A 224,525-nucleotide genomic window follows, 5' to 3' on the forward strand; every position below is an offset into this window, starting at 1 on the left:
AAAGGTCGTGGTGTTCAAGAAGCGCCGCCGCCACAACTATCGTCGCAAGAACGGCCACCGCCAGCAGATGACCCTGCTGCGCATCGTGTCCGTCGCCTGAGCCAAAGATCGGAAGGACTGAGCAATGGCACATAAGAAAGCAGGCGGTTCGTCGCGCAACGGTCGCGACTCTGCGGGCCGCCGCCTTGGCGTTAAGAAGTTCGGCGGTCAGGAAGTGATCGGCGGCAACATCATCATCCGTCAGCGCGGCACCCGCGTGTACCCGGGCGTGAACGTCGGCATGGGCAAGGATCACACCCTGTTCGCACTCGCCGAAGGTCGCGTGCGTTTCCACGACGGTAAACTCGGCCGTAAGTACGTCTCGGTAGACGCTATGGCAGAAGCCGCCGAATAATCGGATGGTCGATCAAAGGGCCATCCTGACGGGATGGCCCCGCCGATCTTCTTGAGATCGGCTGAACGAGGGAGAGGGGCCTGCCCGTCTCCCTCTTTTCGTGTCTCCCTCTCGCACGGCGCAACTGTCTTACAGAGCGACTAAGTCGTACATTTTCTTACGAATTTGCACGGATATTTCAGGCTCTCCGGACGTTGTGCGTAATCGCAATGTCACGCGCAAACCTTAGGAAAGGCGCGGGGCGGATGAGTGGAGATACTCTATGTTCGTTCGCAGCGAACGGCTGTTTCTGCGGCCCGGCTGGCCCGAGGACCAGGACGAGTTCCTGGCCTTGATCGACGACGAAAGCGTCGTGCGCAATCTGACGCGCGCGCCCTGGCCCTATACCGGCGAAGACGCCCGGCGCTTTCTGGATGCCGCGCCGGACATGCTGCTGCCGCGTTTCCTGATCACCCAGCCCGGCTCGCACGGCACGCGCATTATCGGCTGCATCGGCTTGTCCCTGCTCGATGGCGAAGCGAACCTGGGCTATTGGATCGCCCGCGACCATTGGGGGCAGGGATTTGCGAGCGAAGCCGCGCGCGCCGTGCTCTCGCTGGCCCATGCCATCGGCCACAAGCGTATCGTCGGCAGCCACTTCGTCGACAACCCGGCCTCGGGCCGCGTGCTTGAAAAGGTGGGATTCCGGCCTACCGGGCGCGTGCTCGAACGCTACAGCGAAGGGCGCGCTGCAAGCTGCCTCTCGCGCGAATATGCCGTCGAGTTCGATTCGCCCAGCGATTGCGGCGACGATTGCGACAATTCCGGCCTAGGCAGCGCCCAGGCCATGGCGCCCAAGCGCGCCGCCTGACCTTTGTCGCGTCCCCGGCCCTGCCCGGCCGGGGACGACGATTCCTCCAAATCCCTGAAAAGACAGGACTGCCGGATCGCGGCTTACCGGCGCGTGATCGCCGGTCGACTTCTCGCGTCCGGCCGCAGCAAAAGCCGTGCATTGCAACTGGCTTTGTGCATAGTGTGTCCTGCGGACAAAATAGAAAAACGGAGAACCGTCACATGTTCATCCGCACGGAGAGATTGTTCCTGAGGCCCGGCTGGCCGGAAGACTTCGACGAACTGGTGAACGCCATTTCGGAGGAGACGGCCCAGCGCAACCCCGGCGTAGGCGAATTGCCGCGCTCGACGCGCGCCATGCGCGACTATCTGGCCAAGCCGCGAGATCCGCGCCTGCCTCACCTCGTCATGTATCTGCGCGCGCCCGGCGGCCCCAAGCTGGTGGGCGGCATCGGTCTCGGCCGGATCGAGAACGAAGTGGAACTGGGCTACTGGATTGCACCGGCCCATCGCGGGCGGGGCTTCGCGCGGGAAGCCGTGCGCGCCGTGCTCGCCCAGGCGCGAACGCTGGGGCATAGGCGCGTGGTCGCCAGCCATTTTGCAGACAATCCGGCCACGCTGGATGTGCTGCAGGAGGCCGGTTTCGCGGATTCCGGGCAGGAGCGGGAGCGTTTCGCCCAAGGCAGGGCCATGCCGATCCGCGCGCGGATCTATGTTGCCAACCTTGGGGAGCGGCCGTTCCTGCGGGCGCCGATGCCGACGAACGTGCTTTCGGCCTGATCGATCCGGTCAGGCCGCAGCCTCAAGCCCCGAAATTCAGACCTGCAGTTCGAGCCACTTCGGCGCGATCAGCGGATCGATGTCCTCCACGCGCAAGTGGTCCACCGCCAGCCCCAGTTCGGGATAGGCCGCGCGGCGGCGCTTCTCGTCCGAGCGGGCCAGCGGAACCACGATCAGCCGGCGATTGACCTTCTGCCGCCAGTTCATGCGTGCGGTGTTCTCCTGGCCCACGTAGCAGCCCTTGGTGAAGCTGACGCCGTGCAGTTCGACTGCGTTGCATTCCAGCCAGAGCGTCTCACCGTCGCCGAGTTCGGCGCGGCCTTCGGCTACGCCCATGGCGAGCCGGTGCGCGCGCCATGCCGCATCGGCGCCTTCGAATTCCGAGGGATCGGTGGGGTCGACCGGAGCGATCCAGCGTTCGCCCAAGCCATGGTGGCGGGGGTCCGGGGCGGCGCCGTCACCCGTATGCGGGCGCCAGTGGACGGCAAGGGTATTGTCGCGGGCGATGTCGATGGCCCGGCGCAGGCGGTACATCGACAAGCGCTTGACCAGCGCCTCGGCCGCTTCCGCCTCGCAATCGATCAGCAGGCCGTGCCCGCCCGGCCAGACCAGGAAGTCGAACAGCGCCTTGCCTTGCGGGGAGAGCAGTGCGGCCCAGGTGGGCAGCACGCCCTTCACGTCGGCGGTGACGAGCCCTTGCAGGAACTCGGCAACGTCTTCGTTCGAATCGGGGCGGGGGGAGAGCCGGATAACGGCGCGGTCGAACAGGCGGCTGGCGGTCATGGCCGATAAGTGGGGCAGGGCGGCGGACTGCGCAAGTGTCCGAATGACAGGCCGGAAAAGCTTGGGCGACGGCGTGGCCGGGAGGTGTGGTCAGGGACAGCCGGCAAGGCGTTCGCGGATTTCATCGAGAACCCAGACGGCGGCGGGGCCCGGCGGGCTGTCCTTGCGCCAGAGGGCGACAAGCGCATAGTCCATCGTCGGCCGCTCGGGCAGGTGAAGCTCGACCAGCTCGCCGCTCGCCAGGTCCGCGGCGATGCGGTGGCGCGGCATGGAGCCCCAGCCGATACCCTCCTTGAGCAGCGCATGCTTGGCGCCGAGATCGGCCAGCCGCCACGAACGCGGGCTGAATACCGAGAAATCGCGGCCCTCCGTCAGCGGGGAGCGGTCGGTCAGCACCAGCTGGAGGTGCTTGCGCGCCGCGCCGGGCGGAATCGGGCCGGGGTTCGCCAGGGGGTGACCAGGCGCGGCGACCGGCACCATTTCCACGGCGCCCACCGTCTCGCGCTGGATTTCCGGCAGGTCGAGAATATCGGGTCCGGCGATGGCCAGGGTGGCGCGCCGATCCATCACCAGCGCGGCGACGGCGCCCAGAGCCTCGACATGAAGGCGCAGCGGCACGCTGGGGAACATCACCTGAAAGTCGCGCAGCAGCTTGGCGAGGACATTGCCGGGCACCATCACGTCCACCGCCAGCGAAAGTTCGGCCTCCAGCCCCTGTCGCAGGCTGCGGACTTTGGCGAGCAGGGCATCGACGTCGTCGGCAATGGCATGGGCCTCGCTCAGCAGCGCCCGGCCCGATTCGGTGAGCCGGGGCTTTCGCGACCCCTCGCGCTCGAACAGGCGGACATCGAGCTGGGCCTCGAGCTGGGCGATGGCATAGCTCACCACCGAGATCGCCCGGCCCAGCTTGCGGGCCGCACCGCCGAAGCTGCCCTCCTCGACGACGAGCAGGAATGTGCGCAAGTGATCCAGACTGGGCGGGGCAATGTCGACCACGATGCGAAGCCTTCAGCTTAGTTGAACATCTCGATCGATTTTATCCCAATTATCCGATGACCCTGCAAGGGCTACCTGATGAGCAGGCAGACCGCATATCCGCGGCAGACTAACCCCCTTCAGGAGGGCCACATGATCGAAGTCCGTCCCTTCGCAAGCCTCGGCGCCGCCGACCACCGCTGGCTCGATGCCCGTCACCACTTCTCCTTCGCCGACTATCACGATCCTGCGCGCACCAATTGGGGCCGTCTGCGGGTCTGGAACGACGACACCATCGGTCCGCGCGCCGGATTTCCGCCGCATCCACACCGCGACATGGAGATCATCACTTATGTCCGCACCGGCGCGATCACGCACAAGGACAGCCTGGGCAACGAAGGCCGCACGGGCGCCGGCGACGTCCAGGTGATGAGTGCGGGCACCGGCATCGTCCACTCCGAGTTCAATCTAGAGGATGAAGCCACCACCCTGTTCCAGATCTGGATCCTGCCCGACGAACGCGGCGAGGCTCCGGGCTGGGGCGCGCGTCCTTTCCCCCGCGGCGATCGTGCCGGCCACTTCGTCACGCTCGCCAGCGGCATCGCCGGAGACGGGGATGCCCTGCCGATCCGCGCCGATGCCCGGGTTCTGGGCGCCACCGTCAAGGCGGGCGACAGCGTGACTTACCCGACCGAACCGGGCCGCCATCTCTATCTCGTTTCTGCAAGAGGCCGGATCCTGGTGGACGACGTCGAAGCGCAGCCGCGCGACGGCGTGGCGATCACCGGTCTCGACTCCATCACCGTGACCGCGATCGAGGACGCCGAACTCGTCCTTGTCGACGCGGCCTGAACTCTCTCCCGACACTCTCAACACCAAGGAAATCGACATGACCGGACGTATTGCCCATCCCAAGGTTGAAAAGCTGATCGTCAATCGCTGGTCGCCCCGCGCGTTCGATGGCAGCGAGATCCCGCAGGAAGACCTCGACGTGATCTTCGAAGCCGCCGGCTGGGCGCCTTCGGCCTATAACGTGCAGCCCTGGACCTTTCTCTATGCCCGCAAGGGCGACGCCAACTGGGACCTGCTGCTCTCGCAGCTGATCGAGTTCAACCAGGGCTGGGCCAAGGACGCTTCAGCGATCGTCTATGTCGTGTCCGACAGCCAGATGCGTTCGGACAAGGGCAATTCGGATAACCACAGCCACAGCTTCGATGCCGGTGCGGCCTGGGCGCTGGCTGCCCTTCAGGCGCAGGCCCTGGGCTATCACACGCATGGCATGACCGGCCTGAAGTTCGGTGAGGCCGAAAAGGCGCTTGGCATTCCCGCCGACCACCGCCTCGAAGCCGCTTTCGCCATCGGCAAGATGGGCGACAAGAGCCAGCTTCCCGAGTTCCTGCAGGAGCGCGAAGTCGCCTCCGGCCGCAAGCCGGTGGCGGAAATCGCCAAGGCCGGCACTTTCGCCTGATCCAACCGGGCGTTCCGGCGCTTTCCTCTCCCTTTTGCCGGCCCTCCCTTTGCCGGCCTCGAGGCCCGATCCGCCACTCCCTTGGGCGGATCGGGCTTTTTCGTTCAGAACTTCCGCTTCACGCCGACCATGACCCGCTGGCTCTTGCTGCCGTCCGGCATCGAGGCGGAATCGAGGTGAACGTCGATCGAGGTGCCGCCGCCGATGTCCAGTCGGGCGCGGGGCGGTCCATCGGGAATGCTGTAATCCGTCGAGAGCGGCGGCAGCCGTTCCTGTTCGGGATCGGGCGCGCAGACGACGATCTCGCCGGGCTTGCCCTCGGGGCAGCGGGGGCGGATGACGCTGAAACCCGCAGGGGGCGGCGCGCGCATCTGCCGAAGGTCGAAAGCATCTACGGTCTGCTCGGTAACAGTGGGAGCGGAAGGTGCGGCTTCAATCGCTGGCATGGGAAGCTCCGGAGGGAACACGCAGGCAAACATCCGAAGATGGCCGATTTGCGGCAGGCCAGCGGTTTCCGGGCACGCGGCGATGACCAGACCCGTTACAATTCGTCTATCCGGGCCCCAAGCACGAGTCGCCTCGCCACGATGGTGGACATGGTTCATAGGGCGCCGCGACGGAAACCAAGTTCAGGAGAAGGGCCGGGTGGTGGCTCGAACGACAGCACGGTGGCGGGACGGATGGGGCAATAGCCGGATCGGCGGCCTGGTTGCAGGCGCGATCGGCCATCTCGGCTGGGTGCGCGGGGCGCTTGGCGGCATGCTGGGCATTGCCATTGCCGGCGGCGTGACGCTCCTGCTCGAAATGAAGGGACTGGAACAGGCGGGGCTTGCGGCGCTGCCGTTCCTTCTGGCGCCGCTCGGCGCTTCGGCGGTCCTGGTGTTCTGCGTGCCTGCCAGCCCGCTGGCGCAGCCCTGGTCAGTGGTTGGCGGGAACATGGTCTCGGCCATCGTCGGGCTGACCGCGGGGCACTTGCTGGGGACGCCCTGGCTCGCGGCGTCGGTGGGTGTGGGACTGGCGATCGTGGCCATGTCGCTGACGCGCAGCCTGCATCCGCCCGGCGGCGCCTGCGCGCTGCTCTATGCGCTGGGGGCCACGGGCGACCAGTCCTGGGGCATCGGCCATCTCGTGCCGCTGGCGCTGAACCTGATATTCCTGTTCCAGTTCGGCTGGCTCTACAACAACCTGACCGGCCACCCCTGGCCGCACCGCGCGCCCAAAGTGCAGCACAAGACACCCGAGCCTTATACGCGCGCGGATATCGAAGCCTTGCTGGCGGAATGGGACGAAGTGCTCGACGTCGAAGTCGACGATCTCGACGCCTTCGTCCAGGCGCTGCTGCGCAAGGGGAAGCAGGCCTGACCTGGCAGGCCTGCGATCAGGCGGCGGCCTTGCGCTTGCGGGACAGCAGGTCCCAGCAGAACACCGCGATGGCCGTCCAGATGAACAGGAAGCAGAAAATCTGGACCGGCCGCAGCGGCTCTCCGAACACGAAGAGGCCGAGCAGGAATATGCCCGTCGGCGTCACGAACTGGATGAAGCCCAGCACCGAGAAGTCCAGCTTGCGAGCCGCGCCGGCGAAAAGCAGCAGCGGAATCCCGGTGACGATCCCGGCGCAGGCAAGCAGGAGGCTGATGTTCAGCGACTGCCCCATGGCCAGCCCCGCCGGGCCGGAAGCCTGCCAGCCCAGCAGGCCCAGCGCGGGAATCAGCAGCACCAGCGTCTCCACCGTCAGCCCCGGCAGCGATTCGACGGGGGCCAGCTTTCGCACCAGGCCGTAGCCGGCAAAGCTGAGGGCGATGCCCATGCTGATCCACAGCGTGTCCAGCGCGCCGCCCGCCAGCATGGCCACGCCGATGGCAGCGAGGCCGACCGCGGTCCATTGCAGGCGCGATAGCCGCTCGCGCAGGAAGATGGTGCCTGCCAGCACGTTGACCAGCGGGTTGATGTAGTAGCCCAGGCTCGCCGCGATGACGTGGCCTTCCATCACCGCCAGGACGTAGATCAGCCAGTTGGTGCCGATCAGCAGGCCGCTGACGGCCAGCGTGCCGAGCAGGCGCGGATTGCCGAGCGCGGCCCGAAGCTGCGCACCCTGGCGCAGCACGGCGACCATGATGAGGCAGAAGGGCAGGGTGAACAGCAGCCGCCAGGCCACGACCTCGAACGGGGAAACCGCGTGGAGCATCGCGAAATAGAGCGGGAACAGGCACCAGATCAGATAGGCGCCGAAAGCCTGCGCAAGGCCGCCGCTACGGCGAGTGGTTTGGTGCTGCATCGAAAACCCCGTGGATCGTCCGGTGCGATAAGTGCCGAAAGGTCCGTCCGCAAGCAGTTCGTCGCAAGACGTTCCTCGCCTCGTCGATATCGCCAATTCTGACAGCCGCGTTGCGGATCGTTCAGGTTCGATGCCCTAAAGCTGAATGCGTACCGCGGATCGAGCCTCGAAAGGCCCCCTCCCCGGCAATGACGAGGAGATTTTGAGATGAACGCATTTTTCAAGGCAACCGCCCTCGCTGCCGCAACGGCCAGCCTGGCGACCGCTCTTCCCGCTTCGGCTGCCGTCAGCTACGCGCCGACCCACGAATTCCAGGCCCCCGGCGAACAGGAATATGGCCACGGCCGTGAGCGCTATTCGCGCGAAGACTATCGCCGCGGCTACGGCAACCGCGACCGCTACTATCGCGGCGACCGCCACTACCGCGGCAACGACCGTCGCTACGACTGCCGCCGTTCGAGCGGCACTACCGGCCTGCTGGTCGGCGGTGCGGCGGGCGCCCTGGCCGGTCGTGCCATCGACACCCGCGGCGACCGCGCCACCGGCACCGTCCTCGGCGCCGCCGCCGGCGCCCTGCTCGGCCGCGAAGTCGACCGCGGCGGTTCGCGCTGCCGCTGATAGAACCGGGCGCGGCTTGCGCCTGACAGGAACTGGCTTCCCCGTGAGGACGGCGACTTACGGGGGAGACCTCCCGAACTCCATCTGATGGGGGCGGGTGGGAGAGGGCGCTCGTGGCTTCGGCTGCGGGCGCCCTCGACCTGTTTCGGGGCTTCGCGCGCACAGGCGCTGTATGCCGATCCTCCATTCCCTGACCGCAAACCTTTGCCTGCGGCCCTTCCCGAATTGGGACGTGCGCGGGATTCCCAGCGGAGAGGCCTTGAATTTCCGCCATTTACCGGGAAGTCTTGGCCGATGAACTGGATGTCGGGAAGACGCATGCGATCTTCCGGGGACAAGGACGCGACGAGGATGGCCATTATGACGAAGGTTCCGGCGCAGCACTCCGCCGCCCCGCACTTCATGCTCCTGGCTCTGGCCGGATCGCTGGCGCTGGCGGGCTGTAATGCCAAGACGAAGAAGCCCGATGCGGCCGGGAGCGAGGCCGCGGCGTCCGGTGCCCTGGGCGATCAGATCGTGGTCGATCCCGAAATGTCCGGAGAGAGCGGCGAAGCCGCCGCGGGCAAGGACGGCCCGGTCATGCTGAAGGCGGCCGATCGCACGCCGGCGGCTATCTCCGCTGCCCGGAAATCGGCCGCGGATGCCGCGGGCGGCAAGCTCCTGCCCGCGCCGGTTCCCCAGAAAGCGAGCGCCTCGGCGCTCGCCCAGAGCGCTGCGACTGCCGCGCAAGTCAGCGACAGCGCGCGCGCGGCCAAGACCGATTGCTCCGCCAAAGTCCAGTATTCCGCTGCCTGGGCCGCCAAGCTGCCCGCCGCTATCCCCGTCTATCCGCGCGGCGCCGTGAAGGAAGCCGCAGGCACTGACGCTGACGGCTGCGCGCTCCGTGTCGTCAATTACGGCACGGCAGTCTCGCCCGAGGATGTCGTCAGCTTCTACTATTCGATGGCGCAGCGCGGCGGCTATACCGCCGAATATCGCATCGACGGCGGCGATCATGTGATCGGCGGCCGCAAGGCAGGGCAAGCCTACGTGGCTTTCGTGCGTAAACTGGAAGGCGGCGTGACCGAGGTCGATCTGGTCACCAGCGGGAAGTGACGGCCCCGGGTCGGAACGAGAGGGGCTGACGCCCCGGGCCGTTACCGCAGTCCCACCCCGATCGCCGCGCGGGGCTGCTCCATCTCCCCGGACGCCACGGGATAGGCGCAGTAGTCCGCCGCGTAGTAGCCGGTGGGGTGGTGGTTGCCGGAAAGGCCGATGCCGCCCATCGGCGCGGCATGGCTCGGCCCGGTGGTGGTGCGGTTCCAGTTGACGATGCCGGCGCGGATATTGGCCCAGAAGCGGTTGTAGTCCTGGGGACTGCCGCCCACCAGCGAGGCGGCCAGGCCGAACCGGGTATTGTTGGCCTCGGCAATCGCCTCATCGAAATCGTCGACGCGAATCACCTGCAGGATCGGGCCGAACAGTTCGACATCGGGCCGGTCCTTCATGGCCGTGGTGTCGATGATCGCCGGGCTGAGGAACGGCAGGGCGTCGTCGGTCCGCACCAGGTGCTTGATCGCCCGTCCGCCGTTGCTCAGCAGGTAGAGGAAGCTCTCGGTCAGGCCGTCGGCCGCCGGATTGTCGATCACCGGGCCCATGAACGGCGCGGGTTCGTCGAACGGCGCGCCCACGATCACCCGGTCTGCCAGTGCCTTCACTTCCGCGATGGCCTCGTCATAGAGCGCGCTCTTCACGATCAGCCGGCGCGCCGCGGTGCAGCGCTGTCCAGCGGAGGAGAAGGCGGACTGGACGATCAGCGCTGCGGCGTCAGTCAGCTTGGGCGTGTCCCAGAGGACGATGGGGTTGTTTCCGCCCATCTCCAGCGCCACCAGCCGGTCGGGCCGGGCGGCGAGGCGGCGGTTGATCGAGATCCCGGTATTGGCCGATCCGGTGAAGAGCACGCCGTCGATCCCCTCGTGCGCCACGAAATCCTGGCCCTCCAGCGGCCCGCCCACGGCAAGCTGCATGACGGCGGCGGAAATGCCCGCGCGGTGGAAGCAGCGCGCCAGCATCTCGCCCGTGGCGGGGGCCTTTTCGCTCGGCTTGAAGATCACCGCATTGCCTGCGAGCAGGGCGGGGACAATGTGGGCGTTCGGCAAGTGCGCAGGGAAGTTGAAGGGGCCGAGCACGACCAGGACGCCGTGCGGCTTGTGGCGCACCGCCATCGTGCCCTGCAGTGCCGAATCGAACTTCCGCTGGCTGGTGCGCTCGGCATAGGCGCGGATCGAGACTTCGACCTTGGCAACCACGGTTTCGACTTCGGCGCGCGCTTCCCACAAGGGCTTGCCGACTTCGCGGGCGATGGTCGTGGCCAGGCGGTCGGCTTCCTTGCGCACTTCGTTGGCGAAGCGACGCAGCAGTTCGATGCGCGTGGCCAACGGCTGCGCGGCCCAGGTCGGCCAGGCGCGCCGGGCACGGCTCACCACATCGTCGACATCGCAAGGCTTGCCGCGCCAGATCTCCGCACCCGTGGCGGGTTCGTAGGAGATGATGTCCGTCACGTTCCTTGCCCGTTCCTGTCCGGCAGATCCCCGATCGCTGGCGACCGTTGCTGGCGGGGTGCTGTATGCGCTCGCTGTCGCGCCCATGAAGAATGATGGTCCGTTGGCTGGATAACTCGCTGTAGGACATGCTGTTGCACAGCGATCCCTACCGGGAAGCTAACGCGGCCTTTAATCCTTTGTATCAGGATGCCCCGGAGCCTTGGCTAGCAGCCTGCCCGGCGGGCGCCGGCGCCGCGCCGAGTTGCCGACCGAGTTCGCGGATTTCCGCGACCCGGGCATGGAGCGCCGACCAGTCGTCATGCCGGTCGATCCCATCCCAGATGCGCTCGACCTCGTCGATGAGCAGGCCGGGCGGGGCGGGTTGCTGCCAGAAGGGATCGGACGTTTCCGCCGCCGGGGCATAAGTGCCCAGGACTTCGCCGAAGCGATCGGCACCTGCATTTCTTCTGCCGCGATGATGGAAGAAGAATTGCTCCGGCGCTTCCCCGCTTGCCAGCATGGCCTGTTCCGCGGCCTGGATCAGCGCATTGTCGCGCTCCAGGCCCTGCGGGGTCACGCCAAGGCGCCAGGCGAAGCGCCGGCTCATCGCCTGCTGGTAGAGCGGGGCGAAGCGGTCCAGCGCGGCCACCAACGGCGTGGTTTCGGTCAACTGGCGCAAGGCAACGGCAAGCTGGCCGCAGTTCCACAGCACCGCCTCGGGCTGCCGGCCGAAGGCGTAGAGGCCCGAATGGTCGAAATAGGCGGCAGTGAAGCGCGGGTCCCACTGCGGCAGCCAGCGCCAGGGACCATAGTCGAAGCTCTCGCCCGAGATGTTCATGTTATCGGTATTGAGAACGCCGTGGACGAAGCCGGCCACCATCCAGCTCGCGGCGAGATCGGCCATGCGTTCCACCACCTGATGGAGCAGGATCACCGCAGGTTCGTCCCGGCCGGGCGCATCCTCGGGCGGGAGATTGCCGGGATACGTTGCGAGGCAATAGGCCACGAGCTGTTCCATGTGCGCGCTTTCCTCCAGCGCGAGCAGGCGCTGGAAGGTGCCGATGCGGATATGGCCGTAGCTGAGGCGGACCATGGCTGCCGAGCGCGTGGGCGAAGGCTCGTCGCCGCGCCAGAGCGCCTCGCCGGTTTCGATCACGGAGAAGGTCTTGCTGGTGTTGACGCCCAGCGCCTCCAGCATTTCCGTGGCGAGGATCTCGCGAACCGCGCCCTTCAGTGTCAGCCTGCCGTCGCCGTCGCGGCTATAGGGCGTCTGGCCGGACCCTTTCGTGCCAAGGTCGAGCACGCGGTCCTGGCCGTCCAGCATCTGCGCCTGGAGGAAGCCGCGTCCGTCGCCGATGTTGGGGTTGTAAACGCGGAACTGGTGCCCGTGATAGCGCAGGGCCAGCGGCTGGGGCAGGTTATCCGGCAGCGGCTCGAAGCGTCCGAAATGGGCGATCCAGCCGGCATCGTCGAGCCCGTCCAGCCCCACGGTGCGGGCCCAGCGGTCGTTGCGGAAGCGCAGGATATGTTTCGGAAAATCGGCAGCCGTTACCGGACTGGCGATCCAGTCGGCAATGGCCTCGATACGCGGGGCAGGACGATAGGCACTTGCTTGCGGTTCGCTTCGCATCAGGCGATAGTGGCGATCCGATGCCCGTCGATCAAGCCGGGCGGCAAGATGAGGTCGCAGCTTCGGCATGACGGTATTCGAAGATCGGTTCTGGTCGAGCCGGGATGGACTGAAGCTGCACTTTCGCGATTACCCGGGCTCCTTGCCTGATCGGGCGCGGCCGGATGGGGAAGCGCCGGAACAGGCGCTGCTTCCCCCCATCGTCTGCCTCCATGGACTGACCCGCAATGCCCGCGATTTCGACGTCCTGGCCGAGCGCCTCTCGCCGCGCTGGCGCGTCATCTGCCCCGACATGCGCGGGCGCGGAGACAGCGAATATGCGCGCGATTCGGCCAGCTACAATCCGGTCCAGTATGGCGAGGACCTGCTGGAGCTGCTGGCGCAGGAGAAGATCGACCGCTTCGTGGCCATCGGCACCTCGCTGGGCGGGCTGATGACCATGGGACTGGCGACGATGATGCCAGACCGGATCGCCGCGGCCGTCATCAACGACGTGGGGCCGTTCCTCGAACCGGAAGGGGTGGAGCGGATCAAGGACTATGTCGGGCAGGGGCGCAGCTATCCCACCTGGGTTCACGCCGCGCGCGCGATCGAATCGTCGCAGGGCGATGCCCATCCCGGCCAGCCGCTGGACTTCTGGATCGGGCGGGCCAAGCGCCTGATGACCGTATCCAACGCCGGGCGGGTGGTCTTCGACTACGACATGAAGATCGCCGAGCCTTTCCTGGGCTATGACGTGGACGACCAGCCCGATCTCTGGCCCGCCTGGGAAGCGCTGGCCGGCCGGCCGGTGCTGGTGCTGCGCGGCGCGTTGTCCGACCTGCTGTCCGCCGCCACGCTGGAGAAGATGCTGCGCCGCCTGCCGGGCGCCGAGGCGGTGACGCTGGACAATGTCGGCCATGCCCCCACTCTGGATGAGCCCGAATCCGTTGCCGCCATCGAGCGGCTGCTGGCGCAAGTCGCCTGATCGGCCGGGCCGGAACCGCCTTGCGCATTCTCCACCTTCATTCCAGCTTCGCGGCCGGCGGCAAGGAACTGCGCGCCGTGCGGCTGATGAACCTGTTCGGGCCGGGCATCGCTCATGCCGTGGTCTCGGCCCAGCCTGAGGCCTACGGCGCCGCTGCGCTGCTCGATCCGGCGGTGCCGGTGGCGTTTCCCCAGGACTTTCCCGCCCTTCAAGGCCGCCCCACCCCGCGGCGGCTCTGGCGGATCGCCCAGGCCATGGCAGACTACGACCTCGTGCTCACTTACAATTGGGGCGCGATGGACGGGGTGATGGCCCATGGCCTGTTCGGCGGCCTGCTGTCGCTGCCTCCGCTCGTCCATCATGAGGACGGCTTCAACGAGGACGAGGCCGGCGGCCTCAAGTCCGCGCGCAACCGGTTCCGGCGCTTCGCACTGCGCCGTGCCTCGGCGCTGGTGGTGCCGTCGCGGCGGCTGGAGGAGATTGCGCTCACGGCATGGCGCCAGCCGCGCGAGCGGGTGCGGCTGATCGGTAATGGCATCGATTGCGCCGCCTATCTCGACCGGCCCCGGCCCGACATGCTGCCCGGCCTGATCAAGCAGCCCGGGGAGCGCTGGGTCGGCACGCTCGCGGGCCTCAGGCCGGTGAAGAATCTGCCCCGGCTGGTCCGCGCCTTCGCCGGACTGCCCCCTTCGTGGCGCCTCGTCATCCTGGGCGAAGGGCCCGAGCGCGGCGCGATCGCGGAGGCGGCGGCGCGCAGCGGCGCGGCTGACCGGGTGCACATGCCGGGCTTCGTCGCCGATCCGTCCCACGCAGTCGGCCTTTTCGATATCTTCGCGCTCTCGTCCGACAGCGAGCAGTTTCCGATCTCGGTGGTGGAAGCGATGGCCGCGGGACTGCCGGTGGCCTCGCCCGCCGTGGGGGACGTGGCGCAGATGGTATCCGGGGAAAACCGCGCCCTGATAACGCCGCCCGGAGACGAGGCCGCGCTGGCCGCCACCCTTGCGCTGCTGGCGGGCGACGATGCCTTGCGGGCCCGCCTCGGCGCCGCAAACCGCGTCCATGCCCGCAGCCACTACGACGAAGCCACCATGCTGGCCGCCTATAGCCGCACATATGGCGAAGCGCTGGGGCAGGACCGCCTGATTTGACACGCCGACATCATTCAGCAAGGCTTCACCGCGAACGGTGCAGCGATCATCACCGTTGAAAAGCCGTGGTCATTCGCTAAACAGCCCGGCAACCATCCTGATTTTTCCGCAGAAAGCGCCCGAAACTTGGCCCTGCCTCCTTCCAACAGCACCCCGACCAACCCCAAGTCTGCCGAGCGACTCGCCGCGCAGCAGGACGTTTTCCTGCGCGAGGTCGACGATGCCCTGCGGCAGGACCAGATGGAAGGCTTCTTCACCCGCTACGGAAAGCCCGTGATCGCGGCCGTGGTCCTGGCGCTCGCGGCGTTCGGCGGCTGGCTCTACTGGAACCACCGCCAGAACGAGCAGCGCGACGCCAATGCCGAGGCTTACGTCCAGGCGATCGACAGCATGAAGTCCGGCAATCTCGATGCCGCCAAGGGCAAGCTGGAGGCCATCGCCAAGGGTTCGGGCGGCAGCCCGACCTCGGCCAAGCTGATGCTTGCGGGCATCGCTGCCGAGCAGAAGCGCCTGCCTGACGCCGTGAAGCTCTATGACGAAGTGGCCGCCGATGCCAAGGCGCCGCAGCCGCTGCGCGACCTTGCCGCCGTGCGCAGCGTGGCCGCCAATTTCGATGCCATGAAGCCCGAAGACGTGGTCGCCCGCCTCAAGCCTTATGCTGCCCCGGGCAATCCGTGGTTCGGCGTTGCCGGCGAGATGGTCGGCATGGCCTATATCAAGATGAACAAGCAGGACCAGGCAGGCCCGCTGTTCGCCGCCATCGCCAAGGACGAGCAGGTCGAATCTGGCCTGCGCAGCCGCGCACGCCAGCTTGCGGCCGTGCTCGGCGTCGACGCGATCGACGATGTGGTGGACGAACGCGGAGAGCCGCTGGGCAAAGCGCGAGACCAAGGGGCCAGCGCGCAGACCGCGCCTGCCGCCGGAGAATGAACATGGTTGAGATGACGCGCATGAAGGCCAAGCCTTCCAAAATGGGCCGCGCGGGGGTCGTATCGCTGATCGCCCTGGCGCTCGTCGCCGGTCTTTCGGGCTGCAAGTCCAACAGCAAGGGCCCGAAGACCCCCACCGTGGGCGAACGCGTGCCGATCCTGTCGCGCATCGAAAGCGGCGCCAAGGTCGATCCCTCGATGGAAGCGATCTCGGTGATCCTGCCGCCGCAGCAGGCGAACGAGGCCTGGTCGCAGGCGGGCGGCAATGCCGCCAAGTCCTACGGCCACCTGGCCCTGGCCGACAATCCCAGCCGCGTGTGGACCGCCCAGATCGCCGGTTCCACCAACCGCGCCCGCCTGGCCGCCGCGCCTGTCGTGGCCGAGGACAAGCTCTTCGTCATGGACACCGAAGGCGTCGTCCATGCGTTCGACGCGAAGACCGGCAGCTCGCTCTGGACCAAGAACTTCTCGGTTTCGGGCAAGAACGAAAGCTCGATCTTCGGCGGCGGCGTCAGCTACGACGCGGGCAACCTCTACGTCACCACCGGCCTTGGCGAAGTGGCGGCGCTCAAGGCGGCCGATGGCAGCCAGCTCTGGACGAAGAAGCCCGGCGGCCCGCTGCGCGGCTCGCCCACGATCAGCTTCAATGCCGTCTACGTGATGACGCAGGACAACCAGATCTTCGCGCTCAACGCGGCGGACGGCAATGTCCTGTGGAACGAATCGGCTTCGCTCTCGCAAGCCGGCGTCTTCGGCGTGGCCGCTCCGGCGGCCGGCCAGGGCACCGTGATCGCGGGCTATTCCTCGGGCGAACTCGTGGCCTATCGCTATGAGAACGGCCGCCAGGTCTGGTCCGACGCGCTGGCCCGCACTTCGATCTCCACCGAAGTGGGCAGCCTCACCGACGTCGACGCCGATCCGATCATCGACCAGGGCCGCGTCTACGCGCTGGGCCAGGGCGGTCGCATGGCCGCTTACGAACTGGTGACCGGCCAGCGCATCTGGGAACTCAACCTTGCCGGCATCTCCACGCCGATGGTGGTGGGCGACTGGGTCTTCACGCTGGACGACCACGCCGAAATCCTCGCCATCGCGCGCGGCACCGGCAAAGTGCGCTGGCTGACTCAGCTGGCGCGCTACGACAACGAGAAGAAGCGCAAGGGTCCGATCTTCTGGGTCGGCCCGGTCCTGGCCGGCAACAAGCTGTGGGTGGCCAATTCCCGCGGCCAGCTCGGCACCGTGGATCCGACCACGGGCAAGCTCACGCCCTTCGTCGAGCTGGGCGATCCGATCTCGCTGGCCCCAGTCGTGGCCAACCAGACGCTCTACCTTCTCGACGATTCGGGCCGTATCACGGCTTACCGTTGATCATGTCGCCGTCGCTCCGGGCCGCGCCCGGGGCGACGCGGCTGTTCGGCATTTCGCACCTCTTAACCAATTCGCGCTAGTCCGGGCGCCATGATCAGCGCCCCGAATCCCGCGAAAAGCCCGCCCGCCAGCGACGTCTCGGCCGGCGTGGGCCTGTCCGGACTGGCGGCGCTTCTCGTCTGGCTGCTGGTCTGCCGCAACTGGGCCGCGATCGCCGACGCCCTTGCGCTACCCGGTCCCCATGCGCCGATGAGCGGCCCTTACGCCTCGGTCGCCACGCTCTTCGTCACCGGCTCCGCCATGGCGCTGTGGTCGGTGCTGGTCGACAAGGTGCACCGCCGCCCCTCCACCGGCATCGACTGGAACCTGCGGCGGCCTTTGTCCGAATCGGCGGAGCTGTCGATCACCAAGCTTGCGGGGCTCTGGGCCACATGGGCGCTGATCGGGGCGTTCTACTGCATCGGCCGGTGGTACTGGGACGGGCAATATCTCTTCGCCATGGAAGTGATCGGCGCGGCGGCGCTGCCGGTCTTCCTGCTGTCGATCCCTTACGTGCTCTGGCTGGACCGCAAGCTGATCGAGCCGCGCGACCAGGCCTGGCACTTCGGTGCCCTGCTGATCGGGCGCGAGGCCTGGGACGCGGAGGCGGTGAAGAAGCACGGCCGCGCCTGGGCCATCAAGGCGTTCTTCGGGGCCTTCATGATCTCGATCCTGCCCGGCGGTTTCGCGCAAGTGGTGGAAGCGAACTTCGCAGCCATGGCCCATGATCCGGTGCCGCTGGCCTCCACCGTGATCGCGCTGCTCTTCCTGATCGACGTACAGATCGGCACCGTGGGCTATATCTTCACCTTCCGCCCGCTCGACGCCCATATCCGCAGCGGCAATCCCCTGCTGGCCGGCTGGGTGGCCGCGCTCATGTGCTATCCGCCCTTCGTCTGGGGCACGATGGGGCGGGCCGACGTGATGGGCTATGAGGTCAACACCGGCGGCTGGTCCTACTGGCTGGCAGGGCACACGGCGCTGCTCTGGCTCTGGGCGGCGCTCATGGTCACGCTCACGGCCGTCTATGCCTGGGCGACGTTCGCCTTCGGCCTGCGCTTCTCCAACCTCACTTACCGCGGTGTGCTGACGAACGGCCCTTACCGCTTCACGCGGCACCCGGCTTACCTCTCGAAGAACCTGTTCTGGTGGACATCGACGCTGCCCTTCCTCGTCACCAGTCATGCGCTGACCGACATGGTGCGTAATACCGTGCTGCTGGGCGTCGTCAGCGGCATCTACTACTGGCGCGCGCGGACCGAGGAAGCGCATCTTCTGGCCGAGGACGCCAAGTACCGGGAATACCATGCCTGGATGGCGCAGAACGCGCCGATCACCCGCTCGCTCGCGCGGATGGGCGCCTGGTTGCGGCCGCGGAACGGGGCGCTGCAGGCTGCGGAATAACAGAGGGCATTTCGCGGGGATCAGCCCAAGGCTGGCGGCCATCGGCGCCGCTGGGCATTGGGCGCCACCTTGACAGGCAGGGGAGCGATGCTCACCCTGCCTGTCATGTGTTAGCCGTCAGAAGCTCTTTACCGCGTAGACCTTCGACAGGTCGCCGCCCCATTCGCCGTTGTAGAGGTCGAGCAGGCGTTCGGCCGGAACCTTGCCGCTGGCGACGATCTGCGCGAGCGGTTCCAGGTAGCCGGTCTCGTTGTCGCCGCCCGCGTTGAGGCAATTGCGCGCCGCAAGTCCCGAGCGGGAGATGTCGATCACTTCCGCGGCGATCTTGCGCAGGGTCCCACCGCCGGGCAGCGGCGCGTCGAGGCCCAGCTTCGGCACCGCGGTGCGCAGCGCCTCGCGGCCTTCCATGTCCCAGTCCTTGACCAGGTCCCAGGCCGCATCGAGCGCGCCCTGGTCGTAGAGCAGGCCGACCCAGAGCGCCGGGAGCGCGCAGATGCGGCTCCACGGGCCGCCGTCGGCGCCGCGCATTTCGAGGAAGGACTTGAGGCGCACTTCGGGGAAGGCGGTGGAGAGATGGTCCGTCCAGTCCGACAGGCGCGGACGCTCGCCGGGAAGCACCGAAAGCTCGCCCTTGAGGAAGTCGCGGAAGGAATGGCCGGCCGCATCGATGTACTTGCCGTCGCGGAACACGAAATACATCGGCACGTCGAGCATGTAGTCGACATAGCGTTCGTAGCCGAAGCCGTCTTCGAACACGAAGGGCAGCATGCCGGTGCGTGCCGGGTCGGTGTCCGACCAGATGTGGCTGCGGTACGAGAGGAAGCCGTTGGGCTTGCCCTCGGTGAAGGGAGAATTGGCGAAGAGCGCGGTGGCCAGCGGTTGCAGCGCCAGCGAAGTGCGGAACTTCTTCACCATGTCCGCCTCGCTCGAATAGTCGAGGTTGACCTGGATGGTGCAGGTCCGCAGCATCATGTCGAGGCCCATCGTGCCCACGCGCGGCATGTGCCGCAGCATGATGTCGTAGCGGCCCTTGGGCATGATCGGCAGTTCGGCGCGGGTCTTGTCGGGCCACATGCCAAGGCCGAGGAAGGCCTTGCCGATGCGGTCGCCGATGGCCTTCACCTGGCTGAGGTGGCGCCCGGTCTCGGCGCAAGTCTGGTGCAGGTTTTCCAGCGGCGCGCCGGACAGTTCGAGTTGGCCGGCCGGCTCCAGGCTGACGGTGCCGTCGTCACCCTTCATGGCGATGACGTTGCCGCCCTCGATGATCGGCTCCCAACCGAACTCGGTCAGGGCCATCAGCAAGTCGCGGATGCCGCCGGGTTCGGCATAGGACGGCGCGTGGTGATCGCCCGTGTCGTAGACGAACTTTTCGTGCTCGGTACCGATCCGCCACGCCTCGCGCGGCTTTTCGCCCGCAGCCATCGGCGCGGCGAGTTGGTCCAGGCTTTCGATCACCGGATCTTCGCGATCCGAAACCTCACGGGTGCTCATGCGGCGGGAGGTAGTGCGGCCCGCGCCCGGACGCTAGAACTTTTTGTACCGAGCGGTTTGTTTCGTTTTTTCCGGGAGGTTTTTGTCGGATTTCAGGACAGGTCAGGCGCCGCGCCAATCCCCGGAAACCGCCATCCACAGGGCCGTCGCACCGATGCTCGCGGTCTCGCCGCGCAGGATTCGCGGACCCAGGGTAATCGCCCGCGCCATCGGATGCGCGCGGACGAGGGCGCGCTCCTCTTCGTCGAAACCGCCTTCCGGCCCGACCAGCAGTGCCGCCGGCCCGTCATGCGCGGCGAAGGCGGCCGCTGCCGGCGCTCCCCCGGTCTCGTCCGCAAAATAGAGGACTCGCCCCTCCGGCCAGTCGCGGAGCAGGGCATCCAGCTTTACCGGCTCGGCGACATCGGGAAGCGCGGTGCGCGCGCATTGTTCGGCCGCTTCGGTAACGATCGTCGCCGCGCGCTCGGCATTGAGCTTGTCGGCCACGCAGCGGCGGGTGACGAGCGGCTGGATGCGCGCGACACCCAGCTCGGTCGCCTTTTCCAGGACGAGGTCGAAATTCGGCTTCTTGAGCAGGGCCGCGCAGAGCCAAAAATCGGGCACCTCCTCGCGCGGACGCAGTTGCTCGCGCACTTCCAGTGCGACATCCCGCTTGCCCGCGGATGTCACGGCGCAGGCCCATTCGCCGGTCTCGTCGTCGCAGAGGATGACGGCGTCGCCCGGGGCGACTCGCATGACCTTGGAGAGGTAGTGTGCCTGCCCGCCTTCGATGACGAGGGTGCCGCCCAGGCCCAGCGGGCCGGTGACGAAAAGACGCGGCGCGCTGCGCGGCGGCCAGGCGGGGGTGGCGGCCATGATCTGGATGAATCTCCGGGGAAAGTTGCGGCCGCCTTTTCGCGCGAAGCCCGCCTGCATGCAACTGGCGTGCAGGCGGGACGTGTGCACCAGGAACCTTGGGGCATGACAGTTTCGCCATGATAGGCTACTCGTCCTGGCGTGAACGACTCTCTACTCGTCCCCGATACGCAGCATCGCGGGCTTGTCGCTGCCCTGCCGAGGACGCCGCGCGCCTATGCCATGCTGGCCCGTTTCGATCGCCCGATCGGCTGGTGGCTGCTGTTCTGGCCTTGCGCCTGGGGCGTGCTGCTGGCGGGCGGAGAAGCGCGCTGGGGCCTGATCCTCTGGCTGCTGCTCGGCTCGATCGCGATGCGCGGCGCTGGCTGCGTGCTCAACGACATCGTCGATGCCGATCTCGACCGCAAGGTGGCCCGCACGGCCTCCCGCCCCGTGGCCAGCGGCCAGGTCAGCCGCAAGGCAGCGGCGATCTGGCTGCTTTCGCTCTGCGCGGTGGGCGTCGTGGTGCTGCTCCAGCTGCGCTGGCAGGCGCAGCTCGTGGCGCTGGGCAGCGTGGCGCTGGTTGCCGCCTATCCTTTCATGAAGCGGATCACCTGGTGGCCGCAGGCCTGGCTGGGCCTGGTGTTCACCTGGGGCGTGCTGGTCGGCTGGGTCGAGATCCGGGGCGACCAGCTGGCGGTGATGGCCGCGCTCTATGCCGGCTCGATCTTCTGGTGCATCGGCTACGACACGATCTACGCCCTGCAGGACCGCGAGGACGACGCCGTCGTCGGGATCCGCTCCTCGGCGCTGCGCCTTGGCAGCCACGTCCGCGGCGGCGTGGCCGGTTTCTATGCGCTGGCGACGGCATTCTGGGCGCTGGGGTTCTGGACCCTGCGGCATGACTGGGTGGCGCTGGTCGCGCTCGTGCCGGTGGCGCTCCATCTCGGCTTCCAGATCGTGACGCTCGATACCGAGGATGGCGAGAACGCCCTGACGCGGTTCCGTTCGAATCGCGATCTCGGGCTGGTGATGGCGCTGGCCTGCTGGGTCGTCGGCAACGCCGGGATCATCTGATCGACCGGACGGGCCATGTGCAACCTCTACCGCATGCGCAAGGCCACGGACGAGATTGCAGGACTGTTCCGGGCCTCGGCGGAACCGGCCGCGAACCTGGGCGAGGAAGTCTATCCGGGCTATCCGGGGCTGGTCGTTGCGGAACATCGGGTCCAGGCCATGACCTGGGGCTTCCCGCTCGCCCAGACCGGCAAGCGCGGGCAGGCCATCAAGCCGAAACCGATCAACCAGGCGCGGGGCGACAAGCTCGGCACCGCGTTCTGGCGCTCCAGCTTCCAGATGCGCCGCTGCCTCGTGCCGTTCAGCGCCTGGGCCGAGCCGGAAGGCGACAAAGGCGCGATGACGCGCACTTGGTGTTCGCTGGAGCAGGAAGATCCCTTCGCCGTCGCGGGAATCTGGCGGCCGACCGTGGAATGGGGCAAGGCCTTCGCCGTGGTCATGGTCGACCGACCCGAACCCATCGTGGCCAACCACGGACGGGTGCCGCTCATTCTCGCCCGTGAAGACTGGGCGCTATGGGCCGGGGGCGACGCGGATGCAGCCCTTGGATTGTGCCGCCCCGACACGCATCGGCTGGTGATCGACCGCACCGATGCGCCCTGGAACGCGGGCCGGATCGCGGTCAGTCGTAGCTGACCAGTTCGAATTCGATCCCGTCCCAATCGAAGAAATAGAACCGCCGGCCCGGTTCGTAGTCGGCATGGTTGAACGGCTCCAGCCCGGCGGCCACCACGGCCTTTTCCGCGGCGTCCAGATCGCTCACCACCAGTCCGACATGGTTGAGCGGACTGCCCTTGGGAAAGCGATCGTGCGCCTTCCGGTCGGTATAGACGGCGATGTAGCTGAAATCCCCGCCGACATGGATCGTCTCCCCGCCGTTCAGCGCGGGCCCGCGCCAGCGTTCGTGCCAGCCCAGCAGGTTCTGGAGCAGGGCGGAGCTGCGATCGATGTCGCTGACGGTGATATTGGCGTGTTCGAGGCGGCCCTGGGCCATCTGGCATCTCCTGTGCTTCGCCGGGCAACTTGCCGGCTTGGCTTTGATGCATCCTCAAATTAACTTGAGATCAAGCGCTTTTTGCAGAAGGACGGCGTGATTTGCAGAAGGACGGGCGGGTCGAGGACCGATTCATCACCATCGGCTATCTGGCGCGGCGCACGGGCGTCGCGGTTTCGGCCATTCGTTTCTACGAGGAGCGGGGCCTGCTGACCTCGCTGCGGACGGCGGGGAACCAGCGCCGCTTCCTGCGCTCCGATATCCGGCGGGTCAGCTTCGTACTGATCGCCCAGAAGCTGGGACTGGCCCTTGCCGAGATCGAGCGCGAACTTTCGGCCCTGCCGCAAGGCCGCACGCCCACCCTGGCGGACTGGGAAACGATCAGCCTGTCGATGCGGCAGGCGATCGACGCCAGGATCGCCCTGCTGGAACTGACGCGGCGCAAGCTGGACGAATGCATCGGCTGCGGCTGTCTCAGCCTGGCGAAATGCCGCCTCTACAACCGCGAAGACGAGGCCGCCGCGCTGGGTCCGGGGCCGCGCTTCGTGCTCAAGTAGTCTCTACGGTCTTGCGGATAGAAGCGAGGATGCGGCTGCGAATGAGGCCGCTCACCGGCCGGATCAGCAACCAATAGAAGCGAAACTTTCGGCGCGAGACCGCGTCGGGGCAGAACACGCGGGTCTCGGTGGTGAGGCGGTGTGCGCCGCCCGGCAGGGATGCGACTTCGAAGCTCAGGGCGAGGCGCGGAACGCCAGGCTCCTGGAAGTCCCGAAAGCCGGAACCGTCCGTGATCGGGCGAAGTCCATAATCGGGGCGCCAGAATTGCCCGGCGAGACCGTAGACCAAGGCCCGGTCGGTCCGCTCCAGCAGCGTGAAGTTCTGCATCCCGAACGGCTTGCTGCCACGCCGCCCAAGCAGGCGAGCCGGCATTTCGCGCAAGCCGATCATGGCGCGAAAGAAAAGATCGTCCTCGGGCTTGTAGCGCCCTGCCGCGTCCAGAATCGGTGCCGCATCGGCCGCGATCCGGCAGGAATGGGTTTCCGAGAACTGATAAAGCGGCAGGTAACTGTCAATCAGGGGCATGGGCGCAGCCGGGCTATTCCGCCGCCAGCAGTTCCTCGGCGCCGACCAGATCGACGCTGACGAGGCGGGAGATGCCCTTTTCCACCATGGTCACGCCGAACAGGCGGTGCATGCGGCTCATCGTCACGGCGTTGTGCGTGACGATCAGGTAGCGCGTGTCGGTTTCCTGCGTCATCGCTTCGAGAAGATCGCAGAAACGCTCGATATTGGCATCGTCGAGCGGCGCGTCGACTTCGTCCAGCACGCAGATCGGCGCGGGATTGGTCAGGAACAGCGCGAAGATCAGGGCGACGGCGGTGAGCGCCTGCTCGCCGCCCGAAAGCAGGGTGAGCGACTGGAGGCGCTTGCCCGGTGGCTGGGCGAAGATCTCCAGCCCGGCCTCCAGCGGATCGTCCGAATCGACGAGCGCGAGATGGGCCTGCCCGCCCTGGAACAGGCGCGTGAAAAGGCGGCGGAAATGGCCGTCGACGGCCTCGAAGGCGGCACGCAGGCGTTCGCGGCCCTCGCGGTTGAGGTTGCCGATCGAGCCGCGCAGGCGGTTGACGGCTTCGGCCAGTTCGGCCTTTTCGTTGATGCTGGTGCCGAGCTGGGCTTCGGCCTCGGCGAGTTCGGTTGCGGCGACGAGGTTGACCGGCCCGATCCGTTCGCGCTCGGAGACGAGCCGCTCCATGGCGACCACTTCGTCCTGCGCCTCGCGCACGTCGCCCGGGGCGAAAGCGAAGCGTTCGGGCAGGACCGGCGGCGGGCACTGGAAGCGTTCGCCCGAAACGCGGGTCATCTCGACGCGGCGGGCATCCTCGTTCTCGGCGCGGGCGGCGGCACCGGCGCGGTTCTCGCGGGCACTGGCCAGCGCTTCCTGCGCGGCGGCCAGCGCGGCGTCGGCCTTGCGCGCGGCATCGGTGACTAAGGCAACGGCGGCTTCGGCCTTGCCCAGTTCCTCGGCAATGCGGTTGCGCACCGTCTCGCCCTGTTCGATCTGGGCCATGAGCGACGCGGGCTTGGCGGCGACGACGGCGCGCTCGGTCTCGATTTCATCCAGCCGGCCGGCCATCTGGGCAAGGCGGTTGGCGGCATCGCCGGCGCGCGATTGCCAATTGCGGATGTCGCCGCGCTGCGAGGCGGTACGCTCGCGCGCGACGGCCAGAGCCTGGTCGTGCGAGGCGAGCGTGGCGGTGGAAATCTGGAGCGTGGCGCGCGTGGCCTCGTTCTTTTCGCGCGCGACGACGAGCCCGGCCCGGCCCTTTTCCGGATCGGGCAGGACGGACCGTTTGCCTTCGGCGCCGGCGATGTCCCGTTCCGCGACCTGGCGCTGCTCGGCCAGATCGGCCTGGGCCCGGCCTATTTCGGCGCGGCGCGTTTCGTCGCGGATGCGGGCATCCTCGGCCTGGTCCACCGCGCGCAGGGCGGCACGTTCGGCATTGGCGGCATCGGCAATGGTCCGCTCGGCGGCGACCACGGCGGCGGCATGGGCGGAGAGTTCCTGCTGCACCGCGTTCTGGCTTGCTTCGGCGGCGGAGACGGCCGCGCGCAGCGGTGGAAGCTGGGCATCGAGCTGGGCGAAGCGGTTCTCGGCCTCAAGCCGAGCGGCTTCGGCGGCGCCTTCGCCGCGCGCGACGAAGCCGTCCCAGCGGCGCAGCGCGCCGGTGCGCGTGACCAGCCATTCGCCTTTGCCGAGCGGCCGGGCATCGTCTTCCTCGACCACATGGACGAGCGCCAGGCGGGCCGCGAGTTCCGGCGGACATTGGGTGACATGGGCGGCCAGGCTGTCGGCTACCGGAGCAGGGGCCTGGGAGCCGGTCCAGAACCGGCCGTCGGCCCTGGCGACTTCGCCCAGGGGGGCCTTGGCATCGCGGCCGAGCACGGCAGCGACGGCGCGCTCGTATCCCGGAGCTGCCCGCACGGCGTCGATCGCGACGGGCAGGCCATGCGCGGCCTTGGCGCCTTTGGCGCGGGCCTCTCGGTCGCGGGTGAGGGCAGTATGCTCGCGCTCGATGCCGGTAAGGTCGGCGCGGGCGGCGGCGAGGGCCGAGGCCGCGGCGTCGCGCTCGGCCTGGAGTTCGGTCTTGCGGGCCTGCTGCGCCTCCAGCCCGGCGCGGGCGGCGGCCAGAGCGGCCGTACCGGCTTCGGCCCGGGCCTTCGCTTCGGTAACCGCCGCTTCGAGATCTCCGGCAGCGGCCAGCGCTTCGACCTGGGCTGCGAGGCGGGCTTCTTCGGCGGCCAGCCGGCCCAGACGGGCGCGGGCCTGCGAGAGTTCGGCTTCGGCAATGCGCCATTCGGCCTCGACCCCGGCCTGCGCGGCAGTGGCCTGCGCCAGGTCGAGTTCGGCGGCGCGAGCAGAGCGTTCCGCGCCTTCGAGGGCATTGGCCAGGCGCGGACGCTGGGCTTCGTCCTGCTCCAGCTGCTTCGCGCCTTCGGCCAGATCGCGCTCCAGACGGGCGAGGGCCTCGGCCGCGTCGCGGGTCATGCGGTCGGCATCGCCGCGGTCCTCGTCGAGGCGCGTTTTCTGGCGGTCGAGATCCTTGAGCCGCTGTTCGGCAGCTTCGAGCTGGCTGGTGAGCGTCGCCATGCGGTGACCCTGCGCGCTGGCATCGTCACGGCGGTCGGCCAGTTCGTCGCGGGCTTCCACGAGGGCCTCGGCCGCCTTGGCCTGCGCGTCCTGCGCCTGTTTCGCCGCCTCCTGCGCGGCGCTCACGCCTGCTTCGGCGCCTTGCGCTTCCTTGCGGGCGGCATCGGCGGCCTCTGCCGCGTCGCGCCAGCGAGCGAAGACCAGCCGCGCTTCGGCCAGCCTGATCTGGTCCGACAGGGCGGTATAGCGCTCGGCCGCCTTGGCCTGGCGGCGCAGGCCGGCGACCTGCTTGTCGAGCCCGGCCATGAGGTCTTCGAGGCGCGAGAGATTGGCTTCGGTGGCGCGCAGTTTCTGCTCGGCGTCCTTGCGGCGGACGTGAAGCCCGGCAATGCCGGCCGCTTCTTCCAGCATGGCGCGGCGTTCGGCCGGCTTGGCGGCGATGACGGCGGCGATGCGGCCCTGGCTGACGAGCGCAGGGCTATGCGCGCCCGTGGCGGCATCGGCAAAGACCAGCGAGACGTCCTTGGCGCGCACGTCGCGGCCATTGATGCGGTAGGCGCTGCCGGCGCCGCGCTCGATGCGGCGGATCACTTCGAGTTCCTCGCGCACGCCGTTTCCGTCAGGCGCGGCATCGGCCTGTAGCACTACTTCGGCAAAGGCGCGGGGCGGGCGCGTGGCCGTGCCCGCGAAGATCACGTCCTCCATGCCGCCGCCGCGCATCGACTTGGCCGAGCTTTCGCCCATGACCCAGCGGATCGCTTCGAGCAGGTTGGACTTGCCGCAGCCGTTAGGGCCGACCACGCCGGTCAGCCCTGGCTCGATGCGCAATTCCGCCGGCTCTACGAAACTCTTGAAACCGCTGAGCTTGAGCCGTTTTATGCGCATCTTCGTATCGTTCGATTCAGACGGGCGGGCGCATCAGCGCGCGCCGGCCTCCTGCAGCTTGGCTTCCAGTTCCTTCCAGCCCATCGAACCGACATTGCTGCCATTGATGATGAAAGTGGGCGTGCCGTTGACGTTGAATTCGGTCGTCGCCTTCTGGGTCTGGTCGGCGAAGGCTTTGGCCTTGGCGGCATCGGCCAGGCAGACCTTGCCCTGGTCGCGTGAAATCCCGCGCGAGGCGAAGAATTCGGTCATGCCGCCGACTTCGGCGATGGCCGCCATCTGCTGGTCCTTCGGCAGGTTCTGGATTTCCTTCATGCGGGCGTCGCCGGCCGACTGAAGGTTCTGGAACATGTTGGGCTGCCAGGCCCAGAACTGCTCGCTGAGCGGCAGGACCGCCTCGGTCGCGCCGCAAGTGGCGAGCAGCGATGCCGGGATGTCGAAGGCGTTGAGCATGAAGTAGCGCAGTTCGTAGCTGACGCGGCCGCTGGCGACGTAATCCTCGCGCAGCTTGTCGTAGCTTTCATGCGCGAATTCGGCGCAGTGCGAGCACGACAGTGCGCCATATTCCACCAGCTTGATCGGGGCGTCGGGATTGCCGATGCGATAGCCGCCCTCTGCGGTCTTCACGACGTTTTCGGCCCAGGCCTTGCCGGCGGGGGCGGCGACCGTGGGCAGGGCCTGCGCCGACTTGGGCGCTTCGCCCGGCGTGCCGGCGTCCTTCTTGCCGCAGGCGGCAAGGCCGAGCGCGAGCGGCGCGGCGATCATTCCAAGGGCGATGGTGCGCAGGGCGGTCTTGCGGATCATGTCGGCGAATCCTTGTGAGAAGGCGGGGAAACTAGCCCACAGTCGGGGCGGATAACAGCGGCGGGGGGCGGAAGGACAGGCGCTTTCCCACAGGAAACCGCCCTTTTCCGGTGCTTCAGACCGAACCCTTGCGCTTCGCGGCCATCTGGTCGGTGATCTCCTTGGAGAGAGTCGGCCAGTCGTGTGCGTCGAGCAGCTTGCCGTTGAGAATGAAGCTGGGCGTGGAATTCACGCCGTTCTTGGCCACGGTGGCCTGCTGTTGCTTGATGGTATCGAACACCGCCTCGTTGGCGAAGCAGGCATCGGCCTGGGTACGGGTCATGCCCCAGGCGGCGACCCTGGAATAGAAATCGAGGTCGCTGGCGATGGCCTTCATGCGTTCGGGCAGGGCGCCCTGGTACCAGCGCTTCTGCTGCTCCTCGCCGATCTTTTCCAGCTTGGCCATCCAGGTGTCCTGGCTGGCGAGGAAGGCGTTGTGGCGCACGAAGAAGCGCTTGGGATCGCCGCAAGTCGTCAGCATCGAGATCGTCAGGTCGATCGGGTTGCGCAGCAGCGTGGTCACGGTCACGCCGATCTGGCCCTTGGGCACCATGGTGAGGCGCAGCGTGGGATCCGCCTCGCGGTTGAAGTGCGCGCAGTGCGGGCACGTGTAGCTGACGAATTCCGTGAGCTGCATCTCGGCCTTGGGGTTGCCGTACATGTGGCTGCCGTCGCCCGTGACCACGATCTGGTTCGCCCAGTTCGAGGCGGGGTTGGAGCTGGGCGCCAGTGGCTTGTGAGCGGGCTTCGTGGCGGCGACGCTCAGCAGGGCCGCTGCGGCAAGGAAGACGAGACGGGGGGCGGCAAGACGCAACGTGGACTTCATCACTGCTTTTCCTGATCTTGCATGGGATCATCCTGGGCACCGAGGCTTCGGGCCAGCGATTCTAGCACCGCGCGAAGTTCGGGATCGCCGATGTCGCGCAGCGATTCGCCCAGTTCGAGCGGTACGGGCTTGAGAGAGGGCGGAGCCGCCTTGGGCCGCGTGGCAGCCGGTGCCTTAACCTCACCTTGCCGGATTTTCACTTTGGCTACAGCCTTGTAGCCGAAGAAGCGGTTCACCCGGTCCATGATCTCGGGCACGACGTGCTGGATCATCGGGGCATGGGCGGCCAGCACCACGAGCTGGAGAATGCCGTCGCACTTTTCGCCGGGCGGGAAGCGGATCGATTCGGGGGCGCAGACGCGGGCGTGGCGCAGGCCGACGATCTCGGGCCAGCGCGTCACCACGCTGGACTGGACGAAACCGAAGCGGCGGAAAGCGGTGCGGCCCACTTCGGGCATGAGGTCGGAAATCTGGCGGGCCTGGCCGCCGCGCGCGCGCTCGAACCGCTTCGGGGCGGCGGCCTTGGACTCGCCGCCGGCCGGGGCTTTGCCCGCGGCTTTGACCACGCCTTTCGCCGCGCCTTTGGCGGACTTCGCCGCCTTTTCCGTTCCTTTGCTTGGATGCCGTTCCATTGTTGCCGCTCCAATGCCATAGGGCGCTGATGGACGCCAGCCGCGATACGATCTCCCGCAAGGTTCTCGACTGGTACGACGCTCATGCCCGCGCACTGCCGTGGCGCGCGCCGCCGGGAACGCCGGCACCCGACCCTTATCGCGTCTGGCTTTCGGAAGTCATGCTCCAGCAGACGACCGTGGCCGCGGTGAAGGACTATTTCGCGAAATTCACCGCGCGCTGGCCGACCGTGACGGACCTTGCCGCCGCAGCCGACGCGGACGTCATGGCGGCCTGGGCAGGGCTTGGCTATTATGCGCGCGCCCGCAACCTCCTGGCCTGCGCGCGCGAAGTCGCGGCGCGGGGCGGGGTCTTCCCCGAGAGCGAGGAAGGCCTGCGCGCCTTGCCGGGGCTGGGTGCCTATACGGCGGCCGCGGTGGCGGCGATCGCCTTCGGGCAGCGGGCCGTGGTGGTGGACGCCAATGTCGAGCGCGTGGTGACGCGGCTTTTCGCGCTGGAAGACCCGCTGCCGAGTGCGCGGCCCGCGATACGGGCGCTGACCGACGGGATCACCCCCGATCTGCGGGCGGGCGACTTCGCGCAGGCGCTGATGGACATGGGCGCTACCGTCTGCACCACGCGCATGCCGCGCTGCCTGCTCTGCCCGCTTGCGGTCGATTGCCGGGCAAGGATCACGGGCGAGCCGGAGCGCTTTCCGGTCAAGGCACCGAAGAAGGCCAAGCCCGCGCGGCATGGCCTCGCCTTCTGGATCGAGCGGGACGGAAATGTCTGGCTGGTGCGCCGCGCGGACAAAGGCATGCTCGGCGGCATGAGAGCGCTTCCCGACGACGGCTGGTCCGCCCGCGCGGACGGCCACGGCGCGCCGCCGCTGGCAGGGCGCTGGGAAAACGGCGGCCGGGTCGGCCACGTCTTCACGCATTTCTCGCTCGAACTGGGGCTTCGCATTCTGGAGCACGACCTTGACGGCGATCCCCCCGGCCCGGGGGAATGGTGGCCGGTCGACCGTATCGCCGAGGCGGGGCTGCCCACGCTCTTCGCCAAGGCGGCGGGCCTCGCCAGGGCGGAGATGGCATGAGCCCTGCGCGCGAACGGCTGGAAGCGGCGGTCGATCGCCGGATGTTGCTGCGCATGGCGGGTATCGCGGGTGTCGGCGCCGCGTTCATGCCTCGGCTCGCCTGGGCGGCGGCGCAGGTGGAGACGATGCCGCGCGTGCGTGCGCTGGTGGAGCGCTGGACGGGGAGCGGCGATGCGCCGGGCACGCTGCCGGGCCTCGTCGCCTCGCTGGCGCTGCCGGGCCGCGAACCGGAATTCGTCGCCCGCGGGTCGCAGGGGTTCACTGACGGCACGCCGATCTCGCCGGACAGCCTGTTCCGCATCTATTCCATGACCAAGCCGATCACCGGCATCATGGCCATGCAGCTGGTGGCGGAGGGCCGGCTCGGTCTCGACCAGCCGGTCCATGAAATCCTGCCGCGTTTCGCGCAGATGCGGGTGCAGGACCGCTATGACGGATCGCTCACGGCCCTTCATCCGGCGCCGCGCGCGATCACCATGCGGCATCTGCTCACACATACATCGGGGCTGGGCTATTCGATCATCCAGACCGGCCCGATCCGCGCGCTGATGCAGTCCAGGGGCCTCGCTGCCGGGCAGATCAGCCGAATCAAGGTGCCGGGCCTCACCGATGCGCCCCCCGCGCCCAGCCTCGCGCTGTTCGCCGACCGGCTGGCCGAAGTGCCGCTGGTCTACGATCCTGCCACCCATTGGAGCTATTCCCTCGGTCTGGACCTGATGGGCCGGGTGATCGAAGTGGTCACCGGCCGGCCCTTCGACGCCTATCTGCGCGAAACACTGTTCGAACCGGCGGGAATGACCAGCACGGCCTTCCAGGTGCCCGCTGCCCAGGCCGGCCGCCTCACCACCAATTATGCCGCGCTGGGCAGCGTGCTGGTGCCGATCGACGAGCCGGGCAACTCGGTCTTCCTGGAAAAGCCGGCCTTCCCCTTCGGCGGCGCAGGCCTTGTCAGCACGCCGCGCGACTATGACCGTTTCCTGCGCCTTCTGGCCCAGCGCGGCATGATCGACGGCAAGCGCGTCCTGGCCGAAAGCGCGGTCGTCGCCGGCACTTCGGACTTGCTGCCGCCCGGCGTGGCGCTTTCCGCCATGCTTCCGGCGGGGAGCGGCTTCGGCGCCGGCGGGCGCGTCGGCAAGGGAGCGGAGAGCGGCCTGTTCGGTTGGTCGGGCGCGGCGGGAACGGTGGGCATGGTCGACATGGTGCGCGGCCTGCGCTCGCAGCTCTTCGCGCAGTTCATGCCGCCGAACGCCTATGAGCTTATTCCCCAGTTCCAGAATGCGCTGAAGGCCGATGTCATGGCCCTGTTGGAGACGCCCCTTTGACCACCACCCTCCTGCCGAAGCTGCTGCCCATCGCCTTTTCCGGTTCGCATCTCGACCGTGCGGACCATATCCGCAACGACCCGGCCGCGCTCCTGGCCCTGCAGAGCAGCGAGGCGCGGCTGCTGCGGCTGGACGGACTGGATGCCGTGCTGGCCGACGACGGTGCCTTGACCTGGGGCACACTGGCGGATGCGGAACCGGGCAGCGAGATGATCTTCCTCGGCCTCGACGGCCCCGTGCCCTGCTTCGCGGAAGTGCCCGGCGCCACGCCGCTGCAAGGCCCCCATGCCACGCCCGTCAACTGGCACGCCATGGCCGTGCTCGATCCCGCCGAACTCGCGGCCTATGGCGGCGCGCGCTCGCTGGTGAGCTGGCATTGCCGGCACCGGCACTGCGCCGTCTGCGGCCACCCCACGGTTCTTGCCAAAGGCGGCTGGCAGCGCTCCTGCACCAATATCGACTGCGGCGCCGAGCACTTCCCGCGCGTCGACCCGGTGACCATCATGCTCGTCGAGCACGAAGGCCGCGCATTGCTCGGCCGCCAGCCGCGCTTTCCCGAAGGGCGCTATTCGACGCTTGCGGGCTTCGTGGAGCCGGGCGAATCGGTGGAGGAAGCCGTCGCGCGCGAAATCCACGAGGAAGCGGGGATCCGCGTGCGCGATGTGACTTATGTCGCCAGCCAGCCCTGGCCGTTCCCGTCCTCGCTGATGATCAGCTGCCACGCCCATGCGGACGACGATGCCATCACCATCGACGAGACCGAACTGGAAGACGTGCGGTGGTTCACCCGCGACGAGGTGGTGGAGGCGCTCGAAGCCATCGGCCGGGGCGAAAACGGCAAGGCTTTCGGGGCGCCGCCGGCCCATGCGATCGCCCATGTGCTGATGCGCTGGTGGGTCGATCGGGGGTAACGGAAGGCGCCGTCCCGGACCGGTCCGGGAAAAGGCTACCGATCGGGCAGACCCGCGCCCGCCCGCGCCACGGCGGCGACGATGGCGCCGCGCGCCTGGGGGGAGTTGCGCCAGCAGGTCGACCCCGTTGCCGCCGAAATTTCCGCGCAGACCGCATCGGGATCGCGCCCGGCGAGGTCCGCGAAGTTCCGGATGCCCAGTTCCTCCAGCCGTGCGATCACCGCGGGGCCGACGCCTTTCACCGCAAGCAGTGCTCCGCGCTCGTCGCCGGCGAAACCGGTCACACCAACCCCAGCTTGGCCAGTTCGCGCGCCAGCTTGGGCGGCATCGCGTCGCCCGCCGTCTCGCCTTCGCCCAGATCGCGGGGGGCGTCCTTTTCGGCAAGGTAGCGCCAGCCCTGGTGCGCGCGCTTGGGGTGCGTGACCACCGGGATCAGCATCGGTTCCAGGCGAATATGCCAGCGCCCGTCCTCGCGCTGTTCGAAGCCCAGGATCGGCGAGCGGCCGACCAGGGCATGTTCGTAGATCCAGTATAGCGAGCCGCCGACCATTTCCTCGTGCCGCTTGGGCAGATAGCGCGTGGTGAGGCGGGCTTCGCCCAGGGTGTCGTGGCTTTCCAGCCAGGCGCGCAGGGCCGCCGGGCTCTCGGCGGAAAACGCGATCTTGGTCATGTGCAGCGGCATGATGACTAGATAGGGGGCGCGCCCCTAGCGCACCAGACCGGATACCGTGGCAAGGCCGAGGAAGACGAGGAAGCCCATCGAATCCGTGGTCATCGTCACGAAAATGGACGAGGCGATGGCCGGGTCTGCCTTGAGCCGTTCCAGCGTCAGCGGCACGAATACGCCCGCCATGCCCGCGATCAGGATATTGGTCATCATCGCCAGGGCTATGACCAGGCCCAGCGTGACATTCCCGAAGATCAGGCTGACGACGATGCCGATGATCACCGCGATCGTGCAGCCGTTGAGCAGCGCGATGGACATTTCGCGGCGTACCGCGCGCCAGGCGTTGGAGGCGGTAAGCTGGTTGGTGGCAAGCGCGCGGACGGTCACGGCCAGGGTCTGCGTGCCGGCATTGCCGCCAAGCCCGGCGACGATCGGCATCAGCGTGGCCAGCGCCACCATTTTCGCGATCGTGCCTTCGAACAGGGCGATGACCGAGGAAGCGAGCGTGGCGGTGAGCAGGTTGGCGATCAGCCAGCGCACGCGGGCCGAATAGGCGTCGCGAATCGGCTCGTTGATGTCGCCGTCACCCGCGCCGGACAGCAGCAGGGTATCTTCGCCCGCTTCTTCCTGAATGATGTGGACGATGTCGTCGACGGTGACCTGGCCGATCAGCCGGCCTGCATCGTCGACCACGGCCGCTGAAATCAGCGCGTACTTCTGGAAGCGCAGCGCGACTTCCTCCTGGTCCATGTCGACCGGGATCAGCGTCTGGTCGCGCGCCATGACGTCGTAGAGCGGGATGTTGCGCGGCGTGCGCAGGATCCACGAGAGCGCGCAGGTGCCGATCGGGCGGTGCATCGGATCGACGATGAACACTTCCCAGAACTCGGTCGGCAGCTCGCGATGTTCGCGCAGGAAATCGATCAGGTCGCCGACGGTCATCGATTCGTGGACGGCCACGAAATCGCGGCTCATCAGGCGGCCGGCGGATTCCTCGGGGTAGGACAGCGCCGATTCGATGGCCGCGCGGTCTTCCGGCTCCATCTCGGCGAGGACGGCCTGCTGGTCTTCCTCGTCGAGGTCTTCCAGCATGGCGACGGCATCGTCGGTGTCGAGCTGCTCGGCGATCTCGGCGACGACTTCGGCGGGCAGCGCCTCCATCAGCGCCTCGCGCACCCAGTCGTTCATCTCGGCGATCACTTCCACGCCCATCAGGTCGCGGATGGCGCGGGCCAGGCCGAGGCGCTCGTTCTCGTTCATGAGTTCGAACAAGTCGGCGATGTCGGCGGGGTGGAGCGGCTCCACCAGGTCGTAGACGCGCTCGAAGTCTTCCTCGTCCAGCGCATCCTTCACGCTGCGGACGAATTCGGCCTTCAGGCGGTTGTCGTCGTCGAGGGATTCGGATTCGGGCATATCGAGACGCGCGGTGTCTTCCGCGTTTTCCATGCGCTCGTCCTGAAGGTCCGTTTCGCTCATCCGGGCCGGTCTACGCAGCTATTTCGCGATTGCAACAGGGGGGCGGCGGCATTCGGGAAGTTTCCTCGGCCGGTGGCTGCAGAGCCACGGGACGATGCACCGAATGGATCCCGAAACGGCCCCGCGGCGGCGAGAGGAGCGTGACGGGCAGGGGATGACCGGGACGGAGGCACGAACGAGCGCTCCCCTCGTGACATTGCCGCGCCAGTGCCTATATCGGGCGCCGATGCCCCACCGGCGCGGACCTGCGCCGGCAGAAGGAGACTGCAATGGCTGACGAATACCTGACGCTCACGCTCGACACCGGCAATGGTGAAGGCGGCGACGTGAAGATCAAGCTGCGTTCCGACCTGGCCCCCGGTCACGTCGAGCGTATCAAGGAACTGACCGGCGAAGGCTTCTACGACGGCATCAAGTTCCACCGCGTGATCCCCGGCTTCATGGCGCAGGGCGGTTGCCCCAACGGCACCGGCATGGGCGGTTCGGACAAGCCCGACCTCCAGGCCGAATTCAACGCCGAGCCGCATGTCCGCGGCGTCTGCTCGATGGCGCGCACCAGCTATCCGCACTCGGCCAACAGCCAGTTCTTCATCTGCTTCGACGATGCACGCTTCCTCGACAAGCAGTACACCGTCTGGGGCCAGGTGGTCGAAGGCATGGAACTCGTCGACGCGCTGCCCAAGGGCGAGCCGCCGCGCGAACCGGGCAAGATCGTCAAGGCGACCATCTCGGAAGGCTGATCCTTCCTTCGGTCTGCCGATAGAGAAAAGGGCGGCTCCGCGAGGGGCCGCCCTTTTTCGTTGCGTGCTGGGCCAGACGAAGCTGTACCCATCGCGGCGCAAGTTCCCGGCGCTTCCAGCCCCGGTCGATCAGCTCAATGTGCCTTGGCCTTCTCGTCCTTTTCGAGCTGGGCCTCGGAAACGCCGAGCAGCTTGGCGAGGCGAGCCTTCTCGTCCTTCGAAAGATCCCCATAGGCGCGCGGCTCGGGAAGGCTCGCGCTGGCGGTCTTCACCTTTTCCACGATGGCGGGCATCTGCTCCATCAGCTTGGGGACGAAGCCCTGCATCTTCGCCATGACTTCCGGCGACATCATGACGAGATAGGAATCGGCCGCGTAGGCCTTGCCGGTAGGCGTCGCGAAGAAGGCATTCAGTTCGCCCAGCTGGGTGGTTGTATACCTGCCGGCATAGGCCTGCGTCAGCCCGTCGCGAATGTCGGGCTCGACCTGGGTCATCAGCGGGATCATCTCGTTCATCATCGTGCGCGTGGAGATTTGCATGCGCTGCTTGAAGGCCGGGTCGTAGATCTGCATGATTTCTGCCATCGAGGCCTCGCCCAGTTCCTCGGTGTTGACGCCGCTGAGCCCGGCAAGCTGCTTGAGCGGCAGCTTCATCGTGGAATCCATGATGGAATCCATCATCTTGTCGAGGGTGCCGTTCATCAGGCGCGCGTAAGTCCCAAGGGGAAATACGTGATCCACCGTGACGCGCGCCGCCGCGATGCGCGCGGGGTCGGTGATGGGCGCTGCCGCCGCCGCCGCCGCAGTCGGCGCCGCCTGTGCGGGCTCGGCGGCGAAGCTCGGCGCGGCCGAAGCGATGGAAGCCGCAGCAACGGCGGTGAACACAGTGAAACGCATGACGGAGCCCCCGGACAGTCGAAAAAGTCCCGGGGATCATAACCGTGAAGTGCCGCGCAGGGGAATGAAATCGCCCGTCATGTCGCAAAAACGCCGGCCCCGTCTCTACCGGGGACGGCGCTTGCAGGGCCTTACAGTCCGGCTTGCAGCAGCCACTCGTGGAAGATGCGCACGGGGCGGGATTCCAGGGCCTTGGGCTTGCAGACGAACCAGTAGCGATAGGGGCTTTCGACATCGATGTCGAAGAGCCGCGCCAGGCGGTTGTCGTGGCTGCGGCGGAAGTGGTCGTCGTGCATGATCGCGATGCCGAGGCCCTGGGCCGCGGCTTCGAGCACGAGCTGGCCGGAATCGAAACGGTCGACCGAGGCCGGTTCCAGCTTTTCAAGGCCGATGGCGGACTTCCACGCGTCCAGGCTCTGCGGCAGGTCCTGGTGGATCAGGAAGGTCTGCTTGGACAGGATGGCTTCGTCGGGGACGGTGCCGATCTCCTGCGCCATTTCCTTGGAGGTGATGGCGTAGACCTTGTTGTGGTCAAGCTGGATACGATAATAGGCCGGGTCCGGTTCGGGCGAGAGAATGATCGCCGCGTCCAGCGTGTCGCCCACCCGGTCTTCCAGGTGTGCGCCGGTGTCGATGTCGATGTGCAGGCGCGGGTGCAGCTTGCGCAGCTCCGGCAGGCGCGGGAACAGGCGCTGGCCGCCGAACAGCGAAGGCACGCCGAGGTGCAGGCGCAGCACCTGGCCGCGGTCGATCTGCGATTCCACCGCTTCGGCCAGTTCTTCCAGCTTGGGGCCGACCACGTTGTAGAAGGCCTGGCCCTCGTCGGTCAGCTTCATCGACTGGTGCTGGCGGGTGAAGAGGCGCTTGCCGGTGAAGTCTTCCAGCGCGGCGACCCGGCGCGAGAGCGCCGAGGGGCTGAGCGCCAGTTCGTTGGCGGCCGCCTTGGCCGAACCGAGGCGGACGACGCGAACGAAGGCTTCAAGCGCGCGCAGGGGGGGTAGTCGGCGTACTGGCAATGTCTCGTCTTTTCACTCGGAGTATCGATGCCGCCTGGAAATGGCGGCAACGAGGTTCAATCGGGCTCTGCGACCGCTTCCGTGGCCGGCGGATGAAGGCGAAGCCGCGTGACGCGGCGCTCGTCGCCATCGGTAACTTCGATGCGCCAGCCGCTGTCATGCTCCAGCACGGTGCCGACGGCCGGGACCTGGCCGGCCAGTACGAAGGCGAGGCCACCCAGGGTATCCACCGCTTCCTCGACTTCGGCGAGGCGCGGGTCGATCCGTTCCGCCACATCGTCAAGCTCGACACGGGCGTCTGCGTCCCAGATACCGTTCTCTTGCGAAATTAGCAACTCTTCGGGGGCGTCGTCATGCTCGTCCTCGATGTTGCCCACGATTTCCTCGACGAGGTCCTCGATGGTGATGATGCCATCGGTGCCGCTATATTCGTCGATCACCACGGCCAGATGGGTGCGCTGGGCGCGCATGTCGGCCAGCACGTCCAGCGCGCCGCGCGCCTGGGGCACGTAGAGCGGCTGGCGCAGCAGGGTGGACCAGTCCTCCGGCGGCTGTTCGCCGCGCGCGAGGATGGGGAACACGTCCTTGATATGGATCATGCCCTTGATCGCGTCGAGCGAGTCTCCGTAGACGGGCATGCGGCTGTGGCCGTGCTCGGCGAAAGCCTCGACCACTTCGGCCCAGCTTGCAGAGGCCGGAATCGCCACGATCTCGCTGCGCGGCACGGCGATATCGTCGGCATCGTGCTCGCTGAAATGGAGAAGGTTGCGCAGCATCTGCCGCTCGATCGAGGAAAGGTCTCCGCGGGCGCGGGCCTCGTCTTCGGCATCGCCTTCATGTTCGTTGATGACGCCTTCGATCTGCGCGCGAAGCGACTGATCGCCGTCGTTCTGGAAAAGTCGCCGGAAAACACGCCAGAGCGTGCCGGTACTGTCCCCATCTCCCGAGCCGGACTCGGTGCGGCGGCCATTGTCGGCCATCGTTTTAAATTACCCCTACAGCTTAAGATCTGTCGCCATATGGGTCGGCAATGCCGATGAGGGCAAGAGCCTTTGTTTCAAGGGCCTCCATTGCCTCGGCATCGGCGTCCGAAATCTCGTGGTCGAGGCCGGCCAGGTGGAGCAGGCCGTGGACGATGAGGTGGCTGGCGTGGTGCTCCACCGGCACGCCCTTTTCCGCGGCCTCGCGGGCGCAGGTCTCGAAGGCGAGGGCAAGATCGCCCAGCATTTCCGGCGGTCCGTCCGGCGCGAGGGCGAGCAGGTCGGCGCGTTCCAGCATCGGGAAGGACAGGACGTTGGTGGGCTTGTCCTTCGCCCGCCATTCGCGGTTGAGGACGTGCACTTCCTCGTCCGTGGTGAACAGCAGGCTGGCCAGGAGGCGGGGATTGTCGAGTTCCGGTGCTACCTGCACCAGCGCTTCGAGCGCCGCTTCGGCCAGATCGGCCCAGTCCGCTTCGGCGGGCCAGGGGGCTTCGATATCGATTTCGAGATCCATGCGGGGGCTTTACGCGCAGTCGCGCGCGCGGTCGAGCGATAGCGTGAAGAGGTCGAGCGGAAGCGTGAAGTGAAGGTGCGGGGTGGCCCGCTCGGACAGGAACCGGCGGGAAATCGAGGACGGCGAACCGCCGTCCTCGATGCTCAAGCGCTTCCTGCGCCAGACCTTGTCATTCCCCGGGGGAAAGTCACTCCGCCCGGAGCTGCTCGGCCGCAGGTTGTTCCGTCTTCGGTGCCGAAGGATTGACGTAAGGGCCTTCGTAAGCCTCGACGATGCGACCGACGATCGGGTGGCGCACGACGTCCTGCACGGTGAAGCGCGTGACATCGATGCCGTCCACGCCTTCCAACCGGTTCACCGCATCGGCCAGGCCGCTCATGCGGTCGCCGCCCGGGATGTCGACCTGCCGGGGGTCGCCGCAGACGACCATGCGGCTGTTCTGGCCGAAGCGGGTGAGGAACATCTTCATCTGCTCGCGCGTGGTGTTCTGCGCTTCGTCGAGGATGACGAAGGCGTCGGCCAGCGTGCGGCCGCGCATGAAGGCGATCGGCGCGATCTCGATCTCTCCCGAGGCGAGGCGGCGCTCCACCTGTTCTGGCGGCATGCAGTCATAGAGCGCATCGTAGAGCGGACGCAGGTAGGGATCGACCTTGTCCTTCATGTCGCCGGGCAGGAAGCCCAGCTTCTCGCCCGCTTCCACGGCGGGGCGCGAAAGGATCAGGCGCTGGACCGAACCGGTCATCAGCTGCGACACCGCCTGGGCCACCGCGAGGTAGGTCTTGCCCGTGCCTGCCGGGCCGAGCGCGAAGATCACGTCGGAGCGGGCGAGCGCGCGCATATATTCGATCTGCATCGCCGAGCGCGGCACGATCGTCTTGCGGCGGGTGCGAATCATGATCGGCGGCGCGCCGGTATCGCCCGAGATGATGCCTTCCAGCGTCGGTTCGGCCGACATCGCGATCAGCGATTCCACCGCGCCGGCGTCAAGCGCCTGGCCCTGCTCCAGCCGGTGGTACATGCCTTTGAGCGTGTCGCGGGCGCGGGCAACGGCGTCTTCCGGCCCTTCGATCTGGATCTTGTTGCCGCGCGCGGCAATGTAGACCCCGAGCCGGTTCTCCACTTGCACGAGATTTGAATCGAACTGGCCGAACAGGGCCCCCAGCAAAGTCTGTTCGTCGAACTCGACTTCGACACGTGCCCGGCGGTGCGCTTCGGGCCTGAACTGCGCCGTTTCACCGGCGCGTGCTGCTTTGCGGGCCATGTGCTCCTTTCAGGTGAGGATGCCTTCGTTCCATCCCGAAGATGGCTCTGCGCATCGCGTCCCGCAAGCCGCATCTATCGAAAAATTGCTCGCTTCACCGGGGATAACATGGCGTTTCGGCGCGCTTCCCGAATTTTGTCGCAACCTTGCGACACTCCTGAAATTTCACTGCAACCTGCATTTCAAGTTCGTTCAGCTTGAGGGGTTCAAACATGAACTCACAGACCAGATCGAACGGATAATCGTTTCGGGTCAAGGAGAAGAAAACATGCGCAAGATCATTATGGCCGCCCTTGCCGCCAGCGTCATCGTTCCGACCGTCGCCGTGCCCACCATGGCTTCCGCGCAGAGTGCCCGCGAAGTGCGCGAGAGCGCCCGCGACGTTCGCCAGAGCCAGCGCGAGGTCGATCGCAACGTCCGCCGCGGCGACTACCGCGCCGCCGACCGTTCGCAGCGCCAGCTCAACCACGACCGCCGCGAGCTGCGCGAAGACTGGCGCGACTATCGCCAGGCCCACCGCGGCGAGTTCCGCCGCCCCGCCTATGCCGGTCCGCGCGGCTATCGCTATCGCCCGGTCGCCGTGGGCTACCGCTTCCAGCCGGCCTATTACGGCAGCCGCTACTGGGTGAACGACTATGGCCGCTATCGCCTGCCCGCGCCGCGCGCCGGCCACCGCTGGGTTCGCTACGGCAATGACGTGGCCATGGTGAACATGCGTTCGGGCCGCGTCGTCACCGTCCACAACAGCTTCTTCTTCTAATAAAACCGCCACCGGCGCCGGGAAGGGCGCCGGACGAGTCCCAGGCGGGTCGCGAGGGCCCTCGGTGCGAACCGGGGGCCCTTTCTCGTGCTTCCCGTGCGGCAGACCGATCTTGCCGGGGCGGCGGTCGAGCGGCTAGCCTTCGGTCATGACAAGGACGACCTCCGCCGCCAGGATCCTGGCGCTCGCCCCCCTGTTCGCGCTGGGACTTTCGCTCGCAGGCTGCAAGAAGGACGCGGCCCAGCCCGAAGCCACCGCCACGGCCAGCGCCGAAGCGAGCGAGGAGGCGACCGAGACCGCGCCCATGCGTGCCGAGGACTGGATTCGCGCGAATCACCGCGACGCGCTCACCAGCGATCTCGGCAAGCTGCAATATGCCACGGCGGAGACCGACCTTGACGGTGACGGCACGCCTGAAGTGCTGGTCTATCTAGGCGGCCCGATGTTCTGCGGCACCGGCGGGTGCAACCTCGCGGTGCTGAAGCGGCAGGATGGCGATCTGGTCCAAGTGAGCGAGACGAGCGTGGTGCAGCTTCCGGTGGGCGTGCTGGACAGCAAGTCGCACGGCTGGCGCGATCTGGCCGTCACCGTGTCGGGCGGCGGCATGGCGGAAGGCATCTCTCGCCTGCGCTTCAGCGGCAGGGGCTATCCCACCAATGCCAGCGTGGAAGTGAGCGCGGGCGCGGCGGCGATCAGCAAGCCGCTCATTGCGGAAGACGCGCTCAAACCGCTCGACTAGAGCCGCCTCATGGCTCTGAAACGCGCCGGGATCAGCGCATCAGCCATCGGCGGAAGGCGGCATTGACCGCGTCGGGCTGCTCCATCGGCGCCATGTGCCCGGCATCGGCGATGACCTCGTAGGCCGCGCCCGAATCGGACCCAACATCGGCTGAGGCCATGGCCTGCGCCATTTCCTCGGCAAGGTGGGGCGGAGTGAGGGCGTCGGCCGCGCCGACCATGACCATGGCCGGGACGGTGATCGTGCCTAGCGTCGCCAGCGAATCGGCGCGGTCGATGATCGCGGCCTGCTGGTCCATGTATGTCCCGAAACCGACGCGCAGGGCCATCTGCACGACTTCCTCGAACAGCGCCTCGGGGCAGTCCGGCGCCACGAGTTGGCGCAGCGATCCGCGCAGGACATGTTCGAAGCCGCGCGCCTGGGCGGTGCGGATAGCCGCGCGGCGCAGTTCCGCCTGGGGCTGGGTATCGGCCCGCGCATTGGTGTCCACCAGGGCGAGCCGCGTCACCCGCTCCGGGGCGCGGCGCCAGATTTCCATGGCGACGTAGCCGCCCATCGAGAATCCCGCGATCGCGAACCGCTCCGGCGCGGCATCGAGCACGCGGCTGGCCATGAGGGGAATCGAATCGTCTTTCAGCGTATCGCCGATGGAGATGTCGGCCATGTCCGAAAGCCCCGCGATCTGCGCCTGCCAGACGTGACGGTCGCAGGAAAGCCCGGGAACGAGGACCAGCGCTTGCCTTTCGCTCACGCGGCGACCGGGCTCAGCAGCCTGGCGGAAACGGCATTATAGCCGCCTTCGGTCAGTTCCACCGTGACCATGTCGCCCACGGCGACATCGCCGTCGAAATAGACCGATTGCAGCCAGGGCGACTTGCCGAGCCACTGCCCGGGCAGCTTGCCCTTGCGTTCGACCAGCACCTGGCAGGTCTTGCCGACCGAGGCCACGTTGAAGGCGGTCTGGTCGCGGCCGAGCGCGGCCTGGAGGCGGACGATACGCTCGGTCATCACTTCGGCGGGGATCTGGTCTTCCATCGTCGCGGCGGGCGTGCCGGCACGGGGCGAATACTTGAAGCTGAAGCACTGCGCATAGCCGACCGCATCGACCAGCCTGAGCGTATCCTCGAAATCGGCGTCGGTCTCGCCGGGGAAACCGACGATGAAGTCGCCCGAAAGTGCGATGTCGGGCCGGACGGCGCGCACGCGGTCGAGGACCTTGAGATAGCTTTCGGCCGTGTGGCTGCGATTCATCGCTCTCAGCACCCGGTCGCTGCCGGCCTGCACGGGCAGGTGGAGGAACGGCATCAACTTTTCGACATCGCCATGGGCGGCGATCAGCGCCTCGGTCATGTCGTTGGGGTGGCTGGTGGTGTAGCGGATGCGGGCAAGCTCGGGAATGTCCGCCAGCTCGCGAATCAGCCCGTCCAGGCCGATGCGCCGTCCGCGTGCATCCTCGCCGTACCAGGCGTTCACGTTCTGGCCGAGCAGCATGATCTCGCGCGCACCGGCGTCGATCAGGCGGCGCGCCTCGTCCATCAGGGCGGCGTGGGGGCGGGAGACCTCGGCGCCGCGCGTATAAGGCACGACGCAATACGTGCAGAACTTGTCGCAGCCTTCCTGAACGGTGAGGAATGCCGTCGGGCCGGACCGCCTGCGGCCACCCTGATTTCGGGCGGGCAGGGCGTCGAACTTGGTTTCGGCCGGCATGTCGGTATCGGTCACGCGGCGGCCGGCAGTGGCCTCGCGGATCATGTCGGGCAGGCGGTGATAGGCTTGCGGGCCGACCACCATCTTCACCGCGGGAGCGCGCCGCATGATCTCGTCGCCCTCGGCCTGGGCCACGCAGCCGGCCACCGCGATGAGGGGCGATGAGCCATCCTCTCGGCGCAGGCGGCCAATGTCGGAATAGACCTTTTCCGCCGCCTTTTCACGGATATGGCAGGTGTTGAACACGACCAGGTCGGCCTCTTCGCCTTCCGGCGCGGCCGCGATGCCCTGGTCCGTGAGCAATTCGGCCATGCGCTCGCCGTCGTAGACGTTCATCTGACAGCCGAAGCTCTTGACCCGGTAGGTCCTGGGATTCTGGGTTGATGGCATGCGCGGGCCGATACACGCGTTTCGGGCGATTTTGAAGCGGCTGCGTTCGGGGTGCTCCGCGCGAGACCGGCATCGCCGGCCGGCACTCTGGCCTCGCAGCCTGTTCCCCTTTCGCTGCACTTGGGGTATTCGCGCGCGCCATGACCATTACAAACAGCGATCACCAGACCCTTTACGCCGCCTTTGCGGGCCACCTCAACGCCGCGCTCGATGCGCTCGAAGCGGCCGGCACGCTGCCCGGCGGTCTGAAGCGAAGCGCGATCACGGTCGAGCCGCCGCGCGACACCTCGCATGGCGACCTCTCGACCAATGCCGCGATGGTCCTGTCCAAGCCCGCCGGCATGAAGCCGCGCGACCTGGCCGATGCGCTGGTGGCGGAGCTGTCGAAGCTCGACGCGGTCACTTCGGCGGAAATCGCCGGCCCCGGCTTCATCAACTTGCGCCTCTCGGACGCCACCTGGATCGCCGAGCTGCGCGCGATCGCCGCGCTCGGCGCGGACTACGGCCGTTCGGCCATGGGCGGCGGCACCACCGTCAATATCGAATATGTCTCCGCCAACCCCACCGGCCCGATGCACATGGGCCACTGCCGCGGCGCAGTGGTGGGCGATGCACTGGCGACGCTGCTCGAATATGCCGGGCACAAGGTCATCAAGGAATATTACGTCAACGACGCCGGCGCCCAGGTGCAGGTGCTCGCCCGCTCGGCCCATGTCCGCTACCGCGAGGCGCTGGGCCATGAAGTGGGCGCCATTCCCGAGGGTCTCTATCCGGGCGAATACCTCATTCCCGTGGGCCAGCAGCTCGCCGCCGAATTCGGCGACAAGTTTGCCGAGGCGCCCGAATCGGAATGGCTGACGCTGTTCCGGGAAAAGGCCGTCGCCGCGATGCTGGTGATGATCAAGCAGGACCTCGCGCTGCTGGGCATCCATCACGACCTGTTCTCCTCGGAAGCCGAGCTTCAGGCTTCGGGCAAGCCGGACGAGGCGGAAGCGTGGCTGCGCGCCAAGGGCCTCGTCTACGACGGCGTGCTCGAAGCGCCCAAGGGCAAGACGCTGGAGGACTGGGAAGCCGTGGAGCTGCCGCTGTTCCGCTCGACCCAGTTCGGCGATGACCAGGACCGCCCGATCAAGAAGTCCGACGGCACCTGGACCTACTTCGGCGCCGACCTTGCCTACCATTTCCAGAAGGCCCAGACCGCCGACGCGCTGGTCGACATCTGGGGCGCCGACCATGCGGGCACCGTCAAGCGCATCAAGGCTGCCGTCGCCGCCATGACCGGCGCCGATGGAGAGCCGACGCCGTTCGAGATCAAGCTGGTGCAGATGGTCCAGCTGCTGCGCGATGGCGAGCCGGTGAAGATGTCCAAGCGTTCGGGCAACTTCGTCACGCTGGCCGAAGTCGTCACTGAAGTGGGCAAGGACGTGGTGCGCTTCACCATGCTCACCCGCAAGCCGGAAGCGCAGATGGACTTCGACTTCGCCAAAGTGGTGGAAGCCTCGAAGGACAACCCGGTGTTCTACGTGCAATACGCCAATGCCCGCGTCCACTCGACGCTGCGCAAGGGCGAGGCCGAAGGCGGGTTCAAGCCCTCGGGCGAAAACCTCGAACTGCTGGGCCCGGAAGAACTGGAACTGGTCAAGCTGGCCGCGCAGTTCCCCCGCATCGTCGAGGCCGCTGCGGCCGCGCGCGAGCCGCACCGCATCGCCTTCTTCCTTGGCGACGTTGCCGCGGCCTTCCATGGCTACTGGAATCTCGGCAATGACCGCGTCGAAAAGCGCTTTGTTAACGCTGCCGACGGTAACCTGACCGGCGCACGGCTGTTCCTTGCTGCGCAGATCGGGCAGCTTGTCCGCAATGGCCTCGCGCTCCTGGGCGTCGAGGCGGTGGAGGAAATGTAAGTCATGGCGAACTGGGGCCAGAATCGGGACGAAGGCAATCGGGACGAAGGCGATCGGGGTGTCGACCAGGGCGGTGAAAGCCGTCGGGGGACCTTCCATGACGACCTGAACGCGGGCCGTTCCGCAGGAGCCCCGGCTTTCGAGGATGCCGCTCATTCGAATTCGGGCCAGCCTGAGGCCGAATCCGGCAAGCTGGAACTCGGCGACGACGACGTGCGCCTGCCCTGGCTGGAAGGCGAGGACGAGGAGTTCGAGGACCAGCAGGGCGGTGCCTCGGGGCAGACTTTGCTGCTCGTCGTCCTTGCCGTCATCGCCATACTGGTCATCGTCGGCGGGATTTGGTGGGCCACGCGCCAGAAGTCGGAACAGCCGCTTGTCGCCAGCGGCGGCGTGATCGAGGCCCCGAAGGAGCCTTACAAGACGCGGCCGGAAAATCCGGGCGGAGACGTCGTGGCGGGCACCGGAGACACCAGCTATGCGGTTGCCGAAGGGCAGAGCCGCCTGCCGCAGATCGGACGGGGCGAAGCGCCGGGTCCGGGCTTCGGCGGCCAGTCCGCCGTTCCGGCCGCCCCGCCTGCGCCTTCCGGCAAGCCTGCTGCCGGGCCCAGCGCGCCCGCCAGTGCCGCTAGTGCCGCCAGTGCCCCGGGCAAACCGGAACCGGTCGTCAGCGGCGTCGGCGTGCAAGTGGGCGCCTATACCTCGAAGCCGACCGCCGAGGCAGGCTGGAACGCGCTCAAGGTGCAGTATCCGGGACTTTCCGGGGTGAACCACCGCATCGTCGAGGGGCAGGCCGATATCGGCAAGGTCTATCGCCTCCAGGCCGTCCCTGGAGACCTTGCTGCGGCGCGCGCGCTCTGCAGCGGGATGCGTTCCGCCGGATTGAGCTGCCAGGTGAAGCAGTAACGGACCGGCGCGGCCAGGAGATGCCGGCCCGGGCTTTTCTCGGACTGGCATCAGGGACGAATCGGAACTTCGGCAGGCCCTTTGGGCCGCGCCGAAGTTTCGTTCTTTCCGCATGACGTGACCGCGCCGCCCGCGCCCTTGCTTTCCACATCTGCAAACCGGGGCTTCCTTGCGAAAGCCGCGAAATTCTGCGACCAAGCGCGATTATGACACCCGCCATCTTCGGCCTTTCCGGGCTGACTCTCAGTGCCGACGAGCGCGCGTTCTTTCGCGATGCCGACCCTGCCGGCTACATCCTGTTCGGCCGCAATGTGCAGGACCGCGAACAGGTGCGGGCACTCACCGAGGATCTGCGCGCCATCCACGGCCGCGACCGGCTCTACATCACCATCGACCAGGAAGGCGGCCGTGTCGCGCGGATGAAGCCGCCCGTCTGGGGCGCCTATCCGCCGGGCGAGGCGTTCGACAGGCTCTATGATCTCGCGCCCGCCAGCGCCATCGAGGCGGCGCGCGACAATGCCGAGGCTCTCGGCCTCGACCTTGCCGAAGTGGGCCTGACGGCCGACTGCCATCCCCCGCTCGACGTGCGCCACCCCGGCGCGCACGACATCGTCGGCGACCGTTCCTTCGGCGCGGACCCGATGCGCGTGGCCGCGCTGGGCCGCGCGACGCTGCAGGGGCTGGCGCGCGCCGGCATCGTCGGCTGCGTCAAGCATATCCCCGGCCACGGCCGCGCCCTGGCGGACAGTCACAAGGAACTGCCCACGGTGGAGGTTGGCGAAGAGGAACTGGAGCGTGACATCGAGCCGTTCCGAACGCTTCGCGATGCCCCTTTCGGCATGACCGCCCATGTCCGCTACACCGCCTGGGACGCGGAGAATCCGGCCACGCTCTCACCCTTCGTGATCCGCGAGATCATCCGCGAGCGCATCGGTTTCACGGGGCTGCTGATGAGCGACGACCTCGACATGCAGGCGCTCTCGGGCAGCGTGCCCGAACTTGCGGCGCAGGCGATCGCGGCGGGCTGCGACCTGGCGCTCAACTGCTGGGCGAAGATGGACGACATGACCGGCATCGCCGCGCGGTTGCCGTGCATGCCGCCCGAGACCGCGGAAAAGCTGGCGCGGGCACTGGCGTCGGTGGAGGGCATCGCCGCAACCGGCACTCATGCCGAGCTGATCGCCCGGCGCGACGCCCTGCTGGCGCTGGCGGCCTGACGATGAACGCGCCTGCCGAGCTTCCTTTCGGCCTGCCCGGCGCCGATGCAGGCTGGGACGGCGAGGACCGGGCCGAGGCCCGCAAGGAAGCGCTCTATCTGGAAATCGATGGCTGGGAAGGCCCGCTCGACCTCCTGCTGGACCTCGCGCGGCGGCAGAAGGTAGACCTTCGGCGGATTTCCATCCTGGAGCTGGTCGCGGCCTATCTCGATTATATCGAGCAGGCCGAGGCGCTGCGTCTCGAACTCGCGGCGGACTACCTGGTGATGGCGGCCTGGCTCGCCTACCTGAAGTCCGCGCTGCTGCTGCCGAAGGACGAGCAGGCCGACCCCAGCCCCGAAGAACTCGCCTTGCGCCTGCAACTGCGCCTGCAGCGCCTTGGTGCCATGCGTGAGGCCGCGGCGCGGCTGATGGGCCGAAACCGGCTGGGCCGCGACGTGTTCCTGCGCGGCGCGCCAGAGGGCCTGCGGGTCGAGCGCAAGTCGGCCTGGCAGTGCTCGTGGTACGATCTCGTGCGCGCTTATGGGGACGTGAAAGTCCGCAGCCAGCCGGTGGTCCACATGGTCCGCGAACGCATGGTCATGACGCTCGACAGCGCCATCGCCCGGGTCTCCTCGATGCTCGGCGTCTCGCTGGACTGGATGGACTTGCGCGATTTCCTGCCGCCCGCCAGCGACACCTGGGCCAATCCGCAATTGCGCCGCTCCGCCCTGGCATCCAGCTTCGTCGCCGCGCTGGAACTGGCGCGCACCGGCCGGGCCGAGATCGCGCAGGAGCAGACTTTCGGGCCGCTTCGCCTCAAGGCATGCAAATAATGACCGAACCGACCGACGACCTCGTCCGCGCCGTGGAGGCGACGCTTTTCGCTGCCGAGCAGCCGATGACGGTCGAGCAGATCTCGAACCACCTCGGACAGGCCGACGTGCGCCCGGCGCTTGCCGAGCTGGAGCGGCATTATCGCGCGCGCGGGGTGCTGCTGGTGGAGCGCGGCAAGCGCTGGCACTTCGAGACGGCGCCCGACCTTGCGCATCTGCTGCGCCGCGAGAAGGAGGACTTGCGCCGCCTCTCGCGCGCGGCCACCGAAGTCCTGGCGATCGTTGCGTATCACGAGCCGGTCAGCCGCGCCGAGATCGAGGCGATCCGCGGGGTGCAGACCGCCAAGGGCACGCTCGACGTGCTGATGGAGGCGGGCTGGGTGCGTGTAGCGGGCCGCCGCGAAGTGCCCGGGCGCCCGGTGATCTACGCCACCACGCCCGATTTCCTGGCGCATTTCGGGCTCGGCTCCCTGAAGGAATTGCCGGGACTGGAAGAACTTCGCGCGGCCGGCCTGCTCGATCCTGTGGATGACGACATGATCCAGACCGGCCTGCGCCCCGGCAAGGTTCCCGGCGAAGACGAGGAAACGGCCGAGGACCCGGCGGAAGACCTCGACGAGCGCGACCTTTTCGGAGAAGATGACGGTTAGGCTACCGGCGCCGGTCAGAATAATGACAGGCTGGCAACTTGGCGGGAAAGTGCCTAGATGGGCTCTATGCGGTCGGAATCGATCGCACGGTTTTTGGAGTTGAGGTTATGGGTAGCTTCTCGATCTGGCACTGGATGATCGTCCTGGTGATCGTGCTCGTGCTGTTCGGACGCGGCCGCGTGTCGGAAATCATGGGTGACTTCGGCAAGGGCATCAAGAGCTTCAAGCAGGGCATGAACGAGGAGGAGAACAAGTCCACTCCCGCGCCCGCCCCGCAGATCACCGCCCAGCAGGGCGATGCCCCGGTAGCCCCCTCGGTCACTCCGGCCAAGGCCGAGAACAAGACCGAGCAGTCCTAAGCGCCTGACGGACCCGCGCGCGCTATGTTCGACGTAGGTGCTTCCGAACTGTTGATGATCGTCATCGTGGCGGTCGTCGTCATCGGTCCCAAGGACATGCCGATGGCGATGCGCACGGCTGGGCGATGGATCGGCAAGATGCGCAAGATCTCCGGTCATTTCCGCTCGGGCATCGACGCCATGGTGCGCGAAGCCGAGCTGGAGGAGATGGAGCGCAAATGGCGGGAGCAGAACGAGGCCATCATGAAGGCCAATCCCGTTCTGCCGGACATGAACCAGATGCAGGCCCCCACCGGCACGTCTCCCTCGATCCCGCAGCTGGCCGAAGACGCGCCGGTCGCGGGCGGAGAGGCGGGCGCTGAAACGGTGCAGGCGACCGGCAATGCCACGGCCCAAAGTCCCGGCAAGCCGGATAACGCGGGCAAGCCCGAGGCAGCCGCTCCCGGCGGGCAGGCCGAATTCCACCTCCCCCCGCCGCCCCCCTGATAGAAGCGCGCCATGCAGCCATTCCGCATATCCGATATCGACGATTCGCAGGCCCCGCTGCTCGAACACCTTGTCGAGCTGCGCGCCCGCCTGCTTCGGGCCTTCCTGGCCTTTGCGGTGGCATTTGGCATCTGTTTCTACTTCTCGGGCGACATCTTTTCGTTTCTGGTCCGCCCGCTGACCGAGGCTTTCCCGCCCGGCCAGGGCCGGTTGATCTATACCAAGCTCTATGAAGCCTTCTTCGTGGAAGTGAAGATCGCGCTGTTCGCGGCGTTCTTCGTCAGCTTCCCGGTGATCGCCAACCAGATCTGGGCTTTCGTGGCGCCGGGCCTCTACGCCAAGGAAAAGAAGGCGTTCCTGCCGTTCCTGGTGGCGACGCCGATCCTCTTCACCATGGGCGCGGCCCTGGCCTACTACGTCGTCATGCCTACGGCGTTCCACTTCTTCCTCGGTTTCGAGGGTCAGAAGGGCGGGCTCAAGCTGGAAGCTCTGCCCGGCACCGGCGACTATCTTGCGCTGGTCATGCAGTTCATCCTGGCTTTCGGCATCAGCTTCCTGCTGCCGGTGCTGCTGATGCTGCTCAACCGTGCCGGCATCATCACCCGCGCGCAGTGCGTTGGCGCGCGTCGCTATGCCATCGTCGGCATCTTCATCATCGCTGCCGTCGCCACCCCGCCCGACGTCGTTTCGCAGCTCCTTCTCGCCGTGCCGCTTCTGGCGCTCTACGAAGGTACGCTGGTGTTCATGTGGTTCACCGAGAAGCGCGACGCGCGCGACAAGGCTGCGGAGGACGATGTTCCTGCCCCGGTCGAAGGCAGCACGCCCGCCGTCTGAGCGGGCGGGCGCTTCGGGCGCCCTGACATCTGGGATACCGCTCCGGCTTCGCGGCTGATTGGGCGTCGTTCCGCGCCAAAGTCGCGATCAGGCTGTGAGATGGCCTTGGGTTTGCCAAGGGACGAGCCGGCCCGCGCCGATCTCGCCCTCCGAACCTCCAGCTCTCAAACCTCCGGCGGCCGACTTCTCAGCGGCCGGGTGTGTCCTTGGCCGGAATCACCCGGTCCTTTGCCGCGGACCAGGCCATCTGGCCGCCGATCCAGGTCTCCATGACCTTGGTGGCGCGCAGTTGTTCCGGCGTTGCCAGCATGGGATCGGCATCCACGAAGAGGAAGTCCGCCCGGTAGCCCTTGGCGATCCGCCCGAGACGGTCTTCCGCGAACATCGCATAGGCGGCGCCCGTGGTGTAGGCATTGAGCGCGAGTTCGCGGCTCACGGCCTCCTGCGGCTGCCATCCGTTGAACGGCTGGCCGTCCGCACCCTGGCGGGAGATGGCGACCGCAAGGCCGACGAAAGGCTGGGACGGTTCGACGGGAGTGTCCGACCCGAAGGCGAGCGTCGCGCCGGTGGCCGCGATCGACTTCCAGGCATAGGCCCCGGCCAGACGCGCCGGGCCCAGCCGCGCTTCGGCCATGGTGCGGTCCGACGCTTCGTGCTGCGGCTGCATCGAGGCGATCGTGCCGAACTTTCCGAAGCGGGGGATGTCTGCCGGATCCACGATCTGCGCATGCTCGACGCGCCAGCGCCGATCGCCCTTGTAAGTGGCCGAAAGGTCCGCGATCGAGGCGAGCACGGTGGCATTCGCCTGATCGCCGATGGCGTGGACGGCGACCTGGAAATTATCCATGGCCGCGCGGCTCATCAGGTTGCCCAGCTGCGTCTCGTTCATGCGCGGCAGGCCCTTGCTCTCCGGCGCATCGGCGTAAGGCGCCTTGAGCCAGGCGCCGCGCGATCCCAGCGCGCCGTCGAGATAGAGCTTCACGCCGTTCATCTTGAGATGATCGTCATAGAGCCACGGCGTAGGGCGAGGGCCACCGATCAGCGCCATGTTGTCCACGCCGTCGGCATACGTGACGATGCGGATACGCAGGCGGCTGGCGTCGGCGGCGCGGCGCATGGCCTGCCAGTCGTCTATCGAGGTGCCCATGTCGGCAATAGCGGTGACGCCTTGCGCCAGCAGCGCGAGCTGCGCTTCGCCGAGCGCGGTGTCGCGATCTTCCGGACGGGGCCTGGGCATTTTCGATTCGATCAGCGCCATGGCGCCGTCCACGAAGACGCCGGCGGGCTGCTTGCCGCCGCTCAGGCGCAGAATCTCGCCGCCTTGCGGCACGGCGGTGGCGGCAGTGACCCCGGCGGCGGAGATGGCGGCCGAATTCGCCCAGCCGGCATGGCCGTCGACGCGGACCAGCCAGGCGGGCTTGCCGCCTGTCGCCCGGTCCAGTTCGGCGGCGGTGGGCATGCGGTCGAGCCCCCACTGCGCCTGGTTCCAGCCGCTGCCCAGGATCCAGGGCGCGTCGGGATGGGCGGCGGCCCAGGCGGTGATGCGCGCGAGGGCCTCGTCAAGCGACTTGGCCATCGTCAGGTCCAGCGTCATCTTCGCAAAGCCGGTGGCCATGACATGCCCATGCGCGTCGATCATGCCGGGCACGACGTGGCGACCCTTGCCGTCCACCTGGTAGTCGACCTTCTTCGGGCGCTTGTCCCCATGGCGATAGACTTCGGCGATCCGGCCGTCCCGGTCGATCAGGAAGCCTTCGAAGCGTTCGACGCCGCCCTTGCCGTCACCCGTCACGCCCTCGACATTGTCGACCAGCACATCGGCCAGAGCGGCGGGCGCCAGCGCGGGACCTGCCGCGATGGCGGTGGAAGCAAGCAGCAGCGCCAGGGCTGCGCCGGTTCTGGAATTCACTTGATACCCTTCTTGGGGAGGCGCTTGATGATGGCGCTGGTGTCGAGGCGGCCGCCGCCTTGAGCCTGGATGTCCGCGAAGAACTGGTCGATCAGTGCGGCCACGGGCAGCGAGACGCCAAGGCCGCGCCCTTCGTCCAGGCTGAGGCCCAGATCCTTGCGCATCCAGTCGATCGCGAAGCCGAAGTCGAACTTGTCCTCGTTCATCGTCTGCCAGCGGTTGTCCATCTGCCAGGACTGGGCAGCGCCGCCCGAGATCGCTTCGTAGACTTTGTCCATGTCGAGGTGCGAGGCCTGGGCGAAGCGCACCGCTTCCGCCAGCGCGGCAACATTGCCGGCGATGCAGATCTGGTTGGCCATCTTGGCGATCTGGCCGGAGCCGGCCTTGCCGACATGGACGATGCGGGTGGAATAGGCCTCCATCACCGGATGAGCCGCCTCTATCGCCTCATCGCGGCCGCCGCACATCAGTGTGAGCGTGCCTTTCTCGGCACCGATCTGCGATCCCGTCATCGGCGCATCGACGCAGTGGATGCGAAGGTCCCGCGCCTCGACCGAAATCTGGCGGGCGATACGGGCGGAAACGGTGGTGTGGTCGATGAAGACGCCGCCCTTCTTCAGCATGCGGAACACGCCGTTGGGGCCGAGCACGACTTCGGAAAGATCGTCGTCATTGCCGACGCAGGTGATGACCACATCGGCATCTTGCGCGGCGTGGGCCGGGTTGGCGGCGATGCGATGGGCAAGGCCGGGGTTGTCCTGCGACCATTTGTGTGCCCGCTCGGGAGAGCGGTTGAAGATGGTGAGTTCGTGACCGGCCAGGGCGATATGCCGCGCGATTGCGCCGCCCATGACACCCAGGCCGATGAAGGAAACCTTGCGTTTTTCGCTCATGGCAAGCGTTCTAGCGCTTTTTGCACGAAAGCAAACCGCAAGCGGCAGGGAAATCTGTTCGTTCCGGCGCAGTCTTCGGGCAGCGCGGCGGGGGAAGGCTTCGGCGGCAAAGGGATTTTGGACAACAATATTACAGCGTCCATCGAAAGCGAGAATTTTTCCTATCGCGCGGCTTTCCATTCGGCACGCTTTCCTTTACCCGCGGCCACCATGGAACAGCCATTGCTCAAGATCGCTGCGGAGCCCGAAGTGGCCACGCTGACTGCCGAAGACATTCGTGCGGCCGCGGAGCGCATTATGGGCAAGATCGTCCGCACGCCGACGCTCTATTCCACGACGCTCAGCGCGATCACGGGCGCCGAGATCTGGCTCAAGTTCGAAAACCTCCAGTTCACTGCCGCCTACAAGGAACGCGGCGCTCTCAATGCCCTTCTCCTCCTGGATGAGGCGCGCAAGTCGCGCGGCGTGATCGCCGCTTCGGCCGGCAACCATGCGCAGGGCCTGTCGTATCACGGCACCCGGCTCGGCGTGCCCGTCACCATCGTCATGCCGCGCACGACGCCGACCGTGAAAGTCATGCAGACGGAGAGCGTGGGCGGCAAGGTCGTGCTGGAAGGCGAAAGCTTCGACGAGGCCTATGCTCATGCCCGCAAGCTGGAAACGGAACTGGGCCTGACCTTCATCCACCCCTTCGACCATCCGCACGTCGCGGCGGGGCAGGGCACCGTGGCGCTGGAGATGCTGGAGGACGTGCCGGACCTGGACACGCTTGTCCTGCCGATCGGCGGCGGCGGGCTGGCCACCGGCATGTGCACGGCAGCGCGGGCGATCAACCCGGACATCCGCCTCGTCGGCGTGGAAGCGCAGCTCTATCCCTCGATGTACAACCTGCTGAAGGGCACCAGCCTGCCCATCGGCGGGGATACGCTGGCAGAGGGTATCGCCGTATTCTCGCCGGGGCAGTTCACGTCCTCGGTCCTGCGCGACTTGCTGGACGAGTTCCTGCTCGTCAGCGAATCGGGCATCGAAAGCGCGCTCGCGCTGCTGCTGCAGATCGAAAAGACCCTTGTCGAGGGCGCGGGCGCCACCGGCCTGGCCGCGGTCATGGCGAATCGCGAGCTGTTCGCGGGCCGCAAGGTCGGCATCGTGCTTTCGGGCGGCAATATCGACACGCGTCTGCTGGCTAACGTGCTCTTGCGCGATCTCGCCCGTTCCGGCCGCCTTGCCCGCCTGCGCATCGGCCTGCAGGACCGCGCCGGCGCGCTGTTCAAGGTCGCCAAGGTGTTCCACGAGCACAACGTGAACATCATCGAAGTCTTCCACCAGCGCATCTTCACGCACTTGCCGGCCAAGGGCCTGGTCACCGAGATCGAGTGCGAGGCGCGCGACAAGGACCAACTCGATGCCCTCGTGGCCGCGCTGCGGCGCGAAGGCTACGAAGTGAAGCAGGTCGAAACCGAATAGACCGTACTCTGCCGCCGGGGCGACTCGGCAGGAATGCAGATCGGCAGGGACGCGGACCGGCAGCGGGCGGGCGGTTTCGACCGGCCTTCCGCTCGGGCCGGATTCGGGGGCCGATTCGGGTCTGCACCGCAAGGCTTCCCGTTCCTCTATAAGGGAATAAGGCGCGGCCTTGCGTGCAGGGCTGAAAGGAGTAGGGGGCACACGCCTGAATCGCCGCAGGTCAGGCGTTAACGGCGCGCGTCAAATCTGCTAACCTTCATCCGGAAGAAAGAACCAATCCGGGACAACCGGACGAAATCGCCACCCAGTTGGTCCCGATTCCGATACGGGTCGGGCTCCTTTCGTGGTTAAAACGCTTTCAACCGGCGCAAGCCCTATGCATATTCAAGGCTAACACGGAAACTTCGCCGGCGTCGCGGTGGGCTTCCAGCAGGCTAGAGGATAAGTTTCGTCCGTGACGGCACCCGTTCGTTTTCCCCGGTTCTTCGTGACCAGCCCGGCGCCATGCCCCTATCTGCCGGGTCGCAGCGAGCGGAAGGTCTTTACCGAACTCAAGGGGCCGCACGCCGATTCCCTCAACGATGCGCTGGGCCGCATCGGGTTCCGGCGCAGCCAGACCGTGGCCTATCGCCCCTCCTGCCTGGATTGCAATGCATGCGTCTCGGTGCGTGTCGTGGCAGAGGAATTCGCGCCCTCCGGCACGCAGAAGCGTTTGGTCAAGCGCAATGCAGACCTTGTCGCCACCGTGTGCCGCCCCTGGTCCACCAGCGAGCAGTTCGATCTGCTTCAGCGCTATCTCGCCGTCCGCCATCCGGAAGGCGGGATGACGGCGATGGATGAAGTCGATTTCGCGGACATGGTGGAGCATACCCCGGTCACCAGCTACGTGATCGAATATCGCGAGCCCTCGGATGACGGCGTCACACCCGGCCGCCTGGTCGGCGCCTGCCTGACGGACCGCCAGTGCGACGGTCTTTCGATGATCTACAGCTTCTACGATCCGCATCACGAAGGACGTCAGGGGCTGGGCACTTACATCATCCTCGACCACATCCAGCGCGCGACGGAGATGGGGCTGGCCTATGTCTACCTGGGCTACTGGGTCGAAGGCGCGCCGCGGATGCAGTACAAGGTCCGCTTCCGTCCCATGGAGAAACTGGGCCGCGCGGGCTGGGAGCGTATCGCGCCGGTGGAGCACGATCGCCTGATCGCCGCCGCCGTCGCCAATCCCCGCAGCCGCGACGCCGTGAACGAAGGCGCGCGCAAGGACGGCGTGCCCTCCATCACACGGTAAGCTGCCGGTTTCGTACATCGCGCCAGCCGAATTGACGGCCGGCGCCGGGGCCGGCCGTCTTCCCGTCACGGCGTCAGATAGAGCGCCGCTTCTTCGGCGCGCCGCCGCTTCAGGCCTTCCAGCACTTTGCCGTCATTGTAGATCCATTTCCCGAACTGCACCGCCGCTTCGGCAAAGCGGCCCTCGCGGTGCAGCTTCGTCAGCGTGGCATCGGCGATGGCGCCGGTGTTGTAGTGAAAGGACGTCAGGGCATCGAACTGATGCGGCGAAGTTGCCGCATCGCCGATGGCGGCGACGACCTCCTGGACGTATCGGGTGATTTCGCGGTCGAAGCGGGCATCGCACTGGGCCTGGGTCCAGACCGTCTCCGGCCCGATGTCCGCGCCGGTGGAGCCCCAGCCGATCGTCCAGGGCCTGCCGTCCTGGCTGCCGGGATCGGGATAGGCTTCGAACAGGCCGTCGGCGCGGCGTTTGGCGCAGCCTTCCCAGTTTTGGATCAGGGTTCGACCGGCAGACCCGAGCGTGTGGCCGGCCGGCAGGGACTCGCTGTCCTGGACCAGCGCATTGTCGATGGCGCGATCGAGCGCGGCGACTTCGCCGGAGGTGAATCCGCGCCCGAGCAGAAGGCGCACTTCGTCGAAAATCGGCTTGCGATGAAACATCGGCCTCTCCTTGTTTGAGGGAAAGGCCGATCAAGTAAGGCGGATGCAGGGCTGTAGGAAAACGGTTTCTTTTTGCGAGAACCGTTTCCCTACCCGATGCCCCTGATTTCAGGCCCGTTTTTCGGCCCGCTCAAACGTCGAGGTTGGCAACGTTCAGCGCGTTTTCCTGAATGAAGTCGCGGCGCGGTTCCACCACGTCGCCCATCAGGCGGGTGAAGATTTCGTCGGTGACGTCGGCGTCCTCGACCTTCACCTGGAGCAGGGCGCGGTTTTCCGGATCCAGCGTGGTTTCCCAAAGCTGATCGGCGTTCATCTCGCCAAGGCCCTTGTAGCGCTGGATGGACAGACCCTTGCGGCCGGTGGCCAGCACGGCGTCGAGCAGCTGCGAAGGACGGCTGATCGTATCGCCGCCTGCGACCGGGCGAGTCGCGGGTGCGTCCTCCTCGCCTTCGACGGCTTCCACTTCCACCGTCTCGGTGCCCGCGCGCACCAGGCGCGCGGTGGCCGCGTAGACTTCGGCATTTTCAGCGGCGATGCGGGCGAGCTTGCGGGCTTCGGCACTGGCGATGAAGCCGGCCTCGATCTTGTGATGATCGGTGACGCCGCGCCAGAGACGCTCGATCTCCAGGTTGCCGGCTTCGGTGAGGCGCGCGGTCCAGCGCGCTTCCGGGTCGCCGCGATCGAGCCAGCCGGCGGCACGGCTCAATGCGGCGGTGCGATCGGCCGCCGAAAGATCGGGTGCGAGCGCACCGGCGATCGCCAGGGCCTCGATGATGACCGGATCGAAGCGGCGGGGAACGAAGGCCATGATGTTGCGCATGCGGATCGCATGTTCGACCAGGGCTTCGAGGTCCGAACCCATGCGCGCGCCGCCACTGCTTTCCAGCACGCGGCCGGCCAGCCCGGCTTCGACCAGATAGCGGTCGAGCGCGGCGTTGTCCTTCAGGTAGACTTCGCTGCGGCCCTTGGCGACCTTGTAGAGCGGCGGCTGGGCGATGAAGAGGTGACCGGCGCGGATGATGTCCGGCATCTGGCGGTGGAAGAACGTCAGCAGCAGGGTACGGATATGCGCGCCGTCGACGTCGGCGTCGGTCATGATGACGATCTTGTGGTAGCGCAGCTTTTCCAGGTTGAAGTCGTCGCGGATGCCCGTGCCCATGGCCTGGATCAGCGTGCCGACTTCCTTCGAGGAAATTATGCGGTCGAACCGTGCGCGCTCGACGTTGAGGATCTTGCCCTTCAGCGGCAGGATCGCTTGGATCTTGCGATCGCGCCCCTGCTTCGCGGAGCCGCCTGCGGAGTCACCCTCGACCAGGAACAGTTCGCACTTGCTGGGATCGCGCTCCTGGCAGTCGGCCAGCTTGCCCGGCAGGGAGGCGATGTCCATCGCGCCCTTGCGCCGGGTCAGTTCGCGGGCGCGCTTGGCGGCTTCGCGCGCGGCGGCGGCGTCTACCACCTTCTGGATGATCGTCTTGGCGTGGCCTGGGTTTTCCTCCAGCCATTCGCTCATCTTGTCTGCCATGAGCGCTTCGAGCGGCTGGCGCACTTCCGAGCTGACCAGCTTGTCCTTGGTCTGCGACGAGAACTTGGGATCGGGCAGCTTGACCGAAACGATCGCGGTCAGGCCCTCGCGCATATCCTCGCCCGATAGCGAGACCTTTTCCTTCTTGAGCAGGCCCGAACGCTCTGCGTAGCCGTTGAGCGTGCGCGTCAGTGCGGCGCGGAACGCGGCAAGGTGCGTGCCGCCGTCACGCTGCGGGATGTTGTTGGTGAAGCAGAGCACGTTCTCGTAGTAGGAATCGTTCCATTCCAGAGCGACTTCCATGCCGATGCCGTCCTTGTCCGCGCCGATGGCGATCGGTTCGGGCATCAGCGCCTGCTTGTTGCGATCGAGATACTTCACGAAAGCGCCGATGCCGCCCTCGTAATAGAGGTCGTGCTCGATCGCTTCCTCATGGCGGTTGTCGCGCAGCTTGATGCGCACGCCGGAATTGAGGAAGGCCAGCTCGCGGTAGCGGTGCTCCAGCTTGTCGAAATCGAATTCGGTGACGTTCTTGAACGTGTCGGTCGAGGCCAGGAAGGTCACGCGCGTGCCCTTCTTGAAGCCGTTGTCGTCCGGATTGTCGCTGACCTTGGGGGCTACGCCGCGCACTTCCAGCGGGGCCACGGCGTCGCCATGGGCGAACTTCATCCAGTGTTCCTGGCCCTCGCGCCAGATCGTGAGTTCCAGCCATTCGGACAGGGCGTTGACCACCGAGACGCCGACGCCGTGCAGGCCGCCGGAGACCTTGTAGGCGTTGTCGTCCGAGGTGTTCTCGAATTTACCGCCCGCGTGAAGCTGGGTCATGATGACTTCGGCGGCCGAGACGCCTTCCTCGGCATGGATGCCGGTGGGAATGCCGCGGCCGTTATCTTCCACCGAAACCGATCCGTCGGCGTTGAGTTCGATCAGCACGAGGTCGCAATGACCTGCCAGTGCCTCGTCGATGGCATTGTCCGAAACTTCGAAGACCATGTGGTGCAGGCCCGAGCCATCGTCGGTATCGCCGATGTACATGCCCGGACGCTTGCGGACCGCGTCGAGTCCCTTGAGGACCTTGATCGAATCCGCGCCGTAGCTGTTCTGGTTCTTGCCGCTGTCGGAAACGTTGGCATCGGCGGCTGCGGTCGCGGGCGTGTTATCTTCGGTGCTTGCCATGGCGAGCATATAGGGTTTGACGGGCGCAAACCCAAGCAAAACCGGGTCCGCCTCGGGGCTTTTCCACAAGAGACGGAGCCGCTTGCGCCGCTCCGCCGCCAGACAGCGCCGAGTTGCGAAAAGTTGCACCCCGCTCACGAGAGAGGGAAGGCGCCCCTGCCGGGCAGGCAACAAAAAAGGCGGCCACGCGGGCCGCCCTTCTGTCTTGTCGGAAATGCCGGCCTCAGATGAGGGTGACGGCAAATGCCAGAGCGCTCACACCCAGCGCTGCAGCGAAACCGAACGTCTTTTCGACGATGGTCATGGAATTGCTCCTGCAAACTTCTTGTTCTGTTTTTTGTCGCATGCATGGCGCTTCTCGTCGTCATGCTGCAGGTGCGAGATAGGCGCTCTTGGAATTTTCACAACGTCGAAAGAAACAATATTGCTTGCATGTTTTGCAATTGCGTGCGGCGGCGTGCTGACGGGTCAAAATGGCGCGGGGGCGCCCGCGGATACTGGACACCTGCACTGTCCCGCTATAGTGGCCGCCCATGACTAATCAGACTTCTGGCCAGACTTCACAGCCGTCCGATTCCATCCTGATCGTCGACTTCGGCAGTCAGGTGACCCAGCTTATCGCCCGCCGCGTGCGCGAAGCCGGCGTCTATTCCGAGATCGCCCCTTTCAATGCCGCGAAGGAAGCTTTCGCCCGCATGAAACCGGCCGGCGTCATTCTCTCGGGCTCGCCGGCCTCGGTGCTCGATGAGAGCGGACCGCGCATTCCGGACGAGATTCTCGAAAGCGGCCTGCCGATGCTGGGCATCTGCTACGGCCAGCAGTCGCTGATGCACCAGCTTGGCGGCGAAGTGCTTTCCGGCGATTCGGGCGAATTCGGCCGCGCCTTCATCGAGATCGGTGACGACTGCGCGCTTTTCGATGGGCTGTGGTCCAAGGGCGAAAAGCACCAGGTGTGGATGAGCCACGGCGACAAGGTGACCAGCCTTGCCCCCGGCTTCCGCCCGGTCGCCTCCAGCGAAGGCGCGCCGTTCGCGGTGATCGCCAATGACGAGAAGCGCATCTACGCGATGCAGTTCCACCCCGAAGTCGTGCACACGCCCGACGGCGGCAAGCTGCTGAAGAACTTCGTGCGCCACGTCTGCGGCCTTGCCGGCGACTGGACCATGGCGGAGTTCCGCAAGACCAAGATCGACGAGATCCGCGCCCAGGTCGGTGACAAGCGCGTGATCTGCGGCCTTTCGGGCGGCGTCGATTCGGCGGTTGCCGCACTCCTGATCCACGAAGCGATCGGCGACCAGCTGACCTGCGTCTTCGTTGACGGCGGCATCCTGCGCATGGGCGAGGCCGAACAGGTCGTCAGCCTGTTCCGCGGCCACTACAATATCCCGCTGGTCCACGTCGATGCGTCGACGCTGTTCCTGAACGGCCTGGCCGGCGTGACCGACCCCGAGGCCAAGCGCAAGTTCATCGGCAAGACCTTCATCGACGTCTTCGAGGACGAAGCGAAGAAGATCGGCGGCGCCGAGTTCCTGGCGCAGGGCACGCTCTATCCGGACGTGATCGAATCGGTCTCGTTCACCGGCGGTCCTTCGGTGACGATCAAGAGCCACCACAATGTCGGCGGCCTGCCCGAGCGCATGAACATGAAGCTCGTCGAGCCGCTGCGCGAACTGTTCAAGGACGAAGTCCGCGTGCTGGGCCGCGAACTGGGCCTGCCCGACATCTTCGTCGGTCGCCATCCGTTCCCCGGGCCGGGCCTGGCGATCCGCATTCCCGGTGAAGTGACGCGCGAACGCTGCGACATCCTGCGCAAGGCCGATGCGATCTACCTTGAGGAAATCCGCAACGCGGGTCTCTACGACGCGATCTGGCAGGCCTTTGCGGTGCTGCTGCCGGTCAAGACCGTGGGTGTAATGGGTGACGGCCGCACGTACGACAATGTCTGCGCCTTGCGCGCGGTCACCTCGACCGACGGCATGACCGCGGACATCTACCCGTTCGACTCCGCCTTCCTCTCACGCGTGGCCACCCGCATCATCAACGAGGTGAAGGGCATCAACCGCGTCGTCTACGACTACACCTCGAAGCCGCCCGGCACGATCGAGTGGGAATGATCGCGCGAAAGCGCTGAGGTTCGAAGGGCCGGTATCCTGCGGGGTGCCGGCTCTTCTCGTTTCAGAGCAGGGTGCGGGGGCCTTCCAGTCTCAGCAGGAAGGCTTTGGCCTCAAGGCCGCCGGCGAAGCCGGTGAGGGTGCCGTTGGCGCCAACGACGCGGTGGCACGGGGCGATGATCGAGATCGGGTTGCGGCCGTTCGCCGCGCCTACCGCCCGGCTGCCGCCGGGATTTCCAAGCGCGGATGCGATCTGGCCGTAACTGCGCGTCTCGCCGAATGGTATCGCGAGCAGTTGAGCCCAGACGCTTTTCTGGAAATCCGTGCCGCGGAAATCGAGCGGGAGGTCGAACACTTCCCGTTTGCCCGCAAAATAGTCGCCGAGTTGGGCCTTGGCCGCCGTGATGACGGGATGGTCGTGGGCATCCTCGGTCGCTTCCAGGCGGACGCGGGCCGGATTGTCGTTCTCCCAGAGCACGGCGACGAGGCCGGAGTCGCTGGCGATCAGGGTGAGTTCGCCGATGGGCGAGGGCATTGTGCTTCGGGCGAGCGCCATGAAGCGGGTCTCCTGGGATGGGCGCGGCAAGGCGGGAGCGGAAGACTAGGTCAGCGCCGCCGCCAGGGCCAGTCCGTCACGCCGCCGGCCCACAGTGGCCACCAGATCAGCACCGGCTGCAGGGCAAGGCGCGGGACATGGTAAGCAAGGGGCAGGCCGCGACCGGGGTGGGCAAGGTCGATCAGCATATGCTGCAAGTTGGCGGGCCAGACGCAAAGGGCATAGGCGGCAAGGCCCCAGCCTGCAGCCTGGCGCAGCGCGGGCGAAACCGGTTGCAGCATGCCGATTGCACCCAGGATCTCGGCAATTCCGGTGAGGGCGACTACCAGGGCGGGGGCAGGCACCCAAGGCGGAACGATGGCGACGAACGGTCCGGGCAGCGCGAGGTGCAGAATACCCGCCGCGCCATAGAGCAGGCCGAGTATCCAGAGCGAGATGGTCCGGCGCGTCAGGTGCCCGCTCCAAAACGCATCAGGCGGCCACGGACGTTTCCGCAGCCGCCCTTTTCGCGGAACTTCTCTTTTCGGTTACTTGGCAGACGTGGTTTTCGGCTTCGTATAAGGCACGAAGTCCTGAAGGCCGACGAAACCGTTCCACATGCTGGGCGTGGTCCGATCGCGCAATTGCACGGTGTCGAGACGGCAGAGCTGGCTCGAATAGAGCTTCGTCACCAGGATATTGTCCGAATCGAGCCGATCGGCGTTGGTGGGGCGGTTCACGTAATAGGTGCTGCCCACGCGGTAGACGATCGCGGTCTTGTCGATGATCTGCGTGCTTTGCGCCTGGTTCAGCGGAATGCACGTCACCGGTTTTCCGGCGACCCGGCCATCGAGGATCTTGGCGAGTTGCTGTTCGCCGGTCAGTTTTTCTCGTGCGAACACGGTGGGCGCGGCCAGCAGGCTGGCCGCGATCAGCGTGGCGCCGACGACATGCTTCAGTGACATGGTCTCTACCTCACTTTCCCAACCCTAGATCGCGCTTATGCCACGTTTCGTCTGAACATGGGCTGAAGCCTGGCAGGCGTAAACCCGGGGATTTCCTTAGGACGTCAGGTACGTGCGGCGGTTACGCCGTACCGCCCACGGTGATGCCCTCGATGAGCAGGGTGGGCTGGCCCACCCCCGCCGGCACGCTCTGGCCGCCCTTGCCGCAGACGCCGACGCCGCGGTCGAGTTCGAGGTCATTGCCGATGCCGGTGACACGGGTCAGCACCGAGGGGCCGTCGCCGATCAGCGTGGCGCCCTTGATCGGCGCGCCGAGCTTGCCGTTCTCCACTTTGTAGGCCTCGTTGCACGAGAACACGAACTTGCCCGAAACGATGTCGACCTGGCCGCCGCCCATCGATTTCACGAAGATGCCGTTCTTCATGCGCGACAGCAGTTCGGCCGGATCGTCGTTGCCGGCCTTCATGAAAGTGTTGGTCATGCGGACTTGCGGGGCGTGGGCGTAGTTCTCGCGGCGGCCGTTGCCGGTGGGATCGACGCCCATCAGGCGCGCGTTCATGCGGTCCTGCATGTAGCCCTTGAGGATGCCGTCCTCGATCAGCACCGTCTCCTGCGTGGGCGTGCCTTCGTCATCGATCGAGAGCGAACCGCGGCGGTCGGCGATCGAACCGTCATCGACGATGGTGACGCCGGGCGCGGCCACGCGCTCGCCGATGCGGCCGGCGAAGGCCGATGTACCCTTGCGGTTGAAGTCGCCCTCCAGGCCATGACCCACTGCTTCATGCAGGATCACGCCAGGCCAGCCGGGTGCGAGCAGCACGGTCATCTCGCCCGCCGGGGCGTCCACGCTTTCAAGGTTGACCAGTGCCTGGTTCAGCGCGGTGTCGATGGCGCGGTTCCAGTTAGCCGGGTCGAACAGTGCGTCGTAGAGATGGCGGCCGCCCATGCCGAAGGAGCCGGTTTCGCGGCGGCCGTTGCTTTCCGCGACGATCGAGACGCTGAGCCGCACCAGCGGACGCACGTCGGTGGCGATGAAGCCGTCCGGGCGGACGATCTCGATGACCGACCACTGGCCGGTGAGGCTGGCGCTGACTTGCGAGACGCGGGGATCGCGTGCGCGCGCGGCGGCGTCGATCGTCTCCAGCAGCTTCACCTTTTCCTCGAAGGGCACGAGGTCGAGCGGCGAGACATGGGTATAGAGGTGGCGATTGCTCTTCTGCGGCGGCGCAGCGCGCACGGCGCCTGCCGGGTCGAGCAATTGCAGCGTCTCGCCTGCGCGGCGGATGGCGGCGGGAGAAATCTCGTTGGCATGGGCGAAGCCGGTCATCTCGCCGGTGACGCCGCGCAGGCCGAAGCCCGCGTCGCGGGAATAGTCAGCCGTTTTCAGGCGGCCGTCATCGAAGCCGAAGGCCTCGGTGGCCATGAACTGCATGTAGAGTTCGCCGTCCTCGCAATTGCGCAAGGTCTCGGCGGCGAGCGCCTGGGCGTCCTCGGGCGAAAGCTGGCGATAGAGGAGCGAGCGCGGATCGGTCATGGTCATGCCCCCGATATAGGCGCCGCGCGGCTGGAGGCAATTGTTTGGTACGCCATTCGCCTCCGCGAATGGCTCGCGGCAGCGGCCCGAGTCTTTGTTGGGTGCGCCTTCGACATCCGTCGAAGGCTTGCGGCACCGGCCCACGCCCCCACCCGACCTCCCACTAGTATATCCTGATGGGAGGTCGGGTGGGAGCGTGGGCCGGTGCCGCTTCCGGGCGTGAGCCCGGACAAAAACACTCTCAGCTCAGGCCGAGGAACAGGCCAGCCAAGGCGGCGCTCATCAGGTTCGAGAGGCTGCCGGCGCAGAGCGCGCGCACGCCAAGCCGGGCGATGATCGGGCGCTGGTTGGGGGCGAGGCTGCCGGTGACGGCCATCTGGATGGCGATCGACGAGAAATTCGCAAAGCCGCAAAGCGCGAACGTGACGACGGCCACGGTGCGCGGGCTGAGCGCGGTCATCTGGCCGAGGTCGATGAAGGCGACGAATTCGTTGAGCACGATCTTGCTGCCGAACAGGCTGCCGGCCTGCATGGCCTCGTTCCAGTTGGGCACGGCGAGCAGGTAGAATACCGGCGCGAAGATGTAGCCGAGCAGGCCCTGGAAGGTCACGCCGCTGAAGCCGAACAGCCCGCCGATCCAGCCGACAAGGCCGTTGGCCAGCGCGATCAGCGCCACGAAGGCCAGCACCATGGCGCCGACGGCCACGGCCAGCTTCACGCCGGTCTGGGCGCCTTGCGAGGCGGCCATGATGATGTTGGCGGGCTTTTCTTCCTCGTGCTCGAGCGCTTCCGGCTCATCGACGTGGACGCCGGGCAAGTGGGTCACGTCGGCGCGGTTGAGCGCGGCGGCAGCGGCACCGGCGGGGGGCAGGGTGCTCTCGTGAACGGCAAGCTCTTCGCCCGCGATGGTCTGGACCTGTCCGGGGCGGGGATCGGGCATGATCATCTTGGCCATGAAGATGCCGCCCGGCGCCGACATGAAGGCGGCGGCGACCAGGTAGTCGATACGGATGCCCATCGAGGCATAGGCGGCCAGGATCGTGCCGGCCACGCCGGCCAGGCCGACGCTCATCACGCAGAACAGCTGCGAGGGATTGAGATTGGCCAGGTAGGGGCGGATCACCAAGGGAGCTTCGCTCTGCCCGACGAAGATGTTCGAGGCCGCGCAGAGGCTCTCCACCTTGCTGATGCCGGTCAGCTTCTCCAGCCCGCCGCCGATCCAGCGCACCACCAGCGGCATGATCTTGAGATAGTAGAGGATCGAGATCAGCGAGGCGAAGAAGATGATTACCGGCAGGGCCGAGATGGCGAAGCTGTGGCCGCCGATCTCGGGGCTGGCGAGCGGGCCGAACAGGAAGTCGACGCCCGCGTGGGCATAGCCGAGCAGGCTTTCCACGCCGGCCGCCGCGCCGCCAAGCAGGTCCTTGCCGAAAGGAACGTAGAGCACGAGCGCCGCCAGGCCCGCCTGCAGCGCGAAGGCCGCGCCCACCACGCGCAGACGGATCGCCCGGCGGTTGGTGGAGAGCAGAAAGGCGACGGCCATGATGAGAACGATGCCGAGCAGACTGTAGGCGACGTGCATCGTCCCCGTTTCTCCGAAAATACGTGCTGAATCTGTGCGCAAACCTAGAGGCGCGCATCCATGACGGCTAGTGCAATTGTTCCGCGCCCGTTAGAGCATCGTCATGGAACCGCAAGCCCCTGCAAGCGCGCAATCCCGCGCCATCGCCATTCCCCGCTCGATGTTCGTGTTCTCCACGCTCTATGGCGGACTGGTCGTCCTGGCGGGCGTTCTGGGCATCAAGATCGCCTATCTCGGACATTGGCCGGTCTTCGGCGACCTGGCCGTCGAATCGGGGATTTTCGCGTTTCTGCTGCTGGTGGTGCTGTCGAGTGCGGTGGCCGAATTGCACGGCACGGCAGTCGCCAACCGGCTGGTCCGGTTCGGCTTCATCCCGCTGATCGTGTCGATGACGCTGCTTACGCTGGTGATCCACGTCGTCCCGGCTGCCCCGTTCTGGGACGATCAGGAAGCCTATGCCCGCCTCCTGGGGCAGGGTGCGCGCATGCAGTTTGCCGGGCTGGTGTCCTACGGCGTCTCGCAAACGCTGAACGTCACCGTGTTCTCGCGCCTTTCGGCCGGTCGCGAAGGACGGATGCTGATGATGCGCGCCTGGATCGCGAGCTTGCTGTCACAAGTGGTCGACACGCTGATCTTCATCACGATCTCCTTCGCCGGGGTCCTGCCGATCTGGGACATCATGGGCGGGCAGATCATCGCCAAGCTGGTGCTCTCGACGATCATGGTGCCCCCGTTCATCTGGCTCTTCGTGAAGCTGGGCCGCAAGCTGGACGGCGTCTGACCTGAAATCCGCTTCGGGCGCATTCTGTCGGCAGCGGCGCAAGTCGTTGTTGGGGGAACGAGACGGGCGAACGCCCGTTTTGCACGGCCGCCAGATCGGACAGGCAACCGACGGGGCGGGAGCGAAATAATCGGTCGTTTTTCCCCGAAATTGGGGTTTAATTCCTGACGCAGGGGTCTAATAGCGGCCCATGCCGATTCCGCACGATCCCGCCATGCTCTCGAAAGCCGAGACGCTCGTCGATGCGCTGCCCTACCTGCAGCGTTATGCCGGTCGCACGTTCGTCGTGAAGTACGGCGGCCATGCCATGGGCGACCCCGAACTGGCGCGCGATTTCGCGGAAGACGTGGTCCTGCTCAAGGCGGTGGGCATCAACCCGGTGGTCGTCCACGGCGGCGGCCCGCAGATCGGCGCCATGCTCAAGACCATGGGCGTGGAATCGCGCTTCGTCGACGGGCTTCGCGTTACGGACAAGCAGACCGCGCAAGTGGCCGAAATGGTCCTCTCGGGCGTGATCAACAAGGAAATCGTCGGCTGGATCGCGCAGGCCGGCGGCAAGGCCATGGGCATTTCCGGCAAGGACGGCGGCCTCGTCACCGCCAGCAAGGTGCAGCGCACCGCCAAGGACCCCGACAGCAATATCGAGCGTGTCGTCGACCTCGGCTTCGTGGGCGAACCGGCCCATATCGACATCAGCGTGATCGAGACGATTTCCTCGGCCGGCATGATCCCGGTGATCGCGCCGATCGCTCCGGGCGAAGACGGGCAGACCTACAATATCAATGCCGACACCATGGCCGGTGCCGTGGCTGCAGCGCTGGGCGCCTCGCGGCTGTTCCTGCTCACCGACGTGCGCGGCGTACTCGACAAGCAGGGCGAGCTGCTGACCGACCTGACCCCGGCCGACATCGTCCACCTGCAGCGCAACGGCACCATTTCCGGCGGCATGATCCCCAAGCTGGAAACCTGCATCCATGCGGTCGAGGCCGGCTGCGAGGCGGCTGTCGTGCTTGACGGGCGGGTTTCGCATGCCATGCTGCTGGAAATATTCACGCAGGAAGGCGCCGGAACGCTGATCCGCGCAGGCTGATTTCGCTCCGGCTCAAATCTGTTCAGGCCCAAAACTGTTCAGGTTCGGTCTGTTCCGGTTGGGCCAGAACTGCAAAGAGGAACTATCGGGCTGAAAGGCACTTCGAGCCACATGCGTAATACCCTCGTCATCGCCGGCGCCGTTTCGGCCATCACCCTCCTGCTTGCGGCCTGCAATGGCGAGCCGGTGGCCGAATCCAGCAGCGATCCGACCAGCGCTGCGAGCGAAGCGATCGCTGCCAGCGAAGAACCTTCCGGCGATGCCACCGCAGCGGCCACCAATGGCCTTGCAGCCCAGCTCGACCAGACCGCGCTGGGCGAACGCCGCGATCCCGAACGTCTCCTGCGCTACTACGTCAATGCCCTGCGCATCGGCGACTGGGACGATGCCGCCAAGGCCTGGACGCTCGACGCGCAGATGACGCCCAGCCGCCTGGCCGAGGAATTCGGCGGCGATGCCGGCCCGCGCATCGCGCTGGGCCGCGGCGACAGCAGCAATGCAGCCGGTACGCTCTATTACGAGGCGCCGGTGGTGCTGGACTTCGCCGATGGCCGCCCCTCGCGCCGCGGCAGCATCGTGCTGCGCCGTATCAACGACTTGCCGGGCGCCAGCGAGCAACAGCTCAACTGGCGCATCGAGCGGATGTCGACCGTCACCCGGTAATCTCTCGCAGCAAATCCCGCAGGCGCCCGGCCCAGAGGCCGCGGCAGGCGGGGTTCGCCGGGCTTTCGGCCCCTTGCTCTGTAACCGAGCATTGCTCGGACCTTCCGGTCCTCTCCTGCGCTTGCTCCCCGCCCCCCGCCTCGGCTATCAGGCGGACGCTCCATTCCTCAGAAAGGCCCCACGCCCATGCTCGGCGGTGTGATCAACGCCCTTATCTACCTCGTCCAGATCCTGACGACCCTCGTGCTCGTGCAGTTCGTGCTGGGCCTGCTGATCGCCTTCAACGTGGTCAACCTGCACAATCGGTTCGTCGAGGCGATCTGGCGCGCGCTCAATGCGCTGCTCGATCCGATCCTCAGCCCGATCCGGCGCATCATGCCCAATACCGGCGGGATCGACTTTTCGCCGATGGTGCTGATCATCGGTCTCAACGTCCTCATCATGATCCTCCAGCCGATGGCGTACGCCTGACATGAGCGCAGACACCAGAATCATCGACGGCAAGGCTTTCGCCGAGGGCCTGCGCACCCGCATCGCCGCCGTCGCGGCCGATTTCGAGGCGAAGGCCGGCCGCAAGGCGGGCCTCGCGGTCGTGCTGGTGGGCGAAGACCCGGCCAGCCAGGTCTATGTCCGCAACAAGGGCAAGCAGACCGTGGCGGCGGGCATGGAAAGCTTCGAGCACAAGCTGCCTGCAGACGCGTCCGAGGCCGACCTGCTGGCCGTGGTCGAGCAGCTCAATGCCGACCCGGCGGTGGACGGCATCCTCGTCCAGTTGCCGCTGCCCGCGCACATGAACGAGCAAAAGGTCATTGCCACGATCAATCCCGACAAGGACGTGGACGGTTTCCACGTCGTCAATGTCGGGCGTCTCGCCACCGGGCTGCCGGGCTTCGTGCCTTGCACGCCGCTGGGCTGCGTGATGCTGCTGAAGGACCGGCTCGGCTCGCTTTCGGGCCTGGATGCCGTGGTGATCGGTCGCTCCAACATCGTCGGCAAGCCGATGGCGCAGTTGCTGATCGCGGAAAGCTGCACCGTCACCGTGGCGCATAGCCGCACGAAGGATCTGGCCGATGTGGTGCGCCGGGCCGACATCGTGGTGGCGGCGGTCGGCCGTCCCGAGATGGTCAAGGGCGACTGGATCAAGCCCGGCGCCACCGTGATCGACGTGGGTATCAACCGCGTTCCCCGTACCGACCAGGGTGCCGAGGAAGGCAAGACCCGGCTGGTGGGCGATGTGGACTTCGCTTCGGCGGCCGAGGTTGCTGGAGCGATCACCCCGGTTCCCGGCGGGGTCGGTCCGATGACCATTGCCGTCCTGCTGCGCAACACGATCGTCGCCGCGCACCGCAGCGCGGGCCTGGCGCTGGACGAGAGCGCCCTTTGAGCCGGCCGCCGGCCCGGGTCCTGGCCGCTGTCGCCGGCGGGCTGGCGCTCTTCGCGCTGGCCGCCGGCCCGGCCGATGCCCGGCGCCGACCGGAATATGCGCCGGGTAACGGCACGGCCAATCCCAGCGCCCTTGTCGCCGCCGAAATCGCTTTCGCGCGAACGGCGCGCGAGAAGGGCCAATGGAAAGCCTTCGACGAATTCGCCGACGATGAAGCCGTGATGTTCGTGCCGGAACCCGTCCGCGCCAAGGAATGGCTCAGCGGCCGCAAGGAGCCGGCGGCGCCGGTGCAGTGGCAGGCCCATCAGGTCTGGATGAGCTGCGACGGCACCATGGGCGTGACCAAGGGCGCCTGGCAGCAGCACGACGGCACGGTGGGCTATTTCACGACGATCTGGCAGCAGCGCAAGAAGGGCGACTATCGCTGGGTTCTCGACCAGGGGGATGCGCTTGCGCAGCCGCTCAAGGAACCGGAAATGCTTTCGGCATCCGTTGCCGATTGCGCCGGCGGACCGGGCGACGAGCTGCTGGTCGAGCGGGACCGCGAAAAGGCCGCGCCCGGCATGGACGGCCGGGGGCGCTCGAAGGACGGCACCTTGACGTGGCGTTACCATGTCGAAGCCGATCACTCGCGCTGGCTGGCCGTATCGATGAAGAAGAACGGGGCGATGACCGAAGTGCTGCGCAGCGAAGTGGCCGCGCCGAAAGACCGGAACTAGGGGCAACGAACGGCATGTATGAAGTCTTCCTCAGTGCCTTCGTCACGCTCTTCGTCGTGATCGATCCCCCCGGCTGCGCGCCGATCTATGCGGGACTTTCGGCCGACGCCAGCCGTTCGCAGGCGATCTCCATGGCGGCACGCGCCTGCATGATCGCCAGCGCCATCCTGGTGGTCTTCGCGCTGTTCGGCGCGCGCCTGCTCGGCGCGCTCCACATCGAGCTGAACGCTTTCCGCATCGCCGGCGGCATCATGCTGTTCATGATCGCCATCGACATGGTCTTCGAAAAGCGCACCCAGCGCCGCGAGGAGCGGGCCGAGAAGATCATCGCTCACAATGCCGAGACGCCTGAGATCGACGACGTCTCGGTCTTCCCGATGGCCATGCCGATGCTGGCCGGGCCGGGATCGATCGCGACGATCATGCTGCTCACGTCCCGCGCGCACGGGGCGGAGCAGACCATGGCGATCCTGGCCGCCATGGTCGCGGTCATGCTGCTGAGCTTCGCTGCCCTGGCCGCTGCCGGACCGCTCATGCGGGTGCTGGGAGACAAAGTCGAAGCCGTCATCACGCGGCTGCTGGGCGTGCTGCTGGCGGCGCTGGCGGCGCAATATGTGATTGACGGGGTGAAGACGGTCCTTCTGCAATAAGGCGAATTCATCGCGGGTTCAGCGCCTGGGGGCAGTCTTGCCCTTCTCTGCCGCAAAAGGAGGGTGCGATGCTCCGCTTGCTGTCTGCCGGTTTCGCTGGAGCGCTGCTTCTGGCCGCGCCCATTGCCGAGGCGCAGATCGTCGGTCCCCCGGCGCCGAGGCCCGGCACCGCCTCCCCTGACGCGGCCCGGCAGACCGCCGACGAGGCCAGTTACCGCATAGACTTGCGCAAGGCGGACCAGGCCATTCGCGAGGGGCGGGAGTCGGGTCGTCTCTCGAAACAGGAAGCCAAGGGTCTGCGCAAGGAACAGCGGCAGATCGGCTCCCTTGCGGAACGCTACGGCAGCGACGGCATGTCGCCGCGCGAAGCGGACGAACTCTACATGCGCTCACGCGTGCTGGAGAGTCAGGCCAGGTTACCCGGTAAAGACAAGCGCTAGGACACGCTTTCGAGCGGGGCCGATCGCCGGGGGACAGGCAGAACCGGGACGCGTGGGCGCAGCTTTAACCCCTACTGCAGGGTCACGTCGTCATCGTCGTCCGAGTGGCGGCCGAAGAACTGCATCAGTTGCACCAGCAGTTCGCAGCGGAGCGGCAGGGTTTCCGCCTCCAGCAGGGCCTGCTTGGCCGCGGCATCGAAAGGCGCGATCTGCGAGACGCCGTTGATCAGCGACTGATCGTCGAGCCGCCCGACCTGGTCCCAGTCCACCGCATAGCCCTGGGCATCCGCGAAGCGCTTGGCTTCCCGTTCGAAGCTGGCGCGCTCGATCGGGGCGAGCACTTCGTCGTCGCGTTCCGCAAGGAGTTCGGCTTCGACCTGGCGGAACGGGGTCGGCACATCCAGTTCGCGCAGCAGGCGAAACCGCGATTCGCCAGTGAGCACGATATTGAAGCGGCCGTCTTCCAGTGCCTCGACATCGCCGATGCGGCCAAGGCAGCCCACTGAAAACAGCGGGGCGCCTTCGGCCGGGCGCTGCGGCTGGATCATGCCGATGCGGCGATCTCGCGCCAGGGCGTCGCTCACCATCGCCCGGTAGCGGGGCTCGAAGATATGGAGCGGCAATTGCAGCCCCGGATAGAGCACCGCTCCCGGGAGCGGAAAGATGGTGATTCGCGCCACCGTCAGCCGAACAGCACGGTGGAAAGCTTGCGGCGGGTGGCGGACACCCAGGGATCTTCGAGGCCGGTGACATCGAAGATCTGGAGCAGCTTGGCGCGCGCGGCACCTTCGTTCCATTCGCGGTCGGCAGCGACCATGCGCAGCAGCGTATCGGCGGCCGCGTCGCGCTCACCCGCGGCGAAGGCGGCGTTGGCAAACGCAAGCTGCGCTTCCATGTCGGCCGGGCGCTCGGCGGCGGCAGCGCGCAGGGCGGCGAGTTCGCTGTCCTCGGGCTTGTCCTTGGCAAGGGCAAGCGCAGTGCGGGCGCGTTCGACTTGCGGGTCGGCCGCCAGTTCCGGTTCGAGGCTGGCAAGAACCTGCTCGGCCTCGTCAAGGCGACCGGCGAGCACGAGTGCCCGCACGAACCCGGCGAGCACTTCGCCATTGTCCGGCGCCATTTCGAGGATCTGCATGAAGATGGCGGCGGCGCGTTCGCCGTCGCCTCCGGCCAGGGCTTCCTCGCCCATGGCGATCAGCGGCGCGAGATCCTGCTGCGGCTCCGCGCCGCCCGGCTGGATGGGAAGCTGGGTCAGAAGCTGGTCCAGCGTCTGCTTGAGCTGCGATTCGGTGCGGGCATTGGTGAGGTCCGCCACCGGCTGCCCCTGGAAAATCGCATAGACTGTGGGGATCGAGCGCACCTGGAACTGCGAGGCGATGAACTGCTCTTCATCGACGTTCACTTTGGCAAGGATCACGCCCTTGTCGGCATATTCCGCGGCGACCTTCTCCAGCACCGGCGTCAGCGCCTTGCAGGGGCCGCACCATTCGGCCCAGAAATCGAGGATCACCAACTGCGTCATCGACGGTTCGGCTACCGTCTTGCGGAACCGGTCGACCGCTTTCTGTTCGTCGAGGTTGAGACCCATGCTGGCCAAGATACGTGCTCCCGTGAAAAACGAATGGCACCCTAGATCGTCCTTCGGGACGGATTTGTGAAGGGTTCATGTCCAGTTAGGTGTGGTTCTGCGGGGCTTCTGAAAATTCTTTCGATTTTCCTCTTGCGGCCCTCAAAAGGCACTGCTAGTGGCGCGCCTCCACCCCGGACCTGCCGGTTACGCCAGCAGGTCTTGAACGTCAGAGCGGGCGTAGCTCAGGGGTAGAGCACAACCTTGCCAAGGTTGGGGTCGAGGGTTCGAATCCCTTCGCCCGCTCCAGTTCACATAGGGATTTCCGGTTAGCCGGAAGTCTCCAAACGCCAGAGCGGGCGTAGCTCAGGGGTAGAGCACAACCTTGCCAAGGTTGGGGTCGAGGGTTCGAATCCCTTCGCCCGCTCCAGTTTTCCTTCGGTGGAAATCCAGACATTCCAGATCGCGAACATCCACACCAGGTGGATGTCCCTAATCGCGCGCTTATCCGGCGTGAACCCTGTTCGCCTAACCCCGTCCGTTGCAATCGGCGGAGGGAAACGTGGGCGGATTGGAAGCACTGCTGATCAAGGCCAAGGGTGCGGCCAGGCGGGGCGAGACCGAGACCGCCCGCGCGCTCTACCGCGAGGCGCTGGATCGGTTTCCACGCAACGGTCGGGCACGCGCGGCGCTTCAGGCGCTGGATGCGGCGCAGGCCGACCCGGCCCCCGGCGAACTCGCGGCGATGGTCTCCGCCTATCGTTCCGACCGCATGGACGAAGCCGCCAGGGAGGGCGCCCGACTGGCCGGCGTCTTTCCGCAGAGCTTCACCGTCCACAACCTGCAAGGCGCGGCGCTGCTGGCGCTGGGTATCCTGCCCGAGGCCGAAGCCGCTTTCCGCCGCGCCATAGCGCTGGACCCGGATGCCGCCGCCTGCCGCAACAACCTGGCCGTGACGCTGCGCCGCCAGAATCGGTCGGCCGAGGCGGAAGAAATCTACCGCGCGGTGATCGCGTGCCACCCGGACTATGCCGATGCGCGCTTCAACCTGGCGAATCTGTTCGACGCGCAGGCGCGGTGGGACGAGGCCGAAGAGGAGCTGGCGCGGACGGTGGCGCTCGATCCCGGCTATACCGAGGCACACTACAATCTGGGCAACCTGCTTGCGAAGCGCGGGGCGCGGGAAGAGGCGGTCGCCGCCTATCGCCGTGCGGTCGCGCTGCGGCCGGGTCATGCCCTGGCCTGGAACAACATGGGCGGGGAACTGCTGCTGATGGACTGCCTGGACGAGGCTCTCGCTGCCTACGACCGTGCCTTGGAGGCCGAGCCTGCCGGTACGCAGGCGATGGTCAATCGCGGCAAGGCGCTGGTGCTGAAGGGCGCGTTGCCGGACGCCATCGCGGCTTTCCGCAAGGCCTGGACGCTCGTTCCCGACGACCGCTCGGCGCTTCTCCAGGCCTTGTTCGAGGAAGCGCACATCTGCGACTGGCGCCGCCGGGCCGAATTCGCCCTGACGGACAGTCCTTCGGCCGCGGCGGTGCAGCCTTTCGCGGCGCTGCCTTTCGTGGACGACCCCGGCTACCAGTATCGCCGCTCGCTGGCCTGCGCGGCGGTGAAGTTCAGGGAGGGGCCGCAGAGCTTTCCCGATCCGCCGCTGTCCTGCGATGGACGCATCCGTATCGGATACTTCTCGGCGGACTTTCACGATCACGCGACGATGTACCTGATGAGCGGCCTGTTTCGCGAGCACGATCGCAGCCGCTTCGATATTCGCCTCTACAGCTATGGCCCGCGCCGCGAAGGCGATGCGGCGCGCGCAGCCTTGCGGGGGCAGGTCGATGCCTTCATCGAGATCGGGCACCTGGCCGATGCCGCTGTCGTCGACAGGGCGAGGGCGGACGGGCTGGACATCGCGGTCGATCTCAAGGGCTATACGCGCGGCACGCGCACGGCGCTGTTCGGCCGCAGGCTGGCGCCGGTGCAGGTGAGCTACATGGGCTATCCGGGTACCCTGGGCCATCCCTGCATGGACTACTTCATCGCCGACGCCGTTTCGCTGCCGCCCGGGCAGGAGGTCTGGTTCACCGAGAAGATCGTGCGGCTGCCGCATAGCTATCAGGCGAACGACGATCGCCGCATCATCGTGCCCGACCGGCGCGGGCGCTGGGCCTGGGGCTTGCCCGAGCACGGGTTCGTGTTCTGCTGCTTCAACCATACCTACAAGATCGGGCCGGACGCGTTCACGATCTGGATGCGGCTGCTCGGCGCCGTGGAGGGCAGCGTGCTCTGGTTGCTGCGCTCCAATCCCTGGGCGGAGCAGAACCTGCGCCGAGAGGCGGCGGCGCGCGGCATCGATCCGGGGCGGCTGGTCTTTGCCGAGAGCGTTCCGCATGGCGAGCACCTCGGGCGCCTGGCGCTGGCCGATCTGTTTCTCGATACCTTCGCGGTCAATGCCCATACAACGGCCAGTGACGCGCTTTGGGGCGGCCTGCCCGTCCTCACCATGGCCGGACGCCAGTTCGCCGCGCGGGTGGCGGCCAGCCTCGTCCATGCCGTCGGCCTTCCGGAACTGGCGGTGCCGGACCGGGACGCCTACGAGGCGGCGGCGCTGGCCTTGGCGCGAGACCCGGACGCGCTTGGGACATTGCGTGATCGCCTCGCCGCCAACCGGCTGACGGCACCGCTGTTTCGCACCGCGGTCTATACACGCCGGGTGGAGGCGGCTTTCGAGGAAATGCACCGGCGGCGCCTGGCCGGACTTTTGCCGGATCACTTCGACGTCGACGAGTAGAGGAAAAGCCCCGGGGATGTTTCCCCGGACCCTTGGTGCCCGCTCCTAAAGCGTGGCCGGCGCTTAGAAAGAAATCACCGCCTCGCCGATGGCATCCCACACTTGCGCAAGCTGATCGTCGGTGATGCAGTAGGGCGGCATGACATAGACAGTGTTCCCGAGCGGCCTCAGCAGCACGTCGCGTTCGCGGAAGAAGGCCATGAGGCGCGGGGCAAGGTCGCTCATGTAGCCGCTGGCACCGCTGGTCCTGAGGTCCAGCGCGGCGATGGTGCCCAGGCTGCGGGGATTGTCGAAGTGGCAGAACTGGCCGAGCTTTTCGATCCAGCCCGCCTGCTTGGCGGCCAGCGCGGCAATCCGTTCGAGAACTGGCTCCTCGCGCCAGATCGCCAGATTGGCGGCGGCGGCGGCGCAGGCGATCGGGTTCGCGGTATAGCTGGAGGAATGGAAGAACATCCGCGCGCGGTCGGTGGAATAGTGCGCTTCGTAGATGGCCTCGCTCGCCATGGTGACGGCAAGCGGCACCGCCCCGCCGGTCAGGCCCTTGGAGAGGCAGAGAATGTCGGGGACGATCCCCGCCTGCTCGCACGCGAGAAGAGTGCCGGTGCGGCCCCAGGCGGTCATCACTTCGTCGGCGATGAACAGTACGCCGTGGCGGGCACAGATGTCGTGCATCGCCGCGAGGACCGCCGGCGAATAGACCAGCATGCCGCCCGCGCCGAGGATCAGCGGCTCCACGATCAGCGCGGCCGTATCCGGCTGGCGGCAGAGCGCTTCGAGCGCGTCGAGCGTCGCCTGTTCCGCGCCGGCAGCGGGGAAGGGGATGCGGCCGACGTCGAACAGCAGCGGGGCGTAAGGCTGGTTGAACACCCCGCGTTCGCCCACCGACATCGCGCCGATCGTGTCGCCGTGGTAGGAATTCTCCATCACGACGATGCGGTGGCGCCCCTCGCCGCGCCAGTGCCAGTAACCGAGCGCCATTTTCAGAGCCACTTCCACGCTGGTCGATCCCGAATCGGAGAAGAACACCCGCGTCAGGCTCTCGGGCATGATGGCGCGCAGTCCCGCCGCGACCTGTTCGGCCGGCTCGTGAGTCCATCCCGCGAAGATGATCTGGTCGAGCTTCTGCGCCTGCTCCGCGATGGCGGCCTTGATGCGCGGATGGGAATGACCGTGCGTCGTCACCCACCACGAGGACACGGCATCCACCACCGCCCGGCCATCCGCCGTGTGGAGCAGCGCTCCCTCGGCATGGGTGACCAGCGGAACCGGCTCCTGAAGGCCGTGCTGTGTAAAGGGATGCCAGACCGATGACGTCATGCGGTGAAATCCTCGATGTTGAAGTTTTCAGCGAAGGCGCGGGCGAGGGCCTCCGGCGTCAGCGGGTCGAGGCGGGGCAGGCGGCCCAGACGGCGGACCCGGCCCATGGCGCAGATGGTGGCCTCGCTGTCTTCCACGGCATCGCCGACGAAGGCCACGCCGAGCACTTCGACACCGCGGCTGCGCAGCGCCTCGATAGAGAGCAGCGAATGGTTGATCGTGCCCAGCACCGTGCGCGCCACCAGCACGACAGGGGCATTCCAGCGCGCGAACTGGTCGGCATATGTCGTCGAACGGGTGAGGGGGACCATCACCCCGCCTGCACCCTCGACCACCAGCGGGCCTTCCACTTGCGGCAGGGCGAGACGTTCGGGGGCGATGTCCACCCCGTCGATCTCGGCGGCGAGATGGGGCGAGCAGGGCGTGGCAAGGCGATAGGCCTCGGGCAGGATGCGATCGGCGGGCAGGCCGGAAAGCCGCCCGACACGGTCTCCATCGCCGCCGTCTTCCTCAAGCCCGGCCTGCACCGGCTTCCAGTAATGGGCGCCGAGCGCACCTGCCAGCGCCGCGGCGAAGACGGTCTTGCCGATCTCCGTATCGGTGCCGGTCACGATCAGGGGGCGGGAAGTGAGGGGGCGGGAAATCAGGGGCTCTACGATCATGAAGTGCTCAATTCCGGGACTTTAGGTGGCAGGTCACGACTTCGTAAGTCACGTTGCATCCATTCTGGGCGAAACGCGCCATGACGCGGCGGAGTTGGCCCGGCGACAGCGGCCGGTGATCTTCCTCGGCCGTCTGCGCGCCGATGGCCTTGAGGGCATGGAGGAAGGCCAGCGGGCTCTCGTGATGTTCGGCGCGGCGTTCCACGGCCGCAACGCCGGCGCCGAAATCCGCGATGGGCGCGAAGCGCGGTGTTCCTGGCGCCAGCCCCTCGGGATCGTGCGCCGCGCGCCACTCGGCGAAGCTGCCGGGGCCGAGCGTGGAGACCATGAGGTGCCCGCCGGGCGCCAGCCAGCCCGCGATGCGGGAAAGGGCCGCCGGGGCATCGTCGAACCATTGCACGGCCAGGCTGGAGCAGATCAGGTCGAAGGGGCCACCCTCCGGAGTTCCATACTCGCCGTCGAGCACGGCGAAGCGGTGGCGGACGGCCTCGCCCAGCCGCGCGCGGCAGCGTTGCAGCATTTCAGGGGCAAGATCGGTGACGAGCCAGTCGCCGCCAAGCCCGGCGAGAGCCTGGGTCAGGAAGCCGGTGCCGCAGCCGATTTCCAGGATGCGGGGGCGTTCGGGCAGGTCCAGCGCGGTGATGCGGGCGGCCAGGGCCTGCGCCACATCGCGCTGCACGCGGGCATGGCCGTCGTAGTCGGGCGCGGCGGCAAAGGCGCGGCCGACGCGTTCGCGCGGCGCGGTCATGCCGGCGTTCCGATCATGTCGCGAAGGACCGCCGCGCAGAATTCCGGCGCCTCGCGCGGAAGCAGATGGCCGCCGTCCGCACAGTCCACCCGGCGCACCGCCGCGCCCTCGAACACTTGCGCGCGCATCGCCTCGGGCAGAAGGGGGTCGCGGGTGCCTTGCAGCGAGACCACCGGAACGGGCGGCAATGGCGCTTCGTCGTGGCGCAGGCGGGAGAGGTCTTCGTGCAGCAGGGCGGCGTCGATCTCGCCGAAGTCGGCATCCCCGCCGCACTGGCGGCGGAATTCGGAGAGCACCGCGCGGGGGGCCTCGTCGAAGCGGCGCAGCATGCGGTCGATCACGCGCGGGGGCACGCCGGGATAGTCCGGGCTGGCGGCAAAGCGCGCGAATCCGTTGATCGCCAGCACGCCGACGAGGCCCGCAGGCGGCGCGGCGAGCACGCGCATGGTGCCGAAGGAATGAGTCACCGCGATGCAAGGCCCACCTGAGGAGACGGCCTCGGGCGTTCCGAAATAGCCGCGATCGTCGATCGCCTGCGGCAGGTCCGCCAGAAGCGCGGCAAGCGGTTGCCAGAAGCTGCGGTCGAAGCCCCAGCCATGAACGAAGAGCAGGTTCACCGGCAGCCCTCGATCAGGTTGAGCAGGGTGTCTACGTCGCTTTCCGCATGAGTCGCCCGCAGCGCCAGGCGCAGGCGGCTGGTACCGGGGGGCACCGTGGGCGGGCGGATCGCGGAAGCCAGAACCCCGCGCTCTTCCAACGCGCGGGACAGGTCGAGAGCAGCCTGTTCGCCGCCGATCATGGCCGGCACGATCTGCGTGCTGGACGCGCCATGGTCGATGCCGAGCGCGGCGAGACCGCTGCGCAGCCGCTCGCCCAGCGCCGCGAGATGGGCGCGCTCTGCGTTCATGCCGGGCACCAGGTCGAGCGCGGCGTCGATGGCGCCGAGCACGGCCGGCGGCGGCGCCGTCGTGAAAATGAAGCCGCTCGCCGCATTGACGAGGTAGTCGATCATCACGCGCGATCCGGCGACATAAGCGCCGAAGCCGCCCAGGGCCTTGCTGAAAGTGCCCATGATCAGGTCGATCCCGCCGGGCGCCTCGGCCGAGAGACCGGCCCCGCCCGGTCCGAGCACGCCGGTGGCATGGGCCTCGTCCACGAAGAGGAAGGCATCGTGCCGGGCGGCGATGGCGGCAAGGCGGGCGATGTCGGCGCGGTCGCCGTCCATCGAGAAGACGCTCTCGGTGAGGATCAGCCGCGCCGGCGTGTCGGCGCCTTTGCCTGCCAGCAGCTCTTCCAGGTGATCGAGGTCGTTGTGGCGGAAACGGTGCTGGCGCGTGCCGGATATGGCGAGGCCGGCGTGCATGCTGGCGTGAATCAGGCGGTCGGTGAAGACCGCCGCGCCCGGAACGGCGGCCAGCAGCGCCGGGATCACGGCGGCATTGGCCTGCCAGCCGCTGGCGAACAGCAGGGCGGCTTCGGCATGCTTGAAGCCGGCGATCCGCCTTTCGAGCGCGAGGTGCGCCTCGCTGGTGCCGGTGACCAGCCGCGAGGCTCCCGAGCCGGTGCCATGGGCCTGCGTCCATTCCCGCGCCCGCTCGACGAGGCGGGGGTGCCGGGCGAGGCCGAGATAGTCGTTGCTGGAAAAGTCGAGCAACGCCCGCCCGTCGCGCATGACGCGGCCGCCGTTTTCGAGCGACGCGGCGCGCAGGATGCGGCGCTGGCCGGCGCTCTCGATGCGGCCGAGCGCCGCCGCGAAGAAGGAATCGAGCCTGCTCATGGCGCCAGCCGGTATGGCAAGCGGGCCTTCGGCACAATGGGCGGCGGTTGCGGAAAGAGATCGCCGCCGTGCCCTTGCTGCATCGGGCGACGGCAGGCCGGGCGGCATGGCGCATGAAATCGCGCGGCGCAGGAAGCCGCAAGGCCCCTCGCGCGTTAAGCAGGGAAACGAAAAATCGAAGGATGCCCGCTTGATGCGATCCCTGCCGCTGACGTTCGCCGCCGTTCTCCTGCTCTCCGCCTGCCATTCGGGCGACCGCAACGCGGGAGGCGATGGCGGTAATGGCGACAACAAGAGTACCGCGCAGTCCGGCGATCCCATGGCCTTCGCCTCGGCCCCCGGCGGCGGCGCGACCGAGGCGGCAGACAGCCTCGTCATGCGCGCCCAGGTGGCGCTAGATCGGAAGGGCTTCTCCTCGGGCGTGATCGATGGCCGCGAAGGCGGATCCTACGGCCTGGCCTTGCGCGGGTTCCAGGAAGCGCAGGGCCTGCCGGTAAGTGGCAAGCTCGATCCCGCGACGCAACAGGCGCTCATTTCCGACAGGCAGGGCGCCACGCGCAATGTCGTCATTCCCAAGGCCTTCGCGCGTGGGCCGTTCTTCCCGGACCTTCCGCAGAACATGGCCGGACAGGCCGAGTTCGACCATCTCGGCTATCGCAGCATGTCCGAGGCGCTGGCCGAACGCTTCCACACCACGCCCGAGACGTTGCTGGCCCTGAATGGGCCGGGCACGGTGCTGGGTGCGGGACGCACGATCCGGGTGCCGGACATCCCCGACGCCGCGCTGGCAGACATTCCCGATGACAAGACCGGCTGGGCCAGGACCCTGCAGAGCCTGGGCGTTCCTGCCGAGGAGCCCAAGGCCGATCACATCGTGGTCGACAAGTCCGACGGGGCGCTGCGGGTCTACGATCAGGGCAACAAGCTGATCGCGCAGTTCCCGGTGACCACCGGCAGCGGCCACGATCCGCTGCCGCTCGGCACCTGGAAGATCGTGGGCGAGGCCCGCAATCCGGACTATCATTTCAACCCGGACCTGTTCTGGGATGCCAAGAAGAATGCCAAGGACAAGCTGCTCCCGCCGGGTCCGAACGGGCCGGTCGGCGTCGTCTGGCTGGACTTGTCCAAGGAACACTACGGCATCCACGGCACGCCCGAACCGAAGAACATCGGCAAGACCGAAAGCCATGGCTGCGTGCGCCTGACCAACTGGGACGCGGCGCGCCTGGCGCAGATGGTCTCGGCGGGCACCAAGGTCGTATTCCAGGCCTGATGCCGGCGCCGAGGATCGGGCCGGCGCCGAAGGTGCGGGTCAGTCGGGCAGTTCGACCTCGTAGCCGGCCTCGATCCAGGCCTTCATGCCGCCATCCAGAGCCGCAGCGCGCGGGAAGCCGAGTTCCCGCAAGGTCGCTGCGGCCAGGGTGGAGATCTTGCCGAATTCGCAGCAGGTGACCAGCCGGGCCGTCGGATCGGTGAGCATGGCATTGACCCTCAGTTCCAGTTGCCCGCGCGGCAGATGGATGGCGCCGGGAACATGGCCGGCTTCGAAGGCGTCCCTTTCGCGCACGTCGAGCACGATCAGGCCGTCCTGCCGGCCGATCCGCGCGCGCAGTTCCGCCAGCGAGACGAACGGCACCCGCGTGGCGGCATCGGCTAGGAGCTGCGCCACGGTCCTGCCGCCGTTCATGTTGGTGCGCAGGGCCTCGGTCAGGTGCGTCGGCGCGGCAAGGTCCAGGTGCTGCATCATCGCCACGAATTCCGCGCGCTCGCTGTTCTTGAGGCGTGGATTTTCAGCGATCTCGGCGCCGATGGTCGAATGGCTGCGGCCCTTGTAGTCGTGGGCGGGATAGACCCGGGTTTCGAGCGGCAAGGCCAGCAACTTGCCGAAGAGGCTGCCGTGAAGCGCCTCGGGATCGCCGGTGGGCAGGTCGGTTCGCCCGGTGCCGCCGATCAGCAGGGTGTCGCCGGTGAAGACCCGGTCCTCCATGACCATGCACATCGAATCGCGGGTGTGGCCCGGCGTATGCATGGCCCGAAGCCGCAGGTTGCCCACGATCAGCATGTCCCCGTCGTCCAGCCGCATCTCGGCATAGGGCGCCGGGCTCAGGCGGTTCATCACCACCGGCGCCTGGAACGCCTTGCCCAGTTCGCGGCTGGCGGAGAAATGATCGGCGTGAGTATGGGTGTCCAGCACGTAGCGAACATGGACCCCGAGCTGGCCGGCAAGGCCGAGATAGCGATCGACCTGCGATTGTTCGGGGTCGATGAGGATCGCCGAACGGCTGCTTTCGCAGCCCACCAGATAGGATTGACAGCCGCCCGTCGCGATCTGCTCGAAGATCATGCCTGCCTCCCGCGGGTGTAGCGGGCTGCGGTTTTGCGCCCTGGACCCTCGGCGGACAAGAGCGCCGATCCGTTTCGGGCGCGTCTCTTTTGGATAGTGCGGCGTGCGGCCGGCGATGGATTGGTAAACGCGCCGTAGAGGCTGGCGGGACGGACAGAGCCTGGGCCGGGATGGACCGAATCCGGCCGTCTTGCGTTTCGACCCGCTGGAATCCTAGGCCTCTGGGATCAGAAGCAGATGTCTCAAATCAAGGACCTACCATGAAATTCCGTCCCTCCGTCCCCGGTGCCGCCAGCAAGGCTGTCCTTTCCGCCGCACTGGCGATCGGCGCCGTCGTCGCCGCCACGCCTGCCGCTGCGCAAGTGACGGCCGAGGCCAATGTGGCGCGCTCGGAAGGGGACTGGGGCGGCGAACTGGCGCTCGGCGTGCCGGTGATCTCGGACGGCGGCTTCAGCATTACCCCTGCCGCCGGCGTGTTCTTCCACCACCGCGACCACCCCGGCTACGTCAACCAGGATTCGCAGTGCTTCAACAAGGACAGCGGTAACCAGGTCTCCGACGGCAAGTGTGACAATTCCGGCACCAAGATCTTCGGCAAGGTCGAGGCGATGTACCGCCTGCCGATGTCGCTGGGCTTCGGCGTCGGCGCACGCCTGATCGGTGACGATTTGCGGGCCTATGGCACCGTGGCCATGCCGATCCTCCCGCGCATCGACGTGAAGGGCAATTTCGGCGACCACTATCTTGCGGCCGGCCTGCAAGCGCGGTTCTGAGGACGTTTGCCCGGGTTTGCTGACAGGCAGCCCTGAACGAAAAACGGCCCCGGGCTCCAGGAGGAGGCCGGGGCCGTTATCGTTTTCGACGGCGCGCCTACCAGTCTTCCACAAGGTCGAGGTAAGCCACCACGTCATTGTCCGTGGCGATGAAGAGGCCGTCCTGCACGTCCTCGCTCTGGAGCGCGGCGACGTTCATCGCCTCGGACAGCGGGCCGTAGAACAGGGTGTTGGCCGCGCCGCCGTCGGAGCCGCCGTCGAGATGATAGAGGCGCACGCTGGCTTCGAGATAAGTGCTGCGCATCAGTCCGTTCCCTTTTCGGGCGTTTCTTCGCTGCGCTCGCGCTTGGCACCGTCCACCACCCGGACCAGGCGCGCGGCTTCCGCTTCGGCGGCGCCGCGCTCGGCCCGGGTTCTGCCATGGCGCGCGCGGCTGGCGTCGGCTTCATGCCTTGCGGCGTCGCGCGTCTTGGCCTTGCGGGCCATGCGGAGATTGATGATGTCGGCCATGGCCGCCTTCTACCGCGCGGATCCGCGCGGCGAAAGAGCGGCGATGTGCGCGGGCTTTTTCAGACGGCTTGGGCCGGGCTCAGAACGAGATGCCCAGCAGGCGACCCAGGAAGATCAGCACCACGGCGCCGACGATCGAGGCGAGGCAGCCGGCGCGCTGGAAGTCCGCCTGGCCGCGGGTGGTCACGAGACCCGCCACGAGCGAGCCGCCGATGCCGAGCAGGATCGTCGCGATCCAGCCCATGTCGACCGAGCCGGGATAGAAGAATCGCGCCAGCACCCCGATGATGAGGCCGCTGATGATGGCGCCGATGATATTGATCATGACCTGGAAAACCCTCGTTATAAATCCGGGACCTGCCGCCCCGGGGATCATGCCCTAGAAGCCGCGAACGACAGGACGGTTTCAATCGCGGTTCTGCAGGATGCAGACCCGGTCCGTCGAGGCGCTCGGTGGGATTCGCGGCGTGGTTCGTTCCCGGCCTCCCTCCAATGAGATGGGGAAATGCCGGGGCAAGTGTCTCGACAGAGGCGAAATGTCCGGAAAACGGCGACTCGTTTCGTCGCAAAACAGATTCGCTTCACCGCCGTTTTATGTGGAAAAATTTTTAGTACGACCTTCGAAATAGGCACTTGCGCATGGGGCCGGTGAAGGAGTTCCCACGCGTCGCGAGACCCCCTCGGCTGTAAAGGGGCAAGACTTGCCGGGGCCGCGGGGAAGGGCAGCCCCCTTGCGTCAAAATCCAGAACAGGCACTATGGGTTGTGGCGCGTCGATCGCGGGGCATCTAAACCTAGAGAAATCGTCCTTGGGCCGTCAGGTGTCCCTAAAGGCGGTTTTCCGGTGTCCGGTGCTTCTTGCGAAGGGCTCGCGCCAGGGTCGGTCAGAGATTTCGTTCTCTTTTTGTGCCTGTCAGTGGTATGTCGGTCGGTTCTTCGCTCCGACGAATCGCGGACAGGCAAAGGATGTTCGGGCCGGTCCGGGTGCAATGCTGAACGCGCTTTTTGGCGCTTCGATGACGTGGCTCGGAAAATGGGAAACCAAGGACCGGGCGGCCTAGCGCCAAGTGGCCGGATCAGGGTGGCCTGATCGGGGTGGGCCGCAGGTTGAACGGCCAGAGTTTGAACAGTTGAGCTAACGGGGGCGAAAATTGGATTTCAGAAACGGAAGCGACGCTGACGTGAACAGCTCCGACGCTATGCAGGCAGATATGAATCAGAATGATGGCCAGGTGGAAATGCCCGGTTTCGAGCTTTCGCCCCGGGCCCCGGCCCCCAAGGTGGAAGAAGTACAGGCCGCGCCGGTGAAGCTGGAACGGATCAAGTCCGAATTGGCCAAGCCCGTGAAAAAGCCGGCGAAAACGGAAAAGGAGGCGGGCGAGAGCCCGGCAATAGCGATGGACAAGACCGATACCGCTACGGCCGCTCTTGTGGCCGACGCCCTGCTGGCGGCCGCTGCCGCTGCTCCGGAAGCCCCGAAGGCGCGTCCCGATTCGAAGACGATCAATGCACGCCGCTTCACCGTCGTCACCGACGATTCGCGTGACGCGCTGCTGACCGATTTCGGCAAGGAAACGCTGGACGATCGCTACCTGCTGCCGGGCGAGAAGTACCAGGACCTCTTCGCCCGCGTGGCCGACGCCTATGCGGACGATCAGGACCACGCGCAGCGGCTCTATGACTACATCTCGAAGCTGTGGTTCATGCCCGCCACCCCCGTTCTCTCGAACGGCGGCACCGGTCGCGGCCTGCCCATCTCGTGCTACCTCAACTCGGTGGACGACAGCCTGGAAGGCATCGTTTCCACCTGGAACGAGAACGTCTGGCTCGCCTCGCGCGGTGGCGGCATCGGTACCTACTGGGGCAACGTGCGCGGCATCGGCGAGCCGGTGGGCCTGAACGGCAAGACCAGCGGCATCATCCCCTTCGTGCGCGTGATGGATTCGCTGACCCTGGCGATTTCGCAGGGTTCGCTGCGCCGCGGCTCGGCCGCCTGCTACCTCGACGTCTCGCACCCCGAGATCGAGGAGTTCCTGGAGATCCGCAAGACCTCCGGCGACTTCAACCGCAAGGCGCTGAACCTGCACCACGGCGTGCTGCTGACCGACGAGTTCATGGAAGCCGTGCGCGATGGCACCGACTTCGCGCTGCGCAGCCCCAAGGACGGTTCGGTGCGCAGCACCGTCCACGCCCGCTCGCTGTTCCAGAAGCTGGTCGAAGTGCGTCTCGCCACCGGTGAGCCCTACCTGGTGTTCTCCGACACCGTGAACCGCATGATGCCCAAGCATCACCGCGATCTGGGCCTCAAGGTCTCGACCTCGAACCTCTGCTCGGAAATCACGCTGCCCACCGGCCGCGACCACCTGGGCAACGACCGTACGGCCGTGTGCTGCCTCTCCTCGCTCAACCTGGAAACCTGGGAAGAGTGGAAGGGCGAGAAGAGCTTCGTGGAAGACGTTCTGCGCTTCCTCGACAACGTGCTGCAGGACTACATCGACCGCGCGCCGGACGAGATGGCCCGCGCGCGCTACTCCGCCGCGCGCGAGCGTTCGGTGGGCATGGGCGTCATGGGTTACCACTCGTACCTCCAGAAGCGCGGCATCGCCTTCGAAAGCGCGATGGCCAAGGCACTGAACATGCAGATGTTCCAGCACATCGCCGCCAAGGCGGACGAGGCCTCGCTGCTGCTCGCCAACGAGCGCGGCCCGTGCCCGGACGCGGCCGAAATGGGCGTGATGCAGCGCTTCAGCTGCAAGATGGCGATCGCGCCCACCGCGTCGATCTCGATCATCTGCGGCGGCACCTCGGCCTGCATCGAGCCGATCCCGGCCAACATCTACACGCACAAGACGCTCTCGGGCTCGTTCGTGGTGAAGAACCCGTACCTCCAGAAGCTGCTCGCTTCGAAGAGCAAGGATTCCAACAATGTGTGGAATTCGATCCTCGAACACGGCGGTTCGGTCCAGCACCTCGATTTCCTGACGCCGGACGAGAAGGGGGTCTACAAGACCAGCTTCGAGATCGACCAGCGCTGGCTGCTCGAATTCGCGGCCGACCGTACGCCCTATATCGACCAGGCCCAGTCGCTGAACCTGTTCATCCCGGCCGACGTCGACAAGTGGGACCTGATGATGCTGCACTTCCAGGCCTGGGAGAAGGGCATCAAGTCGCTCTATTACCTGCGCTCGAAGTCGTTGCAGCGCGCGGGCTTCGCCGGTGCTGGCGGCGGCGTCGAGGCGGACAATACGCCCGAGGCGCCCAAGTTCCAGATCGGCGAGACGACCGATTACGACGAATGCCTGGCTTGCCAGTAAGCGCAGGTCGGGCTCGATAACGGCCTGACGACGCGCACGAAATTCGAGACGCCCCGGGCAGCCAGGCTGCCTGGGGCGTCTTGCTGTTCGCGCGGCATTCATTTCCGCGCGATTCCGCGCTAAGGGCCGCGTCATGCAAGATGGCTGTGCCCAGATGAACGATTCCGCCGAGGCGGTCGGCCGCGCGCCCGTGTGCGTTGCGGCGCTCTACCAGTTTACCCGCTTCGCGGATCACGCGGCGCTGCGCGAACCGTTGCTGCGCCTTTGCGAGGAGCAGGGCATCAAGGGCACGCTGCTCCTGGCGGCGGAAGGCATCAACGGCACGATCGCCGGTCCTCACGACGGCATCGCGCGCGTGCTCGACCATGTCCGGGCGCTGCCGGGCTGCGAAGGCGTGGACGTGAAGCTCTCGGGCGCGCAGGACATGCCGTTTCACCGCATGAAAGTGCGCCTCAAGCGCGAGATCGTGACGATGGGGCAGCCCGACATCGATCCGCTGGCCATCGTCGGCACGTATGTCGAGCCGCAGGACTGGAACGCGCTGATCGCCGATCCGGACACGATCGTGATCGATACCCGCAACGACTATGAAGTCGCGGTGGGCACGTTCCAGGGTGCCATCGATCCCCAGACGGCGACCTTCCGCGATTTTCCCGAATGGTTCCGCGCCGAGCGCGAGAAGCTGATGGCGGCGACCGGCGCCGGGGGCAAACCGCCGAAAGTCGCGATGTTCTGCACCGGCGGCATCCGCTGCGAGAAGTCGACAGCCTTCCTCAAGCAGGAAGGGGTGGAGGACGTGTTCCACCTCAAGGGCGGTATCCTCAAGTATCTGGAGACCGTTCCCGAAGAGGAGAGCCTCTGGCAGGGCGAATGCTTCGTGTTCGATCAGCGCGTCACCATCGGCCACGGACTGGTCCAGGGCAGCCATGCGCTGTGCCATGCCTGCCGCCGCCCGGTGAACGCGGCGGACCAGGCCTCGCCGCTCTTCGAGGAAGGGGTCAGCTGCCTTGCCTGCCACCACGAGCGCAGCGACGAACAGCGCGCATCCTATCGCGAGCGCCACCGCCAGGAAGCGCTGGCGGCCGAGCGCGGGGAGCTTCACGTCGGCGCCATGCGCCAGGACCCGCACGCAGACGCGGCGAGGGCGGGAGAGAGCGAAACGGAGCGGGACGCTGGCTGATCCGATCCTCTATAGCTTCCGCCGCTGCCCTTACGCGATGAGGGCGCGCCTGGCGCTGCTGGTGAGCGGCACCGCCTGCGAACTGCGCGAAGTGAAGCTGTCGGCAAAGCCCGCCGAAATGCTGGAGACCTCCCCCAAGGGAACGGTGCCGGTGATGGTGCTGCCCGGCGGCACGGTGATCGACCAGAGCCTGGACATCATGCGCTGGGCGCTGTCCCGGCACGATCCCGAAGACTGGCTCACCCGAGACGATACCGCGCTGATCGCGGCCAATGACGGCGGCTTCAAGCACGACCTCGACCGTTACAAATACCCGCACCGCCACGACAGCGACGCGCTCGCACACCGCGAAAGCGGGATGGCGTTCCTGCGCCAACTCGACGCCCGGCTGGCAGGAAGCCGCCATCTCTGCGGCCCGGCGCGCGGGATCGCCGATGCCGCCATCATGCCCTTCGTCCGCCAGTTCGCCGCCGTCGAGCCGGAGTGGTTCGAAGCGCAGCCGCTGAAGCACCTTCAAGCCTGGTTGGCCGACCACCTGCACTCGCCCCTGTTCACGGCGGCGATGCTCCGCCTGTCACCGTGGCAAACAGGCGACGATCCCATACGCTTCGCCAGCGCGGGCTGAAATTTCGGAAATATCAGGAGAGTGGTGCCGCTTACAGGATTCGAACCTGTGACCCCATCATTACGAACACAAGCGATAGAATCCCAGAAATCCAAGGTTTCCGAGGCTCTTGATGCCGGAAATCGCCCAGTCTTTCCAGTCGACCAAGCTATACCCAGATTGTGCCGAAATCCGAACTGGGCGTCTTCCTATCGAAAGCACTTTGGTTCGGTGAAAGTTCGAATTTCGACCCAGTCAGAACCCGGCTTACGGGTGCGGTGAATGAATCACATAGAAGGGCGTGCAGATGCCTCTCAAATTGGAAAATTGTAGCGAGTTCATTCCCCATGGGACGTAACTGTAGCCTTGCCGTCATGCCAATGCAGTTCCATTTCACAGGCTAGATCATGTCGACCAAGTTCACGCACTCGACGATCTGCCCAAGATTCGATACGCTGCTGCAGCTGCTTAGAGAGCCAGGCGCCGGGGCGGTCCATGGCGGTTGCTGCACCGAGGATTGCAACGAGAGCAGCAAAGAACATCCCGTACCAGTTTAAACCAGAATTTTCGCGGTAAAGAAACGACCAGCAAGTAATGGCGAGAGGCACTATTGCTACGATCACGCTAACATTTCGTATGAAACTTTTCTGAAATCCGAAACGCTCAGTCGCCCGTTCGCCAATTGCTTCAGTTATTGAGTTATCTGCCTCTCGTGCACGAGTTTCCACTCTAGCATGCTCTGCGCTGATAGCCTGCAAAGAACGAGCTGCTTCTTCAGACTTACGTTTCTCCGCTTCGAGGATAGCTTCTGCGCGCTCCCTTTCTTGTGCGATCTGTTCCTCTGCAAGAGTTCTCGTATCTTCGGTTGCCTTTTCTGCTAACGCCAATTGCTCTTGATGTTTGCGGAGATCCTTCTCGCGTTGCGCCTTAGCTTTGTCGGCTACTTCTTTTCCGGCAGCTTGAATAGCAGCCTCAACAAGACCTTCGACATTATCGCCGGATACATAACCTTCATTATTGAGCGCAAAGTCCATAACAGCCCTAGCCGACCTAGGAACTTCTAGAAGAATTTCAAATTGGTCTAGTTGCTCCGGCTTTACTTCACGCAACAAATCCCGCGCTCGGTCCACCACTTTTCGATTGTAACGGAGTGCCTTTTCGCAAGTGACAAGGAGCTGACTATTAGGCAAGGATAGCCGCGCGCTCCTATCGATATTGCCTACTTCCAGCCACAATTTTGCAGACAACTCCCTCATTGTTATAATTGGCGGAATATGCCGCTTATTATAATAATATGTTTCACACAAATGCCTTCTTATGGCGCCCGCAAAAGTATCATTAGTGGTTACGCAAACGAATTTGCTGGTAAATAAGTCAGAAGATTTAGCTCCAGCTCTCCTTCTTATTGTGAATACAGCAGTATCACTGTCTGCGTAGCGCGCATTTTCATTGTCTGCGTCATGCCAGTTAACTATAGATTCCAGCGCCTTGGACTTTTCGTCGTTGAAAAAACGATGGCTGCTTGGCATAAAGTCCAAGGTATCCGGTAGGATTTCTACTCCCGCCTTCCTGACCGCCATGTCGAATGCCTGCAACATATTTTGTAGCGCAGTCTCATGCACGAGGCCTTTCCGCAAGGCGTCAGCAGTAGGTCCATATCGTTCAGGTGCAGGGGCCCTCAGGACTGATGCCAAAACGTCTCGCGCTTCATCCACGCAATGATGGAACGTGGTTACAGAAGCGCCGAGCGCCCGCATACGGTCGAACAATTCCTTTGAAGCACCGCTTCGAAGCGCCCCAGAGCACCCCAAGTGATCTAGCAATATAGGGCCGTCAACAACAATCGTTACTTCGAATTTCCTACAAGAATTAGTGGGATTCTGGAGCTCTTCTGCTACTCTAAAAAGATATCCTACAGCAGAAAGGCTAGAAATAGCTTCCTTCTGAGGCAATTTATTTGTGTTCACATGCTCAATGTATCTTGCTGCTAGAAATGTTTCATCTGCGCCAGCATTATCTTTATTTGAGGCTGAGACATTCGCGTCAACGGCGTACCGGAGCAAGATCGCTCCTGCTTCACTGGGTTCAGGCGGCAGTACACTTAGGGGCGATATTTCGCGAGCATACTTTAAAAAGCCTTCGCCCACATCTTTCAGCGTGGCTTCTGTGTCAAAACTCTCATCGGTAAAGTCCGGAGTTGGTAAGTTAACGAAGAATGGTCCGCGCGCGGGAAACTTTGTGCGAGATTCAAGCCAGCCTAACTGCCGCATTTTAGGGACAAAAAAGTCAAGTGTTGAAGCACTTATAGTCCAACCAAAGTGCTTTTCGGTCAGCTGAGCAAGCTTTGTTGAATCAAACAACGATCCGTGCATTTCGCTAAGTGGTGCGGCGATCAGCACTAGAAGCGCATCTGAGGGATCAGCACTATTCTTCACTCGTGCGCCAGCGAGGAGGCAAATTCTTGCTTCCTGGATGGCCGCAGTCCGATTCTCGCTCAACTGTAATTCCCCAAAGTAGCCGTCGAAGGATTCTCATGCTCCCGTCTTTTGCACTACCTCCCGAATTCGCCACATAAAAGGATGATGGATCATCGCATCCACAACTTCGTCTCTTGCGGATTAGCGGGAGTTAAAAACTTGTAATGCCGACGGATACCGTTCATCGGTTTTCATTCCACAGGCTGCCTATCAAACGCTTTGAGCAGACGGATAGCTGAGAAGCGGGTGCCTCGCGGCGGGCAGCCCCGTCTGGTTCACATAAACCGCGTTATCAGCCGTCGAGGGTTGGCAGGGAAAGATTCGGCTGGACGTTGGGATGCAGTGCATATTAACGCTCTACCCATAACCTATCGAAATTTGCTTATTTTTGTGCGGCATCGTCAATTTTCTATATCGTTTATCAAAAGCTTATTTTGGTAAGGCTGCTTGATGTTTCGGTTGATTGGATTCCTTGCCTTTTTGTGGATCGCCATAAGGACGTTCGAGGTGTTTGGCGGCGCTGGTGTCGTGATCATTCTTGCCATCGTTATCGCATTCGCCTGGCAAATGAGGCGACCTGAACCAAAGAAGCAGAAATCCCAATCTACAAAAACAAAGCAACGCATTCCACCTGTTGCTTTATCGGCTGCTCGCTCTCGCACGCCGCGTCAAACTTCCTCGCCGCCAACCGACAGCACTAAAGACCGTGGAACGCGAAACTCGATTGACGCTGCGCTCGGCGGCTTGCCCGCTAGGCTTCTGAATCGATCTGGGTCGGTGTTCTACACTGGACCAGAGGCATTCACGGGAACGCGGCCAGTATATCTCCTAGGCCTCAATCCAGGGGGCAATCCCGATAGACAGGCCTCGGAGACAATTGGCATGAGCATCGCCAATTATCGTTGTCTTGAACGCAAGTGGTCCGCTTATGCCGATGACAGTTGGGAAGGCGCGGCACCGGGGACATGGGGGCTCCAGCCTCGCGTCCTTCACATGCTGCGCGAGCTTAACCTAGATCCTCGCCTTACGCCGGCTAGCAACGTCGTCTTCGTTCGATCCGCGACTGAAGCCATGCTTCAGGCTGAGAAAAGCGAATTGCTCGATATGTGCTGGCCCGTCCATCAAGCCGTAATCGACGAACTGAGCGTCAAAACAATCATATGTTTCGGTGGGACGGCCGGAAAGTGGGTGCGAGAAAAGGTCGGAGCGAACCAGTTACTCGACAGCTTCCGGGAGACGAATGCTCGGCGCTGGAAGAGTGAAGCTCATGGGGCGGCGAATGGCCGGACGGTAGTGACTGTCACGCATCCCGGACGTGCCGACTGGCGAAACCCTGCCGCTGATCCGACGCCGCTTGTCTCGCGGGTATTGAATAGTTGGGACTTCAATGGCTAGCCGTGAATAGCAGCCTTCTGGCGGTTTCGTTGTAAACGGCGGCCGCTTGTTTGGAAATCTATCACCGGGAGCAGAAAGAAGGCACTGGGATGCCTGCCATCGTAGGCGTAATTCAGCGGTTCGTAGAAGAAGACAAGGAGGAGCGGGAACGGGCGCGACAAGAACGGTCGACGCCTATTATTAACCGATTGAGATGTCGGATTCTGGCGGCCTTGTAACGCTCACGTTCTCTATTGCCATTTTAATGAATTCGCGCGAGATTAGCGTAGTCCTGCGTTTCTTGGAGGAGCGTGATGATGGATCCTTTGCGCCTGGATTTCGATGACGTTCTAGAGCGTCTTTATCTAAAATTTGCAGTGACCCAGCGAGATTGCGAGCTAGCTGGAAATTACCTTCGCTGCTTCCTTCACGCCAAGATTTCGTCGCCCAAGATGCTCATTATTTTGCCCCAAATTGCGGATTGGGCTTGGCATGAACTGATACTCGATACGCGCTTATATCGAGAGATATGCGCTGGCGTTTTCGGCGGCTTTCTTCATCATGTGATAAAAGATATCCACGTCGGATCGCACGTGCGCGCGGAAGACATGTGTGAGGAGGATGCCTTAACCCTCAGACGCAATTTCAAACTGTCCCTGGCATTTATGCGTCAAAAATATGCGCTGACCGAAATTTCGACCGAATGGACAGAATCTGGCTGGGACTCTCCACGTTATCGGTTCAGAAATGCGTCATATGCTGAGCTTCTATGGAACGATTTAGGTGAAGTTGACAAAGCGATCCCACCCCGTTTTTCGTGGCTTCCGGCACGCATCGCGTTGCGATTTGGAGTCACGGAAATGCGCGCGCGGAATGCTGTAGCGGAATATGCCAACGCCTTTGGTTGTGGCAAGCTGGACAAAGCGTATCTTCTGCCTCCTGCAGTTGAGTTAGTTTGGCAGGAGCACATCCTGTGGACCAGAAGATACGCTGAAGATTGTAATAATGCTTTCGGGTATTTCGCTGATCATCTACCTCGCGATGTCCTTGGGACAACTCTGGAGCGCGAATCGGGTCGTTTTGCCCGCGAACCCAACGTCGCACTCGAAGGGGCTTAAAAGTGACCATAGAGCCCAAAGATATGCTGCAGGGTATTGCTGCTATCATCGCAATTTTTAGCCTAATTGTGGCCACGAAAGCCCTATTGCTGAATTTGGAAAGAAGTAGACGCGAGCTTGCAGTACGACTTATATATGATTGGGCCAATCATTTGGATTGGGAAACTAGTCGAGCAATAAGAATGGCCGCAGAGCTACCGTCTTACGTCATTACGGCAATCCAATGCCGCGAATCCGTGCTGGTTCCGGTTAAGTATTACGAAACAATGACGAGCTTGCTCCGAACTGAATTTACAAATGATGTTTTTTCTAAGCCACCTGAAGACGGAAGCTTTCGTATCACCATTGAGCACAGCGCTTTTATTCGTCATCTATGGGTTAAATGGCTTAATCGGTTAGAAGGAACACTCGCGGCTTGGCATCGAGGCGCGGCGGATATTTCATTGATGCGAGTAGAATTTGAACCGTTGATCGTAGGAAGCGAGGCGGTACTGAAAAAACTTCAATCTCTTTGGGACGGCATGCCCGTTACAAGGGAATTTTGCAGACTTTACGATGAGCATAAATCTATTCAGGTATCCGAACCGCTCGGTCTTTTTTCATGGATAAGTCGAGAGGCGTTTACTCCAGCCACGCAATCCAGATGATGAATTTTCGATCGCGTTTTTGTTTGGGCTGCACAGATTTTGCTAACCGTTGTCCGGCAGCCTGCCAATGTCTTCCGCAGCGAATGCCCGCTCTGGAATCCTACGATCAAGATAAAAGGGGGCCGAACTGGGCGCAAAGCGGTTACTCTTGATTTCGGCCCAAGCTGATTCAAATAAGGGGCGTTATCGGCGCGAAAATGCTCAATGCCGGGTAACGTCCGGCAACACCTTGTCGGATTCCGCCTGGATAACCCGAGGCCATAAGGCGGTCTTCGTGAACAGCTTCTCTGTCGGATAGAGTTTGCCGTGACGGGTTTCGTCCAGCAGACCGAGCCAGCACAGAGGCCGAAGGATGTGGATGTAGGCCATTGCATAAGCCCGATGGTCTTCCGGTCCAGCCCCGAACAGCACCTCTGCGAAGCGCTCGTAGGTTAGGCCGGTATGAGCCTCGACGTTGATGATGTTGAGGAACAGCAGCCAATCTCCGGCGAGCTCGTCGCCGTACCGCGTATATCGCGAATGATCGAGGACGAAGAGGACGTGATGGGCCAGGGTGATCCAGAGGTTGCCGGGATGCTGTAGAAGATCCTTCCCTGTCTTCGTGATGTGCAGGAAGCCTTTGCGATGCCCAGCCAACTTGGCGCTCGCCAGCAGGTCATGCAGCACCACCAGCGGCGGGAAGTCATCTTCGTTCAGCACCTCGTTGACCGCGTACAGGTCTTCGGCGGTGTAATGCGGCCAGTTGAACGTTTCGGCTGCCCACGTCACAAAATACCGCTTCAACGCCTTGCTCTGCGTCAGACCAATAGGGCCGTTTTTCACAAGATAGCCGAGGGTCAGCAAGGCACCGTGCAACAACGGTGATTGGGCAAGGGCGGGGTCTTCGTTAGCTGGGGCGACGAATTCGATCATTGGGGAGATGATTGCAACCGGCGACTGCAGTGCGCAAGCACTACGCGCCATTCGCCAAGGGAGTGGGACGGTGTGTTCCCGCAACGTTTCTACGAACGTGGGCAAGTAGGCCTACTAGCTTCATCCGATCACGTCGTAAGGCTTCCACCTTTGCAGTTGCCTCGACCTCTTCCAATGCCAAAGTGACCTTTTCAGCCTGCCGAGCACGAATTGTCAGACTCCGAATCAGAATTGTCGGGCGACCGCCGCGTTCCAGCAGAACTTTGATGACGCCATGGCACAGCGAGGCGCGGAACGCTTCGTGTGAGGAGCGGTAATGAGTTAGCGCGTCAACGACTTTCGCCCCGTGTTCGCCAAACCGTCCATCGGTAGCAAGGACGGCCAACAGATCTTCAAATCTTTGCCCGGTCAAATGGCGAAGCTTCACGTGAAGCGTTGGGAATGCTGTATCGATGGCGAGCAAAGTTTCAGTGACGGCCTGCTCGACGCAGGAGATATGGTGCATGCACTCGCCCCGCCAAGCATTCACCTTAGCGTATAGGGTATCCCAAGTTTGTTCTGGGCTGCCGCGCTCTGCCGTATCGTCGATCATAGTGAGGGGGATAACCGTCCGATCCTAACATTCCATTTCATGCGCCATAGATGTTTGGAAAACCGCGTTAATGCTTGTAGACCGCCGCTAAGGCGGAAATCGTCCAAACTACTGATGCCGTAGAGCGCGCCGCTGTCCGGCGGCGCTACGGGTCAGTCAACTTGGCAACTGGCGCTGTAGCCTTGGGGAAATCGCAAAAACAATAAGGAAGCCCCGGACCTGCACATGCAAATCCGGGGCGGTGAGAGTTAGTTGCAGGTGGCGTTCCAGGCGGGCTTCTTCTGCTTGAGAAGGGCGGTCTTCAGACTTTGCGCAGTCCAGCCGGCCTTGTGGTCGGAGCCAGTCACGATCACATCCACCTCAAGGGTTTCGCGGTGCTCGAAAATCTTCTGCCCGGCGTAATGTTTGCGTCCACTGTCGCCGGGGCGGATGAAATCGAATAGCCGCTTCATAAGGCCTCCATTGGCGTATTCTCGCGCGCAACCGATATAGAGTACCTCGTTACGATGCCGAAGGCGGAACACTCCGACCGATCCTTTCAGTTCATCGTGGCGCGTGGAGAGGCCGCCTTTGACTGGCTTCCATTCCCGAGCCCAATCCGCAAGGGTGATTCCCCCAATAAGTTGCTGTGTCATATGAAGCCCTTCAGTGCAGGGGGGGGGCCTCCCCCGCCGGAGAGGGCGCACAGTTTCAGGTGAGTTGCATTTTGGCGGCACCGGCCTCGACCGCAGACATTAACGTGTCATTGGCGAGGTGGGCGTATCGCATGGTGCTCTGATGATCGGCATGACCAAGGATTTTGCCGACCGCGTAAAGATCCACGCCGCTGTTCACGAGAAAGCTCGCGGCGGAGTGGCGCAGGTCATGGAGGCGTAAGGCTGGAAGGCTTGCTTTGTCGCGGGCTGTATCCCATGGCCGCTTAAGGTCCGTGTAGGGCTTGCGAGTTTCAGGGTTGGGGATCAACCACAGACACTTGTCCCATCGACGCAGGCCTTGGATAACGGTAACGGCATCGGATGACAGCGGGACGTATCGGGGGACGCCGGTTTTAGTCTCCGGAATGTGCCACGCCCGCCGTTCCAGATTGATGTCCGACCATTTCGCCCTAAGCAGTTCCATCTTCCGCGCCCCGGTCAGGAGCAGAAGCCTAACGATCGAACCAAGCTGCTTGCACAGCGAGGAATCACATGCAGCCAGAAGCCGCTTTGCCTCTTCGGTGGTCAGGAACTTCTCGCGCTTGTTGTTGAACTTCGGGCGTTTGACCGATCGGACGGGGTTGGGGGAGGCACCCGGCATGTTCCATTCGGCGGCCAATTCGAATGATCTATTCATAGTCACACGAATTTTCTCGACAGTTGCCGGAGCCAGCACCTTGCGCTTTTCAGCCAGCCATGTGGCGATAGCTTGAGGCTTAATCTCATCCAGCCGCATGGTTCCCCACTTCGGCACGAGATGGCAGCGGATTATCCGCTCTGTGTTGTGAGGCGTCTTCTGGTACGTCTCATTGTGCGAGATGTGCTGTCGGGCAAGTTCGGCAAAGGTAGGAATCGCCTTCTTGGCCGCTTTCTGGGCCGCAGGGTCGCCGCCGAGTACGACCTCGGAGCGCCACCGTTGAGCAACGCGTCGGGCCTGGTCGTAGGTGATATCACCATATACGCCGATCTTTCGCTGGCACTGTTTTCCATATTCGTTGCTGTAACGCAGAGTGAATGACTTTCCCCCGCCCGAGCGACATTCCAAAGTGAAGCCAGTAATGGAAGTGTCATAGTAATCCGTACGTTTTTTGCCCGGCTCGCACCGGGCCGTGAGGCAGAACGAGGCATCGAGTTTGACTCTCGGCATTGTGGATATCCTTTTGGGTATGATGTTGATGGAGCGGCGCGGAACGGCCGGGCGCGATGAGTTTGATTTGAATGGCCAAGCTTTCTTGGGATTGCTCGCGGGCGAAGCGCACAGCGCGTCGGCCCCGGCCGTGTGGGTCGGGTTCAGGGCTGCGCCCAGGTGGTTGCTGCGTTCGTGGGAATGCCCAGGACGGGCGAAGCTAAGTCATGAGCGCGGGCGTGGTTGACCAGAGTCGACGGCGTCCGGGCGGAGGGGGAGGGGAAGGCCTGTGGCGCACACATCCCCGCTCATTTAGCTAAAGTTCGGCTTTCGAGGCTTGTGGCCGTCAGCCGCCATAGAATCACATTCTTCTTCATCCGGGCCTTCCTCGTCGTCGATGAGGTGCTGTTCCGGTTTGCGGTTGAACCAATACTTGTCGCGGCCGCGAATGCGTTTGGGGGCACCGAGATGCTCCCGCAGCAGGGCAGCACCTTCCTTCACCTGTTGGCTCGTTGGGCGATCGATCCCGGCTTCAATCAAGATTTCCGTTGCCGTCAGGGCTTCATTTCGGGATGCCTCGGGGGCATCGAAGTCGATAAATGCCTGCAGCACATCAAGAACAGGACTGAAGGCACGATGCCGAGCATTCAGCTTTGCAAGTTGCCGTTACTCATCCTCCGTCAACCACCATTCAGTTCAACGGCCAATTGAGCAAAGACCTGCTGCATGTCGATGTCGTGATCATGCTTGACGTCCACTAAAGGAAGCGTCCAGAATCTGGCGTTACCTGTGCTGTCGATTAAAAAGTCATATGAATTAACCGTAGCGAAGAAAACCGTGCGCCTGCGGTATTCAGTCGCTTCCTTGGCGTACGGCCTCCTAACCTTATCGATGTCTTGCGTCAGAAAGCCCTTTAGCCTGGCGACGTCGCGCTTAAATGACGATTCAAGCTCACCAATCTCAACAATCCAGTGAGAAATGGCGATGAGGACGCTATCCTTGTTGTTGCTGTCAAGATGGTGATCGAGCCTGACAACCTCGGCGCCGAGGGCTTGATCTGGCACCAAATTTCGGCCCCAGCTCGTTTTTCCGAGGCCTTGCGGACCCTGCAGCGTGAGAACACCGCGACACCGAAAACCGTACGGTTTCAGTGCGGCCGCGACAGCGCTGAGCAGCCACTTTTTGACAAGCAGATCACGGAAGTCTGTGGGGAATTCCTTTCCGTCACCGACGTCGAGCAAATTTGGGGCAGGCGATTGGTGCCGTCCCACTCCCTGCTCTGTATCTAAGTGGCAACGGGGTTGTAGGGGTTACGGTCTGCTATCAAGTCCAGGAAAGGTTGAGTGAGGCCAATGGCCAATCCATGTCGGATAGCGAGACTTTGGACTTTTGTGGTCGCCGTATTTGCGCTGTTTTCAATGCTACCCTCGCGGTCCGGGATTAGCACCTCTACTTTCTTCGTTGTGACGTTGAATCGCACTACGATTCCGAAAGACTCGAGAAGGTGCTGAAAGTTCTCGATTGTAGCAGGTAATACCCCATAAGCCCCGGCGGGCTGATCGGGAAAACCCTTACAATCTATCGACTTAACTTTCCTCTTCTTTAAAGAGGCGCCTTTAGGGCAAATATTCTTGCCAGATTTATTATTATTCATTTCGGATTTCGTGTATTGTTGAACTTCTCATAGTTCGCCGTTGTATTATGGCGGTAACAGACACTGTCCTGTGAAGGAAGTTGGAGAATTTCAATAGATTGTCAACGCCAAGATCGGTTTAAGGCTGCGGGCTGACTCGGTTGGATCCGATGCCGTGGGCGACGATTCATCGAAGAGGCCAGACAGGCCGGTCGGGGCGGCCGCCTTTCTGGCTTCGTGCTGTGCCGTGGTCTCGTATTCGCCCTTGTCGGTCATTTTCGGTAGTGAAAGCGCCAGAGCATCGAACGTGGTCGGCGTGACCACGGTGCCGACGTACCGTTTGCACAGATCGGTTTTGGCATTCTCGGCATCGATCAGGCTCGTGATGTCAGCCGTCTCTTGCTTCAACTCCTCAAAAGTAGGCTGGGCGACGGCTGGAGCGGCGAGCGCCACGGCGGCGCATGCAGTCATGTACTTCATACTCGTTCCTTCGACATGGCGATGCGACCGCGCCGATGGAATTATCGGAACGTCGATCGATTGCCAGTAAAAATGAGATTCATAGTCCGTGGTCGGATCGTCTTCATTCCGGCTGATGCTGGTGAATGGACGTCCGGCAAAGATTAGCGACCAACATGAAACGGTTGCGCAAAGAGCGCGGCTGGTCGCAGGAGGCGTTGGCTGATGAGGCAGAGCTTGATCGGACCTACATTAGCGGCATTGAGCGTCAGGTGAAAAACCCAACCATCACCGTCGTCGAGCGCGTGGCAAAAGCGATGGGATGCGCGTTAGGCGATCTGCTCGATTGAGCATGTCAGCGACTTGGAGCGCGGCACGAGGGACCCGTCTGTTCGGGCTCTCGGTCGTTTGGCGGACGCACTTGGCGTCGCACCGCACGAGTAGTTGCTCTCCATATAAGATACCCCGTTTTGCGTGGACGGCAGGGAATCTTCGAGTTGCTAATCGTTAGTCTCGACGACGGACGCCCGCACCACTCCGGAAATAAAAAATTATCAACGGGCTTGAATCCTGAAAGGCATTTTTTTCTGGCTCGCAAAATGCAATTTCGGGTAGGGATCTTTCCATTGTGACCAAAGACTTCGTAACAAAAGGCTTAGCCCCGATGAAGCAGTTGCCAACTCAGTTAGGTGACCCAGAGGCGGTGAAAGCAGTTTTGAAGCACGCCGCGTTCACGATCGCGCTCGAGAGCGGTGACGAAGTACAGGCGATGGCAATGTATTTGCCGGCAATGGACGGAAAGAGCAGTTACGATCAGTTCTTTGAATTAATAAAGAACGGAATTCTTGAAAATTTCGTATTCTCATGCACTGAAATACAGAAGAAAACCGGATCAAATAGAAAAATAGATGCCGAGGAGTTGCTTCAAAAAGCTCTACGAAAACTAAGTAGGCACACTGCAAAGGGAGAGCTTGGTGAGCTGATATTGTTCACACTCCTCGACGTATATCTTGGAGCGCCAAAGCTATTGAGCAAAGTCTCCATGAAGACAAACCCAAGAATGCCTGTTTATGGAGCAGATGCAGTTCATGGCCAATTCCATGATGGGGCATTCCGCTTGTATCTTGGAGAGTCCAAGCTCCAAAAAGATTTCAAGGCCGCCGCAAAGAAGGCGGCCACATCAATTAGCTCCGCAAAAGCGAAATACGATGACGAATTCGACCTTCTGGACAGCTACATTGATTTTCCCAACATAGATGACGAAACTGAATCTGAGATTTTATCTATCTTAAATCCGTTTTCGGAATCTCATCAGGCAGATATCGTTCATTCTCCATGCTTCATTGGATTTACCAATCCTATATTGATTGCGACAGATGGGGGTTTTGATAAATTTCTCAACGCTTATAATTTAATTGCAAAAGAGCACTTCAAAGAGTTTTACGATCAAATTCGCGAATATGGCCTCCCGGCCAATGAGTCTGTACTGCTCATACTTCCTTTCACCTGCGTCGATAATCTGGTCGATGAGTTTGTAGAATACATGGGCATCGAAAATTGACCGAATTATTCAAAAAGCTAGCAAAAAATATTTTTGAGGCGGATGCTTATCTCGCTGCATCTGATATTTTGTTTGGCGCATATGCTGCGAAACTGATTGGCGAAAAGAGGCAACTTAATCGGCAAAACGTTAAAAAGCTGATTTTAACTGCACAGATTTTCTATCGATCTAATGTCGATGAGCTTAGGCGTGAGGGCGCAGTCCTGCTGTCGATGCTGCTTGGGGTGTGCGCGGATGATTTCCCGGAAATTATCGCTATCGCGAGCAAAGTCTTCATAGAATCCGGTGACTTTCCGAACCGCCAGTTGCTTTCCGACCGGCACCCTGGTTCGAGCTTTCGGCACAGCATTCACTCTTTCGCAGAACTAGAATTTCGAGAAGAAATGAATTCAGTGGAGGGGCTGGGCTTCCTTCTTACCGATTATCAACGTAAACTTTGGGAAGACCTGATTAGCGATGATGATGTAATCACGTCAGCACCAACATCGGCTGGCAAAACCTTCATCATCCTTCACTATCTGGTGGATAGAATCGCCAAAAGCGATGGAGCTTTTGCGGCTATTGTTGTGCCTACGAGAGCGCTGATATCGGAAGTTGCCGGGAAGATATATGAGCTAATAGAAAGTCGCGGACTTTCTGATAAAATCGAAATTTGCACTGTCCCTAGAGATGGCGAATTCAATCAAAAAACTTTATTTGTAATGACTCAAGAACGCCTACATGATGTTCTATTGGCGGGAGACATTACCTTCAACTATTTTTTCCTGGACGAAGCACATAACATCTCAGACAAAACGCGCGGCGTTTTGCTCCACATGACTATAGATAAGCTCTTAGACGGGAGTACACCTCAAGTTATCATAAGCATGCCATCTGAAAAATATCAGGACACATTTTCAACAATTTTTGATAACGTTGATTTTGTAAAGGCAATTACCAAAACCTCTCCTGTCGCCAAACTTCTCATATCGGTTGAGCCGAAAGGCCGAAACCTAGTACTTTCGCGACATGATTCGACCCGCAAGCATTTTCTTCCAAAAAATTTCACTGGGGCGAGCCTAGCGGACATCGCCTTCAGGTTGGGAAGAGGTGAGTCCAATATAATTTACCAAAATGGGCCATATAATTGTGAAAGAATGGCGGACTCCATTTGTGATCTAATCTCAGATGAGATTGATGATGATCGCTTAAATGAGGCTGCAGACTACATCGAGAAGTTCATTCATGATGATTACTCTCTCGCCAATAATCTCCGCCATGGCGTGGCGTTCCATTATGGCCCGCTTCCAAGCTCAGTTCGCGTAATGATCGAAAATTTAGTCAAAGAGGATTCGATCCGTTTCATCGCTTGCACGAGCACACTTGCCGAAGGGGTAAACCTTCCTGCAAAAAACCTTTTCCTCAAAAATCCCATCCAAACACATCGCGGCCGTCCATCCACTCGGATTGAGGACGTGAAAATGCGGAATATAACTGGACGGGCAGGCAGGATGCTCGAGCACTTCACAGGGAATATATTTATCATCGAACCGAGTAAATGGACGTTCGATGATTATTTTGAGGAGGATTTCGAGGAAGCGGAGAAAATACCTTCTTATTATCGCGCAATAAATGAAGAACTCCCGAAAATATTATCGGCGCTCGAAGGGAATTATCAATTTGATGAGGAAGATCAATATCGTTTTTATACGATAGCAAACAAGCTTATTAAAGAATACGATAATGGCCGCTTGGAAGACACCTTGGGTGCTCCCGAGCTAACGCTTGGTGAACAAGATTTGTTGACTCTAAATAAATCTATCAAGACGGCCAACGAGAAGCTGAAAGTCGCGCCATTTACGTTGGAGGCGAGTCCGACGATTGGGTACATTCAGCAGAATTTTATGTATGAGTTCCTGAATTCTGTCGAAATTTATGATGGTTGGATTTTACCGCATCCGAAATCGCCGAAACTGTATGAGATCTTGCTGCAGATCTGCAGGCAATTGCAGCTGTCTGGTGTATACGTACCCAGTGAAGATTATACCTTGGATTACATTTGCATGATATCCTGCCAATGGATTCAGGGTAAAGGCTTAAAGGAAATAATATCCGGTCAAGTTGAATGGGATAAGCAGGCAGCTGAGAGAAACGGAAAAGCGCCGCCTTCCGTAAACACATCGGTTAGGAATGTGATTAAGGTAATCAATAGCGATATCGGATTTCGTCTGTCTGGCGCGCTTCGATGCTACGATATTTTGCTTAAGAATGCTTTGGTGGACAAGGGCATCGACCGGGCGAGCGTGAAATTGCATTCCTATCTCGAAATAGGTGCCTGCGATGAGCGGATGATTAGCCTTATCAACATTGGGCTCTCTAGGGAGTCGGCCCGTGAGATTCATGGTGCACTCAATGAGGGCGTCGAAATTGGATCTTCACGGGATGTCATGCGGCTACTGAATTCAGGCGCGCTGGATGATATCCACCCTGTTACGAAGAAGGAACTTTTGAGACTATTGAGCCGCTCTTAGGCATGGATCTGGTATATTCTCGGAATGCTGAATGAAGTATTTCCAGTGACGATTCTTCTTCAATATACTTTTGGCGAGTTAATATCTCGCTTGTATAATTGAAAAAAGCATTTGAGAAATCTAATCTCATTAGATCGCCTAAATCACTCATGCCTTTAACCTTCAGAGCTTTGCACCCCTCATTGTCAGCGAAATAACTGATCAATTCAATTGCACTATTCCTTGATACGGCGGCATTCTCTTGATCAGAGAACTCGAGGTTCAGCGCGAGCTGGATATCATGCTCCATTAGCGGAGATCGGCCGATATCTTTAATTATCTGAGGCGCTTCGTCGTGAAGCTCAGCGAACGCTGATCGACCGATCCTCAAGTGCAATTCCCCCGCTCTAGGCACCGCATGAAGCGCGGACCCATCCTTTTCTTTAGGCAAAAACTCTAGTTCGACAGAATTTGAACGGCTGCTGTTAAACTGCTCCAGCATTACCCCGGCAACACCTCGCAAACTCCCGCTCGGGCCTGATGTAAAGCCAAGTAAAAGTTTTGTATCTGGAACGACTAGAAAAAAATAAGGATCGCCTATGATGCCTTGATTGAGGTTGAAGCCTGAAATTTTTCCATCACTCGTAGCCTTGGTTTGCCAAGTGTTTCGCTCTTTTACGACAGTCACAGCGTATACCGCCTGCTCAAAGATTGCGTCTTCGTTCGAAGCTTTTATCAGATGCTTCTTTGATCTCAGGTTGAAAACTCGCGCGCCCTTCGCGCTCTCCCTTGTTGCTTTAAAGCTAGAGATGAAACCTCGGAAAAAATCATCAGCGGCTTCGATCGAGAAGAAACTGACAGTGACCTTTTTCTTCACGCGATTCATGCTTGATCCTACCGGGTTTTGGCAACTGTTTCAGTAGTCCGAACCACTCTCGGCGTCAAAGGTGGCAAGCATTTCGCTACGATTCGAAGATTAGGCTAGAAAGTCGTAGGTCCACGCTCATCGGACTCGGCGCCTCTCAGATGCTCTTTCTCGGCATAGATGTCCCAACCCTCGCACCGCTTGTTCCGGCGGTTTGGCTTGGGCTCAGGAAGCAATCTGCTGTCAGCCTCAATCAGCACCGCGCTTACGGGCGAGCACCAAACACGCCCCAGCCTTGACCCAAGCGCTCCCCAAGCTGGAAAGCTCCTCCCGTGGGAAACCGCCGATGTCTGGGTGGAAGTGCCTTAAGGTAGGTGGTGCCGCTTACAGGATTCGAACCTGTGACCCCATCATTACGAATGATGTGCTCTACCAACTGAGCTAAAGCGGCTTGCCTTGGCCGGTTCGGGTTGAAAGCCGTACCGGGGCAGGGGGCGCCTTTACCGAGCGGCGCAAGATCGCGCAAGGGGCTTTGCGGCCAAAGGCGATGAACTTTTTCGAATTCTTTCCGGTCACAGGCCGTAGCGCAGCTTGATGGCTCGATATCGCTCCAGCAGCATGACGGCGCGGGCTGCGGGATCGGCTTTTGCCGTGGATTTCGGCAGGTGGTTCGCAAGCTCCGCAGCCTTTACCAGATGCGTGCGGAAGGTGGCGGGCTGCTGGCTCATCAGGTTGCGGTAAGTGAGGTTGCCGTCCGAAAACCCCTGGGTGTCGAGCCAGTTATGGAGGCCGGGGTCCCGATGCGCGAGAATCAGGCGGACGACGCCGTCTTCGTCGACTTTCGTGCGCGCCGGGGTGTAGCTGACCGGGCGGTGGAGGAAGTCCATGGAGCCCATCAGCGCGCCGCCCATGCCGAACAGCCAGAAGCCGTGATGCCAGTCCATCTCGACGATCAGCGCCTCATCGGGTTCGAGGTGCCAGACCATGTGCGCGGCCATGCGTCCGCGCTTGGCGTCGTTGGCGTCATTGGCGGCCTTGTCTGCGGGGAACGTGTTGAGGCTGGCCGGGTCGCAGACTCCGCGTGAGGTGAGCCAGGCGTGTTCGGGCCAGTCGCGCATCAGGCCGGTGACGAACTGGCCCGCCCAGTCCATCGCCTCGGTCATCTGCGGGGGAGTGGGCAGGGGGCGGGGGGAGTCCATGCCGATCCGTTCGATGGATAGCGTGGTCGGCGTTTCGCCCCAGGCGTCGAAGGCTTCGCGGATGAACAGCTTGCGCGTGCCGGGCGTGGTGGGAAGCCAGTTCTTTTCCAGAGCCGGGCCGCCGATGGTCACGTCGAAGCGGCCATCGGCCTCGGTTTCGATCTGATGGCCGAACAGGTTCGCCTCGGGAATGTCGCCGAAAGGTTCGTGCAGGCTGGGCCAATCGGTGCCGGGGACTTTGTCCGGGCGCGGGCCTTGCACCGTGACGTTGAGCCAGCGGGCGCTGCCGCGTTTGCCGCTGAGGCGGTAGACGTGGTCGCCGGAGATCCACGCCTGGCGGTAGGTGAAGTCCGCCAGGTCGCCGCCCAGCTTCATCGTTGGCGTGGTGAACGGGTGGATCTGCGGGAAGGCCGGATCGCGCGTTTCCAGCGCAAGGTCGAAGGCCTGGCCGAGGTTCTGGGTGAGGAAGCGGAAGGCATCGGCGCGTTGGAGCGGGTTTGCCGGGTTGGCGTCCTTGAACGCGGATAGGCCCGCCTGTTTCAGCTGCTCGCAGAAGGTTTCCCACGCGGTCTTGAGGGCTGCGTCGTCGGTTCCGTCGCCATAGGCCATCGTGTCAGGCTCCCAGCTTGGTGAGGAGGTCGGAAAGGGTGTTTGCCGCGCGGGTGCAGGCCTTGGCGGGGCCTTCCGCCTCGATACGTGGGCCGAGCAGTTCGAGGTCGAACAGGCCGGTGTAGCCAAGGTCCAGCACGTCGCGCAGGATCGCTTCCAGTGGCACCGCGCCGTCTCCGGGCACGGCGCGGCAGGGGGTGGTGCGGTCGCCGGGGACATGGTCGCTGACTTGCAGGAGGCCGGTGAGGGGCAGGGCTTCGGCCAGCTTCTCATGCAAGTCCGCCTCGTACCAGCAGGCGTGGAGGTCGACGCAGAGGCCTATCTCGGCGAGCCGAGCGAGGCGCAGGGCATCGGGCAGGGTGTGGGCGATGTGGATGTCGACCGTCAGTGGCGAGGCGTTCTCGACCAGCAGTGCCACGCCCTGCTTTGCGGCGTGTGCACGGCAGGGGGCGAGCAGGTCCGCGAAGCGCTCGGCGGCCTGTTCCCAGAGCAGCGTGCCGCGTCCGCCGGTGATGAGATAGATCGACGGCGCGCCGAGTTCAGCGGCCATGTCGATCACTTTCATCAACCCATCAGCAGCGCTTTCGGTGTGGCTTTCAAGGTCTGGCTGGAGCGCGAAGGGGTGGTTGATGCAGCCGATTTGGATCGCGCCATGCTGCACCGTCTCGCGCGCAGCACGAAGCTCGCTTGCCTGTAACAGTCGCGGCGAAACGAGCGTGACATGCTGCACCCCGATCTCACAGCAGAAGTCGAGGAATGGGCCGGTCTCCCGGTCCATCATCGCCACCTGATGCAGGCTGACGCGGGGGTGCATCAGCGCTGCTCGATCTCGACGCCGAAGCGGGCGCGGAAGGGGGCGAACTCTGCGTTCAGCGCGTCGATATCGTAGCCGGCATCGACCAGGACTTGCGTCGAGTAGTGGAACTTGCCGTGGCGATCGCCCTTGTTCTCGGCGAGGTAGCGCCGCATCGCGCTTTCGGCTTCGGGCGTGAAGGGGCGGCTGGCGAAGGCGTAGTAATCGCGGATGGTCCCGATCGGATCCGCGACGAAATCGCGGTAGCGCACATGGTGGATGCGCGGGTCGTTCGCCAGCGGATGGACCATCGTATTGCCGATCGACCAGCGTACGCGTTCCAGATGCGCGCGGGCTTCCTTCACCAGATCGATCTTGCCAACGATCCCATCCATGATGTCCGCCATCATCATCGTCGAACTGGCGGCGACCATCACCGGATCGCGGTGGAGCCAGACCAGCGAGGCATCGGGGTAGGTGTCGAAGAAGGCGTCCAGCCGCGTGGTGTGGAAGCCCTTCAGCACCCAGTGGCGCGGCGGGCGCCGGTATTGCAGCGCTTGCAGCATGGCCTTGTGGATGCGGTATTGCGCGGGCGGATCGGTGGGCAGGCCGAAGGAGAGGTTCTGCATCGGCACGCGCCACCATGCGGTGGGCGTCATCACCCGGAAGTCGAAGGCCCAGGTGCGCTCGTCTTCGGGCAGACCATCGCCCAGCATGTCGTTGTAGGGGTGGCAGTGCAGCCAGCGCGGCATTTTGGCGTTGATCTCGCGCCATTCGGCATCGGCCTGCGGGCTGCGGGGATCGGTGCCCTCGACGGTACCCGGCGGAGGCGAGGGGTGCATGACCTCCCAGAACCGCAGCGCCTGCGCGCCGGGATCGACCGCCAGCAGAGCGTGCATCAAGGTCGTGCCGGAGCGGGGTTCGCCGCTGACGAACATGGGGCGGTCGATCACTTCCTCCGCCAGAGGGAAGCGCTTGCGGTCTTCGAAGAAGCGCAAACGGTCTGTCAGCAGCCAGAGCACGTTCTCCGCTGCTGCGGCGCGCCCTGCCGCGTCCATGGCGATGCCGTTGATGTGGTCCACGGCGAGGGCGAAGCGTTCGGGAAAGCCGTCATCGGCCCAGTCCGAAAGGCCGGTGCGCTGCTGCGCTTCCTGCAGCAATAGCTGCGCGTTGAGGTCGCTCATGTCAGCCCTCCACCAGCCGCGCGATTTCGTCTTCGGTCTCGCGGACTTTGGCGGCGCTACTGGCGGAGAACTTCATGCCGCCCATCGCGCCATATTCCATCAGCTTGTAGACACGCATCCCGGCATCCGCGAAGCCCTTGATCTTCCGTGCCACTTCCTTGGGCGTGCCGGTGGGCAGCACGTCGCGGATCGCCTGCGGGTTCATCTCGTCACAGAATTTCAGCATCTTCTCACGGCTGAGGCGCACGGGATCGAAGTCCATGATGCCGCGCCAGTCCGCGCCCATCGGGTGTTCGTAGCCGAATTGCGCAAGATCTTTGGCGGTCATCATCAGGATGATCGACTTCACCATCGGGGCGCGCAGCATTTCGTCGATTTCGTCAGGCTCGCCGATCAGGCACATCTGGGTGATCGCAGGGGTGAAGTGGCTCATGTCGCGCCCCGCCGCGTCGCCCGCGTCGAGGATGACCTTCAGCTTCGCCGCATAGTCTTCCGGCGTCCACGATCCCGCCGGCCACCAGCCATCCGCCTCGCGTCCGGTGATCGAGAGCATGCGCGGACCCGCTGCGCCCAGCCAGATCGGCGGGGCTTTGCCGTCATAGAACTCCGTATCCATCCGCGCGTGGTGGAGGTGGAAGAAATGCCCGTCGAAATCGATCGGGCCGTCCGCATGCCACAGCAGCTTGATGACCTTGATCGCCTCTTCCAGCCGCCCCACCGGTTTGTCGAAATCGAAGCCGTAAGGGACGGTGTTTTCCAGTTCGCCCGAACCGAGGCCGAGGATGAAGCGGCCCTTGGACAAGTGGCTGATCGTCAGCGCCGTCTGTGCCAGCAGCGAAGGATGGCGGCGCACGGTATCGACCACGGTGGTCGCCAGCGGCGTGTTCTTCGTCAGCACGGCGGTAGCGGCGGCGACGGCGAGACCATCGAGATGACGGTGCGGGCTGGGCGATGCCTTGGCGAGATCGGTGAACTCCGGCGTCCAGATCGAATCGGGCCAGAAGCTGACCATGTGATCGGGCAGCCAGATCGAATGATAGCGGCCCGAATCGTAGTCCTGCGCCATGTCGATGCCCAGCGGCAGGGTGGTTCGCAGGAAGGCTGCGGGCTGCACTTTCATGATGTGATCCTCTCAGGCCGCGTTCGCCAATCGTTGGGGTGATGGTTCGGCGCCGCTCGTTGTCTCCATGGCCGCTTGTGGGTTAGCCCTCGGCTCAGGCCCATTCCCATTTGGGGATCACGGACATGCTGCAAGGAGAGGACGCGGCCCTGCTGGTGCCGCTGATCGAGGGACTGGTGGAAGACCCGCCCTGGCGGCGCTTCCTCGATGCCTTGCGGGCGCGCGTTGCAGCGGACTATGCCAGCCTCGTGTTCCGGCCTCTGCCGATGGGTACGCCCGAGGCGCGGGTGATCCACCTCTACTCCGGCCAGCCCTCTCCCCCGCCGATCTCGCGGCTCTATCGGGAGAGCCTCTATCTGCGCGACCCGATGCCTTATCACGCCATGCAGGAGGGGCGGACTCATGCGCTGCACGAATTGCTGCGTTTCGGAGACCCCAAGCACGACGCCTATCTTGACCAGCTGCTCGCACCTTCGGGCATGAACCATATGCGGATGATCCGCTTTGCCGAGGCGGGCGGCGTGAACGGCTGGATCACGATTACCCGGCGCGACGGGGAGTTCGCGGAGGGCGTCGACGGCCTGCTCGAAGACCTCGCCCCGCATCTGCGCGCCGCGCTTGGCAGCTTCGTGGCGCTGGAGCGTGAGCGCATGGGTGCCGAGATCGAGCGGGAGGCGGTGCGGCGGATGAACTTCGGCTGGGTGACGCTCGACGGGGAGGGGCGGGTGCTGGATGCCGATCCGCTGGGCGCGCGGATGCTGGCGGGCTCGAACGGCCTGACGCAGACGCGCGATGGGCGGCTCAGCGCGCATGATGCGAGGCTGCGGCGGCAACTCTCCGAAGCGGTCGGCGAACTGGCGCGTGACCCGGACGCCCGGCCGCGTGCGCTGGTGCTCTGCCGGGAGCCTTGGCTCGACCTGCTGCTCGTGCCCTCCGGCCGGCGCATGGGCACGACGCGGGCGGCGCCGGCAGTGCTTTGCTACCTGCACGCCGATCACTGGTCTTCGGCCGACCGTTGCGGGCAACTGGCACAATTGTTCGACCTCACCGCCAGCGAGGCGCGGCTGGCCCTGGCTTTGAGCCGGGGGCTGTCGATCGCCGAGGCCGGGCCGGAAGTGGGGCTTACGGTGGAGTCGGCGCGGACCTACTCTAAGCGTATCTACGCGAAAACCGGAGCCCGGGGGCAGGCGGATCTGGTGCGGTTCATCCATCGCAGCGTGCTGGCGATTGCTTGAAGGAAGCAGAGGGAAGCCTTGGGGCAGGGTCCCCTGCTTCTTTCCTGTCCCTTCTCAGCTTGGATACATTCACCAGACCTCGCAGCAGCGATTTGAACACTTGTTCAGCATTTTTCGTTGACTTCGCCCGGAGCCCTTGCCAGCAAATGGATACGAAGCGGCCGACAGGTGCCGCGCGAACGAGTGGAGAAGGCATGTCGGGCCAGCTTGCAGGAAAGGTCGCGCTCGTTACCGGCGCGTCGTCAGGGATCGGGGAGGCCGCGGCGCTTTGCCTGGCCGAGGCGGGGGCGACGGTCGCCGTCTGTGCGCGCCGGGTGGAGCGGCTCTCCGGGCTGGTCGCCCAGATCGAGGCGGCGGGCGGCAAGGCGCTGGCGATCCCCGGTGACATGACCCTCGAAGACGACGCGCGCGGGGCGGTGGAGAAGACCGTCGAAGCGTTCGGGCGGATCGACATTCTCATCAACTCGGCCGGGATCATGGAAGCCGGCGGGATCGAGAACTGCGATACCGCGATCTACCGCCGGGTGATCGACATCAACCTGATGGGCACCGTCTACACCAGCGCCGCCGCCGTGCCGCACATGCTGGAGCAGGGCGTGGGCGACATCATCACCATCTCCTCGCTCGCCGGGCGCAAGGGCGGTCCGATGACCAGCGCCTATTCGGCCAGCAAGCACGCCGTCAACATGATGACCGATGGCATGCGGCAGGAACTGGGCGGCAAGAACATCCGCGTCACCACGCTGATGCCCGGCGCGACTGAGACCGAAGTGGCGGATTCGATCTCCGACCCGCAGTGGCGCACTGCGATCAAGGCCCATGTCAGCAAGGAAGGCGCCGTGAAGCCGCGCGATATCGGCGAGGCTCTGGTCTTCATCCTCGCCATGCCGCGCCGGACGAACATCTCCGAAATCTCGATCCGCCCGACCATCGACACCAGCGCCTGAGGGAGAATGAACATGGCTGGAAGGCTTCAGGATAAAGTCTGCATCGTCACCGGCGCCGGTTCGGGCATGGGCAAGGCGATGGCCGAACTGTTCCACGCGGAGGGCGCGAAGCTGGTGCTCGCGGACATTTCGGGCAAGCAGGACGAAGTGGCGGCCGCGCTGGGCGGCGACACCGTGGGCGTCCAGTGCGACGTCTCCGACGAGGCGCAAGTGCAGGCGATGATCGCCGCGGCCGAGGACCGTTTCGGGCGGCTCGACGTGCTCTGCAACAATGCCGGATTCGGCGGGCCGATGGCGCCGCTGCACACCCAGTCGCTGGAGACCTGGGACCGGGTCCACGCCACCAACTTGCGCGGCGCGTTTCTGGGCATGAAGTACGGCATCACGTCCATGCTCAAGACGGGCGGCGGGGCGATCGTGAATACGACATCGGCCTCGGGCGTGGTCGGATGGAAGCATCATTCGGTCTACGGCGCGGCCAAGGCGGGCGTGAACCAGCTCACGAAAACAGCGGCGCTGGATTATTCGGACCAGGGCATCCGGATAAACGCCATAGCGCCGGGCACGATGTGGACCGGGCTGGTCGAGGCATCGCGCACCCATGCCGAGCCGCCGGCCGAGTTTCCGGTGCTCGCGGGCATTCCGATGGGGCGCTGGGGCCTGGCGAAGGACATCGCCCAGGCCGCGCTCTACCTCGCCAGCGACGAATCGGCTTACGTGACCGGCGTGGTCCTGCCGGTGGACGGCGGATATTGCATCGGGTTTTCGGGCATGGGGGCAGAGCGCCCCGGCATCGCCAGCGCCAATCCGGGCTGAGTGCGAAAACGGGGCGCCCCAGAGGCGCGGCGCCGGCCACTCGATCCGCCAGACCTCGGCGAGGAGGTCACCCCCTTGCGATAACTTCCCCCCCGGGATTATCGCTCTGGGCGAATGTGGGCCGGCGCCGCGATCCGGTCGGGGCCGGATTGGAAACCGTACAAAGCCGGCGGCAGCCGCCATGGGCTGAATTCAGCCGATAGTGGTCAGGCTGCCGCCGAGTTATGAAATTTGCCTGCCGGTAGAGCCTTGCCGTGGGGTCGCATCACGGGTCGGCCGGTTCGCGGCAGTGTCCGGGCCAGATGCGTTGCCACTTCCGATTCGAACAAGATGGTTATGACAGCTTCTCGCCAGCCGCGCCGTGAGGCAGATCACGCTCCGTTTCCGTCCCGGCCGTCACGCCAGCCGGCAACAGGATTGCCTGCCGATGGCAAGCCGCCTAGCAACGCGGCCATGACCGTTTCAGAGATCGCCCGGGTAGACCCTTTCCACGCCATGGCCATCGGCCGCCTCGCTTACGAACTGGCGGGCGAAGGGCGGGACGTGATCCATATGGAATATGGGCAGCCTTCCACCGGAGCGCCGGCGGCCGCCATTGCCGCCGCCCACCGCGTGCTGGACAGCGACCCCGGCGGCTATTGGGAAAGCACGGCTCTGCTGGAGCGCATCGCCCGGCACTACCGCGAGGCTTATGACGTCGGGATCGACCGCGAGCAGGTGATCCTGACTTGCGGCGCCTCGCCCGCATTCGTGCTGGCCCTTTCCAGTCTCTTCGTGCCCGGCGCGCGGGTCGCCCTGGCCCGGCCCGGCTATGTTGCTTACCGCAATACGCTGAAGACGCTTTACCTCGAACCGGTGGAGATGGCCTGCGGTCCGGCCGAGCGCTATCAAGTGACGGCCGCGGCGCTGGATGCGCTGGACCCCGCACCGGACGGGCTGATCCTGGCCAGCCCGGCCAACCCCACGGGAACCGTGATCGCGCCCGAGGAACTCGCGGCCATCGCGGAGGTCTGCCGCCGTAAGAATATCCGCGTCGTCTCCGATGAAATCTACCATGGCCTGGCCTATGGCGCGCCGGCGCAGTCGACGCTGCAGCATCTGCCGGAAGCGGTGGTGGTAAACAGTTTCTCCAAGTATTACTCGATGGCGGGCTGGCGCCTTGGCTGGCTGGTGGTGCTGCCCGAAGTCGTCGCCCCGGCGCGCGCGCGGATGAACAACCTGTTCCTCACGCCCTCGGTCCTGGCCCAGCACGCGGGCCTGATCGCCATGGACGAGACCGCCGAACTGGAAGGCCATGTCGAGGGCTATGCCCGCAATCGCGAACTGCTGCTGGCCGCGCTGCCCAGCCTCGGCCTCGACCGGATCGCCCCGCCCGACGGCGCGTTCTACATCTACGCCGACATCGGACATCTGACCGAGGACAGCCTGGCCTTCTGCCAGCAATTGCTGCGCGATACCGGAGTCGCCACGGCTCCGGGGATCGACTTCGACCCGGTCGATGGGCACCGCTTCATCCGCTTCAGCTTCGCGGTCTCGACCGCCCTGGTGCAAGAGGCGATCGCGCGCATGGTGCCGTGGTTCGCGAGCAGGGCAAAAGCGCGTTCGGCCTGAGGCGTTTCAGGTGGGGCAATCGCCGATCCGCGATCCCGTCACCCGCCTGCGATACCGTTGCTTGAAATTCGAACCCTCGCCCAAGATCGAGACGGCCGTGTCCATCGTATCGGCGCCTACCTTGCCGTGTACGTCGTAGCTCAGGGAATACATGCCGGCCGCGCAAGTCTTGCCGCCGGTCACTTTGCCGCTTTTGATCTTCACGGTCGAACGCGTGCACAATCCGTCTTCCGCAAGGCCGGTGGCGGCGGCGAGAAGTCGCTCCAGCGCATCGTCATGCTCGCCCGCAGCAATGCAGACGGTATAGGTCTTTCCAGGCCTCAGCTGAAATTCCCGTGAGGGCTTTTCTTTGAATGTCGCGGACTCCTTGAGCTGCCACAAGCCCGGCGTGACTTGCGGCCGCCCGCCGATGACGACGATTTCCGCAGCCGGCGCTTCCCTGGGCACGGCGATCGGCGTCGATGGCGGCAGGCGCGGAACGGTCGCGGCGAGATCGGCCGGCTCGCTCTCGGCAGGATCCCAGCGCGGCGGCCGATAGGCGACCGAGGCGATCCGCTCGGCCAGGCAGGCCTTGGCCGGGACCACGTCACGGAAGCCGTCCTTGATGCAGGCATTGAGCACGGTGCAGACGAAGCGATCGATGTCGGCATCGCCGCTGGAGATCATGACATCGCAGCGCTTCATATGCGCGCCCCATAGCGCGTAGTTCAATTTTACGCGGCGTATCTTCCGGCCAATCACGACGATGTCTTCGCCCGAGGGAATCGCGGCGGCGGCAGGCTCGGGCGTCTGTGCGCGTGAATGGGCGAACAGTGCCGCACATCCGAGCCCCGCAGCGGCAAGACAGGCCAGAGCGCGTCGCACGTCGATCCTCCCTCTCTCCCCGCGAGGTCATCCCCCGCTTCGGCACTCGAATTCCTTGCGCGGCGTCAGTCCCGCCGGGCGAAGATCATCGCGGTGTCCGTACCGCCGTGTCCAAGCCATTCTTGTGGAACGGGCACGGCACCGCATTGCTTAACTTTGTTCGCCTTTCCTGCCAAATAGTAAGGCCTGATTTCAGAGATTTAACCTGAACAGCGCTGCGGCTCTTTGCGAGATCCGCCAGATCCGGAAGTCTTTTCGGGGCGCTGTCAGGCATCGCCCCTGCGAACGCGCTGCGATTGACCGGGGACGCGCCTCGGCGCTTCTCTTGCTGAGAAAAGAAGGGTGGAGGGAAACGATGGCCACATTCGTGCTGGTTCATGGCGGCGGCCATGGTGGGTGGTGTTACAAGCTGGTCGCCCAGCGGCTGCGGGCCATGGGGCATGAGGTGCATGCGCCTTCCTTGAGCGGTCTGGCGGATCGTGCGCATGTGCTCAGCCATGCGATCGACCTGGATACGCATATCGATGACGTGGCCGGCTTGCTGGAGTTCGAGGATCTGACGCAGGCCATTCTCGTGGGGCACAGTTATGGCGGCATGGTCATTACCGGGGCAGCGGACCGCAAGCCGGAGCGGGTCGGGCACCGGGTCTACCTCGATGCCGCTTATCCGCGCGACGGCGAATCGCTTTACGAACATGCCCATGAGCAGATCCACATGGCCCGGCAGGGTCTGCACGACGTGGGCGGCGTGCCGATGGTCATGGCGCCGATGCCGGGCTTCGCGGCGTTCTTCGGGGTGACCGATCCCGAACTCGGCGCCTGGACCGATGCCAGGCTGACGGCGCAGCCCTGGAAGTGCTTCGAGCAGAAGATCGTCTTCCGCAACGAGGCGGCCATGCGGGCGATCCCGGAAAGCCACCTGATCTGCACATCGACCATTCCCGGTCGCGACATGACACTGATCGATGCGCGCTCCCACGGGCGCGTGTGGGATATCGACACGGGGCATGACCTCATGCTGACCGAGCCGAAATGGGTCGCAGAACGCCTTGATGCCATCGCCCAGGGCACCTGACTCGATTGCTCTTGGGCAGGCTTCCGAAAGCAAGCCCTTGAATCTGCTGGTCGCACGTGCAGAAGATTTAACCGCGATTAGCGTTTCAGGAATGGCCCCGCCCCTGTAGCAGGATGGCACGCGCCCTTGATCCGACCCGGCGCGCGGATTGACAGTCCGCGCCGGTTGGGGACTTTGGCGTACCAAGCAACAACACGGTGGCGAGTCCCTTGACCCAGCACGTATGCAGTACGGAAGTGTGGATCGCGCGCCTGCGCGACTTCCTGCACGATTGTGCGGGCAGTGCGCCCTCCGAGGAACACGACCGTATTCGCGAGGGTCTGTTGCTGTTCCTTCACGATCCTGCACGAGGGGAGAAACGGCTTGGCGCTGGCCAGAAACCCGAGCCGAAGTCGGCGCACAAGCTGGACCCCGCCGCGATCGAGACCATGCTGGCTTGCGGCGCCACCGAGAGTGCAGTCCTGGCGCTGATCGGTCCCAACGATACCTTCATGCTTTCGCGCGGGCTGAACGGAACCTGCCTCGCCACTCTTGTGATGGCGGATGGCTCCGAAGAGATGATCTGCGAGGCGGCAACGCTGTCGCTGGCGCTTCTGGCGGCCTATGTCTCCAAGCTGCTGACCGGAATGGAGCGCCGAGACACGGAAGCGGCGCCCGTCACGCTGCCTTCGGGAGTACGCCTCCACTAAGCCGGGCCAAGGGCCGGTTTTTCCGGAACAGGCGGCGCAGATGTGCGAACGGGGCGGCGCTCCGCACGGTCGCACGTCGAGCGGAGGCGCCGCCAGTTCGGGTTCATTCGCGTTCCCGCGAACGCTTCGGGCCGGGAGGGGAATACGGCCGGGTTTGCCGAAGCGCGCGGGGCCGGCGCTGTTGGAGTGGCGTGCCGGCGCGAGCGTTGTGACACGGGATCGCTTAAGCATTGGTAGGGCGGCCCTTAGGGTCATGTCCGTGTCCGCTTGCCCGTCAGTTCACCAGCGAAGCCTCTATGGCGATGCGGATCGCGTCGGACGTGTGGTTGGCGCCCAGCTTGTTCAGCATGTTGGCGCGGTGGATTTCCACCGTGCGCGGGCTGATCGAGAGCCGTTCGCCGATCAGCCGGTTCGAAAGGCCGCTGGCGACGCCGCCCAGCACTTCGCGCTCCCGCCGGGTCAGGCGATCGATCCGGGCACGGGCCATGACTTCGCGCAGCTTGGCATTGCCGACATGCTCGGCGCGGTCGATCGCGCGCGCCAGCGTGGCGTTGAGTTCCTCCGCGGCGATGGGCCAGGCGATATAGTCGATCGCGCCGTCGAGAACGGCCTGGACGATGCGGTTGGCGTGGGGATGTTCGCTGAAGGCGATGATCGGGAACCACTCGCCATGACGGGCCATGTTGTCGATCAGGTCGTCGATCACGCCGGGCTCGTCGTGGATGAGGATGACCCCGGAGCGGGGCCAGGCGCTGGCGATCTCGGAAATATTCTCGAAGGGTTCGACATGTATCTGCCCGGTTGAGAGGGCATGACTGATGGCGGCGCGTCTTCGCAGATCGTTGTCGATCAGGATGAGATTGGAAATCCGCTCCATGCGTATTCTCCCTTTCCGGCTTGTGCCTAGGGGGATATCGCATGATCGCTTTCCTGCGCGCCGGACCTGCTCCAAAATCGACCTATGACCCGCCTCCCGGTATCGAGACGCGCGGGGCACGGCGGGTTTCGGCAACCGAAACGGCAACATTTCCCGCGCCGTGAACCGTCAGCGCGGGGCGAGCAGGGCCTGTCCGATCTCGGCGAAGTCGGCGCGCAGGGCCGCAAGGCTGCGGGCGTCGAAAGCGATGGCGCTGTCCAGCACGGTGCGGCGCGCGGCGTCGTAAAGCTGGTTGAGCGCCGCGGCCACCTCGCTCTCGCCCGAGACGCCAAGATGCAGGGCGGTGATCGCCGTGAGCGCGCGCGTCAGCGAACGGCTTTTGAGTCCGTTGTCGCCGTTGCGGTCGGCATGGATGGCGGTGCCCAGCGCGGCCACGAGGTGTTCGTAGCACAAGTGGACCAGTTCCGCCGGCCCGGCCCCGCTGACGCGCGCATCGAAGTCTACCCGGCGATAGGCTTCGACCGGGGAAAGCTGGCGCCGCATCTCAACTGCTCTTGTTCCACTGGGCGATCTGGTTCTGCAGCATCGTCAATGTCGATTTCGACACGCCGATCCGCGCTTCGGAGACGGAGAACTGCGAGGAGAGGCGGGCGCGGAGCTTCTCCTGCTGTTCCGCCAGACTGCTCCGGTCATCGGAAATCTGCGCGAGCAACTTGGTATAGCGCGAGATCGAGCCGCCCAGAGAGCTGGTATCGGTGCTGGACGTCGCGGCGCGATAGATCTTGTCATAGCTGGCGTAGACCCCGTGGAGGCCGTTGGTGAACATGGCCGTCACGCCTTCGGGATCGGCGGCGATGGCCGTGTTCAGCCGATCGGTATCGAGCGCGAAAGTGCCGTCGCGCTGGGTCTTGAGGCCGATGTCGGCCAGGGTCTTCGCCGTGCCGGTGGCATTCGGCATGATGGTCGATCCGGCCAGACCCGAAAGCGCGCGCTTCAGGGCGCGCGCGCCGCCGTCGTTGGCGAGATCGCCGCCGATCGCGGTGGCCGTATTGAGCGCGGACATCACCTCGTTCAGCGCGTCGGTGAAGTCCTGCATGGCGCCCGCGATCGAGGTGGCGGGATTGGCGAAGCTCACCGTGGTAGGCGCGCCGATATTGGTGGCGGCAAGCAGGAGCTTCACGCCCGGAATGGCGTCGCTGACGGTGTTGGATCTGGCCGTCATCGCCAGGCCGTCGACCTTGAAGGCAGCATCCTGCGCGGCAGCGAGAAGCTGGGCCTGGCCCGGAGCGGAGCCGTTGGCGGGGCTCCAGGCCAGCTTCGAGAGGCCGGGATTGGCGGGGTCCTCGCTCGCTTCCAGCATGAAGCCGTTGGCGGCGCCTTCCTGTCCCTTCAGCACAAGTTGCGCGCCGTCCACGGTCTGGGCGACATAGGCGCTGACGCCGGCGTTCGCGGCGTTGATGGCCTTGGCCACGTCGGCAAGCGAGGCGCCCGCCGCGATCGTCACATCGACCGCCGCATGGCTGCTATCCGGCGTGAACGCGCTGCCGGAGACGGTGCCGAAGCGCAAGGTGAGCGTGCCCGCGCCGACTTTGTCCGTGGCTGCCGGATAGGCCTTGCTCGCCAGTTGCTGGCCCCGGGCGAGTTGGGTGACTTCCAGCGAATAGGTGCCTTTGGGCGTCGAGGTGCCGGTGAGGCTGGCCGCGCCGACCGCGGCATTGGCAAGGCTGGGCGTGCGCGCCAGGTCTCCCGAGCGCACCAGCGTCCCTAACGAGGTATCGAGCGAAAGCAGCATGGACTTGATGTTGGAGGCCGTGGAAATCTGGGTGCCCAGCTTGTCCGAGCGGGCTGTCAGGCGGTCGTTCCGGCTGGCGAACTGGGCATTGGCCAGATTGTTGGCCAGGGCTGCCATGTCCACGCCGCTGCCGCCGCCAAGCGCGGTCACCAGCGAGGAACTGGTCAGCGACGAAGTCGCGGCGGTCGATGCGGTGGTGGTAGCCATGGGTCGGAGAACGGCAGGGGTGGGCATTCGTTAAGGGGCGGCTCGGGAGAATTTCTCAGCCCTGGCGGGGATCGGGACGCCCCTCGGCATCGAAGCGGACGGTGACAGGAACGGAGACTTGCGGCGGGTGGCGATGCTCCCCGCGCCGAAGGGCCAGCACGAAGGCGAGGATCGCGGCAATCGCCACATAGTGGTCTTCGCGGATCATCTGCCTTTCGCGCGTGGTGAAATAGACCGAGCGGGCGAGCGCGGGGTAGGAGAGCACCGGCAGGGAGAACTCCGGCGCCATCTGCCGCATCGCCTGCGCCCGATCGCCGCGGCCCTTGGCGATGACCAGCGGGGCAGGCGCCATGGCGGGGTCGTAGGCAAGGGCGACGGCGAAATGCGCCGGGTTGGTGATGATGAACTGCGCATCCTTCATCGCCGGGACCAGGCCGCCCATGGCGATCTTGCGTTGCCGCTCCTTTATGGCCGCCTTCTTTTCGGGCGAGCCTTCGCTTTCCTTCTGCTCGTCTCTCACGTCCTGGAGGGTCATCCGCAGGCGCATCATCCGGCGCACGAGCTGCACCGGCAGGTCGACGAGGGCGATCACGAACAGCCCGGCGGAGAGCCAGAAGAGAAGCTGGACCAGAGCGTCCCAGGCATAGGCCAGCTCTGCGAAAAGGTTGCCCCGCCCGAGCCGTGCGAAAGCTTCCAGCCGCCCTTCGGCCCAGGTCCAGGCGATCGTTCCGAGCAGAGCGACCTTGGCGATGCCTTTCGCCATCTCGATCACGCCGGTCAGGCCGAACATGCGCTTGAGGCCGGACATCGGGTTGATCCGCGAGCCCTTCGGCGCCAGGTTGCCCCCGAGCCAGCGCCCTTCGCCGAACCCGAGCTGAGAGACCAGCGAGGCGAGGACGACCGCCAGGCCGAGCACCAGGATCGGCGGAAGCCCGGCCAGGAGCGCACCCATCAGCAGGCGGCCGGGGGTGAAGTCGTCCAGCGCGGACTTGTCCCAGGTGAAGCCGGCGCGCAGCACTTCCGCCAGCATGTTCAGCACCCAGGGACCCGCCAGCGACAGCCATGCCGCGCCGATCGCCACCGAGGCCGCCGTCGCCAGTTCACGCGAGCGGATCACGTCGCCGCGTTTTGCCGCCTCGCGCTTGCGCTTCTCGGAAGGCGCGAAGCTCTTTTCGCCTTCCTGTTCGCTCATGGCGCGCTGCCACCGCCGGATTGCAGGAGTTCGGCCGTCTGTTCGACGGCGTCGGCCGAAAGACGCACCACCAGGTCGGTCAGCACCGGGGCGCCCACCAGCAGCGCGGCGATACCGCCAAGCACGCCTGCCGGAAGCCCCAGCGAGAACAAGTTGAGCGAAGGCGCCGAGCGGCCGAGCACACCGGTGACGATCTGCACGACCAGCAGGATCAGGCAGGCGGGCAGCGCGATGGTCACGCCCGTGGCGAACATGCGGCCCGCGAACCCGGCAATCGCGGCGAGGCGCTCGGCCCCGAGCCAGGTGTGCCCCGGCGGGAAGGCACGGTAGCTGTCGACGATCAGTGCGAACCATTGCAGATGGGCGCCCAGCGCCAGGAAGACCAGCGAGAGCACCACCGCGAAATACTGCCCGAGTGCGGGAGACTGCGCGCCGGAATTGGGGTCTACCGCGGTGGCGACGTTCATGCCCATCGCGCCGCCGATCAGCTCTGCCGCCAGGATCGGCGCGGCGAAGGAAAGCTGGAGCACGAAGCCCAGCGCCAGGCCGACAAGCACTTCGCCGAGGACGCAAAGCACCCCGGCGGCGGAGAACAGCGCGGCCGGTGCGGCGACGTTCGTCCAGGCGCAGACCAGCACGGCCAGCGATCCCGCGCCGATCACGCGGACTTGCGGGGGTACGCCGGCGATGCCGAAGAGCGGGGCCGCGACCAGGGTCGCCCCGATGCGGGTCATCACGAAGACCAGCCGCCAGAATTCGGTCTCCAGCGGCCCGAACCCGAAGTCCAGCTGGATCACGGCGCGGCCTGCTCGGCCAGTCCGGTGCGGGCGATCTGCGCGAAGACTTCCTGTGCGAACTCGCCGACGAGGGTCATCATCGAACCGCCGAAAACCACCAGCACCACGGCGGTGACGGCCAGTTTCGGCACGAACGTCAGCGTCTGTTCGTTCACCGAAGTCGCGGCCTGGACCACGCCCACCGCCAGCCCCACCGCCAAGGACGCCAGCAGGACCGGCGCGGCGACGAGTGCCGTCACCCAGAGCATGCGGTCGGCCAGCGAGAGCAGGGCGGTGATGTCTTCCATCGCCTAGCCGAAGCTCGCCGCCAGCGAACCCATCAGCAGGGCCCAGCCGTCGATCATCACGAAGAGCAGCAGCTTGAATGGCAGGGAGACCACCATCGGGCTCATCATCATCATGCCCAGGCTCATCAGCACCGAAGACACCACCAGGTCGATCACCAGGAACGGCAGGAACAGCATGAAGCCGATCTGGAAGGCCGTCTTGAGTTCGCTGGTGACGAAGGCAGGAAGCAGGATCGAGAAGGGCACGTCTTCGCTCCTGCCGAAGCGGGCCGGCCCGTTGCCGTTCCGGGCGGCCATGTCGGCGAACATCATGAGGTCCCGCTCGCGGGTTTGGCGGATCATGAAGGCATGGAAGGCGCGTCCCCCCGCCGCGATTCCCTGTTCGGCATTGATCCGGCCGGCGGCGTAGGGCGCAACGGCATCGGCGTTCACCCTTTCAAGCGTGGGCGCCATGACGAAGAGCGAGAGAAACAGGGCCAGTCCGATCAGCACCTGGTTGGGCGGGGACTGCTGCAGACCCAGCGCCTGCCGCAGGATGGCCAGCACCACCAGGATGCGGGTGAAGCTGGTCATCATCAGGATCAGGCTGGGCAGGATCGTCAGCAGCCCCATGACCAGCAGGAGCTGCAGGGACATGCTCAGTCCCCCCGAACTTCCGGAGCCGCCCGCTCCACTGCCTCCCAAGGAACCCAAAGCGCGGTCCAGTGCGCCGGGTATCGCCTCCTGCGCATGGGCGGCGAGCGGCACGAAAAGAGCCGCGAGCAGGCAGGTGGCGAACAGGCGCTTCATGGCTCCGCGGTCCCGGCGGCAACGATGGCGTCGAAATCCGGACGCGCGGGGGCTTCCGCCAGGCGCGTGAGGCCGTGGCGTGTGGCTGCCACCAGGATTTCCCGGTCGTGGAAGGCGATCACCGCCAGGCGCTGGGTGGGCGAGAGCATCAGCGTCTCCACGATCCGCAAGGACCGGCTGCCGGCGTTCAGCCCCGCCCGCTCCTGCATCTTGCGGGCCAGGATCAGGCAGCCCCAGGCCAGCAGCCCGATGAGCGGCAGCAGGACGACCAGCTTGGCCAGATACCAGAGCATCAGGCCGCGCCTTCCTCGCCGTCGGGCAGGGCCGGGGACAGGGCATCTTCCGCCGACCCGCCCTCCGCGCCCTCCAGCCCCGCGATCTCCACAATCCTCAGGCCGAAGCGGCCGTTGTGAGACACCACTTCGCCGCGCGCGATCGGCTTGCCGTTGACCAGTACGTCGAGCAGCTCGTCGGTCAGCCGGTCCAGCACGACCAGGCTTTCGGGGCCGAGCGAGAGCACGTCCTTCAGCTTCATCTGGGTCCGGCCCAGTTCCACGGTCAGGCGCACGTCGACGTCGCGAAGAAAATCGAGGCCGCGGGGATGGATGCTCATCGTCGGTCGTTGTCCCTGTTGTCTGGAAGGCGGGGTGAAGGCGTCAGAACGCGTGCGTGACCTGGACCGCGACCCGGTCGTCGATTTCCCCGATCGTGCCGCTGGCCAGCGTGCGGCCACCGATCTGGAGCGGGACGCTGCGCGCCACCGCCACCGGCAGGATCTCGCCCGGGCGCAAGTTGGACAGGCGCGCCATGCCGAGCTGCATGTCGACAAGCACCGCCGTCACTTCGAGCGGCATGGAGGCGAAGGGCTCCTCGGCCGGTTCCGGATGCACGAAGCGCCGTCGCCGCGGGGGTCCGTGGCGGGGCGTCGTGGTGGCGGCGGCCAGCGTGGTGGTTGGCAGAGCGAGAGTGAGCGACCAGGCCGACAGGCCCGGCTCCTCGATGTCCAACGACAGCGTCAGCAGGTCGGCATGGGCGGGGAAAGGGTCGAGCTGGCGCAGGCTGACATCGCGGCGCAGCGGACGGACGCGGTGCTCCTCGCCGCCCTGGCCGTCGAGCGCGAAACTGAGCGCTTCGGCCACGCAAGTCTCGATGTGGGCGAGCAGGAGTTCGGCGGAAAGCGGGAAGCTTTCGGGCAGGGGATCGGGCACTTCACCGGGGCCGCCGAAGGCTCGGTCCACCAGCCGGAAGACCGGCGCGGCCTCGAAGATCGCCAGGAGCGGCAGGCCGGAGACGCCCATGCCCATCAGCGTATGCGCCGCCAGCCCCGCGATCCCGGCCTCGACCGTCGCCAGCGTGGCAGCCACCGGCATGGCGGCGCGCACCAGCGGCGCCTCGCCGCCCGACAGCCGGGCAAGGCCCACGGCAAGCGCACGCGTCAACCTTTCCCCGATCAGGGAGAACGCCGGAACCAGATCCGCGTTCGAGGGACCCGTTCCCAGCAGTTCGCTGCAGTGATGTGCCGGGGGACGGGCCGAGGGACGGGACGGGGAGCGGGCTGCATGCCCGCGGGACGAGTCTGGAGCCGCCATTACCGCTGCCTTCCTGGATGATGTCTCACTGGATGATGAAAGTGCGGAAGTAGACGCCGTCGACGCCGCCGAACCCTTCCTTGCGGATCAGCACGTTGTTGATCGCGGCGGTCAGCCGTTTCTCCAGCCGGTCCTTGCCCGGCATCGTGTAGACGTCGTTCTCGGGCGTATCGGCCAGGATTTCGAGCAGGGCGGAGCGGATCGCCAGTTCGTGCTTCTTCAGCCAGATGACCACGCGCCCATCCCGCCGCGTGGAGCAGGCCAGGCTCAGCTGGACGAGGGCGTCCGAGTCCTTGAGGTTGGAGGTGAAATCCTCGCTGAAGGTGAAGTAGGCAGTGCGATAGGGATCGCCGCCGTCGCCTTCGACCTCGGGCGGCGCAGCGCCCTCTTCACCCTCGGCCTTGGGCATATAGGGATCGTCCTCGCCCTTGCGGACCAGCTTGGGCTGGTTGTCCTCGCGGCTGGAGGCATGGCCGCCGATCATCCCGCTCATCATGAGCGCCGCCACGCCGCCGCCGCCCACCACCAGCATGCCCGCGGCGATGAGCACGAGAGTCAACTTGCCCCTGCGCCTGGTTCCTGCCTTGCCGCTGGCCTCGGCGGTGCCGTCCTGCGCTGCCTTTTCGCTCACTGTACGCAATCCCCCCTTGGTGCCGGATCAGGCATAGATGCCGCTGCGGTCGCCATCGCGCGGCTCGGGCCGGGACGATCGATGGTGGTGTGCCTGCCGTTCGCGCGAGGAGCCCTGCTGGCCGCCCGCGCCCTGACGCTCCCCTGCACCGCCGCGATCGGCGCCGGACGCCTGCTGACGCGGATCGGCGCCGCCGCCACTGGCGGCATTGCCCGAAGTTGCGGGCTGGTGTTGCCCGGCCGGTTGGCCGCTATCGCGCGGCGGGTCTCCGGCCGCTCCGTTCTGCGCGCCACCGGCAAGGGGGCCGGCAAGCGAGGCGGCCAGGGCGGCCTGAACCGAGCCGTTGAAGCCGGGCGAAGCGCTGGCCATGGTCACGGAGAGCCCTCTGTCCTCGTGGCGGAACTCCAGCGAGACCGGCCCGAACTGCGCATGGTTGAGAGCGGTGCGGACGAGATGCGGGCTGGCCGCCTCGCGCGCTTCGGACAGGCGGCCGACGAGCGTGGCAAAGTCCTGAGGCGCTTCCGCGGGTCGCGACGGACCTGGGCTGTCGATCGGGGCGGGGACAGGGGGCGATTGCAGGACGGGGGCAGGCATTTGCGACGATGGGAACGCGGCATCCTGCACCGCTGCAGCTAGCGCAGGGCGGGGGGCTTCCGGCGCGGAATCGCTAGGAGCGGATGCGATCTCGGTCGATACCGCCGGCAAAACCGGTGTCTCGGTGCCGCGCGAGGGGGCGCCTGCCACTCCGGCGAGAGGCTGGGGCGTCGGCATTCCGGGAGGCTGCGCTTCCCGGTTTGAAGAGACGGCCAGGGGTTGAGCGTGAGCGGACGGTGTCGGGCTTGTTGTCACGGGCCTCTGCCCCGGAACGACCTCCAGCACTTCCACTGCGACGACGGTGATCGGCGCCAGGGCAATGCTGGCGGTATCGAGGGCGGCAGGCGGCGTTGCGGCGGTCGGGGCGGAAGCCGGGGCGACAGCCGAGGGCAAGGGCATGCGGGGCTGCGGAAGCCTCGCCGCGATGATCGTCGCCTCGCCGCGCGGTGCGGCGGCGGAACCAGCGGCAGTCGAAGCCGGAACCATCGTCGGCGGCATCGGCGGCGCGACAAGCGCTGCGGTCAGTTCGGTGAGGGTTGCGGGGAGCAGCGGCGGCGCGGCCCGATCCTCGCTCTCGGCGGTGGTGCCATCCTTTGCGCCGTCCTCGGTGGCAGGGGCCTCTGCTTCGCCGTCCGGCAGGATCTTGCCGCCCGGTTTGCCGACATTGCCGCCCGGCAGGACGGTCCCGGCCACCCGCTTCACGGCCGCTTCGACCCCGGCCGCGATGCTGGCAACCATCCCCGACGCCGGTTCCACCGAAGCCACGAGGCCGCCCGCTGCGCCGAGCAGGGCGGCGAAGCCCCCCGTTTCGGCGGCCTTGGCGGAACTTGGCGCGCTTCCGGATGGGGCCGGGGCGACTGTTGGTGCCGATGCCGGGGCGCCGACTGGTGCCGGGCCAGATACCGGGCCGGAAAACTGGATCATGCCTTGCAGGTTCCTCGTATCAAGCGTTCGAAAAGATGGTGGGAATTGCTATTCAAGAGCCGTGCCAGATGGCTTGCGGCCGCCCAGGACCGGGGTTTCGCCGGCCTTGGCGATGGTTCGTTCCTGATGGGCTGCGCGGTCCTCGATGGCGGCGCGGCGGCGCTCGGCTTCGGCCAGGAGCAACTGCTTGGCATCGGCGATCGACTGCGCCCGCGAGGCGTCGCCCTCGGTCGTGCGGCGGATGGCCTGAAGCCCGCCGACGAAGCGCCCGACCTGGTGCAGCGCCGCCCCATCGGTCATTTCACGGCGGCCGCCATAATCGTCCGCCATGCGGCGGGTACGCTCGGACAAGTCGCGCAGCTTCGAAAGGGTGCTTTCGGCCTGCGCCGCTTCGATGGCGGCGGTCTGCTTGGCAATGGCGCGGATTTTTTCGAGGCGGCGCATTCGGACGAGGCGCTTGCGTTCTTCCTTCACGGTCAGCCTCCCAGCAGGGCCGCGAGCTGCGCGGCGCTGCGCCCCAGGTCGACGATGTCGCCCTGGGGCTGGCCGAGGAAGGCGGCCAGCCGCTCGTGCATGGCGATGGCGCGATCGAGCTGCGGGTCGGCGCCCGCGCGGTAGGCTCCCATCAGCACGAGGTCGCGATTGGCCTCGTAGCTCGCGGTCAGTGCGCGGAACTGGCGGGCAAGCTGCTGGTGTTCGGGCGGCACGATGTCGTTCATGACCCGGCTGAGCGAGGCGGCGATGTCCACCGCGGGATATTGCCCGCGCTGCGCCAGATCGCGCGAAAGGACGATGTGCCCATCAAGGATCGAGCGGGCGGTGTCGACCACCGGGTCGTCCTGGTTGTCGCCATCCGCGAGCACGGTGTAGAGCCCCGTGACCGATCCGCCCGAAGCTGCCGAATTGCCCGCCCGCTCCACCAGCTTGGTGATCGTGGCGAGGGCGGAGGGCGGGTATCCGCGCGCCGCTCCGGGCTCGCCAAGCAGAAGGCCGATCTCGCGCGCGGCATGGGCGACGCGTGTGAGGCTGTCCATGATGAGCAGCACGCGGCGGCCGCGCGCACGGAAGTGCTCGGCCATCGACGTGGCGAGCATGGCCCCGCGCAGGCGAAGATTGGGCGCGTGATCGGCGGGCACGGCGACCACCACCGTCTTGTCCTTCTTCGCGGCGTTCATGTGCCGCTCCACGAAGTCCGACACTTCGCGCGCGCGCTCGCCGATGAGACCGACGATGACGATATCGGCCGAGGCGCCGCGCGCGATCATGTCGATCAGCACGGATTTGCCGACGCCCGAACCGGCCATCACGCCGATGCGCTGGCCGACACCGAAGGTGGTGAGGGCATTGAGGGCGCGCACCCCGGTGTCGAAGGGCAGGCGCACCGGGCTGCGATCGAGCGCGGATGTCCGCACTCCGCCAGAGGGCCATTCCATGCGGCTGTGGATCGCGAAGCCCCCGTCGATCGGCAGACCCTCGCCATCGACGGCGCGGCCGAGGAAGGCCTCTCCGACCGGGAGCAGGCCGGGCCGACCTTCCGCCCAGACCCGCGCGCCGGGGCGCAGCAGGATCATGTCGCCCAGAAGCATCATCATCGTCCTGCCGTTGCGGAAGCCGATCACTTCGGCCGCCAGCGACTGGCCCGGCGCATGCGACACGCGGCACATCGCGCCGACCGGCACGGAAAGCCCGCTGACTTCCAGCAGCCCGCCGTCGCAGGCGGCCACCAGCCCGAAGCGGCGCGGGCCGAGATCGAGCGGCCCGGCGGCAAGATCGGCAAGGATCGGTTCCCAGAGCTTCAGCATCGGCCGGGGGGCCCTTTCAGCAGCGGTGCAAGGCCTCGGCAATCGCGCGGCGCCAGTTGGCGGGACCGTCCTCGACCCCGCCGGTCGCCGTCTCGATGCGGACAGTACCGCGTTCGAGCGAGGTGTCGGGCTGGACCTGCCACTCGGCGGAAAGCCGCGGCGAAACCAGTTTGAGATCTTCGGGGTGGAGGCGGATCAGCCGCTCGTCCTCGGCGCGGGAAAGCATCGAGACTGCCACGCCGACGCGCCGCAGCAGCGCTTCCGGCTCGATCGCAAGGGGCGCGACGGCCGCTTCGCAGAGCGCGGCCACGGTATCGCGCAGGCGCAGGCGGAGTTCCTCCTCCAGCACTTCGTCCAGGCGCGCAAAGGCGAGCGAAAGGCCATCCCGCGCGGCATCTTCGGCCTCCGCCCGCTGCTGCGCTTCCCGGGCGGCCTGCTCGTGACCCATGGAAAAGCCGTGGCTGAAGGCCTCTCCGACAGGATCCGCCGCCTCGACCGGGACCACCGTGGGCGGCGGCTCCGGCTCGGAAGGGCCGAGGTGCAAGGTGCCGCCGAAGCGCAAGTCGGGCTGGAAGCCGGCCGGCTGCGCAAGCGCGTCGATCAGCCGCTTGCCGGGGCGGCGGACGAAGAAGCCGAGGTCAGACATAGTCGTCGTCCCCCGAACCGAAGGCGATGGCGCCGTCGGCCGCCAGGCGGCGGGCTATGGCCACGACTTCCTTCTGCCCGGCGACGACATCGGCCAGGCGGGTGCGCCCGCGCGCGACGATCTCGTCCTTCACGCCGTCGGCGGCGCGGCTGGACATGGCGCGGAAGAACAGCTCGCGCTCCTCCTCGCTTACGCCCTTGAGCGCGTCGATCAGCGTGTCGTTGGGGACGTCGCGCAGCAATGTGCCCATCGACTTGGCATCGAGTACGAAGAGGTGCTCGAACTTGAACATCTCCTCCTCGATGCGGCGGGCGAGGACCTTGTCGCGGCGGGTGAGCTCGCCCAGCACGCGCTTTTCGACGACTTTGCCGACGCCGTTGATGATTTCCGCCGCCTCGCGCGCGCCGCCGATGGCGAGCGGGCGCTGGCCGTGGCACTCGGCGATGCGGCGGGCCAGCAGCTCCTCCAGCATCAGGATCGCCTGCGGGGATACCGGTCCCAGGGTGGCGATGCGGTGGACGATCTCTGGCTGTTCCGGGGCGGGCAGCGCATGGAGCACGGCAGCGGCCACCTCGGGATCGAGCTGCACCAGCAGCACGGCGATCGCCTGCGGATGTTCGCCGCGCACCAGCGGCACCAGCGAATCCGGGGTCAGCCAGCGCGCCAGTTCGAGCGTGGAGTGCAGAGGCGCTGCGGGCAGGATGCGGCGCATCACGTTGTCCGCCTTCACTTCCCCCACCGCGCGCGTGATCATGCCCCGCACCTGGCCGACCCGGTCGTGCGCGACGAGACCGAGCGCCTCGGTCTTGGCGACGAAGCCGGCGATGGCCTCGGCGATCACCTCGGGGCCGATCTCCCCCAGCGCGCACATCTTTTCGCCAAGGCGGCGAAGTTCGTCCGGTTCGAGTTCGGAAAGGATGCGGCTGGTCTGGTCCTCGTCGAGCAGCATCATCATGATCGCTGCGCTGTCAGGCGCGCGCAGGGGGGCGGTCTCGCTCATCAGGCGGCCTTGGCCCGTGCCTTGTCGGAGGCGGCTTCCGAGGCGGGCTCGTTGATCATCTGGCGGAGCGCGGCCACGGCATTGTCCGGCCTTTCGGTGACCAGGCGCTGGGCCAGATTGACCTGACGGGAGAGCAGGTCGGCGCGGCGCAAGTCGATGTCGAGGCCGTCCGCGCCGGGAATCTCGGGTCGGAGCGGCAGGCTGCCGGCCGGTACCAGCGCTTCGAGGCTGCGTTCCGCGATGGGGCCGAGGGCGTCGGACCCGTCCTCCGCCTCGCCGTCTTCGCCAAGCCTGCTGTTCTTGCGGCCCTTGCGCTTCTTCGGCGCCGGCTTGTCGCCCCGCATGGCGCGGATCAGGGGGCGCACGCCCAGCAGCAGGACCATCAGCACCGCCAGCAAGGCCGCGCCGTTGCGCACCACCATCGCGAACCACGGCGCCTCGTAGAACGGTGTGGCGCTTTCGCCCACCGGCTCGAACTTGCGCATGACCACTTTCACCTGGTCGCCGCGCTGAGGGTCGGCGCCGACGGCGGCGCTGACCAGCGACTGGATATCCTGCACGTCCTGTGCCCGCGCGCCCTTCATGGCATCGGCCTTGATCGCCACGGCCACGGAGATGCGCTTGATGCCGCCCGGCCGGGTATTGGCCACCGAGACCTGCCGCCCCAGTTCGTATGTCCGGCTGGACGAGGTCTCGCCGTTGGTCGGTGGGGTGGCCGTAGGGCTGGGCTGGGTGCCCTGCGGCGGACCGGGGCGCGCCTGCGTGGCGGGCGGGGGGGTGTTGGAGAGCACGCCGGGAACGCCCGCGGCAGGGCCGGAGCCGGTCGATTGCGACTGTTCCTGCGTTTCGCTGCGCACGGCGCCGTCCTTGTCGTAGCTTTCGCGCGCGGAAGTCACGTCGTCCATGTCGAGCGCGACTTGCGCCTCGGTGGTGAAGTTGTCAGGGCCGAGCACTGGCGCCAGCAGGCCCGAGACCTGTTCGCGGATCTTCGATTCCAGCCGCGATTGCAGGTCGATCCGGTCCGCTTCCGCGCCGCCGCCCTGCGAGAGCAACTGTCCGTGCTGGTCCACCACTTTCACCGCGTCCGGCGAAAGCCCCGGCACCGAACTGGCGACGAGATTCACGATCGCGGAGACCTGGCTTGCGGAAAGCTGGCGGCCCGCCTTCAGCCGCACCATGACCGAGGCGGTCGGCGCCACGTTGTCACGCACGAAGACCGACTTTTCACCCGCCGCCACATGGACGCGGACCGATTCCACCCCGTCGATCTCGCCGATGGTCAATTGCAGGTCGTGCTCGCGGGCGGAGCGCAGGCGCTCGCCCTCCAGCGTGCGACTGGCGCCCATCGGCAGTTTGTCCAGCATCTGGTCGCCGCTTTCGGGAGCGGCCAGGGCCCCGTCCGAAGCGACCAGCATGCGGGCCTTGTAGAAATCACCCTCGCCTACGGTGAGTGCGCCGGTCTGGTTGTCGATGCGGTAGCCGATCCCGGCCTGTTCGAGCGCGGCGGCAACGCCCGCCCGGTCGGAATCGTCCAGCTGTGCATAGAGCACGCGCTGCGGCGAGGGGGCGAGAGTCGCCCAGGCCAGCAAGGCGCCGCCTATCGCGGCCAGGCCGATGAAGGCGGGCAGCATCTTCTTCACGCCCGGCTGCGCGGTGAAGGTGCCAAGGCGGGTGAGCACCGATCCACCGGACCGATCGGTGAAGGGCGCGAAGAGGGAGCCGGTCGCGGGAAGCTGCGCGGTGCCGGCATAAGCCGCGGGGGCGGGAACGAGGTCGGCCATTTCGGATCAGACTCCCATCCGCATGATGTCCTGGTACGCGGACAGCAGCTTGTTGCGGACCTGCATGGTCGCCTCGAAGGCGACGCCGGCTTCCTGCCGCGCGAGCATGACTTTCGCCACGTCGGTCACTTCGCCTTTCTGGTAGGCGTCGGTCACGCCTTCGGCGCGGGCCTGCACGGCGTTGACGCCGTCCAGCGCGGACTTGAGCGTGTCGGCAAAACCCTGTCCGGCGGGCTGGACTTGCGAGCCGCCGACGGCATTCGCCGTTCCGCTGCCTTGTGCGGCGTGGATCTGCTGGAGCAGATCGCTGCGCTGGATGATCTGCTGGCGCATCGCCATGATCTGCTGGATGCCGCCCCCGCTGCCGGGCAGCGCAGCGCCGGAAAGCCCGGGGACCGTGCTCATCGCAGGCCTCCCACCGCGCCGCGCGGGGTGTTGGGGCCAAGGTCGATCCCGGCTTCGCGCAGCGAGGCGAGGCGGTAGCGCAAGGTCCGCTCGGAAATGCCGAGTTCACGGGCGGCGCGTACCCGGTTGCCGCCGCAGGCTTCCAGCGTTTCCACGATGGCGCGGGCCTCGGAGTTCTGGACGATGCTGGCGAGCTTGCGGTTGCCGTCGATGTCGAAGGGCTCGGCACCGGGCAGGGCGCCATGATGCAGCGCGGGCATGGCGGAAGGCAACAGCCGGGCGGGGCTGTCGAAAGCGATGTGTTCGGGGGCGATCATGGTTTTTCCGTGGGCAAGGAGCATCGCGCGGCGGATGACGTTTTCCAGTTCGCGCACATTGCCGGGCCAGGAGTGGAGCTTGAGCATGGCGAGCGCCGCATCGTTCAGGCAGGGCACCCGCGCCGGGTCCGGGGCGTGGCGCAGGGCCATGGCGAAGGCCAGCGGGGCGATGTCATCCGGGCGCTCCCGCAAGGGCCGCAAGGTGAGGGGGAAAACGTTGAGCCGGTAGTAGAGGTCGGCGCGGAAGCGGCCCTCGGCGACTTCGGTGGGTAGGTCGCGGTTGGCGCAGGCGATCACGCGCAAGTCCACCTTGATCGGCCGGGTGGCGCCGATCGGCACCACTTCCTGCTCCTGCAGCGCGCGCAGCAGCTTGGCCTGGAGCGGCAGCGGCAGTTCGGCGATCTCATCGAGCAGCAGCGTGCCGCCGTCGGCCGCGCGCATGAAGCCTTCGCTGGCCTGAGTGGCGCCGGTGAAGGCGCCCTTCTGGTGGCCGAACAGCATGGCCTCCAGCATGGTTTCCGGCATGGCGGCGCAGTTGACGGCGATGAAGGGGCCGTCGCGGCGCGGGCTGCGGGCATGGATGAAGCGGCTGAGCACTTCCTTGCCGGTGCCGGTCGGCCCGTTGACGAGCACGGGAATGTCGCTGTTCGCCAGGCGGTCGGCCAGGGCGAAGACCGAAAGGCTCTCGGGATCGGCCGCGATCGGATCGTCCGGGCCGGCCATGGCCGCCAGCAGCATCGCCAGCGATGCCTCGCCGATGGGGTCGGCATAGACGACATCGGTGAGGGCTGCGGTCTTGCGGGACAGGACCGGCTGGATACCGCGCGAGAGCCGCACCACGCGTTCGCGCGCGGGAGCGGCGACCGGGCCGGACCCGATCGTCTCGTCCGCCGCATCGCGCAGGGCGATCGCCGAACAATCGAACAGCGATCCGGCAATGGCGGCGGCGCGATGGGCAAGCGGCCCGTGGCGCCGGTTGAATTCCGTGTCGAAAACCAGTTCGACCATGTTTCTCGTCCCCGTGGGATTAATGCATTGGCGGGGATCGATATGCGTGCGTAACGGCGAATCTTTGGGAAATTTAAGGCCCCGTAGCGACCCCTAGTGAAGGTAAATTTCGGCGCAGCTCCGTGGGTTTGCAGGGACGAGCCGTGCCGGATGCGGGCTTAAATTCCCCCCCGACCTGCCGGTCTTTGTCTCGACAGCCGCGCCGGATGGGCCGGCAGAGGCTGTTTCCTCATCGGGACACTCAACGGGAGCCACAACCATGTCTGTCATCAACACCAACATCAGCGCGATTCGCGCTTCGAATGCCTCGACCTCCGCCAACAAGATGCTCGGCACCGCCATGGAGCGCCTGTCGACCGGAAAGCGGATCAATTCGGCCAAGGACGATGCCGCCGGCCTCGCCATCTCCACTTCGATGACTGCGCAAGTCCGCGGCATGAGCCAGGGCATCCGCAACGCCAACGACGGCATCTCGCTGGCGCAGACCGCCGAAGGCGCGCTGTCGGAAGTGTCGAACATGCTTCAGCGCGTGCGCGAACTGGCGATCCAGTCGTCCTCGGGCACGTACCAGGACAGCGACCGCGATGCCATGCAGTCGGAAGTGACGGCGCTGACCAGCCAGATCGGCGACATCCTTTCCGACACCACTTTCAACGGCAACACGCTGTTCTCGACCACGTCGGGCACCGATGTCACGTTCGACATCCAGACCGGCGCCAATTCGGGCGAGACGATCACGCTGACCTCTTCCGCGATCAACGGCACCAATATCAATGCCTCGGCGCTGGACGTATCGAGCGACTCGGCCGCTTCGGACACGATCGATAACGTCGACCTTGCCCTTGCGGACGTGAACAAGACGCGCGCCTCGCTCGGCGCCGGGCAGAACCGCCTCGAATCGGCGGTCAACAACCTGACTAACAACGTCACCAACCTGTCCGACGCGAAGTCGCGCATCGAGGATGCCGACTATTCGACGGAAACCACGCAGATGGCCAAGGCGCAGATCCTCAGCCAGGCCTCGACCGCAATGATCGCGCAGGCCAACCAGAGCCAGCAGAACGTGCTGTCGCTGCTGCGCTAAGCACGCAGGACAAGCCGGCGGCCCTCAGCGGGCTCGCTGCAGGGCCCGGCGCACCCCCCACGCGCCGGGCCCGTTTGCGTGCGTGAGCCATCAGCGAACATGGCAGGGAAACGGCGCGGAAACAGGCGGTTCATAAAGACCCTGGTTCCCGTTCCCGAAACCCGGACCGATCATGCGCCGCTTTTTTGCCTGCTCTCTTGCCGTCGCTGTGTTCCCGGCGCTTGCCGCCCCTGCCGCGGCTGAAACGCGCGAGGACGAACAGGTCTGGGTCAACCTTACGGCAATGGGGCCGATTGCCGGCGACGTGGTCTATTTTGCCGAAGTTCAGCCGCGCATGGGCGACGGCGCTTCACGGCTGGACCAGCTTCTCCTGCGCGGCGCGATAGGGCTGAAACTGTCCCCGGCGGTCACCCTCTACCAGGGCTATGCCCATATCGTCGTGCCGGTGGAGGGCGGCCGCGACGTGAACGAGGAGCGCAGCTTCCAGCAGTTGGGCTGGCTCATGGGCAAGCCCTGGGGCGGCGAACTCTCGTCGCGCACCCGTCTCGAACAGCGCTGGCGTTCGGACGGCGGCGATACGGGCTGGCGCCTGCGCGAGATGCTGCGTTACGAAAAGCCGCTGAAGCCGGGCACCAACACCGTCAACGCGCTGGTCTATGCCGAAGGGTTCCTGGCGCTAAACGACACCGACTGGGGTGCGCGCGGCGGGTTCGACCAGTTGCGCTCCTTCGTTGGCGTGGAACTCGGCGTGAAGGACGCGACGACCGTCGAGCTGGGCTATCTCAACCAGGTGATCGACCAGACTCGCGGACGGACGCGGGTGAACCACGTCGCTTCGGTCTCGCTGTTCTTCCGGCACTGATCGGGCTTTCGCCGGGAAAGCGGACGGCTTGCCTATGTCCCAGCCCATCGCCCTGGCATAAGCGCATGACAAAACGGGCGGGAGTCTCGCGACCCCCGCCCGTTTTTTAGTTCTTCGCGGTGTTTCGGTCAGGCGGCCTGCGCCGCTTGCGCGATCTCTTCCGGCGCTTCGTTGCGGATCAGGTAGTCGAAGGCCGACAGGGCCGCCTTCGAGCCTTCGCCCATGGCGATGATGATCTGCTTGTAAGGCACTGTGGTCACGTCGCCCGCCGCGAAAATGCCGGGCAGGTTGGTGGCCGCCTTGTCGTCGATCACGATCTCGCCGCGACCCGTAAGCTCCACGCCGGAGCCCTTGAGCCATTCGGTATTGGGCACCAGGCCGATCTGGACGAACACGCCTTCCAGTTCGACCTTGTGCTCTTCGCCGGTCTCGCGGTTCTTGTAGACCAGGGCATTGACCTTATCGCCGTCGCCTTCGACCTCGGTGGTCTGGGCGCTGGTGAGGATCACCACGTTCTTCATCGACTTCAGCTTGTCGACCAGGACCTGGTCGGCGCGCAGTTGCGAGTCGAATTCGATCAGGGTGACATGGCCGACGATATTGGCCAGGTCGATCGCGGCTTCCACGCCGGAGTTGCCGCCGCCGATCACCGCCACGCGCTTGCCCTTGAACAGCGGGCCGTCGCAGTGCGGGCAATAGGCCACGCCCTTGTTCTTGTACTCGGCTTCGCCCGGAACGCCCAGGTTGCGCCAGCGGGCACCGGTGGTCAGCACCAGCGAACGGGCCTTGAGCGAGGCGCCGTTGGCGAAGACCACTTCGTGATAGCCGCCGAGTTCCCTGGCCGGGATCAGCTTTTCGGCGCGCTGCAGGTTCATCACGTCGATATCGTATTCAGCGACGTGCGATTCCAGCGCGGCGGCCAGCTTGGGGCCTTCGGTATAGGGAACCGAGATGAAGTTCTCGATACCCATGGTGTCCTGCACCTGGCCGCCGAAGCGTTCGGCGACCACGCCGGTCGAGAAACCCTTGCGCGCGGTGTAGATCGCGGCCGAGGCCCCGGCGGGGCCGCCGCCGACCACGAGCACTTCGAATGGCTTCTTGCCCGCCAGCATGGCGGCGGCCTTGGCATCGGCGCCGGTGTCGAGCTTGGCGAGGATTTCCTCGATGCTCATCTTGCCCGAACCCCACATCTTGCCGTTCAGGAAGACGGCGGGGACCGCCATGACGCCGCGCTCGTCGACTTCCGCCTGGAACGTGCCGCCCTCGATCAGGGTGGCGTTCACATGCGGGTTGTTGAGCGCGAGCAGGGTCAGCGCCTGCACCACGTCGGGGCAGTTGTGGCAGGAGAGCGAGAAATACATCTCGAACTCGTGCTCGCCCTCGATGGCGCGGGCGATTTCGAGTGCCTCGTCGGAAACCTTGGGCGGATGGCCGCCGGCCCAGAGCAGGGCAAGGACCAGCGAGGTGAATTCATGGCCGAGCGGCAGACCGGCGAAGCGCACCCAGGCGCCTGCGTCGCTCGCGCGGCGGATGATGAAACTGGGGCGGCGCTTGTCGTCGCCGTCGAATGTGGCGGTGACCTTGTCCGAGAGCGAGGCGATCACGGTCAGCAGCTCGCGGGTATCGGTGGACTTTGCGTCATCGCCAAGGGAGGCGACGAGCTCGATCGGCTCGCGCAGCATGCCGAGATATTGCGAGAGCTGTTGCTTCAGGTTGGCGTCGAGCATGGTCTTTGCGTCCTTTGGAAATGCGTTGGGAAAAAGGGGCGGCCGGGGCTTCGGTTCCGCGTGGCCGCGCCGTGAGGGCGCGGCACCGGGAGAGGGAAGCCCCGGGCCGCGCACCTTCACGCGACCCTAAGGGTGTCGCGGATAGTCTTAGAGCTTGCCGACGAGGTCGAGCGAGGGAGCAAGCGTTTCAGCGCCTTCTTCCCACTTGGCCGGGCAGACCTGGCCGGGGTGCTCGCGCCAGTACTTGGCGGCCTTGATCTTGCGGACGAGTTCGACCGCGTTGCGGCCCACGCCCTCGGGGGTGATTTCGACCAGCTGGATCACGCCGTCCGGATCGACCACGAAGGTGGCGCGGTCGGCCAGGCCAACGCCTTCGCGCAGCACGCCGAAGTTGTTGGTCAGGGCGTGGTTCTGGTCACCCAGGAACGCGTACTTGATCTTGCCGATCTTGTCCGAGGTGTCGTGCCAGGCCTTGTGGCTGAAGTGCGTGTCGGTCGAAACGCCGAAGACTTCGACGCCGAGGCCCTGAAGGGTTTCGTACTGCTCGCCGAGGTCTTCCAGCTCGGTGGGGCAGACGAAGGTGAAGTCAGCGGGGTAGAAGAAGAACACGGCCCACTTGCCGGCGATGTCTGCTTCGGTGACGTCGAAGAAGTCCTTGCCTGCCTGGAAAGCGGTGTTCTTGAACGGCTTGATCTGGCTGCCGACGATACCCATGGATATGATCTCCCTCGATTGGGTGTTGAAGTTCGAGGAGGGAGATAGGGCCCTCGTGTGACGATGTGTAGGGCGTTGATCCGATTGGCTTGATCGGATTGACCGATCAGTGGCGGTGGACTGAACGTTTCTGTCGATAAAACGCGCACAGTGCCGAAATCTCGTGCGACCGGGCGGCAGATCGGGCAACAGCGGCCCATGAAAACGATACGACTTGCGCTGCTGCTGGCGGCCTGCGCGTCGCTCGCGGGATGTGACGGCTGGCCGACCTCGCTGGACAATCGCGCCTCCGGCAACCTGACGTTCCGCTATCATCACCGCCTTTACGACCAGTGGTCGGGCTGGGCGCCGGTGCTTCGGGGAAATGCCGTGCTGCTCGCCCGCGAGCACCGCATGCGCGACATTTCCGGGCTGGAGATCACTCAGGGCGGGCTGACCTATCGCTACGGCAGCCGTGCCCTTGCGCCGGTGCACGGCCTCTGCGCCGGGAGTTCGAGCTGCGCGCTGGTCTATCGCGGCGCCGGCCGGCTGGAGGCGCGCACCGCGCCGCTACCCGACGCGCAGATGCGCTAGGGGGCTCTGCGCTTCGGCCCTCGCTTCTGCGCTTCGCTTCGGCAGGTTCCGACCTCCATCCGGTTTCGAACCCGTCAATCCGCCAGCGTGATGGAAATGCGCCGGTTTCTGGGGTCGTGCGGGTCGGCGGGGATCAGCAGTTCGGTATCGGCCACGCCCTCGATCCGTTTGAACCGCGCGCTTTCCACGCCGTCGCGGATCAGTTGCTGGCGGGTGGTCTCGGCGCGGCCGGCCGAGAGCGACCAGTTGTTGCCGGGAATGCCCTGCCTGTAGGGCAAGGCGTCAGTATGGCCCCGGATCGTCAGCGCGCCCCGGTCCGGCCCGATGGCCTCGGCAATGGCCGACAGCAGTTCGCCGGCCTGGGGCGTCAGGATCGTGGTGCCCAGCCGGAACATCGAGAAATCGGCATCGTCCACCATGTCGATCCGCACGCCCTGGGTGGTGTCCACCATGCGGACCTGCCGGGCAAGGCGGCGCAGGCGCTCGGAGGAGGCGAGCTTCTTCTGCAGCGCCTCCTTCGCCCGCGCGGTGCGCTTGACCTTGGAGCCTCCTTCCTTGGGGCCGCCGGTCGCATCGCGCGGGATGGTGAGGGTCTTGGTGCCCGTCTGCCCCGACTTGAAGGGATAGTTGTCGACTTCGGTGAGCGACCCGCCGCCCAGCACCCCGCGGCCTGAACCGGCGCTGCCCTGCTTGGTCTTGACGAGCGTGGGCGTGAAATAGTCGGCAATGCCGCGCCGCTGCTTCTCGGTGGTGGCGCCCAGGATCCAGAGCAGCAGGAAGAACGCCATCATCGCCGTCACGAAATCGGCATAGGCGACCTTCCAGGCGCCGCCGTGGTGGCCGGCCGCGACCATCGTGATCTTCTTGACGATGATCGGGCGGGGCGGCTCCGGCTTCTTGGCCACGTCAGCGCCCCCTCATCGCATCGAGCAGTTCGGCAAGCCCGGGGCGGAAGGCATGGCCCAGGCCGGAGCGGGCCGATTCTACCACCAGCGGCTGCGGCCAGCCGTGAAGCGAGGCGATGATCACCTGCTTCACCGCCTGGAAGATCTGCTCGTCCTGCTCCAGCACCTGCTTCAGCCGCCCGGCCAGCGGCGCGACGATGCCATAGGCCAGAAGCACGCCCATGAACGTCCCGACCAGCGCGGAACCGATCATCGCGCCCAGGATCGAGGGCGGCTTGTCGATCGAGCCCATGGTCTTCACCACGCCGAGCACGGCCGCGACGATACCCAGCGCCGGCAGTGCATCGGCAAGGCCCTGAAGCGCGTGTTGCGGCTCGTGAATCTCGTGGAAATGAGTCTTCATGGCATTGTCCATCACGTCCTCCACCGCATGCACTTCCAGCGTGCCGGACGAAACGACGATCAGTGTCAGCGTGTCGCAGATCAGGTGGACGAGCGGATCGTTTGCCAGAAGCCGCGGAAATTCGGCGAAGAGGGAGGAGGCCTTGGGGTCGTTGACATGGCTTTCCAGCGCCACGGGGCCTTCGGAACGCAGGATCTTCATCAGCCGGGTGGTGAGGATGATCGCGTCGATATGGTCCTGCCGGTTATGGCGCGGGCCCTTGAACACTTTCTTCAGCCCGCCGCCGAGGCCCTTGATCTCGTGCATCGAATTGCCGGTGACGATCGCCCCGACCGCCGCGCCGCCGATGATGAGCATCTCGTGCGGAATGGCCTCCATCACCGGACCGAGCGCGCCGCCGGTGATCGCGAAGCCGCCGAAGACCATCACCAGCAGAATGACGACGCCGATGATCACGAACATCTGGATAGTCCCCCGTATGTCAGGCGGTCCCCGCGGCGCGCGGGTGACGCGGCCCGGGAATCTTGCGTGTCAGGCGTTCTCAGCCGAGCTGGTCGAAGAGGTTCAGCGACGCGAGCCGGGTGAAGCTGGCCTGGCTGGCCTCCAGCACGGTCATCGTTTCCTGCAGCTGGGCGAGGGTGGTCGCCAGGTCGGTGCCGCCCAGGTCGGTCTCTTCCGAGGCGCGCAGTTCCGACAGGTTCACGCGGCGGTCGTCAGTCACCTCGATCCACGCCAGCCGGGTGCCGATCACGGTCTGGCCGGTGGAAAGGGTATCCAGCCCGGTCTTGAGGTCTGCCAGGGCACTGCCCGCCGCACCGGCCGGATCGGTGGAGGCGCCCTGTAGTGCTTCCGCGAGCGTTTTGACCACCGCCATCAGGTCGGTGGCGCTGCCGTCGGCCGCGTTGAACGACAGGAAGGCGGGGCCGGTCATCGAGCGGGTGACGCTCTGCCCGTTGCCCAGGGGCAGTTCGGCCGAGCCGGGCGTACCGACGTAGACGGCCTTGCCCGTGGCATCGAGCGAATAGGCGTCTCCCGCGCTTTCGCCGCCGAACAGGGCATGGCCGTTCGAATCCCGGGCGTTCGCCAGGGAAACGAGGTTGCCGAATATCTGGTCCAGCTCCTGCCCGATCGAGGCGCGCTGGGTATCGGTAAGCGTGGCGTTCGATGCCTCGGTGGCCAGTTCCTGCGCGCGTATCAGGGCGTCCGCCATGTCGGTCATCGCCGAATCGGCCAGCGAGAGATCGGCGTTGGCGCGGTTGGCGTTGGTCTGGTCGATGCCCGAGAGCTTCTCCTGCCGAGCCAGGGCGCGCAGGCGGGAGGCGGCTACGGGATTGTCCGAGGAGCGCTCCAGCTTGCTGCCGCTCGACATCTGCGACTGGTAGGTCTCGGCCTGCGTGCGCAAGTCCTTCATGTCGCGGCGGGCGCGTTCGAAGAAGGCGCTGGTGCTGGTGGATACGATCGACATTGCGTGATTACCTGATGGCGAGGATGGAATCGAAGATATCGGCGGCGACCTGCATGACCCGGCCCGAAGCCTGGTAGGCCTGCTGGAAACGGGTGAGGTTGATCGCTTCCTCGTCGAGGTCGACGCCGGCCTGGGCCTGGAGCGCGACTTTGGCGGTGCCGGCGATGGATTCGAGCGCGTCGCGGGTCACGGTGCGTCCGGCCACGGCGCTGGAGATGCCGAACAGCAGGGTGTCCATCGCCCCGGCCGGATCGGCACTGTCCAGCGCGCCGCGCATGGCGACGAGATTGGCGGCGTCGCGGCTGTTCGCACCCGATCCGGCGGGAGCGGTGGCGATCTGGCTGCCGCTGGCGAGGGCGACTTTCATGTCGGCGGCGCCGCTGCCCGTGAAGAGCGGCTGCCCGTTCGCGCCGGCGAGATCGGCCCCGCCGGCCTGCGCCGCGTTCATCGTCGCGATCACCCCCGAGGCGATGGCGTCAAGCTGCTGGCGCACGCCCGAAAGTTCGGTGAGCGCCTGTCCCTTGCCCGCCAGCGCGCCCGAGGACAGCGTCGCGGCGGCGCTGCCGAGCATGAAGGACATCGTGCCGTCGCCCGCGGTGGCCATCGTCATGGCCGCGGCGTTGCCGCCGCTCACCAGGCTGGGGCCGCCGGATCCTCCGATCCGCACTTGCACAGTGCCGTCCGAGGCGAAGCTGGTGGCGATGTCAACTTGTCCGCTCAGCGTCTCCAGCAGCGAATCGCGCTGGTCGAGCAGGCTGGTCCGGTCGCTCGACGCGTCGGACGCGCGGGCGAGCCGCAAGTTGACGCGGGCGAGTTCCCGGGCGGTGGTGTTGACCGAATCGACGCCGTCCTGCGCCTCGAAGCGAAGCCCTTCGCCCACCGCGTCCAGGCTGGAGGCGGCGGTGTTGAAGGTCTGCGCCAGCGTGCGGCCCTGCTCCAGCGCCGCGGCGCGCAGCGACCCGTCGGTGGGATCCGACAGGAGCTGCTTGAGGGAGGCTTCGAAGCCGACGATGGCATCGTAGACGCCGGTCTGCTCCACGGCGCTTTCGATGTTCTCCAGGCCCTGCACTTCGGCGCCGGCCCGCGCCGCGTCGGAACCGGTGCGGCGCACTTCCGACTGGCGGAACATGTCCGCATTGCGCACGATCCCGCTGACGCGCACGCCCGCAAGGTTGATCGCGCCGGGCGAGGAGGCGACCGAATTGACCGCCAGTTCCGACAGCGAGACGCTGCGCCGGACGTAGCCTTCGGACGAAGCATTGGCGATGTTCTGCGCCGTCACGTCCAGCGCGGCGCGGGCGGCGCGCGTGCCGGAGCGGGCAATGGTGATGAGATCGGCGGCCATGGCTTACTTCATGTCCTTTCCGGTCCCGTCGCCCCGGGGGGTGTGGCTGGTCGCCTGACTGGCGGTTTGACTGGTGGTCTTGCCGGTCGTTTCGGAACTCTCGCCCGTGGCCGCCCCGGTGGTTTCGGGCGGCACGAACTGCGCCATCTGCTGCTCGATGATCCTGGCCAGGCCCAGCACGCCGCTTTGCGCGGTGACGTCGGCGAAGTGCTCGTCCTGCATCTGGTTGAAGGTGTCGAGCGCCTGCCCGCCCAGCAATTGTTCGCCGCCGAAGTGGGTCTTGCGGGCCTCGGCCAGCATCTGCCGCACGAAGACGGCCTCGAACTGCCTGGCGGTGACGGCCAGCTTCTCGCGGTCGGTGGCGCCGGGCTTGATGGCCATGCCGGGCAGGTTGCTGAGGATCGTGCTCATATCACTACCATTTCCGCTTTGAGGGCGCCGGCCTGCTTCAGGGCCTCCAGGATCGCCACGAGGTCCGATGGCGTGACGCCGAGCATGTTGAGGGCATCGACCACCCGCGAGAGCGAGGCGCCGCCCTTGAACAGCGCGACCGAGCGTTTTTCCTCGTCCGTGCTGATCGAGGAGTGCTGCTCCACTTCGGTCCGGCCCCGGCTGAAAGGCGCGGGCTGGACCACGCTGGGGTTTTCCTGGATGCGCACGGTCAGCTTGCCGTGGCTGATCGCCGCGGGTGAGAGGCGTACCGCCGAGTTGATGACCACGGTGCCGGTGCGGCTGTTGACGATGACGCGCGCCGGGGTTTCGGCCGGGTCCACGTCGATCATCTCGATCGCGGCCATCATCGAGGCGCGGGTATCCGGATCGGCCGGCAGGCGCAGCGCGACGGTGACGCCGTCTTCCACGGTCGCCGTGCCGGGAAGGCGTCCGTTGATGGCGTCGCGCACGCGGGCGGCGGTCAGGAAGTCGGAAGTAAAGAGGTTCCAGCGCAGCGTGTCGCCGCTGTCGAAGCCGGTGGCGACCGCGCGTTCGACGCTGGCCCCCTCGGCAATGCGGCCCACCGTCGGGATGTTGATGGTGACGTTGGAGCCGTCGCGTGCCGAGACGCCCAGCCCGCCGACCGCCAGGTTGCCCTGCGCCATCGCATAGATCTGCCCGTCCGCCCCGTAGAGCGGGGTGAGGATCAGCGCCCCGCCGCGCAGGCTCTTGGCCTTGCCGATGGTCGAGACGGTCACGTCGATGCGCTGGCCCGGCTTGGAGAAGGCGGGCAGGTCTGCAGTGACCATGACGGCGGCGGCGTTCTTGAGCCCCGGCGAGATGCCCGGGGGCAGGGTCAGGCCCATACGGCCGGAAACGCCCTTCATCGCCTGGGTCGTATATTCCAGATTGTCGTCGCCCGTGCCCGGCAGGCCCACGACGACGCCGTAGCCGGTCAGCTGGTTGCTGCGCACGCCCTGGAACTGGCCCAGATCGCGCACGCGCTCGGCATGGGCATGGATCGGCGCCAGGAACAGGATCAGTGCTCCCAGCGCTGCGGCGAGCAGCGTGGGCAGCCAGCGCGCGGCAGGTGAGGCCGGGGCCGAACGGGAGGCGGGCGGACGAGGCATCAGAACGGCGAGATCATGTTGAAGAACTGGCCGAGCCAGCCCTGGCGGCCGCTGCGCATGATCGCGCCCTTGCCGGTATATTCGATCCTGGCGTCGGCGACGCGGGTCGAGGCGACCTGGTTGTCCTCGTCGATGTCGGCAAGGCGCACGATGCCCGAGAACCGGACCCATTCGTCTCCCTGGCTGACGAGCATCTTCTTTTCTCCTCTTACGAGCGCGGTCCCGTTGGGGCGCAGTTCGGCAATGGTCACGGACAGGGTCGCGCTCAGGGAACTGGTCTGCGACGCGCTGCCCTGACCATTGAACGTCGAGGACGAGCTGGCATTAAGGGCATTGGGGTTGAGGAACGACAGCGGCCCCGATGCGGGCGGGGTGATCGATGCCCCACCGCCCTTCTGGCTCTTGGAGCCGGCGGTCTTGGCGGCGCTGGTCGATTCGACGAGCAGGATCGTCAGGGGATCGCCCACGCGCGCGGCGCGGGTGCCGCCGTAGAGCGGTGCGTAACCGGCGGAAACGCTGAAGATCCCGCCGGTCGCCGGCCCCGGCAGGGCAGCGGGCGGCGCGGGCAGGGTCGGCTCGAAGCCCGAGGGCCTCGGCGGCTTCTTCGCCAGCGCTGCCGGCGCGGCGAGAGCCATGAGCGCCGTGCCGGCCAGGAGGATCTTGCGGATCATGGCCGTCAGAGCGTCTGGTTCGCGTTGCGCAGCATCTCGTCCACGGCGGAGACCATCTTCGAATTGATCTCGTAGGCGCGCTGGGTCTCGATCATGTCGACCAGCTCCTCGACGATATTGACGTTCGAGCCTTCGAGCATGCCTTGCCGGATATGCCCGCGGCCTTCCTCACCCGCGATGCCGAGCTGGACCGGACCGCTGGCGGCGGTTTCCTTGAGGAAGTTGTCCGAAGTGGCCTGGAGCGCGGTGGGGTTGGTGAAGCTGGCGATCGTGAGCTGGCCGAGCTGGCTGGGGTCCGACTGGCCGGGCACTTGCGCCGAAACGGTGCCGTCCTCCGAGACGGTGATGGTCGTCGCACCTTCGGGTACCGTGATCGAGGGCTGCACGGGATAGCCCTGCGACGTCACCAGTTCGCCCTGCGGTGAGCGCGTGAAGTTGCCCGCGCGGGTATAGGCCAGCTCGCCGCCGGGCAGGGAAACCTGGAAGTAGCCGTCGCCGTCCAGCGCAAGGTCGAAGCTGTTGCCGGTGGCCTGGAGCGAGCCCTGCGTCTCCATCCGGGTGGTGGACTGCACCGCCACGCCGGTGCCGAGGTTGAGCCCGGTGGCGTAAGTGGTCTCGCTGGAGGACTGGGCGCCGGCCACGCGCGCGTCCTGGTAGGCGAGCGTCGCGAAGTTGGCGCGGTCCTTCTTGAAGGCGGTGGTGCTGACGTTGGCCAGGTTGTTGGCGATCACGCGCATGCGCGTGTCCTGCGCCTCCAGCCCGGTACGGGCGACCTGCAAAGCGGAAGTGGGCATTGTCGGGGTTTCCTCAGCTATCGATGCGCATCAGGCGCACGCTGCCCTCGTCGAGCTGGCGGGCGGTCTCGACGAGCTTGGTTCGCATGTCGAAAAGGCGCTGGGCCGAGATCATCTCGGTCAGCACTTCCGACGGACTGACGTTCGATCCCTCCAGCGCGCCGGGGATCACTTGCGCATTCTCGTCGTCCGGCAGCACGCCGCCGGGCTGCGCGCCGGTTCCCGTCACGCGGAACAGGCCGGTGAGATCCTTGGCGATCCGCGATCCGGTGGGATCGACCAGCTTGAGCCGGTCCACCCGCTGCGGCGGTTCGCCCGGCGCGGCGGGATCGGTGACGAGAATGCCGCCGTCCTGCGCGATGGTGACGGCAGCGCCCGGCGGCAGCGTGATCGGGCCGTTCTCGCCCAGCACCGGCCGGCCTTCCCCGTTCTGAAGCAGGCCCGTCACCGTCACCGACAAGTCGCCGCGCCGGGTATAGGCCTCCGCGCCATCGTCCGCCTGGACCGCCAGCATGGCATCGCCCTGCATGGCGACATCGAGCGGCTGGCCGGTGCGGGTCACCGTCCCGGCCTTCATCGAGGCGCCGCTCACTTCGCTGCCCGAAAGCGCGCGCACTTCGAGCTGCGGCCCTTCCAGCGTGTTCGGCGTGGCCTGCAGGATCTCGGCGCGGAAGCCGATGGTCTGGGAATTGGCCATGTTGCTGGCGATGACGCGCTCGCGGTTGAGCGAGGCGTTCATCCCCGAGACGGCGGTGTAGATCAGACGGTCCATGGCGGCTGCGATCAGGTCCGCAGGTTGATGATGGTCTGGGAGATCTGCGAGGCGGTATCCACGGCCTTGGCATTGGCCTGGAAATTGCGCTGGGCGGTGATCAGGCTGACCAGCTCCTCGGAAATATCGACGTTGGACCGTTCTATCGAACCCGAGAGCAGGCTGCCGTAGAGGCCGGCGCCCGGCTGGCCGTACGTCGCGTCGCCCGAGCGGCCGGTGGCCGACCACGAGGCGTCGCCCAGCTGCTTGAGCCCGGTCGGGGCCATGAAGGAGGCGAGGGCGACCACGCCGACCACGCCGTTCGAGCCATCGGCATAAGTCGCGACGACCTGGCCCGTGCTTTCGATGGTGACGCCGGCGAATTCCGAACCGGCCGCGTTGGTCGGCGGGATCTGGGCCGACTGCGGCGTGGTGCCGGAGATCGTGCCGCCGGCATCGACCGGGAAGATCTGCAACCGCGCACCCTGCGCGTTATGGATGAAGCCGTCTCCATCCACCGCGAAGGACCCCGCGCGGGTATACTGGACCGCGCCCGAAACCGGCGAAGTGACGGTGAAGAACCCCTCGCCATTGATCGCCACGTCGAGCGCCGAGCCGGTCTGCTCCATCGCGCCCAGGCCGAAGTCCTGCTTGATCGAGGCGACGCGCGCGCCGATCCCGGTGGTCAGCGAAGGGTCGGTCAGGATCGACGACGAGACGATGTCGGCGAAGGCGGTGTTGCTCTTCTTGAAGCCCGAGGTCTCGGCATTGGCGATATTGTTCGAGATGACGTTGAGGTCGGTCTGGGCGTTCTTGAGCCCGGTAAGCGAAGTGTAGAAGGACATCGTATTCTCCTGGAAAGGGGGATCAGGCGGCGTTCTGGCCGGTGCCTGTGGGGGTTTCGGTATCCGTGGTGCCTGCGGCGGCCGTCCTGGCTGTGCCGCCGGTTCCCAGGGCCGCGATCGCCTCTTGCGTGGCGGTCTGCGCGCTCACGAGCGTGTCGAGCTTGGACGAGATGGTCTTGAGCGTGTCCGCCATCTCGGTCGTCCCGGCGAGCGACGAGAACTGCGCCATCTGCGCAAGCATCTGCGTCTGGTCGACCGGGCTGAAGGGGTCCTGCTGCTTCATCTGGGCCATCATCAGCTTCAGGAAATCGCCCTGATCGAGATCGCCCAGCGAGGTCTTGCCGCTGGCGCCGGTGGTCTTGTTGGCCGAAGTGGCGGCCGCGGTGTTGATAACGGTCATTTCAGCCTCATCGTATCGAGCATCAGCTGCTTCGCGGTGGAGAGGGCCTCGACCAGGTTCTGGTACTGGCGCGAGGCTTCGAGCATTTCGACCATCTCCGCGTTCTCATCGACGGGAGCGGTCCAGACATCGCCATTGGCATCGGCCAGCGGATGATCGGGTTCATGCCGGCGCACGGCGGCGCCTTGTTCGCGCATCACCCCCTGGACCGAAACCGAGGCCAGGCCGCTGGCCTGGTCGAGGTCTTCGGCGAAGACGGTGCGGATCGGCTTGTAGGCCCCGTCCTCGCTGCCCGAGACGGAGCCTGCATTGGCCAGGTTGGAGGCCGCCGCGTTCATCCGTACGAGCTGCGCGGACATCCCGCGCTGGGCGAGGGTGAACATGGTCATCGGTTCGTGGGCGCCGGGCATCGTCACTCGCCCTTCAGCGCGCGGGTGACGGTATCGACCCGGCCGCGGATGAATTGCAGCGTGGCCGAATAGCCCACCGCGTTCTCGGAAAAGGCGAGCTGCTCGTTCTGCAACTCCACCGTATTGCCGTCGAGCGAGGGCATCACCGGCACGCGGTAGAGCATGGCGCCATTGGCGGCCTGTTCCACGCCGGTGCCATGCTCGCCGCCGTTCCGGGCAGCGTTGCGCAGGGCGGCGGTGAAGTCGATGTCGCGGGCCTTGTATCCGGGCGTCGCGGCATTGGCGATGTTCGAGGCGATCAGGCCCATGCGCTGCGAGCGTAGCTCCAGCGCCGCGGCATGAATCCCGAACAGGTCTTGTGACATGGTGATCTGGCTCCGGCGAGTGGTTCGCCGCCTTCATCGCAAGGGGTGTGCCAATCGATGTAACCGGCGGATTTCTCTCGTTTCGAGCATCCGGGCCGCCCCCATCGCAGCCGGGCGGGCGGCAAATGCTTGCCGTTTGGGCGGCAAACCGGGTCCGGGGCTGAAACTTGCCGCCGGCTGCCGTTCTCCGGGTGCAAAGGAGAAGCGCCCGTCATGCAGCCCGAACATCTACTGGACCCCGCCAGCGCGCTCATCGTGCTCGGCGGGACTTGTCTTGCCACTGTCCTGCGCTGCGGCAGCGGCGATTGCCTCACGGCCTTGACGGCGGTGGGTGCGTTGCTGCTCCACCGCCCCTTCGACCCGGAGCACGCCCGTGCGGAACTGGCCGTGCAAGTGCAGGAAATCCGGCAGGACGGCGTGATCCGCTCCCGCCCCGCGCCCACCGGCGATGCCGAATTCGACGAGGCCACCGCGTTGCTGATCGGCAGCCGCTCGCTCGGCGCGCTCCAGCTGGCCCATGCCGCGCACAAGCGCCGCCGCGTGGAGCGCAGCCAGTCCGCGGTCCGGACGTTCATCCAGGCAGGCGACCTCGCGCCGGTCTTCGGCCTTGCGGGAACGCTGGTCGCGCTCAACCAGCTGCCGCCGCTCGACCAGCCGGGCGGAGACTTTTCCGTGGCCATCTCCATGGCGGTGCTGACGACGCTTTACGGGTTGCTGCTGGGGAACCTGTTCTTCACGCCCCTGGCACGCGTGGTGGCGCGGCGCGCCGCCGATGAGGAGCGGGACCGGCAGACGGTGATCGACTGGCTGGAGGCGCAAGTGGCCGATGCCATGCCGCGCATGGAGCACCCCGTGCGCGAGACGTCGGGCGCCAGGTCTTGAGCGCGCGGGTTGCGACAAGCTGGCAGACCTCGCTGGCGGACCTTTCGCTGATCCTGTTCATGATCGCGGCTGCGGCGCTCAGCCGTCAGGAGAACGACCGCCGGCAGGACATTGATCGCAGGCAGGCCATTGATCGCAGGCAGGCCATTGATCGCAGGCAGGACAGTGACCGCAGACAGGAACTGGCCCAGCCTGCCGACGCACCTGCTTCGGCCGCGCCGCTTGCCGTCTATCTGGCGACGCCCGATGCCCCGCCGCTGGGCGCGTGGCTGGCCCGGCAGGCGGCGGACCCCCGCCAGCGGCTGACGGTGACGACATTCTACGGCCCCACGCCCACCGCGCTTCCTGCCGCGCTGGCCGAAGCCGCGCGCCTCGCGCGGGCAGCGGGCGCCATGGGCCTGCGGGCAAGGGTGGTGGCGGAGCCGGGGCGGGGCCCGGCGCGGGTGGCGCTCGCTTTCGACGATCCGGCCCTGCCCGAGCCGGTGGCACGGAGCTTGCTGGAAAGCAGGCCCGCATCTTCCGAAGGAATCTCCGCGCCATGAATCAGACCACAGCGTTGCCCGGTCTCCTGTTGATGGCCGCCGCTGCCAGTGTCAGTGCCAGTGCCGCAGCGGATCCCGGCGCGGCGGGCGCCTTTGCCGATCTCGATGCGATCGACCGCCAGGTGGCCGCTTTCACCGGCGCTGCCGCGGGCGAGGAAGGCGGCGCGGCGACGCCGGTCGATCGGCGTCTGCGTCTCCAGCCATGCCGCTCGGTCGTCTCTCTGGCCTGGCGCACGGCCACGCAGGACAGCGTGGTGGTCCATTGCGGCGATGCCGGAGGCTGGCGTCTCTTCGTGCCGGTGCGCCGCGCCGGGCCGGTGGCTTCCGCTTCGTCGACCTGGGCGGTGCGGCGCGGGGATGCCGTGGCGATCTCGGTCGAGGGTGAGGGCTTCTCGGTCTCCCAGCCCGGAGAGGCACTGGAAGGCGGTGCGGTCGGCGCCTGGATAAGGGTGCGCACCGCGGCGGTCGGCAAGGGTTTCGGCGGGGCGCGGGGGGAGGAGATGCGCGCCCTGATCGTGCGGCCTGGCCTCGTTTCCCTACCGCTGCCTTAACCGAACTGCCCGGCCTTTCAGCGGGGCTTTCGGTAAAATCCCGCCCGAGACCCTTAACGCTTTCCGGTCGGCGCCGTCCTTGAGGGAAAGGACATCGCAAGGAGCCAGACCATGCCCCCCATCGAAATGGGATCCACCAGCGCCCTGGGCGCCATCAACGCCCGGCTCGCGCGCGCCGTCGGCAAGCCGGAAAGCGCTGCGAATGCCGGGGTGACGAGCCTTTCGGCCTGGGCGGAGAGCCCGGCCGTGGAAGCGTCTGCGGCGCTCGATCCCGGCACCGCCCCCGTCGATGCCGAGCGCGTCGCCATGATCCGCAAGGCGGTGGAGAACGGCACTTACCCGGTAATCCCCACCCAGATCGCCGATGCCATGATCGCGGCCGGCGTCCTGCTGCGGAGCCACGGCGAATGACCCCCCGGATGACAGAGGAAACGGTACCGGGGTCGGGACCGGGAACGGGCGGCGCCGAAGAGGTCGACCTGCACGACAGCTTGCGGCAGATGCTTGCCGTTCTCGAAGCGGAGCGGCAAGCGCTTGCCGGGCTCGACCTCGACGCCATCGTCGGTACCACGCGCGACAAGGACCGGCTCTGCGCCGCGCTCGACGTGGCCGGCCAGATCGATCCGCTTGGCGATCTCGACGAGGAATGCCGGGGCATGCTGGAAACGGCACGGCGCCTCAACGAAGTGAACCGGCAGGTCCGCAACATCATCGCGGCCAATGTCGCGCGCCGTCTCAATACCTTGACCGGAGCGCCGCAGCTCTACCGCGCGGGGGGCAACTATGCGCTGGTCGCCCGCACCGGCGGCGGCCGGAGAGCCGAAAGCGCTGTCGGCCGGGTCTGAGCCGTCTGGCTGAGTGCTGCCCGCGTCTGTCCGGTCGGGGCGGATCGGAGCCATCTGGCACGGTGCTTGCTGAACATTCTTCCGAACCAACCGGATCGGGAGCATCAGTTTGAGCGAGGCACGGAGTACGGATATCGGCGCGGGCGTCAATGTCGGCGGCCAGGGTAATGGAGCAGGAGTGCGCGCTGCGATCGCGCGCGCCGCGCAGGCCACGGGCGTCGATTTCCAGTACCTCATGGCGCAGGCGCGGCTGGAATCGAGCCTCGATCCCGGCGCCCATGCCTCCACCTCCAGCGCGGCGGGGCTGTTTCAATTCACCAACGGCACCTGGCTGAACACGCTGGGCCGCCACGCGGCGGACCACGGCATGGCCTGGGTCCAGCAGGCGATCAGCGGCGGCGGTCTCTCCAACCCCGGCACGCGCGCCCAGATCATGGGCCTGCGCTACGATGCCGACGCTTCCGCGCTCATGGCGGCCGAACTGGCCAATGACAACAAGGCCGACCTGACGGCGCGGCTGGGCCGCGAGCCGGACTCCACCGAGCTTTACCTGGCGCACTTCCTCGGTTCGGCAGGGGCCGGGCAGTTTCTCAGCGCGCTTGCGGCCGATCCTTCGCAGAGCGCGGCGGCCATCCTGCCCAGTGCGGCGGCGGCGAACCGCGGGATCTTCTACCAGGGCGGCGCAGCCCGCAGCCTGGGCGGGGTGATGGACCTCATGCGCGGCAAGATGGCCGGCGCGATGGGTGGGGCATTGGAGAACCGGTACGATGCCGGGAGCACCGGCTGGCCGACTTCGCCGCAGCTCGCTTACGAAGCCGTGGCCGAGGACATGCCGATGGGCCCGATCGCCCGCGAATTTCGCGCGGCGGCAGCGGAAGCCCCTGCCGGGCATGGAGGCCGCGCCCCCGCCATCCCGCCATCCCCGCCGCGCACGTCGATGGCCGACACGCTGCAAGGCATGTTCGGCGCGGCGGGCACCAGCGCGCCCGCTCATGTCCGCGCGGCCCATGCCCGGCTGGCGGGGCTGGGCCTGTGAACCAGCTTCTGCGCCGCTTCGGCGATCTCGGCACGATGGCGCTGCCGGCGGGAATACTCACGCTCATCGTGCTGATGATCGTGCCGGTTCCGGCTTTCGTGCTCGACGTGTCCTTCGTGCTCAATATCGCGCTTTCGCTGGCGATCCTCATGGCGGCGATGAATGCGGGAAAGCCGCTCGACTTCTCGTCCTTCCCCTCGGTCCTGCTCTTCGCCACGCTGCTGCGCCTGGCGCTCAACGTCGCCTCGACCCGCGTGGTGCTGGTCCACGGCCACGAAGGCGAGGCCGCGGCGGGCGTGGTCATCGAATCCTTCGGCAAGTTCCTGATCGGCGGAAACTTCGCCGTCGGCATCTTCGTGTTCCTGATCCTGATGATCATCAACCTGGTGGTCGTGACCAAGGGCGCGGGACGCGTTTCGGAAGTGTCCGCGCGCTTCACGCTCGATGCGCTGCCGGGCAAGCAGATGGCGATCGATGCCGACCTCGCGGCCGGGCTGATGACCGCTGACGAAGCCAAGGCCCGGCGCCGCGAAGTGGCCACCGAGGCGGACTTCTACGGTTCGATGGATGGCTCCAGCAAGTTCGTGAAAGGCGATGCCATCGCCGCGCTGCTGATCCTGGGCGTCAATATCGTCGCGGGCTTCTGCCTCGGCATGATCAGCCACGGCCTGTCCGCCACCGAGGCCGCGCAGACCTACATCACCCTGGCCATCGGCGATGCGCTGGTGGCGCAAGTGCCCTCGCTGCTGCTGTCGATCGCCGCCGCCGTCATCGTCACCCGCGTTTCCGACAGCAGGGACCTGGCCGGGCAGATCGGCGGCCAGTTCGCCAATCCGCGCACATGGCTGCCGGTCGGCGTGGTGTTGGCGGCGATCGGCCTGATCCCCGCCATGCCGCAGACCGTCTTCCTCCCGGCGGCGGCGCTGGCCTTCTGGCTCTGGCACGCGCTGCGCAAGCGGCAGGCCATGCCCGAGCCGGTCCTCGAAGCCCCTCCCATGGCGGACCCCTCGCGGATCGCCCTGGAGGACGTTTCCGACCATACCCTCGTCACCATCGAGCTGGGCTACGGCTTGGTCCAGCTGGTGGACGAACGCCGCGGCGCGCCGCTGGTCAGCCGCGTTACCGGCGTGCGCAAGCAGCTCAGCCAGTCGTTCGGCTTCATCGTCCCGCAGTTCCGCGTGCGCGACGCGCTGGACATGCCGCCGCACGACTATCGTATCGCCCTTGGCGGGGTGACGCTGGGCAGCGCCACGATCCGCGCCGATCGGGTGCTGGCCATCGACGCGGGCGAGGCGCGCGCCAACCATGGCCTGCGCGGAGAAGCGACGCGCGATCCCAGTTTCGGCTGCCCGGCGTTCTGGATCGACCCCGCCGCGCGCGACCATGCCACGGCCGAAGGTTTCCTGACCGTCGATGCCGGTACGGTGATCGCCACTCACCTCAACCAGCTCCTGTCCGAGCGGGCGCACGACCTGCTCGGCCCGGACGAGGTGAAGGCGCTGCTCGAAGGCATCAGGGCGCATTCGGCGGGGCTAGTCGAGACTATCCATCCCCAGCCGCTCTCGCTCGCCGCGATCACCCGGCTCCTGCGCGCGCTGCTGGAAGACGGCATCCCCATCGCCCATCCCCTGCCGATCCTCGCCAGCCTGAGCCGCGCGGTGCAACAGACGGTCGATCACGAACGGCTGGTGGAACTGATGCGGGCTGATCTGGGAGCGCTGATCGTCGGCCGCGTGTGCCCGCCGCATGAGCGCCTGCCGGTAATCACGCTCGATGCCGGGCTGGAGGCGGCGATCGTGCAGGGCATGATCGATCCCGTCACCGGCCAGCCGGTGATCGAGCCGGACCTTGCCCGCATGATCGGCGAGCGGATCGCCATGCTCTGCGAGGAACGCGGGCCGGGCGAAGTGCCGCTGGCGCTGGTGGTCCAGCCCCGCGCCCGCCGTGCGCTCTCCGCGCTGCTGCGCCTGCGCGCGCCGACCTGCCTGGTGCTCTCCATCGCCGAACTGCCCCAGACCCAGCCCATAGAAGTGGTGGACGTGGTCGGCGCCGCCCAGCCCGAGCGCACGGTGCCCGGCCTTCCCCACCCCGATTCCCATCACGATCAAGCTGAAAGCATGGCCGCATGAAGCAGGACCAGACTTCCTTCCACAAGACGTCCAGCCGTATCGCCGGGGCCTACCAGGGCGACGTTGGCGACCGCGTCCGCCGGTTCCTGCCGATGGTCCGGCGCCTTGCCTGGCATGTCCATGGCAGCGGGCACGGCGCCGGGCGGCCGGGCATCGAGCTGGAGGACCTGATACAGGCCGGCCTCGTGGCGCTCACCGAATGCGCGCAGAAGCATCAGGGACCGACGGAGGACGGCTTCGCGGCTTATGCCAAGATGCGGGTGCGCGGGGCCATGGTGGACCTGATCCGCCGCGCCGTGCCGATGTCGCGCGGGGCGAGCGAGCGGCGGCGCCAGCTTGCCGCCAAGGAAACCGAGCTGCGCGGCACGCTGGGCCGCGATCCCCGCCCGCACGAGCTGGCCGCGGCCATGGGTATCGACGAGGGCGACCTTGCCGTCCTGCGTGGATCCAGCCAACCGCTTCGCTTCGAGGCCATCGACGAGGTCTATTCGGACCAGAACATGGCCTTCGCCGACGAGCGGCCCGACAGTCACGCGCTCCTGGCCGACGAGGAACTGCGCGGCGCGGTGGTGGAAGCGCTCACCGACCTGCCGGACCGGCTGAAACTGGTGGTGCAGCTCTACTTCGCGGAGGAGCTGAACCTGGCCGAGATCGCGCAAGTGCTGCAAGTCTCGATCCCGCGCGTACACCAGCTGAAGGCGCAGGCGCTGGCGAAGCTGCGCGAAAGCCTGAAGGGCGTGGCAGATCTCGTTTGACGAGGCGCCGGATGCGCTGGTTCCGCTCCAGGCATGCTCTTTCCGTTCGTCGCCCGCGAGGAGGCGAAACTTCCCTCTGTTCGCCGCCCGTGAGGAGGCGAACCTCCTTCCCTTCGTCATTGCGAGGAGGCGAAGCCGCCGAAGCAATCCAGAGCGGCTCTGCGCGGCTCTGGATTGCTTCGCTGCGCTCGCAATGACGAACGTATGGGGGCAATCCGCCCCCGTCGGTTATCCGAGGTAGACGCCGGTCGGGTTGCCGGTAACGCCGGATTCCACCTCGAACAGCGCCCCGTCGAATTCGGATTCCGGCAGGCCCTTGGATGCCGAAGTCACGAACATGCGGTCCAGCTTCTCGCCCGCGAAGGCGATGTTGGTGATGCGCTTTGCGGGCAGTTTGATTGAGCGCTCGCGGGTGCCGTCGGGGGCGAAGCGGCTGATCTTGCCGCCGTCCCAATGGGCGGTCCAGAGATAGCCCTCGGCGTCAGTGGTCATGCCGTCGGGATAGCCGTCTTCCTCGGAAAAGCGGATGAATTCCTCGCGCGAGTGAGCGCCGGTTTCATCCAGGGCGAAGCGGTAGATCACGCGCAGCGCCGAGTCCGCGTGGTAGAGCCACTGGCCGCAGGGCGAGAAGGCCGGACCGTTGGGCACAGTGTAGTCGCTGTCGATCACCTGCCATTCGCCCGCGGGCGAGAGGCGGTAGAGCGAACCGGAGACGTTCTCCTCGGCCATGTCCATCGTGCCGCACCAGATTGCGCCGTGGCGGTCGGCCTTGCCGTCGTTCATGCGGTTGCCGGGCAGGTGCGGTTCGGGGTCGTTGCGCTCCGAGATGGTCAGCGGGTCGAGCGTGATATTGGCAACGCCGTCCTGGAAGCCGCCGATCAGGCCGCCTTCGGCGCGCGGGGCGACCCAGCCGAGACGGGCAGGCATGTCCCAGCGGGTCACGGTGTTATCGTCCAGGCTGAGACGGTTGAGGGCAGGGGCGAGGATGTCGACCCAGTAGAAGGCATTGTCGCGCGCGCACCAGAGCGCGCCTTCGCCGAGGGTATCGCGCACGTCGCGATCGATCTTGCGCCAAAGCGTCATGAAACTCTCCCTAACAGTAAATCGGCCCCCGCCCCGTCCTTTCCCTTGTGGGGACAGGCAGGGACGAGGGCCGAAAGGTCATCCGACGGCTAGATCGGACAGGATGTCGATCTTAGTGATTGTCGCCCTTAGTGGTTGTCCCTGGGCAGGCCCATGGTCTGGGCGATGCGCTGGTACTTCTCGGCGCCTTCGAGGATCGCGCCGGTGTCCATCTGGCCGACGACCGAGCGCTGGATTTCCTGCCACGGGGTCTGCGAGGCCGGGTAGGGGTATCCGCCCTTGGCTTCCAGAGCGGCACGGCGCGCGGCCAGTTCCTCGTCGGAGATCAGCACGTCCACGCGGCCCTTCTTGAGGTCCATGCGCACGCGGTCACCCGATTCCAGCAGGGCGAGGCCGCCCATGGCTGCGGCTTCAGGCGAAGCGTTGAGGATCGAAGGGCTGCCCGAGGTGCCCGACTGGCGGCCGTCACCGATGCAGGGCAGCGAGTGCACGCCTTCGGTGATGAGGTACGAAGGCGGACGCATGTTCACCACTTCGGCCGCGCCCGGGTAGCCGATCGGGCCGGCGCCGCGCATGAACAGCAGGGTCTGGGGGGTGATGCCGGTGGCCGGATCGTCGATGCGGTGATGGTAGTCTTCCGGACCGTCGAACACCACGGCCTGGCCTTCGAAGGCGTCGAGGTCGTCGGGGTTCGAGAGATAGCGGTCGCGGAATTCCTTGGAGATCACGCTGGTCTTCATGATCGCGGCGTCGAACAGGTTGCCCGACAGGACCAGGAAGCCGGCTTCCTCGACCAGCGGCTGGTCGAAGGGCTTGATGACCTTCTCGTCCTCGATCGTGGCGTCGCGGCAGTTGTCGCCCATGGTCTGGCCGTTCACCGTCATGGCGCCCTCGTGAATGAGGCCCTGCTTGATGAGCTGTGCGACCACGGCAGGGACGCCGCCTGCACGGTAGTAGTCTTCGCCCAGGTATTCGCCTGCGGGCTGGAGGTTCACCAGCAGCGGGATCTTGTGGCCGATGCGCTCCCAGTCCTTCAGCGGCAGATCGACGCCGATGTGGCGGGCGATCGCGGCGAGGTGGATTGGGGCGTTGGTCGAACCGCCGATGGCGGCGTTGACGGCGATGGCGTTATGGAAGGCGTCCAGCGTCATGATGTCGGAGGGCTTGAGGTCCTCGTGCACCATGTCGACGATGCGCTTGCCGGTGCGCCATGCGCATTCCTGGCGGTCGCGGTAAGGCGCGGGGATCGCGGCCGAGCCGGGCAGCATCATGCCCAGGGCTTCGGCGAGCGAGTTCATCGTCGTCGCCGTGCCCATGGTGTTGCAGTAGCCGGTGGACGGTGCCGACGAGGCGACCAGCTTGATGAAGCCGTCGGCGTCAAGTTCGCCGGCAGCCATCATCTCGCGGCCCTTCCACACGATCGTGCCAGAACCGGTGCGCTCGCCCTTGTGCCAGCCATTGAGCATCGGGCCGACCGAAAGCGCGATCGCCGGGATGTTCACGGTGGCGGCGGCCATGAGCAGCGCCGGGGTGGTCTTGTCGCAGCCAGTGGTCAGCACCACGCCGTCGAGCGGGTAGCCGTAGATCGCTTCGACCAGGCCGAGATAGGCCAGGTTGCGGTCGAGACCGGCGGTCGGGCGCTTGCCGGTTTCCTGGATCGGGTGGACCGGGAATTCCAGCGCGATGCCGCCGGCTTCGCGAATGCCTTCGCGAATGCGCTCGGCCAGCACGATGTGGTGGCGGTTGCAGGGCGACAGGTCGCTGCCGGTCTGGGCGATACCGATGATCGGCTTGCCCGAGCGAAGCTCTTCAAGGCTGATGCCGAAGTTCAGGTAGCGCTCCAGGTAGAGCGAGGTCATGTCGATGTTGTCGGGATTGTCGAACCAGGCGCGCGAGCGCAGCTTCGGTGCAGTCTTGTTGTCGGTCATGGGCGATCGTTTCTTTTCGAGGTCAGCGCGAAGAAGTGGAAACGCGGTAGATCATGACATGCTTGTAGGGCTTGCCGGGATCGACGCGGGTGGACGGGAAGTTCGCGTGGTTCGGCGAGTCCGGGAACTTCTGCGGTTCCAGTGCGATGCCGTCGCCCATGCGGTAGAGGTGGCCGTTCTTGCCGATGAACGTACCGTCGAGGAAGTTGCCCGCATAGAACTGCACGCCGGGTTCGGTCGTCAGCAGTTCCAGCACGCGGCCCGAGGCCGGGTCTTCCAGGCGCGCGGCCAGTTCGGGGGTCTTGGTCACGCCCTTGTCGAGCGCGAAGTTGTGGTCGTAGCCGCGGCCCATGACGATCTGCTCGTCCTTGCCGTCGCGAATGCCTTCACCGACCAGGCGGCCCTTGCGGAAGTCGAACACGGTGCCGGAAACGTCGCGCAGTTCGCCGGTGGGGATCAGCTTGTCGTTGACCGGGGTGTAGTGACCGGCCGGGATCGTCAGCACTTCCTGCATGGCGTCGCGCGGGCTGCCTTCACCGGCCATGTTGAAGATGGCGTGGTTGGTCATGTTGAGCACGGTCGGCTTGTCGGTCGTCGCTTCGAACACGATCTGCAGGTTGCCCTTCTCGTCCAGCGAGTAAGTGACCTTGGTCTTCACCGTGCCGGGGTAGCCCGAATCGCCGTCGGGGCTGACGAGCGAGAACACCGCCGTCGCCACGGCGCCGGACTTGACCGATTCGACCTTCCAGTTCTGGACGTCGAAGCCCTTGCCGCCGCCGTGCAGCGACTGGCCGTGGTCGTTCTGGGGGAGCTGGTAGCTCTTGCCGTCGAGCGTGAACTTGCCGTCCGCGATGCGGTTGCCGTAGCGGCCGATGGTGGCGCCCCAGTAGTTCGGGCGCTTCTCGTAGCTGGCAACGTCGTCATAGCCGAGCAGGATGTCGGCCAGCTTGCCGTCCCGGTCGGGGGCCATCATCTTCCACAGCGTGGCGCCGTACGTCAGGATCGTGGCGGAGACGCCATTGGCGGCCTTCAGCGTCACGGCCGAGACTTGCGTGCCGTCCGCCAGCGCACCGGCCGGAGCCTGCGAGGCATCGGCGGCCAGCGCCGGATTGGCCGAAAGGGCAAAGGATGAGGCGGATACCGCCATCGCTACAAACGCCTTGCGCAGTTTCCTCATTGCCCTAGCTCCCATTTCTTAGTGTAAGTCGATTCTGCATATTGGTTTCCGACGCGGCCCATTGACGACGCCGTGTCGCGCATATAGTCCGACAAATAGAAAGAGCGCAAGCCGGTTTGCCGCAGGGCACGGCGCGGTTCTCTGGTAAAGAGAGGATAGTCATGCCCCCAGTGGTTTCATCTGGAGATGCCCCAGTGCTTCACGCGCAGCCAGCGGGCGTCCGCTACGGCCCTGCGCTGACGCTGCTTGCCAGCCTGTTTTTCATGTGGGGCTTCATCACCGTCATCAACAACACGCTGCTGCCGCATCTGCGCAGTGTGTTCGATCTTAGCTACACCCAGACGACACTGATCGAATCGGTGTGGTTCATCGCCTATTTCGTGGCTTCGATCCCCTCGGCCAAGCTGATCGAGCGCGTCGGCTACCAGAAGTCGCTCGTCGTCGGCCTGCTGATCATGGCGGCGGGCGCGCTGGGCATGATGCTGGCGGCCAGCATCCCGTCCTACGGCGTGACGCTGGTCATGCTCTTCGTCATCGCCAGCGGCATCACCCTGCTGCAGGTTGCGGCCAACCCCTATGTCGCTGTCGTCGGCAAGCCCGAGACCGCGTCCTCGCGCCTCAACCTGGTGCAGGCGCTCAACTCGGCCGGTACCATGCTGGCCCCGCTCTTCGGCGCCTACCTGATCCTCGGCCGTTCCAAGAGCGGCACCTCCGCCGCCGGTACCGTGCTGACCGATGCCGAACGCCTGGCGGACGCGCACTCGGTGATCCTGCCTTACGCGCTCGTCGCAGTGGTGCTGGTGATCCTGGCCGTGGTGATCGCCAAGTTCCCGCTGCCCTCGATGGGTTCGGCGAACTCGCGCCTTGCCAAGGACCAGCGCAAGCACTTGTCCTTGTGGAACCACCGCAACCTCGTGTTCGGCATTCCCGCGATCTTCATCTACCTGATCGCCGAGATCGGCGTGGCGAACCTCTTCGTGAACTTCGTCAGCCAGCCGGACATCGCCAACCTGACGCATGAGCAGGCAGGCAAGTACCTGACCTTCCTCTGGGGCGGCATGATGGTCGGCCGCTTCGCCGGTTCCGCGATCATGCAGCGCTTCGATGCGGGCAAGGTCCTGGCGTTCTTCTCGGTCGGCGCCTTCGCGGTGATGGTCGTGACGATCTTCGCGCATGGCCCCGTCGCCATGTGGTCGCTGATCCTCGTCGGCCTGTTCCACTCGATCATGTTCCCGACCATCTTCACGCTCGGCATCAAGGGCCTCGGCCCGCTGACCGAAGAAGGCTCGGGCCTGCTGGTCATGGCGATCGCCGGCGGCGCGCTGGTGATCGTGCAGGGCTGGCTGGCCGACAACTTCGGCCTCCAGAACTCCTTCATCCTGACGGCTGTTTGCGAACTCTACGTGCTGTTCTACGCCTTGTGGGGCAGCAAGGTGACCAACGCGGAGCCGGACCTCGTGCCGGAACCCGCCGAGTAACCGGACGATCCAGCATCAACGAAAAAGGCCCCGGCGATCGCTCGCCGGGGCCTTTTTCTTTTTGGAGCGGTAAGTAAAGCCGTCGTCCCGGATCAAGTCCGGGGCGACGGTTGCCCTATTTTTTCTCCATCGCGCTGCGGGTATCCTCCAGCGCCAGGTCTACCAGCACGTTCATCGCCTCGGCTGCCGCGGCGGCATCGCCGGCGGCAATGGCGTCGTAGACGCGGACATGGTCGGGGATCGGGTTGCGGGGCAGGGCGCGGGCGCGCTGCTTGAACTGGGTGGTCCAGTTCACTGCCGCGCCGATCGAGGCGCTGAGCACCAGCAAGGCGTCATTGCGCGTCGCCTGGAGAATCGCATTGTGGAAATCGCGGTCCGCCGCGCGGCCGGCCTCGGTGGTGAGCGTATGCCGACGCATCGCCGTCAGCGCGTCCTTCATCGCCTTGAGATCGTGCTTCTCCCGGCGCTGCGCGGCCAAGCGCGCGGCGGCTGGCTCGACGATGGCGCGCAGTTCGAACAGGCTGCGCACGAATTCGATGTCCGGCTCTCCGGCAAAGGCCCAGCCCAGCACTTCGGGATCGAGCAGGTTCCAGCGATCGCGAGGAAGGACCCGCGTTCCCGCCTTGGGCCGGCTGGCGACCAGACCCTTCGCACTCAGGACCTGGATGGCTTCCCGATAGGCGCTGCGCGAGACTTGGAGTTCCTCGGCAAAGGCGACTTCACCAGAAAGTATGTCTCCCGGTGCATATTTGCCGGACAAGATGGCCGTTCCCAGTTTATGGGCGATAGCGCCGTGCAGGCGGCGGCCCGGACCACGGGCTTCGTCGGCCGGCCTTCCACTTTCTTCATCGTTCACGAAATTGGCTTCTGACACTGTTATTGGCACCTCTCCGATGGAACCTAACAGTCCTTCTCACGCGAAGGAACGACAAACATTGCGTTTCTGATGCGCTGGGAATATGTCGGAGTAAATAGGGAGATCCCAAATGACCGAATTCCGTTCCATCGTGGCCGAAACCGGCGAGCCCCAGGGCGAACCGCTGGCCGTGAACGGCCTTGCCGATGTCACCGCCGCCTGCGCCGCAGCGGCTGCCGCATTCGATACCTACCGTGCCACCGACCGTGAAACCCGCGCTGCGTTCCTTGAGCGAATCGCAGACGAGATCCTGGCCATCGGCGATTCGCTGATCGACGCCTATGTTGCCGAGAGCGGCCTGCCGCGCGGCCGCGGCGAAGGTGAGCGTGGCCGTACCATGGGCCAGCTGCGCATGTTCGCCGATGTCGTCCGCAAGGGCCAGTGGCAGCAGCTGCGCATCGATCCGGCCCTGCCGGACCGCGCTCCTCTGCCCCGCCCCGACCTGCGCCTGCGCATGATCCCGGTCGGCCCGGTCGCCGTGTTCGGCGCCTCGAACTTCCCGCTCGCCTTCTCGACCGCCGGTGGTGACACCGCCTCGGCGCTGGCCGCCGGTTGCCCGGTCGTGGTCAAGGGCCACCCGGCCCACCCGATCACCGGCGGGCTGATTGCCGCCGCGATCACCAAGGCCGTCAAGGACGCCGGTCTTCCTGAAGGCGTGTTCCAGCACCTGGTCGGTCCGTCGAACGAACTCGGCGCCGCGCTCGTGCAGGATCCGCGCATCATGGCGGTCGGCTTCACCGGTTCGCGCGGTGGCGGTCTCGCCCTCGCCAAGCTGGCCCAGGCCCGCGAAGTGCCGATCCCGGTCTATGCCGAAATGTCGAGCATCAACCCGGTCCTGCTGCTTCCCGAAGCGCTCAAGGCCCGCGGCGCCGCTCTCGGCACCGCTTTCGTCGGTTCGCTGACGATGGGCGCCGGCCAGTTCTGCACCAACCCCGGCCTGATCCTGGCCGTGGACGGTGAAGGCCTGGACGCTTTCGTCGCCGCCGCCACCGGCGGTGTGTCGGAAGCCAAGCCGCAGACCATGCTGACCACCGGCATCGCCGCCGCTTATGCCAAGGGCGTCGAAGCGCTTGAAGGCAATGCCGGCGTCGAGACCATCGCCAAGGGCGAAGAAGGCAGCAAGACCACCGGCGGTGCGATCCTGTTCCAGACCACGGCCGAGCAGTTCCTCGCCGACAAGGCGATCGGCCACGAAGTGTTCGGCGCCGCGTCGATCGTCGTGCGCTGCAAGGACGAAGCCGAACTCGCCAGCCTGCTCGAAGGCCTGGAAGGCCAGCTGACCGCCACCCTGCACATGGACGCCGCCGACGAAGCCGCAGCTTCGCGCCTGCTGCCCGTGCTGGAGCGCAAGGTCGGCCGCATCCTCGCCAACGGCTGGCCCACCGGCGTTGAAGTGTGCCACGCGATGGTGCACGGCGGCCCGTTCCCCTCGACCTCCGACCCGCGCACCACGTCGGTCGGCAGCATGGCGATCGACCGCTTCCTGCGTCCGGTCAGCTACCAGAACCTCGCTCAGGACGTGCTTCCGGCCGAACTGCGCGACGCAGCCTTCGGTGACGGCGCGCCCCGCCTGATCGACGGCACGCTTACCCTCAACTAACCCCACTCAATCCCCGCAGCGCGCCCCCTCAAGAAGGCGCGCTGCGGACCTGGGAGAGACCTCCATGACCTACCTTCGCCTGCTCCAGCATCGCGCGCCCGACGGCGTGCGCTCCGTCATCCTGGCCGAGGGCGATGCCGCCCACTTCCTTCAGGGCGTCACCACCACGCGCGAACTCGCGTCGCGCGCCATCGCCGAAGGCGTGACGCTGGCCGAGGCCGCCAAGGCTGCCGGACAGGGCGAAGCGGTCGACATCAAGGCCGAATTCGCGGCGGGCAACCTGCTTGCCCCGATCGACCACGACGATACTGCCCACCTGCTGATGACCGGCACGGGCCTGACGCACCTCGGTTCGGCCGAAGGCCGCAACAAGATGCACCAGGCTGCCGCCTCGGGTGAGCACGTCACCGATTCCATGCGCATGTTCCTGGAAGGCCTCGAAGGCGGCAAGCCCGCCGCCGGCACCGAAGGCCAGCAGCCGGAATGGTTCTACAAGGGCGACGGCCAGCTGCTCGTCGGCCCCGGCGAAGCGCTGACCATGCCTGCTTTCGCCAAGGACGGCGGCGAAGAGCCCGAACTGGCCGGCATCTACCTGGTCGGTGAAGACGGTAACGTCTACCGCCTCGGCCTCGCGCTCGCCAACGAGTTCTCGGACCACATCACCGAGCGTCACAACTACCTGTGGCTCGCCCACTCGAAGCTGCGCCAGGCCGCCCTCGGCCCGGAACTGCTGCTCGGCACCCCGCCGGAGAAGATCGAAGGCACCAGCAAGATCGTGCGCGGTGGCGAAACGATCTGGGAAAAGCCCTTCCTCTCGGGCGAAGGCAACATGTCGCACACGTTTGCGAACCTTGAGCACCACCACTTCAAGTACGACTTGTTCCGCCGCGCCGGCGACGTGCACGTCCACTTCTTCGGCACCGCCACCCTGTCGTTCGCGGACGGCGTGACCACGCAGGAAGGCGATGTGTTCGAGATCGACGCCGCGCCCTTCACCCTGCCGGTTTCGAACCCGCTCGCCCGCGCCGCCGCTTCGGCCGAAGCGACCACGACCGTGAAGGCGCTCTGAGCCATGGATCCGATCCGCATCGCCATCGTCGGCGTGGGCAAGATCGCGCGGGACCAGCACATCCCCGCGATCGAGGGCAACCCGAACTTCAGCCTCGGCGCCACCGTCAGCCCGCACCATCGCGGTCCTGAAGGCATCCCGCACTTCTCCAGCCTCGACGACCTGATCGAGAACGGCCCGGCGATCGACGCCGTGGCGCTCTGCACTCCGCCTCAGGTCCGCTACGACCTGGCCGCGCAGGCGCTGGCCAAGGGCATGCACGTCTTCCTCGAAAAGCCGCCGGGCGCGACCCTGGCCGAAGTCGCCGCGCTGGAAAGCCGCGCCGACAAGGTGGGCGTGACGCTCTTCGCATCGTGGCACTCCCGCTACGCCGCGGGCGTCGCCCCGGCTCGGGCCTGGCTGGCCGAGCGCAAGATTCTGAGCGCAAAGATCATCTGGCGCGAGGATGTGCGCGTCTGGCATCCGGGCCAGGCCTGGATCTGGGAGCCGGGCGGCCTCGGCGTGTTCGATCCGGGCATCAATGCCCTTTCGATCGCCACGCACATCCTGCCGCGTCCGTTCTTCCTGAAGGAAGCGACGCTCAGCCTGCCCGCCAACCGCGCCGCGCCGATCGCCGCCGACATCGAGTTCCGCGACACGGCCGGGGCCGAGATCCACATGGACCTGGACTGGCGCCAGACCGGCCCGCAGTCCTGGGACATCATCGTCGAGACCGATGCGGGAACGCTGAAGCTCTCGCACGGCGGTGCCGTGCTCACGCTGCCCAGCGGCACCGAGCACAATGAAGACCTCGAATATCCGGGTCTCTATTCGCGCTTCGCGAACCTGATCCGCGGCGGTCGCAGCGATGTGGACATCGCGCCGCTGCGCCTCGTCGCCGACGCTTTCCTGCGCGGCAAGCGCGATATGGTCGAAGAATTCCACGACTGAATTTCCCAGGGAGGGGACTGACAATGCTGAAGGCGCTTCGCCTTACCACTGCTGCCGCCCTGCTGAGCGCCACCGCGCTCGCAGGCACGGCTCACGCCGATACCGACGGACAGGCCACCACCGCGACGATCGACGCCGCCAAGCCCGGCCCGGTCTATCACAAGGAAGTCTTCACCCAGTTCGCCGAGCACCTCGGCAACGGGATCTACGGCGGCCTTTGGGTCGGCAAGAACAGCAAGATTCCCAACACCAACGGCTTCCGCAACGACGTCGTCAGCGCGCTCAAGGACCTTTCGGTCCCGGTGATCCGCTGGCCCGGCGGCTGCTTCGCCGACGAGTACAACTGGCGTGAAGGCATCGGCCCGCAGAACAAGCGCCCGGTCAAGATCAACACCCATTGGGGCGGCGTGACCGAACCCAACACCGTGGGCACGCACGAGTTCTTCGAGCTGATCCGCCAGGTCGGCGCCGAGGCCTACATCGCCGGCAACGTCGGTGACGGCACCCCGCGCGAAATGGCCGAGTGGGTCGAATACATGACCTCTCCCGCAGGTTCGCTGGCGGACGAACGCGCCAGGAACGGCCACAAGGAGCCCTGGAAGGTCGCCTACTTCGGCGTCGGCAATGAGTTGTGGGGCTGCGGCGGCAACATGCGGCCCGAATTCGCGGCCGATGAGACCCGTCGCTATGCCACGTTCGTGAAGGCCCCCGCCGGCACCAAGATCCTCAAGGTCGCCGCCGGCGCCAATGTCGACGACTATAACTGGACCGAGACGATGATGCGCGTCGCGGCCCCGCAGCTCGACGGCGTTTCGCTGCACTACTACGTCCACCCGGCCGGTGGCTGGCCGCCGCGTGCGCCTGCCGTCGACTTCGACGAGCATGGCTGGGCCGATGCGCTGAACGGCGCGCGCCACATGGACGAGCTGATCACCAAGCACTCGGCGATCATGGACAAGTACGACCCCGAAAAGCGGGTCTTCCTGGCCGTGGACGAATGGGGTTCGTGGTACGCCCAGGATCCGGGCACGCATCCGGGCTTCCTGCGCCAGCAGAACACCCTGCGCGACGCGCTGATCGCCTCCGTCCACCTGGATATCTTCGCCAAGCACGCCGACCGTGTGCGCATGACCGCCATTGCCCAGATGGTGAACGTGCTCCAGGCGATGATCTTCACTGACGGCAACAAGATGGTGCTCACGCCCACCTACCACGTCTTCGAGATGTACAAGCCGTGGCAGGACGCCACCGTGCTGCCGATCCAGATCAAGTCGCCCTGGTATCACAAGGACGAGTTCTCGATGCCGGCCGTCAGCGGTTCGGCCGTGAAGGCGAAGGACGGCAAGATCCATGTCGGCCTGTCGAACCTCGATCCGAACCAGTCGAACACGGTGACGATCAAGCTCGACGGTGTGAGCGCTTCGGCAGTCACCGGCCGTATCCTGACGGCACCGGCGATCAATTCGCACAACACCTTCGACACTCCGAATGCCGTCAAGCCCGAGGCCTTCTCCGGCGCGACCGTGCAGGGCGGCAACCTTGTCGTCACCCTGCCGGCCAAGTCGGTCGTGGTGCTCGAACTGCAATGAGCGTGAACTACGTCCTCGGCGATTGGGGTACGACCCGCCTGCGGCTGTTCCGCCTTGACGGCGAGGACGTAGTTGCCCGGCTCGATGGGCCGGGCGCGCTCGAAGGCAATGCGCAAGAGGCGCTGGCCGAGAGGCTGGAACTCTGGAAGGCTGCCAATGAGCAGTCCGGTGTCGTGCAGTCTGGTGCCGTGCTGGCCGAAGTCGTGCTTTGCGGCATGGCCGGGGCACCCGGCGCGCTCGTCGCGGCAGGCTATGCGGCCTGCCCGGCGGACGCCGCCAAGTGGCTGTCCTCGCGCACGGAGCTTGAAGTGGCAGGCGTTCCGGTTTCGGTGCTGCCCGGGCTGAGCTGCCATGCGGACGGCGCGCCGGAAGTCATGCGGGGCGAGGAAGCGCAAGTCTTCGGCGCCCTCGCGCTTCACCCGGAACTGGGCGAGGGCGAGCACCTGATCGCGCTGCCGGGCACCCACTGCAAATGGGTCACGGTCAAGGACGGCACGATCACCGGCTTCCGCACGCACCCCACCGGGGAGCTGTTCGCCCTGCTGGCGGGCAAGTCGACCCTGACCGGGCCGGATACCCCCGGCGAGGGCACTGTCGACGAAGGCTTCGCGCGCGGTCTGGAACGCTGCGGAGAGCCGCTGACCGGCGCGCTGTTCGAAGCACGCGGCGCGCGGATGCTCGACGGCCGCTCGAAAGACTGGTCGCGCGGGTACATTTCCGGCCTGCTAATCGGCGGCGAAGTTGCAGCGCGTGTGCAGCCGGGCACTTCGGTGATCTTGATAGGCGACCCGGCGCTATCGGCGCTCTATGACCGTGCGCTGGAAGGGATCGGCTGCACCGCCCGCCGCATCGACGGCGACGCGGCGGTTCTCGCCGGCCTGCGTATCGCAAAGGAATTGAGAGCATGAAGATCGAACAGGTTCTGGCAGAAGGCGCTGCCCCGGTCGTCGCGATCCTGCGCGGCATCCAGACCCACGAAGCGGTCGAAATCGGCCACGCGTTGGTCGAAGCCGGCGTGCGCATCATCGAAGTGCCGTTCAACTCGCCCGACCCGGCCGGTTCGATCGGCGCCATGGCCGAGGCTCTGGGAGACCGCGCTGCGATCGGCGGCGGCACCGTGATCGGCACCGATCTGGCCGAGACGCTCGCGGGCGTCGGCGGCACTTTCATGGTTTCGCCCAATGTCGATCCCGCCGTCATCAAGCGCGCGATCGAACTCGGCATGGACGTGCTCCCCGGCTTCCTGACCCCGACCGAGGCTTTCGCCGCCGTCGCGGCCGGCGCCAGCGATCTCAAGCTGTTCCCCGGCTCGGTGCTGGGCAGCAGCTACATCAAGGCGATCCGCGAAGTCCTGCCCAAGACCAGCCGCGTATGGGCCGTGGGCGGCGTGGGCGCTGCCAATGTCGCGGAATACCGCGCGGCCGGCGTGTTCGGCATCGGCGTGGGCGGCAGCCTCTACAAGCCCGGCTTCGATGCCGCGACCGTCGGGGCCAAGGCCGCCGAGATCGTCGCCGCATGGAACGCCTGCGCAGCATAAGACAGATTTGGAGAGTTAACGTGTTCAGGAAATTCCTCGCTGCCGCCAGTCTTGCCGTGCTGGCCGCCTCCGGTGCGGCCGATGCGCAAGTGCAGGTCGGCGAGAAGGGAGCGGGCACGCTCAATTCCCAGCTTACCGGCGACCTCACGGTGCACGATCCGGTCATCATCCGGGAAGGCGATACTTACTACGTCTTCAGCACCGTGGGCCGTTACGTCGGCATCAAGACCTCGAAGGATCTCAAGACCTGGAAAGACGCCGGTTCGGTCTTCGCCGAGATCCCGGCCTGGGCGAAGCAGGCGATCCCCGGCACCGAAGGCATCTGGGCGCCGGACATCTCCTATGTGAACGGCGAATACCGGCTCTACTATTCGGTTTCGACCTTCGGTTCCAACCGTTCCGCCATCGGCCTCGCCACGAGCAAGACGCTCGATCCCAAGGCCAAGGGCTACGGCTGGAAGGACCAGGGCCTCGTCGTCATGTCCACGCATGAGGACGACTTCAACGCCATCGACCCCAACTTCGTCGAGGATGCGCAGGGCCGTCAGTGGCTCTCGCTCGGCAGCTTCTGGACCGGGCTGAAGCTCTTCCCGCTCGATCCGAAGACCGGCAAGGTCGCTCCCGGCACCGAGCCTTATTCGATCGCGCGCCGGCTTGCCCCTGCCGGCGGCCCGGCGCCGGTGGAAGCGCCGTTCATCATCCCGCACGGTGGCTTCTACTACCTGCTCGCCAGCTACGATTACTGCTGCAAGGGCGTGAACAGCACCTATTACACCGTGGTCGGCCGCTCGAAGAAGATCACCGGGCCTTACCTCGGCAAGGACGGCAGTTCGATGATGGAAGGCCGCGGCACCATTTTCCTGCGCGCCGACCTGGAAGAACAGCAGCGTTTCCGCGGCCCCGGCCATGCCGGCGCCTTCACGGACAAGGACGGCACCACTTACGTCGTATACCACGCCTACGACAAGCAGGCGAACGGGGCTCCCACCTTGCGCATCGCGCCGCTCCGCTGGGATGCGGACGGGTGGCCCGTCGCCCAATACTGAACCCACCTGACGGCACCCCGGTCCCCCGACCGGGGTGCCCTTTTTTCCTATCGCCGGACAGAGTGACCAGCGCCACGAATCAAGAATCTCGGAGAGGATGACATGAACTTTTCCCTTTCGCGCCGCACCTTCGCGGCCAGCGCCGCCCTTCTGCCCATCGCCTGTTCCAAGGCTGGCGACAGCGCCCTCGGCGGCGATGACAAGGCCGCCGTCACCGACCCGCTCAAGGGCCCGATCAATCCGCTGGTGAAGAACCGCGCGGATTCGCAGGTCTTCCGGCATGAGGACGGCAACTACTACCTCACCGGCTCGGTCCCCGAGTACGACCGCCTGATCCTGCGCCGCTCGAAGACGCTGGCCGGCCTCGCCACGGCCGAGGAACGCGTGCTCTGGCGCCATGAAAAGACCGGCCCGATGTCCGGCTTCCTCTGGGCGCCCGAATTGCACCTCGTCGACGGCAAGTGGGTCATGTACTTCGCTGCGGGCCCGAGCGGCGGCGGCGAGGACGTGTTCCGCATCCGCACTTACGCCATCGTCTGCGACGGGTCCGACCCGATGACCGGCAAGTGGTCGGTCCTGGGCGAATTCAAGATGCCGTGGGACAGCTTCAACCTCGATTCCACCAGCTTCGTGCACAAGGGCCAGCGCTACTTCGCATGGGCCCAGCGCGAAGAGGGCATCGACACCAATTCGAACCTCTACCTCGCGCCGATGAAGGACGCGCTGACCCTCTCGGCCGAGCCCGTGCGCCTCACCGTGCCGACGCTCGACTGGGAAACCCGCGCCTACAAGGTGGCAGAGGCCCCGGCAGTGCTCGTCAAGAACGGCCGCCTGTTCATGACCTACTCGGCCAGCGGCACCGGCGCCGTCTATTGCCTCGGCATGCTGACGATCGACGAGAACGCGAACCTCATGGACCCCAAGGCCTGGACCAAGTCGCAGAAGCCGGTCTTTGCGACCAACGTGGAAACCTCGGTCTACGGCCCCGGCCACAACAGCTTCACGGTGGACGAGCACGGCAACGACATCCTCGTCTACCACGGCCGCGACTACGAGAAGATCGAGGGCGACCCGCTGCTCAACCCCGATCGCCACACCCGCGTCCAGCGCATCTACTACGATGCCAAGGGCGCGCCGGACTTCGGCGTGCCGGTCGGCAACGGCGCTCTGCCCGAACGCTTCACGCCTGCGGTGCGCCGCGACGTGATGCTCAGCCATGACGGCACCAAACTGGCCCTCGCCGCCAATGCGCCGCTGCCGCAGACCCAGTTCCGCGAGATTGCCGGTGCCGACGGCGCCGTCCAGCTCTCGCCGATCCTCCTGCGCGACCACGGCTTCAAGGCCGGCCAGGACGGCACCGTTACCCTGGCCCCGCTCGGCAGCGCGGACCTGTTCCTGCGCGAGGCGGGCGAAGCGAAGGGCACCGTTCGCTTCGTGTCCAAGTCCGATTCGTCAAAGGCGCTCGCCTTCGCCGGCGACACCGTGAAGCTGACCGACAAGAAAGACCCGGCAACGAGCTGGATTGCCGGTTAATCAGACAAGAAAACACACAATCCCGCCCGGAAACAGCAGGTTCCGGGCGGGTCTGCGACCATTCTGCCACACCTCTCCGAGCTTTTTGACGGCCCTCCCGCATTTCCGCTTGCAACGCATTAGTCAGACTAATAATTAGTCCGAGTAATTGAAGGGGCATGGTATGGGCCAGCCCCAATGGGAGGGTTGATCCATGGCCTTGAAGCCATTCGCTTTCTGCACAGCATCCGTTTTCGCTCTGAGCCTCGCCACCGTCGCCCAGGCCCAGGATGTCGCGCCGCAGTCGGCTGACAATTCCGATGCCACCGCCGAAGACATCATCGTCACCGGCGTCCGCGCATCGATCGTCGGCGCCATCAACAGCCGCAAGGACAACATCCAGATCGTTGACTCGATCGTGGCTGAAGACGTCGGCAAGCTGCCCGACAACAACGTGGTCGAAGCGCTCCAGCGCGTCACCGGCATTCAGGTCACCGACCGTGCCGGCGGCGAAACCGCCACGATCACCATTCGTGGTCTGTCCGATCCGGTTACCACCTGGAACGGCCGCAACATCTTCACTGCCGCGGGCACTTCGTTTGCGCTTCAGGACGTCTCCGCCAACCTCGTCAAGAAGATCGACGTCTACAAGACCCGCTCGGCAGATCAGCTGGAGTTCGGCCTTGCCGGCCAGATCGACGTGGCAACGCGTCGTCCGTTCGATTTCGACGGCTTCACCGTCTCCGGCCTTGCGCGCGGCATCTACAGCGAGCTGGCGGACGAGTTCAATCCGAACGTGGCTCTGCTCGTCAGCGATCGCTGGGAAACCGGCATCGGCGAAATCGGCTTCCTTATCAACGGCAGCTATACGCGCTCCAAGTATCGCAACATGAACGTGCAGGCCGGTGCGCTGGTGCCGTTCGCGACCGAGAATCCGCCTTCGGGCACGTTCCTTACGCCGCTTCAGCGGATTTTCCCGAATACTGATCCGGCAAACCCCTACTGGACGCCGGGTCTCAACGCCGGCCTGCCCACCACGCCGGGTTCGACGCTGAACATCGATGGCGTCGACGTTCCCTACTATCTGTCGCGTGACGCTGTCATCAGCTCCGATCTTTACGGCAAGCGCGAGCGTCCGTCGATCAACGCGGCACTGCAGTGGGCGCCCAACGATCGCTCGGTCTATACTGCGGAATTCTATTACTCCGGATTCCGGGGTAACACTTCCAACTCGCTGATGTTCAGCTATGCTGACTGGTGGGGTGACCTTGGCGACAATCCGGGTTCGACCTTCGAACTTTACGATGGCACCAACATCGTCAAGTCGCGTCGGGTTGGCAGCGTCGCGGGCTTCAACAGCGCTGACTACGCCACCAACAAGACCGACAGCTACGTCTATTCGTTGAATGCCGATTGGGATGTCGGCGATCGCGGCAAGATCACGGCTGACCTGACCTACCAGGACAGCAAGAACGAAACCTCGTTCTTTGCCATGCGCACCAATCGCGGTCCTCTGGATCTCGACGTGGACTTCAACGCCGGCGGCGGTATCCCGTCCTACAGCTTCGGTACGCCGGAAGTTCTGACCGATCCTAACGCTTGGACCGTTGGGGATCTCTTCGACAACGGCAACAAGAGCACCGGCAACTCCTGGACCTTCCTGCTCGACGGTCACTACGACTGGGATGAGGGCTTCCTGCGGCGCGTCAAGGCGGGCTTCCGTTACGATAACCGCAAGGCCAGCACTTTCGTGCGCGAACAGAGCGCCGGCGCCCTGGGCGGTACGCTGGCTTCGCTGGGCGACGATTACATCTTCACGAACAGCGGATTCTTCGACGGCCGCGCCGATGTTCCCACCAGCTGGGTGCTGGGCAATGGCGCTGCGCTCTACAAGAACGCCGATGCCATTCGCTCGATGTACCAGGCGGTGAACCCGAACCTGCTGCTGTCCGACCAGATGACCTTCGGTCGCGTCTTCGACATCAACGAAGTCACGCTGTCAGCCTACCTGCTGGCGGACGGCGAGGTGGAGATCTTCGGTCGCCCGCTGCTGGTCGAAGGCGGTGTCCGTCTGGTTACGGTCGATACCGACTATAATTACTTCGATCGCTACAATGGCTTTGCGCGTACCGGCGTTTCGACCGGACAGACGAAGTTCCTGCCGAGCTTCACTGCCCGCTACGAGATCACGCCTACCCTGCGTCTGCGCTTCAACTACGGTGAAACCCTGCGTCGTCCGGCATTCGGTGATCTCAATCCGAACGTCAGCCTCACGGGTGACCTGTCGGGCCTGGGCTTCGGCACGGGTTCGGCCGGCAACGCGGCTCTCCGGGCCACGACCTCGAAGAACTACGACCTTGCGCTGGAATGGTACTTCGAACGCAACAGCGCAATCTACGTGACCGGTTTCCGCCGCGAAATCCAGGGCCTCGTCGTTCCGCTCACCACGCTTGAATACATTCCGAACAATACGATCGTTGGCAGCACCGCCACGGATTACTTCCAGGTCACCCGACCGACGAATGCTTCCGACGGCGTGCTGAAGGGCGTGGAAATCGGGCTGACCTATTTCCCGACGTACCTGCCCAGCATCCTCGACGGTTTGGGCTTCCAGGGCAGCGCGACCATCCTGGACTCGGAACAGACGATCCCCGAAACCGACGCAGCGGGCAACACTGTCTTGACCAAGTCGGCATTCTTCGCGGTTTCGAAGTTCTCGTATAACGCAACGCTGGCATACGAGCGCGGTCCGATCGGTGCACGTCTGTCGTACGTGTGGCGCAAGGGCTTCCTCCAGAGCAACGAGGCGCGTGCCTTCGCCAACCCGATCGGGTTCTGGCGCAAGCCTGAGAAGAGCCTGGACTTCCAGCTCACCTACAACATCACCAAGGACATCGGCCTGACCTTCGACGCGGTGAACATCACCAAGGCGAAGCAGCAGAACTATTACAAGTTCGAAGATGCCGGCGGTCCGACGACGATGAACTCGAGCACGCTGCTGATCGACCGTACGTTCGCAGCCGGCGTTCGCTTCAAGTTCTAACCTGACAAGGCAGGCCGCGGCGCACGCCATTCCGCGTCGCGGTCCGCCATGGGCGGCCGTTCCTCCGGGCTCCTCTCCCAACCAGGCCCGGAGGACGGCCGCCTTATCATTTTCGGCACCTGCTGACGCTCGCCAGACCATGAAGGGGTAACGATGCGCGGAAACTTCCGGACGATCCTCGCCACCGCGGCATTTCTTGCGTGCGGGGCCAGCCCGCCGCCCGCCGCATCTTCCCAGGCTTCTGCTGCTGCAGCCGGTAATTCCGGTCTCGGCGCTTCCGTGGCTCCGGTGGCTTCCCCGAAGCTCGACGCCGCCGCCATCGCCAAGACCCGCTTCGGCAACGATGCCGCCTGGTACGAGCAGCGCATCCCCTTCTTCGAAAGCGCCGATCCCAAGATCGACGCTGTCTATTACTATCGCTGGGGCCTGTTCCGGGCGCACCAGCGCGACCTGGGCGCGCAGGGCTACGTCACCACCGAATTCGCCGACGACGTGGATTGGCAGCGCGAGCCTTATGCCAGCCTCAACGATGCCAGCGGTTTCCACATCGCCGAGGGACGCTGGCTGAACGACCGCCGGTTCACCGACGACTACGTCAATTTCATGTACGAGGGCGGCAACGACCGCCACTTCACCGACCACATGGCGGACTCGGTATGGGGCCGCTATCTCGTCGACGGTGACCGCGCGGCGGTGTTGGCCCACCTCAAGACGATGCGCCACATCTACCGCCTGTGGGACGAGAAGTTCGACTTCACCAAGGGCCTCTATTTCGTCGAGCCGCTGCTCGATGCCACCGAGTACACCGTCTCCTCGATCGACGCCTCGGGCGGCAAGGACGGATTCCGGGGCGGCGATTCCTTCCGGCCCTCGGTCAACAGTTACATGTTCGCCAATGCCCGCGCCTTGTCGCGCATGGCGGAAATGGCGGGCGACACGGCCATGGCCAGGGAATATGCCGACCGCGCCCAGGCCTTGCGCACGCGCGTGCTGGCAGACTTGTGGAGCCCGAAGCTGGGCCACTTCGTCGATCGCTATCAGGTCGATAACGAGCATGTGAAGTACTGGGACCAGATCCGCAATCGCGAGCTGGTGGGCTATCTGCCCTGGATGTTCGATCTGGTGCCGGACGATGCGAAGTATTCCCAGGCCTGGGCGCATCTGCTCGATCCCGCGTCCCTGGGGGGCAAGGCGGGGATGCGGACCGTCGAACAGAATTACGAATACTACATGCGGCAGTACCGCTATCTCGGCACCGCGCCCGAGTGCCAGTGGAACGGCCCGATCTGGCCCTACCAGACGACGCAAGTGCTGACCGGCATGGCCAATCTGCTCGATCACTACGACGAGCATGGCCCGGTGACGCGCAGCGACTACATGCGCCTGCTGCGCCAATATACTCAGATGCACTATCAGGGAGAGGGCCGGAGCGCGCGCCTCGACCTCGAAGAGGACTATCACCCCGAGACCGGCAAGCCGATCGTCGGGCTGGACCGCAGCCATCATTACTTCCATTCCGGCTATCTCGATCTGGTGATGACCGGCCTGGTCGGCATCCGTCCGCGCGCGGACGACGTGCTGGAAGTGAATCCGCTCCTTCCGGCGGCGAACGACGCCCAGGCGCTGGGCTGGTTCCACATCGAGCGCGTGCCCTATCACGGGCACGAGGTCTCGGTGACCTGGGACGCGGATGGCAGGCGTTATGGCCGCAAGGGGCTGACCATCGCCGTGGACGGCGCCGAAGTCGCGCATCGCGGCGACCTCGGCCGGATCGAGGTGCCGCTTACGCGCAAGGCCAACGCGCCGGTCCTGCGTGAGACGAACCTGGCGGTGCAGCTTGTGCGGGGCAACTTCCCCAAGGCCAGCGCGTCTTCCGGAACCGAGGCGGAGAAGCTCCACGACGGCATCGACGGCCGTGCCTGGTTCTATCCCGAACTACCCAATGGCTGGGATTCCGCCGCCGGCGCGAGCGAGCAGTGGTATGCCGTGGACTTCGGCAAGTCGGTCACGCTGGGTGCCACCGAACTGGCGTTCTTTGCGGACGGCGGGAAGTTCGCGGCGCCGCGCAAGGTCCGGGTCGAGGCGTGGCGCGACGGGCGCTGGCAGGTCGTGGCGGCGCCCGCTGCCGCGCCGCTGGCGAACGGCGTGACGCGGCTGAGCTGGACGCCCGTGACGGCGGAGCGGATTCGCGTGGCCATGACGCCGGCGGGCGGGAAAGCAATCCGGCTTGCGGAACTCAAGGCTTTCGCGCGCTGATTTCGTTTCTGGCGGGGTTTCCGGCGAGGACGGCAAGTCCCGGAAAGCCCGCCGGAAATTTCTTTCGTTAACCCGGAAGAAACTGCCCTGCGCAAGCCGGAATTAACCGTCGAAGCGTCCCTTTGGGGCATGTCTCACGGCTATCCCTTCGCTTCGCTCGTCGCCGCCGCTTCGTGCTTCGTCGACTTTTCCCTGATGATGCCGGGCTGGCTGGCCGGGATCGCCGCCGCGCACATTGCCTGCGCGGTGCTGTTCATGGGCCTGTTCAAGCACGAGACCGGCTGAAGGCCTTTCCCGTGCCGGTAATCAGGCTCCGGCCTTGCCCGCCAGGAGTTCGGGCGTGAGCACTTGCGGCAGTTGCTCGGCCTTTCCGGCGCCGCCTGCATACCAGACGTAAAGCGGAACCCCGGCTGCGCCTTGCGCCGTCAGGTAGCGCGTGATTTCCGGATCGCGCCGGGTCCAGTCGCCGCGCAGCACCACCACGCCCGCTTTCTCGAATGCGGCGCGGGTGTCTTCACGCTCGATGGCGACCTGCTCGTTGACCTTGCAGGTGAGGCACCAGTCGGCGGTCATCCACACGAACACCGGTTTGCCGGCGGCGCGTGCTTCGGCAAGGGCCTTTTCGCTGAAGGGCCTGGCTGCGAGGAGCGAATCCGATGTCGCCACGGGCGGGGCAGGGCGCGGCAGCACGACGAGCGCCAGCACCGCGAGGGCCGCGGCGATCAGGGCGGCGGCCCTCGCGGACTTGCCGCGGTGCTGCGCCCGGCCGGCGACGAAGAGCGCGGCCAGGACCAAGAGCAGCCCGGCCAGTGCGGCCAGAGCGAAGCCGGTTCCGCCGACTTTCCATGTCAGCCAGGCCAGCGCCAATGCGGTAAGGCCCATGGGCAGCGCCATCCAGTAGCGGAATGTCACCATCCAGCGGCCCGGCCTGGGCATGCGCCTGCGCAGCGCCGGAATGAAGGCGACCGCCAGGAAGGGCAGGGCGATGCCGAGGCCGAGCGCGGCGAACAGGGTCATCGCGGGCAGCACCGGCAGCAGCAGCGCTGCGCCCATGGCGCTGGCCATGAAGGGGCCGGTGCAGGGCGTCGCGACGAAGGCTGCCAGAAGTCCGGTCGCGAAAGCGCCCCTGAAATGGCCGGGGCGCGCGGAGCTGGAGGAGGAACCGCTGGAAGACGGGCCGCCCGAAGCGAAGCCGGGCACGGTGAACTCTAACAGGCCCAGCAGATTGGCCGTGATGACGGCGGAGAGGAACAGCAGGCCGACGACGACCAGCGGCTCCTGCAACTGGAAGGCCCAGCCGACTTGTTCGCCCCCGGCGCGCAAGGCCAGCAGCACGGCGCCGAGACCCAGGCAGGCGAGGATGACGCCCGCGGCATAGGCAAGCCCTTCGATCCGGGCATGCTGTTCGCTCTCTCCGGCACGGGCGAGGCTGAGCGCCTTCAGGCTGAGAATCGGGAAGACGCAGGGCATGACGTTCAGCAGCAGTCCGCCCGCCAGCGCGGCCAGCAGCAGAAGCGGCAGGGACGGCAGCTCAGGGGCTGCGTCGTCGCTGGCCAGCGGCACGCCGCCGACAGGAACCGTGCCCGGGGCGGCGGAGAAGGCGATGCCGTCGCCGGCTGCATTGAGGCGCAGCACCCCGGTCAGCCGGTCCGTTCCGCGCGCATCGAGCTTGGCGCGGGGCAGGGTGACGATCAGCATGTCGCCCTTCCAGGCGAATTGCTGCGCGCCGGCATAGTCGATCAGCTTGTCCTCGCCCACGAAGACATGCGGCCCTTCCAGCGGAGTCGCGGCGGGCAGCGGAATGGCCAGGCGCACCGCGCGGTCATCGAGGCTGAAGGTTCCGGCAGCATCGAGCGGCGCGGGAAGGCGGCGCTGCCATTCGGCGAAGCGCGGGTCGGCCGGGGCGGAAGGCCCTGTCGCAACCGGCACTTCCACGGCGAGATCGGCCTGTTCGGGCACGCAGATCTGCTCGGTGCAGGCCAGCCACTGCGCGCGCACATGCACGGGAATCCGGCTTCCCGGCGCTGCCCCGGCCGGCACCGTGAACGGCACCAGGACCGCATAGTCGCTTTCATAGACATGGTTCATCAGGCCGGAGACCACCAGCGTCTGCGGCACCGGATAGCGCGGCGCGCCCGTCCGGGCGCCGTCCGGCAATGTCCAGTCGAGCTGCATGCCCAGCCCGGCATCGCCCGGGTTGGACCAGTAGCCGTGCCAACCTTTCTCGGGCGTCATGTGAATGGCGATGGTCGTTTCGCCGCCGGGCGCGGCGGCAGGACCCGCCACCAGTTCGGCGGCGATGTGCGGTGCAGCGGCCCGCGCGGCGAGCGGCATGAGTACGAGCGCCAGCATCTGACACATGAGTGCCACAAACAGGCTATAGCGGCGCTTTTCCATGAAACTCCCGTGCGTTGGGCGGCGCTTGCGTCATTCGCGCATTCCAGACATCGCTGCATCTGCGCCGATTGTGCCGACATTTCAAGGAAGACCCCCGATGCGCCTGCTTTCCTCGTCGCTTGCCCCGCTGGCCCTGATCGCGGCTCTGGCCGTTTCGGCCCCCGCCACGGCGCAGGAAGCACCGGCCGCTCCCGCGCCTTCCGCCGCCCCTTCCACCGCCCCTTCGGCCGTCTCGCCGCAGGGGCAGCCGAAGCTGATCGTCGCGGTTTCGGTGGACCAGTTCTCGGCAGACCTCTTCGCCCAGTACCGCGAGCACTTCACCAAGGGCTTCACCCGGCTGCTGCAAGGCGCTGTCTTCGCCTCGGGCTTCCAGTCGCATGCCGCCACCGAGACCTGCCCCGGCCACTCCACACTGCTGACCGGCGTGCACCCCTCGCGCACGGGCATCACTGCGAATTCCTGGTTCATGCCGGGCATCGGCCGCGCCGAGAAGGAGGTCTACTGCGTCGAGGACGAGACCAACCCGAAATCGACGCCGGACAAGCCGGTGGTCAGCGCCGCGCACCTCAAGGCGCCGACGCTGGGCGACCTCATGAAGAAGCGAAACCCGAAGACCATCAACGCGGCCGTTTCCGCCAAGGACCGTGCCGCCGTGATGATGAGCGGGCATGATACCGATGCCGTCTACTGGATCGGCCCCAAGGGTTTCACCACGTTCGAGAATCGCAAGATCACCAAGGCTGTCGAAGCCGAGAACGCGGTCATGGCCAAGCGCGTTGCCGCGGGTGACGGCGCTCTGCCGGTGCCGGGCTGGTGCGGCAATGTAGACCGCGCGACGCCGATCAAGGACTTCACCATCGGCACCTATCGCTTCCCGCTGGCTGCGGGCGACTTCAATGCCTATTCCAACGGCCCGCGCATCGATACCGCCACTGCCGAAATGGCCGTGCGCATGGTCGACGAACTGGGCATGGGCAAGGATGCCGTGCCCGACGTGCTGTCGGTCAGCTTCTCGGCCACTGACAAGGTCGGCCATGCCTTCGGTACCGAGGGCGTGGAAATGTGCATCCAGATGAACGTGCTGGACGAAGCGCTGGCCACCCTGTTCGATGCCCTCGACGCGCGCGGGATCGACTACGAAGTCGTGCTCAGCGCCGACCATGGCGGCTTCGATGCGCCCGAGCGGCAGAAGCTGCGCGGCAATCCCGATGCCGCCCGCATCGATCCGGCGCTCTCGGCAAAGGAACTGGCCGCTGCCGTTTCGCAGGAAACCGGCATTACCGTGAAGAACGGACCGCTGTTCTACGGTGCGGGCGAGGCGGGCAGCGTCTGGTTCTCGGCCGAACTGACGCCCGATCAGAAGCAGAAGGTCATGGCCGCGCTCGTCGCACGCCTGAAGACCAACCCGCAGATCGCCGCGGTCTACACGCAGGACCAGATCATGCAGTGGCCCGAGCCCAAGGGTAACCCGCAGGACTGGACCATGGAGCAGAAAGTCCGCGCCTCCTTCGTGCCCGGCCGCTCGGGCGAAGTGCAGATGCTGACCGTGCGCGGCGTGGTGCCGGGCAAGCCCGCGCCCTTCAAGGTCGCCTCGCACGGCAGCCCCTGGGATTACGACCGCCGGGTGCCGATGCTGTTCTGGCGCAAGGGCATGGTCGGCTTCGAACAGCCCACCCCGGTCGAGACCGTGGACATCGCGCCGACCCTGGCCGCAACCGTGGGCCTGACCGCGCCCGCCGGCACTTGGGACGGAAGGTGTCTCGACATCGACGCCGGAGAGGCCGATAGCTGCCGTCGATGAACGACTCTGCAGCGACGCAAGACCAAAAGGCGGAATACCGCGACCTGATCATCCTGGGCGGCGGCCTCGTCGGCATGACGCTGGCGCTTGCCGCGGCCCGGGCGGGTATCACCAGCCACGTCATCGACCGGGCCGACCCGGCCGACCTGACCGCCGAGGGCGCGGATGGCCGCGCCTCGGCCATCTCGACGGCGAGCTGGAACCTCTTCACGAATATCGGCCTTGCGCCCGCGCTGAAGAATCTCGGCTGCCCGATCGATTCGATCGCGGTCACCGATTCGATGAAGCCTGGCCGGATCGACTTCACGCCCAAGCCCGAGGAAGGCTCGCTGGGCCGCATGTTCGCCAACCGCGACTTGCGCCTCGCCCTCTTCGCCGCCGCGCGCGAGGAAAAGAACATCGCCTGGCACGTCCGCACCGAAGCGGTACGCCGGGATCGCGGCCCGCACGGGGTGGAAGTGGAACTGTCAGACGGCCGCGTGCTGAAGTCCAGCCTGCTGGTCGCCGCCGAGGGCCGCCAGTCGCCCACCCGCGACGAGGCCCGCTTCGCCCTTGCCAAATGGGACTACAAGCACCGCGCCATGGTGACCGGGCTGTTCCACGAAAAGTCCCACGCCAACACGGCCTGGGAAATCTTCTATCCGGCCGGGCCTTTCGCCCTGCTGCCGCTGCTTGACGACGACCAGGGCCGCCACCGCAGCGCGCTCGTCTGGACGGTCGCGGAGAAGGATGCCGCGGGGATCATCGCGATGCCCGATGCCATGTTCCACAACGAGGTGGAAAGCCGCATGCACGGCGTGCTCGGCAAGATCACCCTGTCCGCGCCGCGCATGAGCTATCCCTTGCGTTTCCATCACGCCGGTCACGTCATCGACGAGCGGCTTGCGGTGATCGGCGACGCGGCCCACGGCATGCACCCGATCGCCGGGCAGGGCCTCAACCTCGGCCTGCGCGATGTGGGCGCCCTGGTGGAAGTGCTCACCGAGGGCATGCGCCTCGGGTTGGAGCCGGGCGACGCCCAGCTGCTGGCCCGCTATGAGAAGTGGCGCAGCCTCGATACGTTCATGGTCATGTCGGTCACCGATGGGCTGACCCGCCTGTTCGGCATTCCCGGCCGCCTGCCCAGCGCCGCGCGCCGTCTCGGCATGGGCGCGGTACAGCGGCTGCCCAGCCTCAAGCGCTTCTTCATGGACGAGGCGCGGGGCATGTCAGGCAAGCTGCCCGAGCTTCTGCAGGCATAGAAAGCGGACCTCCGCCTGCACTGTCGCTTGCACGAAGGGTGCAGCGAGAGGTTCGAGCCCGAGAAAACCACGTCATCCTGAAACAGGTTCGGGATGACGGGCGTGCAGAGGCGTCAGCCGTCCTTGCCGTGCGGGTCTTGCTGGCGCCGGATGCACGAGAGCTTTCGCCCTCGCATCCAGACCTTATTCCGAAGGAACCGCTTCAGAGGCATCGGCCGAGGGCAGGTCGGTGGGCAGAACGCCCGGCGTCGCCAGCGGGCTGGGCTGGTCGACGGCCTGGCCTTCCGCGTCGGTGAGGCGGCGCGGCTCGAGCATGGCGGTGGTTTCCAGCAGGTTGAGCGCGTCCTGCACGTCCTGATAGCGGCGGGCGTCGGCGGTCCAGGTCTGCGCGGCCTGGGCATTGGGAAGGCGCTCGACTTCGCTGATGGCATTGGCGATGCGGCGGGCCGAGAGCATCAGGCGGGCGCGGTCGATGCGGGCCGTGGGCGTCAGCAGGGTCGAGGATTCGCGGCGCACCACGAAGAGGCTGGACAGCTCGCGGCGGGCCTTCTGCCACAGGCTTTCGTCGCTCTGGCTTTCGCTCAATTCGGGCGAGAGCGCTTCGAGGCGAGCGGAAAGCTCATCGATGGTGACCGGATTCTTCGAAAACTCGATTACCGTCTGGACGGCGCGGGGCTGGGCATTGGTGAAGCGCAGGCGGAGCTGGTCGGCCACGTAGCTGAGCGGTTCCCCGCGATCGACCATGCGGCGCGCGGCGAAGGCGATCAGCAGTCCTTCGGCGCGGGCGGCATTGCCGGAAGCGGCGTCGGTCTGGAAATCGATCCGCGAAATGCGGTCCTCGATCAGCGCAAGGCGGCCTTCCACCGAGCTGAGCGAGGAAAGCTGCTCGGGCGAGGCAGGCGCGGTAGCGGCCGGCAGGGCAGGCACCGGGGCTGCCGTCGGCTGCGTCTCGGGCTGCGGCGCGGCCGGGTCTGCGGCGCGCTGCGGCAGGATCTTGTCCAGCAGCCCGTCCTGCGCGGCCCAGACGACGAGCGCCCCGCCCAGCAGGAAGGCGATGAATGCCACGAAGAACAGGCCCCCGCGCGAACGCGGACGCGAGATTGGAGAAGGCTGCGGCGAGGTGAAGTCCTGCATCAAGTGTGGTTCTGTCAGTTTACGATCCCGAGGGGAAGCCTTGGCACATCTCTTCGGCCAAGGCCAGCAGCGCGGCGTCATTGGCGGCGGCGGCGCAGCGCACGGCAGCCCAGCCCTCGCCGGTCCGCGCGATGAGGCGCGGACCTATGATGGCAAGCGCGATCCGTGTCCGCGGGAGTGAAAGCCGGCGGCATTCGGAGGCGAAATGCGCGGCAGCTTCGCCCGAATGCAGCAGGACGAGCGCCGGATCCTGCAGCAGGCGCGCCAGTTCGGCGGGCATGGGCAGGGCCTCGCTGGCGTAGACCTCGCGCGTGGCCATGGTGCAGGGCGCGGGAAGCGCGAGGTCCACCCGCTCGCGCCCGGCCAGGCGCAGCAACCTGCGGTGACCGGGATCCAGCTGCGCCATGACCGACTGCAATCCGCCGCGCGCGACCCGCACCACGTCCAATCCGGCCTGCCGCGCGGCTGCGGCCGTCGTTTCGCCCACGGCATAGGCGGGCAGGCCGCGATAGTCCGCCAGCGCCGGTCCGGCCTGCCGCATGGCATTGGCGCTGCCGATCAGTATCGCATCGACCTCTTTGCGCGGGACCGGGTGCCAGGTCAGCGGGACGATCTCGAACAGCGGAAATCCGCGGGCATCCAGACCCTGCCGGCTTGCCGCCGCGACCGTCGCCGCCCCGCCCGGCTCGGGGCGGATGACGATGACGGGCAGGCGCGGGGCGCTCATGAGGGAGTCAGGCCGGTCCGGCGAAGTGGACGGCGATGGCGGGAACCGCGCGGGCCAGCAGGTCTGCCGCCAGGCGTGCGGGGCCTTCGGGATCGTCCATGGCAAAGCGGGCCGCACCCTCCACCCGTTCTGCGCCGTCGGGGCTGTAGAGCGCCGCCCGCATCGCCAGCCCATCGCCGTCAAGCCGGGTGAGCACGGCGATGGGGCTGTGGCAATTGCCGCCGAGCCCGGCCAGCAAGGCGCGTTCGGCCAGGACGGAGGCGCGGCTCTCGCCGTGGTCGACAGCCGCAAGAAAGCCGAGCGTGCGCGCATCGTCTGCGCGGCACTCGATCATGATCGCGGCCTGCGCGGGGGCAGGGAGCCAGTCCTCCTCGTCAAGGGGATGGCCGGTGCCGGTTTCGCCCAGGCGCTTGAGCCCGGCGGCGGCCAGGAAGGTGGCATCGGCCTCTCCCGCCGCCAGCTTGGCCAGCCGGGTGGCGACATTGCCGCGGAACGTCACCACCGTGCAGTCGGGCCGGGCGTGGAGCAGCTGGGCGGCGCGGCGCGGCGCGCTCGTGCCCACCACCGCGCCTTGCGGCAGCGCGCGGATGCTCTCGGCGCCCACCAGCACGTCGCGTACATCCTCTCGCGGGAGGATGGCGCCGATGGTGAAGGCTGCGGGGCGAATCGTCTCGACATCCTTGGCCGAATGGACCGCGAAATCGATCTCTCCGGCGGCGAGCCAGGCGTCCAGCTCCTTCGTCCACAGGGCCTTGCCGCCTATTTCCGCCAAAGCGCGGTCCTGGATGCGATCCCCGCTGGCGGTGACGGCAACGATCTCTATATGCGCAGGATCGATTCCGTGTGCCGCGGCCAACCGGTCGCGCGCTTCCTCAGCCTGAGCCATCGCCAGCGGCGACCGACGGGTACCGAGGCGGAAGCCATGTTTTTGCGTGTCTGTTTGCGTCGTCATCGGCGGGTTGTGCTACCCGTCAATGTCGTCCAGTGGAAGGGTCGTTCAGGGAAAGTTGAAATGCGTACGGTACTGGGCATCGAAAGCTCGTGCGACGAGACGGCGGCGGCACTGGTGACCAGCGACCGCACGATCCTCGCCCAGCGCATCGCCTCGCAGGATGAGGCACACCGGCCTTATGGCGGCGTCGTGCCCGAAATCGCCGCGCGCGCGCACTCGGAGCGGATCGCGCCCTTGATCGAGGCGACCCTGGCCGATGCCGGCATGACGCTTGACGACGTGGACGCGATCGCCGCCACCGCAGGCCCCGGCCTGATCGGCGGGGTGATGGTCGGACTCGTCACGGCCAAGGCCCTGGCGATGGCCACCGGCAAGCCGCTGATCGCGGTCAACCACTTGGAAGGTCACGCACTTTCGCCGCGCCTGGCCGACGGCGCGCTCGAATATCCCTACCTCCTGCTGCTGGTGTCCGGCGGGCACTGCCAGATCCTGCTGGTCGAAGGCGTAGGCAGGTTCCGCCGCCTCGCCACCACCATCGACGACGCGCTGGGCGAGGCTTTCGACAAGTCTGCCAAGTTGCTCGGTCTCGGCTATCCGGGCGGTCCGGCGATGGAACGACTGGCGCTGGAGGGAGACGCGAAGAAGGTGCCGCTGCCGCGTCCGCTCAAGGGGTCGGAGGAACCGCACTTCTCCTTCGCCGGGCTCAAGAGCGCGGTGATGCGCGCCAAGCAGTCCGGTCAATATGCCGATGCCGATATCGCCGCTTCCTTCCAGCAGGCGGCCATCGATTGCCTGATCGACCGGACGCGCCGGGCGCTGGCCTCGGTCGGCCCGCTCAACGCGCTGGTCGTTGCCGGCGGCGTCGCGGCGAACAAGGCGATTCGCGGCGCGCTCGAAGCGCTGGCGGCCGAGCATGATCTCGATTTCGTCGCCCCGCCGCTCGGCCTCTGCACCGACAATGCGGCGATGATCGCCTGGGCGGGCGTCGAGCGCTTCGCCATGGGCCAGTCCGACCCGCTCGATGTTGCCGCGCGCCCGCGCTGGCCGCTCGACCCGGATGCGGAAACCGTGCGCGGCGCCGGAGTGAAGGCATGAGCGGCTTCGAAAAGACGCGCGTCGGCGTGATCGGCGCGGGCGCCTGGGGTACCGCGCTGGCGCAGTCGCTGGCAGGGGACGGCAGCGAGGTGCTGCTCTGGGCGCGCGAGCCGGACTTGACCGCGCGCATCAATGCGGAGCGGCGCAACGACCTCTATCTGCCGGGCGCGGCATTGGCCGACAGCGTCCGGGCCACGTCGGACCTTGCCGAACTGGCGGCGCTGCCGGTGCTGCTGGCGGTCGTGCCGGCGCAGTTCCTGGGCGGCGTGCTCTCGCAGCTTCCCGCCCTGGGCTTTTCCGGTGATCTCGTGCTTTGTGCCAAGGGCATCGAGGCAGGCAGCGGCCGCCTCATGGCCGAGGTGGCCGCGCAGGCAGTGCCCGGCTCCCCCATCGCCGTGCTGTCCGGCCCGACTTTCGCGCATGAAGTGGCGGCCGGCCTGCCCACCGCGGTGACGCTCGCCTGTTCGGGCGGGCAGGCGCAGTGGCAGCGCCTTTCGCCCGTCATCGCGCGGCCGGCGCTGCGTCCTTACTATTCCGACGATGTCATCGGCGCTGAAATCGGCGGCGCGGTGAAGAACGTGCTGGCGATTGCCTGCGGCGTCGTCGAAGGCCTGAAGCTCGGCCAGAACGCCCGTGCCGCGCTGATCGCGCGCGGCTACGCGGAAATGCTGCGCTTCGGTCTTGCGCGCGGGGCCCGGGCGGAAACGCTGTCGGGTCTCTGCGGCCTTGGAGATCTCGTGCTGACCTGTTCCTCTACCTCCAGTCGCAATTTCTCGCTGGGCCTTGCGCTCGGACAGGGGCTGACCGCGGCCGAGGCGCTTTCCGGCAAGAATTCGGTGGCCGAAGGCGCCGCGACTGCCCCCGTGCTGGCCGACATCGCCCGGCGCGACGGTATCGAGATGCCGATCGCCGAAGCCGTGTGCCGCCTGCTGGAAGGCAAGGCCCCGGCCAGCGACGTGGTGGTACAGATCCTCGCCCGTCCGCTTCGCGCCGAGCAGGAGCCGCTTTCTTGACCGACGGTATCGTGACCCGCACCGCGGCGGAACAGGCAAGCAAGGAACACGACGATATTGCCGCGCTCGCCAAGGGCGGCCGCACCAATCTCTTCGGGTTCTTCCTGCGCCTTGCCGCGCGCATCCCCTTCCTGTTCATCGCCGGTCGCGCCTCGGTCTACGGTCCGGCGGCGCTGGGACGTTTCGCCTCGGCGCTGGTGGTGATCGAGCTGACCTCGATGATCTGCACCATGGGCGAGAAGCGCGGCCTGGCGCAGCGCCTTTCCGATACCGAGGGGCAGGTCCATCCGGCCAATGTGATCGCGGACGGCATGATCATCGCGGTGATCGCCTCTTGCGCGGCATCGCTGTTCTTCTGGCTGGTGCCGGCGCCGATGTTCCCGGGCGGGCACTATACCCAGATCGACCGGCTGATGGTGATCGCCATCCTGCCGCTGACCATGACCGAGATCTGGCTGGCGGCGCTGGCCTACCGCCTGCGGGTGACGCCCACCGTGTGGTCGCGCGCCATCGTCGAGCCCTGGGTCATCTCGATCCTGGCAGGCGCGATGATCTGGATCGCGCCGGAAAGCGGCCTGTCCATCGCCTATATCGGCTCGATCTTCGCGGCAGCGGTGATGGCCTTCATTCCCTTCTTCCGCGAATATGGCCTGCCGCAGGGCTGGCGCCCGCGCCCGCGCCAGATGCAGAAGCTGGCCGTGCGATCGCTGCCGATCGCGCTTGCCGACACGATCGAATGGGGCACGCGCCGCGTGGACCTCTTCCTGCTCGGCTTCCTGGCTCCCGCCGCGGCGGTGGGCGTCTATTATGCCGCGCAGCAGGTCGCCAGCCTGCCGCAGAAGCTGAAGACCAGCTTCGAGCCGGTGCTGGGGCCGGTCATCACCCGCAACCTGAAGGAAAAGGACTACGCCGCGATCGCGCGGCAGGTCTGCCAGGTCGGCTTCTGGATCACGGCGGCGCAGGCGGGTATTGCCCTGGCGCTGGGCATACCGGGCGAGGGTGTGATGGGCCTGGTCGGCCGCGAATTCGTGGGCGGCACGGGCGCGCTGGTGTTCCTGCTCGCTGCCGAAGTGGTGGCGGCGACCGCAGTGGTGAGCGAGGCCGCGCTCGTCTACGTCGCCCGCATGCGCAACCTCGTCGTCTCGGTCCTGACCATTGCCCTGCAGGCGGTGCTGACCCTGGGCGGCATTCTGGCCATGCAGAAGCTGGGCTACAACTCGCTGTTCCAGGCGGCCACGGCCGCCGCGGCACTGATGCTGGCGCTGGGCTTCGCGTCGCTGGTCAAGTCGAAGATGCTGGCGGATTTCCTGAAGGAACCGATCAACAACTGGCGCTGGGCGCTGGTCTGGGCGGCGGCGCCGGCGGTGGTGCTGGGCTATCTGGCCACGCAGTTCCTGCCGGAGTGGGCGGAACTGGCCTTCGGCATTCCGGCCATCCTGGGCTCCTACTTCCTGGTGATCTGGAAGAAGGCGTTCGGCCCGGAAGACCGAAAGCTGTTCCAGAAAACCAAGACGGCGTGACGGTCTGCGGCATTTTCCTGGATTTTCGTGTCTTTTCGGCCCGAGAGGCGTTTCCGCCGCGTTCGAAATTGCTCTAGGCTAAGGCCATGAATCCCCGTCGCGCCTCCATCGTTGCCGCCGGTGCCGTGTTTTGCCTGGCGCTGTCCTTTGTCGCTACCCGGGTGCGGGGGCCGGTCTTCATCGGCCAGCTCGAACGCGAGGCGGAAGCCGTGCGCAACCAGGCCGGTGGTCCCGGCGTCGATCTCGCCTTTCGCGACCGCTATGGCTGGCTGACCCGGCACCCGGTGCTGTCGGGCGGCGAAAGCCTCAATTCCGAAACCCGCAAGCGCGTGGCCGCCGCCGTGGCCGGCGTGCCCGGGATCGGCGGCATATCCTGGTCGAGCGAGGGCGACGGCGATGCCACCAAGCTGCGCTGCCAGGACGATGTCGAGGCGATCCTGGCCAGTCGTTCCATCCGCTTCACCGAGGCCAGCGCGCGGATCGACCCGGTCAGCGAGCGTCTGCTGGACGAAGTGGCGAAAGCCCTGCGCCCCTGCGTGGGCAGCATCATCGCCGTGACCGGCCATACCGACGCTTCCGGCAATCCCGCGGCGAACCGGGCGCTCTCGCTGGCGCGGGCGGAATCGGTGCGCTGGGGGCTGGTCGGCCGGGGCATTCCCGCCGACGGCTTGCGCGCCTCGGGCGTGGGATCGAAGACCCCGATCGAGGGGCTGGATCCGCTCGACCCCGCCAATCGCCGCATCGAATTCTCGGTCATCGCTTCCGCGCCGGTCAAGCCGACGCCGATCGACACGCCGGGACCGGAATGAGGGCGGCCGGAATGATGAGGTCCGGAATGATGAGGTCCGGAATGAATGGCATCGCCACCGGCGCAGGCCGGGCCGCCGTCAGGGTGCAAATTACGATGAAAGGAGCCGCCGATGCCGCTATGGCTTGAAATGGCCGTTTCGGTGCTGCTGACCTACATGGCAGGTTTCGGCATCGGCTGGCTGGTGTGGAACCGGAAGGGATAAGTTGTGGTGGAAATGATTTCGGCCAATTGGCTGATATTCGTCGTCGCGTTGCTGGTCGGCATCGCGATTGCCTACTGGCTGTTTGCGCGCGCCTCCAAGCCCGCGCCGCGCCAGCATCGGCCCGACGTGCTGGACGAAGGCGCTGCGCCCGCCCAGCGTAACCAGGCCCTGATAGACGATGCGCCGCCCGCCGCGCAGTTCACCGCGCCTGTCCACATCGATCCGCCCGCCATGGCCGGAACGATGGCCGGCATCGGCGAAGTGATCGCCGTGGCCGCGCAAGAGGAAGTCGATGCGGCGAAAACGCCGCCGCAGACGATCGCGGCCGAGCCGGAGGCGGTCCCTGCTCCCGCAGCTCCCGCTCCTGTTGCCGCCCAGGACGCTCCTGCCGAAGGCGATGACTTGCGCAAGATCAAGGGTCTCGGACCCAAGATGCTCACGCTGCTCCATGCCCTGGGCATCACCCGCTTCGCGCAGATCGCCGCCTGGACCGATGCCGACCTGGACGAGCTGGACGGCAAGCTGGGCGCCTTTGCCGGCCGCCCCCGCCGCGACAGCTGGGTGGAACAGGCCCGCATGCTCTCGGCCGGCGATACCGGCGCCTATGAGGAGAAGTTCGGCAAGCTCTGAGCTTGTCGAACGCCACGAAAAAGGGGGCGGGAAGTCTGACTTCCCGCCCCCTTTTTTCTGTCCGGCCGGCGTGTGCCGTTCGGCCTTTGGCCGATCAGGCGGCCTTGACGCCGAAGCGGCCGTGGTTGCGGAACGGCATCATCCAGCGATCGAGGAACAGCTCCAGCGGGCGCGGCGTGATGCCGAGCTGGGCGAAGCCGGGGAGGGTGCCGCTTGCGACATTGCCCGCCTTGAGCAGCTTGAGCTGGTCGCCGCTGATCGGGGTGCCGGGCAGGGCGGCGATCAGGCCAGAAACGCCGTCGGGCAGCTCCGCGAAGCTGCGGTTGCGGCAGGCGGCCTGGGCGATGCGCTTGTTGAGGTCGATCATCGAGATCACTTCGGGGCCGGCGATCTCGAAGGTCTTGCCGCCGTGCACTTGCGGCGCACCCAGCGTTTCCGCGACGGCCAGGGCCACGTCGTCCACGAAGACCGGCTGGAGCTGGGCCTGCGGTGCGAAGACCGGCAGGACCGGCAAGCGCGAGACGAGATTGCCGAACATCATGACAAAATTGTCGTCCGGGCCGAACATGACCGAGGGACGCAGGATCGTGGCGGCGGGGAAGGCGGCGAGCACGGCCTTTTCGCCCTCGGCCTTGGTGCGGGCATAAGCGACGCTCGAAGAAGCGTCGGCGCCAATGGCCGAGATGTGAACGAAGGCAGCGGCGCCGGCGGCCTTGGCGGCGGCGGCGATGCGGCCTGCGCCTTCACCCTGGACGGCGTCGAGATTGCCGGTGAAGGCGCCCACCAGGTTCACCACCGCGTCCGATCCGGCCAGGACGGCGGCCAGCGATTCGGGCTTGGTCACGTCGACACCCGCGAACTGCACCTGGCCAAGGTTGCCAAGCAGCTTGAGGGCGTAGGACTTCTTGGGGCTGCGGCTGGCGATACGCAGGCGCGCACCGCGTGCGAGCAGTTCCTGGGCGACATGCTTGCCGACGAAGCCGCTGCCGCCCAGCAGCGTGACGATCTTGCCGTAAAGAGGGTCGGTAGCTTGGCTCATGATAAGAACGGGTCCTTCAGCGTGGCGCAGGCGCGGCTGAAGGAAGAGTAAGCCGCCTGCGCCGGTTTCGCGCACGATAAGCGCCCTTGGCACAAGGCCGGTTCCCGAGCAACCGGGCGGAGGCTCCGGAAGGAGATTTCGCCTTTTTTCACGCGATTTGAAAAAAGTTCGAGAACGAGCGTTGACAACAATCCGGCCGCCGCTTAGAGGCGCCCTCCTACCCGGCGAGGACGGCAGATCAGCCCCCTCGCTTCCGTGCCCAGATGGCGGAATTGGTAGACGCACCAGCTTCAGGTGCTGGCGCTCGCAAGGGCGTGGAGGTTCGAGTCCTCTTCTGGGCACCATTTCTCAAGCAATTGAGAAGCGTCAGGGGCCGTCGAAAGACGGCCCCTAGTCGTATCTGCCTCCCCCACATTCCATGGTCCGCGATCGGCCGCCTGCAAGCATCGGGTTCCGGACGGGTTGGCTGGCGTAACGGCACTATTACCGCTTTCGGCGTAACCCATGCGGGTGATTCCCGGTTCTTTGGAAGGGCTGCGGGAACCAAGATCGTTTCCACCAATCGAAGCCATAGCCTGGATCCGGACCTTTCGGGTGATGGTGCCGGCCCGGCGGCGGGATTAGTCTGCGAACGGCGGCAGTGCTGCCGCAACCACTGCAGCTTCGAAAGGTCGCAGGCTTGAAGGCGCCGGCACAGCAGTCGATCCCTGCCGTTATCATCGCCGTCACCATCGGCGTCCTCACCGTCTCCGCGGCCTAGGCCATGGTGAAAACCGACGAGATCGGGCGCAAGGCGACGCGGGGCATGGCCGCGACGGGGATGGCGCAGATCGTGAAGGTCTTCACCACCACGGCGACCACGATCGTCGTCGCCCGCACCCTGTCTCCGTCCGACTACGGCGTATCGGCCATGGTCGCGCCGCTGATGGGGCTGATCATGACGTTCCAGAACCTGGGCTTCACCCAGGCCGTGGTGCAGGCGCGCGAGCTGGATCAGGAGCATTCGAATGCGCTGTTCTGGCTGAGCGTCCTCATTTCCATCTTCGCCGCCCTAGTCATGGCCGCCCTGGCCCCGCTGGTGAGCAGTTTCTACGGCGACGTGCGCGCCGGTTATGTCACTGCCGCGACCGGGCTGACCATTCTCGTCACCGGTCTCAAGCTCCAGCACCAGGCCCTGCTCAACCGCGAGATGCGTTTCCATGCCCTCAGCATCAACGACATCGTCGTCGCCGTCGCGACTTTCGTGCTCACCGCGCTCGCGGCACTGATCCTGAAGAACTACTGGGCGATCTGGCTGGGCATCTTCCTGAACGCGGTGGTGAGCACGGTGATGATGTGGCGCGCCTACCCCTGGCGGCCGCGTCTCGGCGTCTCGTTCCGGGGCGTACGCAAGCTGGTGGTCTTCGGCGCGAACCTGACCGGCTTCAACCTCATCAACTTCTTCGCCCGCAATCTCGACAACGTGATCGTCGCCAAGGCCGAGGGCGCCGAGGCAGTGGGCCTCTACGACCGCAGCTACAAGCTGATGCTGTTCCCGCTGCAGAACTTCAACCAGCCGCTGAGCCGCGTCATGCTGCCCGTGCTGGGCCGGGTGCGCGACGATCCGGCGCGCTATCGGCGAGTCTACGAACTGGTTCTGAGGGCGCTGGCGCTCGTGTCCATGCCGGGGATCCTGGCGGCGGCGATGTGCAGCGAGCAGCTCGTGCCCTTCCTGCTGGGCGAGCGCTGGGCGGCGGCGAGCCCGATCTTCTTCTGGCTCAGCCTCACCGCGATCGTGCAATGCGTGCCCAGCACCACGGGCTGGCTCTATATCAGCACCGGCAACACCCGGAACATGATGTACTGGGGCATGTTTTCCAGCACGATCAGTATCATCAGCTTCTTCATCGGTGTCCGGTGGGGCGCGGTGGGGGTGGCCTGCGCCTATTTCACCGGCCAGCTGGCGACCCTGCCGCTGCAATATCACTATGCGACGAGGCGCACGCCGGTGTCCCAGCGGTTCATGTACCTCGTCCAGCTTCCCTCGCTGGCGGGCGGGCTGTTCGCCTGGGGGATCGTGGCGATGGCGCGCGAAACTCTGGTCGCGCGGGGACTGCCAACGGTGCTGCTGCTGGCCCTGGCGGTAGTCGCCAGCTACTTCGGCGCGGTGGCGGCGCAGGCCTGCACGCCGGGCGGGCGGCAGGCGATGGCGGAAATGCTGCGTCTGGCCGGGAACCTCCTGCCGGATCGCTTTCGGCGCGGCAAGGGCCAGCTCGGCTAGGCCAGCCCCGCCCCGCCCGCCCCGCCCCGCCAGCCCAGCCCCGCCAGCCCAGCCAGGACAAACCTGTCCGCCAGGGCAAACCCGCGGCGAAGCGAGCGATCCCCGCCGCCGGCACCCTGTTCCTCCGCGACATCGTCGTCTATGCCAAGGTCTTGAAAGGAACCTGGGTCATGGCCGAAACGCACACCGCGGACGACAATCTCGAAGGCATCAGCGACTACAAGGGCCCCGCCGGCGGCTGGGGTGCGCTGGGTGCGGTGGCGCGGACGGTGCGCGAGCAGATGAAGGCGAGCCCGGACACGCGCGCGCTGCTGCAGATGAACCAGCCGGACGGTTTCGATTGCCCCGGCTGCGCCTGGCCCGACCCGAAGCATACCTCCTCCTTCGAATTCTGCGAGAACGGCGCCAAGGCGGTGACCTGGGAAGCGACCGTCAAGCGCGTCGATCCCGATTTCTTCGCGCAGCACAGCGTCAGCGAGCTGTGGACCTGGAGCGACCACCGGCTGGAGGACGCCGGGCGCCTTACCGAACCGCTGCGCTATGACCCCGACACCGATCATTTCGTGCCGATCAGCTGGGACGAGGCCTTCGCGCGTGCCGGCGCGGTGCTGCGCGAACTGGACGATCCTCATGCCTGCGAGTTCTATTGCTCGGGCCGCGCCTCGAACGAGGCGGCGTTCCTCTACCAGCTTTTCGCGCGCGAGTTCGGGACCAACAATTTCCCCGACTGCTCCAACATGTGCCATGAAGCGACGAGCGTGGGGCTGCCCAAGTCGATCGGCATCGGCAAGGGCACGGTGACGCTGGAAGACTTCGACCATGCCGATGCGATCTTCTGCATCGGTCACAATCCCGGCACCAACCACCCGCGCATGCTCTCGACCCTGGCCGCCGCTTCCAAGCGGGGCGTGCCGATCGTGGTCGCCAACCCCATGCGCGAACGCGGCCTGGAGCGCTTCAAGTCGCCCCAGCATCCCACCGAGATGCTCTCCACTCACGCCACGCCGCTGGCCTCGGCCTATCATCAGGTGCGGATCGGCGGCGACATGGCGATGCTCAAGGGCATGATGAAGCTGGTGATCGCGGCCGATGCGCTCGATCACGCCTTCATCGCCGAGCACACCGAAGGTATCGAGGCGCTCAAGGCCGACCTCGACGCGACCTCGTGGGACTGGATCGAGACCGAGTCCGGCCTGACCCGCGATGCCATCGAAACGATGGCCAAAGTCTATATCGATGCCGAGCGGGTGATCGTCTGCTACGGCATGGGCATCACTCAGCACCGCCACGGCACCCAGAACGTGCAGTCCATCGCCAACCTGCTGCTGCTGCGCGGCAACTTCGGCAAGGAAGGCGCGGGGATCTGCCCGCTGCGGGGCCACAGCAACGTGCAGGGCGACCGCACAGTCGGCATCACCGAGATCCCGACCGAGGACATGCTGGAACGGCTCGACGCCGCTTACGGCATCGCCTCTCCCCGCGCGCATGGGCACAATGCCGTGGAAGCGCTGGAGGCCATGCGCGAGGGCCGCTCCCGGGCGCTGATCGGGCTGGGCGGCAACCTGGCGGTGGCCATGCCGGACCCCGAAGCCTGCTTCGCCGCCGTGCGGGGGCTGGATCTTTCGGTCAACGTGCTCACCAAGTTCAACCGCACCTGCCTGCTCACGGCGGGCGAGACGCTGGTGCTCCCCTGCCTCGGCCGTACCGAGCTGGACGAGCAGGAAGCCGGCGCGCAGTTCGTCACGGTCGAGGACAGCATGTCCATGGTCCATGCCTCACGCGGGAAGCTGAAGGCGCCGGGGCCGCATGTCCGCTCCGAGCCGGCGATCGTCGCGGGCCTGGCCAAGGCCGCCATGCCGCACACGCGGGTGGACTGGGACGGTCTGGTCGCCGACTACGACCGCATTCGCGAAGGGATCGAGCAGGTCTATCCCGATTTCCACGCCTTCAACCGGCGCGTTCGCGAGCCGGGCGGTTTCCGCCTGACGATCCCGCCCAGCGACCGGATCTGGAAGACGCCCAGCGGCAAGGCGCAGTTCATCGCCCACCCCTCCGCGCGCGAAGACGGCGCAAGGTCGATGCTGCTCACCACCATCCGCAGCCACGACCAGTACAACACCACGATCTACAGCCTCGACGATCGCTATCGCGGCGTGACGGGGCGCCGTGACGTGATCTTCGCCAACGAAGTCGATCTGGACATGCTGGGGCTGGCCCATGGCGACATCGTCGATGTCACCACGCCGGCCGGACGCGCGCTCAAGGGCTTCACGGTGGTCAAGCACGCCATCGCGCGCGGCTCGCTGGCGGCCTATTACCCCGAGGCGAATTGCCTGGTGCCGCTGGACGACTACGATCCGGTAAGCGGCACGCCGGCCTACAAGTCGATCCCGGTGGAGATCGTCCGCGCCGCCTGAAAGCCGCTAACCGGGGCGGATCAGAAGGACTGGCGCAGCGAGATGCCGCCGGCGGTGGTGTTCCCCGCCAGCGCGTCGAAGCTGCGCGAGGCATAGAGGTCCAGGTGGAGGCGGTCGGTCAGCTTCATGTTGGCGCTGACGCCCACCTCCCACCACCCGTCCGCGGTGTGCTGCGAATCGAGCAGGCCGGAGCGGGGGACGTTCTCAAGCCCTTCGAACTGGCCGCGCGTCACTTCGGACACGGCATTGCTGGTCCAGTTCCGCGAGACGGAAGCGCCGATGTAATGGTCCGCGTTCTTGCCGAAGGCATGGTCGATGCGCACGGTGCTGCCGAGCGTCCAGGTCGGTTCGCGGGTTTCGAGATCGACGAGATCGGCGAATTCCGGCGCGGGGCGCAGCAGGCGGCCTTCGGCATAGGAGCCGACGACCGTGGGGGTCACGAACCAGCGCGGCGAGAGGGGGAAGATGCGCCCGAAATCGCCGCCCAGCGCGTAGTAGCCGCTGCTTTTCGCGCCGGTGCTCTCGCGGCTGCCGCGCTCGGTGGTGATCCGGCCGTAGTCCTGCCGGCCGTAGCTGGCCCAGCCATCGACCACCCAGTTGTCGAAGTTGCCGCCGGCGCCGAGAGTGGCAACGTAATAGTCAGAGGGCAGCGCCGTATAGGCCTGGATCAGCGTGCCGTGATAGCGCATCAGCCCGCCCCGCACATAGCCCCGGCCGACCTGCCGGGTCAGCGAAAGCGATTGCCAGGACCCATCCGGGCCATCGTCGCGGTTGCTGACCCCGGCAGAGGCGGTAACCGTCCAGGGCGCGGCGCGGAGCGGGGGCTGATCGGCATTCGCGGGATCTTCGGCACTCGAGTCGGCAGCGGCCGGAGCAGCCTCGGTCGAAAGGGTTGCGCCTTCGGGCGTGGCGCTCGCTTCGAGTAGCGGCGCCGTATCTTGCGCCAATGCCGGAGACGACAGGGCGGCCGCGCCTGCCAGCAGCAGGCAGGCCGGCAAGGAATGCAGCATCAGGCGGCCTTTCGCAGGGTCGGATCGAAGGCCGCTGCCGGCACGGTCACGCGGGCGGCGAAGCCGTCGCCGCCGTGCACGAAATGGACGTCGCCGCCATGGGCGCGGGCGATCGAGCGGCACACCGCCAGGCCCAGGCCGGTGCCGTTCTGCCCCGACTTGCGGGCGGTTTCCGAACGATAGAACGGCTCGAAGGCGCGGTCGAACTCGTCCTCGGGGATACCCGGCCCGGCATCGACGATCTCCGCCACGGCCTCACCGTCGAGGAGGCTGACGCGGACCTTGGCGCTGTCTCCGTACTTGATGGCGTTTTCCAGCAGGTTGCCGAGCAGGCGGCGAATGCCCACCGGGTCGACTTCGACGGGAATATGGAGATTGTGCTCGATCGTCACCTTGCCGCCCACCAATTGCGCATCGGCGACGCTGCCGGCGATGAGATCGGCAAAATCGACGCGCTTGCGCGGGCCGGGGGTGGAGGCATCGCGAATGAAGGCGATGACCTGGCTGATCATCGCTTCCATCTCGGTCACTTCCTTGAGCAGCCCCTCGCGCTGGTCGTCCGGCACGTCCTCGATGCGGAAGCGCAGGCGGGTGAGCGGGGTGCGCAAGTCGTGGCTGATGGCGCCGACCATCGCCGTGCGGTCGTCCACGAAGGCGCGCAGCCGATAGCGCATCTGGTTGAAGGCATTGGCCGCGCGGCCGATCTCGGCCGGGCCGGAGAGCGGCAGGATCGTGGCCGAAGGATCGCGGCCGAGTTGCTCGGCGGCCTGCGCGAAGTCCTTGAGCGGCACGACGATGCGGCGCGCGAACAGCCAGGCCAGCGGGCTGATGATCGCCAGGGACAGCGCGAACCACAGCATCACGCGCTTCTGCCAGGCATTCGGGAAGGGCTCGGCGCGGGGGGCGACGGCCAGCCACTGGCCGTCCGGCTGACGGGTGGCGGCTACGAAGTCACCCTCGATGAATGGGGGCGAGGTGAGGGCGAAGAAGCTGCCTTCCGCGTGGCGGAACGGGATCGGCTGCGGCGCCCCGGGCACTGCGGGCAGGGGCGTGGCAGTCTCGGCCGCGGACGTTGCCAGAGGCGTGGGCACGGCGGAGGCGCTGGCCGAGGGCGAAGCCAGCGTGACCGGCGGCAGCGGGATCGAGACCGCGACCGGGCGGCTGGCCAGCGTGGGACTGGCGATCGGATCGGGTGTGGCGATAGGCAGGGTGGCGCGCGGGATGTCGTTCATGCTCGGCATGACCGGGGCCGGAAGCCCCCCGCCGATCGCGCCATTGCCCATGGGGCCGGCCATGGGTCCGGTCATGCCGCCCGGCCGCGCGCCCGGGGAGACGAACTGGCCGGGATGACCATCCTGGTTCGCCACGCCGCCCGAGGGATTTCCGGGCGCCGCGGTCTGGCCGCCCGTGCCGGCGCCGGGCGCGGCATTGCCGGGGGTCTGGCCGCCGGATGGCGCACCGGGCTGGCCTCCGCCAGGGCGCTGGCCGCCCGGCGCGGCGCCGGGAACCTTGCCGCCGGGAACCTTGCCACCGGGCATGGCGCCGCCCGGAACGTGGCCGCCCGGCCTCGCGCCGCCGCCCGGCATCGCGGGGCGGGGCATGGACGGAACGTGCGGCATCGATCCGCCCGGAGGCATGCCGCCGGGGAAGTGCCCGCCGGGCATGCCGCTGGGACCGGGAGCGCCGCCCGGCGGAGGGCCACCGGGGATCGACTGGGCATCGGCCGATCCCACCAGCAGCCTGGAAACCCTGGCGCCGGGGCTGATCGCCGCGCCCTTGCTTTCCACCATCGCCAGCGGGGACCGGGCATTGCTCGGCACCGCGACGCCGCCGACAGGAAGCTGGGTGTAGAAGGCCAGGACCACGTCCTTGCGGTGCCGCCCGAGTCGCTGGGCCAGGGCATCGCGCGAGGATTCCGAGACCAGCCAGCCCTGTCCGCTCACGTCGGGCGGGCCGACCATGGGCTTGCGCTCCAGCCGATCGGACAGATCGCCGGTGGTCAGCGCGCTGGCGACTTCGTCGATGTTCCACCGGGCCGTCGGGCTGGGAGGCAGGATCACCGTGAGGCCGAGCGTCACCAGCTGCGCACCGATCAGCGCGCAGACGAGGATGACGATCATCTGCATCGCCAGGGGCAGTCCGAGTCGGTTGGTCAGGCGGGGCGGGGTCATGGCTGCGCCATTGCCACGAATCGCCCGCTATTTCGAGCCGTGGCATTCTGAGCGGCGGCTTCAGCGCCGAACCTGCGGATTGTCGCCAAGGCCCGGGCGAAGGATGGGCCGGAGGAAGTGGGGCTTGCCGACGGATATTGCGGCGCGGGCTCGGAAGAGAGGGACACCGCTCTTCCGAACCCGCTCCGCGCCCCCATCATGCAGCGGGACGCTGCCTGGCGGGGACGGTCACCTCGTGGCCTGTCCGGCGATCGTGCCGGAGGGCAATCTCTCTGTTGGCCAGCCCGCCTGGAGCCGCTGGCACGAAGCGCCGGGTACCACCGATTTGTGTCACTATCGGGTAGGGTTTCCGGCCATCCTCGGAGCGATATAATTCCGGGGCCGTCGCAGGACAGGGCGGGTGCGACTACGTGACCTGTCGCTGCGACGGACCCGGCGCCGTCCGGCGCCTTGGCGGTGGCTAACCGGACGGCGGTTCCGGCCGTTCCGGAGGAATGCAGCATCGCCGCGAAGGCAACGGGGGATGTCGCCGAAGACGCGCTGCAGTCCATCCAGGACGGAACCTGACGAACTCGAATGTTCATGTCGCTGGATTTTGCGGTTCGAGTTTGCCTGCGGATTTCACGCAGATTGCAATGGCGTTACCGGGCTGTCGCAAGCTGTATCGCCGCTGAAATCCGCGTGGAACACGGGGTTCCTATCGGCGCACAATGATCCTAGAACGTGCCCCGATGGACCTCGAAACCCGCATCCTCATCGTCGACGACGATGACGGCATCCGCTCGCTCATCAGCGAGTTCCTGGGAAAACACGGTTACGCCACCGAGACGGCCGCCGACCCCAGCGCCATGCGCGAGCATCTGGCGCGGGAGCACTTCGATCTCATCGTGCTGGACGTGATGATGCCGCGCGAGGACGGGCTGACGGCGCTGCGCGGGCTTGGCCCCGATGCGCCGCCGGTCATCATGCTTTCCGCCGTGGGCAGCGATGTCGACCGCATCGTCGGGCTGGAAATGGGTGCCGACGATTACCTGGCGAAGCCCTGCAATCCCCGCGAGCTGCTGGCCCGCATCCGCACGGTGCTGCGGCGGCGCGCCGGGGCTGGCGGCAGCGCCGCGGTGGACCGCGTCGTCTCGGCCGCCACCGCCCGTTCCGGCGCCCCGGAACCGCGACCGGTCAACGACATCCATTCGGGCGAATGTCTCTATTTCTCCGGCTGGCGCATGGACGTGGGCCTGCGCCTGTTGTTCGATCCGGCCAATCGCCTGATCTCGCTTTCGGATGGCGAATTCCGGTTGCTCCGCGCCTTTGCCGAGCATCCGCGCCGCGTGCTCACCCGCGACCAGCTTCTCGACTGGTCGCGCGGGGAGGACAGCGACCACTACGACCGCGCCATCGACGTTCAGCTTTCGCGCCTGCGCCGCAAGCTGGCGGAAGGCGAGGGCGGCGGCGACATCATCCGCACCGTGCGCAACGAGGGCTATCTTTTCGTGCCCTCCGTGTCCGGAGACATTTCACCTGCATGACAGCCCGGCCGCTACGGCAGGGCGTTTCGCCATGGAGGTGAAATGCACCTGAAATCCGATCGCAAACGCCGGCTTTCAATCCTCGTCGTGACCTGATCCGCGACGCCGGTCTCCCGGCCCCGTCGCGCGACTTGCGACACGCGGGGAGATTGCAATGGAAGACTACCATCAAGACCACCATTCGGGCGGGGACCTGGACTGCGACCAGGGGCATCACGGCGGCCTGCTTCACGACCTGAAGACGATCGGTGAGAATATCATGGGTCGGCGCCGCGCGCTGGCCATCCTGGCCAGTGCGGGAGGCTTCACTGCCGTTACCGCCTGCGGGGGTGACGACGGTTCCACGTCGACCAACAGCGGATCGACCGCCACGACGAGTTCCACCAGCACGTCGAGCACGAGTTCGACCAGCACATCGTCGACCAGCACCTCTTCCACCAGCTCCGGCGGCACCTCCTCCAGCAGCTGCATCGCCGATCCCACCGAGACCAACGGGCCTTACCCCGCGGACGGCACCAACAGCGCGAGCGGTTCGACCTCCAACGTGCTGACCGTCAGCGGCGTGGTGCGTTCGGACATCCGCTCCAGCTTCATCAATTCCACGACCACGGCAGACGGGGTCAAGCTGGAGCTGACCTTGCAACTGGTGGACGTGAACAACGGCTGCGCCGCCATTGAGGGCGCGGCGATCTACGTCTGGCACTGCGATGCTGCGGGCAAGTACTCGCTCTATTCCAGCGGGGTCACCACGGAGAGCTACTTGCGCGGCGTGCAGGTGACCGATGCCGAGGGCAAGGTGACTTTCACCACGATCTACCCGGCCTGCTATTCCGGGCGCTGGCCGCATATCCACTTCGAGATCTTCACGGGCGGCCTGACTTCGGCCAGCACGGGCCGCACGGCCAGCCTGATCTCGCAGCTGGCCATGCCGGCGGCCACCAACACCGCGGTCTTCACCGGCGACACGCGCTACACCGCCAGCATCGCCAATTACAACGCGATCTCGATCTCTTCGGACAATGTCTTCGGCGACAACAGTTCGGCACAGATCGCCCAGATGACCCCCACGCTGAGTGGCAGCGCCACGGCCGGATATACCGGCACCGCGCTCATCGGCATCGCCACCTGACCGGCGCTCCATCGTAATCGCCGCCCCGAAAGGGGCGGCTCATCGAGACTCCTCGCCGCCTGGCGAGCGACAACCTGCCTGAGGGCGATGGCGATGCGGCGCAGGATCGTTCCTGCGCCGCGCCGGCAGCCTTACGCTCACGAAGAGATCCGAACATCATGACCTCGCTGCACACGTCTTCCAGCATCGGCGCGCTCGTTCTCGCACTTTGCGCCGCGCCTTCGCTCGCCGCCACGACCGTTTCCACCTCCACCACCAAGGCACTCGTCACCTCCAGCGCGGGTGACGTGACCGTGACGGAGGACGGCACCATCACCCTGCCCAGCGGCAGCGCGATCACGGTGGACAGCAACAATGCCGTCGATCTCGAAGGCGCTCTGGTTCTTGACGATGCCGACGGCGCCAGCGGCATCACCGTCAATGCCGGCACCACCGCGACGATCACCGTGGGCGAGGACGCCACCCTTACCGTCACCGAGGACTTCGTGCCGGCGGACACCGATTCGAACGGCATTGCCGACGGCTCGATCGCTTCGGCCAGCAACCGCTACGGCATCCACGTCCTGTCCGGCGCCACCACCAGCGGATCGATCCTCAACGAAGGCACGATCAAGGTGGAGGGCCTGAACTCCGGCGGCATCGTCGTCGATTCGGACTATGTCGGCAGCGTGACCAATACCGGCACCATCAACGTGATCGGCGACAACTCGGTCGGCATCTCCACCAGGAGCGTGGACGGGGACGTGACGGTGGAAGGCACTGTCTACGCCACCGGCGCGGGCGCCCAGGCCCTGGTGGTGGACGGCGACGTCAGCGGCACCGTGACCATCCAGGGCACCGTCTCGCAGCGCGCCTCCTACACGGACGACGACAGCGACACGATCGTGCTTTCGCGTGCGGCTCTCCGCTCGGGCGCGGCGGCGGTGGAGATCACCGGCAATGTCGCTGGCGGCATCTACGTGGCGGCGCCCCCGGTCGACAACGACAGTTCGAACGACGACGAGGACGGCGACGGTGTCGACGATGACGATGAAGGCACCGGAGCGGTCATCGCCTACGGCAACGGCCCGGCGATCCAGGTCGGCGGCACCAGCGACATCACCGTGGGCGGCGTGTCGAGCAATTCCGGCACGTACTCGATTGCCATCGACGGCTCGGTCAGCGCCAACGCCTATTACAGCAATACCGATGCCTATGGCCTGGTGATCGGCGGGCAGGGCGGCAACGTCACCCTGACCGACGGGATCGGGGTGACCGGCTCGCTGAACGCCACGACTTACGATTCGGCCGCGACGGCGCTGCTCATCAATGCAGGGAGTACAGTGACCAGCCTCTATAACAGCGGCTCGATCACGGCCTCCATCACTTCGCAGGGCGAAGGCTCCACAACGGCGATCCAGGATCTCTCGGGCACCCTGACCACGATCGACAACACCGGCTTCATCGCGGCCAGCGGATCGAGCACCGACACCCGCACCGCGATCGACCTCTCCGCCAACACCACCGGCGTCACGATCAACCAGTACCTCAACGCCGCCGATATCGAAACCAGCGCCGACTACCTGGACGACAACGATACGGACACCGATCCCATCATCTACACCGCGATCACCGGCAATATCCTGCTGGGATCGGGCGATGACACCATCAATGCCTCGTCGGGCACGATCACCGGCAACACCACTTTCGGCGACGGCGACGATACGCTGAACCTGTCCGGCAACACGGTCTACACCGGCGACGTCTATTTCGGCAGCGGTACCGGCACGGCCACCATGGCCGGAACCTCCAGCTTCGTCGGCACGATGGACTTCGACGGTGAGAGCGGCACCCTCACTTTGTCCGACAGCGCGGTCTATTCGGGCAACTTCAGCAATGCCGACAACCTGACAGTCACCGTGGGCAGCGGGGCAAAGCTGACCGCCAGCGATTCGGACACCATCGGCTTCGGCAGCCTGATCGTGAAATCGGGCGGCTCGCTGGGTGTCTATATCGACACTTCGGAAGGCAGCAGTTCGCTTTACACCGTGGCCAATGCCACGCTGGAGGACGGGGCCAAGATCACGGCGACAGTCACCGATCTTGGCGATGCGGAAGGGACCTACACGGTGCTCACCGCCAGCAGCCTCGACGTGCAGGGTACGCTCAATTCGACCGACACCGACCTGCCCTTCATCTACAACGGCGATGTCACGACCGACGCGAACAGCATCTATCTCACCATCGCGCGCAAGACGACCGACGAACTGGGCCTCACCCGCAGCGAGGCTTCGGCCTGGGATGCGATCTACGCCACTGCCCAGAACGACGACAGCCTGACCTCCAGCCTGCTCCAGGTCGAGGATTCGGCCACGCTTCAGAGCCAGGTCGCCGGGCTTCTGCCCGACCATTCGGGCGGCGTCTTCGATGCCGTGACTCACGGCGACCGCATGGCTTCGCGCCACCTTTCGGACGAAACCTCGCTCTTCACGATCTCCGACGTTGGCGGCTGGTTCGAACCCGTCTACTGGCGCACCGCCAAGGATGCCGGTTCGACAGCGGGTTACAAGGCGAGCGGCTGGGGCCTCTCCGCCGGTGCCGAGCGCCGGACGAACCTGGGCTACTTCGGCGTTTCCTATGCCTGGCTCCACGGCACGGTGAAGGATAATGGCGGCACGGGCGATCTCGGCGTGGGCCAGCACGACTTCGGCCTGTTCTGGCGCACCGGGAAGGGGCCGTTCATGGCCTGGGCACGCATCGGGGCCTCGAAGATCTCGGTGGATTCCACCCGCACCTTCACCGGCACCATCGACGATACCGACTTCACGTATTCCGCCGATGGCAAGTGGAACGGCTGGCTGATCTCGGGCCTGGCCGGTGCGTCCTATCGCTTCCAGATGTCGCGCCGCTTCAATCTCAAGCCCAAGCTGGAGCTGGAGCAGTTCTGGCTGAAGGAGAACGGCTACAGCGAAACGGCCGACAGCGATGCGGTGGCGCTGACCGTGGCAGACCGCACCAGCAAGATGACCACGGTGACGCCGACAGTGACGGCGTCCTATTCGCTCGGGACCATATCGCCCGACTGGCGCCCGCTGACGTTCCAGTTCGAAGGCGGTCGCCGCGAAGTGGTGTCGGGCAAGCTCGGCAGCACCACGGCCTATTTCAACGGCGGCGATACGTACGACGCCGGGGAGGCCTTCACCATCACGCCCGAAAGCCTGAAGGGTGCCTGGGTCAGCGAAGTCTCGATGCTGGCCGGTGGCTACGACTTCACCTGGAAGCTGTCTGCCCGCGCCGAACGGACCCAGGACGCCACCGATCTCTCCGCCCGCGCTTCACTAAGCGTAGCGTTTTAAGGCGCAGCGACCCGCTAAAGGCCGGTGCGTAGCGTTTTAACGCGTAGCGACCCGCTAAAGGCCGGTGCGTAGCGTTTTAACGCGCAGCGACGCGCTTAAGGCCGGGGATCGTGGATCCTCGGCCGCACGTCGTCCCGGACTTGCTCCGGGACGCCGCCGTTCTGCCGGCGGCTCTACGCTCCGCGCAGCTCGGTCAGGCGGCGCTCCCAGGCGAGTGCGTGTTCGACGATCGTGCCAAGGTCGGCATATTTCGGCTGCCATGGCAGCGTGGCCTTGATCCGACGGTTGTCCGAGATCAGCGAATCGGGATCGCCCGCGCGCCGTCCCTGCATGCGGCGGTCGATCGTGCGGTTGGTGACGCGGTCGACCGCGTCGAGCACTTCCAGCACCGAGAAGCCCTGGCCGTAACCGCAGTTCATCGTCAGCGATTCTCCCGGCGCCGCGATCAGCTGTTCGAGCGCGAGGACGTGCGCATTGGCGAGGTCGGAGACGTGGATGTAGTCGCGCACGCCGGTGCCGTCCGGCGTGTCGAAGTCCGTGCCGAACACGGCGACATGCTCCCGCTTGCCCAGGGCCGCTTCCACCGCAACCTTGATGAGATGGGTGGCACCCGCCGTCGACTGTCCGGTGCGGGCCTGCGGATCGGCACCGGCGACATTGAAGTAGCGCAGCGCGCAGTAATTGAAGTCATGCGCGCGGGAGACGTCGGCCAGCATGGTCTCCGTCATCAGCTTCGACATGCCGTAAGGGTTGATCGGCAGCTTCGGGCTGTCCTCGGTGACGGGGGAGACTTCCGGGATGCCGTAAGTGGCGGCCGTGGAGCTGAAGATGAAGTGCGGCACGCCCGCCTTCACCGCCGCGTCGATCAGGGCGCGGCTCTTGGCGGTGTTGTTGTGGTAGTACTTCAGCGGGTTCTCGACCGATTCCGGCACGATGATCGAGCCGGCGAAGTGCATCACCGCCTGGATACCCTCTTCCCGGAAGATCCGGGCGAGCAGTGCGGCATCCTCGATGTCGCCTTCGTAGAGCGGGACGCCTTCCGGCAGGGCGAAGCGAAAGCCCGTGGTGAGGTTGTCGATCACGACCACCGGCCAACCGGCGTCCTTGAGGGCGAGAACGGCGTGGCTGCCGATATAGCCGGCGCCGCCGGTGACAAGAACGGGGATCTTGGAGGTCATGGTCTCGCTCTGATGGACGGCAGGAAGTGGGATGGAGAAATCGATTGGAACGGGTTGCTACGGCGGCTTTGTTGAACGGCCCATTCGCGCTGCGCAAGTGGGCATGAAAGCAGCGCGCGCGAACCGGGTTCAAGGACGACCCCAGGATTATGCGCTGCGCTGCGGTGCGTCAAAGCCAACTGCGTCCAAAGCTGCACCATCCTTGCACCTCCGGTAACCAATCCGGAGCAGCCTGCAGGTCCCGGCGAATACTGTACCTGAACTGAACACACCCTATAAAGTGCAGTTCAGGGCGATTCCGACATCTGTCATGGCGATTGCTATCCATTGCATAGTCATCCCGGATTCGCTGCCGGATCGGTTCGAACGCAGGTCTGCCGGCCGTTTGATTTCGCACTTGCGGAAGAGATTTGCGACGTGCCGTTTTAGGAGTGGGCTTTGCCGTTTTCGAGCGCCGTCCAGGCACTTGCACCCCAATGCGCTCCTGATTACCCGAATAGGCATCCGGTCACCCCATCGGGGGCATTGACTTAAGCCTTATGGAGAAAACCGTAAGTGCGCTGCACAAAGACGCTTCTTGTTGGGCTCGCTGTCCTATTTTCAGGTACCATCCTGACAGGATGTACCTCCACCATGACGTCGAACCCGGATGTTCCGGTCGGCGAAGCTGCCTATCAGACGATTCCCGCCACGGTTCCGGCGCCCACTGTCTATGCGATCTCGCCGAAGGACGTCCTTCAGGTGCGGGTCTTCGGAGAGCCCGATCTCTCCGTGGAGAAGGCGCGCGTGGACGAGGCGGGCTTCATCCAGCTTCCCCTGGCCGGGCAGATCAAGGCCGCCGGCCGCAGCGCGCCCGAAGTGTCGAGCGACGTGACGGCCGTGCTTGGGCGCAAGTATCTGAAGAACCCGCAAGTCGCCATCTCGGTAGACGAAGCCGCGCCGCGCTTCGTATCGGTGGAAGGCGAAGTGAAGGTTCCCGGCGTCTATGAACTGACCAGCAATACCACCCTCCTGGGCGCGCTGGCGCGGGCGCAGAGCCCGCTGGTCACCGCCAAGCTGGACCAGGTGGTGATCTTCCGCACGATCAACGGACAGCGCATGGCCGCGCGCTTCGACCTGAAGGACATTCGCGGCGGCGTCAGCCCCGATCCGATCGTCATGGACGGCGATGTGGTGGTGGTTGGTTTCTCGAAAATTAAGGGGCTTTGGCAGGACTTCCTGAGAACAGCGCCGATATTCAATGCCTTCGCAGTCTTCGCCCGCTGACCGTTCCGGCAGCGGGCCGTGGCGGCCAAGGACAGTGATTTCGAGCGCAGGGCCCGTCCAACGGCCCTCGCAGAGCCTTTCGAATGCGATCCTCCTGCCATCCTCGCAGCGACCATTGCGCCGGTGCGAGCCAGACAGGCCGGGCCGCGGCCGCGGCTGCGGCTTGTCGGGCTGGAAGGTCGCCCCGACCTGAATTCAGTGCCTCCGGTACTGCGAACACAACGCCCAGTGAAAGGATAAGCTATGTTGAATCCTGAAAGCGGCGGGACCGATCCTATGAATTATCGCGTGGCCTTCTTGTCCCCTGTCTCCTTTTTTAAAGGAGGAGCGGAGCGATCGCTGTTCGACCTGATGGCGAACCCGCATGTCGACCCGCTGCTGGTGGTGCCTGCCGAAGGGCCGGTGTCCGAGCAGGCGGCGAGCCGGGGCATTCCCGTGGAAGTCGTCGATTTCGGCCAGGTCGCCGCGATCCGCCGCCCGGTGCGCCCCGCTAGCGTGGGCGCGGCCTTCGGGGACTGGTTCGGCGCCGCGCGCAAGCTCATGGCCGTGACGAAGCGCCACGGTGCCGACATCGTCCATAGCAACGGGCTGAAGGCCCACTGCATCGCCGGCCTGGCGCGCAAGCTGGGCGGAGAAGCCTGCGTGTTCCACGTTCGCGACATCGCCGTGCGCGGTTCGGAGCGCCTGATCTGGAAGGGCCTCGCCCGCAGTTCCGACCATACCGTGCTCGTCAGCCGCGCCTGCTGGCCGGGCGAGATGCTGCCGGGCAATGTCTCGGTGGTGTTCAACGGCGTGAAGCAGGACGGGGCAGCCCAACCGCTCCAGTCCGTCCAGGCTCCCTCTGCCGCCGCGCTGCAGGCGCCGCGCGCCCATGCCCCGCTGGTCGTGGGCATTTGTGGGCGCATCCATCCCTTCAAGGGGCACCACGTCGCCATCGACTGGATGGGCGCCGCCCGTCGCCGCGGGATCGACATCACCCTGCTGGTGCGCGGTGAAGCGGAAGCGGAGGATCGTCCCTACCTCGAAAGCCTGAAGCGCCAGGCCGAAGCCCTGGGCCTCGCCGATTCGGTTCGCTTCGAAGGCCGCTTCGAAGGGCTGGCGGCGATCTACAACGGCCTCGATGCCGTGCTCGTGCCTTCCGAGACGCCCGATCCGCTGCCGCGTTCGGTGATGGAGGCGATGTCGATGGGGCTGCCCGTGGTCGGCTACCCGGCCGGCGGCATCGTCGAAATGATCGACCACCGCGAGAACGGCTGGCTGGCCGGCGATGCGGAAGCCTTCTGCGCGGCCATGGAGGAGATCTCCAGCCTCGGTCCCATGCTCGTCGAATTGCAGAAATCCGCCGCGCGCACGGTGGCGGAACGGTTCGGCATGGAGCGCATGCACCGGCAGGTGAACCAGGTCTATTCGACGGTGCTCGGCCGGTGATCCGCTGGGGCCAAGGCCCGAACCGGCCCGGAGAAGGGTTGGGGCGCGCGCTTGGTGCGGGACGCCGCCGTGCGCGGCGCGCCCGCCTGCGCACCGGTCTGTTCGGCGCCGCGCTCCTGCTTTGCCCGGGGGCGCTGCTGGCAGCGGCTTTGTTGCTGCAGCCCGGCACCGTCCGGTCCGACCGGCACGTCTCCGCGCCCGTGGCGCAAGTGGTGGGCATTGCCGGCAACGACCTGACCCCCGCCGATCTCGACCGCGTTTCCGGGCTGGGGCTCCATTTCGTGCGCAGCGATTTCAGCTGGGCCCGCACCGAGCGCAAGCCGGGCGTCTACGACTTCGGCCCCTACCTGGAGTTCGCGCGCGAAGTTCATGCGCGCGGCATGCGCCCGCTGTTCATCCTGGACTACGGCAACCCGGTCCATACGCCTTTCACCAGGATCCAGTGGCGTGGCCGCGACGAGCGGCGCACCTCGCCGCCGGTCGCGCCGGACCAGATCGCGGCCTACAGCAAGTGGGCCGCCGCCGCCGCCAAGGCCTTCGCGGCCTACGACCCGATCTGGGAAGTCTGGAACGAACCCGATCACCCGCGCTTCTGGCCGCCCAAGCCCGATGCCGCCGCTTATGGCCGCATGGCACTGGCGGCCTGCCAGGCCATCCATTCGGCGGGCCGGGCCGAAGTCTACGGTCCCGCCGCCTCCAAGTGGGTGGACGGTCCGTTCCTGACGGCGCTGGCAGGGTCCAGGGCCATCACCTGTTTCGACCGGATCAGCGTCCATCCCTATCAGATGACCGGCGATGCCGCGCGCGACGGCGCATTGTGGGACGGGCTGTGGCACCGCATCGCCGCGGGGGGGCAGGTGAAGACGCCCCGGATCGCCAATTCCGAATGGGGCCGCCCCGTCGTCGGCCGCGTCGACGATCAGGCCCAGGCGCGCTACCTGGTCCGCACGCTGGTTTCGGCGCTGGCGGCGGGCGTAGCGCCCAACATCTGGTATTCCTGGAAGGACGCCGGCACCGATCCGGCCAACGACCAGCATCATTTCGGCCTGCTCCTGCCCGACGGTTCGCCCAAGCCGGCGTTCCTGGCGCTGCAGACCATGCTCCGGCAGGTCGGTACCCTGCGCTATGCCTGCCCGGTCCAGCGTGCCGGCGTGGAAGGTGCGATCTTCGCGGCCGACCCGCAAGCCGGCGGCAGCAGCGTGAAGGCGCTGGTCTGGGCCAAGACCGGCGTGGCGCGGCTGGAGCCCGGCAAGATCGCGCCGACCGGCTGGAAGGTCTCCGGCCTGGCCGACATGACCGGAAAGCCCCTCGAAGGCGGCGAGCAGAAGCTTGGCAATGCGCCCGTCTACTTGCGGCTCGTGCCGGAAAAGACCGGCGCGCAACCCACCCTGAACTGCCCCGAACGCACATGAGCGCGAGCGATATGAACATGACTGGCCGCAACGGAGACAGTACGTCCATGACGTCCCGACGAATTCTCTTCATCATCCGCTCCTACCGGCCCGACCAGGTCGGCGGCGGCGCCAAGTCCGTGCAGACCCTGGCCGAGGGCCTGGTCGAGCGGGGGCACGACGTGCACATCCTGCGCCTGGCCCCGCGCGGGGAGGAAGCCGCCACCTTGCGCGCCGGCATGGAGGCCGGAGTGACCGGGCCGGGCAAGCCGACGCTGCACGTCCTGCCGATCCGCAACATCTACTGGCCTTACGACAAGCGCCGCCGCTCCCCGGCGATGAAGGCGGTGTGGCACGCGCTGGACCTCTGGAATTTCCGCGCCGCGCGGGACGTGCGCCAGATGCTGGACATCATCCGCCCCGACGTGGTCAACACCAGCATCATCGACGGCTTCTCCACCGCGATCCTGCGCGAGGCCAAGCGCAGCGGTGCGCGGCTGATCCACACCATGCGCGACTACTATCTGATCTGCAGCCGCTCGGGCATGTACCGCGCGGGCGAGAACTGCACGTCGCTCTGTTCGGGCTGCAAGGTGGTGCGGGGGGTCAACCGCCGCCAGACCCGCAATGTCGACATGTTCCTGTCCAACAGCGCCTTCGTGGCGGATACCCACCGCCGCCACGGCGCCTTCGGGGAAGACAAGCCCTGTGCGGTGCAGTGGAACGTCAACGACCGCCCGCTGGTGCCTGAGGCGAAGCGGCTGGCCGACGGCGCGCCGATGGTCTTCGGCTATATCGGCCGGCTCGCTCCCACCAAGGGCGTGGAGAAGCTGATCGAGGCCGTGCGCCGCCTGCCGCAGGGCGGCCGGCCGTGGTCGCTGGTGATCGCCGGTGACGGGGAGCCCGAATATGTGGCCGGGCTGAAGGCGCAGGCGGCGGGCGATCCGCGCGTGCAGTTCCTCGGCTGGCAGGCCGCGGAAGACTTCTATGGCGCGGTCGACGTGGTGGTCTGCCCCTCGGTCTACAACGAGCCGTTGCCCCGGGTGATCTACGAGGCTTACGGCTTCGCGCTGCCGGTCGTCGCCTCACGCGTGGGCGGCAATCCGGAAGTCGTCACTCCCGCCGAGACCGGCGAGCTTTACGACGGCGAGGATGCCGGCGAGCTGGCCGAGAAGATCCAGCATTTCCGCACGCTCTCCGCCGACAGCTATGCCCGCTACAGTGCCGGCGCGCTCGACATGGGCGCGGTGTTCACATCGGGTGCGGTGATCGATCGCTACGAGAGCCATCTGGACCGGCTGTTCGATGCGGCCTGAGCGCGAAATGGCTGTGACCGACGGCACTTTCGCCCCGGCCGACCTCCACGCCGCTCCCGGCACTCTGCCGGCGCGCGGCCTGCCGGTGGGACGGTTCAGCCCGAGCAGCGGCATCCTGCGCGCCTGGCAGCGCATGAGCGGGCTCTGGGCCTCGGGACCGGCGGGGCGGGTGCTCGCGCGGGTGATCCGGGGGCACATCCGCCGCGCCTATGGCTGCTACATCGCGCCGACCACTCATGTCGGCGAGGCCGTCTACCTGCCGCATCCGGTGGGCGTGGTGATCGGTGACAATGCCGTGATCGGAGACGGGGTGACGATCTACCAGCACGTCACCATCGGCCAGGACGGCGCCGCCGGGCGCTGCCCGCGCATCGGCGCCGGGGCCACGATCTTCGCGGGCGCGACGGTGATCGGCGGCATCGAGATCGGTGCGGGCGCAGTGATCGGCGCCAATGCCGTGGTCAAGACATCGGTTCCTGCGGGGCACATCGCCGTCGGCGTACCGGCGCGGATCCTGCCGCCGCGTCCGTTTGGCCATGAAGCCCTGCAAACGGAGGCTTTGCGCACGGAGGCCCGGCGATGAGCGGGGCACGGGCCATGGAAGGCGCGGGCCTCGTCTCGCTCTGGCGGCGCATGTGCCGGCTCTACCCGCGCGGACGCATGGGGCGCGCCATGGCGACGGTGATCCGGCGCTACATCCACTGGCGCTATGCCTGCCACATCTCCCCGCTTTCGCGCCCGGCGGGGTGGATCAACCTGCCGCATCCGGTGGGCATCGTGGTGGGCCACGATGTCGAGATCGGTGAGAACGCCACGATCTACCAGCACGTCACCATCGGCCAGTCGGGCCGGGAGGAAGGCTATCCGGTCGTGGGACCGGGTGCGGTGATCTACGCCGGTGCGGTCGTCGTCGGTCCGGTCCGCATCGGCCGCGAGGCGCGGATCGGCGCGAATTCCGTGGTCCTCCAGGACGTGCCGGACGGCGCCACCTCGGTCGGCGCCCCGGCCCGGATCGTCACGCAGAAGCGCAAGGACCTCCTGGCCGTATGAAGCTCGGGCGCATGAAACTCTCCAAGGGCGCGATCACCACCGCGGCACTGGGCATATCGAGCGGGCTCAACTTCCTCTCGCTGATCGTCTGGACTCACCTGCTCAGCCCGGCCGAGTTCGGCACTTATGCGCTCGTCTCGGCGACGGTGCTGTTCCTCAACGCCACGATCTTCGAGTGGCTGCGCCTTACCGCCTCGCGCCTGCTCTACGACCCCGCGGCCGAGCATCAGCTCAACCCGGACATCGCCAATGCCCTCGCCACCGTCGGGCTGGGCCTGATCCTGCTGCTGCTTCCGGTGGCGCTGTCGCTGCGCGGCTTCCAGGTCCACTTCATGGGTGTCGCGCCCGACTGGTGGCCGGCGATGTGGCTCTGGCTCTTTTCCGAGATGCTCTTTGCGATCAGCACTGTCGGCGCGCGCCTTCGCCTGCTGAGCTGGCGCTTCTTCGCGATGATGACGCTGCGCTCCTCGCTCTCCCTGGCGGTGGGTGCGGTGCTGGTCTGGTTCTTCGACATGGGCGCGCTGGGCGTGGCCATCGGCATTCTCGGCGCCCAGATCGGCTGCGCGGTGCTTGCCAACGTCACGGACGCGGCCTGGCGCAATTTGCGGCCGCTGCAGGCGCGGGCGGCGGACCTGAAGGAAATCCTGCGCTACGGCGCGCCGCTGATCGTCAGTTCGGGGCTCGGCTATGCCAGTGCCGTGGCGGATCGCTACATCGTTTCCTCCATGCTGGGGAAGGCGGCGGTCGGCCAGTATTCGGTCTCCGTGGACCTCATGCAGAAGACCGTGATCTTCCTGATGCTGGCGGTCAACCTCTCGGCCTATCCGGCCATCGTCCGCGCGTTCGAGAACGAGGGACGCGAGGCGGGCGAGAAGATCCTGGCGGAGAACTTCATCGTCTACCTGATGATCGGCGCCCCGGCCGCGGCCGTGCTGGCGGCACTTTCGCCGGGGGTGGCGCATCTTTTCGTCGGTCCCTCGTTCCGCGACACCGTGGCCATGCTGCTGCCTTATGTGGCGATCGCCGCCATCCTCAAGGCGCTGACCACGTTCCACCTCTCGGTGGCACTGCAACTGGTCAAGAAGACGCGGCTGCTGATCATCTCGCCGGCGGTCAACCTGGCATTGCTGGTTCCCAGCGGCATCATAGGGGTGAAGCTGGCGGGCCTCACCGGCATGGCGATCGGCATAGCGGTTTCGCAGATCGGCAGTTTCGCGCTGTTCTACGCGGTGGTGAGCCGCCATGTTCGCACACCGCTGCTGACGCGCGCCTCCGCCTTCGTGGTCGTGCTCTCGCTGGCGCTCGGCGCTGCACTGGTGCCGCTGCGCGGCTTCAGCGAGCCGGTCGCCTGCCTGACCCTGCTCGGCGCGGCGGGTGCCTTCTATTGCCTGGTGGTCTGGCGCGGGCACGGCTGGATCATGCGCAACAGCCAGGGCTGGAGCGCGGCATGAGTGTCGGCGCGCTCCCTTACGGCCCGCGCCCCGCAAGGAAGCGGAGCCAGAACTTCGCCGCCCTGCTGACCACGCTGACCGGCGCGGCGGTGCTGCTCATCATGGCGCGCGAAGTCTTCGGCGGCGCGGCGCGCTACTATTTCGACCGCTTCGGCCTGGGGCCGCTCTGGTTCATTCCCGATCTTGCCGTGATCGCGGTGGTGCTGGCACGCCTGCTGCTGGCGGCCGTGACGCTGCGGCTGCCGACGCCGCTGATCTGGCTCTTCGCGGCGACGGCGGTGCAGATGGCTGTCGGCATCGTGGTCTACCAGAATGCCGTGGCCGTGTTCTCCGGCTTCAAGCTGCTCTGCCCGCTGATCGCGGTGCTCATGCTGCCCCCCACGTATCTCAACGCCAAAGTCTGGCGCTGGGCCTGCATGGCGCTGTTGGTGGTGGGGATCGCCGGCGTGGCGATAGACACCCGCGCGACGATGCCCTGGACCGGCTACTCGGTCTCGCAATTCGGCGTCGAGCGCGAGGCCGGGCGCGAATGGTGGATCCACGGGCAGGAGCGCATCGCCGGGCTGGGTGCGGCGAGCAGCGCCTCGGCCAGCATCCTGCTGCTGCTGGCGCTGATCGTGCTGCGCCAGGCCCGCACCTGGCATGTGCGCCTGCTGATCTACGTGGCGACGCTCTGGGCGCTCAACGTCACGACCTCGCGCACCAACCTGATCGCGCTGGCCGTGGCCATGGTGATAGACTTCTGGCCCTGGCGCTGGTTCCAGGGGCTTGGACCGGGCCGCATGGCGCTGGGCGCCCTGCTTTCGGTCTGTTTCTTCCTGCCGGCTCTGGCCGGGCTCTGGTTCCTCGCCATCGACGGCGTGGGAGAGATCTCGGTGGGCATGAGCAGCATGGTCGTGCGTGTTCACGTCACCTGGCCGGGGATCTGGGACATGATCGTCGATGGCGGCCCGGCGACGGCCCTGCTGGGCCACGGTTTCGGATCGGTGGGGCCATCGGCGTTCTACACGGGCGTCTATGTCTCGCCGTTCAGCGCGGTGGACAACCTGTTCCTCTACATCTTCTACCAGTTCGGCCTGTTCGGCGTGCTGATGGGCGTGGAACTGATCCGCCGCCTGGTACGGGTGCCGCGGCCGGACCGGCACATCGGCTTCGTGATCGCCATCCTCTCCGCCACGATCAACTGCCAGGGTGCAGCGCCGCTCGTGCTGATCGGCCTTGCCGCCTCGCTCGGCGCCTATCCGGCGCTGGCGAGCGGCGCGCGCGGCCGGATGCAGAAAGCGATCCGTGCGCTGCCCCGCCCCGCTCCCAATCCTTACCGCACCCCCCGACGAGACCCCGAAAACCGCCACTGGGCGCGGGGCCCCTGGACGCCGGGAACGTCATGACCATGCACCGAGGACCCCATGCGCATTAAGGGCCTGGACGCCGCACGCGGCGTCGCCATCCTCTTCGTCGTGTTCGGCCATGTCTGGCGCGGACTGGACGGGCAGGGCCTGGTCGATCCAAACCTGTTCCAGACCATCGACCGCACCGTCTACTTGTTCCACATGCCGGTGTTCTTCCTGATTTCCGGCATGCTGTTCAAGGCGCCGGAGAGGCTGGGCGGCGGCGCGCTACGGAACGGGCTGTCGCGGATCTCGATCAACCTGCTCTGGCCGATGTGCCTCTGGGCCTGGGTGGAAGGCTGCGTCCATCTCGTCACCGGAGCGGGCAACAAGGGGCGCATCTCGCCCTTCGAAGTGCTGACTTATCCGTTCCCGCCCAAGAGCGTGTTCTGGTTCCTGCTCGCGCTGTTCCTGTTCCAGGCGGTGGCCATGGTGCTGCGGGGAAGGGCCGCGGCGGCCGCGATCGCGGCGGCCTGCCTGGCCGCCGTCGTGGTGCTGCAGCCGCAGGGCCTGACCGGGCAGATCCTCCAGCACGCCCCCTTCTTCTTCGTGGGCCTGCTGGCGGGCACGCGCTGGCTGGAGAGGGGCCTGCCGCTCGTGCCCTGCCTCGCAGCCTTCCTCGCGGCCGAGGCGGCGGCCTTCATGCTCGCCGTCTCGCCCTTCGACACGGTGCCCGCCTATCTGTGCGGCGGCGCGGCCTGCGTCGCTTTCCTCGGCCTCTGCCTGAACGGCGGAGCGCTGCTGGACAAGCTGGGCGCCCGGAAGCTTGGCGAGCGCACCATGCCGATCTACCTCACGCACATCATCTTCGCTGCCGGCATGCGCGTGGTGCTGACGCGGCTGGGGCTCGGCAATGTCGCCGTGGTCGTGCTGGTATCGACGGCGGCGGGCGTGCTGCTGCCGCTGGTCCTGTTCGACCTGTCGCGCCGCTGCGGCCTTGCCGGCGTGCTGGGCTTCGAGCCGCTGCGAAAACGCCGGGGCCAGGAAGAACCTTGCGTCCAAGCGTCTGCCCGGCCCGAGTTCGCCGATGGCCCTTCCGTTGGAAGCGGGGCCTGATACCGGACGAGCAGGCCCGGTCCCGGCAAAGGCGGCCATGAAAAAAGGGGCCGCGTCAGTGACGCAGCCCCCCGTTTCCTGCAAGGTTCGGCCGCTCAGACCTGGTAGTAGTCCCGGTACCAATCCACGAACTTCGCCACGCCTTCGGTAACCGAAGTGGTGGGGCGGTAGCCCGTCAGTTCCTGCAGCAGCGAGGCGTCGGCCCAGGTTGCGGGCACGTCGCCCGGCTGCATCGGCATCATGTTGATCTCGGCCTTCACGCCCGTCGCCGTTTCGATGGCGCGCACGAAGTCCATGAGCTGCACCGAATCCGAATTGCCGATGTTCACGGCACGCCAGGGCGCGACCGGCGAAAGACTATCGTGCCCGACGATGTCCTCGGCGCTTTCCGGGCGTACCGGCGCGCTGTCGATGAGGAGACGGATGCCCTGGACGAGATCTTCGACATACGTGAAGTCCCGCTTCATATCGCCATGGTTGTAGACGTCGATCGGCTTGCCGGCGAGGATGTTCTTGGTGAACTTGAACAACGCCATGTCCGGGCGGCCCCACGGCCCGTAGACCGTGAAGAAGCGGAACATCGTGATCGGCAGATCGTAGAGATGCGCATAGGAATGCGCCATCGCTTCATTGGCCTTCTTCGTCGCCGCGTAGAACGACATCTGCGTATCGACCTTGTGAGTCTCCGCATAAGGCATCTCGGTATTGGCGCCGTAGACCGAGGAGGTCGATGCCATCAGCATGTGCTGCGGCGGATAGGCCCGCGCGGCTTCCAGCATCTCGAACACGCCGATCAGGTTCGCCTCCACATAGGCGCGCGGATTGTCGATCGAATAGCGCACGCCCGCCTGGGCCGCGAGATTGACCACGATCTCGGGCCGTTCATCGGCGAAGATCTGCATCAGCCGCTCGGGGTCTTCGAGCTTGCCCTTGATGAAGTGGAAATGCTCGGACTGGCTGAGCATCGCCACCCGCCGCTCCTTCAGCGCGACTTCGTAATAATCGTTCAGGCTGTCCAGGCCGATCACCCGGAAACCGTCATCCAGCAGTCTGCGGCAAAGGTAGTACCCAATAAAACCCGCGGCACCCGTAATCAAAGCCGTACGGGGGGCAGCCTTGCCGACGACGTCATCAGTCATGCTAAAGTCCAGATTTTGTGGAGATGTCCGTACTTTCTGAAGGCCCGAGACGCACTTGGCAAGTCGCCCGAAAGGGCAGGCGTCCGACTGAGGGAACGGGTGGCCGACAGTTTTACGAGCGGTTGTTCTCAGTCGAGCGGATTTGGGCAAAGAGGCGCGTTCGGCGATCCCATCCTACAAATTCGATTGCAGGAGGTGGGCGCGGAACGACAATCGATTTTGCAGCGCGGCAAAGCGCGCATTCGGTGCGCCATTCAGAAGCCGAGGTTGACCTGCACTGGGGGCCGCACGTCCCGCATCGGTACCGGAAATTGGTAAATCGTGCTGAAACTATTATTCTTCTTCAACGAGATGACTGCAAGATGAACAAACCCGGCGGCAAGGCTAGGGCGCCGTCACCGCCGCGAATCGATTCGCTTGTCGAGATCCGGAACAGTGCTTGGCGGTGCGTGCGACATGCCTCGTCGGGCTTCTTTTAGGTGCGCCGCAGCATGGCGGTTCGATCTCTCTCATCGTCAATTTGCGGACAAGAATGGATTCCGTCGCGTTACTGCACCCGATTATCCCATATTCTGCGCAGGCGCTTGAACAGGCTCGCGATCCTCGGCAGAGCACTCGTGCCCATCGGTAGCAGTTTCACCTACCGGGAGTTTCCGATATTCCCCGCATCGGAAGCCCCGGTTCAAGCGGCCGGGGCGCACTTGCCGAACCTGCCCCGTCCGGGGCGGTCAGAGGAGCAGAAATGAAGATCGCTGTTGCAGGCGTTGGCTATGTCGGTCTGTCGAATGCGCTGTTGCTGGCGCAGAACCACGAAGTCGTGGCCAAGGATGTCGTGGCCGCCAAGGTGGACATGATCAATGCCGGTCGCTCGCCGATCGTCGATGCCGAGTGCGAGGCTTTCCTCCGCCGCGACGACCTGAATCTGCGCGCCACGCTGGATGCCGCGGAAGCCTATCGCGGCGCCGACTACGTGATCATCGCCGCGCCCACCAATTATGACGAAGTGACCAACCGCTTCGACACCAGCCTGGTCGAAGCCGTCATCCGCGAGGTCATGGACCATGCGCCCGATGCGGTCATGGTGATCAAGTCCACCATCCCCGTGGGCTTCACCACCGCGACTTCCGAGGCGATGGGCACGCGCAACCTGATCTTCAGCCCCGAGTTCCTGCGCGAGGGCAGGGCGCTTCACGACAATCTCCATCCCAGTCGAATCGTTGTGGGGGAGCAGTCGGAGCGGGCAAAGGTCTTTGCGGAACTGCTGCTGGAAGGCGCGATCAAGAAGGATGTACCGGTCCTGTTCACGGACCCGTCCGAAGCCGAAGCCATCAAGCTATTTGCGAATACCTACCTCGCGATGCGCGTGGCCTATTTCAACGAGCTGGACAGCTATGCGCTTTCGCGCGGGCTGGAGGCGCGCCAGATCATCGAAGGCATCGGCCTCGATCCGCGCATCGGCTCGCACTACAACAACCCTTCGTTCGGTTACGGCGGATACTGCCTGCCGAAGGACACGAAGCAGTTGCTGGCCAATTACCACGATGTTCCGCAGACCATCATCGGTGCGATCGTGGAGGCGAACCGGACGCGCAAGGACTTCATTTCCGACATGGTCCTGTCGCGCAGGCCCAGGGTGGTGGGTTTCTACCGCCTGGTCATGAAAGCCGGTTCCGACAATTTCCGCCAAAGCTCGATCCAGGGGATCATGAAGCGCATCAAGGCCAAGGGCATCGAGACGGTGCTCTACGAGCCGAGCTATCCCGATGACAGCTTCTTCAACACCCCGGTCGAAGCCGATCTGGAGACGTTCAAGCGGCGCGCCGACGTGATCGTCACCAACCGGATCCTGCCCGAACTCGACGACGTGAGGGACAAGGTCTTCTCGCGCGATCTCTTCGGGTCCGACTAGCGCAAGGCCGGGTTTCGCCCGGCGGCGTCCCGCCCCATCCTCGAAGGACCACTTACGCCCATGAAACATAGTGTTCCTGTCGCCGAAGCACCCCTGACAGGGAGCCCGGCGCTGATCCGCGGCGAGCGCATCGCGCTCGTCCATGACTGGATTCCCCTGATTGCCGGGGCGGAGCGCGTGCTTCAGCAAATGGCGCACTGCACGCCGGGCAGCGACATCTTCACGCTGTTCAACTTCCTTCCCGAGGAAGTCACGCGGGAGTTCTTCGGCGCCGATCACAGGATACAGACGTCCGGTCTCAACGATCTGCCGCTGGTGGAGCAGTATTACCGCTTCCTTCTGCTGCAATCGACCCGTGCGATCGAGGCGTTCGACCTGACCGAGCACGATGTCGTGCTCAGTTCCTCTGCGGCCCTGGCCAAGGGCGTGATAACCGGCCCGGGTCAGTTGCACGTCAGTTACGTCCACAGTCCTGCCCGTTATGCCTGGGATCTTACTCACGAGTATATCGCCACGGTCGGCGGCACGCTCGGCGGGCTGAAGCGGGCGGTTGCGCGCGAGATGATGCATCGCTTCCGGCTCTGGGACATGCGCACCGCGCAGAGTGTGGACCATTACCTGGCAAATTCGCAGTTCATTGCCCGGCGCATCTGGAAGATCTACCGCCGCGAGGCGCAAGTGATCTATCCGCCCGTCAATACCGGCAACTTCGTGCCGGGTACGGCATCGCGCGGCGATCATTTCGTCACCGCTTCGCGCCTGGTGCCCTACAAGCGCGTCGAGATGATCGTGGAGGCCTTCAATCGCCGCCCGGACCTGCGCCTGAGAGTGATCGGCGACGGGCCGGACATGAAGAAGATCCGCCAGATCGCCGGCTCCAATATCGAGATCCTTGGGCACGTCCCATTCGAGCAGTTGATCGCCGAATTCCAGACGGCGCGGGCGCTGGTCTTCGCGGCGCTGGAGGATTTCGGCATCGTTCCGGTCGAGGCACAGGCCTGCGGAACCCCGGTCGTGTGCCTGGGCAAGGGCGGCACGGCCGAGACCGTGCGGCCCCTGGGCAGCAGCGGGGCGACGGGCGTGTGGTTCGAGGATCAGACGGTGGAAAGCCTGGTAGGCGCGATCGACATGTTCGTCGAGGGCGAGGGCGATATCCGCGCCGAAGATTGTATCGCCAATGCCGCCAGCTTCGGTGAGGAACGGTTTCGCCAGCAGTATTCGGACTGCGTCAATAGTCTCATTAGCTGATCGACTTTACAGGATCTGTCTTCGCCACCAGTCGACAGATCCCGGACGCGCGCAAATTTGAACCGGGAGCGGCCTTCGTGGCGGCTCCCGGTTTTTCGCATCTGCGCAGGCGGTCGACGTTAAGGCGCTGAAAAGCGCCGGCGACAGGTCGGACCTGGCGCTGCGAATCCACCGGATCGACAGGGAGCGAGGGGCTGCAATCGGTTTTACTGTCGACGCGATCCGGCGTCTTTCCGGCTACTGCGATGGAAAGGCTTGAAAGTGCGACGAGAGGGGCCGGATCGAGGGCAAATTCCCGGTTCGCAATTTGCCCTCCATTGTGCAGCGCGGTATGGTCGAAGAAGACGATTGACCTGTATAGCGCAGTTCCAGGAGGACTCATGACGCAGAGAGACGTGCAGCCCTTCGCCATCGCTGGCCGATTGCTGGCCGCTACTTCGCCTGGGAGCTGCAGTTAAGGGCCGGGCTCTTTCAGGACTGCGTGTGATGCGGTTCTTCTGAAATATCTCAGTATAAGTTCTGTCATTGTAATTCTTACCAGTCGAGTTGTTGATAGTAACGTCAGCCGGGTCGCAGACCGATGCCGACGGAATGCTCCATGGAAGCCCTTTCGATTGGGCGAGACTTGCGAAAGCAGACATTTTCGCATCCCGATCTGCAATCATAAGGAAGAAGCTCTGTCTGGGTCGTTAGCTGAGAAACGCACGGTCTTCGTGCCGAAAGCCCGTCCGGGAAGCCGCACGGTGCAGGCCGGAATCCTCGTTCTTGTCGGACTGCTGTTCGGCGGCGGCGGGTCCGGCGCGGGCCTGGCCAACCTGGTCGTCCAGCTTGCAGGCCTGGCGATCCTGGCCATCAACGGTCCGGCCGTGGCCGCTTTCTTCCGCACTGCTCCGCGCGGGCTCGTGGTGCTGGTGGCGCTGACGCTGCTTCTGCCGCTGCTTCAGCTGGTGCCGCTGCCGCCCGCGATCTGGCAGGCGCTGCCGGGCCGGGAATTCGTGGGGCAATCGCTCGACCTTACCGGCGGCAGCGATGTCTGGATGCCGTTCTCGCTCGACCCCAATCGCACGGCCATTGCTTTCTTCGCGCTCTTGCCGGCGCTCGCGATCCTCGTCCTCGCCTGGCAACTGGGGCGCGAAGACAAGCGCCAGTTGCTCATGCTGGTGGTCGCTTGCGGGCTGATCGTCGTGCTGCTCGGCGCCCAGCAACTGGCGACCGGCAATCGCCACCTCGTCTTCTACGCCGAGACCATCGGCTCGCCCGATCTCCAAGGCACTTTCGCCAACCGCAACACCGGCGGGCTCATGCTCGACATCGCATTGGTGGCGCTGGTGGCGGTGTTCCCGCTGCGGCAGATCCGCGCGATCTGGACGCTGGGCGGCATGGCGACCGCGGTGCTGCTGATCGTGGGCGTCGTGCTCACCCGCTCGCGCACGAGCATGCTGCTTCTGCTGGTGCCCGCCGCGCTGGCCGCCTGGCGCTGGGTGCGCTGGCGCCGGCCGACCCTGACCCGGCGAACCGCGATCGCGGTGGGCGCCGTGGTGCTGGTCCTGGCAGGTGCAGCCAGCCTGCTGGCGAACAACCAGCGCGTGCAGAGCGCGTTCGGACGCTTCGACGCGGTGGAGGACGAACAGCGCCCGCTGATCTGGAAGGACACCGTGGCCGCATCGCGCCGTTACTGGCCGGTCGGCAGCGGGATCGGCTCCTTCGACGATGTGTTCCAGGCCGACGAGGCCCTGGAAAACCTCAGCTATGGCCGCGCCCAGCGTGCGCATGACGACTTCCTGGAGGCCACGCTGGAATCCGGCCTGGTGGGCATTGCGCTGGTGCTGGGCTGGGCCTTCGTGCTCGGACGGCTCGGCGTGGCGGCGCTGCGCCGTGGCGGCATCGGGCTGGCAGGCGTGGGCACCTTCGCGCTGGTCGCGCTTCAGTCGATCACCGACTATCCGCTGCGCAGCCAGACCCTGCTCTGCCTTTTCGCGCTGATGGCCGCGCTGCTGATCGGCGCGGAGCGGGACGAGGCCGAAAGTCGCCGCGGCGCGCCTGAACAGGGGGGTAAGAAGGGCGCCAGAAGCCGGCCGGCCGGCAGGTCTGGAAGCAGGGGCACAGGCGGGCGTGGGGGCCGGTCCGGGCAGGAGGACGGCTTGACCGCCTTCGCCCCTTCAGAACGGGTTTCCTGAACCTATGAACGAACTTCGGGTCAATAACCGCTCGCGTGGAAACAATAGGATGGCGGGACATATCTTGAACGATGCTTTTCTCGATCGGGTCGGTCTCGAAGGCCCCTCTCACGGATTTCCCCAAGGGGCTTCCCATGGCGAGCTTTACGGCGAGGAATCCGGGCCGGACCTGACCGCGCTGCTCAAGACCATCATGGGGATGGTCCGCCGCAACATCGCGCTGATCGCGGCCATCGTGGCGGCAACGCTGGTGCTGGGCGTGATCGTCACGCTGCTGATCGCGCCGCGCTACAGCGCAGGCGTGCGCGTGCTGATCGAGGACCAGGCCGACCAGATCATCGAGGGCAGCGAGCTTCAGAAGGTCACCAACGTCCAGGACGCCGAGCGCTTCCTGCAGACCCAGCTCGGCATCATCCAGAGCCGCTCGCTGGCCGAAAGCGTGGTCGAAAGCGGCCGGCTCGACCGTGATCCCGCCTTCTACGAAGCGATGGGCACCGACATGCCGACGCAGGAAGACGTGCTGAAATCGGGCGGGACCAAGAAGCTGGACCAGCTTCGCAAGGAAAGCGCCATCGATTCGCTGCTCGGCAGCCTGACCGTGACGCTGCCGCCCGACAGCCGGATCGTCAGCATCAGCGTCAGCAGCCGCAGCCCCGGTTATTCCGCCAAGC

215 protein-coding genes and 4 tRNA genes (2 of these 219 running past the window's edge) are annotated in these 224,525 nt (G+C 65.9%); 112 read left to right on the plus strand and 107 right to left on the minus strand.

Annotated elements, in window-relative coordinates:
- The 4 genes from rplU to EDF57_RS07970 all read left to right on the plus strand — a co-directional run.
- Window positions 1-100: the 3' portion of a 50S ribosomal protein L21 gene (gene rplU, locus EDF57_RS07955; protein ID WP_132268078.1), read on the plus strand. The gene continues 197 nt to the left of window position 1, outside the view; only the last 100 of its 297 coding nucleotides appear in the window; its start codon lies beyond the left edge, outside the window; the stop codon is at window positions 98-100.
- A gap of 24 nt (window positions 101-124) precedes the next feature.
- Window positions 125-394 carry a 50S ribosomal protein L27 gene (gene rpmA, locus EDF57_RS07960; protein ID WP_021233962.1) on the plus strand — a complete coding sequence of 90 codons (270 nt, stop codon included), beginning with the start codon at window positions 125-127 and terminating at the stop codon, window positions 392-394.
- Window positions 395-656: 262 nt separating this feature from the next.
- Window positions 657-1,244 (plus strand): GNAT family N-acetyltransferase, encoded by a 588-nt coding sequence (locus EDF57_RS07965; protein ID WP_132268079.1) that lies wholly within the window; start codon window positions 657-659, stop codon window positions 1,242-1,244.
- 203 nt (window positions 1,245-1,447) lie between these two features.
- The gene (locus EDF57_RS07970) at window positions 1,448-2,005 is read left to right on the plus strand and encodes a GNAT family N-acetyltransferase (protein WP_132268081.1); all 558 of its coding nucleotides are present in this window, start codon (window positions 1,448-1,450) and stop codon (window positions 2,003-2,005) included.
- 36 nt (window positions 2,006-2,041) lie between these two features.
- On the opposite strand, the gene EDF57_RS07975 is transcribed toward EDF57_RS07970, so the two are convergent.
- Together EDF57_RS07975 and EDF57_RS07980 are read right to left on the minus strand one after the other, a co-directional pair.
- The gene (locus EDF57_RS07975) at window positions 2,042-2,788 is read right to left on the minus strand and encodes a folate-binding protein YgfZ (RefSeq protein ID WP_134093827.1); all 747 of its coding nucleotides are present in this window, start codon (window positions 2,786-2,788) and stop codon (window positions 2,042-2,044) included.
- 90 nt (window positions 2,789-2,878) lie between these two features.
- Window positions 2,879-3,784, minus strand: a complete 906-nt coding sequence (locus EDF57_RS07980) for a LysR family transcriptional regulator (RefSeq protein ID WP_132268084.1) — start codon at window positions 3,782-3,784, stop codon at window positions 2,879-2,881.
- Between the two features lie 132 nt (window positions 3,785-3,916).
- Here EDF57_RS07980 and EDF57_RS07985 point away from each other — a divergent pair, with 132 nt between their 5' ends.
- Both EDF57_RS07985 and EDF57_RS07990 read left to right on the plus strand, forming a co-directional pair.
- Window positions 3,917-4,615 carry a pirin family protein gene (locus EDF57_RS07985; protein ID WP_134093828.1) on the plus strand — a complete coding sequence of 233 codons (699 nt, stop codon included), beginning with the start codon at window positions 3,917-3,919 and terminating at the stop codon, window positions 4,613-4,615.
- Between the two features lie 37 nt (window positions 4,616-4,652).
- On the plus strand, window positions 4,653-5,231 hold the full coding sequence (locus tag EDF57_RS07990) for a nitroreductase family protein (RefSeq protein ID WP_132268088.1): 579 nt from the start codon (window positions 4,653-4,655) through the stop codon (window positions 5,229-5,231).
- A gap of 104 nt (window positions 5,232-5,335) precedes the next feature.
- Here EDF57_RS07990 and EDF57_RS07995 read toward each other — a convergent pair whose 3' ends face one another.
- A complete protein-coding gene (locus EDF57_RS07995) occupies window positions 5,336-5,677 on the minus strand; it encodes a hypothetical protein (RefSeq protein ID WP_134093829.1) in 342 nt (113 codons plus the stop codon).
- A gap of 202 nt (window positions 5,678-5,879) precedes the next feature.
- On the opposite strand from EDF57_RS07995, the gene EDF57_RS08000 reads away from it, so the two are divergent.
- Window positions 5,880-6,593 (plus strand): HPP family protein, encoded by a 714-nt coding sequence (locus EDF57_RS08000; RefSeq protein ID WP_243654354.1) that lies wholly within the window; start codon window positions 5,880-5,882, stop codon window positions 6,591-6,593.
- Window positions 6,594-6,609: 16 nt separating this feature from the next.
- Here the strand turns inward: EDF57_RS08000 and rarD are convergent, their stop codons facing one another.
- Entirely contained in the window at window positions 6,610-7,506 is an 897-nt protein-coding gene (gene rarD / locus EDF57_RS08005) for an EamA family transporter RarD (RefSeq protein ID WP_132268092.1), read from the minus strand.
- Window positions 7,507-7,713: 207 nt separating this feature from the next.
- On the opposite strand from rarD, the gene EDF57_RS08010 reads away from it, so the two are divergent.
- Together EDF57_RS08010 and EDF57_RS08015 are read left to right on the plus strand one after the other, a co-directional pair.
- The gene (locus EDF57_RS08010) at window positions 7,714-8,124 is read left to right on the plus strand and encodes a glycine zipper 2TM domain-containing protein (RefSeq protein ID WP_132268093.1); all 411 of its coding nucleotides are present in this window, start codon (window positions 7,714-7,716) and stop codon (window positions 8,122-8,124) included.
- 360 nt (window positions 8,125-8,484) lie between these two features.
- On the plus strand, window positions 8,485-9,219 hold the full coding sequence (locus EDF57_RS08015) for a hypothetical protein (RefSeq protein ID WP_243840959.1): 735 nt from the start codon (window positions 8,485-8,487) through the stop codon (window positions 9,217-9,219).
- Window positions 9,220-9,260: 41 nt separating this feature from the next.
- Here the strand turns inward: EDF57_RS08015 and EDF57_RS08020 are convergent, their stop codons facing one another.
- The gene (locus EDF57_RS08020; protein WP_134093830.1) at window positions 9,261-10,751 is read right to left on the minus strand and encodes a succinylglutamate-semialdehyde dehydrogenase; all 1,491 of its coding nucleotides are present in this window, start codon (window positions 10,749-10,751) and stop codon (window positions 9,261-9,263) included.
- 97 nt (window positions 10,752-10,848) lie between these two features.
- Window positions 10,849-12,276, minus strand: coding sequence for a protein adenylyltransferase SelO family protein (locus EDF57_RS08025; RefSeq protein ID WP_134093831.1), 1,428 nt, complete (start codon window positions 12,274-12,276; stop codon window positions 10,849-10,851).
- 67 nt (window positions 12,277-12,343) lie between these two features.
- Between EDF57_RS08025 and EDF57_RS08030 the strand changes: the two genes are divergently transcribed.
- The 5 genes from EDF57_RS08030 (at window position 12,344) to EDF57_RS08050 (ending at window position 18,131) form a co-directional block, all read left to right on the plus strand.
- Entirely contained in the window at window positions 12,344-13,243 is a 900-nt protein-coding gene (locus EDF57_RS08030; RefSeq protein WP_134093832.1) for an alpha/beta hydrolase, read from the plus strand.
- 20 nt (window positions 13,244-13,263) lie between these two features.
- Window positions 13,264-14,391, plus strand: a complete 1,128-nt coding sequence (locus EDF57_RS08035; protein WP_134093833.1) for a glycosyltransferase family 4 protein — start codon at window positions 13,264-13,266, stop codon at window positions 14,389-14,391.
- A gap of 126 nt (window positions 14,392-14,517) precedes the next feature.
- A complete protein-coding gene (locus EDF57_RS08040; RefSeq protein WP_132268100.1) occupies window positions 14,518-15,321 on the plus strand; it encodes a tetratricopeptide repeat protein in 804 nt (267 codons plus the stop codon).
- A 2-nt stretch (window positions 15,322-15,323) separates the two neighbouring features.
- On the plus strand, window positions 15,324-16,688 hold the full coding sequence (locus tag EDF57_RS08045; protein WP_134093834.1) for a PQQ-like beta-propeller repeat protein: 1,365 nt from the start codon (window positions 15,324-15,326) through the stop codon (window positions 16,686-16,688).
- A 90-nt stretch (window positions 16,689-16,778) separates the two neighbouring features.
- Complete coding sequence (locus EDF57_RS08050) at window positions 16,779-18,131, plus strand: DUF1295 domain-containing protein (protein ID WP_134093835.1); 1,353 nt, start codon at window positions 16,779-16,781, stop codon at window positions 18,129-18,131.
- A gap of 117 nt (window positions 18,132-18,248) precedes the next feature.
- On the opposite strand, the gene EDF57_RS08055 is transcribed toward EDF57_RS08050, so the two are convergent.
- A complete protein-coding gene (locus EDF57_RS08055) occupies window positions 18,249-19,622 on the minus strand; it encodes a glutamate--cysteine ligase (protein ID WP_132268104.1) in 1,374 nt (457 codons plus the stop codon).
- 102 nt (window positions 19,623-19,724) lie between these two features.
- The gene (locus EDF57_RS08060; protein ID WP_134093836.1) at window positions 19,725-20,477 is read right to left on the minus strand and encodes a 16S rRNA (uracil(1498)-N(3))-methyltransferase; all 753 of its coding nucleotides are present in this window, start codon (window positions 20,475-20,477) and stop codon (window positions 19,725-19,727) included.
- A gap of 141 nt (window positions 20,478-20,618) precedes the next feature.
- On the opposite strand from EDF57_RS08060, the gene ubiA reads away from it, so the two are divergent.
- Window positions 20,619-21,533, plus strand: coding sequence for a 4-hydroxybenzoate octaprenyltransferase (gene ubiA / locus EDF57_RS08065; protein WP_134093837.1), 915 nt, complete (start codon window positions 20,619-20,621; stop codon window positions 21,531-21,533).
- Between the two features lie 15 nt (window positions 21,534-21,548).
- Window positions 21,549-22,169: an SOS response-associated peptidase family protein gene (locus EDF57_RS08070; RefSeq protein ID WP_134093838.1), complete on the plus strand. Its 621-nt coding sequence runs from the start codon at window positions 21,549-21,551 to the stop codon at window positions 22,167-22,169.
- Here the strand turns inward: EDF57_RS08070 and EDF57_RS08075 are convergent.
- Window positions 22,156-22,527: a VOC family protein gene (locus EDF57_RS08075; RefSeq protein ID WP_134093839.1), complete on the minus strand. Its 372-nt coding sequence runs from the start codon at window positions 22,525-22,527 to the stop codon at window positions 22,156-22,158. The genes EDF57_RS08070 and EDF57_RS08075 overlap by 14 nt on opposite strands.
- A gap of 101 nt (window positions 22,528-22,628) precedes the next feature.
- Between EDF57_RS08075 and soxR the strand changes: the two genes are divergently transcribed.
- Window positions 22,629-23,084 (plus strand): redox-sensitive transcriptional activator SoxR, encoded by a 456-nt coding sequence (gene soxR / locus EDF57_RS08080; protein ID WP_132268112.1) that lies wholly within the window; start codon window positions 22,629-22,631, stop codon window positions 23,082-23,084.
- Here soxR and EDF57_RS08085 read toward each other — a convergent pair.
- From EDF57_RS08085 to EDF57_RS08105, 5 genes are all read right to left on the minus strand, one after another.
- Window positions 23,077-23,610 (minus strand): hypothetical protein, encoded by a 534-nt coding sequence (locus tag EDF57_RS08085; RefSeq protein ID WP_134093840.1) that lies wholly within the window; start codon window positions 23,608-23,610, stop codon window positions 23,077-23,079. The genes soxR and EDF57_RS08085 overlap by 8 nt on opposite strands.
- A 13-nt stretch (window positions 23,611-23,623) precedes the next feature.
- The gene (smc, locus tag EDF57_RS08090; RefSeq protein WP_134093841.1) at window positions 23,624-27,061 is read right to left on the minus strand and encodes a chromosome segregation protein SMC; all 3,438 of its coding nucleotides are present in this window, start codon (window positions 27,059-27,061) and stop codon (window positions 23,624-23,626) included.
- A gap of 33 nt (window positions 27,062-27,094) precedes the next feature.
- Window positions 27,095-27,865 (minus strand): thioredoxin domain-containing protein, encoded by a 771-nt coding sequence (locus EDF57_RS08095; RefSeq protein ID WP_132268117.1) that lies wholly within the window; start codon window positions 27,863-27,865, stop codon window positions 27,095-27,097.
- A 115-nt stretch (window positions 27,866-27,980) separates the two neighbouring features.
- Window positions 27,981-28,730, minus strand: a complete 750-nt coding sequence (locus EDF57_RS08100; RefSeq protein WP_132268118.1) for a thioredoxin domain-containing protein — start codon at window positions 28,728-28,730, stop codon at window positions 27,981-27,983.
- Complete coding sequence (locus EDF57_RS08105; RefSeq protein WP_134093842.1) at window positions 28,730-29,362, minus strand: DciA family protein; 633 nt, start codon at window positions 29,360-29,362, stop codon at window positions 28,730-28,732. Before EDF57_RS08105 ends, EDF57_RS08100 begins: the two co-directional genes overlap by 1 nt.
- Before the next feature lie 29 nt (window positions 29,363-29,391).
- Here EDF57_RS08105 and EDF57_RS08110 point away from each other — a divergent pair, with 29 nt between their 5' ends.
- From EDF57_RS08110 to nudC, 3 genes are read left to right on the plus strand one after another with little or no spacing between them, the layout of a single operon-like run.
- Window positions 29,392-30,438 (plus strand): A/G-specific adenine glycosylase, encoded by a 1,047-nt coding sequence (locus EDF57_RS08110; protein WP_134093843.1) that lies wholly within the window; start codon window positions 29,392-29,394, stop codon window positions 30,436-30,438.
- Entirely contained in the window at window positions 30,435-31,760 is a 1,326-nt protein-coding gene (locus EDF57_RS08115) for a serine hydrolase domain-containing protein (protein ID WP_134093844.1), read from the plus strand. Before EDF57_RS08110 ends, EDF57_RS08115 begins: the two co-directional genes overlap by 4 nt.
- A complete protein-coding gene (nudC, locus tag EDF57_RS08120) occupies window positions 31,757-32,671 on the plus strand; it encodes an NAD(+) diphosphatase (RefSeq protein WP_243840960.1) in 915 nt (304 codons plus the stop codon). The genes EDF57_RS08115 and nudC overlap by 4 nt, the downstream gene beginning before the upstream one ends.
- Before the next feature lie 35 nt (window positions 32,672-32,706).
- On the opposite strand, the gene EDF57_RS08125 is transcribed toward nudC, so the two are convergent.
- Genes EDF57_RS08125 through mgtE form a run of 3 tightly spaced genes read right to left on the minus strand, consistent with a single transcriptional unit; the run spans window position 32,707 to window position 34,814 of the window.
- The gene (locus tag EDF57_RS08125; RefSeq protein ID WP_134093845.1) at window positions 32,707-32,955 is read right to left on the minus strand and encodes a helix-hairpin-helix domain-containing protein; all 249 of its coding nucleotides are present in this window, start codon (window positions 32,953-32,955) and stop codon (window positions 32,707-32,709) included.
- The gene (locus EDF57_RS08130) at window positions 32,952-33,353 is read right to left on the minus strand and encodes a DUF1489 domain-containing protein (RefSeq protein WP_132268127.1); all 402 of its coding nucleotides are present in this window, start codon (window positions 33,351-33,353) and stop codon (window positions 32,952-32,954) included. The genes EDF57_RS08125 and EDF57_RS08130 overlap by 4 nt, the downstream gene beginning before the upstream one ends.
- 24 nt (window positions 33,354-33,377) lie before the next feature.
- Window positions 33,378-34,814 (minus strand): magnesium transporter, encoded by a 1,437-nt coding sequence (gene mgtE, locus EDF57_RS08135; RefSeq protein WP_132268128.1) that lies wholly within the window; start codon window positions 34,812-34,814, stop codon window positions 33,378-33,380.
- Between the two features lie 269 nt (window positions 34,815-35,083).
- Between mgtE and EDF57_RS08140 the strand changes: the two genes are divergently transcribed.
- The gene (locus EDF57_RS08140) at window positions 35,084-35,554 is read left to right on the plus strand and encodes a peptidylprolyl isomerase (protein ID WP_132268130.1); all 471 of its coding nucleotides are present in this window, start codon (window positions 35,084-35,086) and stop codon (window positions 35,552-35,554) included.
- A gap of 134 nt (window positions 35,555-35,688) precedes the next feature.
- On the opposite strand, the gene EDF57_RS08145 is transcribed toward EDF57_RS08140, so the two are convergent.
- The 6 genes from EDF57_RS08145 to EDF57_RS08165 all read right to left on the minus strand — a co-directional run bounded on the left by EDF57_RS08145 (window position 35,689) and on the right by EDF57_RS08165 (window position 40,221).
- A complete protein-coding gene (locus EDF57_RS08145) occupies window positions 35,689-36,450 on the minus strand; it encodes a DUF2059 domain-containing protein (RefSeq protein ID WP_134093846.1) in 762 nt (253 codons plus the stop codon).
- A 131-nt stretch (window positions 36,451-36,581) separates the two neighbouring features.
- Complete coding sequence (locus tag EDF57_RS08150; protein ID WP_132268133.1) at window positions 36,582-37,466, minus strand: LysR substrate-binding domain-containing protein; 885 nt, start codon at window positions 37,464-37,466, stop codon at window positions 36,582-36,584.
- Between the two features lie 56 nt (window positions 37,467-37,522).
- Entirely contained in the window at window positions 37,523-38,446 is a 924-nt protein-coding gene (locus EDF57_RS08155; protein WP_134093847.1) for a hemolysin family protein, read from the minus strand.
- Between the two features lie 22 nt (window positions 38,447-38,468).
- Entirely contained in the window at window positions 38,469-38,960 is a 492-nt protein-coding gene (gene ybeY, locus EDF57_RS08160) for an rRNA maturation RNase YbeY (protein ID WP_134093848.1), read from the minus strand.
- A 9-nt stretch (window positions 38,961-38,969) separates the two neighbouring features.
- Window positions 38,970-39,107 carry a hypothetical protein gene (locus tag EDF57_RS25410; RefSeq protein WP_166675205.1) on the minus strand — a complete coding sequence of 46 codons (138 nt, stop codon included), beginning with the start codon at window positions 39,105-39,107 and terminating at the stop codon, window positions 38,970-38,972.
- A gap of 40 nt (window positions 39,108-39,147) precedes the next feature.
- A complete protein-coding gene (locus EDF57_RS08165) occupies window positions 39,148-40,221 on the minus strand; it encodes a PhoH family protein (RefSeq protein WP_243840961.1) in 1,074 nt (357 codons plus the stop codon).
- A 268-nt stretch (window positions 40,222-40,489) separates the two neighbouring features.
- Here EDF57_RS08165 and EDF57_RS08170 point away from each other — a divergent pair, with 268 nt between their 5' ends.
- Both EDF57_RS08170 and EDF57_RS08175 read left to right on the plus strand, forming a co-directional pair.
- Window positions 40,490-40,981, plus strand: coding sequence for an RcnB family protein (locus EDF57_RS08170; RefSeq protein ID WP_134093849.1), 492 nt, complete (start codon window positions 40,490-40,492; stop codon window positions 40,979-40,981).
- 148 nt (window positions 40,982-41,129) lie between these two features.
- Window positions 41,130-41,720, plus strand: a complete 591-nt coding sequence (locus EDF57_RS08175) for a hypothetical protein (RefSeq protein ID WP_134093850.1) — start codon at window positions 41,130-41,132, stop codon at window positions 41,718-41,720.
- A gap of 31 nt (window positions 41,721-41,751) precedes the next feature.
- Here the strand turns inward: EDF57_RS08175 and EDF57_RS08180 are convergent, their stop codons facing one another.
- Window positions 41,752-42,471: an alpha/beta fold hydrolase gene (locus EDF57_RS08180; RefSeq protein WP_134093851.1), complete on the minus strand. Its 720-nt coding sequence runs from the start codon at window positions 42,469-42,471 to the stop codon at window positions 41,752-41,754.
- Window positions 42,468-43,817, minus strand: a complete 1,350-nt coding sequence (miaB, locus tag EDF57_RS08185) for a tRNA (N6-isopentenyl adenosine(37)-C2)-methylthiotransferase MiaB (protein WP_134093852.1) — start codon at window positions 43,815-43,817, stop codon at window positions 42,468-42,470. Before miaB ends, EDF57_RS08180 begins: the two co-directional genes overlap by 4 nt.
- A 140-nt stretch (window positions 43,818-43,957) precedes the next feature.
- Here miaB and argS point away from each other — a divergent pair, with 140 nt between their 5' ends.
- The 8 genes from argS (at window position 43,958) to tatC (ending at window position 50,982) form a co-directional block, all read left to right on the plus strand.
- On the plus strand, window positions 43,958-45,718 hold the full coding sequence (gene argS, locus EDF57_RS08190; protein ID WP_134093853.1) for an arginine--tRNA ligase: 1,761 nt from the start codon (window positions 43,958-43,960) through the stop codon (window positions 45,716-45,718).
- A 3-nt stretch (window positions 45,719-45,721) separates the two neighbouring features.
- Window positions 45,722-46,621, plus strand: a complete 900-nt coding sequence (locus EDF57_RS08195) for an SPOR domain-containing protein (protein WP_134093854.1) — start codon at window positions 45,722-45,724, stop codon at window positions 46,619-46,621.
- 206 nt (window positions 46,622-46,827) lie between these two features.
- Entirely contained in the window at window positions 46,828-47,838 is a 1,011-nt protein-coding gene (gene nagZ, locus EDF57_RS08200; RefSeq protein WP_134093855.1) for a beta-N-acetylhexosaminidase, read from the plus strand.
- 2 nt (window positions 47,839-47,840) lie between these two features.
- Window positions 47,841-48,653 (plus strand): ScpA family protein, encoded by an 813-nt coding sequence (locus tag EDF57_RS08205; RefSeq protein WP_132268151.1) that lies wholly within the window; start codon window positions 47,841-47,843, stop codon window positions 48,651-48,653.
- Entirely contained in the window at window positions 48,653-49,303 is a 651-nt protein-coding gene (scpB, locus tag EDF57_RS08210) for an SMC-Scp complex subunit ScpB (protein ID WP_134093856.1), read from the plus strand. The genes EDF57_RS08205 and scpB overlap by 1 nt, the downstream gene beginning before the upstream one ends.
- A 107-nt stretch (window positions 49,304-49,410) precedes the next feature.
- Window positions 49,411-49,662 carry a twin-arginine translocase TatA/TatE family subunit gene (locus EDF57_RS08215; protein ID WP_132268154.1) on the plus strand — a complete coding sequence of 84 codons (252 nt, stop codon included), beginning with the start codon at window positions 49,411-49,413 and terminating at the stop codon, window positions 49,660-49,662.
- 24 nt (window positions 49,663-49,686) lie between these two features.
- The gene (tatB, locus tag EDF57_RS08220; protein ID WP_134093857.1) at window positions 49,687-50,148 is read left to right on the plus strand and encodes a Sec-independent protein translocase protein TatB; all 462 of its coding nucleotides are present in this window, start codon (window positions 49,687-49,689) and stop codon (window positions 50,146-50,148) included.
- Window positions 50,149-50,160: 12 nt separating this feature from the next.
- Window positions 50,161-50,982: a twin-arginine translocase subunit TatC gene (gene tatC, locus EDF57_RS08225; protein ID WP_132268158.1), complete on the plus strand. Its 822-nt coding sequence runs from the start codon at window positions 50,161-50,163 to the stop codon at window positions 50,980-50,982.
- A 187-nt stretch (window positions 50,983-51,169) separates the two neighbouring features.
- On the opposite strand, the gene EDF57_RS08230 is transcribed toward tatC, so the two are convergent.
- Window positions 51,170-52,840 carry an amidohydrolase gene (locus tag EDF57_RS08230; protein WP_243840991.1) on the minus strand — a complete coding sequence of 557 codons (1,671 nt, stop codon included), beginning with the start codon at window positions 52,838-52,840 and terminating at the stop codon, window positions 51,170-51,172.
- A gap of 47 nt (window positions 52,841-52,887) precedes the next feature.
- Window positions 52,888-53,784 (minus strand): NAD(P)-dependent oxidoreductase, encoded by an 897-nt coding sequence (locus EDF57_RS08235; RefSeq protein ID WP_132268160.1) that lies wholly within the window; start codon window positions 53,782-53,784, stop codon window positions 52,888-52,890.
- 210 nt (window positions 53,785-53,994) lie between these two features.
- On the opposite strand from EDF57_RS08235, the gene EDF57_RS08240 reads away from it, so the two are divergent.
- Both EDF57_RS08240 and EDF57_RS08245 read left to right on the plus strand, forming a co-directional pair.
- Window positions 53,995-55,248 carry a threonine ammonia-lyase gene (locus tag EDF57_RS08240; RefSeq protein ID WP_134093858.1) on the plus strand — a complete coding sequence of 418 codons (1,254 nt, stop codon included), beginning with the start codon at window positions 53,995-53,997 and terminating at the stop codon, window positions 55,246-55,248.
- Between the two features lie 454 nt (window positions 55,249-55,702).
- Complete coding sequence (locus EDF57_RS08245) at window positions 55,703-56,542, plus strand: arginyltransferase (RefSeq protein WP_132268164.1); 840 nt, start codon at window positions 55,703-55,705, stop codon at window positions 56,540-56,542.
- A 65-nt stretch (window positions 56,543-56,607) separates the two neighbouring features.
- On the opposite strand, the gene EDF57_RS08250 is transcribed toward EDF57_RS08245, so the two are convergent.
- On the minus strand, window positions 56,608-57,204 hold the full coding sequence (locus EDF57_RS08250) for a lysozyme (protein WP_134093859.1): 597 nt from the start codon (window positions 57,202-57,204) through the stop codon (window positions 56,608-56,610).
- A 130-nt stretch (window positions 57,205-57,334) separates the two neighbouring features.
- Window positions 57,335-59,902 (minus strand): DNA topoisomerase (ATP-hydrolyzing) subunit B, encoded by a 2,568-nt coding sequence (gene gyrB / locus EDF57_RS08255; protein WP_134093860.1) that lies wholly within the window; start codon window positions 59,900-59,902, stop codon window positions 57,335-57,337.
- Between the two features lie 533 nt (window positions 59,903-60,435).
- Here gyrB and guaA point away from each other — a divergent pair.
- Window positions 60,436-62,016, plus strand: a complete 1,581-nt coding sequence (guaA, locus tag EDF57_RS08260) for a glutamine-hydrolyzing GMP synthase (RefSeq protein WP_134093861.1) — start codon at window positions 60,436-60,438, stop codon at window positions 62,014-62,016.
- A gap of 61 nt (window positions 62,017-62,077) precedes the next feature.
- On the opposite strand, the gene EDF57_RS08265 is transcribed toward guaA, so the two are convergent.
- The 5 genes from EDF57_RS08265 to EDF57_RS08285 all read right to left on the minus strand — a co-directional run bounded on the left by EDF57_RS08265 (window position 62,078) and on the right by EDF57_RS08285 (window position 66,629).
- Entirely contained in the window at window positions 62,078-62,569 is a 492-nt protein-coding gene (locus EDF57_RS08265; RefSeq protein ID WP_134093862.1) for a methylated-DNA--[protein]-cysteine S-methyltransferase, read from the minus strand.
- Window positions 62,570-62,619: 50 nt separating this feature from the next.
- Window positions 62,620-63,021, minus strand: coding sequence for a DoxX family protein (locus tag EDF57_RS08270; RefSeq protein WP_134093863.1), 402 nt, complete (start codon window positions 63,019-63,021; stop codon window positions 62,620-62,622).
- A gap of 75 nt (window positions 63,022-63,096) precedes the next feature.
- Window positions 63,097-63,507 carry a hypothetical protein gene (locus EDF57_RS08275; RefSeq protein ID WP_132268730.1) on the minus strand — a complete coding sequence of 137 codons (411 nt, stop codon included), beginning with the start codon at window positions 63,505-63,507 and terminating at the stop codon, window positions 63,097-63,099.
- Between the two features lie 127 nt (window positions 63,508-63,634).
- The gene (gene tldD, locus EDF57_RS08280; protein ID WP_132268175.1) at window positions 63,635-65,053 is read right to left on the minus strand and encodes a metalloprotease TldD; all 1,419 of its coding nucleotides are present in this window, start codon (window positions 65,051-65,053) and stop codon (window positions 63,635-63,637) included.
- Window positions 65,054-65,288: 235 nt separating this feature from the next.
- Window positions 65,289-66,629 carry a NupC/NupG family nucleoside CNT transporter gene (locus EDF57_RS08285; protein ID WP_134093864.1) on the minus strand — a complete coding sequence of 447 codons (1,341 nt, stop codon included), beginning with the start codon at window positions 66,627-66,629 and terminating at the stop codon, window positions 65,289-65,291.
- A 103-nt stretch (window positions 66,630-66,732) separates the two neighbouring features.
- Between EDF57_RS08285 and EDF57_RS08290 the strand changes: the two genes are divergently transcribed.
- From EDF57_RS08290 to EDF57_RS08325, 8 genes are all read left to right on the plus strand, one after another.
- Window positions 66,733-67,410: a queuosine precursor transporter gene (locus EDF57_RS08290; protein WP_132268179.1), complete on the plus strand. Its 678-nt coding sequence runs from the start codon at window positions 66,733-66,735 to the stop codon at window positions 67,408-67,410.
- A 190-nt stretch (window positions 67,411-67,600) separates the two neighbouring features.
- Entirely contained in the window at window positions 67,601-68,500 is a 900-nt protein-coding gene (gene argB, locus EDF57_RS08295) for an acetylglutamate kinase (RefSeq protein WP_132268181.1), read from the plus strand.
- A 111-nt stretch (window positions 68,501-68,611) separates the two neighbouring features.
- Window positions 68,612-69,163 carry a hypothetical protein gene (locus tag EDF57_RS08300; protein WP_132268182.1) on the plus strand — a complete coding sequence of 184 codons (552 nt, stop codon included), beginning with the start codon at window positions 68,612-68,614 and terminating at the stop codon, window positions 69,161-69,163.
- Between the two features lie 186 nt (window positions 69,164-69,349).
- The gene (locus tag EDF57_RS08305; protein ID WP_132268184.1) at window positions 69,350-69,634 is read left to right on the plus strand and encodes a YggT family protein; all 285 of its coding nucleotides are present in this window, start codon (window positions 69,350-69,352) and stop codon (window positions 69,632-69,634) included.
- A 1-nt stretch (window position 69,635) separates the two neighbouring features.
- Window positions 69,636-70,547 (plus strand): bifunctional methylenetetrahydrofolate dehydrogenase/methenyltetrahydrofolate cyclohydrolase FolD, encoded by a 912-nt coding sequence (gene folD / locus EDF57_RS08310; protein WP_132268186.1) that lies wholly within the window; start codon window positions 69,636-69,638, stop codon window positions 70,545-70,547.
- Window positions 70,544-71,266, plus strand: coding sequence for a hypothetical protein (locus EDF57_RS08315; RefSeq protein ID WP_243840962.1), 723 nt, complete (start codon window positions 70,544-70,546; stop codon window positions 71,264-71,266). Before folD ends, EDF57_RS08315 begins: the two co-directional genes overlap by 4 nt.
- Window positions 71,267-71,280: 14 nt before the next feature.
- Complete coding sequence (locus EDF57_RS08320; RefSeq protein WP_132268188.1) at window positions 71,281-71,916, plus strand: MarC family protein; 636 nt, start codon at window positions 71,281-71,283, stop codon at window positions 71,914-71,916.
- A gap of 68 nt (window positions 71,917-71,984) precedes the next feature.
- Window positions 71,985-72,356, plus strand: coding sequence for a hypothetical protein (locus EDF57_RS08325; RefSeq protein ID WP_134093865.1), 372 nt, complete (start codon window positions 71,985-71,987; stop codon window positions 72,354-72,356).
- Window positions 72,357-72,427: 71 nt separating this feature from the next.
- Here EDF57_RS08325 and EDF57_RS08330 read toward each other — a convergent pair whose 3' ends face one another.
- Both EDF57_RS08330 and EDF57_RS08335 read right to left on the minus strand, forming a co-directional pair.
- Window positions 72,428-73,036, minus strand: a complete 609-nt coding sequence (locus EDF57_RS08330; RefSeq protein WP_134093866.1) for an LON peptidase substrate-binding domain-containing protein — start codon at window positions 73,034-73,036, stop codon at window positions 72,428-72,430.
- A gap of 2 nt (window positions 73,037-73,038) precedes the next feature.
- Window positions 73,039-73,941, minus strand: coding sequence for a tetratricopeptide repeat protein (locus EDF57_RS08335; RefSeq protein ID WP_134094155.1), 903 nt, complete (start codon window positions 73,939-73,941; stop codon window positions 73,039-73,041).
- Between the two features lie 213 nt (window positions 73,942-74,154).
- Between EDF57_RS08335 and EDF57_RS08340 the strand changes: the two genes are divergently transcribed.
- The 3 genes from EDF57_RS08340 (at window position 74,155) to EDF57_RS08350 (ending at window position 76,711) form a co-directional block, all read left to right on the plus strand.
- Window positions 74,155-74,229 (plus strand) — tRNA-Gly (locus EDF57_RS08340).
- A gap of 46 nt (window positions 74,230-74,275) precedes the next feature.
- Window positions 74,276-74,350: transfer RNA gene (locus tag EDF57_RS08345), tRNA-Gly, on the plus strand.
- A gap of 132 nt (window positions 74,351-74,482) precedes the next feature.
- On the plus strand, window positions 74,483-76,711 hold the full coding sequence (locus tag EDF57_RS08350) for a tetratricopeptide repeat protein (protein WP_166675207.1): 2,229 nt from the start codon (window positions 74,483-74,485) through the stop codon (window positions 76,709-76,711).
- 63 nt (window positions 76,712-76,774) lie between these two features.
- Here EDF57_RS08350 and EDF57_RS08355 read toward each other — a convergent pair whose 3' ends face one another.
- The 5 genes from EDF57_RS08355 to EDF57_RS08375 are packed head-to-tail and all read right to left on the minus strand — an operon-like array spanning window position 76,775 to window position 81,215.
- Complete coding sequence (locus EDF57_RS08355; protein ID WP_134093868.1) at window positions 76,775-78,028, minus strand: adenosylmethionine--8-amino-7-oxononanoate transaminase; 1,254 nt, start codon at window positions 78,026-78,028, stop codon at window positions 76,775-76,777.
- The gene (gene bioD, locus EDF57_RS08360) at window positions 78,025-78,690 is read right to left on the minus strand and encodes a dethiobiotin synthase (protein ID WP_134093869.1); all 666 of its coding nucleotides are present in this window, start codon (window positions 78,688-78,690) and stop codon (window positions 78,025-78,027) included. The genes EDF57_RS08355 and bioD overlap by 4 nt, the downstream gene beginning before the upstream one ends.
- 7 nt (window positions 78,691-78,697) lie before the next feature.
- Window positions 78,698-79,438 (minus strand): methyltransferase domain-containing protein, encoded by a 741-nt coding sequence (locus EDF57_RS08365; RefSeq protein ID WP_134093870.1) that lies wholly within the window; start codon window positions 79,436-79,438, stop codon window positions 78,698-78,700.
- Window positions 79,435-80,055 (minus strand): alpha/beta hydrolase, encoded by a 621-nt coding sequence (locus EDF57_RS08370; RefSeq protein WP_134093871.1) that lies wholly within the window; start codon window positions 80,053-80,055, stop codon window positions 79,435-79,437. Before EDF57_RS08370 ends, EDF57_RS08365 begins: the two co-directional genes overlap by 4 nt.
- Window positions 80,052-81,215 carry an 8-amino-7-oxononanoate synthase gene (locus EDF57_RS08375; protein ID WP_134093872.1) on the minus strand — a complete coding sequence of 388 codons (1,164 nt, stop codon included), beginning with the start codon at window positions 81,213-81,215 and terminating at the stop codon, window positions 80,052-80,054. The genes EDF57_RS08370 and EDF57_RS08375 overlap by 4 nt, the downstream gene beginning before the upstream one ends.
- A 193-nt stretch (window positions 81,216-81,408) precedes the next feature.
- Here EDF57_RS08375 and EDF57_RS08380 point away from each other — a divergent pair, with 193 nt between their 5' ends.
- Window positions 81,409-82,488 carry a L,D-transpeptidase family protein gene (locus tag EDF57_RS08380; RefSeq protein ID WP_134093873.1) on the plus strand — a complete coding sequence of 360 codons (1,080 nt, stop codon included), beginning with the start codon at window positions 81,409-81,411 and terminating at the stop codon, window positions 82,486-82,488.
- Window positions 82,489-82,527: 39 nt separating this feature from the next.
- Here the strand turns inward: EDF57_RS08380 and EDF57_RS08385 are convergent, their stop codons facing one another.
- On the minus strand, window positions 82,528-83,559 hold the full coding sequence (locus tag EDF57_RS08385; protein ID WP_134093874.1) for an MBL fold metallo-hydrolase: 1,032 nt from the start codon (window positions 83,557-83,559) through the stop codon (window positions 82,528-82,530).
- Between the two features lie 260 nt (window positions 83,560-83,819).
- Here EDF57_RS08385 and EDF57_RS08390 point away from each other — a divergent pair, with 260 nt between their 5' ends.
- Entirely contained in the window at window positions 83,820-84,332 is a 513-nt protein-coding gene (locus EDF57_RS08390; RefSeq protein ID WP_243654361.1) for a hypothetical protein, read from the plus strand.
- Window positions 84,333-84,429: 97 nt separating this feature from the next.
- Here EDF57_RS08390 and EDF57_RS08395 read toward each other — a convergent pair whose 3' ends face one another.
- The 3 genes from EDF57_RS08395 to EDF57_RS08405 form a co-directional block, all read right to left on the minus strand.
- Complete coding sequence (locus EDF57_RS08395) at window positions 84,430-84,636, minus strand: hypothetical protein (protein WP_134093875.1); 207 nt, start codon at window positions 84,634-84,636, stop codon at window positions 84,430-84,432.
- Window positions 84,636-84,842: a DUF4169 family protein gene (locus EDF57_RS08400; RefSeq protein WP_134093876.1), complete on the minus strand. Its 207-nt coding sequence runs from the start codon at window positions 84,840-84,842 to the stop codon at window positions 84,636-84,638. Before EDF57_RS08400 ends, EDF57_RS08395 begins: the two co-directional genes overlap by 1 nt.
- A gap of 79 nt (window positions 84,843-84,921) precedes the next feature.
- Window positions 84,922-85,167 carry a GlsB/YeaQ/YmgE family stress response membrane protein gene (locus EDF57_RS08405; RefSeq protein ID WP_132268210.1) on the minus strand — a complete coding sequence of 82 codons (246 nt, stop codon included), beginning with the start codon at window positions 85,165-85,167 and terminating at the stop codon, window positions 84,922-84,924.
- A 1,071-nt stretch (window positions 85,168-86,238) separates the two neighbouring features.
- On the opposite strand from EDF57_RS08405, the gene EDF57_RS08410 reads away from it, so the two are divergent.
- The 3 genes from EDF57_RS08410 (at window position 86,239) to EDF57_RS08420 (ending at window position 89,960) form a co-directional block, all read left to right on the plus strand.
- Complete coding sequence (locus EDF57_RS08410) at window positions 86,239-88,155, plus strand: ribonucleoside-diphosphate reductase subunit alpha (RefSeq protein WP_243654389.1); 1,917 nt, start codon at window positions 86,239-86,241, stop codon at window positions 88,153-88,155.
- A 154-nt stretch (window positions 88,156-88,309) separates the two neighbouring features.
- Window positions 88,310-89,335, plus strand: a complete 1,026-nt coding sequence (locus EDF57_RS08415; RefSeq protein ID WP_134093877.1) for a rhodanese-related sulfurtransferase — start codon at window positions 88,310-88,312, stop codon at window positions 89,333-89,335.
- Complete coding sequence (locus EDF57_RS08420) at window positions 89,328-89,960, plus strand: glutathione S-transferase (protein WP_134094156.1); 633 nt, start codon at window positions 89,328-89,330, stop codon at window positions 89,958-89,960. Before EDF57_RS08415 ends, EDF57_RS08420 begins: the two co-directional genes overlap by 8 nt.
- Before the next feature lie 317 nt (window positions 89,961-90,277).
- Here EDF57_RS08420 and EDF57_RS08425 read toward each other — a convergent pair whose 3' ends face one another.
- Window positions 90,278-92,374, minus strand: coding sequence for a hypothetical protein (locus EDF57_RS08425; protein WP_166675208.1), 2,097 nt, complete (start codon window positions 92,372-92,374; stop codon window positions 90,278-90,280).
- A gap of 924 nt (window positions 92,375-93,298) precedes the next feature.
- Between EDF57_RS08425 and EDF57_RS25415 the strand changes: the two genes are divergently transcribed.
- From EDF57_RS25415 to EDF57_RS08440, 3 genes are all read left to right on the plus strand, one after another.
- Window positions 93,299-93,811, plus strand: a complete 513-nt coding sequence (locus EDF57_RS25415; protein WP_166675209.1) for a hypothetical protein — start codon at window positions 93,299-93,301, stop codon at window positions 93,809-93,811.
- A gap of 296 nt (window positions 93,812-94,107) precedes the next feature.
- Window positions 94,108-94,908 (plus strand): hypothetical protein, encoded by an 801-nt coding sequence (locus EDF57_RS08435; RefSeq protein ID WP_134093880.1) that lies wholly within the window; start codon window positions 94,108-94,110, stop codon window positions 94,906-94,908.
- A 2-nt stretch (window positions 94,909-94,910) separates the two neighbouring features.
- Window positions 94,911-95,555: a hypothetical protein gene (locus EDF57_RS08440; RefSeq protein WP_134093881.1), complete on the plus strand. Its 645-nt coding sequence runs from the start codon at window positions 94,911-94,913 to the stop codon at window positions 95,553-95,555.
- 201 nt (window positions 95,556-95,756) lie between these two features.
- On the opposite strand, the gene EDF57_RS08445 is transcribed toward EDF57_RS08440, so the two are convergent.
- From EDF57_RS08445 to EDF57_RS08475, 7 genes are all read right to left on the minus strand, one after another.
- On the minus strand, window positions 95,757-96,467 hold the full coding sequence (locus EDF57_RS08445; RefSeq protein WP_134093882.1) for a hypothetical protein: 711 nt from the start codon (window positions 96,465-96,467) through the stop codon (window positions 95,757-95,759).
- Window positions 96,468-96,507: 40 nt separating this feature from the next.
- Window positions 96,508-97,059 (minus strand): hypothetical protein, encoded by a 552-nt coding sequence (locus EDF57_RS08450; protein ID WP_134093883.1) that lies wholly within the window; start codon window positions 97,057-97,059, stop codon window positions 96,508-96,510.
- Window positions 97,060-97,307: 248 nt separating this feature from the next.
- The gene (locus EDF57_RS08455) at window positions 97,308-97,694 is read right to left on the minus strand and encodes a hypothetical protein (RefSeq protein ID WP_134093884.1); all 387 of its coding nucleotides are present in this window, start codon (window positions 97,692-97,694) and stop codon (window positions 97,308-97,310) included.
- Window positions 97,695-97,749: 55 nt separating this feature from the next.
- Window positions 97,750-98,901 (minus strand): site-specific integrase, encoded by a 1,152-nt coding sequence (locus EDF57_RS08460; RefSeq protein ID WP_134093885.1) that lies wholly within the window; start codon window positions 98,899-98,901, stop codon window positions 97,750-97,752.
- Between the two features lie 291 nt (window positions 98,902-99,192).
- Window positions 99,193-99,492: a hypothetical protein gene (locus EDF57_RS08465; protein WP_134093886.1), complete on the minus strand. Its 300-nt coding sequence runs from the start codon at window positions 99,490-99,492 to the stop codon at window positions 99,193-99,195.
- Window positions 99,493-99,560: 68 nt separating this feature from the next.
- The gene (locus EDF57_RS08470) at window positions 99,561-100,121 is read right to left on the minus strand and encodes a VapE domain-containing protein (RefSeq protein WP_166675210.1); all 561 of its coding nucleotides are present in this window, start codon (window positions 100,119-100,121) and stop codon (window positions 99,561-99,563) included.
- A gap of 503 nt (window positions 100,122-100,624) precedes the next feature.
- Window positions 100,625-100,993 (minus strand): hypothetical protein, encoded by a 369-nt coding sequence (locus EDF57_RS08475; protein ID WP_134093888.1) that lies wholly within the window; start codon window positions 100,991-100,993, stop codon window positions 100,625-100,627.
- 125 nt (window positions 100,994-101,118) lie between these two features.
- Here EDF57_RS08475 and EDF57_RS26195 point away from each other — a divergent pair, with 125 nt between their 5' ends.
- The 4 genes from EDF57_RS26195 to EDF57_RS08495 all read left to right on the plus strand — a co-directional run bounded on the left by EDF57_RS26195 (window position 101,119) and on the right by EDF57_RS08495 (window position 105,043).
- Window positions 101,119-101,322 carry a helix-turn-helix transcriptional regulator gene (locus EDF57_RS26195; protein ID WP_134093889.1) on the plus strand — a complete coding sequence of 68 codons (204 nt, stop codon included), beginning with the start codon at window positions 101,119-101,121 and terminating at the stop codon, window positions 101,320-101,322.
- Window positions 101,318-101,416 (plus strand): helix-turn-helix transcriptional regulator, encoded by a 99-nt coding sequence (locus EDF57_RS26200; RefSeq protein ID WP_279587440.1) that lies wholly within the window; start codon window positions 101,318-101,320, stop codon window positions 101,414-101,416. Before EDF57_RS26195 ends, EDF57_RS26200 begins: the two co-directional genes overlap by 5 nt.
- Before the next feature lie 184 nt (window positions 101,417-101,600).
- A complete protein-coding gene (locus tag EDF57_RS08490; protein ID WP_208324824.1) occupies window positions 101,601-102,533 on the plus strand; it encodes a DUF1837 domain-containing protein in 933 nt (310 codons plus the stop codon).
- Entirely contained in the window at window positions 102,530-105,043 is a 2,514-nt protein-coding gene (locus EDF57_RS08495) for a DEAD/DEAH box helicase (RefSeq protein WP_134093890.1), read from the plus strand. Before EDF57_RS08490 ends, EDF57_RS08495 begins: the two co-directional genes overlap by 4 nt.
- Here the strand turns inward: EDF57_RS08495 and EDF57_RS08500 are convergent.
- From EDF57_RS08500 to EDF57_RS08525, 6 genes are all read right to left on the minus strand, one after another.
- Complete coding sequence (locus EDF57_RS08500) at window positions 105,003-105,908, minus strand: hypothetical protein (protein WP_134093891.1); 906 nt, start codon at window positions 105,906-105,908, stop codon at window positions 105,003-105,005. The two genes, EDF57_RS08495 and EDF57_RS08500, sit on opposite strands and share 41 nt — an antisense overlap.
- A gap of 354 nt (window positions 105,909-106,262) precedes the next feature.
- Window positions 106,263-106,338: transfer RNA gene (locus EDF57_RS08505), tRNA-Thr, on the minus strand.
- Window positions 106,339-106,459: 121 nt separating this feature from the next.
- Window positions 106,460-107,695, minus strand: coding sequence for a DUF1214 domain-containing protein (locus EDF57_RS08510; RefSeq protein WP_134093892.1), 1,236 nt, complete (start codon window positions 107,693-107,695; stop codon window positions 106,460-106,462).
- Window positions 107,696-107,699: 4 nt separating this feature from the next.
- A complete protein-coding gene (locus EDF57_RS08515; protein ID WP_134093893.1) occupies window positions 107,700-108,509 on the minus strand; it encodes a sugar phosphate isomerase/epimerase in 810 nt (269 codons plus the stop codon).
- Entirely contained in the window at window positions 108,509-109,672 is a 1,164-nt protein-coding gene (locus EDF57_RS08520; RefSeq protein ID WP_134093894.1) for a sulfotransferase, read from the minus strand. Before EDF57_RS08520 ends, EDF57_RS08515 begins: the two co-directional genes overlap by 1 nt.
- 1 nt (window position 109,673) lies before the next feature.
- Window positions 109,674-110,792 (minus strand): LLM class flavin-dependent oxidoreductase, encoded by a 1,119-nt coding sequence (locus EDF57_RS08525; RefSeq protein ID WP_134093895.1) that lies wholly within the window; start codon window positions 110,790-110,792, stop codon window positions 109,674-109,676.
- A gap of 125 nt (window positions 110,793-110,917) precedes the next feature.
- On the opposite strand from EDF57_RS08525, the gene EDF57_RS08530 reads away from it, so the two are divergent.
- From EDF57_RS08530 to EDF57_RS08545, 4 genes are all read left to right on the plus strand, one after another.
- Window positions 110,918-112,027 carry a helix-turn-helix transcriptional regulator gene (locus EDF57_RS08530; RefSeq protein WP_134093896.1) on the plus strand — a complete coding sequence of 370 codons (1,110 nt, stop codon included), beginning with the start codon at window positions 110,918-110,920 and terminating at the stop codon, window positions 112,025-112,027.
- 194 nt (window positions 112,028-112,221) lie between these two features.
- A complete protein-coding gene (locus tag EDF57_RS08535) occupies window positions 112,222-112,974 on the plus strand; it encodes an SDR family NAD(P)-dependent oxidoreductase (protein ID WP_134093897.1) in 753 nt (250 codons plus the stop codon).
- Between the two features lie 12 nt (window positions 112,975-112,986).
- Window positions 112,987-113,790, plus strand: coding sequence for an SDR family oxidoreductase (locus EDF57_RS08540; RefSeq protein ID WP_134093898.1), 804 nt, complete (start codon window positions 112,987-112,989; stop codon window positions 113,788-113,790).
- Window positions 113,791-114,243: 453 nt separating this feature from the next.
- A complete protein-coding gene (locus EDF57_RS08545) occupies window positions 114,244-115,401 on the plus strand; it encodes an aminotransferase class I/II-fold pyridoxal phosphate-dependent enzyme (protein ID WP_134093899.1) in 1,158 nt (385 codons plus the stop codon).
- Window positions 115,402-115,407: 6 nt separating this feature from the next.
- Here EDF57_RS08545 and EDF57_RS08550 read toward each other — a convergent pair whose 3' ends face one another.
- Window positions 115,408-116,265 (minus strand): DUF3617 family protein, encoded by an 858-nt coding sequence (locus EDF57_RS08550; protein WP_134093900.1) that lies wholly within the window; start codon window positions 116,263-116,265, stop codon window positions 115,408-115,410.
- A 355-nt stretch (window positions 116,266-116,620) separates the two neighbouring features.
- Between EDF57_RS08550 and EDF57_RS08555 the strand changes: the two genes are divergently transcribed.
- Both EDF57_RS08555 and EDF57_RS08560 read left to right on the plus strand, forming a co-directional pair.
- Window positions 116,621-117,340 (plus strand): alpha/beta hydrolase, encoded by a 720-nt coding sequence (locus EDF57_RS08555; protein WP_134093901.1) that lies wholly within the window; start codon window positions 116,621-116,623, stop codon window positions 117,338-117,340.
- A gap of 209 nt (window positions 117,341-117,549) precedes the next feature.
- Window positions 117,550-118,029 (plus strand): hypothetical protein, encoded by a 480-nt coding sequence (locus EDF57_RS08560; RefSeq protein WP_134093902.1) that lies wholly within the window; start codon window positions 117,550-117,552, stop codon window positions 118,027-118,029.
- 274 nt (window positions 118,030-118,303) lie between these two features.
- Here EDF57_RS08560 and EDF57_RS08565 read toward each other — a convergent pair whose 3' ends face one another.
- The 19 genes from EDF57_RS08565 to EDF57_RS08655 all read right to left on the minus strand — a co-directional run bounded on the left by EDF57_RS08565 (window position 118,304) and on the right by EDF57_RS08655 (window position 134,667).
- Window positions 118,304-118,906: a LuxR C-terminal-related transcriptional regulator gene (locus EDF57_RS08565; RefSeq protein WP_132268237.1), complete on the minus strand. Its 603-nt coding sequence runs from the start codon at window positions 118,904-118,906 to the stop codon at window positions 118,304-118,306.
- Between the two features lie 168 nt (window positions 118,907-119,074).
- Window positions 119,075-119,449 (minus strand): flagellar protein FliS, encoded by a 375-nt coding sequence (locus EDF57_RS08570; protein WP_134093903.1) that lies wholly within the window; start codon window positions 119,447-119,449, stop codon window positions 119,075-119,077.
- A 1-nt stretch (window position 119,450) separates the two neighbouring features.
- Entirely contained in the window at window positions 119,451-120,905 is a 1,455-nt protein-coding gene (fliD, locus tag EDF57_RS08575) for a flagellar filament capping protein FliD (RefSeq protein ID WP_134093904.1), read from the minus strand.
- Between the two features lie 55 nt (window positions 120,906-120,960).
- Complete coding sequence (locus EDF57_RS08580) at window positions 120,961-122,097, minus strand: EscU/YscU/HrcU family type III secretion system export apparatus switch protein (RefSeq protein WP_134093905.1); 1,137 nt, start codon at window positions 122,095-122,097, stop codon at window positions 120,961-120,963.
- Window positions 122,094-122,894: a flagellar biosynthetic protein FliR gene (gene fliR / locus EDF57_RS08585; RefSeq protein WP_134093906.1), complete on the minus strand. Its 801-nt coding sequence runs from the start codon at window positions 122,892-122,894 to the stop codon at window positions 122,094-122,096. The genes EDF57_RS08580 and fliR overlap by 4 nt, the downstream gene beginning before the upstream one ends.
- Window positions 122,891-123,181, minus strand: a complete 291-nt coding sequence (locus tag EDF57_RS08590) for a flagellar biosynthetic protein FliQ (protein ID WP_132268246.1) — start codon at window positions 123,179-123,181, stop codon at window positions 122,891-122,893. The genes fliR and EDF57_RS08590 overlap by 4 nt, the downstream gene beginning before the upstream one ends.
- 3 nt (window positions 123,182-123,184) lie before the next feature.
- The gene (gene fliP, locus EDF57_RS08595; RefSeq protein ID WP_134093907.1) at window positions 123,185-123,970 is read right to left on the minus strand and encodes a flagellar type III secretion system pore protein FliP; all 786 of its coding nucleotides are present in this window, start codon (window positions 123,968-123,970) and stop codon (window positions 123,185-123,187) included.
- Window positions 123,967-124,263: a flagellar biosynthetic protein FliO gene (locus EDF57_RS08600; protein WP_132268250.1), complete on the minus strand. Its 297-nt coding sequence runs from the start codon at window positions 124,261-124,263 to the stop codon at window positions 123,967-123,969. Before EDF57_RS08600 ends, fliP begins: the two co-directional genes overlap by 4 nt.
- Entirely contained in the window at window positions 124,263-124,583 is a 321-nt protein-coding gene (gene fliN / locus EDF57_RS08605; RefSeq protein WP_132268252.1) for a flagellar motor switch protein FliN, read from the minus strand. The genes EDF57_RS08600 and fliN overlap by 1 nt, the downstream gene beginning before the upstream one ends.
- Before the next feature lie 43 nt (window positions 124,584-124,626).
- The gene (locus EDF57_RS08610) at window positions 124,627-125,409 is read right to left on the minus strand and encodes a FliM/FliN family flagellar motor C-terminal domain-containing protein (protein WP_243840964.1); all 783 of its coding nucleotides are present in this window, start codon (window positions 125,407-125,409) and stop codon (window positions 124,627-124,629) included.
- Window positions 125,410-125,584: 175 nt separating this feature from the next.
- On the minus strand, window positions 125,585-126,190 hold the full coding sequence (locus tag EDF57_RS08615) for a flagellar basal body-associated FliL family protein (RefSeq protein WP_132268255.1): 606 nt from the start codon (window positions 126,188-126,190) through the stop codon (window positions 125,585-125,587).
- A gap of 27 nt (window positions 126,191-126,217) precedes the next feature.
- A complete protein-coding gene (locus tag EDF57_RS08620) occupies window positions 126,218-127,708 on the minus strand; it encodes a hypothetical protein (protein WP_134093909.1) in 1,491 nt (496 codons plus the stop codon).
- A 48-nt stretch (window positions 127,709-127,756) separates the two neighbouring features.
- Window positions 127,757-128,182, minus strand: coding sequence for a hypothetical protein (locus tag EDF57_RS08625; protein ID WP_134093910.1), 426 nt, complete (start codon window positions 128,180-128,182; stop codon window positions 127,757-127,759).
- 2 nt (window positions 128,183-128,184) lie between these two features.
- On the minus strand, window positions 128,185-129,510 hold the full coding sequence (locus EDF57_RS08630) for a FliI/YscN family ATPase (RefSeq protein WP_132268259.1): 1,326 nt from the start codon (window positions 129,508-129,510) through the stop codon (window positions 128,185-128,187).
- Between the two features lie 16 nt (window positions 129,511-129,526).
- On the minus strand, window positions 129,527-130,156 hold the full coding sequence (locus EDF57_RS08635; RefSeq protein ID WP_134093911.1) for a FliH/SctL family protein: 630 nt from the start codon (window positions 130,154-130,156) through the stop codon (window positions 129,527-129,529).
- A complete protein-coding gene (gene fliG / locus EDF57_RS08640) occupies window positions 130,149-131,156 on the minus strand; it encodes a flagellar motor switch protein FliG (RefSeq protein WP_134093912.1) in 1,008 nt (335 codons plus the stop codon). The genes EDF57_RS08635 and fliG overlap by 8 nt, the downstream gene beginning before the upstream one ends.
- Window positions 131,156-132,937, minus strand: a complete 1,782-nt coding sequence (fliF, locus tag EDF57_RS08645; RefSeq protein ID WP_134093913.1) for a flagellar basal-body MS-ring/collar protein FliF — start codon at window positions 132,935-132,937, stop codon at window positions 131,156-131,158. Before fliF ends, fliG begins: the two co-directional genes overlap by 1 nt.
- Window positions 132,938-132,943: 6 nt before the next feature.
- Window positions 132,944-133,342 carry a flagellar hook-basal body complex protein FliE gene (gene fliE / locus EDF57_RS08650; RefSeq protein ID WP_132268267.1) on the minus strand — a complete coding sequence of 133 codons (399 nt, stop codon included), beginning with the start codon at window positions 133,340-133,342 and terminating at the stop codon, window positions 132,944-132,946.
- Window positions 133,339-134,667: a sigma 54-interacting transcriptional regulator gene (locus tag EDF57_RS08655; RefSeq protein ID WP_134093914.1), complete on the minus strand. Its 1,329-nt coding sequence runs from the start codon at window positions 134,665-134,667 to the stop codon at window positions 133,339-133,341. Before EDF57_RS08655 ends, fliE begins: the two co-directional genes overlap by 4 nt.
- 259 nt (window positions 134,668-134,926) lie before the next feature.
- Here EDF57_RS08655 and EDF57_RS08660 point away from each other — a divergent pair, with 259 nt between their 5' ends.
- The gene (locus EDF57_RS08660) at window positions 134,927-135,751 is read left to right on the plus strand and encodes a flagellin (RefSeq protein ID WP_132268270.1); all 825 of its coding nucleotides are present in this window, start codon (window positions 134,927-134,929) and stop codon (window positions 135,749-135,751) included.
- A 172-nt stretch (window positions 135,752-135,923) separates the two neighbouring features.
- A complete protein-coding gene (locus EDF57_RS08665; RefSeq protein ID WP_134093915.1) occupies window positions 135,924-136,613 on the plus strand; it encodes a DUF2490 domain-containing protein in 690 nt (229 codons plus the stop codon).
- A 128-nt stretch (window positions 136,614-136,741) separates the two neighbouring features.
- On the opposite strand, the gene ahpF is transcribed toward EDF57_RS08665, so the two are convergent.
- Window positions 136,742-138,340 carry an alkyl hydroperoxide reductase subunit F gene (gene ahpF, locus EDF57_RS08670; RefSeq protein ID WP_134093916.1) on the minus strand — a complete coding sequence of 533 codons (1,599 nt, stop codon included), beginning with the start codon at window positions 138,338-138,340 and terminating at the stop codon, window positions 136,742-136,744.
- Between the two features lie 147 nt (window positions 138,341-138,487).
- On the minus strand, window positions 138,488-139,054 hold the full coding sequence (gene ahpC / locus EDF57_RS08675) for an alkyl hydroperoxide reductase subunit C (protein WP_132268275.1): 567 nt from the start codon (window positions 139,052-139,054) through the stop codon (window positions 138,488-138,490).
- A gap of 198 nt (window positions 139,055-139,252) precedes the next feature.
- Here ahpC and EDF57_RS08680 point away from each other — a divergent pair, with 198 nt between their 5' ends.
- A complete protein-coding gene (locus EDF57_RS08680) occupies window positions 139,253-139,627 on the plus strand; it encodes a hypothetical protein (protein WP_134093917.1) in 375 nt (124 codons plus the stop codon).
- 74 nt (window positions 139,628-139,701) lie between these two features.
- Here EDF57_RS08680 and EDF57_RS08685 read toward each other — a convergent pair whose 3' ends face one another.
- The 13 genes from EDF57_RS08685 to flgB form a co-directional block, all read right to left on the minus strand.
- The gene (locus EDF57_RS08685; RefSeq protein WP_132268739.1) at window positions 139,702-140,481 is read right to left on the minus strand and encodes a flagellar motor protein MotB; all 780 of its coding nucleotides are present in this window, start codon (window positions 140,479-140,481) and stop codon (window positions 139,702-139,704) included.
- Between the two features lie 52 nt (window positions 140,482-140,533).
- Window positions 140,534-141,397, minus strand: a complete 864-nt coding sequence (gene motA, locus EDF57_RS08690; RefSeq protein ID WP_134093918.1) for a flagellar motor stator protein MotA — start codon at window positions 141,395-141,397, stop codon at window positions 140,534-140,536.
- 79 nt (window positions 141,398-141,476) lie between these two features.
- Entirely contained in the window at window positions 141,477-142,400 is a 924-nt protein-coding gene (locus tag EDF57_RS08695) for a flagellar biosynthesis protein FlgL (protein ID WP_132268281.1), read from the minus strand.
- 7 nt (window positions 142,401-142,407) lie between these two features.
- The gene (gene flgK / locus EDF57_RS08700) at window positions 142,408-143,745 is read right to left on the minus strand and encodes a flagellar hook-associated protein FlgK (RefSeq protein ID WP_134093919.1); all 1,338 of its coding nucleotides are present in this window, start codon (window positions 143,743-143,745) and stop codon (window positions 142,408-142,410) included.
- Between the two features lie 3 nt (window positions 143,746-143,748).
- The gene (locus tag EDF57_RS08705) at window positions 143,749-144,156 is read right to left on the minus strand and encodes a rod-binding protein (protein ID WP_134093920.1); all 408 of its coding nucleotides are present in this window, start codon (window positions 144,154-144,156) and stop codon (window positions 143,749-143,751) included.
- Window positions 144,153-145,307, minus strand: coding sequence for a flagellar basal body P-ring protein FlgI (locus EDF57_RS08710; protein WP_134093921.1), 1,155 nt, complete (start codon window positions 145,305-145,307; stop codon window positions 144,153-144,155). The genes EDF57_RS08705 and EDF57_RS08710 overlap by 4 nt, the downstream gene beginning before the upstream one ends.
- Window positions 145,307-145,978, minus strand: a complete 672-nt coding sequence (locus tag EDF57_RS08715; RefSeq protein ID WP_134093922.1) for a flagellar basal body L-ring protein FlgH — start codon at window positions 145,976-145,978, stop codon at window positions 145,307-145,309. Before EDF57_RS08715 ends, EDF57_RS08710 begins: the two co-directional genes overlap by 1 nt.
- Window positions 145,979-145,983: 5 nt before the next feature.
- Window positions 145,984-146,772 carry a flagellar basal-body rod protein FlgG gene (gene flgG, locus EDF57_RS08720; RefSeq protein ID WP_132268291.1) on the minus strand — a complete coding sequence of 263 codons (789 nt, stop codon included), beginning with the start codon at window positions 146,770-146,772 and terminating at the stop codon, window positions 145,984-145,986.
- Window positions 146,773-146,785: 13 nt separating this feature from the next.
- The gene (gene flgF / locus EDF57_RS08725; protein WP_134093923.1) at window positions 146,786-147,544 is read right to left on the minus strand and encodes a flagellar basal body rod protein FlgF; all 759 of its coding nucleotides are present in this window, start codon (window positions 147,542-147,544) and stop codon (window positions 146,786-146,788) included.
- Between the two features lie 11 nt (window positions 147,545-147,555).
- Window positions 147,556-148,368, minus strand: coding sequence for a flagellar hook-basal body complex protein (locus EDF57_RS08730; protein WP_134093924.1), 813 nt, complete (start codon window positions 148,366-148,368; stop codon window positions 147,556-147,558).
- 22 nt (window positions 148,369-148,390) lie between these two features.
- Complete coding sequence (locus tag EDF57_RS08735; RefSeq protein WP_134093925.1) at window positions 148,391-148,768, minus strand: flagellar hook capping FlgD N-terminal domain-containing protein; 378 nt, start codon at window positions 148,766-148,768, stop codon at window positions 148,391-148,393.
- Window positions 148,765-149,157: a flagellar basal body rod protein FlgC gene (flgC, locus tag EDF57_RS08740; RefSeq protein WP_243840965.1), complete on the minus strand. Its 393-nt coding sequence runs from the start codon at window positions 149,155-149,157 to the stop codon at window positions 148,765-148,767. The genes EDF57_RS08735 and flgC overlap by 4 nt, the downstream gene beginning before the upstream one ends.
- A 23-nt stretch (window positions 149,158-149,180) precedes the next feature.
- On the minus strand, window positions 149,181-149,543 hold the full coding sequence (flgB, locus tag EDF57_RS08745) for a flagellar basal body rod protein FlgB (protein ID WP_134093926.1): 363 nt from the start codon (window positions 149,541-149,543) through the stop codon (window positions 149,181-149,183).
- A 213-nt stretch (window positions 149,544-149,756) separates the two neighbouring features.
- Between flgB and EDF57_RS08750 the strand changes: the two genes are divergently transcribed.
- From EDF57_RS08750 to EDF57_RS08785, 8 genes are all read left to right on the plus strand, one after another.
- On the plus strand, window positions 149,757-150,425 hold the full coding sequence (locus EDF57_RS08750) for a MotA/TolQ/ExbB proton channel family protein (RefSeq protein WP_132268301.1): 669 nt from the start codon (window positions 149,757-149,759) through the stop codon (window positions 150,423-150,425).
- Window positions 150,422-150,967, plus strand: a complete 546-nt coding sequence (locus EDF57_RS25420) for a hypothetical protein (RefSeq protein ID WP_166675211.1) — start codon at window positions 150,422-150,424, stop codon at window positions 150,965-150,967. Before EDF57_RS08750 ends, EDF57_RS25420 begins: the two co-directional genes overlap by 4 nt.
- Window positions 150,964-151,518, plus strand: a complete 555-nt coding sequence (locus EDF57_RS08760; protein ID WP_134094159.1) for a flagella basal body P-ring formation protein FlgA — start codon at window positions 150,964-150,966, stop codon at window positions 151,516-151,518. Before EDF57_RS25420 ends, EDF57_RS08760 begins: the two co-directional genes overlap by 4 nt.
- Window positions 151,519-151,629: 111 nt before the next feature.
- Complete coding sequence (locus tag EDF57_RS08765; protein ID WP_134093927.1) at window positions 151,630-151,929, plus strand: flagellar biosynthesis anti-sigma factor FlgM; 300 nt, start codon at window positions 151,630-151,632, stop codon at window positions 151,927-151,929.
- The gene (locus EDF57_RS08770; RefSeq protein WP_347876947.1) at window positions 151,926-152,363 is read left to right on the plus strand and encodes a flagellar protein FlgN; all 438 of its coding nucleotides are present in this window, start codon (window positions 151,926-151,928) and stop codon (window positions 152,361-152,363) included. Before EDF57_RS08765 ends, EDF57_RS08770 begins: the two co-directional genes overlap by 4 nt.
- Before the next feature lie 109 nt (window positions 152,364-152,472).
- Entirely contained in the window at window positions 152,473-153,399 is a 927-nt protein-coding gene (locus tag EDF57_RS08775) for a transglycosylase SLT domain-containing protein (RefSeq protein WP_243840966.1), read from the plus strand.
- A gap of 35 nt (window positions 153,400-153,434) precedes the next feature.
- Window positions 153,435-155,528: a flagellar biosynthesis protein FlhA gene (locus EDF57_RS08780; RefSeq protein ID WP_134094162.1), complete on the plus strand. Its 2,094-nt coding sequence runs from the start codon at window positions 153,435-153,437 to the stop codon at window positions 155,526-155,528.
- The gene (locus EDF57_RS08785) at window positions 155,525-156,283 is read left to right on the plus strand and encodes a sigma-70 family RNA polymerase sigma factor (RefSeq protein ID WP_134093928.1); all 759 of its coding nucleotides are present in this window, start codon (window positions 155,525-155,527) and stop codon (window positions 156,281-156,283) included. Before EDF57_RS08780 ends, EDF57_RS08785 begins: the two co-directional genes overlap by 4 nt.
- A gap of 228 nt (window positions 156,284-156,511) precedes the next feature.
- Here the strand turns inward: EDF57_RS08785 and EDF57_RS08790 are convergent, their stop codons facing one another.
- The 3 genes from EDF57_RS08790 to EDF57_RS08800 all read right to left on the minus strand — a co-directional run bounded on the left by EDF57_RS08790 (window position 156,512) and on the right by EDF57_RS08800 (window position 160,471).
- Window positions 156,512-157,366, minus strand: a complete 855-nt coding sequence (locus EDF57_RS08790) for an SMP-30/gluconolactonase/LRE family protein (protein ID WP_134093929.1) — start codon at window positions 157,364-157,366, stop codon at window positions 156,512-156,514.
- A 128-nt stretch (window positions 157,367-157,494) separates the two neighbouring features.
- A complete protein-coding gene (locus EDF57_RS08795) occupies window positions 157,495-159,294 on the minus strand; it encodes an IlvD/Edd family dehydratase (RefSeq protein WP_134093930.1) in 1,800 nt (599 codons plus the stop codon).
- A 22-nt stretch (window positions 159,295-159,316) separates the two neighbouring features.
- Window positions 159,317-160,471, minus strand: coding sequence for an aldose epimerase family protein (locus EDF57_RS08800; protein WP_132268312.1), 1,155 nt, complete (start codon window positions 160,469-160,471; stop codon window positions 159,317-159,319).
- Between the two features lie 161 nt (window positions 160,472-160,632).
- On the opposite strand from EDF57_RS08800, the gene EDF57_RS08805 reads away from it, so the two are divergent.
- Window positions 160,633-161,949, plus strand: a complete 1,317-nt coding sequence (locus EDF57_RS08805; protein ID WP_132268314.1) for a sugar MFS transporter — start codon at window positions 160,633-160,635, stop codon at window positions 161,947-161,949.
- A gap of 115 nt (window positions 161,950-162,064) precedes the next feature.
- Here the strand turns inward: EDF57_RS08805 and EDF57_RS08810 are convergent, their stop codons facing one another.
- Window positions 162,065-162,805 carry a FadR/GntR family transcriptional regulator gene (locus tag EDF57_RS08810; RefSeq protein WP_208324825.1) on the minus strand — a complete coding sequence of 247 codons (741 nt, stop codon included), beginning with the start codon at window positions 162,803-162,805 and terminating at the stop codon, window positions 162,065-162,067.
- A gap of 130 nt (window positions 162,806-162,935) precedes the next feature.
- Here EDF57_RS08810 and EDF57_RS08815 point away from each other — a divergent pair, with 130 nt between their 5' ends.
- The 11 genes from EDF57_RS08815 (at window position 162,936) to EDF57_RS25425 (ending at window position 177,732) form a co-directional block, all read left to right on the plus strand.
- Entirely contained in the window at window positions 162,936-164,465 is a 1,530-nt protein-coding gene (locus tag EDF57_RS08815; RefSeq protein WP_134093931.1) for an aldehyde dehydrogenase (NADP(+)), read from the plus strand.
- Window positions 164,466-164,529: 64 nt separating this feature from the next.
- Entirely contained in the window at window positions 164,530-165,534 is a 1,005-nt protein-coding gene (gene araD1, locus EDF57_RS08820; RefSeq protein WP_134093932.1) for an AraD1 family protein, read from the plus strand.
- 3 nt (window positions 165,535-165,537) lie between these two features.
- Window positions 165,538-166,464: a Gfo/Idh/MocA family oxidoreductase gene (locus EDF57_RS08825; protein WP_134093933.1), complete on the plus strand. Its 927-nt coding sequence runs from the start codon at window positions 165,538-165,540 to the stop codon at window positions 166,462-166,464.
- A 23-nt stretch (window positions 166,465-166,487) separates the two neighbouring features.
- Complete coding sequence (locus tag EDF57_RS08830; protein ID WP_134093934.1) at window positions 166,488-168,053, plus strand: alpha-L-arabinofuranosidase C-terminal domain-containing protein; 1,566 nt, start codon at window positions 166,488-166,490, stop codon at window positions 168,051-168,053.
- Window positions 168,050-168,961, plus strand: a complete 912-nt coding sequence (locus EDF57_RS08835; RefSeq protein WP_134093935.1) for a 2-dehydro-3-deoxygalactonokinase — start codon at window positions 168,050-168,052, stop codon at window positions 168,959-168,961. Before EDF57_RS08830 ends, EDF57_RS08835 begins: the two co-directional genes overlap by 4 nt.
- The gene (locus EDF57_RS08840) at window positions 168,958-169,590 is read left to right on the plus strand and encodes a 2-dehydro-3-deoxy-6-phosphogalactonate aldolase (RefSeq protein ID WP_134093936.1); all 633 of its coding nucleotides are present in this window, start codon (window positions 168,958-168,960) and stop codon (window positions 169,588-169,590) included. Before EDF57_RS08835 ends, EDF57_RS08840 begins: the two co-directional genes overlap by 4 nt.
- Window positions 169,591-169,610: 20 nt before the next feature.
- Window positions 169,611-170,636 (plus strand): arabinan endo-1,5-alpha-L-arabinosidase, encoded by a 1,026-nt coding sequence (locus EDF57_RS08845; RefSeq protein WP_243840967.1) that lies wholly within the window; start codon window positions 169,611-169,613, stop codon window positions 170,634-170,636.
- 102 nt (window positions 170,637-170,738) lie between these two features.
- Entirely contained in the window at window positions 170,739-172,169 is a 1,431-nt protein-coding gene (locus EDF57_RS08850) for a family 43 glycosylhydrolase (protein WP_134093938.1), read from the plus strand.
- 193 nt (window positions 172,170-172,362) lie between these two features.
- Window positions 172,363-175,191 (plus strand): TonB-dependent receptor, encoded by a 2,829-nt coding sequence (locus tag EDF57_RS08855; RefSeq protein ID WP_134093939.1) that lies wholly within the window; start codon window positions 172,363-172,365, stop codon window positions 175,189-175,191.
- Window positions 175,192-175,479: 288 nt separating this feature from the next.
- On the plus strand, window positions 175,480-177,447 hold the full coding sequence (locus tag EDF57_RS08860) for a discoidin domain-containing protein (RefSeq protein WP_243840968.1): 1,968 nt from the start codon (window positions 175,480-175,482) through the stop codon (window positions 177,445-177,447).
- A gap of 129 nt (window positions 177,448-177,576) precedes the next feature.
- Window positions 177,577-177,732: a hypothetical protein gene (locus EDF57_RS25425; RefSeq protein WP_166675212.1), complete on the plus strand. Its 156-nt coding sequence runs from the start codon at window positions 177,577-177,579 to the stop codon at window positions 177,730-177,732.
- Window positions 177,733-177,753: 21 nt separating this feature from the next.
- Here EDF57_RS25425 and EDF57_RS08865 read toward each other — a convergent pair whose 3' ends face one another.
- Window positions 177,754-179,844, minus strand: coding sequence for a protein-disulfide reductase DsbD domain-containing protein (locus EDF57_RS08865; protein WP_134093941.1), 2,091 nt, complete (start codon window positions 179,842-179,844; stop codon window positions 177,754-177,756).
- A 97-nt stretch (window positions 179,845-179,941) separates the two neighbouring features.
- On the opposite strand from EDF57_RS08865, the gene EDF57_RS08870 reads away from it, so the two are divergent.
- Complete coding sequence (locus tag EDF57_RS08870) at window positions 179,942-181,645, plus strand: alkaline phosphatase family protein (protein ID WP_134093942.1); 1,704 nt, start codon at window positions 179,942-179,944, stop codon at window positions 181,643-181,645.
- A complete protein-coding gene (locus EDF57_RS08875; RefSeq protein WP_134093943.1) occupies window positions 181,642-182,886 on the plus strand; it encodes an FAD-dependent monooxygenase in 1,245 nt (414 codons plus the stop codon). Before EDF57_RS08870 ends, EDF57_RS08875 begins: the two co-directional genes overlap by 4 nt.
- Window positions 182,887-183,069: 183 nt before the next feature.
- On the opposite strand, the gene EDF57_RS08880 is transcribed toward EDF57_RS08875, so the two are convergent.
- The 3 genes from EDF57_RS08880 to hemC are packed head-to-tail and all read right to left on the minus strand — an operon-like array spanning window position 183,070 to window position 185,699.
- Window positions 183,070-184,020 carry a hypothetical protein gene (locus EDF57_RS08880; RefSeq protein WP_132268343.1) on the minus strand — a complete coding sequence of 317 codons (951 nt, stop codon included), beginning with the start codon at window positions 184,018-184,020 and terminating at the stop codon, window positions 183,070-183,072.
- Window positions 184,021-184,039: 19 nt separating this feature from the next.
- Window positions 184,040-184,747, minus strand: coding sequence for a uroporphyrinogen-III synthase (locus EDF57_RS08885; protein WP_134093944.1), 708 nt, complete (start codon window positions 184,745-184,747; stop codon window positions 184,040-184,042).
- Window positions 184,748-184,754: 7 nt separating this feature from the next.
- Window positions 184,755-185,699: a hydroxymethylbilane synthase gene (hemC, locus tag EDF57_RS08890; RefSeq protein ID WP_132268346.1), complete on the minus strand. Its 945-nt coding sequence runs from the start codon at window positions 185,697-185,699 to the stop codon at window positions 184,755-184,757.
- Between the two features lie 60 nt (window positions 185,700-185,759).
- On the opposite strand from hemC, the gene tsaD reads away from it, so the two are divergent.
- From tsaD to EDF57_RS08915, 5 genes are all read left to right on the plus strand, one after another.
- Entirely contained in the window at window positions 185,760-186,794 is a 1,035-nt protein-coding gene (tsaD, locus tag EDF57_RS08895) for a tRNA (adenosine(37)-N6)-threonylcarbamoyltransferase complex transferase subunit TsaD (protein WP_134093945.1), read from the plus strand.
- Window positions 186,791-187,807 carry an NAD(P)H-dependent glycerol-3-phosphate dehydrogenase gene (locus EDF57_RS08900; protein ID WP_134093946.1) on the plus strand — a complete coding sequence of 339 codons (1,017 nt, stop codon included), beginning with the start codon at window positions 186,791-186,793 and terminating at the stop codon, window positions 187,805-187,807. The genes tsaD and EDF57_RS08900 overlap by 4 nt, the downstream gene beginning before the upstream one ends.
- The gene (locus EDF57_RS08905; RefSeq protein WP_243654366.1) at window positions 187,804-189,327 is read left to right on the plus strand and encodes an oligosaccharide flippase family protein; all 1,524 of its coding nucleotides are present in this window, start codon (window positions 187,804-187,806) and stop codon (window positions 189,325-189,327) included. The genes EDF57_RS08900 and EDF57_RS08905 overlap by 4 nt, the downstream gene beginning before the upstream one ends.
- Before the next feature lie 86 nt (window positions 189,328-189,413).
- A complete protein-coding gene (locus EDF57_RS08910) occupies window positions 189,414-190,136 on the plus strand; it encodes an OmpA family protein (protein ID WP_134093947.1) in 723 nt (240 codons plus the stop codon).
- Between the two features lie 216 nt (window positions 190,137-190,352).
- Entirely contained in the window at window positions 190,353-190,970 is a 618-nt protein-coding gene (locus tag EDF57_RS08915; protein WP_134094164.1) for a hypothetical protein, read from the plus strand.
- 94 nt (window positions 190,971-191,064) lie between these two features.
- Here EDF57_RS08915 and EDF57_RS08920 read toward each other — a convergent pair whose 3' ends face one another.
- Complete coding sequence (locus EDF57_RS08920) at window positions 191,065-192,009, minus strand: complex I NDUFA9 subunit family protein (RefSeq protein WP_132268353.1); 945 nt, start codon at window positions 192,007-192,009, stop codon at window positions 191,065-191,067.
- Window positions 192,010-192,266: 257 nt separating this feature from the next.
- Here EDF57_RS08920 and EDF57_RS08925 point away from each other — a divergent pair.
- From EDF57_RS08925 to EDF57_RS08935, 3 genes are all read left to right on the plus strand, one after another.
- A tRNA-Leu gene (locus EDF57_RS08925) sits at window positions 192,267-192,353 on the plus strand.
- A 419-nt stretch (window positions 192,354-192,772) separates the two neighbouring features.
- Window positions 192,773-194,269 carry a lipopolysaccharide biosynthesis protein gene (locus EDF57_RS08930; protein ID WP_134093948.1) on the plus strand — a complete coding sequence of 499 codons (1,497 nt, stop codon included), beginning with the start codon at window positions 192,773-192,775 and terminating at the stop codon, window positions 194,267-194,269.
- A gap of 170 nt (window positions 194,270-194,439) precedes the next feature.
- Window positions 194,440-196,686, plus strand: a complete 2,247-nt coding sequence (locus tag EDF57_RS08935) for an FdhF/YdeP family oxidoreductase (RefSeq protein WP_134093949.1) — start codon at window positions 194,440-194,442, stop codon at window positions 196,684-196,686.
- 20 nt (window positions 196,687-196,706) lie between these two features.
- Here EDF57_RS08935 and EDF57_RS08940 read toward each other — a convergent pair whose 3' ends face one another.
- Both EDF57_RS08940 and EDF57_RS08945 read right to left on the minus strand, forming a co-directional pair.
- Window positions 196,707-197,696, minus strand: a complete 990-nt coding sequence (locus tag EDF57_RS08940; RefSeq protein ID WP_134093950.1) for an autotransporter domain-containing protein — start codon at window positions 197,694-197,696, stop codon at window positions 196,707-196,709.
- Window positions 197,696-199,867 (minus strand): ATP-binding protein, encoded by a 2,172-nt coding sequence (locus EDF57_RS08945; RefSeq protein ID WP_134093951.1) that lies wholly within the window; start codon window positions 199,865-199,867, stop codon window positions 197,696-197,698. The genes EDF57_RS08940 and EDF57_RS08945 overlap by 1 nt, the downstream gene beginning before the upstream one ends.
- A gap of 710 nt (window positions 199,868-200,577) precedes the next feature.
- Between EDF57_RS08945 and EDF57_RS08950 the strand changes: the two genes are divergently transcribed.
- The 3 genes from EDF57_RS08950 to EDF57_RS08960 all read left to right on the plus strand — a co-directional run bounded on the left by EDF57_RS08950 (window position 200,578) and on the right by EDF57_RS08960 (window position 205,857).
- Window positions 200,578-201,393, plus strand: coding sequence for a response regulator (locus EDF57_RS08950; protein WP_243840969.1), 816 nt, complete (start codon window positions 200,578-200,580; stop codon window positions 201,391-201,393).
- 154 nt (window positions 201,394-201,547) lie between these two features.
- Window positions 201,548-202,522, plus strand: a complete 975-nt coding sequence (locus EDF57_RS25430) for an intradiol ring-cleavage dioxygenase (RefSeq protein ID WP_166675213.1) — start codon at window positions 201,548-201,550, stop codon at window positions 202,520-202,522.
- 158 nt (window positions 202,523-202,680) lie between these two features.
- Complete coding sequence (locus EDF57_RS08960; RefSeq protein ID WP_134093952.1) at window positions 202,681-205,857, plus strand: autotransporter outer membrane beta-barrel domain-containing protein; 3,177 nt, start codon at window positions 202,681-202,683, stop codon at window positions 205,855-205,857.
- 173 nt (window positions 205,858-206,030) lie between these two features.
- Here the strand turns inward: EDF57_RS08960 and galE are convergent, their stop codons facing one another.
- Complete coding sequence (galE, locus tag EDF57_RS08965) at window positions 206,031-207,035, minus strand: UDP-glucose 4-epimerase GalE (protein ID WP_132268365.1); 1,005 nt, start codon at window positions 207,033-207,035, stop codon at window positions 206,031-206,033.
- A gap of 633 nt (window positions 207,036-207,668) precedes the next feature.
- Between galE and EDF57_RS08970 the strand changes: the two genes are divergently transcribed.
- The 9 genes from EDF57_RS08970 (at window position 207,669) to EDF57_RS09010 (ending at window position 217,381) form a co-directional block, all read left to right on the plus strand.
- Window positions 207,669-208,301 (plus strand): polysaccharide biosynthesis/export family protein, encoded by a 633-nt coding sequence (locus tag EDF57_RS08970; protein WP_132268367.1) that lies wholly within the window; start codon window positions 207,669-207,671, stop codon window positions 208,299-208,301.
- Window positions 208,302-208,652: 351 nt separating this feature from the next.
- Complete coding sequence (locus EDF57_RS08975; protein ID WP_166675214.1) at window positions 208,653-209,729, plus strand: glycosyltransferase family 4 protein; 1,077 nt, start codon at window positions 208,653-208,655, stop codon at window positions 209,727-209,729.
- Entirely contained in the window at window positions 209,726-211,141 is a 1,416-nt protein-coding gene (locus EDF57_RS08980; protein ID WP_134093954.1) for a hypothetical protein, read from the plus strand. Before EDF57_RS08975 ends, EDF57_RS08980 begins: the two co-directional genes overlap by 4 nt.
- A gap of 47 nt (window positions 211,142-211,188) precedes the next feature.
- Window positions 211,189-212,436 (plus strand): glycosyltransferase family 4 protein, encoded by a 1,248-nt coding sequence (locus tag EDF57_RS08985; protein WP_166675215.1) that lies wholly within the window; start codon window positions 211,189-211,191, stop codon window positions 212,434-212,436.
- A 7-nt stretch (window positions 212,437-212,443) separates the two neighbouring features.
- The gene (locus EDF57_RS08990; RefSeq protein WP_166675216.1) at window positions 212,444-213,019 is read left to right on the plus strand and encodes a DapH/DapD/GlmU-related protein; all 576 of its coding nucleotides are present in this window, start codon (window positions 212,444-212,446) and stop codon (window positions 213,017-213,019) included.
- Window positions 213,016-213,486, plus strand: coding sequence for a hypothetical protein (locus tag EDF57_RS08995; RefSeq protein WP_132268377.1), 471 nt, complete (start codon window positions 213,016-213,018; stop codon window positions 213,484-213,486). Before EDF57_RS08990 ends, EDF57_RS08995 begins: the two co-directional genes overlap by 4 nt.
- An 11-nt stretch (window positions 213,487-213,497) precedes the next feature.
- Window positions 213,498-214,937 carry a lipopolysaccharide biosynthesis protein gene (locus EDF57_RS09000; protein WP_166675217.1) on the plus strand — a complete coding sequence of 480 codons (1,440 nt, stop codon included), beginning with the start codon at window positions 213,498-213,500 and terminating at the stop codon, window positions 214,935-214,937.
- On the plus strand, window positions 214,934-216,325 hold the full coding sequence (locus tag EDF57_RS09005; RefSeq protein ID WP_134093958.1) for a hypothetical protein: 1,392 nt from the start codon (window positions 214,934-214,936) through the stop codon (window positions 216,323-216,325). Before EDF57_RS09000 ends, EDF57_RS09005 begins: the two co-directional genes overlap by 4 nt.
- A gap of 18 nt (window positions 216,326-216,343) precedes the next feature.
- Entirely contained in the window at window positions 216,344-217,381 is a 1,038-nt protein-coding gene (locus EDF57_RS09010; RefSeq protein WP_134093959.1) for an acyltransferase, read from the plus strand.
- A 95-nt stretch (window positions 217,382-217,476) separates the two neighbouring features.
- On the opposite strand, the gene EDF57_RS09015 is transcribed toward EDF57_RS09010, so the two are convergent.
- On the minus strand, window positions 217,477-218,520 hold the full coding sequence (locus tag EDF57_RS09015) for an SDR family NAD(P)-dependent oxidoreductase (protein ID WP_134093960.1): 1,044 nt from the start codon (window positions 218,518-218,520) through the stop codon (window positions 217,477-217,479).
- A 742-nt stretch (window positions 218,521-219,262) separates the two neighbouring features.
- On the opposite strand from EDF57_RS09015, the gene EDF57_RS09020 reads away from it, so the two are divergent.
- The 4 genes from EDF57_RS09020 to EDF57_RS09035 all read left to right on the plus strand — a co-directional run.
- Window positions 219,263-220,429: a nucleotide sugar dehydrogenase gene (locus EDF57_RS09020; protein ID WP_132268386.1), complete on the plus strand. Its 1,167-nt coding sequence runs from the start codon at window positions 219,263-219,265 to the stop codon at window positions 220,427-220,429.
- Between the two features lie 60 nt (window positions 220,430-220,489).
- Window positions 220,490-221,677 carry a glycosyltransferase gene (locus tag EDF57_RS09025; protein WP_134093961.1) on the plus strand — a complete coding sequence of 396 codons (1,188 nt, stop codon included), beginning with the start codon at window positions 220,490-220,492 and terminating at the stop codon, window positions 221,675-221,677.
- Between the two features lie 713 nt (window positions 221,678-222,390).
- Window positions 222,391-223,854 (plus strand): O-antigen ligase family protein, encoded by a 1,464-nt coding sequence (locus tag EDF57_RS09030; RefSeq protein ID WP_134093962.1) that lies wholly within the window; start codon window positions 222,391-222,393, stop codon window positions 223,852-223,854.
- A gap of 64 nt (window positions 223,855-223,918) precedes the next feature.
- A protein-coding gene (locus EDF57_RS09035; RefSeq protein ID WP_166675218.1) for a polysaccharide biosynthesis tyrosine autokinase crosses the window boundary here: on the plus strand, window positions 223,919-224,525 show its beginning. The gene runs 1,622 nt beyond the window's last position; only the first 607 of its 2,229 coding nucleotides appear in the window; it begins with the start codon at window positions 223,919-223,921; its stop codon lies off the right edge, out of view.

Origin of the sequence: Novosphingobium sp. PhB55, assembly GCF_004368805.1 — a bacterium.
Taxonomy (GTDB): Bacteria; Pseudomonadota; Alphaproteobacteria; order Sphingomonadales; family Sphingomonadaceae; genus Novosphingobium.

What these genes read in the sequence shown, in the direction of transcription:
- rpmA (WP_021233962.1), top strand. Translation starts at nt 125, where the DNA reads ATGGCACATAAGAAAGCAGGCGGTTCGTCGCGCAACGGTCGCGACTCT.
- EDF57_RS07965 (WP_132268079.1), top strand. Translation starts at nt 657, where the DNA reads ATGTTCGTTCGCAGCGAACGGCTGTTTCTGCGGCCCGGCTGGCCCGAG.
- EDF57_RS07970 (WP_132268081.1), top strand. Translation starts at nt 1,448, where the DNA reads ATGTTCATCCGCACGGAGAGATTGTTCCTGAGGCCCGGCTGGCCGGAA.
- EDF57_RS07975 (WP_134093827.1), bottom strand. Translation starts at nt 2,788, where the DNA reads ATGACCGCCAGCCGCCTGTTCGACCGCGCCGTTATCCGGCTCTCCCCC.
- EDF57_RS07985 (WP_134093828.1), top strand. Translation starts at nt 3,917, where the DNA reads ATGATCGAAGTCCGTCCCTTCGCAAGCCTCGGCGCCGCCGACCACCGC.
- EDF57_RS07990 (WP_132268088.1), top strand. Translation starts at nt 4,653, where the DNA reads ATGACCGGACGTATTGCCCATCCCAAGGTTGAAAAGCTGATCGTCAAT.
- EDF57_RS07995 (WP_134093829.1), bottom strand. Translation starts at nt 5,677, where the DNA reads ATGCCAGCGATTGAAGCCGCACCTTCCGCTCCCACTGTTACCGAGCAG.
- rarD (WP_132268092.1), bottom strand. Translation starts at nt 7,506, where the DNA reads ATGCAGCACCAAACCACTCGCCGTAGCGGCGGCCTTGCGCAGGCTTTC.
- EDF57_RS08010 (WP_132268093.1), top strand. Translation starts at nt 7,714, where the DNA reads ATGAACGCATTTTTCAAGGCAACCGCCCTCGCTGCCGCAACGGCCAGC.
- EDF57_RS08015 (WP_243840959.1), top strand. Translation starts at nt 8,485, where the DNA reads ATGACGAAGGTTCCGGCGCAGCACTCCGCCGCCCCGCACTTCATGCTC.
- EDF57_RS08020 (WP_134093830.1), bottom strand. Translation starts at nt 10,751, where the DNA reads ATGGGCGCGACAGCGAGCGCATACAGCACCCCGCCAGCAACGGTCGCC.
- EDF57_RS08025 (WP_134093831.1), bottom strand. Translation starts at nt 12,276, where the DNA reads ATGCGAAGCGAACCGCAAGCAAGTGCCTATCGTCCTGCCCCGCGTATC.
- EDF57_RS08030 (WP_134093832.1), top strand. Translation starts at nt 12,344, where the DNA reads ATGACGGTATTCGAAGATCGGTTCTGGTCGAGCCGGGATGGACTGAAG.
- EDF57_RS08045 (WP_134093834.1), top strand. Translation starts at nt 15,324, where the DNA reads ATGGTTGAGATGACGCGCATGAAGGCCAAGCCTTCCAAAATGGGCCGC.
- EDF57_RS08050 (WP_134093835.1), top strand. Translation starts at nt 16,779, where the DNA reads ATGATCAGCGCCCCGAATCCCGCGAAAAGCCCGCCCGCCAGCGACGTC.
- EDF57_RS08055 (WP_132268104.1), bottom strand. Translation starts at nt 19,622, where the DNA reads ATGAGCACCCGTGAGGTTTCGGATCGCGAAGATCCGGTGATCGAAAGC.
- EDF57_RS08060 (WP_134093836.1), bottom strand. Translation starts at nt 20,477, where the DNA reads ATGGCCGCCACCCCCGCCTGGCCGCCGCGCAGCGCGCCGCGTCTTTTC.
- EDF57_RS08070 (WP_134093838.1), top strand. Translation starts at nt 21,549, where the DNA reads ATGTGCAACCTCTACCGCATGCGCAAGGCCACGGACGAGATTGCAGGA.
- EDF57_RS08075 (WP_134093839.1), bottom strand. Translation starts at nt 22,527, where the DNA reads ATGGCCCAGGGCCGCCTCGAACACGCCAATATCACCGTCAGCGACATC.
- EDF57_RS08085 (WP_134093840.1), bottom strand. Translation starts at nt 23,610, where the DNA reads ATGCCCCTGATTGACAGTTACCTGCCGCTTTATCAGTTCTCGGAAACC.
- smc (WP_134093841.1), bottom strand. Translation starts at nt 27,061, where the DNA reads ATGCGCATAAAACGGCTCAAGCTCAGCGGTTTCAAGAGTTTCGTAGAG.
- EDF57_RS08095 (WP_132268117.1), bottom strand. Translation starts at nt 27,865, where the DNA reads ATGATCCGCAAGACCGCCCTGCGCACCATCGCCCTTGGAATGATCGCC.
- EDF57_RS08100 (WP_132268118.1), bottom strand. Translation starts at nt 28,730, where the DNA reads ATGAAGTCCACGTTGCGTCTTGCCGCCCCCCGTCTCGTCTTCCTTGCC.
- EDF57_RS08105 (WP_134093842.1), bottom strand. Translation starts at nt 29,362, where the DNA reads ATGGAACGGCATCCAAGCAAAGGAACGGAAAAGGCGGCGAAGTCCGCC.
- EDF57_RS08110 (WP_134093843.1), top strand. Translation starts at nt 29,392, where the DNA reads ATGGACGCCAGCCGCGATACGATCTCCCGCAAGGTTCTCGACTGGTAC.
- EDF57_RS08115 (WP_134093844.1), top strand. Translation starts at nt 30,435, where the DNA reads ATGAGCCCTGCGCGCGAACGGCTGGAAGCGGCGGTCGATCGCCGGATG.
- EDF57_RS08130 (WP_132268127.1), bottom strand. Translation starts at nt 33,353, where the DNA reads ATGCCGCTGCACATGACCAAGATCGCGTTTTCCGCCGAGAGCCCGGCG.
- mgtE (WP_132268128.1), bottom strand. Translation starts at nt 34,814, where the DNA reads ATGAGCGAAACGGACCTTCAGGACGAGCGCATGGAAAACGCGGAAGAC.
- EDF57_RS08140 (WP_132268130.1), top strand. Translation starts at nt 35,084, where the DNA reads ATGGCTGACGAATACCTGACGCTCACGCTCGACACCGGCAATGGTGAA.
- EDF57_RS08145 (WP_134093846.1), bottom strand. Translation starts at nt 36,450, where the DNA reads ATGCGTTTCACTGTGTTCACCGCCGTTGCTGCGGCTTCCATCGCTTCG.
- EDF57_RS08155 (WP_134093847.1), bottom strand. Translation starts at nt 38,446, where the DNA reads ATGGCCGACAATGGCCGCCGCACCGAGTCCGGCTCGGGAGATGGGGAC.
- ybeY (WP_134093848.1), bottom strand. Translation starts at nt 38,960, where the DNA reads ATGGATCTCGAAATCGATATCGAAGCCCCCTGGCCCGCCGAAGCGGAC.
- EDF57_RS08165 (WP_243840961.1), bottom strand. Translation starts at nt 40,221, where the DNA reads ATGGCCCGCAAAGCAGCACGCGCCGGTGAAACGGCGCAGTTCAGGCCC.
- EDF57_RS08170 (WP_134093849.1), top strand. Translation starts at nt 40,490, where the DNA reads ATGCGCAAGATCATTATGGCCGCCCTTGCCGCCAGCGTCATCGTTCCG.
- EDF57_RS08175 (WP_134093850.1), top strand. Translation starts at nt 41,130, where the DNA reads ATGACAAGGACGACCTCCGCCGCCAGGATCCTGGCGCTCGCCCCCCTG.
- miaB (WP_134093852.1), bottom strand. Translation starts at nt 43,817, where the DNA reads ATGCCATCAACCCAGAATCCCAGGACCTACCGGGTCAAGAGCTTCGGC.
- argS (WP_134093853.1), top strand. Translation starts at nt 43,958, where the DNA reads ATGACCATTACAAACAGCGATCACCAGACCCTTTACGCCGCCTTTGCG.
- EDF57_RS08195 (WP_134093854.1), top strand. Translation starts at nt 45,722, where the DNA reads ATGGCGAACTGGGGCCAGAATCGGGACGAAGGCAATCGGGACGAAGGC.
- nagZ (WP_134093855.1), top strand. Translation starts at nt 46,828, where the DNA reads ATGACACCCGCCATCTTCGGCCTTTCCGGGCTGACTCTCAGTGCCGAC.
- EDF57_RS08205 (WP_132268151.1), top strand. Translation starts at nt 47,841, where the DNA reads ATGAACGCGCCTGCCGAGCTTCCTTTCGGCCTGCCCGGCGCCGATGCA.
- scpB (WP_134093856.1), top strand. Translation starts at nt 48,653, where the DNA reads ATGACCGAACCGACCGACGACCTCGTCCGCGCCGTGGAGGCGACGCTT.
- EDF57_RS08215 (WP_132268154.1), top strand. Translation starts at nt 49,411, where the DNA reads ATGGGTAGCTTCTCGATCTGGCACTGGATGATCGTCCTGGTGATCGTG.
- tatB (WP_134093857.1), top strand. Translation starts at nt 49,687, where the DNA reads ATGTTCGACGTAGGTGCTTCCGAACTGTTGATGATCGTCATCGTGGCG.
- tatC (WP_132268158.1), top strand. Translation starts at nt 50,161, where the DNA reads ATGCAGCCATTCCGCATATCCGATATCGACGATTCGCAGGCCCCGCTG.
- EDF57_RS08235 (WP_132268160.1), bottom strand. Translation starts at nt 53,784, where the DNA reads ATGAGCGAAAAACGCAAGGTTTCCTTCATCGGCCTGGGTGTCATGGGC.
- EDF57_RS08240 (WP_134093858.1), top strand. Translation starts at nt 53,995, where the DNA reads ATGGAACAGCCATTGCTCAAGATCGCTGCGGAGCCCGAAGTGGCCACG.
- EDF57_RS08250 (WP_134093859.1), bottom strand. Translation starts at nt 57,204, where the DNA reads ATGTTTCATCGCAAGCCGATTTTCGACGAAGTGCGCCTTCTGCTCGGG.
- gyrB (WP_134093860.1), bottom strand. Translation starts at nt 59,902, where the DNA reads ATGGCAAGCACCGAAGATAACACGCCCGCGACCGCAGCCGCCGATGCC.
- guaA (WP_134093861.1), top strand. Translation starts at nt 60,436, where the DNA reads ATGACTAATCAGACTTCTGGCCAGACTTCACAGCCGTCCGATTCCATC.
- EDF57_RS08265 (WP_134093862.1), bottom strand. Translation starts at nt 62,569, where the DNA reads ATGGCGCTCGCCCGAAGCACAATGCCCTCGCCCATCGGCGAACTCACC.
- tldD (WP_132268175.1), bottom strand. Translation starts at nt 65,053, where the DNA reads ATGACCATGACCGATCCGCGCTCGCTCCTCTATCGCCAGCTTTCGCCC.
- EDF57_RS08285 (WP_134093864.1), bottom strand. Translation starts at nt 66,629, where the DNA reads ATGCACGTCGCCTACAGTCTGCTCGGCATCGTTCTCATCATGGCCGTC.
- EDF57_RS08290 (WP_132268179.1), top strand. Translation starts at nt 66,733, where the DNA reads ATGGAACCGCAAGCCCCTGCAAGCGCGCAATCCCGCGCCATCGCCATT.
- argB (WP_132268181.1), top strand. Translation starts at nt 67,601, where the DNA reads ATGCCGATTCCGCACGATCCCGCCATGCTCTCGAAAGCCGAGACGCTC.
- EDF57_RS08300 (WP_132268182.1), top strand. Translation starts at nt 68,612, where the DNA reads ATGCGTAATACCCTCGTCATCGCCGGCGCCGTTTCGGCCATCACCCTC.
- EDF57_RS08305 (WP_132268184.1), top strand. Translation starts at nt 69,350, where the DNA reads ATGCTCGGCGGTGTGATCAACGCCCTTATCTACCTCGTCCAGATCCTG.
- folD (WP_132268186.1), top strand. Translation starts at nt 69,636, where the DNA reads ATGAGCGCAGACACCAGAATCATCGACGGCAAGGCTTTCGCCGAGGGC.
- EDF57_RS08320 (WP_132268188.1), top strand. Translation starts at nt 71,281, where the DNA reads ATGTATGAAGTCTTCCTCAGTGCCTTCGTCACGCTCTTCGTCGTGATC.
- EDF57_RS08325 (WP_134093865.1), top strand. Translation starts at nt 71,985, where the DNA reads ATGCTCCGCTTGCTGTCTGCCGGTTTCGCTGGAGCGCTGCTTCTGGCC.
- EDF57_RS08335 (WP_134094155.1), bottom strand. Translation starts at nt 73,941, where the DNA reads ATGGGTCTCAACCTCGACGAACAGAAAGCGGTCGACCGGTTCCGCAAG.
- EDF57_RS08355 (WP_134093868.1), bottom strand. Translation starts at nt 78,028, where the DNA reads ATGACGTCATCGGTCTGGCATCCCTTTACACAGCACGGCCTTCAGGAG.
- bioD (WP_134093869.1), bottom strand. Translation starts at nt 78,690, where the DNA reads ATGATCGTAGAGCCCCTGATTTCCCGCCCCCTCACTTCCCGCCCCCTG.
- EDF57_RS08365 (WP_134093870.1), bottom strand. Translation starts at nt 79,438, where the DNA reads ATGACCGCGCCGCGCGAACGCGTCGGCCGCGCCTTTGCCGCCGCGCCC.
- EDF57_RS08375 (WP_134093872.1), bottom strand. Translation starts at nt 81,215, where the DNA reads ATGAGCAGGCTCGATTCCTTCTTCGCGGCGGCGCTCGGCCGCATCGAG.
- EDF57_RS08380 (WP_134093873.1), top strand. Translation starts at nt 81,409, where the DNA reads ATGCGATCCCTGCCGCTGACGTTCGCCGCCGTTCTCCTGCTCTCCGCC.
- EDF57_RS08385 (WP_134093874.1), bottom strand. Translation starts at nt 83,559, where the DNA reads ATGATCTTCGAGCAGATCGCGACGGGCGGCTGTCAATCCTATCTGGTG.
- EDF57_RS08390 (WP_243654361.1), top strand. Translation starts at nt 83,820, where the DNA reads ATGAAATTCCGTCCCTCCGTCCCCGGTGCCGCCAGCAAGGCTGTCCTT.
- EDF57_RS08395 (WP_134093875.1), bottom strand. Translation starts at nt 84,636, where the DNA reads ATGCGCAGCACTTATCTCGAAGCCAGCGTGCGCCTCTATCATCTCGAC.
- EDF57_RS08400 (WP_134093876.1), bottom strand. Translation starts at nt 84,842, where the DNA reads ATGGCCGACATCATCAATCTCCGCATGGCCCGCAAGGCCAAGACGCGC.
- EDF57_RS08405 (WP_132268210.1), bottom strand. Translation starts at nt 85,167, where the DNA reads ATGATCAATATCATCGGCGCCATCATCAGCGGCCTCATCATCGGGGTG.
- EDF57_RS08410 (WP_243654389.1), top strand. Translation starts at nt 86,239, where the DNA reads ATGGACAAGACCGATACCGCTACGGCCGCTCTTGTGGCCGACGCCCTG.
- EDF57_RS08415 (WP_134093877.1), top strand. Translation starts at nt 88,310, where the DNA reads ATGAACGATTCCGCCGAGGCGGTCGGCCGCGCGCCCGTGTGCGTTGCG.
- EDF57_RS25415 (WP_166675209.1), top strand. Translation starts at nt 93,299, where the DNA reads ATGAGCATCGCCAATTATCGTTGTCTTGAACGCAAGTGGTCCGCTTAT.
- EDF57_RS08435 (WP_134093880.1), top strand. Translation starts at nt 94,108, where the DNA reads ATGGATCCTTTGCGCCTGGATTTCGATGACGTTCTAGAGCGTCTTTAT.
- EDF57_RS08445 (WP_134093882.1), bottom strand. Translation starts at nt 96,467, where the DNA reads ATGATCGAATTCGTCGCCCCAGCTAACGAAGACCCCGCCCTTGCCCAA.
- EDF57_RS08450 (WP_134093883.1), bottom strand. Translation starts at nt 97,059, where the DNA reads ATGATCGACGATACGGCAGAGCGCGGCAGCCCAGAACAAACTTGGGAT.
- EDF57_RS08455 (WP_134093884.1), bottom strand. Translation starts at nt 97,694, where the DNA reads ATGACACAGCAACTTATTGGGGGAATCACCCTTGCGGATTGGGCTCGG.
- EDF57_RS08460 (WP_134093885.1), bottom strand. Translation starts at nt 98,901, where the DNA reads ATGCCGAGAGTCAAACTCGATGCCTCGTTCTGCCTCACGGCCCGGTGC.
- EDF57_RS08475 (WP_134093888.1), bottom strand. Translation starts at nt 100,993, where the DNA reads ATGAAGTACATGACTGCATGCGCCGCCGTGGCGCTCGCCGCTCCAGCC.
- EDF57_RS26195 (WP_134093889.1), top strand. Translation starts at nt 101,119, where the DNA reads ATGGACGTCCGGCAAAGATTAGCGACCAACATGAAACGGTTGCGCAAA.
- EDF57_RS08500 (WP_134093891.1), bottom strand. Translation starts at nt 105,908, where the DNA reads ATGAATCGCGTGAAGAAAAAGGTCACTGTCAGTTTCTTCTCGATCGAA.
- EDF57_RS08510 (WP_134093892.1), bottom strand. Translation starts at nt 107,695, where the DNA reads ATGGCCTATGGCGACGGAACCGACGACGCAGCCCTCAAGACCGCGTGG.
- EDF57_RS08515 (WP_134093893.1), bottom strand. Translation starts at nt 108,509, where the DNA reads ATGCACCCCCGCGTCAGCCTGCATCAGGTGGCGATGATGGACCGGGAG.
- EDF57_RS08520 (WP_134093894.1), bottom strand. Translation starts at nt 109,672, where the DNA reads ATGAGCGACCTCAACGCGCAGCTATTGCTGCAGGAAGCGCAGCAGCGC.
- EDF57_RS08525 (WP_134093895.1), bottom strand. Translation starts at nt 110,792, where the DNA reads ATGAAAGTGCAGCCCGCAGCCTTCCTGCGAACCACCCTGCCGCTGGGC.
- EDF57_RS08530 (WP_134093896.1), top strand. Translation starts at nt 110,918, where the DNA reads ATGCTGCAAGGAGAGGACGCGGCCCTGCTGGTGCCGCTGATCGAGGGA.
- EDF57_RS08535 (WP_134093897.1), top strand. Translation starts at nt 112,222, where the DNA reads ATGTCGGGCCAGCTTGCAGGAAAGGTCGCGCTCGTTACCGGCGCGTCG.
- EDF57_RS08540 (WP_134093898.1), top strand. Translation starts at nt 112,987, where the DNA reads ATGGCTGGAAGGCTTCAGGATAAAGTCTGCATCGTCACCGGCGCCGGT.
- EDF57_RS08545 (WP_134093899.1), top strand. Translation starts at nt 114,244, where the DNA reads ATGACCGTTTCAGAGATCGCCCGGGTAGACCCTTTCCACGCCATGGCC.
- EDF57_RS08555 (WP_134093901.1), top strand. Translation starts at nt 116,621, where the DNA reads ATGGCCACATTCGTGCTGGTTCATGGCGGCGGCCATGGTGGGTGGTGT.
- EDF57_RS08565 (WP_132268237.1), bottom strand. Translation starts at nt 118,906, where the DNA reads ATGGAGCGGATTTCCAATCTCATCCTGATCGACAACGATCTGCGAAGA.
- EDF57_RS08570 (WP_134093903.1), bottom strand. Translation starts at nt 119,449, where the DNA reads ATGCGGCGCCAGCTTTCCCCGGTCGAAGCCTATCGCCGGGTAGACTTC.
- fliD (WP_134093904.1), bottom strand. Translation starts at nt 120,905, where the DNA reads ATGGCTACCACCACCGCATCGACCGCCGCGACTTCGTCGCTGACCAGT.
- EDF57_RS08580 (WP_134093905.1), bottom strand. Translation starts at nt 122,097, where the DNA reads ATGAGCGAACAGGAAGGCGAAAAGAGCTTCGCGCCTTCCGAGAAGCGC.
- EDF57_RS08590 (WP_132268246.1), bottom strand. Translation starts at nt 123,181, where the DNA reads ATGGAAGACATCACCGCCCTGCTCTCGCTGGCCGACCGCATGCTCTGG.
- fliP (WP_134093907.1), bottom strand. Translation starts at nt 123,970, where the DNA reads ATGAAGCGCCTGTTCGCCACCTGCCTGCTCGCGGCTCTTTTCGTGCCG.
- EDF57_RS08600 (WP_132268250.1), bottom strand. Translation starts at nt 124,263, where the DNA reads ATGCTCTGGTATCTGGCCAAGCTGGTCGTCCTGCTGCCGCTCATCGGG.
- fliN (WP_132268252.1), bottom strand. Translation starts at nt 124,583, where the DNA reads ATGAGCATCCATCCCCGCGGCCTCGATTTTCTTCGCGACGTCGACGTG.
- EDF57_RS08620 (WP_134093909.1), bottom strand. Translation starts at nt 127,708, where the DNA reads ATGATCCAGTTTTCCGGCCCGGTATCTGGCCCGGCACCAGTCGGCGCC.
- EDF57_RS08630 (WP_132268259.1), bottom strand. Translation starts at nt 129,510, where the DNA reads ATGCTGAAGCTCTGGGAACCGATCCTTGCCGATCTTGCCGCCGGGCCG.
- EDF57_RS08635 (WP_134093911.1), bottom strand. Translation starts at nt 130,156, where the DNA reads ATGTCTGACCTCGGCTTCTTCGTCCGCCGCCCCGGCAAGCGGCTGATC.
- fliG (WP_134093912.1), bottom strand. Translation starts at nt 131,156, where the DNA reads ATGAGCGAGACCGCCCCCCTGCGCGCGCCTGACAGCGCAGCGATCATG.
- fliF (WP_134093913.1), bottom strand. Translation starts at nt 132,937, where the DNA reads ATGGCCGACCTCGTTCCCGCCCCCGCGGCTTATGCCGGCACCGCGCAG.
- fliE (WP_132268267.1), bottom strand. Translation starts at nt 133,342, where the DNA reads ATGAGCACGGTCCCCGGGCTTTCCGGCGCTGCGCTGCCCGGCAGCGGG.
- EDF57_RS08655 (WP_134093914.1), bottom strand. Translation starts at nt 134,667, where the DNA reads ATGGTCGAACTGGTTTTCGACACGGAATTCAACCGGCGCCACGGGCCG.
- EDF57_RS08660 (WP_132268270.1), top strand. Translation starts at nt 134,927, where the DNA reads ATGTCTGTCATCAACACCAACATCAGCGCGATTCGCGCTTCGAATGCC.
- EDF57_RS08665 (WP_134093915.1), top strand. Translation starts at nt 135,924, where the DNA reads ATGCGCCGCTTTTTTGCCTGCTCTCTTGCCGTCGCTGTGTTCCCGGCG.
- ahpF (WP_134093916.1), bottom strand. Translation starts at nt 138,340, where the DNA reads ATGCTCGACGCCAACCTGAAGCAACAGCTCTCGCAATATCTCGGCATG.
- ahpC (WP_132268275.1), bottom strand. Translation starts at nt 139,054, where the DNA reads ATGGGTATCGTCGGCAGCCAGATCAAGCCGTTCAAGAACACCGCTTTC.
- EDF57_RS08680 (WP_134093917.1), top strand. Translation starts at nt 139,253, where the DNA reads ATGAAAACGATACGACTTGCGCTGCTGCTGGCGGCCTGCGCGTCGCTC.
- EDF57_RS08685 (WP_132268739.1), bottom strand. Translation starts at nt 140,481, where the DNA reads ATGGTCGCGGCCGGCCACCACGGCGGCGCCTGGAAGGTCGCCTATGCC.
- motA (WP_134093918.1), bottom strand. Translation starts at nt 141,397, where the DNA reads ATGTTCGTGATCATCGGCGTCGTCATTCTGCTGGTGATGGTCTTCGGC.
- EDF57_RS08695 (WP_132268281.1), bottom strand. Translation starts at nt 142,400, where the DNA reads ATGTCGATCGTATCCACCAGCACCAGCGCCTTCTTCGAACGCGCCCGC.
- flgK (WP_134093919.1), bottom strand. Translation starts at nt 143,745, where the DNA reads ATGGCCGCCGATCTCATCACCATTGCCCGCTCCGGCACGCGCGCCGCC.
- EDF57_RS08705 (WP_134093920.1), bottom strand. Translation starts at nt 144,156, where the DNA reads ATGAGCACGATCCTCAGCAACCTGCCCGGCATGGCCATCAAGCCCGGC.
- EDF57_RS08710 (WP_134093921.1), bottom strand. Translation starts at nt 145,307, where the DNA reads ATGCCTCGTCCGCCCGCCTCCCGTTCGGCCCCGGCCTCACCTGCCGCG.
- EDF57_RS08715 (WP_134093922.1), bottom strand. Translation starts at nt 145,978, where the DNA reads ATGATCCGCAAGATCCTCCTGGCCGGCACGGCGCTCATGGCTCTCGCC.
- flgG (WP_132268291.1), bottom strand. Translation starts at nt 146,772, where the DNA reads ATGCCCACTTCCGCTTTGCAGGTCGCCCGTACCGGGCTGGAGGCGCAG.
- flgF (WP_134093923.1), bottom strand. Translation starts at nt 147,544, where the DNA reads ATGGACCGTCTGATCTACACCGCCGTCTCGGGGATGAACGCCTCGCTC.
- EDF57_RS08730 (WP_134093924.1), bottom strand. Translation starts at nt 148,368, where the DNA reads ATGTCCTTCTACACTTCGCTTACCGGGCTCAAGAACGCCCAGACCGAC.
- EDF57_RS08735 (WP_134093925.1), bottom strand. Translation starts at nt 148,768, where the DNA reads ATGACCGTTATCAACACCGCGGCCGCCACTTCGGCCAACAAGACCACC.
- flgC (WP_243840965.1), bottom strand. Translation starts at nt 149,157, where the DNA reads ATGACCATGTTCACCCTCGCCCAGCGCGGGATGTCCGCGCAGCTCGTA.
- flgB (WP_134093926.1), bottom strand. Translation starts at nt 149,543, where the DNA reads ATGTCACAAGACCTGTTCGGGATTCATGCCGCGGCGCTGGAGCTACGC.
- EDF57_RS08750 (WP_132268301.1), top strand. Translation starts at nt 149,757, where the DNA reads ATGCAGCCCGAACATCTACTGGACCCCGCCAGCGCGCTCATCGTGCTC.
- EDF57_RS08760 (WP_134094159.1), top strand. Translation starts at nt 150,964, where the DNA reads ATGAATCAGACCACAGCGTTGCCCGGTCTCCTGTTGATGGCCGCCGCT.
- EDF57_RS08765 (WP_134093927.1), top strand. Translation starts at nt 151,630, where the DNA reads ATGCCCCCCATCGAAATGGGATCCACCAGCGCCCTGGGCGCCATCAAC.
- EDF57_RS08770 (WP_347876947.1), top strand. Translation starts at nt 151,926, where the DNA reads ATGACCCCCCGGATGACAGAGGAAACGGTACCGGGGTCGGGACCGGGA.
- EDF57_RS08780 (WP_134094162.1), top strand. Translation starts at nt 153,435, where the DNA reads ATGGCGCTGCCGGCGGGAATACTCACGCTCATCGTGCTGATGATCGTG.
- EDF57_RS08785 (WP_134093928.1), top strand. Translation starts at nt 155,525, where the DNA reads ATGAAGCAGGACCAGACTTCCTTCCACAAGACGTCCAGCCGTATCGCC.
- EDF57_RS08790 (WP_134093929.1), bottom strand. Translation starts at nt 157,366, where the DNA reads ATGACGCTTTGGCGCAAGATCGATCGCGACGTGCGCGATACCCTCGGC.
- EDF57_RS08795 (WP_134093930.1), bottom strand. Translation starts at nt 159,294, where the DNA reads ATGACCGACAACAAGACTGCACCGAAGCTGCGCTCGCGCGCCTGGTTC.
- EDF57_RS08800 (WP_132268312.1), bottom strand. Translation starts at nt 160,471, where the DNA reads ATGAGGAAACTGCGCAAGGCGTTTGTAGCGATGGCGGTATCCGCCTCA.
- EDF57_RS08805 (WP_132268314.1), top strand. Translation starts at nt 160,633, where the DNA reads ATGCCCCCAGTGGTTTCATCTGGAGATGCCCCAGTGCTTCACGCGCAG.
- EDF57_RS08815 (WP_134093931.1), top strand. Translation starts at nt 162,936, where the DNA reads ATGACCGAATTCCGTTCCATCGTGGCCGAAACCGGCGAGCCCCAGGGC.
- araD1 (WP_134093932.1), top strand. Translation starts at nt 164,530, where the DNA reads ATGACCTACCTTCGCCTGCTCCAGCATCGCGCGCCCGACGGCGTGCGC.
- EDF57_RS08825 (WP_134093933.1), top strand. Translation starts at nt 165,538, where the DNA reads ATGGATCCGATCCGCATCGCCATCGTCGGCGTGGGCAAGATCGCGCGG.
- EDF57_RS08830 (WP_134093934.1), top strand. Translation starts at nt 166,488, where the DNA reads ATGCTGAAGGCGCTTCGCCTTACCACTGCTGCCGCCCTGCTGAGCGCC.
- EDF57_RS08835 (WP_134093935.1), top strand. Translation starts at nt 168,050, where the DNA reads ATGAGCGTGAACTACGTCCTCGGCGATTGGGGTACGACCCGCCTGCGG.
- EDF57_RS08840 (WP_134093936.1), top strand. Translation starts at nt 168,958, where the DNA reads ATGAAGATCGAACAGGTTCTGGCAGAAGGCGCTGCCCCGGTCGTCGCG.
- EDF57_RS08850 (WP_134093938.1), top strand. Translation starts at nt 170,739, where the DNA reads ATGAACTTTTCCCTTTCGCGCCGCACCTTCGCGGCCAGCGCCGCCCTT.
- EDF57_RS08855 (WP_134093939.1), top strand. Translation starts at nt 172,363, where the DNA reads ATGGCCTTGAAGCCATTCGCTTTCTGCACAGCATCCGTTTTCGCTCTG.
- EDF57_RS25425 (WP_166675212.1), top strand. Translation starts at nt 177,577, where the DNA reads ATGTCTCACGGCTATCCCTTCGCTTCGCTCGTCGCCGCCGCTTCGTGC.
- EDF57_RS08865 (WP_134093941.1), bottom strand. Translation starts at nt 179,844, where the DNA reads ATGGAAAAGCGCCGCTATAGCCTGTTTGTGGCACTCATGTGTCAGATG.
- EDF57_RS08870 (WP_134093942.1), top strand. Translation starts at nt 179,942, where the DNA reads ATGCGCCTGCTTTCCTCGTCGCTTGCCCCGCTGGCCCTGATCGCGGCT.
- EDF57_RS08875 (WP_134093943.1), top strand. Translation starts at nt 181,642, where the DNA reads ATGAACGACTCTGCAGCGACGCAAGACCAAAAGGCGGAATACCGCGAC.
- EDF57_RS08880 (WP_132268343.1), bottom strand. Translation starts at nt 184,020, where the DNA reads ATGCAGGACTTCACCTCGCCGCAGCCTTCTCCAATCTCGCGTCCGCGT.
- EDF57_RS08885 (WP_134093944.1), bottom strand. Translation starts at nt 184,747, where the DNA reads ATGAGCGCCCCGCGCCTGCCCGTCATCGTCATCCGCCCCGAGCCGGGC.
- hemC (WP_132268346.1), bottom strand. Translation starts at nt 185,699, where the DNA reads ATGACGACGCAAACAGACACGCAAAAACATGGCTTCCGCCTCGGTACC.
- tsaD (WP_134093945.1), top strand. Translation starts at nt 185,760, where the DNA reads ATGCGTACGGTACTGGGCATCGAAAGCTCGTGCGACGAGACGGCGGCG.
- EDF57_RS08900 (WP_134093946.1), top strand. Translation starts at nt 186,791, where the DNA reads ATGAGCGGCTTCGAAAAGACGCGCGTCGGCGTGATCGGCGCGGGCGCC.
- EDF57_RS08910 (WP_134093947.1), top strand. Translation starts at nt 189,414, where the DNA reads ATGAATCCCCGTCGCGCCTCCATCGTTGCCGCCGGTGCCGTGTTTTGC.
- EDF57_RS08915 (WP_134094164.1), top strand. Translation starts at nt 190,353, where the DNA reads ATGATTTCGGCCAATTGGCTGATATTCGTCGTCGCGTTGCTGGTCGGC.
- EDF57_RS08920 (WP_132268353.1), bottom strand. Translation starts at nt 192,009, where the DNA reads ATGAGCCAAGCTACCGACCCTCTTTACGGCAAGATCGTCACGCTGCTG.
- EDF57_RS08930 (WP_134093948.1), top strand. Translation starts at nt 192,773, where the DNA reads ATGGTGAAAACCGACGAGATCGGGCGCAAGGCGACGCGGGGCATGGCC.
- EDF57_RS08935 (WP_134093949.1), top strand. Translation starts at nt 194,440, where the DNA reads ATGGCCGAAACGCACACCGCGGACGACAATCTCGAAGGCATCAGCGAC.
- EDF57_RS08940 (WP_134093950.1), bottom strand. Translation starts at nt 197,696, where the DNA reads ATGCTGCATTCCTTGCCGGCCTGCCTGCTGCTGGCAGGCGCGGCCGCC.
- EDF57_RS08945 (WP_134093951.1), bottom strand. Translation starts at nt 199,867, where the DNA reads ATGACCCCGCCCCGCCTGACCAACCGACTCGGACTGCCCCTGGCGATG.
- EDF57_RS08950 (WP_243840969.1), top strand. Translation starts at nt 200,578, where the DNA reads ATGATCCTAGAACGTGCCCCGATGGACCTCGAAACCCGCATCCTCATC.
- EDF57_RS25430 (WP_166675213.1), top strand. Translation starts at nt 201,548, where the DNA reads ATGGAAGACTACCATCAAGACCACCATTCGGGCGGGGACCTGGACTGC.
- EDF57_RS08960 (WP_134093952.1), top strand. Translation starts at nt 202,681, where the DNA reads ATGACCTCGCTGCACACGTCTTCCAGCATCGGCGCGCTCGTTCTCGCA.
- galE (WP_132268365.1), bottom strand. Translation starts at nt 207,035, where the DNA reads ATGACCTCCAAGATCCCCGTTCTTGTCACCGGCGGCGCCGGCTATATC.
- EDF57_RS08970 (WP_132268367.1), top strand. Translation starts at nt 207,669, where the DNA reads ATGACGTCGAACCCGGATGTTCCGGTCGGCGAAGCTGCCTATCAGACG.
- EDF57_RS08975 (WP_166675214.1), top strand. Translation starts at nt 208,653, where the DNA reads ATGGCGAACCCGCATGTCGACCCGCTGCTGGTGGTGCCTGCCGAAGGG.
- EDF57_RS08985 (WP_166675215.1), top strand. Translation starts at nt 211,189, where the DNA reads ATGACGTCCCGACGAATTCTCTTCATCATCCGCTCCTACCGGCCCGAC.
- EDF57_RS08990 (WP_166675216.1), top strand. Translation starts at nt 212,444, where the DNA reads ATGGCTGTGACCGACGGCACTTTCGCCCCGGCCGACCTCCACGCCGCT.
- EDF57_RS08995 (WP_132268377.1), top strand. Translation starts at nt 213,016, where the DNA reads ATGAGCGGGGCACGGGCCATGGAAGGCGCGGGCCTCGTCTCGCTCTGG.
- EDF57_RS09000 (WP_166675217.1), top strand. Translation starts at nt 213,498, where the DNA reads ATGAAACTCTCCAAGGGCGCGATCACCACCGCGGCACTGGGCATATCG.
- EDF57_RS09005 (WP_134093958.1), top strand. Translation starts at nt 214,934, where the DNA reads ATGAGTGTCGGCGCGCTCCCTTACGGCCCGCGCCCCGCAAGGAAGCGG.
- EDF57_RS09010 (WP_134093959.1), top strand. Translation starts at nt 216,344, where the DNA reads ATGCGCATTAAGGGCCTGGACGCCGCACGCGGCGTCGCCATCCTCTTC.
- EDF57_RS09015 (WP_134093960.1), bottom strand. Translation starts at nt 218,520, where the DNA reads ATGACTGATGACGTCGTCGGCAAGGCTGCCCCCCGTACGGCTTTGATT.
- EDF57_RS09020 (WP_132268386.1), top strand. Translation starts at nt 219,263, where the DNA reads ATGAAGATCGCTGTTGCAGGCGTTGGCTATGTCGGTCTGTCGAATGCG.
- EDF57_RS09025 (WP_134093961.1), top strand. Translation starts at nt 220,490, where the DNA reads ATGAAACATAGTGTTCCTGTCGCCGAAGCACCCCTGACAGGGAGCCCG.